Here is a 227,919-nt window from a genome sequence, read left to right as displayed (position 1 = left end):
GGGGTGGGGGTCCCGGCGTGCGCGGCTCGGCCGTTCGGCCAGGCTGTCACGGGGGGGTGCGGCCGATCCATCGCCCGTTCCTCCAGTTCGCCGCGCCCGGGTGGGGGCGGTGCTCGTTCCTTCCTGCAAAGTGCCCGCCCGGCGCGGGCGCGCCCCTGCCCGCGATCGGGCAAAGCCCCGGTGGTCGCCGCCCGGCCTCGGATGTGCGTGTGGTGGCCGAACGTGCGTACCCGCCCGAGGGGTCGATCCGGAGCGGGACGTGGCGGGCCTGTGTCATCGCGGTGGAGGAACGGTGGGCGAGGTTGGCGTGGCCGGGGCCCCTGGGTACCGTCGGAGGCACGCCGGGCCCGTCATGGTTCCCATGTTCAACTCGGGCCGCGGTTGGGGGGTTTGGGATCGACCGGGGAGCGGGGGAGCTCCGGCCGTCGAGTCCCCGCCTGTTCGTACCACCTGGCCGCTCGGCCTGCTCGTTCCGTCTGAACCTCTCCGCATGTGCGCCGTGCTGCCCGCCCGCCGCCTGCCGATTGCCGCGTGGCCCGTCACCCGCCTCCGTGATCCGTCTCCGTGATCCGCCTCCGCGATCCGTCTCCGCTCCCGCTTCGCGTCCGCCCCGCCGGCGGCCGCGCGGAAGGACGTACCCATGGCCCGTACCGTCCGCTCGCTCTCCGCCGTCCGCCCCCTCGACCGCCCGAAGCGCCCGAGCCGCGCCGGCCACCTCGTCGCTGCCCCTGCCGCCCACGCCCCCGGCCGCGCCGCCGCCCGCCCCGCGTCCACCCCGGCGGTGGCCGGGTGAACCCCCTGCCCCGGCGCCGGAAGAGCCCGCCGGGCGGCCCCCGGCGCAAGGCCCCGCCGGGTCGCGCCCGCCCGCGCCGCCCGCTGCGCCATCGCCACCCCGCCCGCGCCCTGCGCGCTGTGCCCTGGCGCTTCGACCTGCCCGCCTCGCTGGTGGTCTTCCTGGTCGCGCTGCCGCTCTGCGTCGGCGTCGCGGTCGCCTCGGGCGTGCCCGCCGAGCTCGGGCTGGTCACCGGCATCGTCGGCGGCCTGGTCGTGGGCTCCCTGCCCGGCAGCAGTCTGCAGGTCAGCGGCCCGGCCGCCGGCCTGACCGTCCTGGTCTACGAGGCCGTGCAGGAGTACGGCGCCGGCGCGCTCGGCGTCCTGGTCCTCGCCACCGGCCTGCTCCAGCTGGCCATGGGTGCCCTTCGGGTGGGGCGCTGGTTCCGCGCGATGTCCGCGTCGGTCGTCCACGGCATGCTGGCCGGGATCGGCCTGACGCTGCTCTTCGGCCAGCTGTACGCACTCGCGGACCGGCGGGCGCCCGCGACCGGGCCGGAGAAGATCGCCGGCCTGCCCGCGTTGCTGCGCGACGCCCTGACCGGCGCGGCCACCCCGAGCGCGGTCGCGCTCGGCGTCGGCACGCTGCTGGTGCTGGCGTTCTGGAAGTACCTGCCGGCGAAGGTGGCCCGTTCGGTGCCGGCGCCGCTGGCCGCGGTCGGCCTGGCGGCCGGCGTGACCGCCGCCGCGGACCTCCCGGTGGCCCGGGTCCGGGTCGCCGGCCTGCTGGAGGTGGTGCAGCCGCCGGAACACGACGCCCTCGGCGCGCTGGCCGGTACCGCCGGCGTCGGGACCATCCTCGCCTTCACCCTGATCGCCTCCGCCGAGACGCTGTTCAGCGCGGCCGCCGTGGACCGGATGCACCACGGCCCGCGCACCGACTACGACCGCGAGCTGACCGCCCAGGGCATCGGCAACACGCTCTGCGGGCTGCTCGGCGCCCTGCCGATGACGGCCGTGATCGTGCGCAGCGCCACCAACGTGCAGGCCGGGGCGCGGACCAAGGCCTCGCGGGTGCTGCACGGGTTCTGGCTGCTGCTGTTCACCGCGCTGCTGCCCGGCGCGCTCGGCCTGGTCCCGCTGACCGCACTGGCCGCCGTCCTGGTTCACGCGGGCGCGAAGCTCGTCCCGGTCCGGCGGATCGCCGGGCTCTGCCGGGAGCACCGGGGCGAGGCGGTGGTGCTCGCGGTCACGGCGGTCGCGATCATCACCACGGACCTGTTCGAGGGGGTGCTGATCGGGATCGGCCTGGCGGTGGTGAAGTCGGCCTGGCAGACCTCGCACCTGCAGATCGGCGTCGAGGAGCTGCCCGGGCGGGGCCCCGGCTCGCCCGCCGGGGGCGACGCGGCCGGGTACGGGCACCGCGCCGGCGGGGGCGATGCCGAAGCCCTGGACCGGGAGTCGCCGGCCGAACCCGGTGCGGGCCCGCTGCTGCGGGTCCGGCTGAGCGGTAACGCGACGTTCCTGCGGCTGCCCCGGCTGCTGGACACGCTGGAGCGGCTGCCGGCCGACCGTCCGGTGGAGCTGGACTGGTCCGGCCTGCGCCACCTGGACCACGCCTGCACGGTGGCGCTCACCGCGTGGGCCGCCCAGCACCGTGCGCGCAGTTCGGCACCGCTGGCCGTCGAGCCGCCGCTGCCGACGGTGGTCTGACGGTCCCGTCGGGGCGCCGCGCACGGATCCCGGCGCCGCGCCCCGGCTCTATCGGCTGGCATGTGCACCGCCACCCTGAGAGCATCTGCGGATGATCACTCTCGCCGACGACCTCGGCCACCTCTCCTACGTCGTCTCCGGCGACGGACCGCCCGTCGTGCTCGTGCACGCCGGTGTCGCCGACCACCGCATGTGGGACGCGGTCGTCCCCGCCCTCGCCGAGCGCCACACGGTCATCCGGTACGACCTGCGCGGCTTCGGCGAGTCCGCACCCCCGGTCGGGCCGTTCAGCGAGACCGACGACCTGCGCCGCCTCCTGGACCACCTCGGCCACGAACGGGTCCGGCTCGTGGGTGCGTCCTGGGGCGGCCGCGTGGCCGTGGAGTTCACGCTCACCCACCCGGAGCGCGTGCACTCCCTCGCGCTGCTCGCCCCGCCGTGGCCGGGGTACCACTGGTCCGCGGACATGATCGCGTACGACGAGGCCGAGACCGCGGCCCTCGCCGCGGGCGATCTGGACACCGCGGTCCGGGTGAACCTGGACATGTGGCTGCGCGGGCCCGCGCGCACCTGGGACGACGTCGCCGCAGGCCTGGCCGACCGGCTCCGCGGCCCGGTGCGGACGTCGCTGGTGAACCAGGCCGCGGTGGGCGAGCACTCCCGGGGCGCCACGGCCCGCGACGTCGCCGCCGTCTCCGTCCCCACCCTGGTGGGGATCGGCCGCCTCGACGTCGCCGACTTCCAGGACATCGCCCGCCGGTACGCCGGTGAGATCCCCGGTGCCACGCTGGTCGAGTTCGCCACCGCCGGTCACCTCATCGCCCTGGACGCGCCCGCCGAACTCGCCGCGGCCCTGGAGCCGTTCCTCGCCGGCCGGCCCGGGTAGCGGTGCGGTCGGTGTGACGGCGGCCCGCGGCGTCACCACCGCGGTGGCCGCCGCGGCGCGCCACCCGGCCGGCGGCCGAGGGGGTGCCGTCGGGTTCGGTGCGGATCAACCGGTGGCGTCACCTCCGCCTGGTGGCACCGAACCCGCCGACTTCGGATGCGTCATCCGCTCGTCCCCTGCCTCCCGGGCCTCTCCCGCCCCGGGCGCACCGCCGGTCGGCGGCCGGTCGCGGGTCGGTCCGCAGCCCCCTGGATTCCCGGCCGCAGGTGACGGCGGCCGGGACCGGCGGCCGCACGCGCCGGGCCGCGCCGGCGACGGAGTTGGCAGGGATGGGCGCTTGTGGGGCGGTGGTGCCCCTGCGCAGGCTGTGTCATGTCAGCGACATGCTCGGGCGGTCGTGCCACGCGCCCCCGGGGGGAGAGCAGGGAGCGGCCGATGCCCTACCACCACTTGGACAGTTCCGCCGTCGAACCGGGCCACCGCTTCGAGTGGTGGTGCGAGATGGTCGCCCGGGACGTCGCGCCCACCCGGATCACCACCGAGCACGCCGACGACTTCCCCGCGACCGTGGGCACGCTGGCGCTCGGTCCCGGGCAACAACTCACCACGATGTCCTTCCCGTCCATCCGCTCGGAGCGCACCCCCGCTCTCATCCGGCGCTCCGACCCGGAGGTGTACGAACTCGCGCTGATCCGGGGCAGCGCGATGTGGATCGCCCAGGGCGACAACGAGACCCGGATGCGCTCCGGTGACCTCGTGCTGTGGAACACCTCCCGCCCGTTCGACGGCCGAGGGCTGCCCGGCGGCGTGTCCAGGGCCGTCATCCTGCACCTTCCGGTCGCCGAACTCCCGCTGCACCACCGCCGGCTGGACCGGTTGCTGGCCAGCTCCGCGCCGGCCCGCGGCGGGGTGGGCGGGGTGCTGGCCGCATTCCTGCGCGGCGTCGTGCGGGAGGCGCCGGCCGTCGCCGAGCACGAGGCCGTCCGGCTCGGCGTCGCGGCACGCGAGTTGGCCGTCGCCTTCCTCGCGCACCGGCTCGGCGTCGAGGACCGGTTGCCGCCGGAGCCGCGCTACCGGATGCTGCTCGCCCGCATCGACGCGTACATCGAGGAGAACCTCGGCGACCCGGACCTGTCGCCCGCGGCGATCGCGGCCCGGCACCACATCTCGCTGCGCACCCTGCACGGGCTCTTCCACCGTGAACAGCGCGGTGGTGTCGCGGCGGTGGTCCGCCGGCGCCGCTTGGAGCGGTGCCGGGCGGACCTCGCCGACCCGGGTCTCGCCGTGGTGCCGGTGCACGCGATCGCGGCGCGGTGGGGGTTCCGCGCCGCCGCCGCCTTCAGCCGGGCCTTCCGCGACGAGTACGGGACCACCGCGAGCGACTTCCGGGCCGCGGCGGGTTCAGCGGTGCTTTGAGCCCGGGTGCGGTGGTGCTAGGAGCCGCAACGGACGTTGACTGCGCTCAGCCGGTCGTTGTGCGCGGAGGCGAGGTTGCCCTGCCACCAGCGCGCGACGGTGCCCATGTATCCGGAGTAGTCGGAGCCGGCGTAGATGTCGGCGGGGCCGCCGCCCCGGTTCCAGACCGAGCTGGCGCGGTTGTCGAACCAGCCCGGGACGGTGTTCAGCCCGCAGTAGGGCACGACCCAGATCCAGCCGCCGGCGTTGGCGTTCTGCCAGAAGCAGGTCTGGCCGTCCTTGCAGAGGTCCCAGGCCGAGTTGAGCGCGTCCGGCCCGGTGACCCGGTACAGCCCCGGTTCCCCGGCGACCGCGGTGACCGTGGGCTCGGCGTTCGCGGACGGAGCGGCGGCGAGCGCCGAGGCGCCGGCCAGGACGGCGACGGCCGCGGCGGCGAGCCTGGTGCGGATGTGCGACATGGGGCATCCCTCCCGGGATCGGTGGTGGGCACCGCCGTGGTGCCCACCACCAACCCTGGGGCAGCGGACGGCAGGAGTCGTTGGCCGTCCGCGCAGGGCCCGTTGACGCTGCGTGCAGCCGGCCCGCCGCCCGTCAGGCGTTGCCGGATGTCCAGCGATCTTGGCTCCGCTCATTGACGGGCTCCTGCGTTTCTCCGACAACCGCTGATGGTTCGCTGCTCTTGCCAATTGAGCGTGCACGAAATCCCCTCGCCATTTGGTGCACGGAGGAAGCGCTGATGCGATGTCGAGGGATTTGGCCGAGGGTGTCGGTGTATTCGTGAGTGTGAGGCGCAGCAATGCTTATGGCTCGCCGTAATCTGCGAGCCTGGCCGACGTGTGCTCGGTAGATACGATGACAGGGTGTGCGACGGTTCGATGGCTACCACCACCGCTTTGGCCTCGTTCACGTCGACTTCGAGGCTTGGGTGCGCTGCTGAGTCATCGGAGCAGCATGGCCTGTTCGGCCAGCTTCCGGTAGCCCGTTGCTGTGATGGACCACCAGGTTGCAAAGCAAGCTGTAATCAGAGCCAGTCCGAGGGACGTGGCCAGTATCAAGAACCCGACTTCACGTGTGTGCGCGACCTGGGTGATGAGGACGTCAATTGCCGCGGTTCCCACGACGGCATTGAAAAGCCACCCCCGGCAGACACGCATGCGACTGCGGGCGTACTCTGCGCGCGCTACCAGAGTAGGGTCACGCGCGAGTGAGATCCTTGCTTCTGTGTAGGATCTCCCGGATGGGAAGTGAATCGCCCTCAGGTGGCGGCGAATTGGTGACAGGGAAATATCCATGGCCCGGTCCACGAGAATGCCCAGAGTGTAGGCGAAGGCAAGACCAAGGGATACGGCCAGGGGTGATCCTAAAATGTCGCTGAGATGACGGATCTGTTGGATTCCGAGAGAGGAGGCGATGAGGATGAAAAGAGCCGCAAGGGTTCCGATTCCCACCACAAGAACCTCGACGAACATGGCCGTTGCTGCGACGATGTTTCCCTCGCTGAAGCTCGGTTGACCAGGCACAGGGGGATTCCTAAGAGAAGACGTGGGGCAGACTTGCGGGGGGACTGGATTCAGCTACAGCGCATAATTACTTCGACCGACTTCCACGGAACGGCCGGCGAGGCGCGATCCGTGCCTTGTCATGGTCCGAACGTATGAGATCTTCTCGCCCTTTCTTCCGGAGATGCGGGCCCAGTCGTCCGGGTTGGTCGAGCTGGTCAGGTCTTCGATCGATCTGATCTCGTCAGCAGCGGCCCGCAGGAGGTCGCGAGCGCTGAGGCCGAGGGGTCCTCGTCCGTCAAGGTATCGCGTGATCTCGAACATCTTCGCCCGGTCGACGATGTTGCGGATGGTGGCGCCGGAGCTGAAGTCACTGAAGTAGAGGATTTCTCGTTCGTTGTTTTCGTACCGAACCTCGAGGAACTCGTTGGAGGCGTCATTGGAGTAGATGTAGTCGATGGTGAGGTTGATCATGTTGTCCAGTGCCGCCGCGGTGTCCCCGTTGTAGGCGTCGAGGTCGTCGGGGTGAATTGGCTCGTCGGGTCGAAGGTGCTTCGAAAGGATCTCTCGCGCGCCCTTGTAGTCGGGGCGGTCGATTCTGATCTTCAGATCGAGCCTGCCGGGGCGAAGAACGGCCGGGTCGATCATGTCTTCGCGGTTGGAGGCGCCGATGACGATGACGTTGTTCAAGCCTTCTACCCCGTCAATTTCAGCGAGAAGCTGTGGGACGGTTGTGCTCTCTACATCCGACCCCGACCTGCCGCGAGCTCGGAACAGGGATTCCATCTCGTCGAAGAAGACGATGACGGGCATTCCCTCGCTCGCCCTCTCCCGGGCGCGCTGGAAGATCAGGCGGATCTTCCGTTCGGTCTCGCCGACGTACATGTTGAGCAACTCGGGGCCCTTGATGCTGAGAAAGTAGCTCTTGCCGCGAAGACGGCCAGCACCGAGCTTCGCCTTCTTCGCCAGAGCATTTGCGATCGCCTTGGCGATCATGGTCTTTCCGCAGCCGGGCGGACCGTAGAGGAGAACGCCTCTGGGGGGTCGGAGGCTGACCTGTCGGAAGAGCTCGGGATGCGCATAGGGGAGCTCGACGGCGTTGCGGATCTGGGTGATCTGCTCGCTCAGACCACCAATCTGTTGATAGTCCACGTCCGGCACCTCGTCGAGAACCAGTTCCTCGACCTCGGTCCTGGGGATGACTTCGAATACGTTGCCGGAGCGAGGCTCAAGCAACAGTGCGTCGCCGGAATGCAGGGCAGAGCCGTCGAGCGAATCGGCGAGCTGGACCACCCGGTGTTCGTCGGTGTGCCCGATGACCAGGGCGCGCTCACCGTCCTCCAGGATCTCCTTGAGGGTGACGATGTCGCCGATGCGCTCGAAGGCCATCGCGTCCACGATGTTGAGGGCCTCGTTGAGCATCACCTCCTGGCCGCGCCGCAGCTGGTCGAGGTCGACGTTGGGGCTGACGTTCACGCGGAGCTTGCGCCCCCCGGTGAAGATGTCGGCAGAGCCGTCCTCGTTCTGGTTGAGGAAGGTGCCGAAACCGGCCGGGGGCTGTGCCAGCCGGTCCACTTCCTCCTTGAGGGCCACGATCTGGTCGCGGGCCTCGCGCAGGGTGGAGGCGAGCCGTTCGTTCTGGTCGGTCACGCCGGTCAGGTTGGTCTGGAGCTCGACGATCCGCTCTTCGAGGATTGTCGAACTTCGCGGAGGGTCGGCGAGCTTGCGGCGGAGCACGTCGATCTCCCGTTCAAGTCGCGCGACTTGATCTTTCGGATCTTCCGCTGATGACTCCCCCTGCTGGCTTTCGTGGTTATTCATCTAAGGCCCTCTCGGTGGAGGATCACGTCGAGGGAATCCTCGATCTCGGGACGAAAGAGAATGGCGCCCCGAACGCGCAAACGGGGATCACGGAGCAGCATCGAGAGGACGATCACGTCGCACGGATCGCCTGCAGGCAATGTGCCTCGGCTCTTGATCTCCTCGACCAGGATCGACAGCTTGTCGGATTGGTCGCCCACCGCTGTCATGAGGTCTGCCAGTTCGCCCAGGTTGGTGAGTCCCGCAGTCGTTGCGAGGGACACCAGGCCGTTGAGCGAGTTGCGGAAATGTTGGCCGTCCTGGTCGTGAGTCTGCTCGTCGGTCGCGAACCCCGAGGAATCTGCAACGCGCTGTACGGCTGCGAGCGGAAGCTTGTGCCAACTCGCCAGGACGGAGTCGAAGTTGAGCGGGAGGTTGTGCCATTCCTCGACTGTTACCTGATGTGCATAGTTGGCGCGCAGGTTCTCCACCTCGACGCGAAAGGCTCCAAAGAGCTCGTCGCCGGTCTCGAGGAGTGCGGCCAATCGAAAGAGCTTTCGCCGAACCTCGGCGGGGACGGCATCCTCGTTCTTGTAGTCCAGCGCATGACTGATGACACCCCAGGCGTGTTGCAGCACTGTCCTGACTTGAAACTCGGCCCGAAATCCCGCATATTCCTGATATTCGGTCAGTGTGCGGCGTTCTTCGGACAGCCGCGCGATCACATGTAGGCTCTGATAGCCGAAGGCATCAGGGGAGGCCGCGCGGCGACTTTCCTCCTTCAGGACGTCGAATTCACGTCGGATCAGGTCTCTGACCGCGTCGACATCATTTAGGTAGAAGGTTACGATTCGCACCCCGCAGAGGTCTTCTGCATCGGACAGTCGTTGGTAGTCCGGATGTCGGGCGAGCTTCCTCTCAAGGCTTTCGAGTTCTTTGGCGCGCGCCTCGATGGTCTGATACTTGATCCCCTGCATATTGCAGAGATTCGTTGTGAGAGCTTCAACGGTGTTGCTGAATCGCCGAAACTTTGGAAGCTCGATCTCGTAGGTCCTTAGCGCCGCGCTGCGAGGCACGTCTTCGCCGAACACTTCAGCCTCCCTTCGGGCGGAAGATGCCAGATCTTAATCAAGCTCGAAGCGTGTGCGTGACAGATGATAACCTTGCGCCACATCTGCATGAGGTCACACCGCTGGCGAGGCACCTGAAGTCACCAATCGCACCGATGATCATATTGGCAGCCCATCTGCAAATCGCGATGGCGTGCAGTTCGAGGTGATCGACTATTGGGAATTCTTGACTGAAGAGTATCTGTGGATCAGAACCGTTGGTTCGCCGCTCCAGGGAGAAGTGCACCTCGGTGCTGACGCGGATTCGTGCCGTGAGTGATGCGGAGGTCGAGGAGCGGGCGAATTCGCCGGGTGTGAGTGTGTCAGCAGCCGGACGAAGCGGCCGCTGCGCTCGGCGCCGCCCATGGACTGCCACTATCAGCTCACCCCGCTCGGCATCCAGGCATTCGAGCTGCACATTGCCGAGGCAATGACCGGCAGCGGCTTGCCCTGTCGGGCGGCACGCCCAGGCAGTGGGTCTGCCGGCAGGTCACCGGGGTCTGGCGGGATGGCTGGGTGCAGGCGAAACCCGGTCGTCGGCGAGGCCGAGAAGGCCGCCGGGGCGTGCGGTCGCTTCATCCACCCCGCGGCCCGGGTCATGGGCGGGAGCGTGGGGTCGCCGCGTTGCGGCACCCACAGTCCGAGGCCGCTACTGAACCTGAAAGCGTGATGTCGGGGCCGTTTGCCTGATATCTGATGGGCGGGTCCGGTAGCCCTGGGCTGTGAGATACGCGCAGGGCGGCGGGTTGACCGACGCCGAGAGGGCCGCGCGGGAGCGGATCCGGCTGCAGGCCGTGGAACGCTTCGAGAGCGGGGAGAAGAACCGGGAGATCGCCTCCGGGTTGCGGGTGAGCGAGCGGTCGGTGGAACGATGGCGCCAGCAGTGGCGTGAGCGGGGGGAGGCCGGGGTCCTCTCGAAGGGCTCACCCGGCCGTCCGAGGCTCAGCGAGAGCCAAATCGCCAAGCTGGAGCTCGAGTTGGAGTGAGGTCCTCTCATTCACGGCTGGGAGGACCAGCGCTGGACGCTCGCCCGGGTGAAGACGCTGATCGGCCGGCTGCTCCACATCAGCTACACCGTCGAGGGGACCTGGGCACTGCTCAAGCGCCACGGCTGGTCCTGGCAGCAGCCGATGCGTCGGGCCGTCGAACGGGACGACCGGGCGGTCGAGCTGTGGAAGAAGGAGGTCTGGCCACAGGTAAAAGCGCCGCGGCGGCTCGGGGAGCCTGGCTGGTCTTCGAGGACGAAGCCGGGCAGACCATGAGACCGCCGCGCGCCAGGACCTGGGGCCGCATCGGGTGCACGACAGTGGTCCGCGTCCGCGGTCGCGGCTCCGGCCGGGTCTCGATAGCCGGGATGGCCTGCTACAAGGCAGGCCATCGCTCCCGCATGATCTACGGCTTCCGTGTCCATCGCGGCCGCAAGGGCGAGCGCAAGGGCTTCAGCTGGCAGGACTACCGCGACCTGATCCTGCGGGCCCGCATCCAGCTCGGCGGCCCGATCGTGCTGGTCTGGGACAACCTGTCCACGCACCTGATGCCGCCGATGAAGGAGTTCATCGCCGCCAACGAGGACTGGTTGACCGTCTTCCAACTGCCCTCCTACGCACCAGATCTCAACCCGCAGGAGGGCATCTGGCCCCTGGTCAAACGCGGCATCGGCAACCTCGCCGTCGCCAACGTCGACCACCTGGCGAAGATCGTCCGCACCCGCCTCAAGAAGATCCAGTACCGTCCACATTTGATCGACGGCTGCCTCATCCAGGCCGGCTTGGAGATGGGCGAGTGACCTGGTCTCAGCGACATTGCTCAGATTCGTGAGCTCTACCAGGCAGGACGCTGGTCCTGGCGCGACGTAAAGATCCAGCCAGGAACGGCCGTATCCGCTGTCTTCGGCCGCCACAGCAGGCCCGGCTCGGGTGGGAACTCGTCCGTGGCCGGCGCAGGAGTGTAGTAGCGCCCGTGGCCGGGAAGCGGCACCTCGGTCAGAGCCCCCTCCTGCATCATCCACAGCCCGAAGCAGTCGTCTTCCTCGTCGTGGATCAGCACCTGCACGCTCTCCGGGTGCGGCCACGCAAGGGACTCCAAGTGCCGAAGCAGCCCGGACCGGGGGCGCATCCGGTTGAACTCGATCACCCACCCGCCGGCGAACAGGCCGAGCGGCTCGAAGCTGCCTTGCCAGCTACGCGAGTCGTCCGGCCGCGTCAACGGTTCCATGATCTCGTCCGCGTGCGGCGCCAACACAATGACCTGCGCGATTCTGCTCATGCCGCAGTATCAGCGCAGGCCATGCGCCAGCATCAAGCGAATTTCAGAGGTGACGGACGAGGCGATCAGGCCCGGACAAGCCGGCCGGGGTGCTTTCGTCCGCCCGACATCACACTTTCAAGTTCAGTAACCGGCCGGGCTCAGAACTCGGAGTTGGCGAACCAGCGAGCCAGCAGCTCCTGGTCTCCGGTGTGCTCGAAGGCCCCCGCGTCGAGGGGGAGGCGGCCGTAGACGAGCAGCAGCAGGTCGGCTGCGGTGCCCCGGACGGTCGCGTCGGCGACAGCTGTGCGTGCGCCGTCGGGGTCGAGCCCGAAGCCGTCGGGCCCGAGCCGGACCAGCCAGTCGCCGTCCGCCTCGGTGGACGTGAAGCGGATGGTCTCGCCGTCGCCGCGGAGGTTGGCCACCTTGGGGGCGAAGGAGGCGGCGAAAGGCAGGTTCACCAGGAACTCGTCCACGCCGTCGACGGCGAGCGCACGGTCGATGCCGGGCCGGATCCCCAGCGCCAGCTCCGCGTCGACCCGGTGCACCAGGGTCTCGAACAGCATCCGACGCGCCCAGAACCGGGCGTGCGGATCGGCGCCCCACGCCCACATCGGGGTATCGGGGTCGGTGGCCGCGAAGGCGTCCGCCGCCTCGGCCGCGCTGTCGGCCAGCCAGTCGGCCCAGCCGTCCTCCCGAGCCGGCAGCCGCAGGTCGACGTCGCGGCTGCGCGGGGGCTCCTGGATGCGCCCGCGCAGCAGGACGGAGAACCAGCGCTGGACGCTGCCGGCATGCCGGACCAGGTCGGCCAGCGTCCAGCCCGGGCAGCCGGGTACCGCGGTCGCCAGGTCGGCGTCCCTGACCGCCGCCACGAACCGGGCGGTCTCGGCCGCGACGGCGGCGCGGTGGTCGACCGGTGGCGTTCCGCGGTCGGGGCGGTCGGAGGTGCTCACGGTGAGATGCCTTTCGGGAGGTTGATGGTTGGGTGCCTCAAGTAATGTGCCCGACGACGGTAAGTCTCAATGGTTGAGAATGTCAACCAATCCAGCCGCCAGCCGGCAGCCGCCAGCCGACAGCCGGCCGTCGCCCGCCGTCACGGCCGACCCGCCGCTCCGCCGGAGCGGTCAGGCGTCGGGTGACGCGGCCGGGCGCCGCTCGGTCACCCAGGCGGCGATCTGGGCACGCGAGGTGAAGCCCAGCCTGGTGAGGATGTGCTCCACATGGGTCTCGGCGGTGCGGCGGGAGAGGACCAGCCGAGCCGCGATCTCCTGGTTGGTCAGACCCAGCGTGACCAGCTCGGCGACCTCCCACTGCCGTCTGGTGAGCGGAGACCGGACCGCCGCGGCCTTCGACGCGGACGGGGGCTGCGCCGACTCCTCCAGGGCGAAGGCGACCGCGGCGCCGACCGGCATGTCCCTGCCCGCCCGCGCGGCCTGTTCGAAGGCCGCCTCGCCGAGCGCCGTGCGGGCCCGGGGCAGATAGTCGCGGCGCGGCCGGAAGACGGGGAAGTACGACTCGGGCCCGGCGCCGATGCCGTGCCAGAGGCCCTCCGCCGCCCCGGCGAGCACGGCCGCCCGGTCGTGCTCCGCCCGGACGCCGGCGAGCGCGGCGAGCGTCTCCAGGGCGAAGGCCAGGCCCGGCCGGCTGTCGAGCCGCCGATGGCAGCGCAGCGCCTCCCGGGCGGCCGCTTCGGCCTGCTCCGGTCGGCCGCCCGCCGCTTCGACGTGGGCGATCAGGGTGAGGCCGAGCGCCCGCCACCACACCTCGCCGCGCCGTGACAGCCATGCGAGGCACTCGTCCAGCACGTGCCGGGCCCGCGCGAGGTCCCCGGCGAGGATCAGCGCCACGCCCAGGAAGAGTCCGGTGTTCACCTCGTGCTGCAGGGCCTTCGCGGCGCGCATCCGGTTCAGCGCCTCGCCGAGCAGTGCGGCGGCCCGGTGGGCATCGCCCTCCAGCAGGGCGGCCATGCCCGGAAGGTGCGTGGTGTAGGCGATCTCGGCCCGGTCGCCGAGCTCGGCCGCGGAGTGGGCCGCCTCCGTCAGCAGGCGCAGGGCCGGTCCGACGTCGCCCTGCCAGATGGCGTACGACCCGGACAGCCGCAGGCCCGCCACCCGCTCGCGACTCGGTCCGGACGAGGCCGACAGCAGCCGGTCGAGCCAGCGGCGCGCCTCGCTGTGGTGGCCGCCCATCGCCCAGTACTCGTCCAGCCCCACCGCCAGGCGCAGCCCGGCCAGGGCCTCCCCCGGCTCGTCGGCGCAGAACTCCAGCGCCGCCCGGAGATTCGGGTACTCGGCGTCCCAGGTCGCGACCCAGGCCGCCTGGTCCGGCCCCATCCACTCGGCGGCGAACCGGGCGGCCAGCCGCTCGTACCAGTCGCGGTGCCGGCGTCTCACCCGCCGTCGGTCCCCCGCGGCGACCAGCAGTTCCTCGCCGTACTCGCGCAGGGTCTCCAGCATCCGGTAGCGGACCCGGCCGCGGTGCTCCTCCCGCGTGACGATCGACTTGTCGACCAGGGAGTCGAGCAGGCGGAGCGCCTCGCCGGGGTCCAGCCCGTCGCCCGCGCAGACGTGCTCGGCGGCGGCCAGATCGATGCCGCCGTAGAACACCGAGAGCCTCGCCCACAGCAGCCGCTCGGGCCCGGTGCACAGGTCGTGGCTCCAGTCGATCAGCGCGCGCAGCGTCTGCTGCCGCGCGGGCGCGGTGCGCCGGCCGAGGCTGAGCAGCCGGTACCGTTCGTCGAGCCGGGCCTCGATCTGCTCGACGGTCAGGCTCCGCAGCCAGGCCGCCGCCAGCTCGACGGCGAGCGGGATGCCCTCCAGGCGGCGGCAGAGCCGGGCGACGGCGGCGGTGTCGGCGGTCTCCGGAGCGAAGCCGGGCAGTACCGCGGCGGCGCGGTCGAAGAACAGGCGGACGGCGTCGGACCCCGCGACCGCGCCGGGGTCCGTCGTCCCGGGCACCGGCAGCGGCGGCACGGGAACCCGGACCTCCCCGGCCGCGCCCAGCGACTGGCGTGCGGTGGCGAGAACCCGCAGCTCCGGGCAGCCGCGCAGCAGCCGGTCCACCAGGGCGGCGCAGGCCTCGACCAGGTGCTCGCAGTTGTCCAGCACCAGCAGCAGCCGGCGATCACGAAGACAGGTCTCGACGGCCGCGTGCGCGGGTTGCGCGGTCGCGGTGCGCAGGCCCAGCGTGTCGGCCACCGTCTGTGCCAGCAGTGCCGGGTCGCGCAGCTCCCCGAGCTCGACCAGCCACACACCGTCCCGGTGGACGCGGCGCAGCTCGCCCGCCACCCGGAGCGCCAGTCGGGTCTTGCCCACTCCGCCGGGCCCGGTCAGCGTGACCAGCCGGGAGGCCGACAGGAGCCGCTTCACCTCGGCCACCTCGTGCCGGCGGCCGACGAACGCGGTCACCTCGGCCGGCAGCTTGCCGATCATGTTTCGAGTCTAGGTCCGCCCGCCGTGGTCGCGCCGGGTCGGCGTCCGACCGCTCCCGGGGCGGGGGTGCGTTTAGGTATCCGCATACGCACTTCCCCCGATCCGGGGCGGCCGGACGCACGGGCAGCCTGAGTCGTGGCCCATCACCCGAAGCGACACACCAGGGAAGCCATGACCGTCACGATCATCACCGACACCGTCGAGTCCCTGAGCGCGGTCCGACGCGACCTCGCCGACCAGCTGTACACGTGGGAGCTGCCCGGCCTGGTCGACGACGCCGTCCTGATCCTCTGCGAACTCGCGACCAATGCCCTGACGCACGGCGCCGGACCCGTCTGGTACCGCCTGCGCCGCATCGTGGATCCCGCCGGCGGGGGGACGGTCCGCCTGGAGGTCGGTGACCACGGCCCGGGCCGCCCGGCCGGCTCACTCCCGGGAGCGCAGGCGCCGGCCGACGCCTGCCACGGCCGAGGGCTCCACATCGTCGCCTCGCTGGCCGCGGCCTGGGGAACCGCCGTCCTGCCGCACGGCCACCTGGTCTGGGCCGAGCTGCCCGGATGAGGCGGTCGGGGCCGGAGGCATGCCGGCGGGCGGATCAGAGCGCCGGGCCGCGGGCCGTGCGGAGGACGTGATCGCGGGAGGCGGCGGCCTCCGCCCGCAGCGCCGGCAGGTCGACGTCGAGGACCCGGCCCGCCCATTTGCGGACCTGCCCGCCGATGAGGACGGTGTCGATGTTGCGGGCGTCGCTGCCGAGGACGACGGTGCCGGTGGCGTCGTTCAGCGGCAGGTTGTTGATCTCGTCGGTGGTGATGACCAGCAGGTCGGCCTGCTTGCCCGGCGTCAGGGAGCCGGTGACCGCGGCCAGGCCGCAGGTCCGGGCGCCGTGCAGGGTGGCGAAGCCCAGGACGTCGTGGGTGTCGATGCGCGTCGGCTCGCGGTCGGTGCCCTGCGCCGCGTTGACGGCCCGCATCCGCTGGACGGTGTGCAGGGCCCGCATCTGGGTGAACATGTCGCCGGCCAGGGCGACTTCGACGTCGATGCTCAGGCCGGGCCGGACTCCGACGGCCAGTGCCTCGTCGATGGCGGGTACGGCGCTCTCCAGCCCGATCTGGGCGTCCGAGGTGGGGGCGAGGGACACCGTGGTGCCGCTGTCCGCGATGGCGCGCCATGCGTCGGGGCTCAGCGCGGTGGCGTGGATCAGGGTCAGGTGCTCCCCGAGCAGCCCTTGCCGTTCCCAGGTGAGGATCGCCTCGGAGGACGCTCGTCCGAAGACCGCGTCGACGCTCACGCCGATGCCCAGCTCCTCGGCCGTGCGGGCGAGTTGCGGTCCGTAGGCCAGGTCGGGGCCCGCCACCCGGTCGGTGGCGAGGGCGGCGAGTCGGAAGGTCGTCAGGGCGTCGCCGTACTGCTCGTGCAGGCGGGCCAGGTCGGCGGGCCACTGGTGGTCCCAGGTGCCGAAGTGCGGGCCCATGGCGGCGTGGACGCCTCGGATGCCGCTGTCGACCAGGGCCCGGACGGCGGCATCGGAGTGGGCGGCGCTGCGCGAGTTGTGGGAGAAGTCCAGCATCGTGGTGATGCCGGCGTCGACGGCGGCCAGGGCGGCCAGCCTGGTGCCGACGTACATGTCGTGGGGCCGGTAGGCGGGGGCGAACTCGGCGAGCGTGGTGGAGACGTAGCCCGCCAGGTCGTTCACGTCGGGCATGATCCGGCGCAGCTGGGCCTGCCAGGCGTGGCGGTGGGTGTCCACGAAGCCGGGGGCGAGGACGGTTCCGGCGGCGTCCACCACGATCGCGTCCGCCGCCGCCCCGTGGGCGCGGAGGTCGGGGCCGACGGCGGCGATGGTGCTGCCGACCACGAGCAGGTCGCCGGTGTCGAGGATCCCCAGGGCGGGGTCCATGGTGAGGACGGTGGCGCCGGTGAACAGGATGCGGCGGCCCGGGTCGCCGGCGGTTCGGCGCAGCCGTTCCAGGAGGGGGAGGCGTGCGGTGTCGGTGGGGCGGTGGATCTGGTTGCTGCTCATGACCACCCAACCTGGCACCTGCGCGGTGGGCCTTCCAGGCCACGTTGTTCCCGGGTGCAGCGTTCCTGGGTGCACCGCACCATGGACCAGGCCTTCGGCTGGTGGGAAACCGACTCTAGTCTCGGGGGCATGCGCACTGACGAGACCCTGTCGCGCGGCAACCCCCTCGGGGAGTACCTGCGGGCCCGCCGTGAACAGCTGCCACCCGAGCTTGCGGGCATCACCGCCGCCGGCCACCGAAGGGTGTCCGGCCTTCGGCGGGAGGAGGTCGCCCTGCTCGCCGGGGTGAGCACCGACTACTACACGCGCCTGGAGCAGGGGCGCGAGCGCAATCCCTCCCGGCAGCTGTTGCACGCCGTCGCCCGCGCGCTCCAGCTCGACGAGGACGCCGTGGCGCACCTGGTCCACCTGACCGCCCCGCCCGGGCCCCGCCGCCGCAGGCGGGGCCCGGAGCAGGTGTCGCCCGCACTCCGGCAGTTGCTGGGAGCGCTGGCCACCCCTGGCCTCGTGCTCGGCCGCTCGCTGGACGTCCTGGCGCTCAACCCCCTCGCACACGCCCTCTACGCCTCCTTCGCGCGGACGGACAACCTGCTGCGGATGACGTTCCTCGATCCGGCCGCGCGGTCCTTCCACCGCGACTGGGACGAGGCGGCCAGGGCCTCGGTCGCCGCCCTGCGCAGTGCGGCGGGCCGGGACCGCGAGGACCGCGGGCTGATCGAGCTGGTCGGTGAACTCGCCCTCAGGAGTGCCGAGTTCCGGGTGCTGTGGGCTCGGCACGAGGTGCACGGCAAGTCGGGCGGCGCGAAGCGGTTCCGCCACCCGCAGATCGGGGACCTCGATCTGACCTTCGAGACGTTCACCGTCAACAGCTCCCCGGAGCAGCAGCTGGTGGTGTACCAGGCCGCCCCCGGCACCGCGTCCGCCGAGGGCCTGGCCCTGCTCCGCGCTCTGGCTGCGTGAGGGGGCCGGCCCTCAGCGGCCCGGGTGGTTTCCGGCCCAGACCGAGGGGGTCCGGTCCGACCACGGGCTCGCCTGTTCGAGCTGTCCGGCGAGGCGGAAGAGGCGGCCTTCGCGCCCGTACCCGGCGGCGAACTGCATGCCGACCGGAAGTCCCGTGCCGGCGTCGGCCGTCACCGGCACGGACATGGCGGGCGTGCCGGCGACGTTGAACGCCGCGGTGAACGGTGAGAGGTCCAGGATCCGGCGGAGCCAGCCGAGGCCGTCCAGCGCCTCCGCGCCCCGGCCGTGGGTGCCGAGGGGCACCGGCAGGTCCGGCACGGTCGGGGTCAGCAGCACGTCGTACGCGTCGAAGTACCGTGCCAGGCTTCGGGCGACCAGGTTGCGGACCGCCAGCGCGGTCACGAACTCGGCACCGCCGACGCGCTGCCCGTAGTGGTAGCCGGCGAGGGTCGGCGGTTCGAGGGTCGAGGAGTCGACGGGCCGGCCGGAGGCGGCGGCCAGCTCGTCGATCGAGGCGGTGAGGTTCGCCGTCCAGAGCCGGGCGTTGGCCAGGACGAACTGCTCCCAGTCGACTCCGAGTTCGGGCTCGGCCTCCTCGACCCGGTGGCCGAGGGATTCCAGCAGGCGCACGGTGCGGGCCAGCGCGGCGGCGACGGGCGGGGTGGTGCGGTGCCCGCCCCACGCGTGGGTGAGGACGCCGATCCGCAGGGAGCCCGGAGGCCGGGTGACCTCCTCCGCGTACGGCCGGGACGGCTCCGGGGCGACGTACGGGTCACCCGGCTCCGACCCGCGGATCCGGTCGAGCAGTGCCGCGCTGTCGCGCACGGTGCGGCTGACGCTGCCGTGCACGGCCAGGCCGTTGTAGATCTCGTCGACGGCGGGGCCCACCGGCACGCGGCCGCGGGTCGGCTTCAGCCCGAACAGGCCGTTGTAGGCGGCGGGTATGCGGATCGAGCCCGCGGCGTCGGTGGCGTGCGCGATCGGGACGATCCCGGCGGCGACGGCCGCGCCCGCGCCTCCGCTGGACCCGCCGGCGCTCCGCGTGAGGTCCCACGGGTTGCGGGTGGCGCCGTACAGCACGGGCTCCGTCGTGGTGCTGTAGGCCATCTCCGGGGTGGTGGTGCGTCCGAACGTCACCAGGCCCGCGCGGCGGAAGCGCGCCATGAGGGTGGAGTCGGCGCCGGCGACGTGACCGGCGGCGAGGCGGCTGCCGAGTTCCGTCCGCCGCCCGGCCATGGTGACCCCGAGGTCCTTGATCAGGAACGGGACCCCGGCCAGCGGTGTGCTGCCGGGGCGGGGCTCGTCGTCGGCCGGCCAGGTCTCCACGACGGCGTTGAGCTGCGGGCCGACCGCCCGGGCGGCCGCTCGTGCGGCCGCTTCCAGTTCGGCGGGGGTCACCTGCCTCCGGGCGACCAGTTCCGCGAGCCCGACCGCGTCGAAGCCCGCGTACTCGCTGATGTCCACTGGCACTCCTGTGATCGAGAACGGTACCGACCAGTCCTTGGTGATACCGCTCGGTATCGTGTGGAACGGACTGGTACCGTAGCAGGAAGTGAAGGGACCGCAACCGACCGGAGGCCACGAGCAGCCATGACCTCGCCCGCCAGACGACCGAGCCGGGTGGCGAAACTGCCGCCTCGTGAACGCATCCTCGACGCCGCGGAGGAGCTCTTCCAGAGCGAGGGGATCCGGCGGGTGGGCGTCCAGGCGATCGCCGACAAGGCCGAGACCACCAAGATGGCGATCTACCGCCACTTCGAGACCAAGGACGAGCTCGTCGCGGAGTGGCTGCGGATCGTCGCCGCCGACTACCGGGCGGCGTTCGACCGGGTGGAGGCCGAGCACCCCGGGCGGCCTCGGGAGCAGATCCTGGGCGTGGCCCGCTTCATCGCCGACGGGTTGCCGGCGGTCTCGTACCGGGGCTGTCCGTTCATCAACTCGATCGCCGAGCTGCCCGACCGCTCCCACCCCGCGCGGCTGGTGATCGAACAGCACAAGGAGCGGCAGACCCGCCGACTGGTCGGCCTGTGCGCGCAGGCCGGACTCACCGACCCCGAACAGGCGGCGGCCGAGATCACCTTCGTCCTCGAAGGCGCGCAGGTCAGCACGCAGAACGGAAGCATCGACCGGACGGGGGAGCGCCTGATGCGGACCGTCGAGGGGATCGTGGACCGGTACCGCCCGGCCGGGGACGTGCCCGGGTCGACCACGCCTTGACGTCGACCACCGGCTGACGGGGGGACAACGTGTGCGAGCACGTCGTCGAGCACCCGGTCGACCGGGGCGGCGGTCCGATCGGGCCTGATCGGACCGCCGCCCCGGGGATCACCGCAGGCTGTCGAGGTCGATGCTGTCGGCCACGGCCCGGTAGCCGCGCGGGCTGGGGTGGAGGTGGTCGCCGCAGTGGTAGCCGTCCGGGATGCCGCCGGTGCCCGCCGGGTCGACGGCCCGGTCGAAGTCGGCCACCGCGTCGTACTCCCCGGAGGTGCGGATCCACTCGTTCAGGTCGCGGCGCAGCCGGTCGGTCTCCGGCGTCCAGAAGGGTGCGCCGCCGAAGGGCATCAGGGTGGCGCCGACGGCCTTGACCCCGCGGACGTGGGCGGCGCGGATCAGGGTGCGGTGGGCATCGATCAGCCGCTGGAGGGTGACGGGCGGGTCGTCGCGGTCCACGCCGCAGATCTGGTCGCCGGTGCGGAGGATGTCGTTCATGCCGTGGGAGACGATCACGGTGCCGACGTTCGGCAGGTCGAGCACGTCGCGCTCGAAGCGGGACAGTGCGCTGTCGCCGGCGCAGGCGGAGTCGGCGAGCATCTTGTTCGAGCCGATGCCGGCGTTGAGCACGGGCCGTGGCCGGCCGGCGGCGACGAGCCGTTCGGCGAGGAGGTCCGGGTAACGGTCGTCCCCGTCGACGGTGGCGCCGAACCCGTCCGTGGTGGACTCGCCGAAGGCCACCACCGCCCTGCCCGCTCGTGGCGCGCCGCTGACCTCGACACCGCTGAGGTAGTACCAGGACCCGTACCCGGGGCGGACGGCGTCGCCGAACGCCGTCGCGGCGGTGTCGCCGCGGTGGTCGCCGCCGGCCCGGTAGGTGGTGGTCATGGAGAGCTGGTGATGGGTGGCCGGGCCGGTCGGGCCGTCGAAGTAGAGGGTCAGCGCCACCCGGTCGCGGGCCGCCGCCGGGAGGCTCACCGGGTCGCTGAGGACCTCGCCGCCGGCGGGGACGACGACGGACTCCCGGTGGCCGAACTGCACCGGCCGTAGCGTCCCGGGGACGACGGCCGCCCCGTCGGCGGCCCGGCCGACGCTGGCTCCGGTCAGCCGCAGGGGAGCCGTGCCGTAGGCGTTGGACAGCCGGAAGCGGACGGCCGTGCCGCCCGCGCCGAGCCGCACCACCTGCCGCACCGACTGGTGGTCGAAGCCCTGCACGGCCCAGGTCGCGAACCAGGGCGCGCCGGAGGGCCGCATCATCGGCGCGGACCAGGCGGCCGACCAGTGCCGTGCGTGCGCCGGGCCGGACGAGGCGGGGGCGGTGGTCGCGGCGATCGACAGGGCGGTCAGCGCGGCGACGGTGGCGGCGCGGGTGAGCGAGGTCATGGTGGCCTTCCTCGGGGCGGCGGTCGGGTTGGGGGCGGCGGTCGGGCGGGCCGGGTGCGGCGACTCGCGCCGCAGGTTCTCCCGTCCGCTCACGACCCTGACCCCGCGCGGCGCGGGAATGTGACACGGGGGCAGTCGGCCCGCTTCTCCGAGCCGGTGCGGACGGGCCCGCGGCATCGGCCGCCGGCGGCCCGTGAGCGGATTCCCCCGAACGGCGGATGCGTGCCGTGGCGGATCCCGGCCCGCCGGTCAGTAGCCTGCGGAGCCGGACCCGACGCCACCCACCGGAACGAGGCCCCATGGCGCACCCCCGCTCGTCCCGCCGGTCGAATCCGCAGCCCGGGGCCGCGCTCGGCGTACCGGCCCCGGTGGACGGCCGCACCGCAGGCGGCCCCGCCGGCGGTGCGGCCGTCCACGGCACCACCCCGGCGTGAGCTCCTCCCGGTTGCGCGGCAACCGTTTCCGCGCAGCACCTTCATCCTGGCCTGGTTCATGATCGCGGCCATGTGGGCGCTCGCCCTGGCGGTCATGGCCGGCGCCGAGGTGCTCCACCGCAGCCGGCAGGGGATGGTGTGGCCCTCGCTCGGCTGGATGGCCGCGACCCTCTTCGCCCTCGTCGGCATGCGCAACGCCGCGCCCGGCTCGCCGCCGATCGGTTCGCTCATCGACTACGTGGCGTTCTTCTGGGCCGAGGGCATCATCGCGGCGTGCCTGGTCGTCACGGTCGTCTCCGGCAGCCGGGTCGAGCGGCGCAGACGGGCGGAGGCCGAGGAGGCCGCGGGGGCCGCACCCGCCACCGGGCCGTGAGGACGGGCCCGACGGCCGGTCGGGGGCCGGTCAGGGGCCGGTCGGGGGTCGGTCGGGCGACCGGTCGCGGGGGAGGGCGCACCGCCTTGCCCTCCGTCGGCCGGTCGGCCCCTCGCCTGCCGGGTTCTTCAGCCGAGAGCCGGGTAGTCGGTGTAGCCCGTCTCGCCGCCCACGTACATCAGGTGCGCGTCCCGGATCGGGTTGAGCGGCGCCCCGGTGCGCAGCCGGGCGACCAGGTCGGGGTTGGCCAGGAAGGCGCGGCCGAGGGAGACCAGGTCGGCGCCGGCCGCCAGCAGGCGCTCGGCGGCGGCGCGGCCGCCGTCGGCGGGCAGGGGGCCGGGCCAGGGCAGGGCCGGGTTCGCGATCAGCGTGCCGGACCAGGCCTTGCGCAGGGTGTGGAACAGCGGCTGGTCCGGGTCGGCGAAGACGACGTGCAGGTAGGCCGGGCCCAGGTCGTCCAGAGCACTCAGGAGCGCGGGGTAGACGTCGTCGACGTCGTCCTCCGCCATGGCGTTGGCGGTGACGCCGGGGGCGATCCGCACCCCGACGCGTTCGGCACCGACCGCCTCGACGACCGCGCGGACCACCTCGACGGTGAGGCGGATGCGGTTGGCGACCGTCCCGCCGTAGCCGTCGGTGCGGTGGTTGGTGTGGTTGGAGAGGAACTGGTGGAGCAGGTAGCCGTTCGCGGCGTGGACCTCGACCCCCGCGAAGCCCGCGTCCACCGCCCGGCGCGCGGCGGCGGCGAAGTCGGCCACGGTGGTGCGGATCTCCTGCTCGGTCATCTCGCGCGGCACGACGTTGTCCCGGTGCCCGGACGGGGTGACGATCGTTCCGGGCAGCGGCACCGGTGACGGGGCGAGCGGGTGGAGCCCGCTGGTTTCGGGGTGCCCGACCCGGCCGCCGTGCTGCAGCTGGAGGAACATCTGCCCGCCCGCCGCCCGGACGGCGTCGGTGACGCGACGCCACCCGGCCACGTGCGAATCGTCGTGGATCGCCGGGATGTTGGGGTAGGTGGCGCCCACCGCGTTCGGCGTCGTGGCCTCCGCGATGATCAGCCCGGCCGAGGCGCGCTGGGCGTAGTACGTGGCCATGATCGGTTCCGGTACGCCCGCCGCGCTCGCACGGTTGCGCGTCATCGGGGCCATCACCAGGCGGTTGGCGAGCTGCAGGGCGCCGAGCCGGGTGGGCCGGAAGAGCGCGGAGTCCGTGCCGGCCGCCTCGGTGTCCGTGGCCGCCACCGGAACCGTGGTGTTCGTGCTCATGATCGTGCTCCTTCGTCGTCCGTCCTGGTGCCGGCCGGGCTCTCCGGCCTGCTGATCAGACGATCCCGCAGCGCGCTTCGGCTCTGCTGATGCTCCGCTGACGGTCCATCGGCAGCCCGGCCCGACCGGCTGATGATCACGCTGTGTAGGGTGTGTCCCATGAGGTTCGGGGTGCTCGGCCCGCTGGCGGTGTGGGACGGTGACGGTGCGCCAGTACGGGTGCCCGAGACCAAGGTGCGGGCCCTGCTGGCCGACCTGCTGCTGCACGAGGGCCGACCGGTGTCGCCCGACCGCCTCGTGGACGACATCTGGGGGGACTCCGCGCCCGCCAACCCCGCCAACGCGCTCCAGGCCAAGGTCTCCCAGCTGCGCCGCGCGATCGGCCGCGACCGGGTGACCCACCACCCCGCCGGATACCGGCTCCGTCTCGACGACGGCACCGCCCGGGTCGACGCCGCCTGCTTCCGGGAACTGGCCGACCGGGCCCGCGGCGAGACCGACGCGCGTGCCCGGGCGGCCACGCTCACCCGGGCGCTGGACCTGTGGCGCGGACTCCCGTACGCCGACTTCGCCGACGAGGAGTTCGTCCGCCCGGCCGCCCAGCGGCTGGCCGAGGAACGGCTCGCCGTCGTCGAGGAACTGGTCGAGGCCCGCCTGGAGTTCGACGATCCGCTGCTGCTCGGCGAGGTGGCCGAGCTGGTGGACCGGCACCCGCTGCGCGAGCGGCTGCGCGCCGTCCAGCTGCGGGCCCTGTACCGGGCCGGTCGGCAGAGCGAGGCGGTCGCCGCGTACGGTGAACTGCGGGCGCTGCTCGTCGACGAGCTGGGCCTCGACCCGAGCCCCGAGCTGGCGGCGCTGCACGAGGCGATCCTGCGCCAGGACGCCGCCCTCCTGCCCGCCGCCGTGCCGCAGGCCCGGCCGGCCCCGGCCCGCTCGCCCGCCGGGGCCCCGGAAGCGGCCGCCGCCCGCGCCGCGGAGCCGGGTGCGTTCCACCGCTCGAAGCTGCCCGTCCCGCGGACCGGGCTCGTCGGTCGCGGCCCCGCGCTGGACGCCCTCGCGCGGCTCGTCCGCACCGAGCGCCTGGTCACGTTGACCGGCCCCGGCGGGGTGGGCAAGACCCGGCTCGCCCTGGCCCTCGCGCGCCGCCTCGCGGACGACCCCGAAGGCGGCGCACCGGACGGGGTGCAGCTCGTCGAGCTCGCGGCCCTGCCGGCCGACGCCGCCGACCTCGCCCAGGCGGTGGCCGCGGCGCTCGGCATCCGCGGGACCGCCGTACCGGCTGCGCCCCCGGGCCCCCTCTGCCCCGCGCTGGCCGCCGCCCTGCGCGACCGCCGGGCCCTGCTCGTCCTCGACAACTGCGAGCACGTGATCGAGCCGGCCGCCGAGCTCGTCGCCGTGCTGCTGGACACCGCACCGGAGCTGCGCATCCTCGCCACCAGCCGGGAGTCGCTGCGGCTGACCGGCGAGGTGGTGTTCCCCGTCGCCCCGCTCGACCCGGACGCGGCCGCGCAGCTGTTCACCGAACGGGCCGCCGCGGCCGCGCCCGGGTTCGTCCCTCCAGCCCGGGACGGCGGGACGGGGGCCGACGGAACCCGGGCCGGCGGGACGGGGGACGACGGGACGCGGGCCGCCGTCGCGGAGATCTGCCACCGCCTGGACGGCATCCCCCTCGCCCTGGAGCTCGCGGCCACCCGTGTGCGGGCCATGGGCGTCCGGGAGCTGGCAGCGCGCATCGGCGACCGGTTCCGGGTGCTCGGTTCCGGGCAGCGCGGCCTCCCGGCGCGGCAGCAGACCCTGCGCGCGGTGATCGACTGGAGCTGGGACCTGCTCACCGCACCCGAGCGGACCGTCCTGCAGCGGCTGGCCGTTCCCGCCGGCGGCTGCTCCCTGCAGGCGGCCGAGGCGGTGTGCGCCGGAGGCGGCATCGCCGGTGACGACGTCCTCGATCTGGTCGGCCGCCTGGTCGACCGCTCGCTCGTGCAGGCCGCGCACACCGGCGACGGCCCGCGCTACGTCCTGCTCGAATCGATCGCGGCCTACGCCCGCGACCGGCTCCACGAGGCGGGCGAGTTCCCGGCCACCGCGGCTCGGCACGCCGCCTACTTCCGCGACCTGGCCGAAGAGGCCGAAGCCGACCTGCGCGGGCCTCGACAATCGCTCCGACTCGCGCTTCTGGATGCCGAGTCCGCCAACCTCCGCGCCGCGCTCGACCACCTCCTGCGCACCGGCGACCAGGACGGTGCCGCCCGCCTGGCCGCCGCCCTCTGCCCCTGGTGGCTGCTGCGCGGCCGCCTCCACGAGGCCGGACGCGCGCTCGCCGCCGTCCTGGAAGCCGTCGCCCGCACCCCGGCCACCGCGTCCGTGCCCGCGTCCGCGCCCGCGCCCGCATCCGCCACGCCGCCCCTGTCGGCCTCGGCCTCCGCGGAACTCCACGTCCTGGAGGGCGCGTTCGCCATGCTCACCGGCCGGCGGCCACCCGAACGGGACTGCCCCGAGGCGGACATCGCCGATCCCGTCCGGCGCGGCCGGGCGCTGTGGCTGTTCGCCCACGGCCTCCACCACGCGGGCGACCCGGTGGCGGCGCACGCCGTCGGCACCCGCGCCCTGAACCACTGCGCCGCCGCGGGCGACCGCTGGGGCGCCGCGGCCGCCCGCGCCCTGCTGGCCCGGACCGCGCTGGCCACCGGCGACCTGGCGCAGGCCCGCCGAGAAGGCCGTACCGCCGCCGCGGAGTTCCGCGAACTCCACGACGGGTGGGGGGAGTTGCAGACCGTGCCGACCCTCGCGGCACTCGCCGAGATCGAGGGCGACTACGCCGACGCCGAGTCCCGCCACGCCGTCGGGCTGCGCCTCGCCGAGCAGCTCGGCCTGGCCGTGGAGGCCTCCGCCTGCCTCGCGGGCCTGGGCCGGCTCGCGCTCCTCGCCGGCGCATGGGAACGGGCCCGACTGCTCCACGAGCAGGCCCGTCGCGCGGCCGTCGAGCAGGGCCACCTCTTCGGCGAGGTGTTCGCCGTCATGGGCCTCGCCCTGGGCGCGCGTCGCGCCGGCGACCTCGACGACGCGGAACGCCACCTCAAGGCGATGCGTGACGACTACCCGTCGTCGCTCGGGGGGAAGCACCTGATCGAGGTGGAACTCGGCTTCGTCGCCGAACTGCGCGGCCTGCCCGCCCGGGCCGCCGCCCACCAGGCCCGCGGCCTGGCCCACGCCCGGCAGCTGGATGAGCCGCGCGCCCTCGCCCTCTCCATGGAAGGCACCGCCGGTGCGGCCGCGGCCACCGGCGCCACCGAGGGGTACGTCCGCGCCGCGCTGCTCCTCGGCGCCGCCGACGCCGCCCGCCGAGACGCCGGCGGCCCCCTTCCGCCCGGCGAACGCGCGGACGTGGACCGGATCGCCTCCGCGGCCCGCACGGCCCTCGGCGCGGATCGCTTCGGCACCGTCTTCGACCAGGGTGCGTCCCTCTCACTCCCGGTCGCCGTCCGCACCGCCACCGAAGCCTGACCCGGAGACGGCGGCCGGTTCGCACGGCGTGCCGGGCCCGGGGCGCCGGGGGAGGCCGACACCGGCCGGACCCGGTGCCCTGCGCATGCTGCGGAGCGGTGAGGCGAAGGCCGGGACGAAGCTCAGCGTCATGCCGACCGCCCCGAGCGTCATCGTGGCCCTCGCCCCCAGGGCGGCGCCCGCGGCTGCGCCCAGCAGTCCACCCATTGCCAGGCCGCACCCGGACAGGAACCGGGTGGTGGCGCTCATCCGGCCGAGCATGCCGACCGGGGTGAGCGCCTGTTGGACGCTCGACTGGGCGACGAGGCGGACGACTCCGCCCAGGGAGAGGGCCGCGAGCCCGACGGCCGCCACGGGGACGGTCCAGCCGGGGTGGGCCCACGGCATCAGGGCTGTCGGCGGACAGGTGACGAGCGGTGCGAGCCAGATGACCGGGCCGGGGCCGAATCGCGCGGTCAGGCGTTCCGACCAGAGCGCACCCACCAGGGCGCCGCAGCCCATCCCCGCCAGGACGAGGCCGATGCCGGTGGAGTCGAGGCGCAGCTCCCTGGACAGCAGGACCAGCAGCATGGCCTGGTACCCGGCCAGGAAGAGGGTGAAGCAGGCGTCCCCCAGCACGGTCGCACGGAGCACGGGGCCCGTGAGAACGAATGCCAGGCCTTCCCCGATGCCACGGAGCAGCGGGGGCCGGTCGGCGGGTCCCGGTCTCCGTTCGCGCTTCCGGATGCCGATCGCGAGGAGTCCGGACGCCGCCATGGCCAGCGAACTCGCGAGGAGCGCGGCCGGGGCGCCCGTCCAGCCGGCCAGCGGGCCGGCCACCGCCGGACCGCCGATGCTGGTCACCGAGCGCACCGCCGAGAGTTTCGCGTTCCCCTCGACGAGCTCGTCGCGCTCCACCAGGTGCGGGAGGCAGCTGACGTGGGCGGCGTCGAAGACGGCGGTCAGCGCGCCGTGGACCGCGGCCGCCGCGAAGAGCCGATCCACGGTGAGGAGACCGGCCCACCACGCGATCGGAATCGTCGCGAGCGTCAGCGCCCGCACGAGGTCGGTGCCGATCATGACCGTCCGTTTCGGCAGGCGGTCGACCCACGCGCCGGCCGGCAGCCCGGCCAGGAGCGAGCCGGTGGTGACCACGGCGGTCAGCAGCCCGACGTGGAGCTCGTCAGCGTCGAGGGCCGTGACGGCGACCAGCGGAAGTGCCAGGAACATGATGCGGTCGCCCAGTTGACCGGCAGCGGTCGCGGCGAACAGGCGCCGGAAGTCGTGGTTGCGCAGGAGTCCGGGGCGCGGGGCTGACGGCATGCGGTCACCGACCCCCGGTCGTGGTCCGGCGTCCGGCCGGATCCGATGGTGCGGGGTGGTCGACTCCGAACTCGTAGACCACCTGGCGTCGTCCGTCCGGAACGACGATGTCGGCGGTCTCCACGGGGCGTCCGCCGGTGTCGTAGATGGTCCGCTCGATCCGGAGCACCAGGTCCCCGGCGCTGATGCCGAGGAGATGCGCCTGTTCCCGGGTGGCATGGGCGGGGCGGGGCCGCTCGACGACGGTGTGGACCAGGACACCGATGGAGTGCATGCGGTGGACCACGCCCCTGCCGGCGAGCGGTCCGGCCTCGGGGAGCACGATCGGCGTGCCGCCCGTGACGGCCATCGGCTCCCAGGACCGCGAGAGTTGGACGGGCCGGCCGTCGGCGAGGAACTCGTAGTGGGTGGTGACGCAGGGATCGCCGGGGCTGATGGCGAGCCGCTCGGCCACCGCCGCGGTGGCGGGGACGTGCACCCGGCTGTGCGCGTCCCAGGAGGTGGCACGGCCCCGCTCCTCCGCCGGGTCGGGGAGGGGGGAGCCGGCCAGGTGCTCCCGGTGCCGGGAGCGGATCACCGGCAGGCGCTCGGGCGGGACGCTGACGTAGGTCCCCGATCCCGCGCGCCCCTCCAACAGGCCATCGGAGATCAGGCGTTCGACCGCTCGCTGCGTGACGTTCCGCCCGACCCCGTACTCCTCGGCCAGCCTCAGCCGCGACGGCAGGCGCGCCCCGACCTCCCACTCGCCCGCACGGATGCGGGCGCGCAGCGCGTCGCTGACGGCAAGGTACGGCGCCTCCCTGGGCAATGCGGCTCCTCCGGTCGTCGTCCCGCACGGCCGCCCTGACTGCCGGACGGCCTGAACAAGCTATTCGACGGACCGGAAGCTGCTGGAGTAGCTGTCGGCGGCCGGGCCGCGCCCCGGTGCGGTGGCGTCGAGCTCGTCGAGCATCTCGCGGGTGAAGCCGAACCAGTAGGTGGCCAGCAGGCCCGTGGTGTAGCCGGTCGCCAGGCCGGCGGCGTAGACGGCCGCGCCGACCGCGAAGCCGCGGGATCCGGTCAGCAGGGGGAAGAGCGCCCAGCCGGAGGGACCGATGGCGGTCGAGCCGACGGTGGCACCGAGCTGGCCCAGCAGCCCGACGACGGCCCCGCCGCAGGCTCCGCCGAGGCAGGCCGTGACGAACGGTCGGCCGAGCGGGAGCGAGACCCCGTAGATCAGCGGCTCGCCGATGCCGAGGAACCCCGCGGGGAGCGCGGACCTGATGGTCGCCCTGATCGAGGCGTTGCCGCGCAGTCGCAGGTAGACGGCGACGGCGCAGCCGACCTGCCCGGCCCCGGCCATGGCGAGGATCGGCAGCAGCGCGGTGGAGCCCTGCTGCTGGATCAGGGTGGTGTGGATCGGGATCAGCGCCTGGTGCAGGCCGAGCATGACCAGGGGGAGGAACAGGCCGCCGAGGACCAGCCCGGCGAGGGCGCCGCCGTGGGACAGCAGCCAGGTGGCGAACTCGCCGATCGCCGTGGCGGCCTCCCCGGCCAGGAACATCAGGCCGTACAGGGTGACCAGGCCGGTGACGAGTACGGTGACCGTGGGCGTGAGCAGGACGTCGAGGGCGTCGGGCATCACCCGGCGGGTCCACCGTTCGACCTGGACCGCGAGCAGTGCGGCGGCGAGTGCGCCGATCACCCCGCCCTGGCCCGGCGCGAGGTGGTGGCCGAAGACCTCGACCTTGGCGACGCCCGCGTAGACGATCACACTGGCCACGGCGGCGCCCAGCACGGGTGTGCCGCCGAACTCCTTCGCCGTGTTGTAGCCGACGAAGACGGCGAGCAGGGACATGAACCCCGCGGAGATCGCGGTGAGGGCGGGCACCAGTCCGGGGGCCCGCCCGAGGTTGGTGAGCGCGCCGCCGAGACCGGCGACGATGCCGCACCCGACCAGTGCGGGGATCAGCGGCACGAAGACGTTGGCGATCCGGCGGAGCACGAGCTTGACCGGGGTCGCGTTCCTGGCCCGGGCCTGCGCCTTGATCGCCGCGCCGCGCCGGGCCAGGTCCTCGGCTCCGACCGCGGCACCGGCGGCAGGGCCGGGCCGGGCGGCGGGGATCTCCCGAGCGGCGCCGTCGTCCTGCCGGACCCCCGGCTCCGGCGGCCCGTCGACGAGCGCCCGGAATGCGGCGGTCACCCGGGTGACGACGCCCGGGCCGAGGACGATCTGACAGGTGTCGTCGTCGACGACGCCCAGAACGGCGGGAAGGGCGCGGAGCCGCGCCTCGTCGACCCGGGAGCGGTCGTGCAGGCCGAGCCGCAGCCGGGTCATGCAGTGGGCGACGGAGTGGACGTTGGCGGGGCCCCCGACGAGCGGGAGGATGGCTTCGGCGGTGGCACGGTGTTCGTCGTCGGGCATGACGGGCCTTCCGTGGGCTCGGTGCGGAACGTCGGAGCTGCCGGGGCGCGTCGCGTGGGCGACCGTCGGCGCGGCGGAGCGACGCGGCGGCGGTCGGCGCGTGAGCGAGCCGGGGACCACCAGGATGGCGCGCCCGGCCCCGCGGGCCGCGCGGGCGGCGTCCGAGCCACGGTCGTGTCGTTCCGGGCGTTCCGGGTCGTACGCCGGGCCGGGCCATGAGGGGCCGTACGCCGGGCCGGGCCACGAGGGGCGGAACGGGCGGAAGTTCGGCCCCTCCGACTATTGGTAGGTAACTTTACTATCCATTACGCTGTCGGTCGGCGGCTTGGCGCGGCGCCCGCTCCCGATGGGGCGTGACGCGCTCAGTGAGAGCTCTGACCCGGCCGCTGCGGTGGAGCGGTCGCCGCCTACCCGGTGAGTTCGTGTGCTGTGAACCGGAGTCCAGCTCTCGCCGTCTCTCAAGGTCATGGAGTCCAGGGATGCGTCTGGGTGTCTCGGTAAGGCCTGTTCGTGTCGGAGTGTTCGCCGCCGTGCTCGCGCTGCTCGGCGGCCTGTTGCTCGGCTGGTCCGGGCGGGCGGGAGCGGTGGGCGATCCGCTGCTCTCGCAGGGGAAGGCCGCGACGGCCTCGTCCACCGAGGGGTCGTCGTACGCGGCGGGGAAGGCGTTCGACGGGAGTACCTCCACGCGGTGGGCGAGCGCGGAGGGGAAGGACCCGCAGTGGCTGCGGGTGGACCTCGGGGGGAGCGCCACCGTCTCCCGGGTGAAGCTGAGTTGGGAGTCCGCCTATGCGAAGGCGTACCGGTTGGAGGTGTCGGCGGACGGGGTGACCTGGACGACGGTGGCGGAGGAGAAGGCCGGGAACGGCGGGACGGACGACTGGGCCGGCCTGGGCGGCAAGGGCCGCTACGTCCGGATGTACGGGACGGCGCGCGGGACGTCGTACGGGTACTCGCTGTTCGAGATGCAGGTGTACGGGGTGCCGGACGGCAGCCCGTCGCCCACCAACCCGTCGCCGACCGGCCCGTCACCGACCGGGACGACGCCGGGCGGGGCGTTCACCGTGGTGGCGGCGGGCGACATCGCCGCGCAGTGCACCGCCTCGGACAGCGGTTGCGCCCACCCGAAGACGGCCGCGCTGGCCCAGCGGATCAACCCGCGGTTCTACCTGACGATGGGTGACAACCAGTACGACGACGCCCGGCTGGCGGACTTCCGGAACTACTACGACAAGACGTGGGGGGCGTTCAAGGCGAAGACCCACCCGGTGCCGGGCAACCACGAGACCTACGACCCGGCCGGGTCGCTCGCCGGCTACAAGGCGTACTTCGGCAGCATCGCCTACCCGCAGGGGAAGAGCTGGTACAGCTTCGACGAGGGCAACTGGCACTTCGTCGCCCTGGACTCCAACGCCTTCGACCAGAGCGCCCAGATCGACTGGCTGAAGGCCGACCTGGCGGCCAACGCGAAGAAGTGCATCGCCGCGTACTGGCACCACCCGCTGTACTCCTCGGGCGGGCACGGCAACGACCCGGTCTCCCGGCCGGTGTGGAAGATCCTCTACGGCGCCAGGGCGGACCTGGTGCTGAACGGGCACGACCACCATTACGAGCGGTTCGCCCCGCAGGACCCGGACGGGAAGGCCACCGCGGACGGGATCGTCGAGATCGTCGGCGGGATGGGCGGCGCCGAGCCGTACCCGATCGAGCAGGTCCAGCCGAACAGCCAGAAGCGGATCAGTGGCGACTACGGCGTGCTGAAGCTGGACTTCACCGACTCCGGCTACGGCTGGACCTACGTCGGGGCGGACGGCCAGGTCAAGGACACCGGCCCGACGTACAGCTGCCACTGATATGTACCTGGCCACCACCGGCCGCCGTACCGACGCGCCGTCCCGCCCCGCCGGGACGGGACGGCGCGTCCCCGGCACGGTCGTCGCGCTCGGCGCGGTCAGCCTGGTCACCGACGTCTCCTCGGAGATGGTCACCGCCGTGCTGCCGCTCTACCTGGTGCTGGGGCTCGGCCTCTCGCCCCTGCAATTCGGCTTCCTCGACGGGCTGTTCAACGGCGCCACGGCACTGGTCCGGCTGCTCGGCGGCAGGCTCGCCGACCGCGGCGGCGGCCGGCACCGGACGGTCGCCGGGGCCGGCTACCTGCTCTCGGCGCTCTCGCGGCTCGGGCTGCTGCTGGCCGGCGGGGCGGCCGGCGGGATCGCCGCCGCGCTGGCCGCCGACCGGCTCGGCAAGGGCGTGCGGACCGCGCCGCGGGACGCGCTGATCACGCTCAGCGCACCGCCGGACGCACTCGGCCGGGCGTTCGGCGTGCACCGGGCGATGGACACCACGGGGGCGCTGCTCGGACCGCTGGTCGCGTTCGCGGTGCTGTGGGCGACGGCGGACGCGTACGACGCGGTCTTCGTGGTCAGCTTCGCCACCGGGCTGTTCGGCGTGCTCGTGCTGGTGCTGTACGTCCCGGCCGGTCCGGCGCCGGCCGCCCGGGCGGAGCCGACGGCAGGGCCGGTGCCCGCGCCCCGAGCGGCCGGGCGCCCGCGGAACCGGGCGCTCGCCGACCCGGTGTTCCGCCGGGTCGTCACGGCCGCCGCACTGCTGGGCGCCGCGACGATCGGCGACTCCTTCCTCTACCTGCTGCTCCAGCGCGGCCTGGACCTGCCGGCCCTGCTCTTCCCGCTGCTGCCGCTCGGGGCTGCGGCCGGCTACCTGCTGCTGGCCGTACCGGCGGGGCGGCTCGCCGACCGGACCGGCAGGCGCGTTCCGTTCCTGTGCGGGCACGGTGCGCTGCTCGCGGCCTACCTCACCCTGCTGGCCCCGCCGGGGTGGCCGGTCGCCGTGCTCGTCCTGCTGCTCCTGGGCGTCTTCTACGCCGCCACGGACGGCGTGCTGATGGCCCTCGCCGGCCCGGTGCTGCCGCTCGCCGGCCGGGCGAGCGGGCTCGCGGTGCTGCAGACCGGCCAGGCGCTGGCCCGGTTGGCCGGTGCGGCCGGCTTCGGCGCGGCCTGGACGTGGTGGGGGCCGCGCCCGGCCCTGGCGGTGGCCGCTCTCGCGCTGGGCGCCGCACTCGTCGCCGCATGGCGGATCCTGCCGGGGAGGGAGGTCTCGTGAAGGCGCGTCCGGTGGTGCTGATCGCCGCCGCCCTGGTGCTGCTGGGCGGTTCGCTGGGTTACGTGCTGCACGCCCGGCAGCGCGGCGACGGGCCGCGGCTCGTCGCCGCGGAGAGCTCGTTCACCCTGGACGCGCCCGGGCTCTACTACCGGGACGGCGCCACCGGGCGGGTCGCCCGCAGCCCGGGGGCGGCGGACGGGCCGTCCTGCGTCCGCTTCTACGCCGCGGGGGACCGGGCCCTGTGCCTGCGGGCGCTGCCCGGCACCCCGGCCCGTACCCAGGCGGTGGTGTACGACCGGCGGTTCACCGAGCTCCAGACGGTGACGGTGCCCGGCATCCCGAACCGGGCCCGGGTGTCGGCCTCCGGGCACCTGCTCTCCTGGACCACCTTCGCGGTGGGGGACTCCTACGCGGCGGGCACCTTCTCCACCCGGACGTCGATCCTGGACCTGCGCACCGGCTACCTGGTCAAGTCGATCGAGTCCGTCCCGCTGACCGTCGACGGCACCCGCTACCACGCCGCCGACGTCAACTACTGGGGCGTCACCTTCGCCGCCGACGACAACCGCTTCTACGCCACCGTCTCGACCGGCGGCCGGACCCACCTGGTCGAGGGCGACCTCAAGGCGTGGTCGGCCCGCACCCTGCGGGAGAACGTGGAGTGCCCCTCGCTCTCGCCGGACGGCACCCGGATCGCCTTCAAGAAGAAGGTCTCGGCCGACCCGGAGGCGCCCTGGCGGCTCCACGTCCTCGAACTGGACGGCCTGCGCGAGCACCCGCTGGCCGAGTCGCGCAGCGTGGACGACCAGGCGGCCTGGCTCGACGGGGCGACGCTCGGCTACGCGCTGCCGGCGCGGGAGGGTAGGGGCACCGACGTCTGGAGCGTCCCGGCGGACGGCGGCGGGACGCCGCACCTGCTGGTGCCGGGCGGCTCGTCGCCGGTGGCCGTGGCGGCGGCGCCGGACTGACCCGGCCGGCCGGGCGGCCACCGGGTGTGCCCGGGGGGTCACGGACCGGGCTGCCGGACCTCGGGAGGTGTCCGGCGGCCCGGCCCGGTGCCAGACTGGTCGTGAGGGCTGGAGGTCGTCATGGGGTTCTACGCCGATCAGGTCGTGCCGCGGATCGTCAACGTCGTCTGCGGGACGAAGGAGGCCGCGCACCTTCGGCGAAGGGTCTGCGAGGGCCTGGAGGGCGATGTCCTGGAGATCGGGTTCGGCTCGGGGCTGAACGTTCCGTTCTACCCGCGGGCCGTGACCCGGGTCGCCGCGGTGGACCCCTCCGACGTGGGCTGGAAGCTGGCGGCCGAGCGCGTGGCGGCGACCCCCGTCCGGGTGGAGCGCGGGGGCCTGGACGGTCAGGTGCTGCCCTTCCCGGACCACAGCTTCGTCGCGGCGCTGTCGACCTGGACGCTGTGCACCGTCCCGGACGTCGAGGCCGCCCTCCACGAGGTGCGGCGCGTCCTCAAGCCCGGTGGGACGCTGCACTTCGTCGAGCACGGCCTGGCGCCGGAGGAGGACGAGGGCGTGCGTCGCTGGCAGCGGCGCCTCGACCCGCTGGAGCAGCGGCTGTTCGCCGGGTGCCACCTGACCCGTCCGGTCACCGAGTTGCTGACGGGGGCGGGCTTCGTCATCACCGATCTCGACGTGTTCTACGAGAAGGGCGCTCCGAAGCCGATGGGGGCCGACTCCCTCGGCGTGGCCGTTTCGCCCGCCTGAAGCGGGACCCCGGCGGGCGCGCCCGTGGCTTGCCGCGGGCCCGCGGTGCGGCGCCGGGGTGTGGTGCTGGTTCGACGAGGCGGTGCGGCGACGAGGTGTGGTGAGGCGGCGCTGCGGTGCGGCGACGGGGTGCGGTGCGGCCGCCGGTCCCGTGGTGGGGGCCGGCGGCCGTAGCGTGGCTGCCGAGGGCTCAGCCCGCCGCGGTCGCCCGCGAGCTCTGCCCGGCGTGGTCGGCGTGGGCGGACCGCGCCGCACTCCGACCGGGGAGCAGCCGGTCCAGCGCGTAAGGGCCGCCGCCGATCGCCGCGATGGCGAGGAACGCCCAGCAGAACATCACCGACGGCTCGCCGTTGTTCTGCAGCGGTAGCAGGGCGTGCTCCTGATGGACCGTGAAGTACGCGTAGGCCATTGAGCCGGAGCAGATCAGCGCCGCGATGCGGGTGCCGAGGCCGACCACGACCAGGCCGCCGCCGACGAGCTGGATCAGCGCCGCCCACCAGCCGGGCCACTGCCCGACGGGTATGGTGCCGCCGCCCTTGGCGCCGCCGAACACGCCGAACATCGACGCTGCGCCGTGGCAGGCGAAGAGCAGCCCGACGACGACCCGGAACGCGGTGAGGACGATCGGGCGGGCGACGTCGAGCGCCTGTTGCTGGGTTCTTGCCATGGGGGGACTTGCCTCCTGTAGGGAGGGAACAGGGGGACGGGCGGCGGTAAGGGTACCCTTAGAGATCTTGAGTTGACAATACGTCAGTTCATCGGAGCGCACTCGAAGGATGTGGTTCGGGGGCGGTCCGACTCGCCCTCGATTCTTGACCGAACGGTCTCGATATGACTATGGTTCAGCTATGGCGCGAACCAAGGAATTCGACCCGGACGCGGCGCTGCAGTCGGCGCTTGAGCTGTTCTGGCAGCGCGGCTACGAGGCCACCTCGATGGCCGACCTGGTCGACGGGCTGGGGATCGCCCGGGCCAGCATCTACGCCACGTTCGGCAGCAAGCGGGAGCTCTACCTGCGCGCGCTGGAGCGGTACGGCGAGCAGTGCGATCCGGGGCTGCTCGCCGAGCTGTCCCAGCCCGGCCCGGTGCTGCCGGCCGTCCGTGCGCTGGTCCGGCGGTATGCCCGGGAATCCTGCGAGGATGCCGAAAGCGGCCTCCGGCGCGGGTGTTTCGTCACCAATACGGCGGTCGAACTCGCCCCGCACGACCAGGACGCGGCCCGCCGGGTCGCGGCCAGTCTCGGCCATCTGGAGACGGTGCTCACCGCCGCCCTGGTCCGCGCCGAGGCGCAGCGCGAGCTGCCGGAGGGGCGTGACCCGCGGGCGCTGGCGCGGATGCTGCTGGTGCTGTTGCAGGGCATGCGCGTGATCGGCAAGGCCGGCGACGGGTCGGCCCGCCTGCGCGACGCCGCCGAGCAGGCACTCGCCCTGCTGGACTGAGCTCGCGGGCCCGCCCGTTCGGGCGTCGGCGGTCGCCTCGGCGTCGGCGCGCCTTGCTGCCCAGATTCTGAACCGAACGGTCTCTATAGGGAGCGGTCGGGACGAGGGGTCCCCAATTCGATGCGTCCACGACCGGGTTTCGCCTGACCGCAGCCGCGGTCGCTCCACCCCCGGATACAGATCCAGCCCCCGACGACTCACTCGGACCGTACAGAGGAGTGCTCCACATGACCACGCGTTTCGCCGACCGTTCCGTCCTCGTCACCGGCGCCGGCAGCGGCATCGGCCGCGCCACCGCCCTGGCCTTCGCCCGCGAGGGCGCCCGGGTCGCCGTGGCCGGGCGCACCGCGTCCTCGCTCGCCGAGACCGTCCGGCTGATCGAGGAGGAGGGCGGCAAGGCCCTGGCCGTCGTCGGGGACGTCGCCGACGGCCAGGACGCCGCCCGGCTGGTCCGCACGACCGTCGAGCAGTTCGGCGGCCTCGACGTCGCCGTCAACAACGCCGGCATCCTCGGCACGCCCGGCCCGATCGCCGACACCGACGAGCAGGACTGGCAGCGCCTGATCGACACCAACCTCACCGGCACCTGGCTCGCCATGAAGCACCAGATCACCCACATGCGGGCGAACGGCGGCGGCGCCATCGTCAACATCTCCTCCAACCTCGGCACCCACCTGCGCCTGGCCGACCTCGGCGCCTACGCCGTCACCAAGGCGGCGGTCGCCACCCTGACCCGCGCCGCCGCCCGCGACCACATCGCCGACGGGGTCCGGATCAACTCGGTCAGCCCCGGTCCGGTCGACACCACCATGTCCAGCCGCCCCGGCGAGAACGCCACCGAGAAGGCCGACCGCATGAGGGCCCAGGTCCCGGCCGGCCGCGCCGGCACGGTCGAGGAGATCGCCGCCGCGGTGCTCCACCTCGCCTCCCCGGAGTCCGCCTTCACCGTCGGCGCCGACCTCGTCCTCGACGGCGGCATCACGGCCTGACGGCCGGTCGGCGGGCTGGGCGGTGCGGCGGCGGGACCGCACGGCCGGCGCGGGGGTCCGGCTGTACGGTCCGCGGGCGCGGGTGCAACGGCGGGGCCGAGGTCCCGCCGTTGCACCCGCGGTGCGGCGCCGGCCCGTTCACGGACGCCCCCGCCCCCGCTCCGGCGGCCCGCCGGGGGCGTCCGGGTGCCGCACGGGTGCCTCCCCCACGGGGAGGCGGGGCAGGGCGTACGGGTGGTGGTCGCGCAGGTGGCCGACGAGGTGCTCGCGCAGCCGGCAGCGGAGTTCGAACGCGTCGTCGGCGTTCGCCGCCGTGGCCAGCGCCCGGACGACGATGGTGGTGGGGGTGGTGTCGACCACCTGGAGGGCACTGCCCTCGCCGTCCCACAGCTCGCTCTTGGCCAGGAAGTCGTCGAACTCCTCCCGCAGCAGCCCGACCGGGGCGTGGTGGTCGAGGTGGAGCAGCGCCGTGCCGGTGATCCGGCTGGAGCGGCGGGACCAGTTCTCGAACGGGCGGCCGACGAAGTACGACATCGGCATCACCAGCCGCCGCTGGTCCCAGGTCGCGATCACCACGGCCGTCAGGGTGATCTCCTCCACCGTCCCCCACTCGCCGGCCACCACGACGACGTCACCGATCCGGGCCAGATCGCCGAAGGCCATCTGCACCCCGGCGAAGACGTTGGCGAGCGTGCTCTGGGCGGCCACGCCCGCCGCCACGCCGACCAGTCCGGCGGAGGCCAGCAGGCTCGTGCCGACGCCGCGGACCGTCGGGAAGGTCATCAGGACGGCGCCCAGGGTCGCGACGGCGACGATCGCCTGGCCGATCCGGCCGAGCAGACTGGCCTGCGTCCGGGCCCGGCCGGCCCACGCCGGGTCGCGGCGGTGCACGGCGAGCCGGACGGCGCCGTCCACGAGCAGTGCCACCAGGCGGGCGCCCAGCCAGCCACCGGAGGCGATGGCCAGGACCACGGCCAGGTGCCGCAGCCCGTCGCGGGCGGCGGGCGGCGCGTCGACCCACGGCTGCGCGGCGGCGAGCAGTAGGCACGCCGTCAGCGCCAGGACCGGGCGACGGCACCTGTGCACCAGGGCCGGGACGCCGGTGCCGCTCCCCGGGGCCGCCAGTCGCCGCGCCACCACCTGCGCCGTCCGGTCGAGGCCGTAGGTGAAGAGGGCGGCTGCGGCGCCCACGATGGCGAGGCGGAGCAGACTCCACCACATGTCCGGCTCTCCTCTCTGCTTCGTGCAGGGGGTGGGGGGGTTGGGGGCGGGGCAGGTCGGCCCCTCGGGCTCGGGGCGGCGGCTCTGGGGGCGGCCCCGCGGCGGCGGGTGACCGGCCGGCGGGCCCGGCCGGGTCAGGCGGCCAGCAGGTCCTTCAGGCCCTGGTCCCAGTCGATCCGGGTGTGTTCGAGTCCGGGCGGGACGAGGCGGGTAGTGCCGGCCAGGAACCGGGTGACCACCTCGGCGGAGGCGGCGAGCAGGGCGATGCCGTCGCTGCCGCCGAGGGCGATCAGCACCCGGGTCTCGTCGAACAGCGCGATGTGGACGTCTCCTTCGCCCGCCGGGGCGTGCAGGCCGGCGATGAGCAGGTCGCGCGAGAGCGTCCAGACCGCGTCCGCCTGGTAGGAGTCGAAGTCCAGGGTGATCGCGTGGGGATCGTCGGTCCGGTAGGACCAGTCGACGTGCAGGTCCTGGCCGTGTTCGTCGCCGGTCACGAGGCGCATGGCGATCCGGGTGGTGAGATGTTCCATGGTGGGGGTTCCTCTTTCCCGGTTGATCGGTCGGGTTCTTCGGGTCGGGCGGGCCGGCCGGGCCGCGGGCGGCCCCGGCCGGACGGGGAAGCGAAGCCCGTTCAGGCGGCCGCCGGTCCGTCGTCCTGCTCGACGTGGCGCTTGAAGTCGCTCAGGTCGTCGATGACGCGGCGGTCCACGAAGCCGAGCGCCTCGGCGAGGTGTTCCCAGAACCCCTGCGGCTCGGTCTCCAGCTGGAGCATCACCCGGGTCGTGCGGTCGTCCACGGGGTGGAAGGTGACCACGCCGCTGTGGCGCACCGGGCCGCCTCCACCGTCCCAGGCCACCCGTTCGCCCTCCACGACCTCCGTCGTCACGGCCTCGAAGTACCGCCGGCCGCCCGCGGTTTCGATCACCCAGCTGCTGCTTCCCCCGGGGCCGGACACGTCGACGCTCACCACGCCGCGCATGAAGCGCGGGAAGTCCTCGCACCGGACCCACTGCTGGTAGACCTCGCCGAGCGGCGCCGCCACCTCGACCGACTCCTCGATCCGTCCCATCGTCTCCTCCTCGACCTCGGGTAGCTGCTTCCGATGTCCCCCGATGCCCCCGCTGTCCCCCGATTCCGCCGCCCGTGCGGCGGTCCGGCTGTTCGCGTGCCCCGATCCCCGCCCGGCATGCGCGGCGGATTCCGCCCACGCCGTCCGCGCCCCCCGCAGCGTTCGTACGGGCCGCCCGCCCGTGCGGCCGTTCACACAACCCTCACAGCGGGAGCGGACATGGACCCGCCCTCGGCGGGTACCCGGGGACGGACCGTATGCCGAGGGGAAAGGACCGACATGGCCACGACCAGTGACGAACTCCTCCACCGCGCGACAGCCCCGGACGAGGCCTCGGCGGTCGACGCGCCGGGCACCCGCCGCGCCCTCGCCCCGGAGCTCGAAGGCATCGAGGACTCGCGGCAGGTCGCGCCCGGCGACGCGCGCGAACTGACCCGCGTCCTGCTGGCCCGGCTCGCGACGCTGGAGGAGGGCACCCGCGAGTACTCCTACGTGCGTGCCACGCTCATCGAGCTCAACCTGTCCCTGGTGCGGTTCGTGATCCGTCGGGTGGGCAACCGTCAGGAGCCCGAGGAGGACCTCATACAGGTCGGCTCGCTGGGTCTGATCAAGGCGATCGACCGCTTCGACCCCGACCACGGGGTGGAGTTCACCACCTTCGCCGTGCCGACCATCCTCGGCGAGATCCGCCGCCACTTCCGGGACACCACCTGGGCCGTCCACGTGCCGCGGCGCCTGCAGGAGCTGCGCATCACCCTCGCCAAGGCCCGCGACGTGCTGTTCCAGCGGCTGGGCCGCGCGCCGACCGTGCCCGAACTCGCCGAGCACCTCGCGCTGTCGGAGGAGGAGGTGATCGAGGGGCTCGCGGCCGCCAACGGCCACACCGCCGGCTCCCTGGACGCCCCGGCCGCCGACGGCCAGGACGACGACCCGAGCCCGCTCACCCAGCGACTGGGCCGGGAGGACCCGAGGTTCGCGGCGATCGAGAACCTGATCGCCCTCAGGCCCCTCATCGCGGAGCTGCCCGAACGCGACCGGCTCATCCTGTCCATGCGCTTCGGAGAGGAGCTGACCCAGTCCCAGATCGGCGACCGCCTCGGGCTGTCCCAGATGCACGTCTCCCGTCTCCTCAGCCGCATGCTGAAGCAGCTGCGCGCAGGGCTCGGCGCCACCTGAACCGGCACTACGGCGCCGGAGTTCACGCGACGCGGCCGCTGGGACCGACCCCGGCGCCCCGAACCGACCCGGCCCCGGGATCCGGCACGTCCGGGCGCCGGGCCGGGAACACCTGCGACGCCACGCACGTCCACCCGAGGTCTGGCCGCACCCCGGGCGGCGTGCGTAGGCTCGTGGAGCAGACCCGTGGAGGGGAACACGACGACGATGCCAGCCGAGCAGACGATGCCCGCAGAGAACGAGCCCGCCACCGTGCCGTCGGCCACCGGCCCCGACGAGCCCTCCGGGCTGCCGGGCGCCCGGCCCGTGCCCGACCTGGTGGTCCACACCCGGCACACCGACACCCGGGCGGCCGTCTGCACGCTGGCGGGCGACCTCGACATCGAGACCCTGGAGCCCGCCAGGAGCACGCTCGACGACCTGGTGGAGCAGCATCCGCCGCTGCTCGTCGTCGACCTCGGACGCGTCGCCTTCTGCGACTCCTCCGGCCTGAACCTGTTGCTGCAGACCCGGATGGCGGCCGGCGCGGCGGACGTGGGGTTCCGCCTCGCGGCGCCCTCCGCCATGGTGCAGCGCCTGCTGGAACTGACCTGCGCCGACACCGTGTTCTCGATCCACCCGTCCCTGGACGCCGCGCTCGCCGCACCGCTCTGACCGCCGCCCCCGGGCGGGGCGGGCACGAGAGGGCGCGCATGATCCGGCGATGGCCGGGAAGCCGAGCAGGCGAAGCGGAACCAGAGCTGCCGAAACCGAAGGGGACCCCGCACATGACGACCAGCCGGGCAACCCTGGACGACGACCGGCCGGGCACCGGACCCACGCTGCCGCCCGGCGGACAGCGCCGACGGCTGCACCTGGCCGGGCTGCCGAAGCCCGTCGCCCGGGCCCGGGCGTACACCGTGCAGGCCGTCGCCGACTGGTCGTGGCCGGTGAGCGCCGCGGGCGCCGACGACATCGTGCTCCTCGTCGCCGAACTGGTCGCCAACGCCATGCTGCACGCCGGCGGCCCCGTGGACCTCGTCCTCGACGCCTCGCAGGCGCGCCTGCGGATCGAGGTCAGCGACCGGTCGACCGCCCTGCCCGAGCCGCGCCGGCCGCACCGCCCGGGCCTGCCCGGCGGGCACGGGCTCTTCATCGTCCAGCGGGCGGCGACCCGCTGGGGCGCGCTGGCCGACGGCGATGGCAAGACGGTCTGGGCCGAGATCGACGCGCTGCCCCCGCACCCCGGCAGCTGAAGGGGCCGCGGCCGCCGGCCCGCGGCCCCGGAGGCCGTCCCGAGACCCCGCCGCCGTCCCGGGTTCCCGGCCTCGCCCGACGGCCGTTACGGGGCCGACGCCCCCGAAGCCGTCACGGGCTCCAGCCGCAGGCGCCGGCTCGGCCACGGCGGCGGCGCGGCCGGACCGAACCAGACCCGGAGGTCCTCGCCCGTGCGGACGGGCAGCAGCGGGTAGTCGTTCTCCGCGTGCTCGGTCCGGTGCAGCGCATGGCCCGGGCCCAGGTGCCGGCCGGCGTACGCGTCGAAGACGGCCGCGCCGGACGGCCGGCAGACCGTCGCCACCACCTCGCGGGCGCCCGGCTCCGGTGCGAAGCCCGGGCCGCGCAGCAGCAGGACGTCGTCGCTGTCGACCATGGTCGCGTTGGCCGCGTCGCGGTGCCGCCGCCAGAGCGGGCCGGTGTAGAACGCCTCCAGCGCACGCCGGCGGTGCACCATGTCGGGGAACGCGCGCAGCCAGACGAAGCGGTCCGGGTCGTCGAGGTCGCGGAACCGGCCGCCGACGGTGATGCCGACGGCCTGCTGACCGGTGACGAACTCGCGCTCGAACAGCTCGATCAGCGTCTCCCGGGCGCCGGGATGCAGGGTGTACTGCCGCAGTTCGACGATGCTCATGCGCCGGCCTCCCGGGCGCGGGTCGGGTCCGTGGCCCGGTGGGGGACCGGCGATGCGGTGCGGGGGCGGCCGGCCTGCTCGCAGGGGCCGGGCAGGAAGTCGAAGTCGTCCATGCGCCGCAGGCTAGGGGCACTCCACTGACATCCCCTGTCAGTGGATACTGGGCGGCATGCGCGCGAGCCGGCTGGTCACCCTGCTTCTGCTGCTCCAGAACCGGGGCCGGATGACGGCCCGGGAGCTGGCCGGGGAGCTGGAGGTCTCCGTCCGGACGGTCTACCGGGACGTCGACGCGCTCGCGGCCGCCGGCATCCCGCTCTACGGCGCCGCCGGCCACGCCGGCGGCTACCGGCTGGTCGCCGGCTACCGGACCCGCCTCACCGGACTGACCGCGGACGAGGCACAGGCCGCGTTCCTCGCCGCCCTCCCCGGCGCCGCCGCCGAGCTCGGCCTCGGCGACGCGCTCGCCACCGCCCGGCTCAAGCTCCGGGCGGCCCTGCCGGCGGAGCTGCGCGAACACGCCGGCCGGATCCAGGAGCGCTTCCTGCTCGACGCCCCCGGCTGGTACGGCGACGCCGGCCGGACGCCGCACCTCGGCGCCGTCGCCGCCGCGGTGTGGTCGCGGCGGGCGGTGGTGCTGCAGTACCGGCGCTGGCGCGCGCCGGAGGAGATCGAGCGCCGGGTCGAGCCGTACGGGCTGGTGCTCAAGGCCGGCCGTTGGTACCTGGTCGCCGGCGGGCCGTCCGGCGTCCGCACCTACCGGGTCGACCAGATCGTCGAACTCAAGCCCCTGGAGGAGGAGTTCACCGCCCCGGACGGATTCGACCTGGCCGCGCACTGGCGCCGCCACCTGGCCGACTTCCGGGCCCGGCTGCACACCGGGGAGGCGCTGGTCCGGCTCACCCCGGAGGGAGCCCGCCGCCTCGGCGTCACACCCGAGGGCGACGGTTGGACGGAGGCCCGGGTGCCGATCGAATCGATCGACCACGCCCACGGCGAGTTCCTGCGGCTGGGCACCGAGATCGAGGTCGTCGCACCGCCGGAACTCCGCGACCGCATCGCCGGGACGGTACGGACCCTGGCCGCCCGCTACGGCGGGTGACACCCGCGGGCCCCGCGGTGCCCTCGCAGGGCGGGCGCCGGACGCGCCCTACGCCGACAGGGCCTCGTCGTCGTTCGGCTCGGCGCAGGCGGCGGCCAGCGAGTCCAGGGAGAGGTCGAGGGCGTAGGCGAGGGCGGCGATCGTGAAGAAGGAGGGCGTGGGGGCGCGGCCGGTCTCGATCTTGCGGAGGGTCTCGGAGGAGATGCCGGCCGCGGCGGCGACCTCGACCATCGAGCGCGTACCGCGCGCCTCGCGGAGCAGCGCGCCGAAGCGCTCGCCACGCTCGCGCTCCCAGGGGGTCAGCGGGGTCCTCACCATGTCGTCGATCCTAATGCCGACGCGCCCGCGCCCGCCGCCCCTCCGCCCGGGCCGGCCCGGCCCCGGGGCCACACGCCCGCCCCCCGCCCCGCTGCGCCAGCGCTCGCCCCTCCACCGTGATACAAATACCGGTATAAGAATTGGGTTCCGGGCTCGGAAGGGGAACTGCATGGTGGAGCTGAAGTCGGAGTCGGCGCTCGCGGCGATGCGTGAGACGGGGCGGGTGGTCGCGGATGCGCTGGCCGCGGTGCGGGGGGCGGCGGCGGTCGGGGTGAGCCTGCTGGAGCTGGACGAGGTGGCGCGCGAGGTGCTGCGGAAGGCCGGGGCGAGCTCGCCGTTCCTCGGCTACCGGCCGGCCTTCGCGCCGGTGCCGTTCCCGGCGGTGATCTGCGCCTCCGTCAACGACGCCGTGGTGCACGGCATCCCGGACGGCCTCCGGCTGTGCGACGGGGATCTGGTGAGCATCGACTGCGGCGCGCTGCTGGACGGCTGGGCCGGCGACGCGGCCGTCAGCTTCACGGTGGGGGTGCCGGCGGAGGCGGACGCGCGGCTGATCGAGACCGCCGAGCGGGCGTTGGAGGCGGGGATCGCCGCGGCCGTGGTCGGCAACCGGCTCGGCGACATCGGGCACGCCGTCGCCCGCGTGGCGCGCGGGGGCCGGTACGGGCTGCTGGAGGGGTTCGGTGGCCACGGCATCGGGCGGCGGATGCACGAGGACCCGCACGTTCCCAACGAGGGCCGTCCGGGCCGGGGTTACCCGCTGCGGCCGGGGCTGGTGCTGGCGATCGAGCCGATGCTGATGGCCGGCGGCCGCGACGACCACCGCACCGACCCGGACGGCTGGACCCTGCGCACCGCCGACGGCAGCCGGGCTGCGCACGTCGAGCACACGGTCGCGATCACCGAGGACGGCCCGCGGATCCTCACCCTGCCCTAGAAGAAGGAGTCCGCCCCTCCGGGCCCTGGTCTCCGGGGGAGACCGTGATCGACGCCACGCGCCGCCGGTCGGTCGTCGGGAGTAGCGTGCGGGCCATGGACAAGGACTTCGCGGTACGTGTCACCGTCCGCGGCTACGAGACCGACGCGCAGGGGCACCTCAACCAGGCGGTGTACCTCCAGTACGCCGAGCACGCCCGGTGGGAGCTGCTCCAGGCGGCCGGTGTGCGGCAGGCGGATCTGCTGGCCAAGGGGGTCGGACCGGTGGCGCTGGAGACCACCGTCAAGTACCTGCGGGAGCTGCGCGCGGGTGACGAGGTGGACGTGAGCTGCCGGTTCGTCTGGACCGAGGGCAAGATCTTCCGGGTGGCGCAGTCCATCACCCGGGCCGACGGCGTCGTCGCCGCCGAGGTGACCTGCGTGGGCGGGTTCCTGGACCTCGCGCAGCGGCGGCTGGTCGAGGACGCGCGGGAGCCGATGACCGCGCTGGCCTCGGACCTGGGGCTGCTCGGGCTCTGAGCCTCCGGCCGCCCTCGCTGACGATCGGCCCGGGCGCCGCCGCCCGGACGCCCCCGCCGGACGCCCCCGCCGGACGCCCCCGCCCGGGCGCCGCCGCCCCCGCCCCGGCGGGGTGCCGTCCGGGCGGGTGACCCGGCGGGTGGGTGCCGCCCGATCGGCCGACACGTGCGAGAGCATGCGTCTCGGCGGGCCGGCGCGGCGACGGGAGGCGGGCGAGGTGATCGGTGGGGTCCACCTGGAGGCGCAGTGGCGCCGGGAGGCACTGCGGACCAACCTGTGGGTGGTGCCGATGCTGGAGGTGCTGCTCGCCGGGCTGCTGTTCCTGGCCACCTGGTCCGTGGACCGCGCGGCCCACCGTGGGGAGCTGGTGCTGCCGGGCTGGGTGATCAGCGGCACCGCCGACGCCGCCCGGCAGATCCTCGCCGCGATCGCGGCGGCGCTGATCACCGTGGTCGGCGTGGTGTTCTCGATCATGATCGTGACGCTGACGCTGGCCTCCACCCAGTTCGGCCCGCGGATGCTGCGGACCTTCATCCGCGACCGCACCACGCAGCTGACCCTGGGCACCTTCGTGGGGACGTTCGTCTACGCCGTCCTGGCCCTGGTGGTGATCGGCCCCTCGTCGGTCGGCGAGTTCGTCCCGCACCTGTCCATCACGGTCTGCATGGTCCTGGTGCTGGCCGACCTCGGGGTGCTGATCTACTTCATCCACCACATCGCGACCTCGATCCAGCTGCCCCGGGTCATCGCGAGCATCGCGGCGGAGCTGTCGGCGGCGATCGAGGCGGGTGCGGGCGAGCCCGTGCCGGTCGGCGGCGTCGAACGGGGGCCCACGGCGGCCGAGCTGCGCGCCCGGCTCGACGCGGCCGGGGCGGCGGTCCCGGCGCCGGCCAGCGGCTACCTGCAGTTCGTCCGGCACCGGACGCTGGTCCGGATGGCCACCGAGCTCGACGCCGTGATCCGGCTGGACCACCGGCCGGGGCACTTCCTGGTGCAGGGGCACCAGCTCGCCACGGTCTGGCCCGCCGCGGCGGCGGCCGAGGTGACCAGGAGCTTCGCCCGCGCCCACATCACCGGCCCGACCAGGACGCTCGCGCAGGACATCGCCTTCGCGGTGGACCAGCTGGTGGAGATCGCGATCCGGGCGCTGTCCACCGCGGTGAACGACACCTTCACCACCCTGACCTGCATCGACTGGCTGGGCGAGGGGTTGTGTCGGATCGCCTCGCGCTGGCACCCGGATCCGGTGCACCGGGACGCCGCCGGCCACATCCGGGTGATCGCCGCCCCGGTGAGCTACGAACGGCTGGTGGAGCGCGCGTTCGAGAAGATCCGGCAGGCGGCCGAGGGCATGCCCGCCGTGCTGATCCGCCAGCTCGACGCGCTGGCGGAGATCATGGTGGAGACCACGACCGAGGCGCAGCGCGAGGTGCTGCTCCGCCAGGCGGCGATGATCGACCGGCTGGGCGCGGAGTCGGTGTCCGAGCCGGCCGACCGGGAGGACGTCCACCGCCGCTACCTGGCGGTCCTCGCCGTCCATGCGGGCCGGGCCGCCGGGCGGCCCTGACGCCGCGTCCGGCGTGGCGGCGCCGGACGCGGCGTCAGGGCCGGCGGAACCTACGAGAGCAGGCCGTCGTAGTCGGGGAGCTTGAAGGTCCGTTCGGCGTGGCCGCCCGTCAGGTCGGTGGTGTTGTTGCCGACGTTGGCGATGACGGTGTAGCCCTCCAGCTCGACCTCGGCGCGCTGGGCGGTCTTGAACTCCTGCACCGGCTGGAAGAGGTCGCCGAAGTCGCGGCCGTGCAGGCCGTCCACCGGGTAGCCGGCGCGCTGGAGCGCGCAGCGGGTCAGGGAGTCGATGAAGTCCGGGCGGGCGGTGACGAAGATGACCGCGACGCCGCGCGAGTGCGCGTAGGTGGCCAGGTCGAGGGAGGGGCCGACCGCGGGCTGGCTGAAGGGGTGGAAGTGCGTCTGGAGCGTCGTGTTGTCGATGTCGAACACGATGGCCGGGCGGACGGCGGCGTTGGCACCGGAGGTGCGCTGCTCGACGTAGCCGCGGGCCCCGGCGAGGGACGTCTTGACGTCGGCCAGCCACTGGCTCTCCGTCACGGTGGCGGCGGCGCGGGCGGCGGTGGCCGGGGCGGCGGCCTGCACGACGGCGGCCTGCGCGGCGGCCGGGGCCGGCTGGACGGGGGCGGCGGTCGCGGGGGAGGCGAGGGCGGCGACGAACACGCCGGCCAGGGCCACGGGGAGCGCTGCTCTGCCGGCCTTGCTGATTCCTGCCATCGGGAGCCCTTCTGTAGCGGTGTCGGGAGCCCGCGCGCATGTTCGACGACGCGGACATGGCGAATGTGACACACCGCGGGGGCGGACAACAGGACTGTGTTGCTTACCAGCAGGTAACAATCTGCTGTGCATCCGGCGCGTGAACACCGGGCGCGGCTCCGTGCCCCGCCCGGCGCCGGGCCGGAGCTCAGCCCATCAGCCGGAGCCGGGTGGCCGCCACGCCCACGCGCACGGTCTGACCCCAGGTCAGCTCCAGCGCGTCGCTCTCGATGCCGTCGCCGAAGGCGACCAGGTGGTCGGACTCGACGGTGAGGACCAACTGCTGCCCGGCGTCGAGCAGTCCGTGGACCCGGCTGGTGCCGGTGGCGGGTGAGGGCCAGGCCTCCCGGACGAACCAGGCGAGGGCGGGCGCGGTCGATCCGGGCAGGGGGAGCGGGCTGCCGCGCTCCAGCCAGGTGGAGCGGCACCAGCCGGTGGCCCCGGTCCCGGTGCCGACCAGCACGCCGGAGGAGGCCTGCGCCTCGTCCGCGCCGCCGCCGTCCGCCGCGCCGCCAATGCCCGCCGCGCCGCCGCCGTTCGCCGCGCCGCCGCCGTTCGCCGCGCCGCCGGGGCACGGCCCTCCGGGCCCGGCGCCCGCCACCGAGAGCCGGTACCGCGCCGTCTGGTGGCCGGGCTGGCCGACGTACACCTCGTTGAGCGCCAGCAGCCGCTGGGTGTCGTCCGCCACCGCCTCGACCATGGTCCGCTCCTCCAGGTGCCGGTCGGCGCCGCGGCGCGCGGCGGCCGGGAGCAGGGCCGGCAGCGCGTCGGCCCGGTGGCGGACGAGCACCCCGGGGTTGCGGCCCGGGTCGGCGTCCACACCGATCACCGGCTGGCCGTCCAGGTACTTGGCGACGTTCGCGACCAGGCCGTCCTGGCCGACCACGACCACCACGTCCCCCGGCTCGAAGAGGAACCGCGGCAGGTCCGCGCGCTCCACCCGGGTGCGCCGCCAGTCCAGCGGGACGGCGGCCGCGGCCCGGGCCAGGGCCTCGGCCTGGCGGCGGTGGCGCTGCTCGACCTCCGCGACGGAGCGTCCGCGCGAGGAGAGGAAGAAGGCGGCCTGCCCCGGGGTGCCGTGGTGGGCGATCAACTCCTCGTACTCGGTGCGGCGGTGGACGAGGACGGCCCGCGGGGCGAGGCTCACCGCTCGCCCCCGCCGCCGGCGAGCTTGGCGAGCAGGCCGGTGACGACGTCCGGGGAGAGGGTGACGCTGTCGATCCGGGGGAGGTGCTCGGCCAGCCGCATCAGCGCGAGCGCCCGCAGCACGGCCGGGTCGGCCTGCTGGTGGGCGGTCAGCCAGGCGCCCTCGGCGGCGGCCCTGGCATCGCCGAGGGCCCGTGCGGCGTCGGCCTCGGCGGCGGCGAGCCGGGTGCGGCGCTCCGCCTCGGCCTCGGTGCGGACCCGGTCGGCGACCGCCTCGTCCTCGGCCAGGAGCCGGGCGTTGGCACCCCGCTGGGTGATCAACTGCTTCTCCCGGCGGGCCAGTTCGATCTGGTTGGCGAGCTCGTTCTCGGCGATCCCGCGCTCGTGCTCCACGGCCACCGCCCGCCGCTCGAAGGTGGCCCGGTCGGCCTCCTGCTGGACCAGCTCGCGGGCGGGGGTGCGCAGCGCCCGTTCCACCTCGGGCTCGGGGCGCAGCGCGACCACCCGGACGGCGATCACGGCGAGCCCGGTCTCGGTGATCCGCGCTTCGGCGGCGAGCCCGGCGGCCATCCGGTCGCGGACGGTGCTGACGCCGTCGACCAGGGCGGCGGCGAGCGGGGTGCGGGCGAGCAGGCCGAGCGCGTGCTGCTGGGCGGTCTCGGTGAGCAGGGTGGCGATCTGGTCGAGCGGGGCGGCGCGCCAGGCGCCGGTGTCGGGGTCGATCCCGAAGTCGACGCGGGCCGCGGCGGTGGCGGGCTCGGTGATCCGGTAGGTCAGCGTGGCCTGGACGGTGACGTCCTGGAAGTCGGAGGTCCGGGCGTGGAAGAGCATCGCCAGTTCGCGGTCGTCCACCGGCACCTCGGAGAGGGCGGCGCTGAGCGGGCGGAACCAGAACGCCAGGCCGGTGCCGTCGTGGGCGACCTTGCCGCGGTTCAGGTGGCGGATGTGGGCGGTGGGGGCGGCGCGCAGGTGGCGCAGTCCGAAGCGCCGGGTGATGTCGGCCATGGGGGCACCTCTTTTCGTCACTCAGACGATATTGGGCCCGGGTCGCTATCGTCAAGATGACGAAAAGTGCTCGCCGGTGCAGCCCGACCGGTGCAGCCCGACCGGCACGGGCGGGCCGGCCTCGGTGGCGGCCGCCCCGGACCCCGCCGGGTGCACCCGCGCGGGCGCACGCCGCCGTGGGAGGATCGGCGGGTGCTGAGGATGCGAACGAACACGCGGCGGAAGCGGAGCCCCGGGCCGGCGCGCCCCTCGGCGGCTCTGGCCGCGGCCGCCCTCGCCGCGGCCGCCGCCCTCGGAACCCTCGCCGCCGCCCCGCCCGCCCGCGCGGCCGACGGTGCCGGCCAGGCGTTCACCATCACCGACCCACGGATCACCGAGTCCAGCGGGCTCGCGGCCAGCCTCGCCCACCCCGGCGTCTACTGGACGCACAACGACAGCGACGACGGCCCGTACGTCTACGCCGTCGACTCCCGGGGGCGGACCGTCGCCACCGTCACCCTGCGCGGCATCGAGCCGCGGGACGTCGAGGCGATCTCGGTCGGGCCCGGCGGACGCGTCTACGTCGGGGACATCGGTGACAACCTCGGCGGCAAGTGGTCCGAGGTCTGGATCTACTCCTTCGCCGAGCCGGCCGAGCTGCGCGACCAGTCGGTGGACGTCGTCCGCTATCGGGTGCGCTACGAGGACGGGCCGCGCGACGCCGAGGCACTGATGATCCACCCGGTCACCGGCCGGGCCTACATCGCCAGCAAGAAGCAGAGCGGGGGAGCCCTCTACCAGGGCCCGGAGAAGCTCGCGCCCACCGGCATCAACACCTTCCGCCGGATCGCCGACGCGCCCTGGGTCACCGACGGCGCCTTCTCGCCGGACGGCACCCGACTGGTGCTGCGCGGCTACTTCTCCGCCACCCTCTACCGCTGGAAGGACGGCGCGCCGGCCGAGCTCGGCGCGCTCTCCGCCCCCTGGCAGAAGCAGGGCGAGTCGGTCACCTTCACGGCCGACGGCCGGGCGGTGCTCTACGGGAGCGAGGGCAAGGACAGCCCGGTCTGGCGGTCGCCGCTGGACGACGACGAACTCCCCGACACCGTCAAGCCGTTGCCGAAGTCCTCGCCGTCGGCCGCGGCCGGTGCGGGGGCGCCGCCGGCCGGCTCGTCGGCCGACCCGGGCTCCGGCGCCTCGGCGGGGGCGGCCGCCGCCGGCTCCTCCGAGGGGCCGTCGGACCGGGCCCTCGGCGTGGTGTTCGTCCTCGCCCTGGTCGGCGCCGTCCTCGGCCTGCGCAAGAAGCGGAAGGCGTCCTGACCGGCCCTGGTGCGAGGTCAGGGGCCTTTCGGCGCGGCCCTGTCAAGCGGCTGCGGCCGAACGGCCGTGGGCGAACGGTCCGTTCGCCGTGGGGGTGTGCCGCCGGCCGGGTTTCCGGCTGGTCCCGATGAGGTGAATCTGTCGCCGATTTGTGACAAAGCTTGGCCAACACCCGCCCCGCGCGGGGTTTTCGTGGACGTAGTGTTCCGGCTATGTCACGGAAGAGTCGCCGCACCTCCACCTCCGACCCGGGCGACACCTGGGTCGCACGCCCCCGCCGCCGCGAGACACCGCTCGGCCTGCTGGGCCACGGAGTGAAGTTCCTCGGCTACAGCACGCTCGCCGGCGTGCTGCTGGCGGGGGTGGCCCTGCCGGCCGCGGGGGCGCTCGGGCTGACCGCCAAGAGCACCGCCGACAGCTTCGACAGCATCCCGGACGACTTCAAGACCCCGCCGCTGAACCAGGCGTCGCAGATCTACGACGCCAACGGCGGCCTGATAGCCAAGGTCTACGAGCGCGACCGCACGGTGATACCCGCCGACCAGATGTCGCCGCTGATCCGCACGGCGCAGGTGGACATCGAGGACGCCCGCTTCTACGAGCACGGCGCCGTCGACCTCAAGGGCGTGCTGCGCGCGATCACCAAGAACGCCGAGAGCGGCGCGACCGTCCAGGGCGCCTCGACGCTGACCCAGCAGTACGTGAAGAACGTCAACGTGGAGAAGGCCGGCGACGACCAGGCGGCCGTCCTGGAGGCCCAGCGCAAGACCCTGGGCCGCAAGATCCAGGAGCTCAAGTACGCGATCAAGTTGGAAGAGGACCTGACCAAGGACCAGATCCTCACCAACTACCTGAACATCACGTTCTACGGCCACCAGGCCTACGGCATCCAGGCGGCCTCCCAGCGCTATTTCAGCAAGGACGCCAAGGACCTCACCCTCCCCGAGGCCGCCATGCTCGCCGGCCTGGTGCAGAACCCGTCCCAGTACGACCCGAAGCTGCACCCGGTGGCCGCCCAGAAGCGCCGCGACACGGTCATCGACAAGATGGTCGAGAACAAGCACGTCACCGCCGCCCAGGCCCAGGAGGCCAAGGCCGCGCCGCTGGGCCTGAGGTACAAGGAGCCGCAGAACGGCTGCATCACCGCCAACGCGGGGATGGGCTTCTTCTGCGACTACGTGCGCCACGTGGTGAAGCAGGACCCGGTCTTCGGCAAGACCGCCGCCGAGCGGAAGAAGCTCTGGGCCGCGGGCGGCCTGAACATCTACACCACGCTCGACCCGGTGAAGCAGGCCGCCGCCCAGAACGCCGTGACCAAGCGGGTCAACGTCACCGACCCGGTCTCCGCGGCCATGACGATGGTGGAGCCGGGCACCGGCAAGATCCTCGCGATGGCCCAGACCCGCCCCTACGGCCTGGACCCGAACAAGAACCAGACCGTCGTCAACTACAACGTCGACGCGGCGATGGGCGGCGGCAACGGTTTCCAGCCGGGTTCCAACTTCAAGCCGATCGTGGCCGCCGCGGCGCTGGAGGCCGGCGTCCCGCCGACCCAGCAGTACTCCGCGCCGAACCGGATGGACTGGCCGACGATGTCCACCTGCTCGGGCCCCTGGAAGAACCTGAAGAAGGGCACCAAGGAGGGCAGCGTCCCCAACGAGTCCGCCGGCGAGGTCGGCCCCTACGACCTGAAGAAGGCGATGGCCCTCTCGGTCAACACCTACTTCGTGCAGATGGAGCAGGAGATCGGCCTCTGCGCGGTCAAGCAGATGGCCAACAAGCTGGGCATCGCCACCACGGCCAGCGGTGACCCGCTCAGGGAACTGCCCGCGATGGGCCTCGGCACCCAGGAGGTCAGCCCGCTGGTGATGGCGAACGTCTACGCCACCTTCGCCGCCCGGGGCACCTACTGCGCGCCGGTCGCGATCAGCAAGATCTCCACCGTGGACGGCCGCGACGTGCCGGTCACCCCGGTCAAGTGCAACCAGGCGATCGCCCAGACCACCGCCGACGTGATCAACACCGTGCTGCTCGGCGTCACCGAGAAGGGCACCGCGCGCGACCTCGACCTCGACGACGGCCGGCAGATCGCCGCGAAGACCGGTACCGCGGACGAGAAGAAGGCCGCCTGGTTCAGCGGCTACACCGCCAACCTGGCCGCCTCGGTCTGGCTCGGCGGCCCCGCCAAGGGCGTCCCGATGAAGGACATCCGGATCGGCGGCAAGTACTACGACGAGGTCTTCGGCGCCACCGGGCCGGGCCCGATCTGGCGCCTGGGCATGAACCAGGCGGTCAAGGACATGCCGGAGGAGACCTTCCCGACCGTCTACATCCCGGACCCGCCCAAGCGCGAGCCCACCCCCAGCCCCGGCGCGAGCGGCAGCCCCGGGTCACCGACCTTCGGGCCGGGCTCCAACCGCCCCGAGACCGCGCCGGGTTGGCCCGGCGGCGGCCGCAAGCCCAACCCCGGGCCCGGCAACCCGCGCAGCACGCCGACCACCGGCGGCGGCCAGGACGACGAGGGCTGACGTCCGTTCCCCGCCCGCGCCGGCCCTCGCGCCGGCGCGGGCCGCCGACAGCCGTGCCCCGGACCGTCCGACGGTCCGGGGCACGGCTGGTTCCGTTGCCGGGAAGGTCAGTTGACGCCCTCGGCGGCCCAGAAGTCCTGGCGGGCCAGGATCGAGGTGTCGGTCTGGTCGGTGAAGAAGCCGTCCACCCCCAGCTCGAACAGGTAGCGGGCCCAGCCGATCGCGTCGCCGTAGGCGTTCGGGTCGGTGCCGCGCCGGTAGTCCACCGGCAGGAACGCGTTCTCGTTGCGCACCGTGTACGGGTGCAGCAGCAGCCTGGCCGCGTGGGCGTCGCGCACCAGCGTGGTCGGCGGCTGGAGCTTGCCGTCGGCGTCCACCGGGGCGATCAGCTGGGTGGTCGGGCCGATGCCGTGCGCGAAGGACGCGATCCAGCGCAGCCCCTCCGGCTTCACCAGGTCGGCCACCGTCCGCGGGTCCCCGGCGAGCACGAAGTCGTACGGCCGGCTGGTCGCGCCGCTGAGCAGCTGGATCCGCGGGTTGTCGACCAGCTTGGCCAGCCGCTGCAGGCTGCTCGGCTCGAACGACTGCAGGATCGCCCGCCCGTTGCGCCCGGCCAGGCCGGTGCGGCGCAGCTCGTCGGCGAGCCGCTCCTCCAGCGGCAGGCCGATCGAGCGGAAGTAGCTCGGGTGCTTGGTCTCCGGGTAGAGCCACACCTCGCGGCCGAGCTCGCGCCCGCGCTTGCGCGCGAAGTCCGCCAGCTCGCGGAAGGTGAGGATCTGCCAGCGGCCGTCGTAGAGGGTGTTGCGCTGGCGCTGCTGCGGCAGACGCTCCTTGGCGCGCAGCGTCTTCAGCTCGGCCAGGGTGAAGTCCTCGGTGAACCAGCCGGTGAGCGGCTGGCCGTCGATGCTCTTGGTGGTCTTGCGGCCCTCGAACTCGCGGTGGTCGGCGACGTCCGTGGTCTCGGCGATGTTGTTCTCGTGCCGGATCACCAGGTGGCCGTCCTTGGTCGGCACCAGGTCCGGCTCGATGACGTCCGCGCCCAGCTCCAGCGCCAGCTCGTACGAGCCGAGGGTCTCCTCCGGGCGGTAGCCGGGGGCGCCGCGGTGGCCGATCACCAGCGGGTGCGGCAGCCGGTCCAGCCCGGTGCCGGTGCGCACCGGCGGACGGGTCCCGGTCGGGCGGGCGGCCGCACCGCGCTCGTCGCCACCGCGCTCGTCGTCACCGGCCGGCCGGCCGGCGTCCGGCCGGTCCTCGTCGCCCGCCGCGAACGCGTCCCCGGCGCCGGCGGCGAACGCGGCCGCGCCCAGGCCGGCGGCGCCGGTCGCCCGCAGGAACCAGCGGCGCGAGGACTCGGCGCCCGGCGCGGACTCCGCCGGGCTGTTGCCGTCGAGCGGACGGTACGTCATGGAGGCTCCTTGCTCGCACTGTTGGCGTGGCGGTGGTGGTCTTCGCCCGCAGACTAGGAGCCGTGACGCCCGGCCGGGTGGCCGTTCGGCGAACTGCGGGAGAAGATCCGCCACCCGTCCACCCGCCGGCGGGCGCCCGGACGTAGCCGGACGGACGTAGTCGGACGGACGTAGCCGGGCCGACGCCCGGGCGAGCTCCGCCTCAGAGCTCGGCCAGCAGCTTCCGGCCCTCCGGCCAGTCGCCGAGCGCGGAGTCCGAGTTGATGTGCCCGAGCGCGCCCACCTCGACGTACCGGGCGCCCCAGGCCTCCGCGTAGCCCCGCCCGCGCTCCGGGCTGACCCACGGGTCGTCGGTGCTGTTGACCACGATCGCCGGGAACGGGAGCGGCTCCCGCGCCACCGGGCGGAAGCCGAACAGCGGGGGGACGTCGGCGGTGTCGATGTCGGCGGGCGCGACCAGCAGCGCGCCCCGGACGGCCGCCGTCCGCTCCGCCGGCGCGGTGGCCACCCAGCGGGCCACCGTGGCACAGCCGAGGCTGTGGGCCACCAACACGACCTGCCCGTCGGCCGCCGCACCGGCCACCGCCGCGTCCAGGGCGGCCACCCAGGCCTCCGGCTCGGGGTGGTCCCAGTCCTCCTGCTCCACCCGCCGGAACGCCACCGGGTCCGCCGCCTCCCAGCGGCTCTGCCAGTGCGCCGGCCCCGAGCTCTGGTAGCCGGGAAGGACGAGGTACGTGGTGCGGTCCGACATCGGTTGCGGACTCCCTCCGGTGCGGTGCGGTTTCGGGCCCCGAAGTCTAGGGGGCCGTGCACGACCGGTTGCCGGCACCGGGGTGCGGGGTCCGGTGGGCTGTTCGGATTGTCGCGGACTTGCCGTGCGCGCCGCGCCCGGCCGGGATCCGCGGCGGTGGCCACACTGGGCGGGCGCGACCGGTTTGCCGGTCGACGCGCGCCGACCGGCCCGCTCCCCGTCCGGCCGGTGACCCGGATCGGAAGAAACCCGGATCGGAAGAACCATGACCTCTGTTGTACCGGCCGCGGCCTCCGCGGTCCTCTTCAAGGGCGGGCCGACCTTCGTCGACCTGCTCATCGACGCTACCGAACTCCGACTCGTCGTCACCGGGCCGGGCATGCTCTACGAGCGCCTGGACCTGGTGACCGACCTCACGCCCTTCGAGGGGCGCACCGCCCAGCGTCTGAGCCGGCTGGCCGACGCGCTGGAGGGCACCGTCCACTGCGGCCTGATCGGTATCGAGGAGGCCCCGGTCACGGTGATCACCCACCGCGCCGGCGCCGCCCTGCAGATCGGAATCGGGCCGGCCTCCATGTATCAGAGCGAACTGCACCTGCGGACCCGCACCGGCGAGACGCTGCGCGCCCTGCTGTGCCGGCTACTGTCCGACGACCCGGGTCGCACGTTCGTCGCCGGCCTGTACCCCGTTCCGGCCACCGGCCACCTGGAACACCATGGTGGCCACGGCGGCCAGGGGCACGGCGACGGCCACGACGGCCAGGGGCACGGCAACGGGCACGGCGATCACGACCACGGCGACGGCCACCACGACCACGGCGGTACTCCGCACGACCACGACCACGGAGGTGCCGGACATGGACGTCCGTAAGAACGCGATCCGCCTCACCACCCAGGAACGGGACCACTTCCTGGAGGCCCTGATCCGGCTGAGGCAGCGCCAGGCACCCGGAGCTCCGGCCGGGGTGAGTGTCTACGACCGGTTCGTGGCGCTGCACGGCGCCGTGATGGCGGTCACCGTTCCGGGGTTGCCGCCCGAGGAGACCGTCAACTTCGGGCACTGGAACATCGGCTTCTGCGCCTGGCACCGCAAGTACCTGCGCGAGTTCGAGCTGGCCCTGCAGGCCGAGGTGCCCGGTGTCACCATTCCCTATTGGGACTGGGCCGACCACGTCGGTGCGACCGGCAAGCTGTTCCACAGGGACTTCCTGGGCTCGCTGCGCACCGGAGCGCCCGCGCCGCTGACCGACAGCGTGCTGCGAGCCTCGGTGCCGCCGGCCGAGCGGCCGGCATGGTGGCCCGCCAACGCTCCCGGGTTCCCGATCCATCCGCTGCTGGAGGACACCTTCGGCACGTCGCTGGCCCGGGGCAGCGTGCAGGTGAGCTGGCCGCCGCCCCAGGCGTCGATCACCCAGCTGGAACAGCTGGTGGTGGATCAGCCGGGGGTGCACCCGTTCTGGTACTTCTGGCTGGTCCTGGAACAGGGCATCACTGGCCTGCCTACCCACAACACGGGTCACAACTTCGTCGGCGGCCACATGTCGTCGCAGGCGTTCTCCCCGAACGACCCGGTGTTCTGGCTGCACCACGCCAACGTCGACCGGATCTGGGCGACCTGGCAGGCAGGCCGGTTGGCCGCGGTGGTCGGCTCCAAGCCGTCGAATCACTACCCCCCGGCCGACCAGTTGTCGCCGTTCGACCTGAAGCCGGCACCGCCCGGCCATCGGCTGGGCGACGCGATGTGGCCGTGGGTGGGCGGTGCGTCCGGGTACGACACGACGAGCCTGGACCCCCAGGTCAAGGCGTTCCTGCCGGACTTCTCCGCGCAGGCCGCAGTGACGGTCGACGACATGCTGGAGGCCGACGCGGTCGGCTACCGCTACGAGCCCCCGGGCGGTCCGTGACGTGACGGACCGTCGGCTCTGTGCCGCGGTCCGATCCGTTCGTCCCCGCGCGTCCGCGGTGTCCGCGGGCGCGCGGGGACCGGGCCTCACCTCCTGGCAGGGGACCCGGGGGGCGGGTCACCCTGCCGGGCAGGCGCGGTGACGGGGGAGGACCCGGCGCTCACGCGTGGGGCGAGGCCTCCTCGGCGAGGCGGGCCTGACCGTAGTCCCAGACGGTGACCAGGCTGCGGTCGCCGCCGGTGTTGGCCCGGACCTCGACGTTCACGTCCGACAGGAAGGACGTCAGGTACGGCTGGCGGCCGGACCACCGCTGCGCGAACCAGTCGCCGGTGTCCGGGCGGAGCAGCAGCTCCGCCATCGGGCGCCCGGCGACCACCACCACGTCGCCCGGGACGGTGGGGAAGCGGGACCAGGACAGGGCCGTGGGCGAGGCCGGGAGCCGGTGGGTGCGCAGCGAGCGCTCGGGTTCGAAGACCGCCGTCCACCGCGGCCCCGAGCCCTCGTCGCGCAGCCGCAGCACCGCGCCGTCCCCGATGCCGAAGGCGATGTGCTGGCGGACGCCGTCCCGCTCCCGGTCGTCGAGTTCGGAGAGCACGGCGAACAGGGACGTCGCGGCGGTCCGCCCGCGCTGCGCGTCCCGGCCGCCGAGGACGGCGGTGGCGCCGTCGGCGACGAGCTGCACCGAGCGGGCGACGCCGCCGAGGGCGACACCGAGCATGCCGGAGACCTCCGGGTCGTACCCGGCGCCGAACAGCTTGCCGCGCAACCGCGGTGCGTAGTCGGCGAGTTGCTGGGCCAGCGCGCGGCAGGCCGCGGTGGCGGCGGTCTGGCTGAGCGGCTCCCCGGGGGCGCCGGAGGCGACGGAACCGAGCAGCACGGGCGAGCCGAAGCCGTCGATCCTGCTGAGCAGCACCGCGTCCCGGCGGTGCTCCTTGCCACGGCGGTTGCTCTCCCCGCGGACCGAGGCGGCGCGCACCACCAGCGGGCCGAGGTCGGCGCCGTCGACCACGCTGTCGGCCACGGCGTCACGCCCGAGCGGCAGTTCGCGCGGCACGGCGGGCGAGGGCGCCTCGACGGGCTCCGCCCGGGCGGCGGCCAGCTCGTCGAGCTTGGCGCCGAGTGCGCGGGCCTCCTCCTCGGCCCGGGCCCGCCCGCTGCTCTCCGCGGCGAGTTCGGCGCCGAGCGCGCGGATCCGGTCCTCCGCCGTCGCCCGCCCGGACGCCTCCGCGTCGAGCTGGGAGTGCAGCAGGCCGACCCGGTCGGACAGGCTCTGCCGTGCGGCCTCGGTCTCGGCGCTGCCGGACCGGCCGACGGTGAGCTGGGCGATCAGGTGGGACCGTTCCGCGTCCAGCAGGCGGAGGTCGTTCTGCAGCCGGGCGATGTGGTTCTGCGCCGACTCGTCGGCGAGGCGGTGCTGTTCGTCGCTGCGGGACTGGCGGACGGCCTGCCAGATGTTGGCCCCGACGCTGAGCATCAGGAGCACGAGCAGGAACACGGTCACGGTCTCTCCTCTCGGGTGCCGCGGTCGTGCGTGCCGCGGTGGGCCGGGTGGTCGTCGGGGCGCGGGTGGTCGTCGGGGGTGGGCCGTGGTGCGGTGGGCGGCGCGGGGCGCGGGTTGCCGGGCCGGTCCTGGTTGGTGCGCGCGGCGGTCCGCAGCCGGTGGGCGGCGCGGCGGGCCGGCGGCGCGGCGGAGTAGACGTCCAGGCGGTGCCAGAGCTCGGCCCGCCGGGTGAGGTCGGGCGCGTCGCCGGACCCCGGGGGGCGGGGCAGCCCGTGGGCGTCCAGCGCCCAGCCGAGTGCCGCCGCCTGGGCCCGTCCCTCCAGCCGCACCTCCTGGAAGGCCGAGGTGAGCCGGGCCAGGGTGAGCGCGGTGACCGCTCCCCGCGCACCGTCGACGGCGGGTCGGACGACCTGCTGCAGCAGGGTCTCCAGGCCCGAGAGGGCCCGGTCCCGGGCCCACCAGTCCGGGACGACGGCGTACACCGGGAGGGCGGCCGCCGCCGGACCCCACCACTCGTGCCGCCAGCGCCGGTGCCAGCCGGCGACGGCCGACAGGCCGACCCCGTGCCAGTCGTGCGCGGCGGTCACCACCATCACCGCCCGCGGCGCCCCCGGCCGGGCGAGGGCGGCCGTCGCCGGTTCGGCCGCCCGGCGCTCCGGGCCGTCCGGCGGGCCGGACCGGTCGGCGACGGCGAACAGCAGCAGGTGGCTCCCGGCCGGATCGGCCGAGCAGTCCGGCACGGACGGGCCGCCGGTCGCGTCGGGGTGGTCGGTGCCGTTGGTGGCGTCGGGGTCGTGGTTGGCTGGGGTGCCGCCGGGGGCGTCGGGGGTGGTCAGCTCGCCCTCCAGCCAGGCGCGGACGGGTCCGGCGGCCGGTCCGGCGACCGCGATCCGCAGCCGCGGCACGGTGCCGGCGGCGAGCAGCGCGGCGTCGCGGGCGAGGTCGGGGTCCAGGCCGCAGGCCCGGCCGAGCGGCAGCCCGGAGAGCAGGCCGGCGGCGCGCGCCACCACGGGATCGACCAGGTCCGGGGCGGCCGGGCGGAGCCCGTCGTCGGTGCGGTCCCGGGGCCGACCGGCGTGGCCCTCGGGCCCGTCGGGGCGGCTCACCGGCCGGTCGGGGCGTGGCCGAGCAGCAGGCGGCCGCGCTCCGAGGCGTCGGTGGGCGGCGCCAGCGGAGTGGTGAGCACCCACAGCACCGTCCGCGCCTGGTCGCCGCGGTGCACCGCATTGCCCGTGCACCACCTCGTCCAGTACTCCATGCTCCAGTCGGCGATCTCCTCGGGCGACGCCGCCCGCCGGCCGAGTGCGGCGGCCGGGGCTTCGAGCAGCGCGGACACCCTGGAGCGCCACTCCCACCACCAACTGCCCCGGTGGGCCGGGTCCTCGTGGCAGAGCCGGCCCAGGGTGGCGTCCAGCTTCTGGGCGGACCGTGCGACGGTGGTGGCGCCGCGGACCTTGCTGAGGCTGCTCAGCTTCGCGGTCCAGGCCTGCGGCAGCCGTTCGGCCTGCGCACGCGACCACGGCACATTGTTCTCGGCGTACCCGCCGAGCGTGCGGTCGACGGCGAGCAGCCTCCTCGCCTGCGCGATCCGCACGGCCCACGGCAGGACGCGCTCCTCCTCCTGCTCCGGAACCTCCGCGTCGTCGAGCACCGCGCGCAGTTCCACGCGGTCGGCCTCGGCCGGTTCCCCGGACTCCGGTACGTCCAGCGGGACGACGAACGCCTCCTCGAACACCCCCGGCAGGGCCGGGACGAGCACGTCCGGGCCCCCTTCGACGACCTCGTCGAGCAGCAGGGCGGCCTCGGCCAGTTCGGCGCGGCGTGCGGCCACCCGCTCGGCCGGGATCTTCAGCACGGCGAGGTGCAGCCGGAGCCAGAGCCCGGCCGGGTCGGTGCTGTCGGTGTCGTTCCGGAGCTCGGTGTCGTTCCGGAGGTCGGGGTGGGCGGCGGCGACCGCGGCCAGCCGGGCGGTGAAGGCGGCGAGCGGCGCCTCTTCGAGCGGCGCCTCCTCGGAGGGCGGCTCTTCGGACGACGGCTCTTCGGAGGACGGCTCTTCGGACGACGGCGCGGGCCCGGCCTGCTCCGCGGGCTCCTCGTCGGTCGGATCGGCGGGCCCGGTCGGGTCGGTGGACCCGGTGGACCCGGTGGGCTCGGCGGGCGGATCGGTGTACACCGAGTCCGTGGTGTCCGCCCCGTCCGTGGCCGCCGGGCCTGCGGACACCCCGGCGGCGGCTGCGGCCGACTGCCGCCCACCGCCGGAGCCGTCGTCGGCCGGTCCGCCGCCCGGCGCCCGGTCCGCGGTGGCGCCCTCCCCGCCCGGCCGCACCCCGCCCGGCCGCACCCCGGCCGGCACGGGGGCCGCAGCAAGGGCCGGCGCCGAGCCCGTCCCGGTCCCGACCGCCGTTCCCGCCCGCGCGGCGGTTCCCACCACCCGCCAGAGCTGCCAGGCCAGCGCGGCGAGCAGCCGCTCGGCCTCCCGCTCGGCCTTCGCCTCCGCCTCCGTCACCGTCGTCCCCGTCGCCGCGGGCCGGCCGGACGGTGCCACCGCCTCCACCGCGCGGCGGTTGAGGCCGCCCATGAATCCGTACAGCTCCTCCAGGAACGCCGTCCGGGAGGCGGACGGCAGCAGGAGCAGCTCGTGGGCCAGCTCCGCGAAGCCGCGCAACAGCGGGTCGAGCCCGTCGTCGGGCGCCGCCTCGGGCGCCTGCGCGGGCGTCCCCCCGGGCCCGGGGCCCGCGTCCGGTGCAGTCGTCGTCCCCATCAGTGCCTCCCGCTGGTCGGGTCCCAGTAGCTGTTGAACTCCCGCAGGCCCGGCTCCATCTCGGCGCGGTACACCCACCCCGGCCGCTGCTCGATGTGCGCGAAGGAGCCGGCGTCCGGGTACGGCACGTGGCCGCGGTGCACCCGCAGCCAGCCGTGGGCGTCGAGGGTGAAGCGCAGGTCGTCGGCCGCGGCCTCGCTGTTGGCCGGCGGCACGGCGAGCCGGCCGAGCCGGACCGGCTCCCCCTGCGCGGGCTTCAGCAGCACGTTCAGGTGGGTGGCCGCGCCGGCAGGGCTGCGCAGCCGGGAGCTCCGGCCGGGCACCGGCGGGATCTGCGGGTCCGGCCGGGCCGAGGTGTGGAAGAGCAGGTCGAGGTAGTCGCGCGGGTCGGCGCCCTCGGGGTGGGCGGGGAAGACCTCGGTCAGCGGACCGGGCCTCCCGTCGGGCCGGGCGGGGGAGACGCAGATCGCGCCCGGGACGGAGAGCCGGCCGAGGTAGTGGTCGAACACGAGGGCGCCGTCCGCCGCTCCGTGGAGGTCGAGCCCGAACTCGCCGCTCCCGGCGTCCGCGGCGCCGACGTGGTAGTGGGGGTCGCCGTGGCAGAGGAGGACGAAGAGCCGCAGCCGGTTGTCGACCTCCGCCTGGAACCTGATCTCGGGCGTCCCCTCGAAGTCCCAGACCGCGCGGGTGGCGTGGCGCTTGTACTCGGGGATGCGCTCGATGTCGAGGAGGCCCCACTGGATGGCGTCGCTCCCCGCGCGGGGGCGTTGGACGTCGATCCGGCGCACCACCCGCCGCCAGTTCGAGCGCAGGCCGAGCCGCCCGTCGGGGGTGAGCTCCTCGTAGGGGGTGCCGGAGCGGAACAGGCTGTAGAGCACCCCGCTCTGGCCCAGCAGGCCGAAGTCGCAGGGCAGGCAGGCGAACAGGCCCTTGGTCTCGACGGCCAGCTCGGAGGCCTGGACCTCGCTGTTCCCGGCGTCGTTCGCGTGGAGGCCGGCGGCGTGGCCCTGGAAGCCGCGGATGGTGTGCAGCCACGCGGCACCGATGGAGGTGGCCTGCTTGGCGAGGTAGCCGGTCTCGGTGTGGATCCGGCTGGGGTTCCAGACGGCGGTGCGGCGGGTGCCGTCGCCCTGGTCGGAGAGCAGGCGGGCGGCGAGCCTGCTCTCCAGCGCCCGGCGCACGCCCTTCATGGCGCTGGTGCGGCCGGAGAGCACGACCTGGTCGAGGACGGGTTCGGCCCGGTCGTTCCCCGGCTCCGCCCGGGCGAAGGCGTCGGCCACCAGGGAGGCCGCCATCGTCGCGGCCTGCTCCAGCACGGGCTGGACGAGCATCCGGAACTCGGCGACCGGCAGCTCCACCGGCGCGGACGGGTGGGACAGCAGGACGCCGCCCCCCTCGGTGAGTTCGATGATGTCGGCGGGGTCGATCAGGTACGGCCGGTCCTCCTGCCCCAGCACCCGCTTGGCCTGCTCCGCGATCCGCCACAGCCGGTGGAAGCGCTCCTTGCGGACGGCCACCTCGTCGGGGTCCTCCGGCGCGGCCGCCCCGGACCAGTCGGTGGGCAGCACCCGCTGCAGCTCGGCCCGGACCGGGCGGGAGACCAGCTCCTTGCGGTTCTCGCCGGTCTGCTCGGCGACCTGGACGGACAGCGGCTTGCCGCCGTGTCCCTCCATCGTCCGGCCGGGCCCCAGGGCGTCCACCAGCCGGGCCTTGATCCAGTACAGGACGTGCAGTGTGAGCAGGTCGCCGCCGAGCTGGCCGTGCCCGATGGTGCCCAGGATCCGCGGGCTCAGCTTGTAGTGGCGGCCCGCGACGAAGGCCCTGGCCGGGTCGGCCAGCCGGGTGTCGTCGGTGAGCGTCATCTCCAGCAGGGCGATGTCGCTGGTGCCGCCGCCGATGTCGACCACCAGCATGATCCGCTGCCACTGGTCGGTGCGGCCGGGCACCGGGCGCGCGGAGGCCCGCAGCGACTCCAGGCCCAGTTCCAGGTTGGCCGTCAGATCCCGCATCAGGAAGTACAGGCCGGCGGCGAGGCCCTCGTCGATGCGCAGGTCCACGGTGTCGATCGACAGGCCCTCCTGGACGAGCCGGCCCAGCTTCTCGCGGTCCTGCGGCAGCGCCGAGGTCGGGTAGGTGAGCAGCGCGGTGCCCATCCGCGGCGGCTCGCCCTCCTCGCCGTCGTCCACGTGGCGTTCGGCACCCTCGATCAGCAGCCGCAGCAGGTGCTGGATGAGGTGGACCGGCGCCGGCAGGCCGTCCCGGGGGCCGGCGCCGCGATGCTCGAAGAAGGTCCGCTTGAGGCCGGTCACGCCGTCGGCGTCCTCCGCGCACAGCTCCCAGCCGGCGTTGTCGTACCAGGAGACGCCGGGGCGGTCGAGCGGCTCGGCGGCCCGGCGGATCGCGGTCGCCGGGGCGAAGGTCTCCCCGCCGTGGCCGTCGGCGTACGGCACCGGGCGCAGTGAGTGGATGTCCAGCGGCGGCGTCGCCACGGTGGCGGTGACCAGCCGGTGCAGGCGGTCCGCCAGCCACGCCTGCAACTGCTCGTCGGCCACGGCGCCGGCCCGGACCGCCTCGACGCGCAGCAGGACGGCGGTGGCGACGTCGAGCTCGCCGAGGCGGCCGAGCGCCTCCGCGCCGGTGAGCGTGCGGTGCTGCTGCCGGTCGAGCTCCAGGTGCTCGGCCCGCAGGCCCTCCAGCGCCCGGCGCCAGGACTCCGGGGCGTCGGGCGGCGGGGCGGTCAGCGCGGCCAGCTCCCGCCCCAGGGTCCGCTGCTGGGTCGCGTCCACCGCGCGGTCCGAGATCACCGAGGTGTCGACCACCGTCGCGGTGGAGGCGGTGGTGCCGAAGTCCACCGCGACCACCCGGCCCTGCTCGCCCCGCAGCCGGCGTCCCCGGGCGCGGGAGTCGCGCAGGACCAGCAGGGGCGGCTCCACGTCCGGTGCGGCCGAGGGGCTCACCCCGGGCGGCAGGAAGGTGAGTTGGACGGCCGCGTGGGCGGCCCCGGGGGCCAGTGCCCCCGAGTAGCCGACCTTCCAGGAGACCACCACGACGAGCGGTTCGCCGGGCGGGTCGGCCGGGTCCCACGGGCCCGGGTGGACCACCTCCAGCGGCAGGCTCGCGCCGGAGACCAGCACCCGGCGGCCGGTCACGGTCAGCCGGGTCGGGTCCGCCGGGGCCCAGACCGCGCGCAGGGCGGCGGCCAGCGCCGCGGGGCAGGGCGCCCCGTCCTCGTCGGCCACCTCCAGCCCGGCCGGCAGGTGGGCGGTCAGATTGCCCTGGTAACCCTCCGGTTCGAGGATCACGGTGGGCAGCAGGTAGCCGTTCTCGACCGCGAGCAGCGAGAACTGGCGGGCGCCGTCGGCGACGACGGCGTCGCCGCGCAGCCCGCCCTGCTCCGGAGCGGCGAAGCCGATGGTCAGTGCGGAGGTCATGCGTCGCCCTCGTTCCACTCGCGGAGGATGTCGTCGATGTCGCGGACCGCCTGCGGCAGCGGACGCTCCTCGCCGCCGTCCGGTGCCCCCAGCGGCGCCCGGAAGTCCGCCGGGCTGAGCAGGGACCTGGACGCGTCGCCGAACACGCGCGTCAGCTCGGCCAGCGCGTAGTCCATCAGCCGGTCGAGCTCGTCGCCGACCCGGGCCGCGGCGGCCTCGGCCATGGCCGCCCGCAGCTGCGCCAGTGCCAGCGGGTGGCGCCGGCGCCGGTCGTCGGCGTCGGAGGGCACCTTCATGGTGTGGTGCCAGGGCAGGGCGTGGCGGGACTGGGCGGGGAAGTCCGCCGCCCAGTCGGCGGCCTTGGGCATGGCGTCCTCGGCCAGCGCCGCCTTCAGCTGTTCGGCGACCTCGGCCACGTCCAGCGCGAAGTCCACGTAGTCCAGCAGCCCCACGTCGTGCCGGCGCCGCTGGTAGACCTCGGTCAGCAGCCGGGCGGACTCGTCGTCCTCGTCGCGCAGCCAGCGCAGCAGCGGCCCGCAGTCGCTCTGCCAGTACGCGCCCCAGGCGTCCAGCCACTCCTGGACGGCCGCCAGGTTCCGGGCCACCGCGTCGTCGATGGTGGCCCGGAAGGTCTCCTGGTAGACGACGGTGACGTCCGGCGAGATCGAGTCGTCCTGGCGCTGGTCGCGCTTGGCCCCCGGCCCGATCCGGTTGCGCCGGGGCGGCTCGCTGCGCGACACCAGCAACTCGGGGTTGTCGGAGGCCCGTTCCATCAGGTGGTTCCAGGGCTCCCAGCGGTAGACCTCGTTGCGGACCTGCCGGCTGACCTCGGCGAAGGACGGCGGCAGCGGGCCCTCGGGCGTCTCGTCCTGCGGGTCGCGCAGCTGCCGGAGCTGGCGGGTGGCGCGGTGGAACACCGCCCGGATCTCCTCGAACCGCGTGGCGGCGCTGACGTACTCCTCGGAGGGCGCCACCAGGTCGAGGCAGAGGCGCCGCCGCAGATCGCGCAGGGCGGTCGCCAGCTTCTCCTTCGACTGCTGGGCCCGCTCGGCCTTCTGGCCGACGCCGTGCTCGCGCACGTGCGCCTCCAGCAGGTCGCGCAGCGCCTTGAGCCCGCCGTCCTGGTCGTAGTGGTGCAGCCGGGCCGCCCAGTCGTCGCCGGGGTGCTGGGCCTCCAGCCGGGTCACCGTCTCCTGCCAGTGCGGCAGCGGATCGGTCCGCAGCCCGGCCAGCACCCGGTCCAGGACGGCCCTGGTCTCGGGCGAGGCGCCCTCGTAGCTCAGCCCGTACGCCTCGATGGCGGCCACGGCGGACACCGCCACGATGCGGTCGGCGCGCCGGCCGACGTACTTGCCGCCCTGGATCCGGATGCCGTTGAGGGCGTCGGTGAGCGGGGTGCTGCCGTCCCCGGCCGGGGGTGCGCCGACCCGGTCGAAGAGGTTGGCCGCGACGAGCGCGGCGTCGGCGAGCGCGGCGGGCGTCCGGTCGTCGTCGGTGAGCATGTCCCAGAAGGACAACGCCTCACGGGAGTAAGGGCGTTGGGCGTGCAGGACGACCAGGATGGTGTGCATGTCGGCCAGCACCCGGCGGCTGAGGTTGCGGTCGCGCCCGTACGAGCCGACGGCGCCGATCCCCGGGAAGTCCAGGACCTGCACCTCGTGCTCGTGCATCAGCCCGCCGATCTCCCACTCCTCCGGGGAGACGAGGACGGTCTGCTCGACCCGCTCGATCAGCGGGAAGCTCGCCCGTAGCGCCTGGCCGTCCTCGGCCACCTTGGCCCGGGTGAAGTGCACGGACTCCACCCGCGGCGCCTCGTCCGGCGTGGCCTCGACCGGCGGCAGGAGCAGGGCGGCGCGGACGGCGGCGGAGTCGATGTCCAGCGCACCGCTGTCCACCAGGTCGCGCTGGCCGCGCAGCGCGTCGCGGATGCGGCACAGCTCGACCACCGCGTCCCGGTGGGTGGCGGCGATGGTCAGCGGGTTCACCGCGACCACCCCCTGGCCCGGGCGGCCCCACAGGCACGGGTACCAGCTGTTGAACGCGCCCCAGCCGCGTTCGTCGAGCACCGGGTTGTGACCGCCGATCAGCTCCCGGGCCCGCAGCTCGGGGTGCCGGGCCTCGATGCCCTCGACCAGTTCGGCGAGGATGTCCCCGACGCAGGAGCCGAGTTGGGCGGTGCTCATGTAGCGGATCAGGGTGCGCGGGGCGACCTCGGTCCGGCTGCCCGGCTCGCCGCGCACGAGCCGGAGCACGGTGATGTTGCCGGTGGCGGGACGCTCCTCCACCGCGAGCAGGTCGGGGCGGCCCAGCAGGGTGCCCACCAGCAGTGACTTGCCGACGCTGTACTCGCCGACCACGGCGATCGAGACCGGGGCCTCGGCCCGGGCCCGGAGCTCGCCCGCGAGGTCGAGCACCTGCTCGCGCAGGGCGGCCTCCTCCGGGCCCTCCGGAGGGTCGAACCCGGCCAGCAGTGCCTCGACGGCCTGGGCGAGATCGCTCAGCGCCGAGAAGTCCATCGAACGCGACAACGGTCAACTCCTTGGAATGCGAGGGGCTGCGGCCGGAGGACGGGCCCGAGGGGCCGGTCAGGCCGTAGTGGACGAGTGCCGGGCGCCGACGGGGGGAGGGGGTGGGTGCGGGGCGCGGTGAGGGTTGGGGTGGCGGGTGGGCAGGTGGCAGGTGGCCGGGTAGTCGGGCGATCCGGTGCCGAGGTGTCGCGGTGCTGGGGTGCCGAGGTGTCGAAGTGCCGAGGTGCTCAGGTGCGGATGAAGAACAGCTCCAGGCGGACCGTGCCGGGGCGGCCCTGACCGTCCAGGTACGGGCGGATCAGTCGGCGGTCGTCCGCCGGGAAGAACCCGGGCGCGACCGCGTGCACCAGCGGCGCGGCGGCGTCCGCCAGGCCCTGGCTGCGGCCGAGGTCGGCCGTGCAGTGCGCGCAGCCGGCGGCCGTGCCCCAGACGAACACCAGCGCGGCGCTGCGCCCGGTGTACGGCCCGATCTCGGCCTTCAACCGGTTCGCGAAGGCGGTGCGGGCGGCGGGATCGCCCCCGAGCAGCCCGTCGACGTCCACCTCGACCACCACCGACGTGCTGTTCGGGTCCAGCCCGGGCGGCGGGGCCGGGGCGGTGGCGGTGGGCTTGGGTGCCGGACTGGTCGGCGACGAGGACGACGATGCGGACGACGAGGCCGGGGCCGACGGGGAGCCCGCCGCGGAGGGCGAGGACGACGGCGCCGCGACGGGGAGCGGAGTGCTCTGGCCGCCCAGCACCACCAGCACCATGACCACCATCAGGTCGGCGAAGAGCCAACCGGCACCGGCCAGCAGCCACGTGCCGCCGCGCCCGGTCATCCGGCACCCTCGCCGTCACGCCGGTCAGGGCCACCGGGGTCGGCGGGTCCCGTGGGGGCGGCGTCCCGGGGCGCCGAGTCGCGCGGCACCGCGTCGTAGGGCACCGCGTCGTAGGGCACCGCGTCGTGCGGCACCGCGGCGGGCGGCACCGCGTTGCGCGGTGTGGGGGCCCGGTCCGCCGGAGGCGCCTCCGCACGACGGTCGGTGACGGCCGCCGCGCCGTAGGCGCCCACCCGCGGGTCCGGGACCGTCGCCGGTGCCGCCGGTGCCGCGGGTGCCGCCGGTGCCGTCGCCGGCGTACCGGTACGCCCCCCGTGCGCTGCCGCGACCCGGTGCGCTCCCGTCACGGCCCGCCCCGACGGATCGGCCGCCGGGGGACGGTCCGCGTACCCCCGCCAGGACTCCCCGAGCCGTTCCAGCTGCGCCCCGGTCTGCGTGAGCGCCTTCTGCAACCCGTCCGCCGACTCCACCAACTCGTCCCGGTGCACGGCCAGTTCGTCTCGACCCGTCCGCAGCTCCGTCTCCTGCCGGGCCAGCGTGTCCCCCAGCCGGGCCAGCCGCTCACCCAGCGACTCGCCCTGTCCGCCGAGCGCCTCCACCCGGCCGGCGAGCCCGGCCACCACCGCAAGCGCGGCTTCCACCGCCGCGAGCAGCTCGGCCTGTGCCGCGGCGGCGTCCAGCCGGCCCGCGGCGCGGCGCTCGCCGTCCTCCCGGACCAGCTCGCCCAGGGCGGCGACCCGGTCGCCGATCACCGCCGCGGCCTCCTCCACCTCGCCGCGCAGCGAGGCGGCCAGTGCCGCCACGGCCAACTCGTACGCCGTGCCGATCCGTTCGGCTCCCTCCTCGGCGGCCTCGCCGAGGGCGTGGGGCAGCCCGGAGACCGCGCCGTCCAGACCGGCCACGACGCCGACGAGGTCCCGGGCGCCGGCGGTCAGGGTGTCGGTCGCGGTGGTGAGCAGTTGCTCGGCCGCCCGGCTGCGCTGCTCCAGGGCCTCGGCGTGCAGGACGGCCTGCCGCGCCTGGGTGTCGACGGCGCCGGCGAGCACCTGGTCGAAGCGCCCGGCCGCGGACTCGGCCGCCGCCGCGATCCGGTCCGCGGTGCTCGCGGCGCTGCGCTCCATCCCGGCGGCCAGCTCGGCCACCGCGCCGGCGACGCGGTCGCCGAACAGCTCGCTGCCGCGCGTCAGTCCGGCCGCGGAGGCCGCCGCCCGGTCCGAGGCCTCGGAGACCCGTTCGGTGCCCTGCCGCAGCGCCGTGGTCGCCTCCTCGATGGAGCGCACCGCCGCCACCGCCGTGCGGGCGGCCTCGGTGGCCTGCTTCAGGACCTTGCGGGACTGGTCGCCGGCGCCCGTGGAGAGGTCGATCAGCTCGCGCAGCCCCTCGGCCGCCGACTGCAGCTCGGTGGCGAAGCGGCGGGGCTCGGTGTGCGCGGCGGCCACCGCCATCGCCTCGGTCTGCGCCAGCGCGAAGGCCAGCCGGCGCACCAGCTCCCTTCCTTGGGACTCCTCCTGATGCGCCAGCACCTGGCGCACGATCCCGGCGGTCACCAGGCCGATCAGCAACAGCACGGTGTAGCCGACCAGCCAGTCGAACCTGGCCGGTCCGGCGAGATGCCCGCCGAAGCCCTGTTGCCACAGTTCCAGGAACGAGGCGCTGTCCGGTCCGGCCGTGATCCGGCCGGCGGCGCGGTCGTCCAGGTAGTCCTGGTAGGCGGAGACCGCGAGCCCGAGGCCGCCCCAGGTCAGCAGCAGCGGGAGGAGCACCATCGCCGAGGAGGCGAGGTGCAGGGCGGTGGCCGCCCTGCCGCGCCGCCCACCGCGCGGCCCCAGCGCCGTCGCGCTCCCGTACGCGGCGACCAGGCTGCCGCCGGCCCACGGCGCGAGGCCCTTCCCGGTCCGGACCGCCGTCGCCAGATCGCGCAGGACCTCGCCGAACGCCTCCACCCGCGGTTCGGCGGCCAGCGATTCGAGTTCCTGTGCCAGCCCGGCCGGGTCCGAGGCCTTCGGTGCCGGCCTCGCCCGCGATTTCCCCCCACCCGGACCGTTCGCTCCCGCACCATGTGGCAGGGCCATGTCCCCCAGCTCCTCCGTCCACCCCGTACGGATCATGGGCGCGCCAAACTGCCAAGATCCTCAAGTGAGTTGATGATCAGTCGGCGACGCCGTGACGACCATCGTAGGGCTATCGCGTAATACGGCGGTCCGCTTTTCCTTCCATTTATGTAATCGACATCACTTCCCGCGGAAATGGCATGCCCATTACTTCTCCCCGAGGACCTCGACCACGACATCGCGCTGATCGTCGACGGCGACCTGGTCGTGCACGGCTTCCTCGACGACTACGTCTCCGGCATCGGCCTGCTGGTCGTCCTCGGCGATCTGGTGGTGCGCGACCTCGTCTCCCGGGGCTCCGTGTACGTCGCGGGCGACCTGCGGGCCGAGGGCATCGTGTACGGCCACTACAACGACTTCACCTTCGAGGTCGGGGGAGCCGTCCACGGCCGGGCGCTGGTGCTCGCCGACAAGTCCGCCTCCTACACCGTGGGCGAGCTGGAGGTCGAGATCGACTCGTACGACCCGACCCGGGAACAGCTGCGCGCCGCACGGGAGATCCTGGTGCCCCAGGCGTACGAGGGCGGGGCCGAGCGGGCCCGCAGGGGCAAGCGGCCGAAGCTCGACCGGCCGAGCTACCGACCGGTCTGCGGCCGCCTGCACGCGGGCGAGCCGCTCTTCCGAGCCCCGGACTGACGGGGGCGGCGAGGCCCCCGCGCACCACCGGGAGCACGGGGGCGCGGGCGGGCCTGTAACGGCGCGTGTGGCGCGGCACCGGCGTGCGGGGGCGCTTACGGGCTGCGGCGCGACCGGTGCGCCCTGTTGCGGGGCGGCGCGCGGTACGGGAGGTTGGTCGCGGCTCGCGCCGGTCGCCACCTCGGCGGGCGCGCAGCATGCCTGACGACCGATCATGTGGAGGTATGCGCGATGACGTCGAAGATCCTGCTGGTCACCGGTGACGCCGCGGAGTCGCTGGAGGTGTTCTACCCTTACCAGCGACTCCGCGAGGAGGGCTACCAGGTCGACATCGCGGCGCCGGCCAGGAAGCGGCTGCAGTTCGTCGTCCACGACTTCGTCGACGGCTTCGACACCTACACCGAGAAGCCCGGCTACACCTGGCCCGCCGACGTCGCCTTCGCGGACGTGGACCCGGCCGACTACGTCGCGCTGGTCATCCCCGGCGGCCGGGCTCCCGAGTACCTGCGCAACAACCCCGACGTGCAGCGGATCGTCCGGCACTTCTTCGAGGGCGACAAGCCGGTCGCGCAGATCTGCCACGGCCCGCTGGTCTCCGCAGCGGCCGGGGTGCTGTCCGGGCGGCGCAGTGCCGCCTACCCGGCGCTGGAGCCGGACGTGATCGCCGCAGGCGCGCAGTACGTCGACGGCGAGGCCGTCGTGGACGGTGTGGTCGTGTCGGCCCGGGCCTGGCCCGACCACCCGGCGTGGATCCGCGCGTTCGTGGAGGTGCTGCGGGTGAAGGCGCCGCTGTCCTGACCGCCCACTCCGCGCGCGGCCGTCCCCGCGCGCGGCCCCTCCGCCCCCTGGTGCCTCCGCCCGGGGGCGGAGGCGCTTCCCCGGGGATCCTCGGGGTCGGCTACGACCTGAGGGGTAGCGACCCGCGCGGCGGGATCGGACCAGGGGTGGACACGGTCCGGACCTGCGGCTGACGACCGCTGCGCACTCGCCTGTCAGAGTGTCAGCTGTCGGTATCCGGGCGGCTGTTGAGTACATCCGCCCGTTCGATCGCGGGAGGGCGGCGGCATGGCGGAAGCGGTGTACGGACGGCCGGAGCAGGCCGGGGAGGCGGCACGGCAGGGGAGCGCGGCACGGGCGGAGCGGCGGCGGGGAGCAGCCGTCCGCGCGGTGGCCGTGGTCCTCGCCGGCGCGGGGCTGGTGGGCGCGCTGGCCCCGGTCGCCGCGGCGACCGGGGCGCGGGGTGCCCGGCCGGCGGTGACCGTGGACGGCGGAGCGGTGACGGTCGACGGGGCGCCGGTGGCGGAGGCCGCCGGGCGGGCCGACCGGGCGGCCCTGGACGCCGCCGTCCGCGCCATGGTGAGCCCGGGCGGCTCCACCGCCGCCCTCGGCCTGGTCGTCGAGCGCGGCCGCCCGGCCTGGAAGGGCGCGGCCGGTACGGCGGACCTCGCCACCGGTGCCCCGGCCTCCCCCGACGGGCGGTTCCGGATCGGCAGCGTGACCAAGACCTTCGTGGCGACGGTCGTGCTGCAGCTCGTCGCCGAGCACCGGGTCGGCCTGGACGACCCGGTGGAGCGCCACCTTCCCGGCGTGGTGCCGAACGGCGGGCAGATCACCGTCCGCCAGCTGCTCGGTCACACCAGCGGCATCTTCAACTACACCGAGGACGCCTCCTTCGCGTTCGAGGAGAGCGCCGGCACGCTGCAGCAGTGGCTCGCCACCGGCCGCTGGCGCTCCTACCAGCCCCGGGAGCTGGTCGCGTTGGCGGCGACCCACCCGGCGTACTTCGATCCGGGGAAGGGCTGGCACTACTCCAACACCAACTACATCATCGCGGGGATGCTGATCGAGCGGCTCACCGGCCGCAGTTGGGCCCAGGAGGTGGAGCGGCGGATCATCCGGCCGCTCGGCCTCTCCGGCACCTCCATGCCGATCGACTCGCCCTTCGTCCCGGGCCCGCACGCCCACGGCTACTACAAGCTGGCCGACGGCCCGGCCGACACGACGCTGCTCAACCCGAGCATGGCCGGTTCGGCCGGCGCCGGTGTCTCCACCACGGCCGACCTCACCCGGTTCATCTCCGCACTGCTCGGCGGACGCCTGCTCGGCCCGGCCGAACTGGCCGAGATGAAGCGGGTCAGCCCCGAGAGCGGCCAGGCCTACGGCCTGGGCCTGCAGCGGACGCCGACCGCGTGCGGCGAGTTCTGGGGCCACGGCGGCGGCATCCCGGGCTACACCACCCTGCTGTACGGCGCGTCCGACGGGAAGCGGCAGTTCGCCGCCTCGGTGAACGCCTACGACCTGTCCGACCCGGCGGCCACCAACACCGCGTTCGAGAACCTGGTCGACACCGGCGTCTGCGGCGGCCGCCCGCCGGCCGCTGCCCCGGCGGCCCCGTCGGTCGCCGCCGAGGGCATCCGCGCGGGTACCGGCCCGCTCGCCTGACCGGGGGCTGCGCCGGCCGGGGGCCGGCGCAGCCGAGGCCGGACCCGGCTGCGCCGCACCCGGGGTGCGATCGCGGCCGCCACCCGCGATCAGGACATGCGCGCCCGGGTGACCTGGTTCAGGTGGATGAGGACGTCGTAGGCCCGGCCGATCGCGAGCCGCGGCATCGGGTCGCTGCGGTAGACCGAGCCCGCGTCGTAGGTGGGGCGGCTGACGTCCAGCCAGTCGCGGGCCGCCCGGGGAACGGTGCGCAGGTCGACGTAGTAGTCCCGGTGGCGGACCTGGTCGAGGGTGTACTCGTTCATGTCCGGGGTCGCCGCCGGGACGGTGACGGACTTCCAGCCGTCGGTCAGGACCGCGTCGTTGGTGAGGAAGGAGCCGCTGTCGAAGGTGAAGCCGATGGCCACGTAGGCGCGGCCGTAGGTGTCGCGCAGCCGGGAGCCCTGCGGCTTGGGGTACAGGAAGGTGTCGGTGGCCAGGTAGCCGGTGTGCCCGTTGTGCGCCGACAACAGCACCTTGCCGCCGGTGCGGCGCTGCCACCACGCGGTGTTGTCCGCCATCGCCCGGTCGCGCAGCTGCTCCGCGGCGGAGACGGAGGCCGGGTCGGTGACGTCCAGGGTGGCGAAGGCGAAGGTCTCGGCGATGTTCCGGGCGTGCTGCACCGCCCATGCGTGGGCCTCGTCGCCGGAGGCACCGGCACCGCTGGCGGTGACCAGATCGAGCGCCTGCTGCGCCTTGGCGGCGTCGTCCCGGCGCTCGGCGAGCGGCTTCCGCAGGTAGGCGAAGACGTCGTCGAACGGCCGCAGGCCCGCGTAGAGCCCGTCGAGCTGCGGGAGGACGTCGGGGCGGGCCGCACGGACGTGGGAGGTGACCCGTTCGAAGATCCGGTCGCCGAGCCTCGGGAGACCGAGGTCGTCGCCCACGAAGTGGACCGGGTTCTGCGGGTGACTCCGGTTGTGGGTCCGCATCCAGGCGATCAGGTCGACGAACTCCTCGCGGTCCCACGGGCTGCCGCCCAGGGCGTCCTTGACGAGCTGCCGCGCGTCGCCCGGACCGCCCTGCACGTACTCGTCGATCTGCAGGCCGCTGCTCCAGCTCGTCTCCAGGGCGAAGGCGGTGAAGCCCTTCTCCTCGACGAGGTAGCGGAACAGCCGGTGCTTCATCGCGAAGAACTCGTGCGAGCCGTGGGTGGCCTCGCCGAGACCGACCACCTCGGCGTCGCCGATCATCGAGCCCAGGGCGCGCAGGTCGGCGGTGCGCCCGCCGGGTTCCGTCGTCCGCAGCGGCTGGGCGACGCTCTCCAACGCGCGGACCACGGCCCGGCGCTGCGCCGCCGCCGGGTCCGCGGCCGCGGTGGTGGGGCCGGGGCCCGTCGGCGCGGCGACCGCCACCCCCGGGACCACCACGGCCGCGGCGGCCACCGCCGCGGTCAGCAGCCCGCGCCGCCCGATCCGATTGCTTCCTGCCATCGTTGCGCTCACCTCGACTCGACGGAACGCCGACGATCTCGGCGTTCGCTGAGTTGATCTTCGCGGGGGCCGGACCCGCGGCGCGCTGGGGAGGACCGCCCTCTTCCCCCGGGGGGTAACCCCCCGGTCGGATCCGGTGGCCGGCCCGTGGCGTCGCCGTGCCGCCCCCGTTCCCGTCCCCGTTCTCATGCCGTCCCCGTCCGCGTGCCCGCCCGACGGGGCCGGCACCGGGACAATCGTTATATTGGGGCGGAAAGGGGCAGGATCGCCGACGAGGTGTGGCCAATGCACTCGATCACCGACTGGCTGCGCGGCCTGTCCGGCCCGGTCGTGTACGCGGTCGTCGGCGGCATGGTCTTCGCCGAGGACGCCCTGTTCTTCAGCTTCTTCATCCCCGGCGAGACCGCCGCCGTCCTCGGCGGCTTCCTCGCCCACCAGGGCCGTGCGTCCATCGGCTGGATGGTCGTGGTCGTGGTCTGCGCGGCCGTCCTCGGCGACTCCGCCGGCTACGAGATCGGCCGGCACCTCGGTCCGGCGATCATTCGCACCCGCCCGCTGCGGCGCCATGCCGAACGGGTCGGCACCGCGCAGGACCTGATCCGCCGGCGCGGACCGGCCGCGGTCTTCGTCGGCCGTTTCATCGCCTTCTTCCGCCCGCTGGTGCCCTCGCTGGCCGGGATGTCCCGCATGCCGTACCGCCGGTTCCTCTTCTACAACGTCCTCGGCGGGGTCGCCTGGGGCGTGGGCTTCACCCTCCTCGGCTATTTCGCCGGAGCCGCGTACAGCAGGGTGGAGGGCACGGTCGGCCGGGTTGCCGCCATCGCGATCGCCGCGGTCGTCGCCGTCACCCTGCTGGTCTGGTACCTGCGGCGGCGCCGCTCCCGGGGGCGTGAGCCGTCCGACGACGGCGGCGGACGGGATCCATGAATCGGTCGGCCCTGACCGGCCCGGTGCCCGGAATCACCGTTGCCCGTCGGCGGACCCGGCGGACCCGGCGGGCCAGGCAGAGCCGCCGTCAATGCCCGGGCCGTCGGTGGCCACGTGTACGGGGAGGGGCTGCTCCTCGACGACGACGCGGCGTCCGGTGGCACGAAGCCCGGCACTCGGGAACGGCTCCAGCACCTCCCGTCCCTCGGGCATCACGTAGTGCTGCCACCGGCGGAGCAGCGGATCGGGCTCGTCGGCGTCGTAGAAGGAACCGTGGACGACGCCCTCGACGCCGACCAGCGCTTCCTCACGTGCCGTCGCCCCGTCGAGGATGACGACGACCTCGCCGTTGGCGAACGGTGACGGTGCCGCCGCCTCCTCCTCTCCCACCTGGGCACCGCGGACAGCCGGGTTCAGGAACTCTCCACCATTCCCGCGCCTCTTCCAGTCGGGCCAGCAGCCGTCCTCGTCCGGCCGCAGACCGAGGCTGCGGAGACACTCGGCGGTCGAGGACGAGGGCGACATCTCCACGTCGATGAGAAGCAGCTCCGGCGTCCGCGGAAACGGGCCACGCGAGATCACCTTCACCCGGCCGAGCGGGGCGAGGGCGGATGCGATCGCCCGGGTCAGGTCGGCGCCCTCCTCGTTCGTTGCCTCGGCCCAGAGGGTCATCCAGACGAGACGGTGGGGGGCCAGGGCCATGGGACGGTGCCTCCATACCGACACGGTCGGTCGAGTTGATCTGTCGGGTGCGTCGGTCCGTGCGACCCGCCCGTCGATCCTATGCGAAGACCGCACGGCCCGGCCCGGTCCGAAGCGGACGTCGGGGACCGGGCCGTGCGGGGCGGCGGATCGGTGCGTCAGTGCGTCACATATCCGTCGGGCGAGATGTTGGCGTGCTCGAAATCCTTGCCCTGGTTACCGTTCTTGCAGAAGATCGAGAACTTGGTTCCCTTCTTCACCTGGACGTCCCATTCGTCCTTGCCGTCGGTCGCCTTCTTCCAGAGGTTCCCGTACGCGTCCCGGAACCCGCCGCCGCGCTCGGGCTTGCCCTGCCAGCCCTTCGGCGGGACGAACGGCACGGGACCTTCCAGGTCGGTCGGCAGCCCGTGCTTGACCGCCATCGGGCGGGTTTTCGCGGTGAACCCCTTCTTGGCCTCGCGGGCCAGTGAGTTGAGTGTCGCCACGCCATCGCCGAGTTTGTCCACCGACACGTGCTTCAGGCTCTGGAGTGCCCACCGCATCCACTCCGGGTCGACGATTCTCTTGGCGATGAACTCGTTCTTGGCCAGGAGCTTGGCGAGCTTGGCGGGCTTGGCGGCCGCGTCGCCCACATAGGGGACCATGGCGGCGACCGACAGCCCGGCCCCCATCCAGTCCCCGCGGAAGAGACTGACCACGCCCGACGCGCCGTCGCTGATCGGAGTCGGGTCGAAGATCCCCACGATGTCGATCGCGAGGGTCGCGGCGTCGGCGGCCGACAGGCCTCCTTCGAGGCTCAGGTCCTCCGCCGGGTGCTCCGGCTCGAAGTCGCCCCCCGTGCCCGTGTCCCCACCGGTGCCCGGGTCGGTCGGGGCCGTGGCGTTGTCGCGGGCCACCTGCTTGGCGTGCTCGATGGCCTGCGCCATGGCCTGACCGGCCAGGGACAGCGCCTCCGTCGCGCTCTTGCCCGCCGCGATCGCCGAGTCGTACGCCCTGGCGGACGATGCGTAGGCGTCGCGGGCCGATGCCGCCGCCGAGGTGGCCGAGTTCGCGGCGCGGTGGGCGGCCTGCGTGGCCCGGCCCGCCGAGCTGCTCGCCGAGGCCGCCGCATTCTTGGCGGTGGTGGCGGACTGCGCGGCCTGACGGGCGGAGGTGTCCGCCGCCTTCGCCGCGTCCGCGGCCTGGGCGGCGGCGGCCTGGGCGGCGGCGGCCGAGTCCTTCGCCTGCTGGGCGTGGCCCGCAGCCTCGGCGGCGGCGCCGCGGGCTGTCGCCGCGACCACGGAGGCCTCGGCCGCGCTCTGCGTGGCCACGGCCGCCGCGGCGTTGCCCTCGGCGACCAGGCGCCGGACGCTCGCGACGTGGACGGCGTCGTCGTAGTCGCGCTTCGCGGCCCGGTACTGGACGACGGTGACGAACTCGTGAAGCAGCGGAGCCGGTGACTCCAGGGCGACCTGCGCAGCCGCCCGGGCGTGCGGCCCGCCGGTCGCCGTCAGCCGCAGTGCCGCGACCCTGTCGTCCTCCTCCTGCGCCCTGTACTGGCCACTCGCCAGGAAGGCACGGAGAGACTCGGTCGTGCCGGCCGAGAGGGCGGCCGAGCCGGCCTCCTTGATGGCCGTTCCACCGGTACTCATCAGGGTCAGCACCCGGACCCGGTACTCCTCCTTGAGCACCTCGTGCTGACCGGTCTCCAGGAAGGCGGCCTGCTCGTCCGCGCTCTTGTCCAATACGGCGAGAGCAGCAGTCTTGAGCGCGGGTACACCGGTGGCTACCAGGTCGGTGACCTTGGTGTAGTCGTCCTGGGCCACGGCGGTCTGCCGTCCGGCGGCGAGCCACTGCCGGACGTCGGCCTCGGTACCGGCCAGAGCGGTCCCGGCAGCACGGGAGGTCCACGGCGATCCGGTCCTCATCAGGTGCACGGCCGCTGTGCGGGCGTCGGCCAAGGCGGTCTCCGGTGCCGTGTCGGGCGCCACCGCCTCAGCGAGCAACCGCTTCGTCTCCTCGTCCTGCCGGAGTGACTCCGCACGCTCGTCCGCCTGGAGGGCCGACTGTTCCGCGTACTGCTGCTTCAGCTCCCCGGCGGCCTGGATCGACAGGTCGCGGTCGGTCTCGACCGCCACCTGCTCCGCCTGGCGGGCGGTCGCCTCGACCTGCCCGGCCTGGCCGGCCGCGGTGGTGGCCCGCTGGGCGGCGTCACCGGCGGCGGTGGCGTGCGCGGAGGCGAGGTCGGCCCAGTTCGCCGCCTGGCCCGCGTGGGTGGCCGCGTCGTCGGCCGCGTCCGCCGCCGACTTCGCGTGGCCGGCCGCCGCGTTCGCCGCCGTGCGTGCCTCCTGCGCGGCGGCCAGCGACTTGTCCGCCATCGTCTTGGCCGTGCTCGCCGCGCTGGACGCGGTGGCCGACAGCCGCCGGGCCTTGGCGGCCGCCGCGTTCGCCCGGCGGGACTCGGCCTGCGCGACCGCACTGTTGCCGCCCGCCTCGGCCGCGTGGTCGGCGGCCTGCGCCGCGTTGAGCCCGGCGCTGATCGCCCAGGCCACCGAGACGAGTGCGTCGCCGAGGGCGGTGACGGCCTTGCCGACCGCCTCGGCCGCCGCGGTGGCGTTGACCGCCGCGTCACGGGCGGTCCTCGCCGCGTCGCGGGCCTCGTCCGCCTTCCCCCTGTCGTGCGCGGCCGCGGAGGCGGACTGGTAGGCCTGGGCCGCTGCCCGGCCTGCGGCGGCTGCCGCGCTGGCAGCCGCGGAGGCGGCCGAGCCAGCGATCCGCGCCGCGTTGCTGGCTGCGTTCGCCGCGGTGATCGCGGTCTGTGCGGCCTTCGCCGCACTCTCGGCGGCATCGGCGGCGCGGCGGGCCGCCGCGGTCGCCTGCTCCGCCGAGCCCTGGGCGGCAGCGGTCTCCGCAGCCGCCTTCTGGGCCGCCTCCTTGGCGAGCCGTGCGGCATCCACGGCCCGGCCCGAGGCCTCCTTCGCGGCAGCGGTCTCCTTGACCGCCTCCGCGCTGGCCTGTTTCGCCGTCTCGACGAGCTGGCCGACCGTCATCGTCTCCAGGTCCTGGGCCCGGGCGGCGTGTTGCCCGTCCCGCAGGAACTCCCGTACCGCTTCCGGACCTGCGCTCAGTGCGGCGCTGCCGGCCTGCTTCAGCTGAGGACCGCCGTTGTGCATCAACCGCAGCGTCGCGACCCGGTCGTCCTCGGCCTGCGCCCTGGGCAGCTCCACGGACAGGAACGCGGAGATCGCGGTCGCGGAACCGTCGTTGAGCGCCCGCTGGGCCGCCTCCTTTACGGCGACACCACCGGTGTTCATCGCACGGAGCGTACTGACCTTGTTGTCGTCCGCCAGCGGCCGGTTCCAGCCTGACTCCAGGAAAACGTGGACGTCCTGCGCCGTGCCGGCCAGGGCCCGCTGCGCCGACTCGCGCACGCCGGGCCCGCTGACGTTCACCAGCCGTAGGACGGCCAGCCGCTCGTCCTCCTCGGTGGCGATCCGCCGCCCGGTCTCCAGGAAGGCGGCGATGTCCGCGTCCGGTCCGGTGAGGGCCATCTCGGCTGCGGCCTTCACCGCCGCTCCGCCGGTGCGCCAGGCTTCGACTGCCTGCGCCCGCGGACCGGGTGCCGGAGACGCCGGGACCTCTTCCGCGAACGCGGTGCCGCCGAGCGTGCCGGCTGCGAGCGCGAGCACCGTGCCACCTGTCACGATCCGGTGTTTCAGCCGCTTGCGGGAGAACACCTTCCGGTGCCCCCGCGGTATCAACTGCCCCATGTCCCCTCGAAATCAATAGCTGGAGGAAGGCCCGGCCGCCTCGCGCTCCGCAGAGGGCAACGGCGTCGGTCCGGGCCGAAATGATTCCACACTCCGTCAATCACTCTGGTGTGAGGGCTTTCTGCTGCTCAGTCATCGCATGGCATATCTTCGTCCGATTTGCCGGGATCACACGTCCCCGTGCCGTCAGAGGCCTGCCTGATGGTGATATCAATGACCGCGTCGCTCGGCCGGTCCACGCCCGGCCGGGCGACCGAAGCCGAATACCGGAAAGACATTTGGGGGTGAGGAGCCCGGATGAGGGCCCCTTCTCGTATCCTGGCCGTTGCCACGACGGCCGGTCTCGCACTGCTGGCCGGAGCCTCCGCCTCGCCGCCGGCCGGTGCGACGGCGACCACTGCCGCGCCGATCGCGGTCGAGGACAACGCTTACCCGGACGCGGCGCGCATCCGCGAAGAGACCGGTGTCAAGCTGACGTCTGGCAACGGCAACATCCAGCTGACGCCCTGCAAGGCGAACGTGCCGCAGCTGCGCGTCACGGCCCGCGACCGGGACGACATCTGCTTCACGATGACCGGCACCACGGGGCAGCTCGACCTCGAGATCCCCCGGGCCCACGGCATTCTGAGCGACGGCGTCCGCGACGTCACGGCGTCCATGTCCGTCGCCGACGGCAGCTCGGCCACGTTCAAGGTCCACAAGAGCCTCTGGACCGCAGTCGGCGAGACCGCCGACCCCCAGGGCCGCTTCCACACCCTGGTGGGCCTCACTGCCACCGGGCCCGCCTCGTCCAACTCCGCGCTGTCGGACCGCCCGTACACGGCCAGGCTCGACATCGGCGGACGCGGCTGCACCGGTGTCCTGGTGGACGCGCTCTGGGTGCTCACGTCCGGCGGCTGCTTCGCCGACGACTACGCGCAGCCGGCTGCGGTCCCGGCGGGGGCTCCCACCAAGAAGACCACCGCCACCATCGGCCGGGCCGATCTGAACGGGACCGGCGGCCACACCGCCGCCGTCGTCGAACTGGTCCCGCGCGCGGACCGCGACCTGGTGATGGCCCGTCTCGACACGCCAGCCATCGCCGTCACCCCGCTCGCGGTCAGCGCGACCGCGCCGAGCCAGGGCGGTGAACTGTCCGTCACCGGCTACGGGCGGACCAGGACGGAGTGGGCGCCCATCGCGCCGCACACCGCGTCCTTCGGCGTCGGCACCGTCGAGGCGACCGGCTTCGACCTCGCGCCCAAGGCTCCGGCCGATGCCACCGTGTGCAAGGGCGACGCCGGTGCGCCCATCGTGCGCACCGAGAACGGCAAGCCCGTTCTCGCCGGTCTGATCAGCCGTTCCTGGCAGGCCGGATGCCTCGGCAGCCCCGGCGCCGAGACCCGAACCGACGCGTACGGCACCCGGGTCGACGACCTCGGCCAGTGGATCCGGGAGACGGTCCTGCGTTCGGTCGCCGTGCGCGATGCCAACGGCGACGCTCGTTCGGACGCGTTGATGGCGTACTTCCATGCGGACGGTTCGATCGCGTTCATGACGTCGCTGACCGACACGGCTGGTGCCTTTGGCGAGTTCACGGCCGGGTACCAGGTTCCGGCGGGCAGCTGGGACCGGAATGCGATCCGGTTCGTCAGTGGTGACTTCAACGGTGACCACCGGGCGGATCTCGGGATGATGTACCGCTTCGCGGACAGTTCGATCGGGATGTTCACCGGGCTGGCGGATGCGAGTGGTCGCATCCAGGCGTTCAAGAGCAGCTACACGGTTCCGGCCAACAGCTGGGACTGGAATGCCATCCAGCTGTATGCGGGTGACGCGAACGGTGATGGCCGTTCGGATGCGTTGATGGCGTACTTCCATGCGGACGGTTCGATCGCGTTCATGACGTCGCTGACCGACACGGCTGGTGCCTTTGGCGAGTTCACGGCCGGGTACCAGGTTCCGGCGGGCAGCTGGGACCGGAATGCGATCCGGTTCGTCAGTGGTGACTTCAACGGTGACCACCGGGCGGATCTCGGGATGATGTACCGCTTCGCGGACAGTTCGATCGGGATGTTCACCGGGCTGGCGGATGCGAGTGGTCGCATCCAGGCGTTCAAGAGCAGCTACACGGTTCCGGCCAACAGCTGGGACTGGAATGCCATCCAGCTGTATGCGGGTGACGCGAACGGTGATGGCCGTTCGGATGCGTTGATGGCGTACTTCCATGCGGACGGTTCGATCGCGTTCATGACGTCGCTGACCGACACGGCTGGTGCCTTTGGCGAGTTCACGGCCGGGTACCAGGTTCCGGCGGGCAGCTGGGACCGGAATGCGATCCGGTTCGTCAGTGGTGACTTCAACGGTGACCACCGGGCGGATCTCGGGATGATGTACCGCTTCGCGGACAGTTCGATCGGGATGTTCACCGGGCTGGCGGATGCGAGTGGTCGCATCCAGGCGTTCAAGAGCAGCTACACGGTTCCGGCCAACAGCTGGGACTGGAACGCCATCGAACTCCCGTAGGGTGATCGTGCGGAGGTCGGGGCGGGCGGCCGAGCAGGCCGCCCGCCCCGTGGCTTCCAGGTGAGTTCCCCGACGGCTGGCGTCGCTACGACACGGGAATGGCCCGGTTCCTCCTCGTCGCCCTGTCGGGAGAGGACGCCGCCTTGGACGACCTCGGACTCGCGATCCGGCGGCCCGCAGGGGCATCATGCAGCCCGGGTCGGAATCCCCGTACGAAGGTGCCCCCCGCCTTCGGGCGGGGGAGCAGTCAACAGGAGGAGCAGAGATGGCAGAGCCGCTGATCGCCGCAGTCGGGGGCCGGGTGCCCTCGGTGGACCCGACGGCCTTCGTCGCGCCCAACGCCGTGGTCGTGGGGGACGTGACGGTGGCCGCCGGGGCGAGCGTCTGGTACGGCGCGGTGATCCGCGGCGACGCGGAGTCGATCACGGTCGGCGCGGGCAGCAACATCCAGGACAACTGCACCCTCCACGCCGACCCCGGGTTCCCGCTGGTGGTCGGGGAGCGGATCTCGGTGGGGCACAACGCCGTGCTGCACGGCTGCGTGATCGAGGACGACGTGCTGGTCGGGATGAACTCCACGGTGCTGAACGGCGCCCGGATCGGAGCGGGCTCGCTGGTCGCGGCGGGCGCCGTCGTGCCGCAGGGCATGCAGGTGCCGGCGGGTTCGCTGGTGGCGGGTGTGCCGGCCAAGGTCCGCCGTGAGCTGACCGAGGAGGAGCGGGCCTCGATCAAGTTCAACGGCGAGGGCTACCGCCTGCTGGCGGACGGCCACCGGGAGATCGTGCCGCTGGAGCGTCCGGCCGGGTAGCCGGAGCGGTCGCACGGCAGGGCCCCGGCGGTCCGGCCCGCTCAGGCGGGCGCACCTGCCGGGGCCGGCTCGGTCCGGCCCACCGCCGGGGCGTCCGGCTCGGCCGCGCCCTCGTCGACGCCCCCGTCCGCCCCGTCCGGGCGCCGGTGGTCGGCCGCCCAGGCGGCCAGCGCGATGGCGGCGCCCGAGGCGGCCAGCCCCGAGCCGACCAGCGTGGGCGAGGTCCAGCCCAGCCCGGCGTCCAGTGCGAGACCGCCGAAGTAGGCGCCCTGGGCGTTGGCCAGGTTGAACGCGCCCTGCACCGTCGCGGAGGCCAGCGTCGGGGCGCTGCGCGCCTGCCGCATGACCAGGGTCTGCACGGCGGGCACGATCGCGAAGCCGCACAGGCCGACCAGCACCACCGTCAGTGCCGCCGACCACCGGGCGTGGGCGGTCACCGCGAGCAGCGCCAGCGAGCCGGCGGAGAGCACGAAGGCGGCGCAGACGGTCGGGCGCAGCGCGCGGTCGGCGGCGAAGCCGCCGAGCAGGTTGCCGATCGTCATCCCCACCCCGAACAGCGCCAGCACCAGGGTGACCGATCCGGTCGCGTAGCCGGAGACCTCGGTGAGCAGCGGGGTGATGTAGCTGTAGCAGGCGAAGAAGCCGCCGCACCCGAACACGACGGTCGCCAGCGCCAGCCAGAGCTGTCCGCTGCGGAACGCGCCCAGCTCGTGCCGGAGCCCGGCCCGGGCGGGCGCGGGCAGTTCGGGCACCAGGCGGACGATGGCGGCGGTGCCGGCCGCGGCGATCGCGACCACCACCAGCATGGTGGCCCGCCAGCCCAGGTGCTGGCCGAGCAGGGTGGCAGCGGGCACGCCGACGATGTTGGCCACGGTCAGGCCGGAGAACATCACGGCGACCGCCCGGGCGCGCAGGCGCGGGGCGACCAGTTCGGCGGCGGCGACCGCTCCCGCACCGAAGAAGGCCCCGTGCGGGAGTCCGGTGACCACCCGGGCGGCCGCCAGCGACCAGAACTCCGGCGCCAGCGCGCAGAGCAGGTTGCCGGTCGCGAACAGGGCGGCCAGGGCGACCAGGACCGCCTTGCGCGGCCGCCCGGCGGCCAGGGCGGTGAGCAGCGGCGCGCCGATCACCACGCCGACGGCGTAGGCGGAGATCAGCCACCCGGCCTGCGGGATCGAGACGCCGAGGTCGTCGGCGACCTGGGGGAGCAGCCCCATGGCGGCGAATTCGGTGGTTCCGATGGCGAACGCGGTGACGGCAAGGGCGACCAGCGCGAGTGGCAAGGCGGGACTCCGGGGTGACGCCCGCGCGAGGGCAGGGCGGAGCGGGGGAACAGGGGCAGGCGGGGGCGGAACCGATTGGTTCACGCGGAATCCTAATCCGGCCGGATGGCGGCCCGGCGTGGTGGCCGTGACGCGCGGGTGACGGCGGGAGGTCGCCAGCCATGGCCTCGCGCGCGAAACTGGGGGCATGTGCCGCAGTATCAAGACGCTCCGACCGCCGGTGACGCCCGACGCCACCGACGAGGACTTCCATGCCGCCGCCCTGCAGTACGTGCGGAAGGTGTCCGGCTTCCGGGCCCCGGCGGCGCACAACCGGGAGGCCTTCGACCGTGCCGTGGAGGCCGTCACGGAGGCCACGGCCACGCTGCTGGCCGAGCTGGAGGTGCGCGGCCAGTCCGCCCGCGCCGCCAGGGTCGGCGCCTGACCGGACGCCCGTGCGACGACCGGCCGGACCCGGCCGCGACCACCAGCAGGAGGAGATCGGCGATGAACCCCGCGGACCGTTACGCACTCACCTTCCCGGGCACCCCCGGCACACAGGCTCCGCAGGACGTCGTGGTGGTCACCCGTACGAGTGCGACCGGTCCCGGCGGGCACCCGGTCTACGAGGACGCCAGCGGGATCGTCCGGGCCGAGATCAGTGATGCGGGCGAGGTCCGGATGCTGGCCAGCGGCGGCCACCAGTCCCCGCACTTCCCCGTCCACGCCGAGCCGTTGCCGTAGGCCGCAGCTCTCGGGGGCCCGCTGAGGTAGGCCTACGCTGCCGGGCACGGCCGCGGCGATTCCGGCCCGGGCGGCCGCGCCCTCGGGCAGAATCGGCGCATGACCACAGCGAGCTGGCAGGGCACGGTCATCGCCGAGAGCGATGACACCACCGTCGTCGAGGGCAACCACTACTTCCCGGCCGAGTCCGTGCGCGCCGAGTACCTGCGGCCGTCCGACACCACCACCGTCTGTGGCTGGAAGGGCACCGCGGAGTACTACACCGTCCATGTCGACGGCGCGGCCAACCCCGATGCGGCCTGGTACTACGCCGACCCGAAGCCCGAGGCGGAGCACGTCCGGGGCCGGATCGCCTTCTGGCGCGGGGTGGAGATCACGGACTAGGGCGTACCGCCATGCTCTGCCGGGTACCGGCAGAGCATGGCCATCTTCAGGAGACCGGGGCGGTCCGGTGAGCCGGAGCCGACCCCCGACCTCATCGCCGGTGAGATCGCCGAACTGGTCGAGGAGCTCGAACGCACGCCCGCAGAGGAGGCCGGGGCCGGCCCGGGCGCGCCGACCGCCGAGGAGCGGGCCGCGCGCGGTCGGCGCCTGGGCGCGGCCCTGGTCGACTCCGTCGCCCGGGCGCTCTCCCGGGGAGCCAGGGGCGGCCGGGCGGCCGCCCGGGGCGCCGCGTTCGGCGGGAAGACCATGGCGGACCAGCTGATCCACGCGGCGCCGCGGATCCCCGTCCGGAACCTCGCGACGCTGCGGGCCCAGCACCCGAAGGCGCTCGACGCCGACCAGCTGGCCGACCTGCTGGTCACCGGGGCGTCCCGGGCCTCCAGCGCGCTCGGTGCCGGGGTCGGCGCGGCCGCGATGCTGCCCGTGCCGCCCGCGATGCCGGTGGAGATCGTCGCGGAGACCCTGGCCGTGGCGGCCGTCGAGATCAAGCTGATCGCCGAGCTGCACGAGGTCTACGGCTTCCCGGCGCAGGGGAGCACCGTCCAGCGGGCCGGTGCCTACGTCGGAGCGTGGGCCAACCGGCGGGGGATCGATGCGACCTCGCTGGTGAAGCCGGCCGGGTTCGCCGCGATGGCGCTCGGGGGCGAGGTGCGCCAGCAGGTCCGCAAGCGGCTCACCCGCAGCACCCTGCGCCGCCTTCCCACCCTGATCCCGATGCTGGTCGGCGCGGGTATCGGGGCCACCATCAACCGGCGCGACACCCGCAAACTGGCCCGCGCCATCCGGCGCGACCTGCGCTCCCGCCGGCCGTTCGACGGCGGCTACTGGGCCGCCGCGGCCCCGCCCGTGCGGGGCGGGAAGGGCCCCTGAGCGGCGGGCCCGCCGCGACCGCCGATACACCTGCCACCGCCTGCGGGCGGCGTCGGCCCGTTCCCGGGCACGGCAGGGCCCCGGGGCCAGCTCCGGCCGCGGCGGCGGCCCGCACCCGGCCCGCGCCGAGGTCCGGACGGGCGGGCCGCCTGGGCAGCGGGGTCACATGCCGGGCGCCGACGGGGCGCCCGCCCCCCTCCCCGCCTTCACGGCGTTCACCATCGCCTGGTGGATCGCCCTGGCGGTGATCTCGTCCCCCGCCGGCACCGGGCTGCCCGCCACGGTGTACCAGTCCAGGGCCCCGGTGTACTGCACGGTCAGCCGGGCCTCGGCGTCCACCCAGGTGGTGTGGACGGTGAGATCGCCGGAGATCGGCCCGACCTCGGCGGTGGTGACCCCGCCGGGTCCGCTGATGATCGACTGGGTGGTCCAGGTGGCCCACGATGCCCGTGGGTCCGCGGGCGGCTCGGTCGGCCGGCCGCCGTGTGCCGCTGCTGCGCCCTGCTGCTGCTCGCTCATGCGCCCATCCTCCCCCGCGGGGCCGCCGCCGACGCGGCAACGACACCCGCGGTCGCGGAGGCCGCCCGTTGCCGGGCGGCCTCGTGGCAAATCGTCCGTCGCGGACGGTCAGCTACGGCTCTCGGGCTCGTCCAGAGGTTCGCCCTCCGCCTGTGAGGTGTCCTGCGCGTGCAGGTTCTGCATCGAGGTGATGCCCTCCTCGGGGTCGGCGGCGCGGACGTCCTCCTCGCGGTCGACGCTCACCTCGGACCGTGCGCTCATGTCGGTCATCGCGGGCTCCGTCTCCTCGGCCGGCCGGGGGCACGTGCCGGCGTCGCCACGGTGTGCGCGCGACGGCACCGCACGGGCCGCCGGACCGGGTCCACTGTCTCGCCCTTCCAGCCTGCCCCCGTGCCCGCCGCGGAGCCAACGGAGCCCCCTGGGAGCGCGGAGGCACCCCCGTCCGCCGGCGTCGGGCGCCGGCCCGGATGTCGCGCCGGGCCGGATGTCGCGCCGGCCCGTCCCCGCCGGGGGCCGCCCCGCCTCACCAGGCGACCGGGAGCTCCTTCAGGCCGTGGATGAGGGAATCGAAGCGGAAGGCGGGCTCGCGCTCGGGTGCGGCGAGGCGCAGGCCGGGGAGACGGCGGAAGAGCGTGGCCAGGGCGATCTGCAGTTCCAGCCGGGCGAGCGGCTGGCCGAGGCACTGGTGCACGCCGAAGCCGAAGGCGAGGTGGCGCCGGGCGTCCCGGGCCAGGTCCAGTTCGTCGACCGGCCGGGTGCCGGGGGTACCGAACAGCGCCTCGTCCTGGTTGGCGGTGGAGAGCATCGCGACCACGCCGTCGCCGGCCCGGATCAGGGTGCCGCCCAGCTCGACGTCCTCCAGGGCGACCCGCGGCAGGCCGGTGTGGACGATGGTGAGGTGGCGCAGCAGTTCCTCCACCGCGCCGGGCAGGGCCGCCGGGTCGGCGAGCCGGGCGGCCTGACCGGGGTCGCGGAGCAGCAGGAGGGTGGAGAGCCCGATCATGTTGGCGGTCGTCTCGTGCCCGGCGACCAGCAGGAGCAGGCCGGTGGCGGCGATCTCCCGGAGGCTGAGGTCGTCACGGGCGACGAGCCGGCTGAGGATGTCGTCGCCGGGCCTGATCCGCTTCTGCACGGCGAGTCCGCCGAGGTAGTCCATCAGCTCCCGCTGGGCCGCGGCCACCTGCGCCTCGTCGGCCGTGGTGCTGACGAGCACCCGGCTGAGGTCCTGGAACAGCTGCCGGTCCTCGTACGGGACGCCGAGCATGAGGCAGATCACCAGTGAGGGGACCGGCAGTGCGAAGGCGGCGACCAGATCGGCGGACGGGCCGGCGGCGGTCATCCGGTCGATCGCCTCGTCGACGATCTGCTGGATGTCGGGGCGCATCCCGTCCACCCGCCTGACCAGGAAGTCCTCGGTGACCATACGGCGCAGCCGGGAGTGCTCGGGGTCGTCGAGGCGGACGAAGGTGGGGTTGGCGGCGGCGAGTTCGCGCCGGCCGGGGAGGAAGCCGGGGAATCCGGGCCGGCCGGCGTCGGCGCTGAACCGGCGGTCGGAGAGCACGGTGCGGACCTCGTGGTAGCCGGTGACCAGCCAGCAGGAGGAGCCGTCGCGCATCTCCGCGCGGGTGACCGAGCCCGCGCGGGCGGCCTCGGTGTAGGCGGGCGGCGGGCTGAACGGGCAGCGGCGGTCGTGGGGCGCCGGGAGCAGCGGCGCGGGAGCGGGAGCGGTGGGTGTGCTCGTCAAGGTGGCATCTCCTTGCGTGGCAGCGTGCGCGGCCGCGGCGTCGGCTGCGTCGGCGCGGGTGGGGGAGTGGACAGGTCCCGCCCGGCGGCACGAATCCGGCGGCGAACCAGGCGGCGCGGTCGGCGGCGCGCTCGGCGCAGGTGTGGCGCGGCCGGTGTCGCAGCCGTGGCCGTCGCGGGTGGCGGGTGGCGGGTGGCGGGTGGCGCGTGAGGGTGGTGGGTGGTGGGTGGCGGACAGCGGCTGGTGGCAGGTGGTGGGAATCGGTGGTGGGAATCGGTGGTGGGGGCGTCCGTGAGGCTGCCGCGGGCCTCGGCCGGGCAGGGCCTACGCGGCGCCGCCCACCCCGCCGCCCGCCTCGGCGACGGTGATCGCGCCGCCGGGGCAGAGCTCGGCGGCGAGCCGCACGTCGGCGAACCGCCCCGCCGCCGGGGCGGCGGCGCGGAGTCTGACCAGGCCGTCGCGGTCGTCCTGGTCGAAGAACTCCGGCGCGGTCCGGACGCACTGGCCGGAGCTGCAGCAGCGGTCCCGATCGACGCTCACCTGCATGTACGGACACCTCTCAGTGGTGCGGCACCGGATCGTCCGGGCCGGCCGCCCCCCGCTGTTGTTGTCAACCTAGCCGCCGCTCTGTCGCACACGAAGGGTGTGTCGCCGCATCTGCGGAGAATGGCCGATTTCGTGCCGGTACGGGAAACCGTTGGGGCGCAGGAGGTTTGAGTGGCCGTCCTGGCATCGGGCGGCGAACGGCGAACGGCGGACCGGGAGCCCGGTGGACCGTCAGAGCCCCTCCGCCGCGGCGATCTCCCGGACGGTGGCCACGGTGTCCGCCTCGGCAGCGCTCTTGTCGGGCCGGTAGCGGACCACCCGGGCGAACCGCAGGGCCAGCCCGGCGGGGTAGCGGGGGCTGCGCTGGACGCCGTCGAAGGCGATCTCCACCACCAGCTCCGGCCGGACCCGGACGGTGTAGGCGTCGCGTTCGACCTCCCGCGCGAGGAGTTCGGTGGTCTGCCCGGCGAGCGTCTCGTCGGTCAGGCCCTTGAAGGTCTTGCCGAGCATCACCCAGGGGCCGAGCCCGGGCTCGCCGGCGGCCCGGGCGCCGAGGTGCAGATTGCTGAGGAAGCCGCGCCGCCGGCCGCTGCCCCACTCGGCGGCCAGGACGACGAGGTCGAGGGTGTGCCGGGGCTTCACCTTGATCCACCCGGCCCCGCGCCGGCCGGCCGCGTACGGCGCCGCCGGGTCCTTGGCCAGGACGCCCTCGTGGCCGAGCGCCAGGGTGTCGCGGAAGAACGCCAGCGCCTGCTCCCGGTCGGCGGCGTCGCTGCGCGCAACCCGCAGATCGGAGGGGACCGATTCGGCCAGCGCGGACCAGCGTTCCCGGCCCGGGTGGTCGACCAGGTCCTCGCCGTCCCGGTGCAGCAGGTCGAAGAAGTAGGCGTTCAGCGGGACTTCGGCCCGGAGCCGGTCGGGGTCCTGCCGGGAGGCGGTCCGGGCGGCGGTGTCCTGGAACGGGCGCGGGCGGCCGTCCGGGCCGAGGGCGATGGCCTCGCCGTCCAGGACGGCCGCTCCGAGCGGCAGTGCGAGGGCCGCCTCCACCACCTCGGGCACCCGGGCGGTGATGTCGTCCAGGCTGCGGGTGAACACGGCGACGTCCCGGCCGTCCCGGTGGACCTGGACCCGGATGCCGTCCAGCTTCCACTCCAGCGCGGCCGGGCCGATCCGGTCCAGCGCGGATCCGACGTCCGGTGCGGAGGCGGCCAGCATCGGCCGGACGGGGCGGCCGACCTCCAGCCGGAAGGCGTCCAGCGCGGGACGGCCGCCGGTGAGCGCGGCCGACGCGACCGCGCGCGCCGAGCCCCGGAACATCAGCGCCCGTCGCACCGCCGCCGCGGGCACGCCCGCGGCCCGGGCGACGGCGTCCGCCACCACCGCGTCCAGCGCGCCCTGGCGCAGATCGCCGACCAGGACCGCCCGCAGGAAGGCCTGTTCGACGTCGGTGGCCCGCTCGAAGAGCCCGCCGAGCAGTCTGCGCCGCTCGGTCTGCGCCCCGGCGCCGTGCACCGCGGCGATGGCCTCCAGCGCCTGCTCGGTCTCCCGCACGCCCAGCGACGGCTCGGCGGCGGGCGGCGGCAGGTCCCGCAGGGAGGCCGGGCCGATACCGGTGCGCAGCCGGTGCGACTCGCCGGAGAGCAGTGCCACCGCGGACGGCGCCTCGGCCGGGCCGAGTTCGCGCAGGCAGTCGGCGAGCAGGGCGGTCTTGGCCCGGCGGCCGGGTTCACCGGCGACGGCGCGGGAGGTCAGGGCCAGGTGCCGGAGCTGCATGGAGGGCTCCTCGGGGAGGGCGTGCCGGGCGGGGGCACCAGCATCGGCGACCACCCCGGCCCGGGCCGGCAGGACACGCGCCCGCCGGCGGGCGCGGGCGCGGCGCGACCTACGGCGGGGAGCGCGGCGCCGGGGCGGGGCCCGGCCTGCGGACGGCAGCAGGGGCGGGCCCTGACCACCGCCGCTCCGGAGCGAAGCCGTGCCGGACTTGTCCGTGACGTCGATCGGGCCCGGAGCCGACGGGCCGTCATGCTGGCGCGACGCCGGGTGCGCCACACCACCGCGCCCGGCGGTGACCGTGCTGCCGCCCCACGACCGGAGGCCGAGAGATGACGCCCGCGACCCCGACTCCCGCCCCTTCCAGCGCCCCCGCCGCGCCTGCCCGTGCCGCCGCCGGTGGCGGCACGGCACGCTGGACCGTCGACGAGCCCGGGCCCGCTGACTTCGCCGCCTGGCGTGAGCTCTTCCGGGGCTACTGCGCGTTCTACCGGGTGCCGATGCCGCCGGAGAAGGCCGAGCTGGTCTGGTCCTGGCTGACCGACCCGGCGCACGAGCTGGACGGCCTGCTGGTCCGCGACACCGACGGCACGCCGGTCGGCCTGGCGCACTACCGGCCGTTCTCCCGCCCGCTGCACGGCGCGGTCGGCGGCTTCCTGGACGACCTCTTCGTCCGCCCGGACGTACGCGGCGGCGGCGCGGTGGACGCCCTGCTCGCCCGCCTGCGCGCGATCGCCGGCGAGCGCGGCTGGAACGTGGTGCGGTGGATCACCGCCGACGACAACCACCGGGCGCGCAGCAAGTACGACCAGGTGGCCACCCGGACGATGTTCGTCACCTACGACATGGCGCCTGACGCGGGCTGAGCGGGCCTGCGGCCGGTACCGCCCCGGTCGGTCACCTCACGGGCCCGCCTGTCCCCGGTTTCGCCGAGCCCGGGACGTCGCGGGGCGGCCCGGGTAGAGTGCGCCGACCGGGGTGCACCGTCCGGTCATCGGATAGTAGGAAATTCGTTCGTACTTTCTGTTATCCGAGCCCGGGCCGGGCGGTCTCCCATGTGTCGGCACCCGTACCGGCCGATCGGATGCCCCGAACACAGGAAGTGTGCCCAGGTGAACAGCGAAGACAGGACGACCATCCTCCCGGCGTCCGGCCGCGGTGCCGCGGACGGCGGACGAGTCGCGGGCCGCGCTGCCGACCGGCGCGCCGGTCGGGGTCGGCGTGGGCGTCGGCGCGGCGGGGTCGGCCCGGTCGTGGCCGTGGTCGCCGCGGTGGCCGGCACGGGCGTGGTCGCGGCGCTCGCCGGCGCCGGGTTCGGCGTCTACACCGGTGCCGCCGGGGACCGCGACGACCGGGCCGCGGTGGCGTTCGAACCGCAGATCGCGGCCGAGGCCGGCGACCACGACGGGATCCAGGTCCCCGGTGCCGGCGGCGGGGACCCGGCCGTCGCCGGGGGACCGAGCGGCGCCCCGGGCGGAACCGACCAGGCGCACGCGGCCACCGCCGACCCCGCGTCCCCGGACGCCACCGCCTCCGGCTCGCCGACCGCGACCGCGACCGCCTCGACGAAGCCCTCCGCCACGCCTTCGGCGACCGGCCCGACGGCGTCCGCCTCGGGCCGGGCGAGCACCACCCCGAAGGCCTCGGCGACCAGCACGACGGCGGGACGCACCACCCAGGCCGCTCCGCCGGCAGGCAGCTCGGGCGGCGGCAGCGGCGGTGGCGGGGCGTCGGGTGACTACGCCCAGCAGGTGGTGGACCTGGTCAACGCCGAGCGGGCCAAGGCGGGCTGCGGCCCGCTCACCGCGGAGTCCCGGCTGGCCACCGCGGCCCAGAACCACAGCGAGGACATGGCCAACCGCAACTACTTCGACCACGCCAGCCCCGAGGGCTTCCACGCCGACCACCGGATCGAGGCCACCGGCTACCGCTGGAGCAGCTGGGGCGAGAACATCGCCCGCGGCCAGAAGGACCCGGCCGCCGTCATGAACGCGTGGATGAACAGCTCCGGCCACCGTGCCAACATCCTCAACTGCTCGTTCAAGCAGATGGGCGTCGGGGTGCGGACCGGTTCCGGCGGCCCCTGGTGGACCCAGGTCTTCGCCGCCCCCGCCTGATCCCGCCTCACCCCTCTTCCGCCACCCTGCCGCCACGCCCCCTCCACCGTCCGGCCACGATCCCTGCACCACCCCGACCCGCCCGGCAGGCCCGTCCGGAAGCCGCCGGGGGGACCGTCGACGACCCGTTTTCCGAATCCGCGCAAATTGTTGTTATCTGAGCACTCCCCGGAGGTCTCCGAGGAGGCAGCGGCGGACGGAACACGGCAAGACGGAGTGCGGACCCATGAACGTTGACGTGCAGAACCGGACCGGGACGACCCTTGTGCTGGCGGCCCAGGCGGGCGACCGGCAGGCCAAGGAGGCGCTGGTCGCCACCTGGCTGCCCCTCGTGTACAACGTCGCCGGACGGGCGATGGACGGGCACGCCGATGTGGACGACGTCGCGCAGGAGACCATGATCCGCGCGCTCGACGGCCTCGGCGGGCTGCGCGACCCGGAGTCGTTCCGCTCCTGGCTGGTCGCGATCACCATGAACCAGGTCCGCCGCCGCTTCACGGGCCAGCAGCAGAGCCCCGTCGGCGGCCTGGACGAGAGCTGGGAGGTCGTCGACCCGCGCGCCGACTTCACCGACCTCACCATCCTGCGGCTCGGCCTGTCCGGGCAGCGGCGGGAGACCGCCGAGGCCACCCGCTGGCTGGACCCGGACGACCGCGAGCTGCTCGCCCTGTGGTGGCTGGAGGCGTCCGGCGAGCTCACCCGGGCCGAGCTGGCGGAGGCGCTCGACCTGACGCCGCAGCACGCGGCCGTCCGGGTCCAGCGGATGAAGAAGCAGCTGGAGGCGGGCCGGGTCGTCGTCCGGGCGCTGACGGCCTACCCGCGCTGCCCCGAGCTGGCCGAGGTGACGACCGGTTGGGACGGCACGCCCAATTCGGTCTGGCGCAAGCGGATAGCCCGGCACATCCGCGGCTGCGCCCGCTGCGACCGGCTGGGCCGCGACCTCTTCCCCGCCGAGGGGCTGCTGGCCGGCCTCGCGCTGGTACCCGTGCCGACGGACATGCCCATCACCCTGCCCTTCCACCCCACGGCCGGCACGGGGAACGCCGCCGGCTCGCACGGGGGCGGCTCGGACTCCGGCGCGTCCAACGCCGGCGGCCCGGGTGACGGCGGTGCCGGCGCCGGGAGCGCGGGCCACGGCGGCGGACAGGCGGCCGGTGCGCAGGCCGGTGCTCCGGCCGACCCGGGCGGCGGTGGGGTCTGGGGCGGCCTGGCCCGGCGGAAGGCGGCCGCCGCGGGCGGCACGGCGGCGGTCCTCGCCGTCGCGACCCTCGCCCTGGTCTGGCCGAGCAGCACGCAGCCCGCGCCTGTCGCGCCCGAACCCAGCGCGCCCGCGACCGTGCCGGACGCGGTGCCGACAGCCACGGTGGCCGCGCTGCCGGTCCCGGAGCCGACGGTGACCGAGACGTCGACGCCGCCGCCGGCCCCGGTGGTCACCCCGCCGCCCGTGACCGCCACGCCCACCGTCACGCCCACTCCTACGCCGACGCCGTCACCGACCGCCGTGCGCACGCCGCCGCCCAGCCCGGAGCGGCAGCTCGTGGACCTGGTCAACGCGGAGCGGGCCAAGGCCGGCTGCGGCCCGCTGCGGATCGACCCGAAGCTGCACACGGCCGCCCAGAAGCACGCGGACGACATGGTGGCCCGCGGCTTCTTCGACCACGTCAACCCCGACGGGGTGCACGCCGACGCCCGGATCAGCGCCGCCGGTTACAAGTGGTCGCAGTGGGGCGAGAACCTCGACCGCGGCCCGACCGCCCCCTCCACGGTGTTCTCCCACTGGATGGACGGCGGGATCCACCAGTCCAACATGCTGGACTGCGGCTTCAAGGACGTCGGCGTCGGCGTGGCCTCCGGCCCGGCCGGCCTCCTGTGGACCCAGGACCTGGGCAGCCAGCTCGGCTAGGCCCGGCGGCGTACGCCTCACCCGGCCCGCGGACCGGCCCGGCTCGCCCGGGCCACCCACCGGCCCGGCTCGCGCCGGATCACCGCGGGGGCGGCCCGAACCGCTCGGCCGGGCCGGGTGAGCCCCGGTCAGACCGGCAGGCCGACCAGGCCGTCGGCCTGACCCGTGACGTGGCTGGTCGCGTCGCCGACCACGCCGCCGGCGTCGCCGACCTGCCCCTGGACGGCGCCCGGGGCGGAGGTGACCGCCCCGCCCTGCTGGAGCGGGCCGGTCAGGTCGCCCTGTCCGCCGACCGCGCTCGCGTGCGCGCTGGGGGCGGTCAGGGAGGCCACGACGCCCACGGCGAGCGAGGCGACGGCGAGCATGCTGCGCTTCTTCATGCCCCGTCCAACGACGCTCCGCCACCCGGGTCACGGGTGCCGATCGGGCGGGTGACGGCGGGTTTCCGACGGCGGGTGGCATGGGAGGGCGTTGGGATGGGGAAGGGTCGGGGGGCAAAACCGGCAAACCATCGCACTTCGCCGGAGTGAACCCAGGTGCGCGGGCGCTTCCCCGCTCCGCGCCCTGCCGAGGCAACCGCGACAAGAAGGGCATCCGATGTACGCAGCCGAGCTCACGCCGACCGTCCTCGCCGAGCTGCGCCGCCCCCGGCGCTACCCGGCCGTCTCCGTCCTGCTGCCCACCCACCGCAGGGAGCCTGACAACACCCAGGACCCGGTGCGACTGCGGAACCTGGTCGCCGAGGCCAAGAACCGGCTGCACACCGACGAGGCGGTCTCCCGGGCCGACCGGCTCGACGTGGTCGACCAGCTGGACCGGGCCCTGCGCGAGGTGGACCTGGTGCACGCGGAGGACGGCCTGGCGATCTTCGCGGCGCCCGGCGAGTTCCAGGTCTGGTCGCTGCCGCGCACCGTGCCCGCCCGCGTGGTGCTCTCCGAGACGTACCTGACCCGCAATCTGGTCTCCGCGTACATCGCCGGCGCGCCGTGCTGGGTGCTCACGGTGGCCGCCGACCGGGTCGCGCTGTTCGGCGGCACCGGGCCGCGGCTGGTCGAGCACACGTCGGGCCGGTTCCCGATCGACCAGGTCCGGCCGGACTGGGACGTCGAGCGCCAGGAGCAGATCGGCGACGTGCCCAGCACCTTCCGCGACGAGGAGACCCGCCGCTTCCTGCGCGAGGCGGACACCGCGCTCGCGGCCGTGCTGGAGGCCGACCCGCGCCCGCTGTACGTGCTCGGCGAGGCCGCCGCGCTGGCGCTGCTGGACGAGGTGGGCACCGCGGTCAAGCGCGCCACCGCCCAGGTGCCGCGCGGCGGTCTCGGGCACGCCGCGGCCGCCGCCGTCGCCGAGGCCGTCCGGCCGACCGTGGCCCAGCAGGGGCAGCGCGCCGTCGCCGAGGTGCACAAGCGCCTCGACCAGGCGCGCAGCGACAAGGCGCTGGCCAGTGGCATCGACGAGGTCTGGCAGAGCGTCACCCTGGGCAGGGTGGCGCTGCTGGCGGTGGAGGAGGACTACTGGGAGCCCGTCAGCGTGGCGGACAACCACCTTGTGCCCGCCGGCGCCGGCGCCGGCGAGCCCGAGGTCCGCGAGGACATGGTGGACGAGATCGTGGAGCGGGCCCTGGACACCGGTGCCACGGTACGGTTCGTGCCCGCCGGCGAGCTGGCGGACGGCGGCCGGATCGCCGCCGTCCTGCGCTACTGACCGACGCGTGATCCCATCGGGCCGCGGCCGGGCCCACCCGCTCGTCAGCGGTAGAACGTCCGCCCGGCCGCGCCCGAGGAGACCGACCAGACCTCGCTGATCCGGCCCGCCGTGATCCGCAGGGTGTCCGTGCCGCTGCGGGCGACCGTCCCGCCCTGTTCGTCCGTGAACTCGGCGAGGTACGGCCGGGCCACCACCCCGGACGGCAGGCCGTCGACCAGCGTGAGGTCCACCACCGCCACCCCCTCGGACCGGAACCGCAGGCCGGGACGGCGGCCGTGCCACCCCGCTATCAGCCCGGCGAGCTGCTGCGGCTCCCGTGCCTCGTCGAACGCCTCGGTGCCCGCCTGGGCGTACCGAAGTGTGAACTCCGGGGCCATGATCTCCGCCGCGAGCCCCGTCTCGCCGTTCCACATCGCCGTCCAGCGCTCGTAGGCCTCCACCCCGAACCGCCGCAGTGCGTCGTCCATCCCCGTCCCCCGTTCGATCGTGCTGATTCCGACGGTTGCGACCGTAGCAAGGGGGACTGACAATCCCGGTCGGCCGGTGCCCGCGCCCCGCCGTCCGCCGCGCCCGCCGTCCGCGGCCGGGCGCCGTCGCCCCTCCTGCGACGTTGCCTGGCGGGAAGCGGCGCGGACGACCTAGGGTGCTGGTCGGAGCACCGGCCGTGCGGGCCGGGGGAGTTGGCGGAGAGCCTGGGGGCGGCATGCGGTTCCTGTTCGTGCACGGCACCGGGGTGCGGCGCGAGGGGTACGACCCGCTGTTCGAGCTGGTGGCACGTGAACTGACGGAACGTTCCCCGGCGGCCGACGTGGTGCCCTGCTACTGGGGGGACGACCACGGCGTGACGCTGGCCGCCGGGGGCGCCTCCATCCCGGGCTTCGCCGGCCTCCCGACGGCCTCGGCCGACCCCGCCCGGGTGCCGGCGGAGGCGCCGGCCGACCGGGTCGACGGCGGGTGGACGCTGCTGCTGGTCGACCCGCTCTGCGAGCTGCGGGTGCTGGCCGAACTGCCGGCCGAGGACGAGGCGTTCGGTGCGCCGGGGGTCCGCACCCCGGGCGAGGTGGTGGCCGGGCTGCTGGCGGAGCTCGCGGGCTCCCCGGCGGCCGGCGGTGCGGCCGAAGCCGGTGAGCTGGAGGAGCTGCTGGCCGCCACGGTGCTCGCCCCCCGCTTCGCCGCCGCGCTCGACCGACTGGCCGCCGCCGAGGAGTTCGCGCAGGCCTGCGACCGGGCCTTCGAGCCGGCGGCCGGGGCCGAGCTGACCGCCGCCACCGCCCGCGCGCTCACCGCCGAGCTGCTCACCCTGGCCGGCCCCGCCGCGCTCTGCACCGCGGACGAGCGGGACCGGCTGGTCCTCCTCCTCACCGACCGCCTCGGCGGCGCCGCGCGCGGCCCGCTGGGCCGGGCGGCCGGAGTGCTCGGCCGGCTCGGGATGCGGCTCGGCGGACAGCGGCTGCTGGAGCGCCACCGCGGCGCGCTGACCGCCGGCGCCACCCCGGCACTCGGCGACATCCTCCGCTACCAGGCGCGCGGCGGCCCGCTGCGCGCCTTCCTGGCCGACCGGATCGCCGCCGCCCCCGGCCCGACCGTGGTGATCGGCCACAGCCTCGGCGGTATCGCGCTGGTGGACTGCCTGGCGCTCGCCGCCGCCCGGGGCGAGGCACCGGCCGGGCTGCGGCTGCTGGTGACCGTCGGTTCCCAGGCGCCGTTCCTGCACGAGCTCGGCGCGCTCAACGGCCTGGAGCCGGGTGCCGCGCTGCCCGCCGGATTCCCCGCGTGGCTGAACGTCTACGACCCCGGCGACGTGCTCGGCTACCGGGCCGCTCCGGTCTTCCCCGGCGATCCGCGGGTCACCGACCACGAGGTGAGCAGCCGTCAGCCGTTCCCGTACTGCCACAGCGCCTACTTCAAGCTCCCCGCCCTGTACGACCGGATCGCCGCCGCACTGGACGGCGCGGCCCCGGCGGCCGGGCCGGAACCCGCCGGGCCGGTAGCCGCCGCGCCGGTAGCCGCCGCGCCGCCCGCCGTCCCCCGCACCGGGCACGCGGGCGACGCCCGGGCCGCCGGGTGACCGTCGCCGCCGACGCCGACCTCGCGGGCCTCGCGCCCGAGCGGGTGTTCGCCCTGGTCGTCGGCATCGAGTCCTACGGCGTGGGAGCCGACTGGAACCTCCGCGGCCCGGCCCGTGACGCCGTCCGGTTCGCCGAGTGGCTGACCGGCCCGGCCGGGGTGCCCGCCGCCAACGTCCGACTCTTCCTCTCCCCGCTGCCGGCCCCGCCGGTGGTGCCGCCCCGGCCCCGGCCAACGCCGCAGTCGTACGCGCGGCGCGTCGGCGCCGCCGAGGCCGGCCCGGACGGGGCGCCGCTGCGGCCCTGCCCGGGAACGCCGGGTTCCCCGTCGGCCAACGGCGGACAGCCGCGGGCCGCGCCGACCGGACCGGCGCTGCTCCCCGCCGCCCGCCCGGCCACCAGCCGGGAGATCGAGGACGCCCTGCTGCGCGAACTGCCCTCCTGCGACGGCGACCTGTTGCTCATCTACTGGGCCGGCCACGGCTACGCGGGCGAGCACGACCAGCTGCTGCTGCCGTTCGCCGACGCCTCGGCCCCGCCGATCCGCCACCTCGACCTCGACTCGGTCCTGCGGTTCTGGCGCTCCAGCAAGGTCCACCAGCGCTTCCGCAGGGTCGTCTCGATCGGCGACGCCTGCCGTCTGGACGTCCGCTCCGGCGTCCGCTCGACCTTCGGCCGGGTGGACTACGGCACCGGCAGACCGGTGCGCGGTCGCCGCACCTTCGTCCTCTACGCCGCCCAACCCGGCCTGCCCGCCCAGAACCTCGACGGCGGCGGCCGCCTCACCGACACCCTGCTGGCCCGGCTGGCCGGCCGCAGCCTCGACGACAGCCTCCGCCACCTGCCCGACATCGCCCGCGAGGTGCACGCCGACCTGGCCGCGCTCGCCGACCGCGGCCAGGCCTGGCAGCAGATCCAGTGGCGGATCAGCGACTGGGACGGCAACCCGGTCCTCGACGACGGCTGGCCGGACGAACCGGCCGGTGCGCCCCGCCTCGACGACCAGGCCTGGGCCGAGCTGGACCGCCTGCTGCCCGGCCCCGGCCTTCCGCCGGACGCCTACCGCGCCTACCGCTGGGCCTTCGAGGCGGCCGGCTGCGCCCCGCCGGGCCCGGTGCTGCCCGCCGCGGAGCCGATGGCCGTGGTCCGCGACCTCGACCACCGGCTCGGGTCCGCCGACCGCCGCCTGCCGCTGCCGCTCGCCTTCGTCCGCTACCTGGCCGCCCGCGAGGCCGACCCGGTGCGCGCCGAGCGGCTGGCGGACTGGGTCCGCCGCACCGGCGGGCGGCTCGGTGCCGAGGCCGTCCCCGCCCCGCCGGCGCCGGAGCGCGACGGCCGCACCGAACTCCACGTCGAGCTCACCGAGTCCAGCGGCGACGACGCCTACCTGGCCCGGATCTGGCTGCACCGGCGCGGCTTCGAGGCGCTCTGGGAGTCCGGCCGCCCGCTGCCCCTGCGCGCCGTCCGCGCGGAGCTGCTCCGGCAGTTGTTCGGCCCGGTCGTCGGCCCGGACCTGCGGCGGATCGAGTTCCACGTCCCCGAGCCGCTGCTGGAGGAGGAGTTCGAGCGCTGGCCGCTGCCCACCCGGGGCCGCCGCAGCGCCGAACTCGGCACCGCCTACGAGGTGCTGGTCCGCTGCCCGGACGAGCGGACGCACCAGTCCGGCCGGCGCTGGCGGCGCAAGTGGGCCTGGTACCGGGAGCACGGCGGCCGGCACCCGGACGCCGTCCACGCGCTCACCGAGGGCACCGCGCTCGACCCCGGGCTCGCCGACCGGCTCGGCGCCGAGGGCCACCCGGTCTGCGCCCTGCTCGACCGGCACGCCGCACCGGTCGCGGAGCGGCTGGAGCTGGTCCTGGACGCGGGCCTGCCGATCGCCGTCTGGCGGCGCACCGACGGCGCGCGCCCGGTCGCGTGCGCCCGCCCGGCGGACCGCACCGTCGAGCGGCCCGGAGAGGGCCCGGCCGGCCTGCCCGGCTGCCCCGCCGAGTCCGGCCTGGCCGCCCTCCTCACGCCCGGGGCCGGCCCCGACGGCGCACCGGCGGACGACGGGAACGGCCTCGACCTCGACCGACTGCCCGCCGCCGTCTGGAAGCTGCGCATCGGGGCCGCCGGCGGCGGCTGCGCCGGCTGCCCGGCCGCGCGGCGCCTCGGACTGCTCTGGGACGACCCCGACCACCGCCCGCAGACCAGATCGCTGTCCTGACGGGGGATCGCCGTCCTGACAGGAAGGGAAGGAAGCAGCACATGAAGGACTGGTGGATCTACCAGGGCGACGGCACCCCGGAGGAGCGGCTCTCCCGCCTGGATGGGAAGCAGCCGCCCTGGCGCGACTTCGACGGCACCCCGGACCCGCGCTACCGGGCGCCCGGCGCCACCGGGCACGCCTGGGAGCGGACCGCCCGGCGCGGGGCCGGCTACGTGCCCGACGAGGCCGAGATCGACGCCGTCAACACGGCCCTCTACCTCAGCCGGCCGCTGCTGGTCACCGGCAAACCCGGTGTCGGCAAGTCCACCCTGGCCTACAGCATCGCCACCGACCTCGGTCTCGGCCCGGTCCTGCACTGGCCGATCACCAGCCGCAGCACCCTGCGCGACGGCCTCTACCGCTACGACGCGATCAGCCGGCTGCACGACGCCAACCTCCAGCAGCTGAGCGGCGACCGGGGCACCGACGGCCCGGCCGCGGCCCGCCCGGCGGAGCCGGACCACTCGATCGCACCCTACCTGCGGCTCGGCCCGCTCGGCACCGCGCTGCTGCCGCAGGAACGACCCCGGGTGCTGCTGATCGACGAGATCGACAAGAGCGACATCGACCTGCCCGGGGACCTGCTCACCGTCTTCGAGGACGGCGGCTTCGAGATCCCCGAGCTGGCCCGGATCGCCGCCCGGGAGCCCCGGGTCCGGATCGGCACCCACGACACCCTCGACACCCCGCCCGCACCGGTTCCGCCCGCACCGGTTCCGCCCGCACTGGTGCCGACCGACGATCCGGTGCCGCCCGATCCGGGCCCCGTGCCACCCGGACCCGCGACCGCGGGCCCGGTGGCCGCCACCGTCGGCGTCGACCACGGTCGCGTCCAGTGCCGCGCCTTCCCGGTCGTCGTCCTCACCAGCAACAACGAGCGCGACTTCCCGCCGCCCTTCCTGCGCCGCTGCATCCGGCTGCACGTCCGGCCGCCGGGCCCGGCCAGGCTCGAACAGATCATCAGACAGCGACTCCACCTGCCCGCCGAGCTCGACGACCGGCGCCGCAGCCTCGTCCAGGACCTCGTCCGGGCCTTCGAGGAGCAGCGGACCGAGGGCGACCTCGCCACCGACCAGCTGCTCAACGCCGTCCAACTCCGGCTCAGCGGAGCCTGGTCGGACGACGGCGAGCGCGACGCCTTCCTCCGGACCGTCCTGCAGAAGCTGACCGGACCGGCCTCGCCATGACCGACCGGCTGCTGCGCGCCCTCGCCGAGGCCGACGCCGCCTCGGCGGCCGGTCTCGGGCCCGAGGAGCTCGCGGACATCCTCTGGCTGGCCGGCTGCCTCGACGACGCCGCCCGCGGCCGGGACCGGCCGGCCGTGCCCGCCGACCCCGGCCGGAGCGCCGGCGAGGCCGGCCCCGGCCCCGGCCCGGACGGCGGTCCGGAGGACGAGTGCGCCCCGGATGAGCCGCCGTTCGAGCAGCACTACGCCACCGCCGACCTCACCGGCCCGCCCCCCGGACCGGACCGCACGCCCGAAGCCGCAGCCGAGGGCGAGACCGACGAGACCGAATCCGAACCGGGCCCCGGCCCGGAGCCCGACCGCCCCGTCGAGAACGCCCCCGCCGCCCGCCGGGGCGACCTCGTCCGCGTCCCCCGCGCCGCCGCCCTCGCCGACCCGCTCGCCGTCATGCGCGCCCTGCGCCCGCTCGGCCGTCGCACCCTCGCCGACAGCCACGGCGAGCCCGAACTAGACGAGGAGGCCACCGTCAGCGCGGGCGTCGACCAGCGCCTGCTGCTGCCGGTGATGCGCCCCACCCCCGGCCGCTGGCTGGACCTCGCCCTGGTCATCGACACCCACCGCTCGATGACGCTCTGGCACGACCTCGTCGCCGAGCTGCGCCGGGTGATCGCCCAGACCGGCGTCTTCCGCGACGTCCGCACCTGGTACCTCGGCGGTACCGAGGCCGGCGGCCGGCCCGGCCTGGCCGCCCGCCCCGGCGGAGCGCTGCGCCGTCCGCAGGAGATCGCCGACCCGGCCGGGCGCCGTCTGATCCTGGTCGTCACCGACACCGTCGGCGGCGGCTGGGGCGGCCCGGCACTGGACGCGGTGCTGCGCGGCTGGGGCCGGCACGGGCCGGTCGCCGTCCTCAACGTGCTGCCCGAGCGCCTCTGGTCGCGCGGCTCCGTCCGCCCCACGCCGCTCTGGCTGCGCGCCGCCGGCCCGGCCGCACCGAACACCGGCTGGGAGGCAGCGGCCACCCGAGCGCGCGGGCGCACCCACCGGAGGCTGCGCGCCGACGCCCCCGACCGCCCGCTGCCCGTGCCGGTGGTCGACCCGAGCCCGGCCTCACTGGCCGCGCTCGCGGCGCTGGTCTCCGGCGGCGGCCGGCGCAGCCGGCTGAGCTGCCTGCTGGTCGGCGAGCCGGGAGCGGCGTCCGCCGCCCGGGCCGACCGGCCACCGGCCGCCGACGAGCCCGACCGGCCACCGGTCGCCGACGGGGGCGGCCGCCCGCCGACCGCCGCCGAGCCGGCGCTGGAACAATTCCGGGCCAGCGCCTCCCCGCTGGCGCAGGAGCTGGCCGGCCACCTCTCCGCCGTCCCGCTGGTCCTGCCGGTGATGACGCTGGTCCGCCGCGCGATGCTCCCGCAGGCCGACCACGGCCACCTCGCCGAGGTGCTGCTCGGCGGCCTGCTCGCCCCCTGGGAGGCGCCGCCGCCCGGCGCCGACCCGGACGGCGTCGAGTTCGACTTCCTGCCCGGCGTCCGCGACGCCCTGCTCGGCGCCCAGCGCCGCGACACCGTCGCCCGGATCCGCCGCACCGTCCGGCACCAGGTCGCCGCCTACCTCCGCTCGCGCCGCGCCTCGGCCGCCGACTTCCCGGCCGTTCGGGTGACCGAGGAGACGCACAGCCGCGAGCTGGCGCCCGACGCGCTGCCCTTCGCCGAGTCATCGGCGGCCGTTCCGGCACGGACGCCGGTCCTGGCCGAAGAGCCGTGGGAATCCATGACCGTCACCGAGGCCCTCGAACGGCCCGAAATCCTCGGCGTCAAACCCGCCGAGCAGCGGCCGGACCTGCCGTACCTCACCCCCTACCTCGACCGCCCGATGGATGCTGAGGTCCGGCGTCTGGTCGGTCGGGCCATCGAGGGCGTGTCGACCGCTCTGCTACTCACCGGCGGTCCGGCCTCCGGCCGCACCCGTGCGTGCTTCGAGGCGCTCCGCGCCCTGCCCGGCGACTGGACGGTGTGGCGGGCCCAGAGTCTGCTGGGGCGGGACCTGCGCACCGGTGAGGCCGACCGGTGCACGGTGGTCTGGTTCGACGATGCGGAGCGGGTGCTGAACAGCACGCAGGGGCCGGAGGTCGACCTCGTCGCCCAGCTGTCCGCCTGGGTCCGGTCCCGGTCACGGGGCCCGCTTCTCCTGCTGGGCACTCTCCGCACGGACCGGCGCACCCCGCAAGGCCTCGTCGGCTCCCCGGCCTGGGAAATGCTCAGGCACGCCCGGACGGTGGAGGTGCCCGGGTACTTCACACGGCAGCAGGCCGCCGACGCCCTTCTCGGCCGCGACCCCCGGCTTGCGGAGGCGGCCCAGGTGGTCGCGGACGGGCACGTCGTCCAGGCCCTGACAGCCGCTCCCGGGCTGCGGGCCCGGTTCGACCGGGCGCCCGAGGAGGTCCGGGCCGTTCTCGACGCGGCGCTCGACGCGCTGCGCCTGGGCCATCACCGGTCCCTGCCGGCGAGCCTGCTGCGGGCGGCGGCGCCGGGCTACCTGCGCACCGTGCCGGCGACGGACACCTGGTTCGAGCGGGCGATGGCCGATGCGACGGCGGAGGGCGCCGGTGGGGCCGGGCTGTTCCGGGCGGACGACGGCTCCGGGTTCGAGGGTGCCGCTGCCCCCCGGGCGCCGTACACCCTGCACCCGTTGCTGGAGAGCTGGTACCTCGACGGTCGAACGGGTTCGATGCCGCCGGACGCGTTCTGGGACGCGCTGCTGGCACACGCGGACCGTGGCGACCTGGACCGGCTTGCCCGCGGGGCCCGCAGCCTCGGCGCGGACGCCCGGGCCGAGGAACTGGACGCGGCGGCCGCCGCCTACCACCGGCACCGGTATGCACAGTTCGTGGACTCGGGCGAAGGTGTCGAGCTCGCGGCCCGGCCCTACTTCTTCCTCAGCTACGCGCACACCCCGAGGGCCGGTGCGGGGGGTGCCGGCGATCCCAACCTCTGGGTCCGGCAGCTGTACCGCGACCTCTGCGAAGCGGTGCTGCAACTGACCGACGCGCCCGACGGCGCTCCGGTCGGGTTCATGGACGAGTCCATGCACCACTGGGAGCTCTGGCCCGATCGGATCGCGCGGGAGCTGGCCACCTGCCGCGTCTTCGTGCCGCTCTACTCGCCGCGGTACTTCAACAGTGTGCCGTGCGGCCAGGAGTGGTACACGTTCACCCGGCGCCAGGTCTACGCGGTCGACCGCGAGTCGGAGCGCACCAGCGCGATCGTGCCGGTGCTCTGGGCGCCCATGAACCGCTACCGACTGCCCGAGGTGGCCGGCGAACTGCAGTTCGACCACGCTGGCTTCGGTCCGGCCTACGTGAGCGAGGGCCTGTTCGCGCTGATGAAGCTGAGCTACTACCGCTCGGCGTACGAGCTGGCGGTCCACCGGCTGGCCCGGCGGATCGTCGAGGTGGCCGAGGAGACGGTCGTCCCCGTCGGGCGCACGCTGGACCTCAACGCCCAGCCCAGCGCCTTCGAGCCGGTCCGCCGGAGCGTGCGCGAGCTGCGCGTCCTCGTCCTCTCCTGCCGCCGCGACGAGCTGCCGGCCGGCCCGAGCCCCACCGCCTACGGGCCGCAGCGCACCGACTGGAACCCGTACGGGAGCACCCTCGGCCGTTCGCTGGCCGAGCACACGGCGGGTCTGCTCCGCGGGATGGGCTTCGAACCCACCGTGCACGACCTCGTCTCCGAGGGCGAGCAGCTGCTGGGGGAGGAGTCACCCACCTCCCTCGCGGTGCTGCTGCTCGACCGCTGGGCCCTGCTGGACGCCGAGCGGATCGCGCTGCTGCGCCGGCTCGACCGGCGGAACCACAAGGTGGTGGCCGTGCTGGAGCCGGGCAGCCCGGACGATCCGGGCGACACGGCCGCCGGGGCGGAGCTGGCCGAGCTCAGCCGGTCGGCGCTGGCGGCCGGCGGCTTCCTGCCGGCCGGGCGGCCCCGGGCGAACCGCCTGCCCGTCCTGGGTTCGCTGAGCGCCTTCGAGGACGCTCTGGCCGGGGTCGCGACGGCCGCTCGCCGCGCGGTCGAGAACCGCTGGCCCGACGGCCCCCGTCGGGGCCCCGACGGAGAGGAGGGCGGGAGCCCGGGCCGCCCGCGTCTGCGCTGACCGCCGCCCGGCCCGGGCCTGCCCCGGAGGGCAGGCCCGGGCCGGGCCGGCTCAGCCGGCCGCGGTGCGGGCCACGTCGATGGCGTCGCCGCCGATCTGCACCGAGTCGAGCATGTCCGCGATCACCTGCAACGCCTTCGCCGACGGCTGGTTCAGACAGGCCGACAGCCGGATCACCGTGACGGCGTCGTCCACCTCGATGGTCCGGTGACCCACCAGCTCACGGGTGCCACCGCGCACGGCACAGGTCTTGTCCAGCTGGGTGTCGATCGGCGGCAGGGCGGTACGGACCACCTTCTCCGCCTCCGCCCAATCGGTGACCAGGGTGATGGTGACCAGGCTGCCACCGTCGGTCAGGGCGGCGAGCGGCGCACAGCTCTCCCCCTGGCCGGCGCAGTACACGCCGGGCTCCAGCGGCTGATCAGCTACGTACCCGACGCCGCTGAGCGGCTTGACGGACGGCCGGTACAGGCTGGCCCAGCCGGGTGGCAGGCTGATGGCTGCATTGTTGAGCTCGGGGAAGCGGATCGCCCGCTCGGGGAAGAAGCTCCCGCTCGTCCCGAAGGACGGCTCCGTGCCGCCCGGGCCCGCGCCGGTCCTGCCCGCGCCCTCGTCCGGATCAGCGCTGCTGCCGGGGGCCGGGGTCGGGGAGGGGGACGGCGACAGGGTGGGGTGGGGCGAGGCCGAGGTGGCCGCGCCGGGCACGCCGGCCGTCCCGGGCACGCCGACGGCTGCCGGTGTGCGGGCCGAGGGAGGCAGGGCGATCTGCGACTGGCCGGGCGCGAGTGCGGGTGCGGCGGCCAGGGCGGCGGCGACCAGACCCGTGGTCAGCCCTGCGGCCAGGGCGGCGGCTCGCCGCCGGCTCCGGCTCCGGGCGGCCCGCTCGCGGATCCGCTCCATCCGGTCGGCGGGCGCGGGCAGGTCCGGGGCGGCCCGCTGCAGCAGTACCCGCAGCTCGCTCTCCACCTCGGCGTCGCTGCGCTCGTCACCGGGATCGGTCGTGCCGCCGTCCGTCGCGTCCCACCTGTTCCGCTCGTCCCACTCGGTCCGGCCCCAGCCGGTGTCACGCCGCGTCACGGCGTCCCCCGTCCAGCAGCAGCTCCCGGACCGGCAGCTTGCCGCGCAGCGCGTTCAATGCACGGTGCGTGTTGCTCTTGACCGTGCCCGTGGAGCAGCCGAGCGCCTCGGCCGTCTCCTCCACGCTGAGGTCCTCGAAGAAGCGCAGCACCACCACGGCCCGCTGACGGGGCGGCAGCGCCCGGACGGCGGCGGCCAGCACCTGTCCGACCACCACGTCCTCGAAGGGGTCCGCCTGCGTCGCCGGCTCCGGCAGCTCGCCGTGCGGCAGCTCCCCGTGCCAGCGGCGGCGCCACCAGGACACGTGCGAGTTCACCAGCACCCGCCGGACGTACGCCTCCGGCCGGTCGATGGCGATCTTGTCCCACTTCGGCCAGACCTTGGCCAACGCCGTCTGCAGCAGGTCCTCGGCCAGGTGCGCGTCTCCGGTCAGCAGCCAGGCCATGCGCAGCAGGCGCGGGCTGCGGGCGGCGACGAACTCCTCGAAGTCCGTGTTCGCTTCCCTCATCGTCCCGTCCCCGCCATGCTGCTCCAGTCGTTCCGGTGGTCCGTTCCGGCCCGGCCGGCCGGGTCGTCGGTGTCGTGTGCGTCGTCGGTGTTGGTCCCACAGCAGCTCAACGCGGTGGGAGCCCGTTCGGGTTGCGCGGCGGCGGGGGTTTTCCGGAACGGATTCGGCGGGGGCCCGGTGGCGTCCGCGGCGGCCGGGCCGGGGCCGGGCCGGGCAGCGGGCCCCGGGGGAGGGGGCGGACAGGGCCGGGAACGCTGGACGGCCCGCGAGCCGGCCGGGACCAGGCCGGGCGGCGGGCGGGCCGTGGCACCACGATGCGTCCGCCGGTCCGCACCGTCCAGGGGCGCGCGGCGGGCGCCCGGGCGCACCGGCCCGGCGCCCGGGAGTACGGCGTCGGGCAGTCGGGGGCCGAAGGCCGGTGCGGCGCTGCGGGCCTCCTACAGCGTCCCGGTGCCGCGCGGGGCGGGGGCCGAGCGCCGTGCCGTCGGGTCGACCGGGGCCACCGTCCAGTCCGGGTGGCCGGGCATCGGCGGGGTGCGCTCCCCGTGCAGCCAGTCGGTGAGGAAGGCGGTGACGTCCCCGCCGGAGACCTCCGCCGCGGTCCGGATGTAGTCCGCGGTCGTCGCCGAGCCGCCCCGGTACCGCTGCAGGAAGGTCCGCTCGATCCGGTCGAAGGCGTCCGCCCCGACCCGCTCGCGCAGCGCGAACAGCACCAGGGCGCCGCCGGTGTACCGCTGGCTGTCGAAGAGGGTGGCGGCGGTCGGTGCGGCGACCGGGCCGGAGTCGTGCCGCCACTGGTCGCCCGCGGCGTAGACGTCGCGCATCCGGTCGGCGAGCGTGGTGAAGCCGGCGGAGTCGGCCCAGCCGCGCTCGTAGCGGTACATCAGGCCGTAGAAGTCGGCGTGGCCCTCGTTCAGCCAGAGATCGGCCCAGCTGCGCGGCGAGACGCTGTTGCCGAACCACGAGTGCACCAGCTCGTGCATCATGTGCGAGCCGATCTGGCGTTCGGCCTGGCGCAGGAAGTTCGGCTTGTAGAGCGTCAGCGTCTGCGTCTCCAGCCCGGTGAAGTCGAAGGCGGCCGGGTCGTCGGTGTCGGCCGGCAGCAGCCCGTAGGTCTCGAACGGGAAGGGCCCCAGGCGCTGCTGGGCCCACTCCAGTTGCGCCGGGGTCAGGGCGAGGGCGGGCTCCAGGTCGGCGGCGCGCGCCGTCGGGACGACGTCCCGCAGCGGCAACCCGCCCGGGCCGGTGCGCTCGCGCACCGTGTAGGTGCCGACCGAGACCTGCACCACCTCGGTGGCCACCGGCTCGCGCGAGACGTACCACCGGGTGGTCGTCGGCCCGTCGTCGCCCGCCGCGCCGCTGCCGTCGCCGGTGCCGCCGACGCTCCCGCCCGCGGCTCCTCCGCTCGCGGTGCCGTCGTCGTGCCCGGTGGCCGAGAGGTGGCCGGTCGCGACGCCCAGCAGGCCGTCCGGGGCGGTGACGGCGACGGTGAGGCGGGCCTTGTCGCTCGGGTGGTCGTTGCAGGGGAAGACGGTGTGTGCGCCGTCGGGCTGGCCGGCCACCGCGAAGCCGTCCGCCGTCGGCACCCAGCCGGTGTGCGGGAGGTGCGCCCGCGGGTCGACGGTGTACTCGACCGTCACCTGCAGGACGGCGCCGCGCCGCACGGGCTGGTCCGGGACGACCGTCAGCTTCTCGTCGTGGGTGCGGAACCCGGCCGCCCGCCCGTCGACCCGGACGGTGTGCACGTCCAGCCCCAGTGCGTCCAGCTCCAGGCTCGGCAGGGCGGTCAGCGCACGGGCGGTCAGCACGGCGGTGGCGTCCACCGTGTGCGTCGCGGGCCGGTAGCGGAAGGCGAGGTCGTAGGCGAGCGCGTCGTACCCCGTGGTGCCGAGCGAGGGGAAGACCGGATCGCCGACGCCCACGGGCGCCCCGTTCTCGGCGGCGGCCGCGTCCGGCAGCATGGTGGTGCCGAGAAGCACCGCGGCGAGCGCGAGGGCGACGGGGCGGCTGGAACGGAGCCTGAACAGGGTGATCACCGCTTTCGGACGTCGGGCACAGCGTCGGGCCGCCCGCGACCCGACGCCGCTCCGCGACCATTCGAGCACGGATCGTAGCGGACCGCGCCGACAGTGCGGCCCGCCCCGCGCGACACGCGGGCATCCCCCGGACGGCCGACTGTGGTGGCCGACCGGCTGCGGACTGTCATAACGTTCGAAGTGCTCCGCCCCCTGACGGACGGGGCCACGGCCGTCGGAGAACCTGGCCAGGTCCGGCGGCCGTCCTTTCTGCCCGCGCCCTGCCCGGTCCCGGACTCCGGGCAGGGCCGGTCTCCGCCGCCGCGCCGCCCCCGTAGGCTGGTCCGCCGAAGCACCCGGCGCACGGCCCGCGCCGGCCGCCCGGACGGCAGGAGCAGCAGACGTGACCGGCACCGCCCCGCACCTCCCGGTGGCCCCGTACTTCCTGGTGGTCGGCGAGTGCGTCGCCGACGTCGTCCGCACCGACGGCGCCGCCGACCGCGTCCACCCCGGGGGCAGCCCCGCCAACGTCGCCTACGGGCTGGCCCGGCTCGGCCTGCCGGCCGTGCTGCTCACCCAGCTCGGCGCCGACGCCAACGGGCGGCTGATCAGGGCGCATCTGGAGTCGGCCGGCGTCACCGTGCTCGCCGAGCCCGCCGAGGGCGGCCGGACGCCCTCCGCCGTGGTCCGGCTCGACGCGCAGGGGCACGCGCAGTACGTCTTCGACATCGGCTGGAGCCTGCCCGACCGCCCGGATCTCGCACTCCCCGGTGCGCCCGGCCATCTGCACCTCGGCTCGATCGCCGCGGTCACCGAGCCGGGCGCCTCGGCGGTGCTGGCCCTGGTCGAGCGCCTGCGCGGCCGGGCCGGGGTCAGCTACGACCCCAATGTGCGGCCCGCGCTGATGGGCGACCACGGGGCGGCCGTCCGGCGGGTGGAGCGCTGCGTGGCGCTCAGCGGTCTGGTCAAGGCCAGCGACGAGGACCTCGCCTGGCTCTACCCCGGGCAGGACGCCGAGGACGTCGCCCGGCACTGGCTGGGCCTCGGGCCGGCCACGGTGGCGGTGACCCGCGGGGCGGCGGGCGCCTTCGCCGTCACGGCGGACGGCCGCCGGGCCGAGATGCCGGCGCGAGCGGTCGCGGTCGCGGACACGGTGGGTGCCGGCGACTCCTTCATGGCCGCCCTGCTCGGCGCCCGGTGGGCCGGCGCGGGTCTGGAGCAGGCGCTCGCCCGGGCCGTCACCGCCGCGGCCGTCACCGTCTCCCGCCCCGGCGCCAACCCGCCCGACGCCGCCGAGCTCCGGGCCGCCCTCGCCGCCGAGGCCGCCGGCCGCGTGTAGCGCAGACTCCCGGGGCGGACCGCGGTGACCTCCGTCACGGTGGGGAACCGCGGGGCCGGTCCCCCACCGTCAGGCCGTCAGGAGTCGATGTGGAGACGGAGGACGTGGCGGCTGGGGAGCATCCGGTAGTCGCCCCCCTTGGTGAACACGTACTTCTGCACGGCGCCGTCGGCGTCCTGGTAGGACACCCAGCCCGAGTGGCTTCCCGGGGAGAACAGGTCCACCGCGTGGACGTCGCTGACGTCGATCTCACCGGTGCCGTTGTAGCACCAGGTCCAGATGGTGAGTTCGACGAACCGCACCTCCTGCTGGACCGAGCTGCACTTGACCGGCTGCAGCGTGCCGGCGGTGGTGGCGGCCTGCGCGGGCGCCGCGCTCAGGGTGAGCGCTGCCGCCGCGGCGGCCGCCGTCAGGGCGGCGGCCCTGGGCAGGGAGCGGAAGTTGATCTGCATGAGACATCCCTCGTGTGTGGACAACAGTCATGCCAGTCTTCGGTCCGCACGTGACCACCGTCGTGCCGCCGGGCAGGAACCTGCCAGGGGATCGTTCGTGGGAGATCCTCGGACACGCGTGCCGGGGCGAACGAGTCCGGAAGGTGTCGGGCAGGTCGCCCGGCGGGAGCGGAGGCCCGGCCCGACGCAGGGCTCAGGCCGCCGGGGCGGTGAGGTCCCTGCCGTACCAGATCTGGGCGTACGGGCTGCTGCTGTAGGCCGGTATCTCGCGGTAGCCGTGCCGGGTGTAGAGGGCACGGGCCTCGACCAGGTCGAGCCGGGTGTCGAGCACGATCCGCTCGGCGCCGAGCTCGCGGGCGGCCTCGTCGACGGCCGCGAGCAGCCGCGCGCCGCCGCCGGTGCCGCGCACCGCGTGCCGGACGAAGACCCGGGTGAGCTCGACGGAGCGGTCGTCCAGGACGCGCAGGCCGGCGCAGGACTGCGGCTCGCCGTCGTAACGGCCGAGCAGGAAGACGCCGGTGGGCCCGGCGAGGTCGTCGCTGGGGGAGTCGGCCAGTCCGGTCTCGATCTCCTCCGGGGTGCCCTCGCGGCCGAGGTGGAGGCGGTAGTACCGGTTGGCGACGTCGATGTAGTACTCGCGCAGCAGCGCCGCCGCCTCGGGGGAGCCGACGTCGGCCCGGGAGACGGTCCAGAGACCCTTGGTGGTGTGCGGCGTGCTGATCGTCATGTGCGCATTGTCGACGGTCGCCCCGGCCCATGGCGAACGGATATTCGGCCCGGCCGCCCCGCGCGGCGCGGGAGCCGCGACCGGCCCCGGTCGAGGGCCGGTTGCGCCGGGCGGGTGATGAGGGGATTGGACGGCAGGTGTGTCGGGGGAGCACTGCTCCATGGACAGACCATCAGCTAATCGTATTTATGGGGGTTTGAGGGGGAGTCTGCAGCCGGGCCGCACGGCCCGTAGCGTCGGGGCCGCCGTGGTCGCGGCGATCTGCCTGTCCGCGGTGGCCGGATGCGCCGGACCCGTCGGTCCGGGAGGCCCGTCCGCGACGGCCGGTGCCGGTGCCACCCCGGCCGGGGCGGCGACGGAGGCCGGGGCGGGTGCCGGGCAGGCGGCCGACCACGGCGCGCCCAGGCCGCCGGCCGTGCCGCTGACCCTGCCGGGGCTGGCCCGGGCCGAGGAAGAGAGCAGCAGCGAGGCGGTGGCCCGTCAGCAGGCGGCCGTCCGGGCCGGGCTGGCGACGGCGCGCCGGTGGGGGCTGGAGCGGCTGCCCGCGCAGGCGCCGCAGCGGCCGGTGGTCCGGCCGGAGCTGAAACCGGCGCAGGGCGTGAAGCTCGCGCCCGGGCGGCCCCCGGTGGTGTACCGGGTCCCCACCGACGAGAAGATCGTCTTCCTGACCGTCGACGACGGGGCGGAGAAGGACCCGGAGTTCTCCCGGATGGCCGCCGAGCTGGGCGTCCCGTTCAGCGCGTTCGTGGCCGACTACCTGGCCCGCGAGGACTACGGCTACTTCCGCCGGCTCGCCGCCCAGGGCGACATGGTGAACAACCACACCATCAACCACCGCGACATGAGGCTGCTCGGCTACGAGCAGCAGCGCGACGAGATCTGCCGGCAGCAGGACCAGCTGGAGCGGCAGATCGGCGTCCGGCCGAGGCTGTTCCGGCCCCCGTACGGCGAGTACACCGACGACACCCTGCGGGCCGCCGCCTCCTGCGGCATCGAGGCGGTGCCGCTCTGGAACGAGGAGGCCTTCCCCGACCGGATGGAGTACCGCTACGACGACCAGCGGCTGCACCCGGGGGACATCATCCTCACCCACTTCCGCGGCACCTCCCTGTGGAACGGCACCATGACCGACCTGCTCCGCAAGGTGGTGAACGAGGTCGGCGCGCAGGGCTTCACCTTCGCGCGGCTCGACGACTACCTGTAGGAGTCCGCGGACCCCGCGGCCCGCGTCCCGTCCGGCGCGGGCCGCCCGGCGTCAGCCGAAGGAGAGCGCGTCGACGTAGACCCAGGCGCCCTCGTGCCGGACGAAGCGGCTGTGCTCGGTGAGTACGCCCTCCTCCCGTCCCTCGGTGTAGTGCGCGCGGAAGGCGACCGTGCCCTCGGCGTGGAACGCGCCGCCCTCGGTGGTGGAGAGCACCTCCAGTCCGGTCCAGCGCAGGGCCGGGTCGAGGTCGACCGAGTCGGGCCGGGTGTCGGGGTGCCAGCTGCGCAGCAGGTAGGCCTCGTCGTGGGCGACGAACGCGCTGTAGCGCGAGCGCATCAGGGCCTCGGCGGTCGGTGCGGCGGCCTGGCCCCGGTGGTAGCGGCCGCAGCAGTCGCCGTAGGCGGCGGGCAGGCCGCACGGGCAGGGCGAGGACGGCAGCAGCCGGGGTGCGGGGGCGGCGGCGCGGGGTGTGGAGCGGCGTCGGGACATGGCGTCCATTCTGGCGCCTCCGCGGAGCGCTGTCCGCCGGGGGTGGCGAGCGCGCCGCGCGGACGCCCCGGCCGGTCCGGTACGCCCCGTGGGGCCCGGCCCGGCGCCACTTCGTCCCGCCCGGCCTCGTTTCAAGGAAAGGTAAAAGGGCAGGTCAAGCCCGCGTGTGCACGGAGTGCCCACAAAGTGTGCACACCTGACGCCGACGGCGCGTCAGGTGACCCGCCAAGAAGGTAGCGGTAGCGGGCCCGGATGTCAGCGGGATCTGACAATCCGCCAAAATCGTCAACGAACCGTCACCTCTCCGCGGCGCTGCGTGAGGGCCGGAAGGTGATCTTTCCGGCATATCGAACGAGTGTGGGACTTGTGCTGGTCATTCGGAGATCTTTACCCCACCATCTCCGGTGGCACACCGCCCGAATCCGGCCGACCACAAGTCGGCGCAGGGCCATCCCTCAGGAGAGTTGATGAGTTCGACGGGACATCCGCCGCTCGACCCGACCGATTCGCTGGCCGCACTGTTCGAAGCCCAGGTCAGACGGACCCCGCAGGCCACCGCCTTGATCGACGGCGAGCGGCGTCTGACCTACCGTGAACTGGCCGACGCCGCCGAAACGGTGGCCGGAAGACTGGCCGGATCCGGCGTTCGCGCCGAGACCCTCGTCGGGGTCTGCCTACCGCGATCGGCGGACCTCGTGGTCACCCTGCTGGCGGTGCTGCGCGCCGGCGGCGCGTACGTGCCGCTGGACCCGGCGTACCCGCAGGACCGGCTGGAGCTGGTGATCGGCGACGCGCAGGCGCCCGTGGTGGTCACCGACCGCGCGCACGAGCACCTGCTGGCCGGCGCCGGGGCGACCCTGCTGTACACCGACGGCGACAGCCCCGCCGCGCCCCTCCCGCCGCTCGCCGCGGCCGCCGGCACCCCGGCCGCCGGGACGGACGCGCTCGCGTACGTGCTCTACACCTCCGGCTCCACCGGCCGGCCCAAGGGCGTCTCGGTCACCCAGCGCGGCGTCAACGCCATGCTCCGCTGGGCCGCGAACACCTACCGCCCGGCGGACGTGGCCGGCGTGCTCTTCGGCACCTCGGTCTGCTTCGACATCTCGGTCTACGAGCTCTTCTTCCCGCTCGCCGTCGGCGGCACGATCGTGGTGGCGGAGAACGTGCTCGCCCTGCCCGAGCTGCCGGCCCGCGACGAGGTGACACTGGTCAACACCGTGCCGAGCGCCATGGCGGCGTTACTGCGTGGCGGCGGCCTGCCCGGCGGCGGGGGTCTGCCGGGCAGCGTACGCGTGGTCAACCTGGCGGGCGAGGCGCTGCCGCGCCACCTGGCCGACCAGGTCCACGCCCAGCCCCAGGTCGAGCGCCTGTACAACCTGTACGGGCCGACCGAGGACACCGTCTACTCCACCTGGTCGCTGGTCGGCCGGAACGAGTCCGGCGAGCCCGTCATCGGCCGCCCGCTCGACGGCACCACCGGCCACGTGCTCGACGAGCAGCGGATCGCCGTGCCGGACGGCGGCATCGGCGAGCTCTACCTCGCCGGCGAGGGCCTGGCGCGCGGCTACCACGGCCGCCCCGACCTCACCGAGGAGCGCTTCGTCACCGTCGGCGGCGAGCGCTGCTACCGCACCGGGGACCTCGTCCGCCGGCTGCCGGACGGCGACCTGGAGTACCACGGCCGTGTCGACCACCAGGTGAAGGTGCGCGGCTTCCGGGTCGAGCTCGGCGAGATCGAGGCCGTGCTCGCCGCCCACCCCGCCGTCGAGGCGGCCGCCGCCGTCGTCCAGCGCGACGAGACGGGCGACTACCTGGCCGCCTTCGTCCAGCCCGCGGCCGGCAGCACCGAGCCGACCGCCGCCGAGCTGCGCGCCCACTGCGCCGCCGCGCTGCCCGGCTACATGGTGCCGCTCGCCGTCGCGGTGCTCGACCGGATGCCGCTCACGCCCAACGGCAAGACCGACCGCAAGGCGCTGCCGCCGGTGGCCCGCGGACGCGGCGGCCAGGAGGTGTTCACCGCCCCCCGCACGCCCGTCGAGGCCCGGATCGCCGAACTCTGGCAGCAGCTCCTCGGCGTCCCCGAGGTCGGCGTGCACGACGTCTTCCTCGACCTGGGCGGCCACTCGCTGCTCGCCGCCGGCCTGCTGGCCCGGATCGAGCGAGAGTTCGGCACCCGCGTGCCGCTCACCGAGTTCTTCGCCGCGCCGACCGTCGCCGCCCTGGCCGTCCGGGTCGCCAACGGCGGCGGCGGACGCCCCTCCGTCGCACCGCCCGAGCGCGGCGCCGGCCTGCCCGCCCGCCCGACCGCGTTCCAGCACGAGCTCTGGCTGCACGAGTCCCTCCAGCCCGGCTCCGCGCTCTACAACGTGCCGCTGCGGGTGCGCGCCACCGGCGACCTCGACCTCGCCGTGCTCGGTCGCGCCCTGACCGAGGTGGTCCGCCGGCACGAGGTGCTGCGCACCGCGTTCACCGGCCGCGACGGCGAGGCCGTCGCCGAGGTGCGCCCGCCCTACCCGGTCGACGTCCCGCTGCGCGACCTCACCGGCGCGGGGGAGGAGGAGCTCGACGCCGCGCTGCGCACCGAGGCCGCCCGCCCGCTCGACCTCGCCGGGGGCCGGCTGCTGCGCGGCCTCGCCCTGCGCACCGGCGACGGCCGCCACGAGCTGCTGCTCACCGTCCACCACGCCGCGATGGACGGCTGGGCGGCCGGACTGCTCCTCGCCGAGGTGGGCCGCGCCTACCGGGACGGCGAGCTCGCCGAGCCCGCACTGCAGGTCTCCGACGTCGCCCGCTGGGAGGAGCGCGCCAACGCCGCCGCCCGCGAGGACGCGTTGCGCTGGGGCGGGCGGCTGGTCGGCCTGGACGCCGACCAGCACCTGCCCGGCGACCGCCCGCACCCCAGCCCGCAGGACACCGCCGGCCGCCGGATCGCGCGCCGGCTCGACGCCGAGCTGGTCCGCTCGGCCGAGCGCTGGGCCGGGCAGGAGGGCGCCAGCCTCTACATGGCGGTGCTCGCCACGCTCGGCGGCGTGCTGCACCGCTACACCGGGCGCACCGACCTGGCCGTGCTCAGCCCGTTCGCCGTCCGGCCCGTGCCCGAGCTGGAGCAGGTGCTCGGCTCGCTGATCAACACCGTCGCGCTCCGCTTCGACGCCGCCGGCGGCGACACCTTCCGCGACCTGGTCGCCCGGGTCCGCCCGGTGGTGCTGGAGGCCGCCGAGCACAGCGGGTTCCCCTTCCTGGAGCACGCCCGCCGGTTCGCCGGCACGGCCGGGCTGACCGCCTCGCCGATCGCCCAGGTGCTGCTCGCGGTCCAGAACCACCCCGTCCCGGGCGTCGAACTCCCCGGCCTCAGCCTGCAGTTCGTCGCCGAGGTGTGCAACGGCACGGCCAAGACCGACCTCTCGCTGTTCCTGGAGTTCCCGCCCGAGGGTCCGCTGCTCTCCGCCGAGTACCGCACCTCGCGCTACGACGAGCGCTCGGTGCACGCCGCCCTCGACCACCTGGTGACGCTGCTCGCCGCAGCGGTGGCCGAACCCGACCGGCCGATCGGCGAGTTGGCGATGCTCTCGGCCGCCGACCTGGCCCTCGCCGGGACCGGCCGGCGCGCCGCCACGCCGGTGCCCGACCAGCGGCTGCACGACCTGGTCGCCGCCCGGGCCGCCCGCAGCCCGGAGGCGGTCGCCGTCTCCGCGGCCGACGGCGTCCTCGACCACGCCGGCCTGGACGCCACCGCGAACCGGCTGGCGCACCTGCTGACCGCCCGCGGAGCCGGGCCCGGCACGCTGGTCGCGGTCGCCGTCCGGCGCGGCCGGCTGCTGCCCGCCGCCCTGCTCGGCGTGCTGCGCAGCGGCGCCGCCTACCTGCCGCTCGACGTCGACCAGCCGCTCGCCCGCAACCGCGCGGTGCTGGACGACGCGGGCGCCACCCTGCTGGTCGCCGAGCGGGCCACCGCCGACGACCCGCTGCTCGACGGCCGGACCGCCGTCCTGGTCGACGGCCCGGAGGCGGCCGCCGCCCCGCCGACGGCACCGGCCCCGCCCGCCGCCGTCGGCCCGGAGGACCCGGCCTACCTGCTGTACACCTCCGGCTCCACCGGCCGCCCCAAGGGCGTCGCCGTCCCGCACCGGGCGATCGTCAACTTCCTCACCTCGATGGGCCGCGAACCCGGGCTCACCGAGAACGACGTGATGGCCGCGGTCACCACCGTCACCTTCGACATCGCCGGCCTGGAGCTCTGGCTGCCGCTGGTCACCGGTGCCCGGGTGGAGATCGCCGACCGCGCCACCGCCACCGACGGCCGCGCGCTGGCCGACTGGCTGGAGCGGCGCGGCGTCACCCACCTCCAGGCGACCCCCGCCACCTGGCGCATGCTGCTGGAGGCCGACTGGCCCGGCCGCCCGGGCCTGACCGCGCTCTGCGGCGGCGAGGCGCTCACCGCCGACCTCGCCGAGGCGCTGCTCAAGCGCATCGACGCGCTGTGGAACCTCTACGGCCCCACCGAGACCACGGTCTGGTCCACCGTCCAGCGGGTCACCCCCGAACTGGCCGCCCACGGCGGGGTGGTGGCGCTCGGCGCGCCCGTCGACAACACCCGGCTGCACCTGCTGGACGGCGGCGGACGGCCGGTGCCGGTCAACGGCATCGGCGAGCTCTGCATCGCCGGGGCCGGCGTCGCGCTCGGCTACCACGGGCGGCCCGACCTCACCGCCGAACGGTTCACCGCCGAGCCCGGCGGCCCCGCGGGCGCACCGATGTACCGCACCGGGGACCTCGCCTGCCGCCGCGCCGACGGCCGGCTGGAGTACCACGGCCGCACCGACGCCCAGGTCAAGCTGCGCGGGTTCCGGATCGAGCTCGGCGAGGTCGAGGCCGCGCTCACCGCCGTCCCCGGCGTCGGCGCCGGCGCGGCCCGGCTCACCGACACCGCGGCCGGACCGGTCCTGGCCGGCTACGCCGTCACCGACGGCACGCTCACCGAGGAGGCGCTGCGCGCCGCCCTGGCCGTCCGGCTGCCGGACTACATGGTCCCGGCCGCGTTCGTGCTGCTCGACGCGCTGCCGCTGACGCCCGCCGGCAAGGTGGACCGCGCCGCGCTGCCCGCGCCGGTCCTCGGCGGCGCCGGGGCACCGCCCGAGGGCGACTGCGAGGAGCTGCTCGCCGACCTCTGGCAGGAGGTGCTCGGCGTGCCGGCGGTCTCCCGGCACGACGACTTCTTCGCGCTCGGCGGCCACTCGCTGCTCGCCACCCGGCTGGCCGCACGGGTGCGCGACACCTTCGAGATCGACCTGCAGCTGCGCACCGTCTTCGAGGACCGCACCCTGGCCGCGATGGCGCGCCGAATAGAGGACCAGCTGCTCGACGAACTCGACGGACTCGACGAGCTCGACGAACTGGACGAGCTCGACGGCCCGGACGCCGTCGGCGGGTCCGGGAACGACACGGACGACTCGGGCGCCGGGACCGGCGCCCGCACGGGGGAGAACGCATGACCGACCAGAACACCGCGGGGGCCCGCGCGGCCGCCCCGCTCGACCCGGACGCCAGACGGCAGGAGCTGCTCCGCCGCCGGCTGGCCAAGGCCAGGGCCGCCAAGGAGGCCCAGCAGTCCGGCGCCACCGCCCCCGCCCGGGGCGGCGTCCCGCGCCGGCCCGAGGGCGCCCCGGCGCTGCTCTCCTCGGCCCAGCGCCGGATGTGGTTCCTGGCCCAGTACGAGCCCGACAGCGCCGCCTACCACATCCCGCTCGCCCTCCACCTCGACGGCGAACCCGACACCGCCGCCCTCGGCGCGGCCCTGGCCGACGTGCTGGCGCGGCACGACGTCCTGCGCACCGTCTACCGCACCGTCGACGGCGACGTCCGCCCCGAGCTGCTGGACGCCGCCGACACCGTCCTCACCACCGCCGACGTGCGCGCCGAGGAGGTGGAGCAGCGGCTCGCCGAGGAGGCCCGTCGGCCGTTCGACCTCGCCGCCGACCTGCCGCTGCGCGCCGCCCTGCTGCGCACCGGCGGGAGCAGCGTGCTCAGCCTGGTGCTGCACCACATCGCCGCGGACGGCTGGTCGATCGGCGTCCTCTTCGCCGACCTCGCCACCGCCTACGCGGCCCGGCTGGAGGGCCGCGCGCCCGCGTTCGACCCGCTGACGGTGCAGTACGCCGACGTCGCGCACTGGCAGCAGACCGGCCTGGCCGAGGAGCTGTCCCGTCAGGAGGCCTGGTGGCGGGAGCGGCTGAGCGGCGCCACCGCCACCGTCACCGTGCCCACCGACCGGCCCCGGCCGGCCGTGGCCGACACCCGCGGCGAGCGGATCACGGCCGACTTCGGTGCCGAGCGCAGCGCCCGGGTGCGCTCGCTCGCCGAGCGCACCGGCACGACCGCGTACATGGTGCTGCTGGCGGCGCTGCAGACCGTGCTCTCGCGCTACACCGGTGCCGAGGACGTGGTGGTCGGCACCCCGGTCGCCGGGCGGACCCGCAGCGAGACCGAGCCGCTGGTCGGCTGCTTCGTCAACACCCTCGCGATGCGCACCGACCTTTCCCCTCGCTCCGCTGGGGACGCCCCTACCGGCGACCTGACCGTCCGGCAACTGCTGGAGCGGGTCCGCGAGGGGACGCTCGGCGCCTTCGGCCACCAGGACCTGCCGTTCGAGCGGCTGGTCGACGCCCTGGGCCTGGAGCGGGAGCTCGCGCACACCCCGCTCTTCCAGGTCATGCTCAACGTCCACAACCAGGCCAAGGCCACCGTCGAGCTGCCCGGCCTGACGACCGACTGGCGGCCCGTCGGCACCGACACCGCCAAGTTCGACCTCTCCGTGGCCGTCGTCGACCAGGGCGGCGACCTCACCGCCGACCTGGTCTGGCGCAGCGAGCTCTACGACGAGGCGACCGTCCGCCGCGTCTTCGGCCACCTCACCACGGTGCTCGACGCGATGGCCGAGAACCTCGACCGTCCGCTCGCCGAGCTGCCCCTGCTCACGCCCGCCGAGGAGCGCCTGCTCACCGGCTGGGACGACACCGTGCGCGGCTGGGACCTCGGCGGCACCCTGCACGGCCTGGTCGAGGAGCAGGCCCGGCGCACCCCCGACGCGCCGGCCGTCCGCGGGGCCGACGGCGTGCTCGACTACGCCGGGCTCGACGGCCGGGCCAACGCGCTGGCCCTGCGGCTGCGCGCGCTCGGGGTCGGCCCGGACCGCCCGGTCGGCCTGCTGATGGAGCGCTCGGCCGCGCTGGTCGTCGGCATGCTCGGCATCCTCAAGGCCGGCGGCGCCTACCTGCCGCTCGACCCGGTCTACCCGGACGAGCGGATCCGCGCCCTGCTGGCCTCCGCGGGGGCCGCCGCGGTGGTCACCACCGAGGATCTCGCAGGCCGGCTCGACGCCGCCACCCCGGTGGTCGTCCCGGACGGCTCGACCGCCGCGCACGGCCCCGAGGTGGACGTCCGCCCGGAGCACCTCTGCTACCTGGTCTTCACCTCCGGCTCCACCGGCGCGCCCAAGGGCGTCGCCGTCGAGCACCGCAACTACCGCAACTACCTGCACGGCCTGCGCGAGCGGATCGGCGGCGACCAGCAGGGCTGGAACTGGGCGCTGGTCTCCACCTTCGCCGCCGACCTCGGCACCACCAACGTGTTCGGCGCGCTCACCGGCGGCGGCTGCCTGCACCTGCTCACCCGCGACCAGGCCACCGACCCGGAGGCCTTCGCCGCCTACGCGGCCGAGCACCGGATCGACGCCATGAAGCTGGTCCCCAGCCACCTGGAGGGCCTCGCCGCGCACGGCGCCGGCCTCGGCGGGATCCTGCCCGGCCGGCTGCTGATCTGCGCGGGCGAGGCGCTGCGGCCGGACCTGGTCGCCCGGATCCGGGCCGCCCGGCCCGACCTGCTGCTGCACAACCACTACGGGCCGACCGAGACCACCGTCTCCATGCTCGGCGCCCCCGTCCCGGCCGACCTCGGGGACGCGGCCACCGCGCCGCTCGGCCTGCCCTTCGGCAACGTCGGCGCGCACGTGCTGGACGCCCGGCGGCGGCCCGTCCCGGTGGGCGTCCCCGGCGAGCTGTACGTCTCCGGCGCCGGCGTCGCCCGCGGCTACCTCGGCCGGGACGACCTGACCGCCGAGCGCTTCGGCCAGGTGCGCGGCCGGCGCTGCTACCGCACCGGCGACCTGGTCCGGCGGCGCCCGGACGGCGCGATCGAGTTCCTCGGCCGGGTCGACCACCAGGTCAAGATCCGCGGCTTCCGGGTCGAGATCGGCGAGGTCGAGGCCGAGCTGACCGGCCGCCCCGAGGTGCGCGAGGCCGTGGTGGTCGCCCGCGGCGAGGGCGCCGCCCGCAACCTGGTCGGCTACCTGGTGCCCGCCGACCCGGCCGCCGCCCCCGACCCGGGCGAGCTGCGCGCCGCGCTGCGCAGCCGGCTGCCCGACTACATGGTGCCGGCCACCCTGGTCGTCCTGGACGCCCTGCCGCTGAACGCCAACGGCAAGGTCGACCGGGCCGCGCTGCCGGAGCCGGTCGCCGTCCAACCCGCCTCGGGCGGCGGCGAATTGGCCACGGCGACCGAGCACGAGGTGGCCGCCGCGTACCGGAGCGTCCTGGTCGTCGACGAGATCGGCGCCGCGGACGACTTCTTCGCGCTCGGCGGGGACTCCTTCTCCGCCGTGCACGCCGTCCGCCTGATCGGCCGCGGCCTCTCGGTGATCGACCTGTTCCAGCACCCCACCGTCCGCGAACTCGCCGTGCTGCTCGACGCCCGGGCCGGCGGCACCGCGGACGAGGGCCCGCGCACCCTGCTGCACAAGCTCACCCGCGGCAACGCGCCCGCCGGGCTGAACGTCGTCTGCGTGCCCTACGGCGGTGGCAGCCCGATCACCTTCCAGCCGCTCGCCGACGCCCTGCCGGCCGGCCACCGGCTCTACGCCGTCGAGCTGCCCGGTCACGACCCGAGCCGGCCGGACGACGAGCTCGCCGAACTCGACTCCCTGGCTGACCGGTTGACCGAGCAGATCACCGAGCGCATCGACGGCCCGGTGCTGCTCTACGGCCACTGCCTCGGCGGTGCGCTCGCCACCGCGCTCGGCTCCCGCTTGGAGGCGGCCGGCGTCGACCTGCGCGGCGTCGCCCTCGGCGGGACCTTCCCCGCGGCCCGGCTGCCCGGCCGGTTCGCCGAGTGGATGGCCAGGCGCCTGCCCGGCGACCGGATGCTCTCCAACCGCTCCTACCTCGACTACCTGCGCGCCATGGGCGGCTTCACCGACGTCTACGACCAGGCCGAGCAGGACTTCCTGGTCCGGGCGCTGCGCCACGATGTGCGGCAGGCCGAGGAGTTCTACACCCGCGCCTACGGGGACGGGCGGCCGGCGCCGATCGCGGCGCCGATCCTGTGCGTCGTCGGCGAGAAGGACCGCGCCACCCAGCTCTACGAGGAGCGGTACGCCGAGTGGGAGCACTTCGGCGACACCGTCGACCTGGCCGTGATCCCGCGCGCCGGGCACTACTTCCTCAAGCACCAGGCCGACGAACTCGCCCGCGTCATCTCCGGGTTCGGTAACACCGGCGCGGTGGCCGAGCAGGTCGCGGCCAAGCGCCCGGCCGCCCGGGCCGACCTCCCCACCTTCGCCAAGGTGGCGATCGGGCAGTTCGTCTCGATGATCGGCACCAGCCTCTCCACCTTCGCGCTGGGCGTCTGGGTCTACCAACAGACCGGCTCCGCCTTCGACTTCGCGATGATCTCGGTGGTCGCGGTGCTGCCGGCCGTGCTCCTGCTGCCGATCGCGGGCGCGCTGGCCGACCGCGTCGACCGGCGCAAGATCATGATCGTCACCGACACCGTGGCGGCCGCCGGCATGCTCTCGCTCGGGCTGCTGCTCTGGGCCGACCTGCTGGAGGTCTGGCACATCTACGTGGTCGCCTGCATCGGCGCGGTCTGTTCGGCCTTCCAACGCCCCGCCTACCTCGCGGCGATCACCCAGCTCGTCCCGAAGCGCTACCTGGGCCAGGCCAACGGACTGGCCCAACTCGGCACCGGCGCGGGCGACATGATGGCCGTTCTGGCCGGCGGCGTGCTGGTCTCGCTGATCGGCCTGCACGGTGTGGTGCTCTTCGACATGGCGACCTTCCTCACCGGTGTCACCTGCCTGCTGCTGGTGCGCTTCCCGGACGCGATGTTCGACAAGCAGGAGGAGCCGCTGCTGCGCGAGGTCGTCACCGGCTGGCGCTACATCGTGCGCCGGCACAGCCTGGTCGCGATGGTGGTCTTCTTCGTCGTCTTCAACTACCTGTTCGCGGTGGCCACCGTGCTGATCACCCCGATGGTGCTGGCCGGCGGATCCGCCGTCCAGCTCGGCGTGATCACCGCCGTGGGCGGGGTCGGTGCGATGACCGGCGCGCTGGTGATGGCCCTGTGGGGCGGCACCCGGCGGCGCGCCGTCGGCATGATCGGCTTCACCTCGGTGGTCGGCCTGGCCGCCGTCGTGGCCGGCAGCCGGCCGCAGGCCGCGCTCACGGCCTGCGGGCTCTTCGTCCTCTGGGCCGCCCTGATGATCCTCAACTCGCACTGGATGGCGCTGATCCAGACCAAGGTCGGGATGGAGCTGCAGGGCCGCGTCCTGGCGACCAACCAGATGCTCGCGATGTCGATGATGCCGCTCGGCTTCCTCACCGCCGGGCCGCTCTCCGACCACGTCTTCGAGCCGCTGATGCGCCCCGGCGGCGCGCTCGCCGACTCGGTCGGCATGGTCCTCGGCACCGGCCCGGGCCGCGGGGCCGGCCTGCTGCTCGTCCTGGTCGGCGTCGTCCTGGCGGTCTGGGGCCTGCTCGGCCTCGCCTACCGACCGCTGCGCCTGATCGAGGACCTGCTGCCGGACGCCCTCCCGGACGCCGAGATCGGCGACAAGGACGCCATCCAGGCCGAGGCCGACCGCCTGCTCGCCCTCGCCGAGGCCGCCCGCTCGGGCGGTGCGGACGCCGTGCTCCCCGGCGCCCGCCCCGCTCCCGCCGCGGACCGGTCCGAGAACCGCGTCCCGGCGGGCGCCGGCCGGTAGCGGGGCCCCACCCGGCGGCTCGTCCCGCCCCGCCGCCCGACACCGGGCAGCGGGGCGGGGCACCTACCGGGTCACCGTGGGTGACCATCGAGGTGCAAGTGGTGATCATGTCGTTCGCGTGCGACGCTCCGGGCGGAGGTAGCACCATGACCAAGAACCGCCGGGACATCAACTCCCTCAGCCAGACCGAGCTGGACGACTACATCCACGCGCTCGGGATCCTTCGCGCTCGGTCGGCGGCCGACCCGGACGACCCCACCGGGTACGACTTCCAGGCCGCCCTGCACAACGACATGTTCGTCGGCCCCTGCGAGCACGGCAGCGACCTCTTCCTGCCGTGGCACCGCTCGCACCTCTACCACTTCGAGAAGCTGCTCCAGGAGTCCGACCCGCCGCGGACGGCCGACGTCACGCTGCCGTACTGGGACTGGCTCCACCCGGAGGCGGCCGGGAAGTTCCCGCCCGCCTTCGCCCTGCCCGGCCTCGCCGCCGAGCGCAACGACGTGGCGACCGACCTGCCGCCCGACACCCTGCAGATCGTCACGCAGGAGACCGACCAGGGGGCGTTCGGCGGCTACCCGGCGGCGCACCCGGGCGGCGACTACGGACGCCTGGAACTCGGCCCGCACAACTACATGCACGGGGTGTTCATCGGCGGGGACATGGGAGACCCGTCGACGGCCGCACAGGACGCGATCTACTTCAGCTTCCACACCTTCATCGACCTGCTCTGGGCCGAGTGGCAGCGCCGCAACGGCGCGCCGCCCGTCACCTCGCCCGACCACGACCTGCGCGGCTTCCTCTCCCAGGCCAAGCACAAGGTGGCGGACTTCGCCGACACCGTGGCGCTGGGCTACGAGTACGAGTACACCGAGCGGCTGAAGAAGGCCTTCGCGGTGCCGGTGCCCGCGCCGGTCGAGCGCAGCCTGCTCGCCACCCGGCCGCTCAGCCTGGTGGCGGCGCCGGACTTCGCGACGCAGATGCGGGAGGCCTCCCGGGCCCAGTTCGGTCTGGTGGCCGCACCGAAGGAGGGCCGGGAGGTGGTGGTCCGCCTCGACGAGCTGAAGATCCCGCTGACGGGCAGCTACCTGCTGCACGCGTACGTGCATCCGGGTGACGTCCCGTTCCGTGCGGACGACGCGGAGTTCGCCGACCGCTACGGCGTCGGCTACGCCGTGCTGTGGCGGGCCCACGCGGGCCCCGCGGACGGCGGTCACGACGACGGTGGTCACGAGCACGGAGCCGGCCACGACGGCGGCGGCCGACAGCCGCACCCCCACCACCCGAGCTCCTGCACCGTCCGGTTCGACGTGACGGCGGTCCTGGCGGAGTCACCGGCGGACCTCGGGACGCAGGTCCTGACCCTCCAGTACAGCCCCGCGCCGACCGCCACCGGTCAGCCGGAAAGCCCGCCCGAGCTGGTCCAGGAGGTCGCCCTGAAGGACGTCATGATGGAGGTGTACGGCTGATGCGTACTCCGGTGTACGAGCTCCACATCAAGCCGCTGTTCCGGGCCACCGACCGGGAGCACATGGCCTTCTCCCTCGACCTCTGGGACTACGACTCCGTGGTCGCCAACGCCGATGACGTCCTCGCCCGTGTGGACGGCGCCGGGATGCCCCCGGACGACAGCGGCGGGCCGTGGCCCGAAGAGTGGATCGCGCTCTTCCGCCGCTGGCACGAGAGCGGACACAAGCGCCTGGAAGTCGGTACGGCGGACTTCACCCTCGCCCGGACGGCCACCGCCGTGACCGTCACCGCGACGGGGACGTTCCCCGGCGCCGGCTTCGAGGGCTGGCTCCAGCTGGAGAGCGAGACGGACAGCGCGAAAACCTACGTCCTCTACTTCGAGGCTCCGGACAGCCCGAGCGCCGGCACACCCGCCGCGTTCACCCGGAAGGAACGGTACAAGGCCACCGACACCCGCGCCGTCTTCGTGCACGACGGCAAAGGGGTGCAGGAGCTGCACTGAGCCCGCTGGACCGCCCGCCCCCGCGTGAGCCGGGCCGAGCCCGCCGAGCCGAAGCCGGCCCGGCGGGCTCGCCGTGCGCGTCCTACCGGGCGCGCCTGATGGAGTAGTTGAACTCCGCCGTGCCGAAGCTTCGCATCAGCCGCAGCCAGAACGGCATCAGCATCTCCATGCCCCGGGCCCCCGAGATGTCCCCGAGGTCGATCACCGACTCCGCCGGCCAGCCGAACTCGCCGAGCAGGGCGACCGCGTCGGCCTTGGCCCCGGCGTCGTTTCCGGCGATGAACAGGTTGTGCTCGCCCTCCAGCCGGCCCGGCTCGACCATCAGCGGCGCGGTGACCGTGTTGAGCGCCTTCACCACCTTGGCGTCCGGGAACTCCCGCTGGATCTGCTCGCCCACGCTGTCGGTGTTCACCGGGTCCAGCGAGACCTCGCCCTCGGCCGAGAAGACCAGCGGGTTGGAGATGTCCACCAACAGCTTGCCGGCCAGCCGCTCGGCGCCGGCCGCCCGCAGGGCCGCCAGCGAGACCGTCCCCGAGGTGGCGTTCAGCACCACCTCGCCGAAGGCCGCCGCGTCCGCGAACGTCCCCGCGTGCCCGGTCGGGCCCGCCTGCTCCGCCCAGGCCAGCCCCGTCTCGTTGTCCTTGGTCCGCGAACCCAGCGTCACCTCGTGGCCGAGCGCCACCAGCTTGTCCGCGATCGTGCGGCCGACCATACCGGTGCCGATGATTCCGAATCGCACAGTTTCTCCGTCCCTCCGGGCCCGCGCCCCGTGACCCGGGCCGCGATGACGATAGTTCAACCCGCCCGGTCCGCGCGGGGAATAGCCGCGAACGGGCGACCGCCGACTGGACCACCCCCGCTGGTGGCGGCCGGTCCACCGCCGAACCATGGTCGCCATGAACCGAACCAACAGACCGTACGCCCGGGCCGCCGCCCTGCTCGCCGGCCTCGCGCTGCTCGTCCCCGCCGGCGCCGCCCGGGCCGACGTCACGACCGTCTCCTTCGGCACCGACCGGACCGCCTGGGACCGAAACGAGCCCGGACTCTCGCCCGAGGAGGTCGCCAAGTCCGACTTCGGCGTCCGTTTCTCCGTGCCGCTCGACGGCCAGGTCTTCGCCCAGCCGCTGGTGATCGGCCCGACCGTGGTCGTGGCCACCGAGACCAACCACGTCTACGGGATCGAGGCCAGGACCGGGAAGATCACCTGGCACCGGGCGATGGGCGCGGCCTGGCCCTCCGCGGCGATCGGCTGCTCCGACCCGGGCCCCAACGTCGGCACCACCTCCACCCCGGTGTACGACCCGGCCACCGGCACCGTCTACCTCACCAGCAAGGTCAACGACGGCCCCGACGACAAGCACCCGCACTACTACGTGCACGCCGTCGACGCCCAGACCGGCGCCGAGCGCAGCGGCTGGCCGGTCACCGTCCAGGGCGACCCGGTCAACGCCCCCGGCAAGCCGTTCAACGCCTACCGCTCGCTCCAGCGCCCCGGACTGCTGCTGCTCGACGGCTCGGTCTACTTCGGCTTCGGCTCGCTCTGCGGCATCGGCGACTACATCGGCACCCTGGCCGGCCTCGACACCCGCACCCGCAAGCTCACCCTCTGGTCCACGGTGGCCGGCTCCGACACCCAGCGCGCCTCCGTCTGGATGGCCGGCAGCGGCCTCGTCTCCGACGGCCCCGGCCGGATCATCCTGACCACCGCCAACGGTCAGGGCGCCGGCGCCTCGCCCGCCCAGGGCCCCGGTGACAAGCCGCCCGGCGGCCTCGGCGAGTCGGTGATCCGGTTCGCCGTGAACGGTGACGGCACCTTCGCACCGAAGGACTTCTTCAGCCCCACCAACAACGCCACCCTCGACAAGAAGGACACCGACCTCGGCTCCGGCGGCCCGGTCGCCCTCCCGTCGACCGTCTTCGGCACCCCCGCCCACCCCCGGCTGCTGGTCCAGGTCGGCAAGGACGGCCGGATCTTCCTGCTCGACCGGGACGACCTCGGCGGCATGGGCCAGGGCCCCGGCGGCACCGACCGGGCGGTCGGTGTCACCGGCCCCCACGGCGGGGTCTGGGGCCACCCGGCGGTCTGGGGCGGCGACGGCGGATACGTCTACACCGTGGAGAACTTCGGCAAGCTGCGCGCCCTGAAGTACTCCGTCAACGCGGCCGGGAACCCGCAGCTGACCAGCGCCGGAACCAGCGCCGAGGACTTCCTCAAGATGTCCGGCTCACCCGTCGTCACCTCCGACGGCACCCGCTCCGGCTCGGCCCTGGTCTGGGTGATCTGGTCCGGCACCGGCCAGTACGGCGAGGGAGGCGAGCTGCGCGCCTACGACCCGGTGCCGGTCGGCGGCACGCTGAAGCTGCGCCGCTCCTTCCCGCTCGGCACGGTCAGCAAGTTCTCCGTGCCGGCCACCGACAAGGGCCGGATCTACGTGGGAACGAAGGACCACCACCTGGTCGCCCTCGGCCGGCCCTCGGCCTTCGCCTGACCGGCGGGTGCGGGGTCCCCGGGGCCGTCCGGTGGACTGGGCCCTCCAGGTGCCGAGGACCCCGCGCCGTCAGAGCCGGACCGTCACGGTCTTGGGCCGCTGGTACTCCTGGAGCGCCAGGGCGGACAGGTCGGTGCCGTGGCCGGAGGCACCGCGGCCGCCGTGGGGGAGCTCGGCGGTCTGGGCGAGGTGGCAGTTGACCCAGGTCTCGCCGGCGTCCAGCCGCGCGGTGAGGTCGAGGGCGGTGCCGAGGTCGCGGGTCCAGACGCTCGCGGCCAGGGCCTGCGGGACTGCGTTGGCCAGGGCGAGCGCCTCCTCGACGGTGGCGGCGCGCTGGACGGTGAGCAGCGGCCCGAAGACCTCCTCCAGCACGGCGGGATCGTCCTCGGGAAGGTCGGCGAGCAGCCTGGCGGGCCGCCAGAGGCCGTCGGTGCGGCCGGGCGCGGCGATCGAGCGCTTGGCGCCGGAGGCGGCCACCAGGCGGTCGTAGCGGGCGGCCTGGTCGGGGTTGTTGAGCGGGCCGAAGTCGCGCCCGGCCTGCCGCTCGGCGAACGCGGCGGTGAGGGCGGCGACGGCCTGCTCGTGGTTCTCGTCCAGGGTGATCACCCGGGCGGGCGCGGCACAGCTCTGGCCGGCGTTGTAGGTGCAGGCCTCGGCCAGCGCGGACCAGGTGTGCCCCGGCGCGTCCGGCAGGACCAGGACGGGGCTGTTGCCGCCGAGTTCGAGGCTGACCCGGCGGTGCCCGGCCCGGGCGGCGATGTCGGCGCCGGCGGCGGCGCTGCCGGTGAAGGCGATCATGTCGACGCCGCTCGCCACCAGCAGCCGCCCGGTCTCGCGGTCACCGGGCAGCACGGTCAGGACGCCGTCCCCGAGCGCCCGGGCGGCGTGCTCGGCGAGCAGGACGGCCGAGTCCGGGGTGGTCTCGGCGGGCTTGACGACGACGGCGTTGCCGGCGGCCAGTGCCGGGGCGCAGCGCCACGCGGCCATCAGCAGCGGGTAGTTCCACGGGACGATCGCGCCGACCACGCCGATCGGCTCCCAGCGCACCCAGCTCTCGTGGCCGGTCAGGTAGCGGCCGGCGGCGGGCGCGGTGCCGGCGCGGGCCGCACCGGCGTGGAAGCGGAACAGGTCGGCCACCGCGCCGATCTCGTTCACGGCCTCCGCCTCCGGCTTGCCGGTCCCGGCGCACTCCAGGGCCGCGTACTCGGCCCGGTGCTCCTCGATCAGGTCGGCCAGTGCGTCCAGCCGCCGCTCGCGCTCGCGCGGGGTGTGCGCCGCCCAGGGCCGGCTGCCGGCGCGGGCGGTGCCGACGGCCTCGGCGACCCGGTCGGCGCGGGCCGGCGCCAGCGAGCCGCGGGTGCGGCCCGTCCGCGGGTCGATCAGCACGATCGGGGCGGCTGAGGCGGCTGAGGCGGCTGAGGTGGCGGGCGGGTGTGCCATGCGGGGCCTTCCGGTGGGCGGATTCACAGGTCGTAGGCGCGCAGCCAGAGTTCGAGCGTGAGGACGAGCCAGAGCTTGCCGCCCTGACGCGGCAGCAGGCTGCCCTCGCGGCGCATCCAGGTGCGGACGGTGTCGGGGCGGACGAGGCCGCGCTCGCGGGCGGTGCGGCCGAGCAGCAGCTCGCCCGAGAGGTCGCGCAGCGGACCGCCCAGCCACTGCTGGACCGGTACCCGCATGCCGCTCTTCGGCCGGTCGGTCACGGTGGCCGGGAGCAGGTCGCGGACGGCCTCCTTGAGCACCCACTTCTCCACCGTGCCGTGCAGTTTGAGCCGCGGCGGGGTGGCGAAGGCGTGGTCGACGACGTGCCGGTCGAAGAGCGGGGAGCGCCCCTGCACGCCCTGCGAGGCGGTCAGCCGCTCCACCTTGGTGAGGATGTGGTGCGCCCCCTTGGTCCGCAGGTTGCAGTGGAGGAGCTGGTTGAGCAGCGCGTGCATCGGCCCCGGTCGCAGGTAGGGGGCGACGTGCCGGCGCGGCTCGGGCGCGGACTCCAGCGCCCGCAGCGCGCCCGGGGTGAGCAGCCGCGGCAGGTCCTCGTAGCACTTGCGGTACGACCGCAGGTAGGCCTCGGCCCGCACCTCGGGGGCCGGGTCGTCCCGGTGCATCTCGTACACCAGCATCGGCAGGTTCTTCGGGCCGCCGAAGACCGGGTCGCCGCCCTCGCCGTTGAGCGAGACGGTGAGGCCGTCACCGGCCACGGCCTCGGCGAGCATCAGGTTGGGGACGGTCAGCGGGTCGCCGACCGGGCTGTCCAGCAGCGCCACCGTGTCGGCGAGCCGGGCGGCCACCTCGGCACCGGAGACGGTCAGGACCCGGTGGTCGGTCCGGCAGTGGCCGGCGACCAGGCCGGAGTAGCCGAGCTCGTTGGGCAGTTCGTCGCCGAAGCTGATCGAGTAGGTGTGCACCGGGCGGTCGTGCAGGCGGGCGGCGAGGGCGGTGACCAGCGAGCTGTCGACACCCCCGGAGAGCAGCACCGCGACGTCCTCCCCGGGCGGCAACCGGCGCGCCACGGCCTGCTCCAGCAGCGCGCGCAGCTGCCGGGCGTACTCCGCGGCGGGCACGGCGTCGGCGTCCGCGGGCAGGACCTCGGCCGGCTCCCAGTACTGCTCCTGCCGGACCGAGCCGTCCGCCCGCAGTCGCAGGATCCGCCCCGGCAGCGCCTCGTGGACATCGCGCAGCAGGGTCTCCTCGCCGGGCAGGTAGGCGAAGGTGAGGAAGGACCGGACGGCGGCCAGGTTCACACCGGTGCGCAGCGCGGGCCAGCGGCGCAGCGCGCGCAGCGAGGTGGACGCGGCCCAGCAGCCGTCGGCGCGGGCGTAGAAGACGGTGCGGGCGCCGGCGTGGTCGCGGATCAGGACGAGGTCGGGGCCGTCCACCACGGTGAGCACGAAGAGCCCGTCGGCCAGCCGGACGCCGTCCGCGCCGAGGGCGCGCCACAGGCGCAGCAGCAGCTCGCCGTCGGGGCAGCCGGCGGGGGCGGGGCGGTCGGCGGCGGCCAGTTCGGCGAGCAGCTCGGGCCGGTTGTGCAGGGTCACCTCGCCGACGGCGGTGGCGCCGTCGGCGCTGAACGGGCCGGTGGCGAAGCCGGGTTCACCGGGGATCAGGGCGGCCTGGGCCGCCGGGCCGGGGGCGTGGGCCGGGGCCGGGGCGCGGCCGGTGAGCGCGGCGAGGTGGGCCAGGGCCCGGCCGGCGTCGGGGCCGGTGCAGGCGCAGCAGCGAGCCATGCGGGAGGGGTGCCTTTCGACGGGGTGGCGGGCGGTCGGGCGGTCATACGGTCGGGCGGTCATACGGTCGGTGGGGGCCGGCTCGGGCCCCGGGCCTGGGGGTGCCCGGCCTCGGGCCTCCGGGGCTCAGCCGAAGTCGCCGTCCCAGCCGTCGTCGCCGGAGCCGTCCCAGTCGTGGTCGTCGGCGTAGTCGGTGCCGCTGTCGCCCCCGCCGTCGCCGGAGGACCCCGAACCGTCGCCGCCCGAGGACGAGTTCGCGTTGGCGGCCCGGGCGCGGGCGGCCTCCTGCCGCAGCGCCTCCTCCTCGTCCGGCCCGAGCTCCAGCGGCGGGAACTGGGAGACCGCGACGGCCGCGGCCCCGGCCACCCCGAGGGCACCGAGGACGACGCCGAGCCGGCCGCGGAAGGCGGTGCGGTTGACCGTCACCAGCTCGCCGCGGGCCCAGACGGTGCGGCCGTAGCCGATGTCGCGCCCGTACTCGGTGAAGCCGTCGTCGCGGGTGCGCTTGACGAGGTCCCGGCCGAGCGGTTCGTCGGTGCCGGCCCGGCCGGTGCTGTCGTTCCAGTGGACGAGGCCGGCGGCGCCCCGGTGGCGCCACTCGCTGCGGCCGTCCTCGTAGCGGCGGTGCACGGTGCCGTCGGCGAGCAGTTCGTCGCTGTAGCCGAGCTGGCGGGGCTGTGTCATCGTCGGGAGTCCTCGAAGAAGTCCGGGTGCCCTCGCGGGGAGGGACGGAGGTCGGGCGCGGCGCGCGGCGGGTCGGTCCGCCCGGTCAGGCGGCGGGCCAGGTCAGGCGTCGGGCCAGGTCAGGAACCCTGCGGCGCGGGCGCTGCGGACCTGCCGGCGCAGCGGGGCGCGCCGCTCCCCGCCACCGGTGCCGCCGCCCCGGACCTGCCGGATCACGCTGTGCAGCAGCCGCGCCGGTGCGACGGCGGCCAGTTCGACCGTCCGCCCGCTGCCGAGCCAGGCGTGCTCCTCGGGCCGCAGCCCGGCGGGCAGCGGGCCCCGGTACGGCTGCGGTCCGCGCCCGGAGGTCAGGTGCAGGGTGGCGGCGTGCCGGGGGACCAGCCCCATCGAACGGACCCGCAGCGGGCCGTCCGGCGCCGCCGCGTACCCGGCCCGGACCTGTTCGAAGCAGGCCAGGCCGGACGGGCTGGCGTCGTGCAGGACGTGCACCACCGCGTCCCCGGCCCGCCGCAGCGCGGCCACCAGCCGTGGGTCGAGCGGCAGTTCGGCGGCGGGGACGATCGGGCAGGCGGCCTCCAGGTGCAGGTCGTTGGCGATCAGCATCCCGGTGATCTCCCGGCTCTGGCAGACCAGCAGCCGGGGCAGCCCGTAGTCGTAGAGGTCGCCCTCGGCGGCCGGCCGGCTCCCCGGCACCACCGGGGCCGACGCCGGCAGGAGGCCCGGCAGTTCGGCGCGCCGCCGCTCCACCGCCGCCGCGAACCGGGCGTACCGGACCGGTGGGGCCAGCGTGTACGGGATGCGGCGCGGCCCGGCGTGCAGCGGTTGCAGCACCCGGCAGAGCTCGTAGTACAGCTGGCGCTCGGTGAAGCGCAGGTCGCCGGGCGCCCCGGCCCGGTCGGCGGCGACGCTGAGCGCGCCGTCCAGCAGCGCTCCGAGCGGTCGGCCCAGCGGCCGCCCGGTGGGCGGGGGGACGGTCATCCGGCGTGCTCCTCGTCGGTCTCGGGCCAGGTCAGGAAGCCGACGGCGAGTGCCCGTCGGCGGGTCTCGGCAGGGGTCTCCGGGCGCGGCGCCGCCTTCTGCAGCGGGACCGGCGCGGCCGGGGCCGTCAGCTGCTCGGCGGCCCGGACAGCGGCGGCCATCAGGCGCTTCGGCGGCAGCGCGACAAGCGGGCTCCACCAGCCCTCGGCGTACCAGTCCCGCTCGGCCGAGCTCAGCCCGGGCACGTCGCGCACCAGCCGGGCCCGCACCTCCTCGGCGAGGAACGGGTCACGCAGGACGACGCACTTCGGCTCGGCGGCCAGCACCGCGCGGGCGGGCAGGCCGGCGTCCAGCACCCGGCGGCCGGGGAGCTGGGCGCGGGCGTCGGCGACCAGCAGGCAGCCCTGCGGGGAGGCGTCGTGCAGGACGGCCACGGGCAGGCCGTCCGGAAGCCCGCGCAGCCCGTCCGCCAGCAGCGCGCGGTGCTGCTGCGGGAAGCCGTTGGCGTGCAGGAAGGCGGTGACCGTCCGGTCGGGGCAGACCAGCACGAACGCGGGCTCGGCCGGCGGCGGTCCGGTGCGGACCAGGTCGTCCTCCACCAGCCCGGTGGGCAGCACGGCGTAGACGGCCTTCCACCGCCCGGCGACGGTGTCGTGGAAGTGGCCCGCGTCCCACCGCGGACGCACCGGCGCGGGCGGCGCGAGCTGGTCCGCGAGTACGTACTGGCGGACGGCGAGGCCGAGCAGCACCACACCGGCCAGCGCCAGCAACGCGATCAGACCGCCGTGCAGGGCGAGGGCGGCGACCAGCGCCGCGACGCCGAGCACGCTCAGGCAGCCCGCACTGCCGCGGCTGCCCCGGTAGAACGGGCCGGGGCGCCCGCGGCTCAGCAGCGCGTACCGCAACTGGTCCACCGTGCAGGTGAGTCGGCCGTCGTCGGTGATCCGCCGGACGGCCGTGCGGATCCGGATGTCGTGCAGTCCGGGCCCCTCGACCTTGGGGTCCAGGGCGAAGTCCTTGCGGCAGTAGTCGCACCTGTGCCCGGAACGGTCGCGCTGCCGAAGGTCCTTGGAGCAGTGCGGGCAGATCATCGCGCGGTCTCCAGCGTCGCGGCGAAGCGGCGCAGCCGGGCGGCCAGCCGCTCTCTCGGGGTGACGGTACCCGGCAGCCGGCTCCGCTCCACCTCCCGGAGTGCGGCGGCCAGCCGGACGTCCTGGCGCCGCTCGGCCTCCGCCGCGGTGATCGCGTAGTCCTCGTGGTCGATGCCGAAACCGGTGTTGGCGGCCAGGATGCTGAGCCGCGCCGCGCCGCGGTTGGCGAACGAGTGCGGCATCAGCTCGGGGATGCGGATCAGCAGACCGGGCGTCAGCGGGACGTCCACCACCCGGCGCCGCTCCTCGTCGTACAGCCCGCAGGACGCCGGGCCGAGGCTGAGCACCAGGTGCTCGCCGCCGTGGGCGTGCGGGGTGAACGCGCTGTGCGGCGCGACGATGCCCAGCTTGTAGGTCGCGTTGGACGGCCGCTCCGGCGAGGTCTTGGCGTCACCGACCAGGTAGTGGGCGAACTGGCCCTCGTCGATGAAGCGCAGCAGCTCCTCGCCGGCCTCCCCGTGCGCGCTGTCGGGGCCCAACTCCCGGGCGCCGTCCCGGTCGGCGAGCAGGACGCGGCCGTCCGGCCGCAGTTGGTACAGGTCCACCCCGGCGGGCAGCGGCCGCGCCAACCGCTCCAGCCCGCGCAGCCCGGATCGTACGGACATCGCCACCCACCCCCACGGTCGACCCACCCCTGCGGTGTCACCCGCGGTGACGCCGCCCGCCCGACGGCCGGTTCCCCGGCCGCAGCGGCGGAGGCGGATTCCGGGCGACGGAGGTGAACGGCACGGGTGAACGGCGCGGGTGGACGGGCCGCAGTGCCCCGGGAGGTTCGGCGTCCCCGGTGCTCGGCGGCCCAGGACGCTCAGCGGCCCCGGGTCACCACGAAGTCGGGCAGCGCCAGCAGGAACTCCCGTGCCTCGGCGGCCTCGTCGGACGGCTCGGCCGGCGTGGGCGCAGCCTCCATCACCTCGGCGATCTCGCGTTCGGCGGCGGCCACCAGCCCGTCCGCCGCCTCCCGGGCGCTCTCCACGCACCCGTACGCGGTCAGCCGCTCCGACAGCCAGCGGACCTCCTCCGCCGCGCCCGGGCCGCGCTGCGCCCGCGTCCCCTCCAGGTAGCGCTCGGTGCGGGCGCGCTCCGCCGGGGTGCAGCGCTCCAGCAGATGGATCAGCAGCAGCGTGCGCTTGCCCTCCCAGAGGTCCCCGGCGATCTCCTTGCCGTAGTCGGCCAGCGTGCCGACCAGGTTGAGCACGTCGTCCTGGATCTGGAAGGCCGCGCCCAGGTACCAGCCGAACCGGTCCAGCCGGGTGGCCTCGGTGTGGGCACCCTCGGCGACGAGCAGCCCGGCGCGGCAGGGGTAGAGGAAGGTGTACCAGGACGTCTTCTTGAGGCACATCCGGTAGTAGTCGGCGGGTACCAGGTCGCACGCGTTGTCCCGGATCCAGGCGATCTCCATCGCCTGCCCCTCCAGCGACTGGCGGCACATCAGCTCGGTCTCCTCGAACAGCCGCCAGGCCAGCTCGCCGCCGAGCTCCCGCCGGTTGGCCATCAGCCGGCGCAGCCCGAGGAGGTTGGTCGCGTTGCCGACGTTCAGCGCCACCTCGACCCCGTACGCGGCGGAGAGCGTCGGCAGGCCCCGGCGCAGCTCGCTGCCGTCCTGGATGTCGTCGTGGATCAGGAACGCGTTGTGGAACATCTCGACCGTCACCGCGGGGTTGAGCGCCCGCTCCGGCCGGCCGCCGAAGGCCTCGCAGGTGGCGAGGCAGAGCGCACCCCGCAGCCCCTTGCACGGCCGGACGGGGTAGTCGCCCGCCAGGTCGTACAGGTACGGCGGGCTCTGCTCGGGGATGTGCCGCAGCAACTCGGCGACGGTCCGCTCGCGGTAGCGGGCCAGGACCCGGTCGACCAGCGGCTCGGCGTCGGCGAGCGCCCGCGCCGGGCCCGTCACCCCTGCCGGCCTTCGGTGCCGTCGCCCGACCCGGCCTCCTCGCGCTCGGGGCCGAAGGTGGCGCGCAGCGACCGGTTGGCGAAGGCCGGCGCCAGGGCGCTCAGGTTGAGCAGCAGGTCGAGGATGTCGTGCGCGTTGGCGGTCAGCTGCCGGGTCTGCTCGGCGGCGTCGCCCCGGGTGCTGTCCTGGACCCGGGTGCTGACGGCGTCGATCAGCTGATGGGTGTTCTCGGAGACCCGGCGGACCAGGCGGTCGAACTCCTCCTCGTCGACGCGGTGTTCGGAGGTGAGCCGGGTCCCGGCCGCCTTCGCGTCCGCCAGCCCGGCGGCCAGCTCGCGCTCCAGCACCGCGGCGGCCTCCATCACCGCCCGCGAGCCCTGCTCGCCCAACTCACTGAACCGACCGGCGTCGGGCATGACTGACCTCCTGGTTCGCGCCCCGGACGGCCCGGGGCGGCGGGGCCGGCGGCAGGGCAGAGCGCCGCCTCGATCGCCGATCGTACCCGCTCGTGTGCGGAGCGTGGTCGGGACTCGCGCGGGGGAATCGCCCGTTCGTGGGGCGGGGGGCGCCCGCTCGCGGGCGCGGCTCGGGGTGCGGGACTCGCGCCGCTCGGGCGCGGGCGGTGGTCCGGGCGGGGCCCGGCGCGTCGCAGGCCGTCGCCGCCGCGGTCACTGGTAGTAGTTGCGTGGCTGCGCCGGGGGATCGTGTGGTGCCGGGCGGCCGACTCGACAAGGTGCGCGCCGCTGCCGCCGTGCTGCTCGCCGCGGTGCCCGGGTTCTGGACAAGGAGCGGTCATGGGTGGCAGGCAGCGCCGGCCGGGAGTGCGGAGCCCTCGGCCGGGCAGGGGTGCCGGGGCCGGCCGGGTGCCGGTGGACACCCGGGTGGAGATCGCCCGCCTGGAGGGCTACCTGGCCTGGGAGGCGGAGGTCTCGGCGGCCGATCGGGACGCCAAGGAGTTCGCCGCGCAGTTCTCCTGGCTGTCGCCCGGGGAGCGGGAGAGTCTCGAACAGGCCTATGCCGCCGAGCGGTTGCGCTACGCGGAGGACGTCGTCGACCGCGCCGTGGAGCGGTGCCGGCAGCTCGCCGCCCGCTACCGCGAGGAGTGTCGCAGGATCTGCGCCCGCTGGGCGGCGGTCTGCCTCTCCGTCGCGTTCGGCGTGGTGCTGCTCGCCGTGGTGCCGTTCGCGCTGCGCCCCTGACCGATCGTCCGTGCGCGGACCGGCCGACCCGCCGCCGGCCCGGAACGACGGGGCCCGCCGCACCTCGACGGTGCGGCGGGCCCCGGGCGTGCGCCGGCCGCGGATCAGTGGTGGCCGTGGCCGCTGGCGATCTCCTGGTGCTCCTCGGCGGTGGGCTTGGCGATCTGGCTGCCCTGGCCGTAGAAGCCGCGGGAGAGCTTGACCCGGGTGCGTTCGAGCAGGCCGACCTTGCGGGCCACGCCGTTCTCGTCCACCTCGGCCGGCAGCTTGTGCGGCTGCGGCTGCTCGTGCGAGGTGAGGGTGTACAGCCGGTCCTGCGGCAGCGGGGCGTGCACCTCGATGTACTCGCCGTGCTGGAGCCGCTGGATGACGCCGGTCTCCCGGCCGTGCAGCACCTTCTCCTTGTCCCGGCGCTGCAGGCCGAGGCACCACCGCTTGGTGATCACGAAGATCACCACGGGAACCACGAAGAAGCCGATCCGCGCGGCGTTGGTGATCGCGTTGATCGACAGGTCGAAGTGGGTGGCGAGCAGGTCGTTGCCGCCGGCGGCGAGCAGGACCAGGTAGAGGCTGACCCAGGCCGCACCGAACGCCGTGCGGACCGGCGCGTTGCGCGGGCGGTCCGCCATGTGGTGCTCGCCCCGGTCGCCGGTGATCCAGGCCTCCAGGAACGGGTAGCCCCAGATCGCCACCAGCACCAGCGGGAAGATCATCAGCGGGACGAACACCCCCATGTTGAGGGTGTGGCCCCACAGGCCGATCTCCCAGCCCGGCATGATGCGGATCAGGCCCTCGGAGTAGCCCATGTACCAGTCGGGCTGGGCGTCCGTGGAGACCTGGTCCGGCCGGTAGGGCCCGTACGCCCAGATCGGGTTCACGGTGGCGATGGCCGACATGAAGGCGACGACGCCGAACACCAGGAAGAAGAACCCGCCGGCCTTGGCCATGTAGACCGGCATCAGCGGCATGCCGACGACGTTCTGCTCGGTCCGGCCGGGCCCGGCGAACTGGGTGTGCTTGTGGTAGAAGACCAGGATCAGGTGGGCCACCAGCAGGCCGAGCATGATCCCCGGGATCAGCAGGATGTGCACGGTGAACAGCCGCGGCACGATGTCCATACCGGGGAACTGGCTGCCGAAGATGAAGAACATCAGGTAGGTGCCGACGATCGGCACGGCGAGGACCGCGCCCTCCATGAACCGGATGCCGGTGCCGGAGAGCAGGTCGTCGGGGAGCGAGTAGCCCATGAAGCCGTCGAACATGCCGAGGATGAGCAGCCCGGCTCCGAAGAGCCAGTTGATCTCGCGGGGCTTGCGGAACGCGCCGGTGAAGAAGACGCGCATCATGTGCACCAGCATGGCGGCTACGAAGACGATCGCCGACCAGTGGTGGATCTGCCGCATCAGCAGGCCGCCGCGGATGTCGAAGCTGATGTTCACCGTCGAGCGGTAGGCCTCGGACATCTCGATGCCCCGGAGCGGGATGTACTGCCCCTCGTAGATCACCTCGGCCATGGAGGGCTTGAAGAAGAGGGTCAGCCAGACACCCGTCAGGATGATGATGACGAAGGTGTACAGGCAGATCTCGCCCAGCATGAAGGACCAGTGGTCCGGGAAGATCTTGCGGATGTTCGACTTGGCAAGGGCGTAGATCCCCAGCCTGCCGTCGGTCCAGTCGGCGAGGGCCTCGGCCTTGTTGGCGGGCTCGGCCCGCGTGCTGGTGACCGGTCCCGGGCTCGACTGCTGGTCGGCCCTCACGACGGGCTCCCCGGCGTCCGCTGCGAACCGACCGGGGAGCCTGCCTGCGGGGCTGCCGGCCGGCGGAGTGTTGTGATCATGGGACCTCTCGATGCGGGGCGGCCGGGGGGCCCGGCGTCGCGGATCCGCCGATCCGCCGGCCCCGTTGCTCAAAGTGATGGAGCGCTTACTCTGCCATGCTGTCGGCAGCGGGGCGCCTGTGCACGTCCATCGGCCCGTCCGGCGGCTCGTGTCGGCCCGTGCGGGGGGTCTTCACGCCGTTCGGCCGCCGGTGTGGGGCGCCGGGGGCCGCCCGAGTGCTGGTGGCGTCTCGCTGAATCGTTTCGCCGCGCGCCGTGCGCCGGGAAGGCGTGGTCGCCGTCCTACGCTGCGCCAATGGTGGATCACCGTGAACTCTTCGAGGACGTGACCGCGACCCTGGCCCACGCCGGGTTCGACACCGGGCGGGGGCCGTCGGGCCTGCGGATCGGCCACCGGCCGCAGGGCGTGGTGGTCGGCTGGACGCCGACGGAGGCGTGGGCCGACGACCCGTCCGGTCGGCCGGACGGCGTGGACTGGAGGGAAGGCGTCGATGGGGCGGACGTCGCAGCGGGCCCGCTCCCGGCCGAGGGCGTCCGGGCGGCGGTGAGCGGTGCCGTCGCCGTGGTGCTGCGGGCCTCCGGCTACCAGGTGACCGAGACCGGGGCCGACAGCCTGCTGGTCACCGCCGGTCCGCCGCGGGCCGAGACCGCGCCCGATCCGCGGGCCGAGCCGGCCGGCGTCCCCGAGCAGTGGTGGGGCTGACGGCGGCGGCGCCGGAGCCGGGGGCCGAGCCGTAACAGCGCCCGCAGCCGCGCCGGTGGTCGCTCCGGTGGTCGCGCCGCGTCAGTCCGCGGAGGCGGCGCGGCGGGAGGGCAGGAGCTCCGCGATGTCGTGCGGGAGCACGGCGGCGATCTTGTCCATCAGCTCCGGTGCGAGCGCCGCGTCCAGGACTTCGAGGACGGCGGCCGACTCCAGGATCCCGCCGTCGTCGCTCGTCCCCGCCCGGGCCGCGACCCGGCCGGCGAAGACCGCCAGGCTGAACCGCTCGCCGGAGGCGTGCGCCAGACCGTGCTCCTCGGCCTGGTGCGCGGCCTCCCGGACGGGGGTCGCCAGCTCGGGCGGCAGCTGGGCGGCGACGTGGGTGGCGAGCCCGGCCGGAAGGCGCTCGCCCAGCGTCTGCAGGACGGCTGCGGTGGCGCGTGCGGCGGCGGCCCGGTCCGGCAGACCCGTGAGCTGCTGCACGGTGGCGATGATCTCGTCGTACTTCATGGCCGAGTCCCCTTCCGCCCGCCCCGGCGAAGCTCTGTCTGCGAGGCTACGCCGCCCACTTCGAGGCCTGCCACAGCACGGTGCGCACCGGTGGCCGGGCCGGCCGGTCCGGCGCCCGGCTCCCCGGGCGGGACCGCCACGGCCCGATCGTGGGCTCGCCCGACCGGGTGAACGCGTCTGCGGCACCGCCTATGGTGGAAGGGCACGGCAGACGCGGGCGCAAGGAGCGGATCCCGATGGAGCGTCGCATGCCGAAGAACGACGACCGGACGGCCGAGCCCGGCGCGCTGACCGTCTCCGCCCGCCCCTGGGTCGGCGGGACGGTGCTGGCCCTGCACGGCGAGCTGGACATCGACTCCGTCGACCTCCTGCGCACCGCACTCGATTCCGCGCTGGTGACCGCCGGTACGACCGTGGTGATCGACTGCGGCGATCTGGAGTTCTGCGACTCCACCGGCCTGAACGCGATGCTGCGCGCGCGGACGGTCGCCGACGCCGGCGGCAGCCGGATCGAACTCGCGCGCCCCCGCCCGCTCGTCCTGCGGATGCTCGAACTCACCGGCGCCGGCGACGCCTTCCGGATCCGCGACGAGCCGCCCGCCTGACCGGCCGGCCTACCGACCGGCCGTCCCGCCGCGCCGGTCGACGGCAGGCGCGGCACGGGCGCGGTCCGCGCCGCCGGATCGGTGCCGGACGGTCCGCCTCCGCCGCCTGTCACCGCGCACGAACCGATGGCACAGTGGTAGCTGGGGCGGCGCAGCCGGCCCCGCGGCCCGGTGGCGTCCGGACGGCCCGCCCCGCCGTACGGCCGATCCGGAGGACGGTACCCGTGAGCGATGCACCGGTGACGCCCCCGTACGGGCACGGGCCCGTGCCCGAGGACGCCGAGCAGCGGGCCCGGGCCGCCGACCAGGGGCTGCGGCAGCTGCTGGCCGGGCTGACGGCGGTGCGCGACGGCGACTTCCGCACCCGGCTGGCCCCCGGGCAGCCCGGCGTGCTCGGGGAGATCGCCGACGTCTTCAACGGCATGGCCGACCAGCTCTCCCGGGTCGCCGCCGAGGTGACCAGGGTGGCCCGCGAGGTGGGCACCGACGGCCGGCTCGGCGGGCAGGCCGACGTCCGGGACGTCTCCGGGACGTGGCTCGACCTCACCGACTCCGTCAACGCGATGGCGGGGAACCTGACCTGGCAGGTGCGCAACATCGCGCAGGTGACCACGGCGGTGGCCCGCGGCGACCTCACCCAGAAGATCGAGGTGGACGCGCGCGGCGAGATCCTGGAGCTGAAGATCACCGTCAACACCATGGTCGACCAGCTCTCCTCGTTCGCCGACGAGGTGACCAGGGTGGCCCGGGAGGTGGGCACCGACGGGCGGCTCGGCGGGCAGGCGCAGGTCCCCGCGGTGGCCGGCACCTGGCGCGACCTGACCGACTCGGTCAACTCCATGGCGGGCAACCTCACCAGCCAGGTCCGGGCGATCGCCCAGGTGGCGACCGCCGTCGCCGAGGGCGACCTGACCCAGAAGGTCTCGGTCGCGGCCCGCGGCGAGATCCTGGAGCTGAAGACGACCATCAACACGATGGTCGACCGGCTGTCCTCGTTCGCCGGCGAGGTGACCAGGGTGGCCCGGGAGGTGGGCACCGACGGGCGGCTCGGCGGGCAGGCCGACGTCCGGGACGTCTCCGGGACGTGGCGGGACCTCACCGAGTCCGTCAACGTCATGGCGGAGAACCTCACCGCGCAGGTGCGCTCGATCGCCGAGGTCACCACCGCGGTCGCCGAGGGCGACCTCACCCAGAAGATCCGGGTCGACGCCAGGGGCGAGATCCTGGAGCTCAAGGAGACCATCAACACGATGGTCGACCAGCTGTCCGCCTTCGCCGACGAGGTGACCAGGGTGGCCCGGGAGGTCGGCACCGCCGGGAACCTCGGGGGCCAGGCCACCGTCCGCGGCGTCTCCGGCACCTGGAAGGACCTCACCGACAACGTCAACGTGATGGCCTCCAACCTCACCGGGCAGGTCCGCTCGATGTCCGAGGTGGCCACCGCCGTCGCCCGGGGCGACCTCTCCCGGAAGGTCACCATCGAGGCGAAGGGCGAGGTGGCCGCCCTCGCCGACGCGATCAACACCATGGTGGACACCCTGTCGGCCTTCGCGGGCGAGGTGACCAGGGTGGCCCGCGAGGTCGGCACCGAGGGCATCCTCGGCGGCCAGGCCCGGGTGCCGAACGTCGCCGGAACGTGGAAGGACCTCACCGAGAACGTCAACTCGATGGCGACCAACCTCACCAACCAGGTCCGCAACATCGCCCAGGTCACCACCGCGGTCGCCAACGGCGACCTCACCCGCAAGATCGACGTGGACGCGCGCGGCGAGATCCTGGAGCTGAAGACCACCATCAACACGATGGTGGACACCCTTTCGGCCTTCGCCGCCGAGGTCACCCGGGTGGCCCGCGAGGTCGGCAGCGAGGGCCGGCTCGGCGGGCAGGCCGAGGTCGAGGGCGTCTCCGGCACCTGGAAGCGGCTCACCGAGAACGTCAACGGCCTGGCCGGCAACCTCACCCGGCAGGTCCGCGCGATCGCCGAGGTCACCAGCGCCGTCGCCGCCGGCGACCTCACCCGCTCGATCACCGTCGACGCCTCAGGCGAGGTCGCCGACCTCAAGGACAACATCAACGCGATGGTCGGCTCGCTGCGCGAGACCACCCGCGCCAACCAGGAGCAGGACTGGCTCAAGACCAACCTCGCCCGCTTCTCCGCCGCCATCCAGGGCCGGCGCGACATCCGGGCCGTCGCCGAGATGATCACCGACGAGCTCACGCCGCTGGTGGGTGCCCAGTTCGGCGCGTTCTACCTCGTCGAGGAGGCGCCGGGCGGCACCGAACTCGCCCTGATCAGCAGCTACGGCCGCCCGGCGGGCGAGGGGCCGCAGCGGGTGCGGCTCGGCGAGTCGCTGGTCGGGCAGGCCGCCCGCAGCCGCCGCGAGATCACCGTCGACGACCTGCCGCCCGGCTACGCCACCGTCGCCTCCGGGGCCGGCCGGGCGGACGCCCGCTCCCTGGTCGTGTTGCCGATCGCCCTGGAGGAGTGGCTGATCGGGGTACTGGAGTTCGCCTCGGTGCACGCGTTCACCCAGGTCCACCTGGACTTCCTGGCCCAGTTCGCCGAGGCCTGCGGGGTCAACATCGGCACCCTGCTGGCCAACGCCCGGACCGACGAGCTGCTCGGCGAGTCCCAGCGGCTGACCGCCGAACTCCAGGACCGCTCGGAGGAGTTGCAGCAGGGGCAGGAGGAGCTGCGGCGCTCCAACGCGGAGTTGGAGGAGAAGGCCGCACTGCTGGCGGAGCGCAACCGCGACATCGAGGCCAAGAACCTGGAGATCGAACAGGGCCGTCAGGAGCTGGAGGAACGGGCCCGGCAGCTCACCCTCGCCTCGATGTACAAGTCCGAGTTCCTGGCCAACATGAGCCACGAACTGCGCACCCCGCTCAACAGCCTGCTCATCCTCGCCCAGTTGCTCGCCCAGAACTCCAGCGGCAACCTGACGGCCAAGCAGGTCGAGTACGCGGGCGTCATCCACTCGGCCGGCTCCGACCTGCTCCAGCTCATCAACGACATCCTCGACCTCTCCAAGGTCGAAGCCGGGAAGATGGAGCTCACCCCGGAGCCGTTCCCCGTCCGCGAGCTGTTGGAGTACGTCGACTCCGTGTTCCGGCCGCTCGCCGACCAGAAGGACCTGGCCTTCACCGTCACCGTCGACCCCGCCGTTCCGGCCGAACTCGTCACCGATCAGGCCCGGTTGCGACAGGTCCTGCGCAACCTGATCTCCAACGCGGTCAAGTTCACCGACGTCGGCCAGGTCGAGCTGCGGATCGAGCACGCCACCGGGGTCGACCTGCCGAAGGAACTCGGCCACGCCACGGCGGCCGTGGCCTTCCGGGTCGAGGACACCGGGGTCGGCATCGCCCCCGAGCACCTGGACGCCGTCTTCGGTGCGTTCCAGCAGGCCGACGGCACCACCAGCCGCCGCTACGGCGGAACCGGCCTCGGGCTCTCGATCAGCCGCGAACTGGCCCGGCTGCTCGGCGGCACCATCACCATCCGCTCCGTCGTCGGCGAGGGCAGCTGCTTCACCCTCTACCTGCCGGTCGGCCCGCAGGAGACCGCGGCGCGGCCGGCCCCGGAAGGTGCGGGCGCGGGCGCGGGCGAGGCGGCCGGCCCGGCGGCGGACGAGGCGAACGCGGCGGGGCCGGCGGCAGCGGAGCCGGCAGCCGGGAGTGCTCCGCAGGCGCTCGTGGTCGAGCCGGAGCCGCCCGGCCTGCTCACCCTGCTCGCCCACAGTGCGGCGGCCGCACCCGGCGAGCGGACGGCCCCGGCCCGGATCCGCAGCGTCGGGCACCCGGCCGAGCTGCGCGCCGCGCTCGGCGACGGGCCCTACCGGTGCGTCGTCCTCGACGTCGGCGGCTCCGCCGACCTCGCCCGGGAGGCGCTCGCCGCCCTGGCCGAGCGCGGCGAGGAGACCGCCGGGGAGGAGGGGCGCGGGGACGGGTGGCCCGTGCTGCTCGGGTACCGTGGCAATGGTGAAGCCGGCGGGGCAGCGGAGCCCGACTCCGGCTGGGACGGTGTCGAACTCATCGCCGGACTGGACGAGTTGCGCGATCGGATGGCCGCCTGCCTGGGCGGCGCACGGCGGTCCGACACCGCCGCGGTCGGTGCCCCGGACGGTGCCACGGGCCGCGCCCCGGCCGACGAACCGCTCGCCGGCCGCACGGTGCTCATCGTCGACGACGACGTGCGCAACGTCTTCGCCCTCACCTCGGCCCTGGAGGAGCGCGGCGTCTCCGTCCTGCACGCCGCCGACGGCCGGGCCGGGATCGACCTGCTGCGCGCCCACCCCGAGACCGCGGTGGTCCTGATGGACGTGATGATGCCCGGCCTGGACGGCTACGCCGCGATCGCCGCCATCCGCGCCGACGAGCGGCTGGCCCGGGTCCCGATCATCACCGTCACCGCCAAGGCGATGCCCGGTGACCGCGACAAGAGCCTGGCCGCCGGCGCCGACGACCACGTCACCAAGCCGGTCGACACACCCGCACTGCTCGACCGGATGCGCGACCGGCTGGCACCGCCATGACCGGCGTGGCCGGGCGGCAGGCCGACGAGCCCGCCACGGCCGTGGTCGCCCGCGAGCTCGCCGAAACCGTCCGCCGGCTCCAGCAGGACCTCGACCGGCTGCGCGCCGAGGAGCCCGGCCGCTCGGCGGTGGACCTCGCGACCGGCATCCTCGCCGAGCGGTTGCGCTGTTCCCCCGACGAGGCGGCCGTCCATCTCGCCCGGCTCGCCAGGGAGGCCGGGGTGCGGCCCGCCGACCTCGCCGCGGACATCGCCGGCCGTCCCGGGGCAACGGTCGGGGGCCACGCGGCCGCGGCGGGGCGCCGCTCCGACGACGAGGCCCCTGCGGCATCCGGGACACCACCCGGCGACCGGCTGGCGGGCCCGGCGAGCCTCCCGCCGGCCCCGGCCCTGGCCGCCGTCCCCGACCTGCAGCAGGCCGCCGAGGCGGTGCTCGACCAGACCGCCCGACCGCTGGGGAGCAGCGCCGTCGCGATCTGGCAGCAGCTGCCCGGGGGTGTCCTCGTGCTCGCCGCCCACGCCGGAATCGGCGCCGCGGAGGCCGAGAACTGGAGTCGGGTGCCTCCGGGCGTCGACACCCCCGCCGGCCGCGTCGTCCGCTCCGGCCGGGCGCTCTGGCCGGAGCCGGCCGGCGGTGCGGCCGGCGCCGGGGCGGTGGACGCCGCGGGGAGGCCCGAGGGCCCGGGCGCGGCGGAGGAGCCGGGGGCGCTGAACGGCCCCGGGGCGGTGGCGAGTCAGGCCCGGGCGGGAGAGGCGGAGCGGGCGGCAGGAGCGGAGTGGGGGAGCGGTGCCCGGGAGCGGGCCGAGGACCCGGGAGCCCCGGCCCCACGGGGCCCCGGCGACCGCGCCGTCCTCCCACTGATCGACGGCGGCCGCTGCCGCGGCGCCCTGGAGCTCCGGTGGCCGGGACCGGCCCCCGCACTCACCCAGTCGCTGCGCCGGCAGCTGCACGCCCTCGCCGAACTCTGCGCCGGCCTGCTCGGCGAGAGCGCCCCGGCCGGCCCGGCGGGCCCCGAGGCCACCGCCGACCGGGCGGGGCAGCTGCTCGACGGCCTGCTCACCCCCGGTCTGCTGCTCGCCCCGGTGCTCCGCGACGGCGAGCTCGTCGACTTCCGGATCGACCAGGTCAACGCCAACTTCCGCGACCCGCTCGGCCGCCCGCGGACCGCGCTGGAGGGCACCACGCTGCTGGAGAGCTATCCGACCGCCTCCGCCACCGGCCTCTTCGACCGGCTGCAGCACGCCCACCGCACCGGCGAGCCCCAGCCGGCCGAGCTCCTGCACCTGGTCTTCCAGAGCGGCTCCACCCCGCTGCCCGCGACCGTGCGGATCGCGGTCGCCCCGTGGGGCCGGCGCCTCCTGGCCAGCTGGCAGGTGGAGAGCGACCGCTCCGGGGAGGGCGACCAGGCCGCGCTGCTCCGCCAGGCCCAGCGGATCGCCCGGGTCTGCGGCTTCGAGGAGCACGCGGCCACCGGCCGGATCCTGTGGAACGAAGGCCTGCGCGAGATCTACGGCCTGCCCGCCGAGGCCGACCCCGTTCCGCTCGCGCGGCTGGCCGACCACGTCCACCCGGACGACGCGCCCGCCGTACGGCGGCTGCTCGACTCCGTGCAGCGGCGGCACCGCACCTCCGCCGCCGTCTTCCGGCTGGTCCACCCGGACGGCACCCAGCGCTACACCCGGGTCGTCGCCGAGCCCGTTCTGGACGAGGCGCGGCGGGTGACCGGCGTCCGCGGCGCGTACCAGGACGTGTCGTCCCAGCGCTGGACGGAGGTCGCGCTCGGGGCCACCCGGGAGCGGCTGGCCGACAGCGAGCAGGAGACGGCCGAGAGCGAACAGCTCGCCCTCCGGCTCCAGCAGGCGATCCTGCCGGCCGAACCGCCGCCGCTCGGCGCCACCGGCCTGAGCGCCGCCGTCCGCTACCGCCCGGCCGCCAAGCGCGACCGGGTGGGCGGTGACTGGTACGACGTCATGCCCCTGCCCGGGGGGCGGGTCCTGCTGGCCGTCGGCGACGTGGCCGGCCACGGCGTCGGCGCGGCCACCGGCATGGTGGCGCTCCGGCACGCGCTGCGTGGTCTCGCCGTCACCGGCGTGGGGCCCGGCCGGCTGCTGGAGTGGGTCAACACCCTCGCGTTCCTCGATCCGGCGCAGGTCACCGCCACCGCCGCGTGCGTCCTCATCGACCCGGCGGCCGGCGAGATCCGCTGGGCCCGGGCCGGGCACCTGCCGCCGATCCGGCTCGGTGCGGACGGCGCGCACGTCCTGCCGCAGCCGCTCGGAGTGCTGCTCGGTGCCCTGGAGGACGCGGAGTACGAGGAGTCCACGGCGCGGCTGGCATCGGGGGAGGTCCTGCTGCTCTACACCGACGGTCTGGTGGAGCGGCGGGACCTCTCGGTCGAGGAGTCGGTCGACCAGCTGCTGCGGGCGGCGGGCGCACCCGGCGCCGACCTGGAGCGCTACCTGGACCTCCTGCTGGAGGTCAGTCCGTCCGACACCGACGACGACACCTGCCTGATCGCCGTCCGGGTGGAGTGAGCGGCCCGGCCCGTGGGTGAGGTGTGCCGGGCCGGGTGGGGTCTGTCAGGTCGGGAGGGGCCGTTAGGTCCGGCGAGGTCGGGGTAGACGCGGCGGAGCAGGAGGCGACCCGGATGCGGGGGCCTACGGACCGAGAGGACGACCGCCATGCTGCTGCTCGGACTACTGCTGATGGCGACCACCGGCGCCTTCGCCGGTCTGCTGATCGCCGACAACCTCGACGGCGGCCCCGACTACACCGCGAGCGTCCTCGGCAACGACGTGGCGACCCTGAGCAGCCTCGGGGTCTTCCTCGCCGGCATCGCGCTCGCCCTGCTCTTCTGCCTGGGCCTGGCCATGATCCTCCGGGCCCGTCGGGCGCACCGCCGGGTGCGGCTCGGCGCCGAGCCGGTCCACCCGATCGCGGAGGCCGCCCCGGCCGCCCCGGTCGCGCGGGCCGAACGCGGGCGGCCGTACGACCGCTGGTACGGCGTGCCGTACACGGAGGCCGAGCGGGCGGCGCGCGGCGGCGGGCGCGAGCCCGGGAGCGCGGCGCCGCCGTCCGGCGCCCCTGCGCAGCCCGAAGCCGCGGAAGCGGACGGCGGGTCCGGTGGGTCCGCCGCGTCTGCCGGGTCCGGGAGTCCCGGCGCGTCCGGCAGTCCGGGCGGACCCGGCACCTCCGAGGCCTCCCGGGCGCCGGACGCCCGGGTCGGCGAGGAGCAGGGCGGCCGGGCGGACCCGGCACCCGCCGTCCCGGCCCGCTCCGGCGGCCGGTTCCGGCACCTGCTCGGCCGGTGACGGGAACTGTCGCGAAACCGGGGGGTGCTGACGGATTGCCGGGCCGCCCGGGGGTGGCCCTACGATGGTGATCATGACCAAGGAAACCGACCTGGACCGCGAGAGAACCGACGTCCGGGTGAGCATCATCGGCGGCCACAAGCTCGACGGGAAGACCCTCCACGAGCGCACCGTCACCGCCTCGCTGATCGGTGGGGCCACCATCGACCTCACCGATCTCGACCTCCCCGACGGGGCCGAGCTGAAGATCACCAAGCTGAGCCTGATAGGCGGCGTCAGCATCACCGTGCGGCCGAACGTCCGCGTGGTGGTCGGCGGAGTGCGCCTGGGCGGCGTGAGCGACGACGGCCCCACCGTGGCCGGCGGCCCGACCGTCCGGGTGGACGCCTGGGGCCTGCTCGGCGGGGTGCGGGTGAACCGGGCGTAGGGCGTGTCCGCCACGTCCTTGCCCTTCCTGTAGATCGGTCCGGGGGAGCCGATGACCGGGCGTCGCCGACCGACGTCCGGTCAGTCCCGCGGGTCGAAGGTCGCGGCTCGGGCGCCACCCGCCGCCTCGCGCAGCAGGGCGAGGAAGGCGGCGGTGGCCGGTGGCAGCGACCGGGCCCGGAGGGTGGCCGTCTGCACCAGCCGCACGGGTGTGTCCTCGGAGTGCAGCGCGACGAGCGCGACGTCGGGCCGGGCAGCGCGGGCGGCCAGCGAGGGGATGAGCGTCGCCCCGAACCCGGCGGCGACCAGGCCCAACTTGCCGGTCCACCCCGCCACCACGTACTCGACGCGCGGCCGGAAGCCGCTGCGGACGCAGGCGGCGAGCAGCGTGGACTCGATGTTCCGGCTGCCCGCGATCCAGTCCTCCCCGGCGAGTTCGGCCAGCCGCAGCCGCTCGCGGGAGGCCAGCGGGTGGTGCCGGGGGAGCGCCACCACGACGGGGTCCCGGACCAGCGGGCGCAGGTCGAACAGCTCGCTGTCGTAGCCGTGTTCGGGATAGCCGGCGACCACGGCGAGGTCGATCGCGCCGTCCTGGAGCCGGCCGAGCAGGTCCGCCGAGAGGCCCTCGGTGAGCGAGATCGCCACCTTCGGATGGGCCGTCCGGAAGGCCGCCAACGCCCCCGGTACGAGCGCCGCGTTGGCGCTGTCGAACGCGCCGACCCGCAACCGGCCGAGGTTCAGCTCGCTCAGGGCCGCCAACTCCCGCCGGGTGCCGTCGAGCCGGTCGAGTATCGCCTCGGCGTGCGGCAGCAGGGCCCGGCCGTGCTCCGTCAACCGGACGCCGCGCGCCAGTCGGTCGAACAGCACCACGCCGAACTCGGCCTCCAGCGTTGAGATCTGACGGGATATCGCCGACTGGGTGAAGCCCAGCCGATCCCCGGCGGCGGTGAACGAGCCCAGCTGTGCGGCAGTGCGGAAGACTTCGAGCCATGCCATGTCCATACCGCATGGCTACCATGCGAGACATTCGCTTGTCGCCTGCCTCTGCTCTCCCTAGCGTGGAGGCCATGGAGAAGATCGCATTTCTTGGACTCGGCCGCATGGGCCTGCCGATGGCCCGTCGACTCGCCGACAGCGGACACCCGCTGACGGTCTGGAACCGCACGGCCGGCCGCGCCGGCGGCCTCACCGAGGCCGCGAGCCCGGCCGAGGCGGCCCAGGGCGCCGGCATCGTCATCACCATGCTGGCCGACCCGGCGGCGGTCGAGGCGGTGGCCGAACAGGTCGCCGACGGGCTCGCGCCCGGCACGCTCTGGATCGACATGTCGTCCATCGGCCCGGCCGCCACGGCCGCCCTGCGCGACCGCCTGCCCGACGGCGTCGCCCTGGTGGACGCGCCGGTGCTGGGCAGCGTCGGCCCCGCCGCCACCGGCGGGCTGACCGTCCTGGCGGGCGGCCGGACCGAGGACCTCGACCGGGCGCAGCCCATGCTCGGGGCCCTCGGGACGGTGCTGCGCTGCGGCGGCCCGGGCTCCGGCGCGGCGCTGAAGATCGTCGTGATCAGCGCGATGGTCGGGGGAGTCGCGCTGGTCGGCGAGACACTGGCGCTCGCCGACTCGCTCGGCCTGTCGGAGGAGCTCGCCCTCGGCGTGCTGGCCAACGGGCCGCTCGGCGGAGCGGTGGCCCGCGCGCGCAGCCGGGACTCGGACTTCCCGATCCGGCTGGCCGCCAAGGACCTCGGCCTGGCGGGCGGAGGCCCGGTGCTCACCGCCGTCCGCGAGCTGCTGCTCGCCGACCCGGACCTCGCCGAGCAGGACCTCTCCCGGATCGTCGACGCGATCCGCCGGTAGGCGCGCCGGGCTGCCGGCGGGCACGGACCCGCCGGCAGCAGGCCGACGGCGGTCGGCTGCGGGTCGGCTACCGCCGGCGGGCCGGCGCGGTGAGGACCTTCAGCGCCACGGCCGGGTGGAACAGCAGCGCCGGGGAGCCGACCATGTTGACGACCCGGACGAACCGCGCCCAGACCCCTGCGTCCCGTACGGCCACCCGCAGCAGCCGCTCGTTGTACCAGTGCGCGATGCGCGCGGCGAGCGGCTGCCCGCCCGGGCTCCACATCAGGTCCGAGTTGGTGGAGAGGGTCCACGGCGGCAGCACCAGCCGGGCCAGCCGGCGCTGGTAGGCCCGGGCGAGACCGTCCAGGCCCTGCTCCGGCCCGCGGTCGGCGAGCATCCGGCCCAGCAGGTCCGCCCCCATGGCGGCGACCGTCAGGCCCTGGCCGTAGACGGGGTTGAAGACGCAGACGGCGTCCCCGAGGGCGACCAGCCGCTCCGGCCACTCCTTGACGGCGTGGTACTGGCGCCACTGGTTGTCGAGGTTGGTGTAGCGGTGGGTGGGCTCCTGGACGGTGCGTTGCTCGATCTGCTCGGCCAGGTGCGGATTGCGCAGCCCCTTGGCGAACGCCAGGTAGCCGCTGTCGTCGGTGGGCGGTTCGTCGTCGTAGGCGAACAACGAGCACGTCCACCGGCCGCGTTCGACGGCCAGGAGCACGCCGGCCTGCCGCACCTCGGGGGCGAAGAGCATCTGGTAGGCGATCTGGTAGTCCGCCGACCGGTCCGCGGGCCGGTCGAAGTTCATCGACGTGTAGGTGACCTTGGCCTTGACCACGCGCTTCGGCGGCACCGCGACGCCGTCGGCCCTCAGCCACTCCTCCACCTTGCTGGTGCGGCCCGACGCGTCGACGACCAGGTCGGCGGAGAGCTCCTCGGGGTCGGCCCCCGCGGCGGCGTACCGCACCCCGCGGACCCGGCCGGACGCGTCCCGCAGCAGCCCCTCGCACCGGGTGCCGGGCATCGACCTGACCTCGGGGAGGTCCAGCACCCGGCGGCGGATCCGCCGTTCCAGCTCGTCGCGGGTGAAGCTCTGGATCATCACGCCGGTGCGGCGCCTCGGGGCGAACCCACCGGGGAGGAGGAAGTCGATACCGAGCCCGTAGTCGAACACGGGCGCGCCGTCGGCCTCCAACTCGCTGCGCAGCCCCGGGAAGAGCTGCTCCAGCAGCTCGCCGCCCCTGGCGAGCATCGCATGCGCGTGATAGCCCTGCGGTGCGCTGGGGTGGACGCCCGTGTCCGCGTCGACGTGGTCCCGCTCGACGAGCACCACCTCGCCGAAGTGGTCGGCCAGGGCCCGCGCGGCCACCAGCCCCGCGTAGCCGCCGCCGATGACGACGGCCCGTCCCGATGCGTACTTCTTGCCCATGCGGCCTCCGTGCCGAGATTCCGGGGTTCGGGTTCGGGGTTCACGATCGCGGAATCCGTGCCCGAACTCCCCCTTCCCGCACGGAAGTCCATCCGAACGAGCGACGGACGCCCGTTCGGGCGGACCTCGCCGGGGCGGCCGGGCCGGGGAGAGCCGACGGCCCGGCCGCAGCGGGCTCAGGACAGCTTGCGCAGGGCCTTGGTCATCAGGTTCGAGGTCTCGTCGGCGGGCGGGAAGGGGTGGCTGTCGGTGGCGAAGAACTCGACGAGGTAGCCGCCCTTCGCGGTGGTGAACTTCTCCACCACGGCGGGCGCGTACGTGCTGCCGCCCTCACTGCAGGTCAACGTCTCCCGGCGGCCCACGATGTCGAGACCGGGGGCCTGCGGGGCCGGCAGGGCGGTGATGGCGATCTCGCAGCGCATGGAGCTCCGACCGGTCTTGAGGTCCACGGTGGAGGACGCGCACTCGGCGATCTCGTCCCGGACGGCCTGCAGGTTCCGGGCCGCTGTGGCCGGATCGGCCTTCCGGAGGCCTTCGTTGAAGCCGTAGCGGGTCCTCGCGTCGCCGCCGTCCCGGACGTACTCCACGGTGTCGTCCTCCGAGTGCTTCCAGACGACCTGCCGGTTGCGGGCCGCGCACGGCCAGCTGCCGGAGACGGGCTTCAGGTAGCCCATGTCACCCGCGCCCCAGTCGGTCCGGTAGCCGGCCGGCAGCTCGTTCTTCTTCAGGAGCTTGGACTGGATCTCCCCGGTCCCGGAGAAGTAGGGCACGGCGAAGGCCACACCCAGCGCGGTGGCGCCCGCGACGAGCGAGGCGGTGATCACGCCCCACCGCCGCTTCGGACGGTTGCCGGGGGCGGTCTCGGGCACCTCGGGTACGGGAGCGCCGGGTGCGGCCGGCTCCGGCACGAACGCGTTCGACGACGCAACAGGTGCAGCCGGAGCCGGGGCCGGGGTCGGCGCCGGAGTCGGCACGGGATCGAGGACGGTGAACGGCGTGGTGGGTGCGGGGAGGACCGGCCCGGTCGGGTGGGCGGCGACGACGTGCGTGGCTGCCTCGCTTCCGGTCGCGTTCGTGGTCACGGTCGCGGCCACGGCCGCGTTCGCCGCGGCGGGGCCGGGCAGGGCGGCCGCGGCCGGCCCCGCGAGGAGCTCGGTGGCCGCCTCGACGGTGAGCCGCTGCCGTGGGTCCTTGGCCATCAGGCCCCGGATCACCGTCGCGAGGGTGCCGGTGTGCCGCAGCGGCGGGGCCTCCTCGGAGACCGCGGCCAGCAGCGAGGCGGTCGGCGTGGCCCGCCGGAACGGGGACCGCCCCTCGACGGCGTGGTACAGCGCGACGCCGAGGGAGAAGAGGTCCCCGGCCGGCCCGTCGCCCTCGCCCTGGATCCGCTCGGGCGCCATGTACTCGACGGAGCCGATGACGGCCCCGGACACCGTCAGCGCGGTCTCCTCGTGCCGCAGGGCGATGCCGAAGTCGGTCAGCAGGATCTGGCCGTCGTCGGCCAGCATGATGTTGGCCGGCTTCACGTCGCGGTGCACGATGCCCGCCGCGTGCGCGGCGCCGAGCGCGGAGAGCATGGCGGCGGCGATCCGGGCGGCGTGCCCGGGCGCGAGCGGCCCGCCCGCCTCCAGCCGGTCGGCGAGCGAGCTCCCCGCGACCAGCTGCATCACCGTCCACGGCACCCCGTCCGCCACCACGACGTCGTGCACGGCGACGACGTGCGGGTGGTCGCGGAGCCGGGCGGCGCTGCGCGCCTCGCGCTGGGCCCGGAGCAGCCGTTCGCTGGTCTCGGCGGCGTCCATGGCCGGGGCGAGCCAGACCTGCTTGACCGCGACGTCGACGTGCAGCACGGTGTCGGCCGCCTGCCAGACCTGCCCGAACCCGCCGGCGCCCAGTCGGCGCACCAGCCGGTACCTGTCCGCGACGACCAGGCCCTCGCGCGCCTCTTCGCCTGCCGTACCACCAGCCGCGGCTGCCATCGCCGTCCCCCCTCGTCGACCGGCGCCATGATAGCGATCACGTCTCGACGGCCGGTCGGGACGGTCGTGTCCGCGACCGTTCTCCCAGCTCAGGGCCGGTCGTTGACAATAGGCAGGTAAATGCCTGCATAATCGAAGGGTGAGCCCCGACGAGACAGCGATGGGCGCGGTCTTCAAAGCACTGGCCGACCCCACCCGACGACTCCTCCTCGACCGCCTGCGTGAGCAGAACGGCCAGACGCTGCGCGAACTGTGCGAGCGGCTGGGCATGGCACGCCAGTCGGCGACCCAGCACCTCGACGTCCTGGAGCGCGCCGGTCTGGTGGCCGTGGTGCGGCGCGGACGGGAACGGCTTCACTACCTGAACCCGGCGCCGATCCACGAGATCGAGGAGCGCTGGATCTCCGGGTTCGACCGACCACGTCTGCAAGCGATCAGTGCCATCAAGAGCCGGGCCGAGGAGCCAGCCATGACCGTCGCATCGCAATCCGTACCGACCTACGTCTACGTGACCTACATCCGCGCGAGCGCGGACCGGGTCTGGGAGGCCCTGACCGACGCCGACCTGACGGCGCGGTACTGGGCCCACGCCAACGTCTCGGACTGGAAGCCGGGCTCGACCTGGGAGCACCGCCGGGTCGACGGCTCGGGCGCCGTCGACGTCGTCGGGCGGGTGATCGAGGCCGAGCCGCCGACCCGCCTGGTGGTCACCTTCAACGACACCCCCGGCGCCGATCCGGCGGGGGACGCCTCGGTGGTGACCTTCCTCGTCGAGCCGCACCAGGACATCGTCCGGCTCACCGTGACCCACGAGAACCTCCCCAACCTGGACATGCGCAACGGCATCGCGCACGGGTGGCCGGCCGTGCTGGCGAACCTGAAGTCGCTGCTGGAGACGGGCGACGTGCTGCCGCAGGCGCCGTGGGAGATGTCCGGCCGACGCCCGCACGCCTGAGCCGCCGGACGCCGGGGCCGGCGCGGGCCCGGGATCGGCGCGGGCCTGCACCGACCCCGGGCGCCCCGGCGCCGCGCCCCGGTGCCGCGCCGCCGCCGAGAGAACACCGTCGGGCGAAGAAGAGGGAGTGCACCTGATGGACCTGATGGACACCACCGCGCTGCGTGACGCGTACCGGGCGCTGCTGGACGCCGCCGCCGCGGTCGCCGCGGCCGGCGACCGGGTCTCGACGCCGCCGGAGGGGGAGTGGAACGCCGATCGGATCCTCGCGCACGTCGCCCTCGTCACGGCGGCGACCGTCGGAGCCGCCGCCTCGGTGGCCGCGGGCGCGAACACCACCTACGACAACCGTCTGGCGCAGGACACCTGGACGATCGACCGCGTCATCGAGCTCGCCGGCGGCACGGCGGGGCTCCGGGAGCGCATCCGGTGCCAGGCGGAGTCGCTCTGCGCGCTCGGTGGTTCGGCGTTGAGCGGGCCGGAGCTCGACACGCCCGTGCCCACCCTGTTGCTGTCCCACGGCACCGTGCTCGTGGACGCGCCCGTGTCGCTGCGGGACCTCGTCACCGGCCTCGCGGAGGCCGAGATCCCTGGCCACACGAAGCAGTTGCTCTCCCTGCTGCCGGACGGCGGTGGCGCCGAAGCGGCGGCGTGACGCACCGGCCGCCGGTGGTGTGCGGGCTGGGGATCACATCGTGCGGGCCGGGCAGTGCAATTGACTGTTCGTCAGTTCAGTCGAGCCGTCACAGCGTGTTCCCCGGCCGGTTCAGCCCGCCCAGCGGGTGACCGCGAACCCCACGCCGTTGCGCCGCACTTCGGCCGCCCCCGTGCCACCGAAGTGTGCCGGTACCACCAACTCGCGCTTGTCCGCCGCCCGCTGGAGGACGCGCAGGCGGCTGGCGGCGGCCCGCTCGGGATCCTCGCAGAAGCAGCTGTTGGAACCGGGGTGCAGGATCTGGACCGGGCTGTGCATCATGTCGCCGACGAACACGGCCCGTTCACCGTGCGAGGCGAGCCGCAGCACCGAGGAGCCGGGGGTGTGGCCGGGCGCCTCCTCCAGGGTGAGCGCGTCGTCGATCCGGTACTCGCCCTCCCAGAGCACCGCCTTCCCGGCCTGCTCGATCGGCAGGACGCTGTCGGCGTACATCAGCGCCCGGGCGCCCGTGCGGTCCCGCTCGGCCTCGGCGGCGAGCCAGACGTGGTCGGCGGCGGGCATCAGGTAGACGGCGTTGGGGAAGGCCGGCACCCAAGTCCCCTCCTGGTCCATGGTGTTCCAGCCGATGTGGTCGACGTGCAGGTGGGTGTTGACCACCACGTCGACGTCCTCGGGCTGCACGCCGGCCGCCGCGAGCCGGCCGAGCAGGTCGCTCGGCCGGCGGTGGAACAGCGCGTTGCCCGGACGATCCCGGTCCCGGCCCACTCCGGTGTCGACCAGGACGGTGCGCCCGCCGTGGCGCACCACCCACGTCTGCAGCGCCCCGACGTGGCTGTCGGTCGCCGGGTCCCAGTGGTCGGGCGCCAGCCACTCCTCGTTCTCCTGCCAGACCTCGGCCGCCAGGCCCGGCACGATCGCCTGCGCGGGGGCGAACGGCCCGTCCCACTCCCTGACCCTGGTGATCTCGGCGTCGCCGAGCACGATCCGCTCCACCGTGTTCCTCCCGATGAGGTCCTGCGGTGACCCCCTCGGCCCCGCTGCTGTAGAGACTAGGAGCCGTCTGATGAGCCGTTCAATGCGTGAATGGCTCGTTTGAATACGACAGCGGCTCAGATCGGCACCGGCGGCGCTATCCTGGCCCGCATGGACGTGGTGAGTGACGCGATCGCGGCGGTGCGGATCGGGCGGCCGTCCACCAATCGGCTGCGGGTGGCGGGCCGGTGGAGCGCCTGGATCCCCGGCTACGACGGGGCCGGCTTCCACGTCGTCCTGGAGGGCGGCTGCTGGCTGCTCCCGGACGGCGGTGCGCCGCTGAGCCTGGCCGCCGGTGATGCGGTCCTGCTGCCGCACGGCACCGGGCACGTCCTCGCGGCTGCTCCGCTGGAGCTGGCGGAGGTGGAGCGGGCGGTGCCGGTCGACCGTCTGCTCGGTCCGGCCGGGTCGGTGCCGGGGCCCCGGCCGCCGAGGGCCACCGGGGCCGTGGGCCCGCAGGGCGCGTCGGCCGACGGCCCGGTGACCGAGCTGCTGTGCGGGAAGTACCGGCTGGAGCACAGCCGCACCCATCCGCTGATGCGCGAGCTGCCGGACGTCCTGCACCTGCCGACGAGCGTCGGCAGCCACCCGGAACTCCGGGCCGCCGTCGACCTGCTGGGCGGTGAGGTGGTGGCGGACCGGGCCGGCGGCGCGCTCGCCGTGCCCAGCCTGGTCGACCTGCTGCTGGTGTACCTGGTCCGGGCCTGGCTGGAGCGCGGGCCGGGCGCCGGGCCGGACGACCCGGGGACCGGTGACCGGGCCGGCGAGGGCGCCGGGCCCGCTCGTGGGCGGTGGCCGGCGGCGCTCGGCGACCCGGTGGTGTCGGAGGCGCTGCGCGCGGTGCACGAGGACCCGGCCCGGGACTGGAGCACGGACGGGCTGGCGGCCCGGGCGGGCGTCTCGCGGGCCACCCTGACCAGGCGGTTCACCGCGCTGGTCGGCCGTCCGCCGATGGCCTACCTCGCCTGGTGGCGGATGACCCGGGCCGCGACCCTGCTCCAGGAGACGGACGATCCGCTGGAGGTGATCGCGCGGCGCGTCGGCTACAGCACGCCGTACGCACTGTCGCACGCGTTCAGCCGGCTCTTCGGCACCACTCCGGGCCGCTACCGCGCGGCCCGCGCCGCGGGTGCGATCGCCGTCGAGCGACCGGCCCCCGCCTGATCCGGTCCGTGCTGAACGGGTGCCGACCATGAGGTGGCCTTCGTTCCGCTACCGATCAAAGTCTTGAACACAAGAGGTGTTTTGCCCTGCCCCTGTCAAGGTAATGTGCTCAAGTAGGGGTGGATCGATGGTGGACCGGCACGATTCCATCACCGCTGGTCCGTACCAGGGGGAGGGGTGCAATCGCGGTTATTAGCCCGTTCTGTCCGAACCTGTCGGGTGGGCGTTCGGAGTTTCCTCCAAGTTTCAATCGCGGGTAGGCGTTCACAAAGATAACGAATAGCCGTCGACTCTGGCTGTCTTGAATTTACTTATTGACGTCATGCGAGACAGCCGGGTTAACTCCTCCCACCCCGCCGCAGCGCTGCGGCACCGTCAGGGAGGCACCCCCCACCATGAACGCAACGATGCGTCGCGTCGTCATCGGCACCGCCGCGGTCTCGATGGCCCTGTCCATGGCCGCCTGTGGCAAGGCCGGCGCAGACAAGAAGGACAGCGCGAGCTCCGGCGACAGCAAGTCCATCGGCCTGCTGCTCCCGGAGAACGCCTCCTCCACCCGTTACGAGTCCTTCGACCGGCCCTTCATCGAGGCCAAGGTCGCGGCGCTGTGCCCGGACTGCAAGGTGCAGTACAGCAACGCCGAAGGCAGCGCGTCCAAGCAGAAGCAGCAGTTCGACACCCTGATCGCCCAGGGTGTGAAGGTGATCATCCTGGACGCCTTCGACGCCAAGTCCACCCAGTCCTGGGTCAAGGAGGCGGCCGACAAGGGCGTCAAGGTCATCGCCTACGACCGCCTGGCGACCGGCCCGGTCTCGGCCTACGTCTCCTTCGACAACGAGAAGGTCGGCGAGCTCCAGGGCCAGGCCCTGGTCGAGGCGCTCGGCGCCAAGGCCGCGGACGCCAACATCGTCATGATCAACGGTGACGAGGCCGACCCGAACGCCGCCAAGTTCAAGTCCGGTGCCCACAAGGCGCTGGACGGCAAGGTGAAGAAGGTCGTCTACGAGCAGTCCGGTGAGTGGAAGCCCACCGTCGCCGGCCAGAAGATCGGTGCCGCGATCACCCAGCTCGGCAAGGACGGTTTCCAGGCCGTCTACTCGGCCAACGACGGCATGGCCGGCGCCATCATCACCCAGCTGAAGTCGGCCGGCATCACCGTCCCGGTCGGCGGCCAGGACGCCGGTCTCGACGCCGTCCAGCGCATCGTCGCCGGCGACCAGGCCTACACCATCTACAAGGCCTACAAGCCGCTCGCCGACAGCGCCGCCGAACTGGCCGTCAACCTCCTGCAGGGCAAGGACCTCAAGTCCGTCGCGCCCTCCACCATCGACAGCGACACCGACAAGGGCATCCCGGCCAAGCTGCTGGAGCCCAAGATCGTCACCAAGGCGAACATCAACGACACCGTGATCGCCGACGGCCTCTACAAGGCCGCCGACATCTGCGCCGGCGACTACGCCGCCGCCTGCGCCGCAGCCGGCCTCAAGTAACGCGCCCGCCGGGCCCGGTGGCCACGGCGCTCCCCACCACACCCCGGGGAGCGCCGGCCCCGGCGCCCGCGCACCCACCACACCCACCCCGCCCCGAGCACTACCCCGCAGGAGATGGTTCACGTGACAGGCGCACCCGTACTGGCGCTGCGCGAGGTCTCCAAGCGCTTCGGCGCCGTCCAGGCACTCACCGACGTCGACCTCGACGTCCACGCGGGCGAGGTCGTCGCCCTGGTCGGCGACAACGGCGCCGGCAAGTCCACCCTGGTCAAGACGATCGCCGGGGTCCACCCGATCGACGAGGGCACCATCAGCTGGGAGGGGCGCGAGGTACGCATCGCCCGCCCCCAGGACGCCCAGACGCTCGGCATCGCCACCGTCTACCAGGACCTCGCCCTCTGCGACAACCTCGACGTCGTCGCCAACCTCTTCCTCGGCCGTGAGCTGCGCCGCCACGGCACGCTGGACGAGGTCGCCATGGAACGCCGCGCCAAGGAGCTCCTGGACACCCTCTCGATCCGGATCCCGAGCGTGCGGATCCCGATCGCCGCCCTCTCCGGCGGGCAGCGGCAGGTCGTGGCGATCGCCCGCGCCCTCGTCGGCGACCCGCGGATCGTCATCCTCGACGAGCCCACCGCCGCCCTCGGCGTCGAGCAGACCGCACAGGTCCTCGACCTGGTCGAGCGACTGCGCGAGCGCGGCCTCGGCGTGATCCTGATCAGCCACAACATGGCCGACGTCCGCGCGGTGGCCGACACCGTCGCCGTCCTGCGCCTGGGCCGCAACAACGGCACCTTCCCGGTCGCCGGCACCACGTCCGAGGAGATCATCTCCGCCATCACCGGCGCCACCGACAACGCCGTCACCCGGCGCCAGGCACGCATCGCGGAGGAAGCGAAGTGAGCACCAGCCAGACCACCCCCACCGCCGACACCCCCGCCACCCCCGCCTCCCCGGCGGTGGACCCGCGCCTGCTGGTGCGCCAGGGCGGTGTCGCCGGCTACGTGGACGAGTTCCGCCGCAAGATCAAGAGCGGTGACCTCGGCTCCCTGCCGGTCGTCATCGGCCTGGTCCTGATCGCGGTCATCTTCCAGAGCGTCACCGGCCACTTCCTGCAGGCCGACAACCTGACCAACATCACCAAGTGGATCGCCGGCCCCGGTCTGATCGCCGTCGGTGTGGTCTTCGTCCTGCTGCTCGGCGAGATCGACCTCTCGCTGGGCTCCATCGCCGGTGTCACCGCGGCGATCACCTCGGTGCTGGCCGTGCGCGAGGGCCTCAACGAAGGCCTCGCCATCCTGATCGCGATCGCCGCCGCAGTGGCCATCGGCGCCCTGCACGGCTTCTTCTTCGCCAAGATCGGCGTGCCCGCGTTCGTCGTCACCCTGGCCGGCATGCTCGCCTGGAGCGGCCTCCAGGACTACGTGCTCGGCAAGCTCGGCACCATCAACAACATCAACGACGGTGTCGTCGCCAACCTGGACACCTACTTCCTGGGCGACGGCGACATAGCCTTCGCCTGGGTGCTCGCGATCCTCGCCATCGGCGTCTTCCTGGCCGGCCAGCTGATCGAGGCCCGCCGCCGCGCCGCCGCCGGCCTCCCGGGCCGGACCACCGGCGAGATCGCGCTGCGCACCGGCGCCCTCGCGGTGCTCGCCCTCGTCGGCGCGTACACCCTCAACCAGGACCGCGGCCTGCCGCTGCCCCTGGTGATCCTGCTCGGCGTCGTCGTGCTGACCGACTTCGTGCTGCGCCGCACCTCGTACGGCCGGAAGATCTTCGCGGTCGGCGGCGGCATCGAGGCCGCGCGCCGGGCGGGCATCAACGTCGCCCGGGTCCGCATCTCGGTCTTCATGATCTCGGCCGGCCTGGCCGGGCTCGGCGGCCTGTTCATCGCCTCGCAGCAGGGCTCCGCGGACAAGGCGCTGGGCAGCGGCAACGTCCTGATGAGCGCCATCGCGGCCGCGGTCATCGGCGGCACCAGCCTCTTCGGCGGGCGCGGCAAGACCTGGTCGGCGCTGCTCGGCATCCTGGTCATCCAGTCGATCACCACCGGCCTGGACATGGTCCACGCCGCGCAGGCCATCCAGTACATGATCACCGGCGCGGTGCTGCTCGCCGCCGTCGTGCTCGACTCGGTCTCGCGCCGTACCCAGAAGTCCTCGGGTCGCGGCTGACCCGTACCCCGAGACCGGCCCGGTACCCACCCCCACGGGTACCGGGCCTTGGCGTGTTCCGGGGGCGGGGGGCGGGGCGGGGGGCGAGGGGCCCGGGGTTCCGGGCGGGCTCTGCTCGGGACGTTCGCCCCTGCCGGGCGGCGGACGGCTCCCCGCACCCTGGAGACCGTGCGCCCTGGCCCGGGGAGGTCGGCGGCGCGAACCGAGTCCAGAGGAAGAGTTCCCGCCATGCCCGCCGAGTCGATCGCGCACCGTCTGGTGAACGCGTTCTTCACCCACTGCCACGAGTGCGACGAACCGGCCGACCCCGACTGCCACCCCCGGGCGCACTGGCGGCTCTACCTCGACCTCGACCCGGAGACCCTCGTGCGGATCCGCCGGTGGGCCCTGGACCCGGCCAGCCACGCCGGCACCGAGGCGGAGCGGACGATCCTGCTGCACTGGCTGGACGCCCAGGAGGCCTGAGCACGGCGGGCGGCGGCACTGCGGGGCGGCGGGGCACTGCGGCGGGTTCGGTGCGGGCCCGGACGGACCCGCACCTGCTCGGGCTGTCGCCCCTGCCGTCGTCGCCCGTCATCCGGTGCCGGGGAGCCGGGCCTCCAGGTGGCCGGAGAGCACCCGGGTCTCGAACACGGGCTGCCGGGCGGTGGCGGGCCCGCTCACGACCTCGCCGTCCCGCAGCCGGAACCGGCTGCCGTGCCAGGGGCAGCGCAGGCACCCGTCGACCACCGAGCCCTGGGAGAGCGGACCGGACAGGTGGGCGCAGCGTTCGGCGAGCACCGCGAAGGAGTCACCGGTCCGGACCACCACGACGGCCAGTTCGCCGGCCATCCGGAGGGCCGGAACGCCTTCGGTGAACTCGTCCACCGGCCCGAGATCGAACCAGTCGGGCGGAGCCAGTCGGTGCACCGCGGCCGTGCGGTTCGGCCCGGCCGCCTGGTGGTAGGCGAGGTGGCCGCCGAGCGCGGCGGCGGCGGAGACAGCGGTCAGCCCGGCCCAGCCGAGCAGCCGGCCGCCCCGTGGGTGGCCCCGGCAGCGGCAGGCCAGCGAACCCGCGTACAGCAGCACGCCGGCGATGTTCGCCGTGGCGTGGACGAGGCCCGTTCGGCGGCGGGGCGTGTCGAGCTCGGCCCAGTCGGTCCAGCCGGCCAGTGCGGCGGGGCCGACGGTGGCCAGACCGGCCGCGACCAGCACGCCGGCCGCCCGTCGGTGGCAGGTGGCGTCGAGCAGTCCGGCCGACACCCAGCAGCCGAGCGGCAGCTGCGCGAGCGCCGGGTGGAGCGGGTGTCCGAGCGGGACGCCGTGCAGGATGTCGCGGTACCGGCCCAGCGGCAGCGCCTCGAAGACGTTGTGCAGGGACCCGGCCGGTGCGTCCAGGAAGTCCCAGTCGGCCGGCGCGTCCAGGGCGTCGCGCAGCCGTCGGGACCGGAGGGGGATGTGCGCGATGGTGTCCATGCCCGGCGGCTAGCCACAGCCCGCACACTCAAACATCGGCGCGCCGTCTTCGCCGCAGGCCGGGCGGCCGCGTCGCAGGGCGGGCGGTCACGGCCCGACCCGGGCCGCCGCCCGGACGGCCGCCGCGTGCGGGTCGGTGCGCGGGTCGTAGCGCCAGAGGGCGGGCAGCGCGGCCGCGAGCACGCCGGCGGAGGCGAGGCAGAGCAGGCCGCCGGAGCGGAGTGCGGCGCGCACGCCGTAGCGGGCGGCCAGGCCCCCGGCGCGGATGTCGCCGAGGGCGGGCCCGGCGGAGCCGATCAGCAGTTCCAGGCCGGCCGCCCGGAGCCCCGAGCCCGGCACGCTGCTCCGTACGACGACCCCGCCGACCCCGGCGCCCAGGTGCGGGCCACCGCAGCGCCCCGAGCCGCCCAGGTGGGCGCCCCCGAAACGTTTCTGACGCCCTGCTAGGGTCCGAGGATGTGACGGACAGGGCGACGAAGCAGTACGAGACCATGCAGGCGCACTTCCGGCGGGCCGCCGAGCAGCGGGGCTTCGCCGTGGATCCGGCGCAACGGCCGGCCGTGGAGCGGCTGTCGCAGCTGGCCGGGGAGCTCGCCCGGGTCGGTCTGTTCAACCGCCACCCACCGCGACACGTCTACCTGTGGGGCCCGGTGGGCCGGGGCAAGAGCTGGTTGGTGGACACCTTCCTGGACGGGCTGGCCACCCCCCGTGCGCGGCGGCTGCACTTCCACGACTTCTTCCGCCGCCTGCACGAGGGCGTCGCCCTGCACACCGCCGACCCGCACCGGGAGGCGGCCGGCGAGCGGGTGGCCGCGGTCGACCGGGCCGTGGACGAACTGCTCGGCGACTGCCGGGTCCTGGTCTTCGACGAGTTCCACGCCCACGACGCCGGGGACGCGATGCTCGTGGCCCGGCTCTTCCGGACCCTGCTGGACCGGCGGATCACCCTGGTCACCACGTCCAACTACCCGCCCGCCGGGCTGATGCCGAACCCGCTGTACCACCACCTCTTCGAGCCGACGATCCGGCTGATCGAGGAGCGGATGGACGTGGTGGAGATCGCGGGCCCGGTGGACTTCCGCCGGGAGCGGCGCTCGTCGGCGGAGGGCGGGCGGCAGCGCTTCACGCAGGGCGCGCGGCTTCGGACCGGTGACGAGAGCGGCCTGCGCGCGCTCGGCCTCAGCGCGCCGACCGCGGCCGAGGCGGCCGAGGTGGTGGTGCACGGCCGCCCGCTGCGAGCGGCGGCGGTCCGCGACGGTGAGGCGTGGTTCGGCTTCGCCGAGCTGTGCGAGGGGCTGACCTCCGCCGCCGACCAGCTGGCGCTCGCCGAACGCTTCCCCACCCTGGTGCTCACCGGCGTGCCGGCGCTGGAGGACGCGACCGCGGACGGGCGCCGGCGCTTCGCCGACCTGGTGGACGTCTGCTGTGACCGGGACGTCCGGCTGGTGCTGATCGGCGCCGACCCGATCTCCGGACCGGCTCCCGACGAGAGCCTCGTCCGCGACCTGGACCGGACGGCCAGCCGGCTCGCCCTGCTCAGGTCCACCTGACGCACCGGCGCGCGGTCCGTGGCGCGGGCCCTACGCCGGGCCGTCGCCGTGGCCGAGGGGGTCCGGGACCGGGGCGAGCAGGTCGGCGCCGTTGTTGCGGACGCTGTTGACGTCGGTGGAGACCGGCCGCAGGAGCAGTTCGCCGCCCGCCGGCGTGTGCAGCAGCCCGCGCAGCCCCACCGGGTCGGTGTGCTCGGGGTCGAGCCACGCGTCCAGGTCGGCCGGGCCGATGGTGAGCGGCATCCGGTCGTGGACGCGCCCGGCTGCGTCGGTGGCGTCGGTGGTGATGATCGTGGCCGTGGCCAGCCAGGCGGCCGGGTCGTCCTCGGGCACCGAACGGTCGCGCCAGAACTCGTAGAGCCCGGCCATCACCATCGGCCCGCCCTCGGCCGGGTGGAGGAAGTACGGCTGCTTGTACGCCTTGCGGCCGTCGCAGGCGGGCACCTGCACCCACTCGTAGTAGCCGTCGGCGGGCAGGACGCAGCGCCGCTTGGCGAAGGCGGACCGGAAGGCGGGCTTCTCGTGCACCGTCTCGGACCGGGCGTTGATCATCCGGGCCCCGCCGTTCGGGTCCTTCGACCAGGACGGGACCAGGCCCCAGCGCACCGGGCGGAGCTGTCGGGAGAGCTCGCCGGTGTCGTGGTCGACGCGTTCCAGCACCGTCCAGACCGGGTCGGTGGGCGCCACGTTCCAGCTCGGCGCGAGGGTCTCGACCGGGGTCCACCGGGTCACCCCGAGCAGCTCGACCAGGTCCTGTGGGGTCGTGGTGGAGACGAAGCGTCCGCACATGCCCACCACTCTGCCATCCGCGGCGGGCCGATCGCCCGTACGGCCCCTAAAGCGCGTCGGTGGCGCCGGCCCGCGCGGTGCGGTCGGCCGGTGCAGGCGGGGGTCGGCTTCGGCGGGCTCAGCCCACGCGCCCCGCGGCCGCCGACAGGTCCCGCTCCGCGGGCCGGTGGTGCGCGGTGGCGGACAGCATCGGTGCGGTGTGCCGCTCCGGCCGGTGCGCGGCCGGCTCGGTGATACGGCTGCGCGGCACGGTCTCCTCGTCGGGGATCAGCGGCACCAGCCGGCGTGCGGCCAGGTGCCCGACCCAGTGCCGGTGGCACTCGGGGCAGGCCTGCGCTCCGTCGGCGGAGTAGGGGGACGCGACCGGGATGCCGTTGAGGGAGAAGTACTCCCAATCGGTGCCGTCCTCGTCCCGGACGTGCTGGAGGTCGAAGTCCGCGCTCCACTGGTGCCAGCAGTGGCCGCAGGTGAACTCGACCCGTTCCACCGCCAGTTCGGTGATCATCTCCTGCTCCTCTCCGGTCTCGCTCTCCGGTCTCGCGGTCCCCGGGGCCTGCGGCAGGACGCCGTGCGGGCCGGCCGCAGCCGGATCCCACTCACTGCTTCGTATACCCCTACGTGCCCTCGATGGCAAGGGGGTGCGGGTGGCAGGCCCGCCACGGCCCGGTGGCGCAGCCGATGCGGCAGTGCGTCCGGCCGGGGGTCAGCGCTTCGGCGGCGCCGATTCCAGTGCCTCGCGCAGCCGCCCGCCCGAGGCGGCGAGGAGCGCGGCGGCCGCCGGCGCGTCCACCCCGGCGAGGACGACCAGGACGGCGTCCTTGGCCCGGCCGCCGGTCGCCGCCAGCGCGGCCCGCACCGTGGCCCCGTCCGCGCCGGTCGCCTCGGCGACGATCCGCTGCGCCCGGTCGCGGAGCTTCTCGTTGACCGCTCGGAGGTCGACCATCAGATTGCCGTACGTCTTGCCGAGCCGGACCATGACGGCGGTCGAGAGCAGGTTCAGCACCAGCTTCTGCGCCGTGCCGGCCTTGAGCCGCGTCGAGCCCGCCACCACCTCGGGGCCGACCTCCACCTCGATGGCCAGCTCGGCCGCGGCCGCCAGCGCCGAACCCCGGGTGCAGGCCAGCCCCACGGTCAGCGCCCCGGCGGCACGTGCCCGGCGGACGGCGGCCACCGTGTACGGCGTCCGGCCGGAGGCCGAGACGCCCACCAACGTGTCGGCCGGCGTGAGGGCCAGCGCCTCCAGATCGGCGACGGCGAGTTCGGGCCGGTCCTCAGCGCCCTCGACGGCGCCGACCAGGGCCGCCGCCCCGCCCGCGATCACGCCCACCACCTGGTCGGGGCCGGTGCCGAAGGTCGGGGGGCACTCGCTCGCGTCCAGCACCCCGAGCCGCCCCGCCGTCCCTGCGCCCGCGTACACGAGCCGGCCGCCCGCGCCCATCCGGGCCGCGACGGCGTCGACCACGGCCGCGATCGGCTCCAGCCGGGCGGCGACCGCCTCGGCGACGGTGCGGTCCTCGGCGTTCATCAGCCGCAGGAGGTCGATCGTCGGCAGGCGGTCGATCCCGGACCACTCCGGCCGTACCGCCTCGGTCACTGCGGGCCCGGCCGCCGCGGCGGCCGGGCCATGGGGCGCCGGGGGCGCCGTCGGGGCCGGTTCGGTCGGCTGCTCGCTCTCCACGAGGCCCTTCTCCCCACGGCGGAGCGGAGCCAACCGGCTCGACTCCGTTCGGGCGGGTCCTTCGGCGTGCGCACGCATGGGCGGAGCGGATCGGGGCAGGTGCCCGGGAGAGGGAGGCCTGCCATGGACCGTGACCGGACCGTCGCCACCCTGATGGAGCAGTACGGGCGGACCTATGCCGACGAGGCGGGGATCACGCTGCGCGACACCCCTGCGCCGCTCTACCAACTGCTCGTCCTGACGGTGCTCTGTTCGGTCCGGATCAGCGCCGCCACGGCCGTCGCCGCCGCCCGGGAGCTCTTCGCGGACGGCCTGCGGACACCGCGGGCCATGACCGGGTCGACCTGGCGGGCACGGGTGGACGCGCTCGGGCGCGCCCACTACGTGCGGTACGACGAGAGCACCGCGACCGCGCTGGGCCGCGGCGCCGAGCTGCTGCTCGACCGCTGGCACGGCGATCTCCGGCGGCTGCGCGACGAGGCCGGCGGATCACCCGACCGGGTGCTGGTCCTGCTCCGGGAGTTCCCGCGGATCGGGCCGGTCGGGGCGGGGATCTTCTGCCGCGAGGCCCAGGAGGTCTGGCCCGGGCTGCGGCCCTTCTTCGACGAGCGGGTGCGCCGCGTCGCCGCGGACCTCGGCCTGCCGCACTCGGCCGAGGGCCTGGCGGAGCTGGTCGGGGCCGGTGAACGGGCCCGGCTGGCCGCGGCGCTGACCCGGGTCGGCCTGGCGCACGGGGAGCCGGGCGAGCTGCTGGAGGCGTCGGCGGCCGGGGCGCACCGCTGACCGGGCCGATCCGCGCCCGGACCCGGTCAACCGCCGCGGCTCAGGCCGTCCAGCGGCTCAGGCCATCCAGAAGAAGACCGCCGTCATCCGCCGCTCCTCCAGCGTGATGCCCGAGTACGCGGTGGCGCTGTGGATCAGGTTGGCGTGGTAGAGCAGGAGGCGGTTGTACTTGTTGGGGACGCGGACGTCCTCGGCGAACGCGTCACCGGGGACGTGCCGGGTGCCCAGGGCCTCGACCAGGTTGTTGTGGGGGGCGTTGACCAGGTTGCCGCCGAGCCGGCCGCCCGGGAACTGCTGGCGGTAGAAGCTGGTGCCGGCGTCCTTGGGGGCGTCGGGGGAGAGGTAGAGCACCGCGGCGTAGCGGCAGAGCGCCCGCGAGTCGGTGTGCGGGCGCGAGTCCGACTCGCCGGCGCCGACGAGCTGGACGCAGTTGTGGTTGAGCGTGCCGCCGCCGGGCGTGCTCTGCACCCAGAGCCGGGAGGCGCCGGTCGACCTGCGCACCAGGGCCTCCACCCGGGCCAGCTCGTCGGCCTCCAGGCCGGGCATGGTGCGCAGACCGGGCCAGGCCTCGGGCCGGTAGGGGTGGCCCTGGGTCCAGTCGCCACGGGTCAGGACCCGCTCGCGGACGGCGTCGGGGTCCGGCAGGACGTCGTCCAGGACCCAGTAGTCCCGGCCGGGAGTGGGTTTGCGGTAGGGCAGGACCGGTAGGGCCGTCCGCCTCGGGGGCTGTGGGGGCATGCGCCGACCATAGGCGCGGAGATCGCCAACGTTCTGCCGTGAGCAGGTCAACCTTTCGTCAACTGCCCGGAGCCCTCGGCGTGCGGCTCCGGGAACCTTTCCGGGGGCGGAATCGTCCCGTCCGGATATACGTGTGTTTCTTGATCACAAGGGGTGGGACATGCCCGTCACGCTGGGCGAAGAGGTCATGCTGCTGTCGCTGGACGACGAGAGCGGCCAGGCGAAGGACCGGTGGGCGGCCGGCTGGACCGTCACCAGCGGCCTGCTGCTGGAGCTGACGTTTGCCGGAAGCGTCAGGACCGACGGCGGCCGGCTGGAGGTGGTCGACCTCTCGCCGACCGGCCTCGCGCTGCTCGACGGCCTGCTGGAGAGGATCGCGGCCTGGACCCGGACCACCAAGTCCCCGACGGTCGCGGGCTGGCTGATGAAGGACCAGGGCAAGAGCGTCGAGGCGACGCTGGCGAGCCTGTGCGAGCGCGGCATCGTCACCCAGGAACAGCACCGGATGCTCGGGCTCTTCCCGGTCCGCCGCTACCCGGAGGCGGACGGCGCGGTCGAGCGCGAGCTGCGCGGCCGGCTCGCCAGGGTGGTGCTGGAGGGCGCCGAGCCGGACGGGCGTACGAGCGGACTGATCGCCCTGCTCCACGGCGCGCGTCTGCACCGGCTGGCCTTCCCCGATCTGGCTCGTGGACAGGTCGTGGCACGGATGGCCGAGATCGCCGACGGCCAGTGGGCGGGGGACGCCGTCCGGGACGGGATCCGTGCCACCCAGGCCGCACTGGGCGTCCTCGCCGCCACCGCGGCGATCGCAGTGGTCTCCTGACACCTCCTCCGCCCGTCCCCGCCGGCGCCGGCGCCCCGCGCGGGCGGGGGCGGCCGGCGCCGACCGGTCGAGTGCCGGCCGGTTCAGGGTTCAGGTCACTGGCCGTTCAGCACCGGCCGTTCAGCACTGACCGTCGGCGAGGACGAAGTAGCCGGGGGCGGTCTGCCTCAGGGTGTGGGTGGTGAAGGTGGTCCACAGGCCCATGTTCTGGCCGGAGCCGAGTGCGTGGGTGAGGCCGCCGCTCTGGGTGGCGCGGCCCGCCTTGACCTGGTTGTAGTTGTTGTCGGTGTAGCAGGGCTGCGTACCCCCGGCGGTGGTCGCCGTCACCGTCGTCGAGCGCTCGCCCTCGGTGCCCGCCGCGTCCACGGCGGCGACGCGGTAGCCGTAGGACGTGCCCGCGCTCAGGCCGGTGTCCGTGTACGAGGTGCTCGTCGGGCCGGCCACCTTGGCGCCGTCCCGGTACACCGCGTACGAGGCCGCACCGCTGACGGCCTGCCAGGTGAGCGCGACCGAGTCGGTTCCGGCGGCGGTCGCGGTCAGGGCGGCGGGTGCGGGCAGTGAAGGGGTGGTGGTGCCACCGCCGTCCAGGCCCCAGAACCGCGCGGTGTAGTAGCTGGAGCAGATCGTGTCGAGGAAGTAGCTGCCGGCGGCCCCGCACTGGTCGGCGCCGGAGCCCGGGTCGACCGCGAGGCCGTGCCCCATTCCCGCGATCGAGTAGAGCGCCACGGCGGGCCGGCCGTTCGGGTCGTGGTAGACCGACTCGGTGGTGCCGCCGGGCAGGCTCCGGGTGGCGGACGCGGTCTGGCCGATGCCCCACACGTCCGTCCACTGGTCGCGCAGTTCGGTCGCGTTGACCGGCTTCACGGTGGTGTCGGCGCCGCCCTGCCAGATCGCCACCCGCGGCCACGGCCCGCCGTACCCCGGGTACGCCCGGCGGGCCTTGTCCCCCCACTGGGCGGGCGTGAGCCGCTGGTCGGAGTTCTGGCAGCCGGATGCGGCGCTCTGGGCGGTGGCGCAGTGGGCGGGCAGCCCCGCGTCGATCGCCCCGCCGGCGAACACGTCCGGGTAGTCGGCCAGCAGGTCCGCGGCCATGCCGCCGCCCGCCGAGAGACCGGTGACGAACACCCGGTGGCCGTCCGAGCCGTACAGTGACTCGGCCTTGGCGACCATCTCGACCACCGACTTCGCCTCACCCACGCCCCGGCCGTCCTTGGTGGCGTCGAACCAGCTGAAGCAGGAGAGGGCGTTGTTGGTGGCGTCGGTCTGCGGGAAGACCACCGCGAAGCCGTAGAGGTCGGCGAACTTGGTCCAACCGGAATTGCGGTAGTAGTCGTTGGCGGTCTGGACGCAGCCGTGCATCGCGACCACCAGCGGGGCACCGGCCGGCAGGCCTGCCGGAACGTAGCTGTACATGGCGAGGTTGCCGGGGTTGGTGCCGAAGCCGGTGATCTGCTGGAACGTCCCGCTCACCGGGGCGTTCGCGGTGTCCGTGGCGGAGGCGGCGGTCGCCGCGGTGGCGGGGCCGGCGGCGAGCGCGCCCGCCGCCAGCAGTGCGGCGGCGGCGCAGCGGGCGAGCCGCCCGCCCCGCCGGCCCGGTACGGCGGACGGGCGGACGGTGGGACGGCGAGCGGGGTGGGGAGTGCCAGGAGGGGTGGGCGGCACGGCCATGGGGCGACTCCGGGGTGGGGGAGGAGTTCGGGTGGGACGCCCTGCAGCGTGGCGCGTCGGACCGCCGGGAGGTATGGGACGGTCAGACGGCCTCCCGCGGCCCGCCATGGCGGGCCGCGCCATGGCACCGCGACCACTCGCCGGCACGCCGTTCGGGCCCCGCGCCGGTGGCGGGGGAAACACGTCGGGCCCCGGCGACGCGGCCGGGGCCCGGTGGCCCGGGGGCGGTGGATCAGAGCGCGGCGAGCAGCCCGCAGAGCGCGAGGAAGCCGCAGATCCCGAAGTTGATCAGCTTGTGGGAGAGGAAGATCGCCGCGAACTCGCGGATCGTCGCACTCGGCCAGTAGTACGCCGCGGTCGGCGAGCCGAACACCTGCCCGTTGACGCCGGTCTTCCGGGCCGTCAGCGCGGCCCGGAAGGCGTGGAAGTTGTTGGTGACGATGACGCAGCGGTATCCGGGCTTGGCCTGCTCCATGAGCACCTTGCTGAACTGCAGGTTCTCCTCGGTGGTGCGGGAGCGGTCCTCGCGGGCGATCCGTTCCTCCGGGAACCCCTGCGCGACCAGGTAGTCGGCCATCGCGTGGGACTCCGGCAGCTTCTCGTCCGGCCCCTGGCCGCCCGAGGTGATCAGCACCGGCGGGTTGCCGCGCGCGGCCTGCTTCTCGTAGACCTCGCGGCCGCGGTTCAGCCGGCTGGCGAGCAGCGGCGGCACCCGCTCGCCGCCGATCAGGCCGGAACCGAGCACCACGACGAAGTCCACGTCCCCGCGCGGCCGGTGGCGGCCGTACAGGAAGGCGTAGCCGACGAAGCAGACGAACAGGAAGGAGATGTAGCCGACCACCAGGGCGGCGGTGCCCGCGATGACGCCCAGCCGCACCGAGTCGGTCACCGCGGCGGCGACGAGCAGGGCGATCACCCCGAGGATGCCGAGGCCGGCGAGCAGCGAGAGCAGGTTGGCGGGCCGGAAGCCCTCTTTCCGGATCATGGTCAGGCCGTTGGAGATCAGGAAGCCGATCAGGACCAGCGTGCCGATCGCGGGCAGCAGGATGATCGCGGCGGCCGCCAGCTCCACCACCAGCGTCGGCGCCTTGCGCAGCTCGGCGAGCAGGGCCACGGCGAGCAGCGAGACGGCGATGCCGAGCAGCACGGCATTGCTGAACCGGCGGCGGTCGCGCAGGACCCCGATCCCGCACAGGACGAAGAACAGGGCCGCGGGGGCGTAGGCGATCATGCCCGTATCGTAGGTTGTTCAGATGTACGGCCTGCCGTGGCCCCGGAATGCCTGACGGTCGGCCACTCCGCCTCCGTGCCCTGCCAGTAGCTCCGCCACCCGCCGCCCCGTCCGTTGCCCGGCCCGTTGCCGGACGAGCCCCTCCTTGGCCGCCGCCCGCAGGTGTACGAGCGTGCTGCCGGACTCGGACTCGGACCCGGACTCAAGCCCTGCCTCGGATCCGGACCCGCCCACCGCGGTGAGACGGACCGTCACCAGGACCGGGTTCAGCCCCCACACCCCTCCACCGGCCATCACCCGGAACGTCCGCGTGCCCCGCGACACCGGGGGGACCCGCCGGCCGAGGCCGCGCAGCACCGCCTTCACCCGGGCCACGGCCTGGGCGTACGGCAGCGGCAGCTCCAACTCCTCCTCGTGGACGTCCTTCGGCAGCCGGCGCGCCACCCACTCCACGCCGCGCCGGCCGCTCGGAGCCCAGACGCCGATCGCCTGGGCGAGCAACGCGTCCTCGTCGTCCCTGTCCATGCGCGTGGCCTCCTTCCCGCGCCGAGCATGCCACCCGCCTACGACAACGCGCCCTGCCGGAGGAGGAGGTGACGCCCGGCAGGGCGCGGTGCCGCCGGCGGGCGCCGCCGCGCTAGGAGTCGCCAGCAGCGGCCCTCGCGGCCGGGGTTGCGCCGGACCGGGTTGTGTCGGACGGGGCGGTCGTGTCCGGGTCGGCCGCCGCCACCGCCGCCCGGCCGATCCGGCGCACGCCGGGTACCAGCGCCGTGCCGGCGCAGCTCACCCCGACCAGGGCGGCCGTGACCAGCAGGGGCGCGGGGGCGCCCCAGGCCTCGGCCGCCGCCGGGGCGAGCGCGTAGCCGAGCGGGGCGGCGGCCAGGGAGAACAGCCAGTCGTAGGAGGTCACCCGGGCCAGGACGTGGGCGGGGAACTCCTGTTGCACGACGGTCTGCCACACCGGACTGAGGTAGCCGACCCCGGCCATGGCCAGCCCGTACACGGGGACGGTGACCGGCGCCGGGAGCGGACCGGCGAGGGCGAGCAGGGGCAGCGCGAGCAGCGCGAGGCCTAGGTTGGCGGCGAGCACGGGTCGGCGTGGACGGAGGCGCCCGGCGAGCAGGGAGCCGGCGAGGACGCCTACCGCGCCGGCCTGGGTCATGGCCACCCAGACGCCTTCCCCGCCCAGGTCGCGGGTGGCGATCAGCGGGCCGAGGGTGAGCAGCACCGCGCTGGCGCCGTTCCACGTGCCGTGCGCGATCAGGCTGGTCCAGTACCAGTCGCGCGAGCGCACCTCGGTCCAGCCCTTGGTCAGATCGGCGAGGAGCGCGCGGCGCGGGGCGGGGGTGGGCCGGACGGTGAGCCTGGCGAGCAGGGCGGCGGAGGCGAGGAAGGAGAGACCGTCCAGGACGAAGGCCGAGCCGGCGCCCGTGGTGTACACCAGCAGGCCGGCCAGTGCGGGGCCGCCGAGCCGGGCCGCGTTGGCGGTGGAGGCCAGCAGCGCGTTGGCCCGCATCCGCAGCGGGCCGTCGACCGCCGCCGCGACGAGGGGCGTGGCGGTGGGCATGGCGAAGGCGGAGGCGGTGCCGCCGATCGCCTCGGCCACCGCGACGGCGGCCAGGCGCGGCTCCCCGCCGAGTAGTTCGACGCCGACGGCCAGTTGCGCGGCGGCCCGGACGAGGTCGGTCACCAGGGCCACGGTCCGCGGGTTGAAGCGGTCCCCGACGACGCCGCCGAGGGGGAGGAGCAGCAGTCGGGGCACCATCGCGCAGCCGAGGACGAGGGCGAGGGCGCCGGAGGAGCCGGTCGCCTGGGTGATGGCGATGGCCAGTGCCGTGGGGACGACGGCGTCGCCGAGGGTGGAGACGGTCCGCCCGATGTAGAGCAGGCGGAAGCCGGGAAGTCTCAGTGGATGAGTCACGGCGGGACTATATTTCGGCGCCGAAGTTTCGGCAACGAAATATTCGGCGGGTTGATCGACGCCACCTAGACTCGTGCCATGGACCACGCCGCGCGACGACCCGAGCCTCGCGACCAGCCGCCCCAGCAGCCGGCCGGCGGCCCGCGCGGCTGCCCCGGTGACCGGCCGAACGACTGGACGGACGGGCACGTCGAGCGCTGGCAGCCGGTTCTGCCGGAGCTCGACCCGGACATCGAGGGCGCCGTCACGCGGATGAACAAGCTCACCAAGCACCTGGGCCGGGTGCGTGAGCAGGGCGTCGCCGACTACGGGCTGCAGAAGCACGAGTTCGACACCCTGCACGAACTCGCCGGCCGCGGGGGCCGGGCCACCCCCTCCGAGCTGCGCGCCGATCTCAACCTCGCCCCGGCCTCGGTGACCGGCCGGCTGGAGACGCTGGAACGCCGGGGCTTCATCGTCCGCACCCCCTCCAACGAGGACCGCCGCCGCGTCGACGTCGAGCTGACCGAAGCCGGCCGGGAGGCCTGGCACGAGGCGCTGGACGTGGTCGGCCGGGAGGAGCGCCGCGTGCTCGGCGTGCTGGCGCCGGAGGAACGGCACCTGCTGTCCGACCTGCTGCGCCGCGTGCTCCTGGCCGTCGAGACCCCCACCGCCCCGGAGGGCCGGCCGTCCGAGCAGGCCTGATCGAAAGCCGGGCCGGCTGAACGCCGGGCTTGACCGAACGCCGGGTTGATCGAGCGCCGGGCGGTTCCCGCCGTCGTCGTTCCGGCCGCCGCCTCGAATGATCGGGAGCCTGGCGGGCGGCGTCTTTCAGAGCGGGCCGCCAGGCTCGCGGCCGGTGCTCTCGAACGCCCCGTCGCCGTCGTGGCCGTCGCCGTCGTTCGCGCCGTGGCGCCGGGAGCTCCGGCTCTCCGTCAGCGCTTCTCTGCGGGCAGCAGGGCGGCCAGGCCGTCGAGGATGCGCTCGACGCCGAAGGCGAAGCGGGTCTCCATGTCGGGCTCGGTGAGATCGCCCGCGAGCGCCGTCAGATTGGGGAACTCCTCCGGCGGCAGCGCGCGCAGCTGGTCGGCGGCCGCGTCGACGGCCTCGCGCCGGCTCGCCCCCATGGCCTCCGAGGCCGAGAGGGGTGACTGCTCCTGGAGGACGAAGCCCTGGACGTAGGTGCCGAGCAGGTAGGTGACCATGGCGGCGTCGGCGTCGCTGAAGCCGGCCTCGCGCAGCCGGTCGAGCTGATCCTCCTGGAGGCGCAGCAGGTTCGGGCCGGGGGCCAGGCGGCCGGCGACCACCTTGGCGGCATCGCGCCGGTCCAGTAGGTGGCGGCGGTGGCGGTGGCAGTACTCGCGGAGCTGGCTGCGCCAGTCGCCGACCCGTGGCGGGGCCTCGGCGCCCGCCATGATCGCGTCGTTGAGGAGGTCGAGCAGCTCCTCCTTGTTGCGCACGTGCCAGTACAGCGAAGCCGCTTTGACGCCGACCTCGGTGGCGACCTTGCGCATCGAGAGGCCGGCGAGGCCTTCCCGTTCCAGTACCTGCAGTGCGGCCAGGCCGAGGGCCTCCCTGGTGAGCGGGGGCTGGGTGTCGTCGTCGTTCGGCATGGGCCTCGCCTCCGTCGGGTCGGTGGGTCGCGTCCGGCCGGTACCGGTCGGCTCCGGATCCGGGGAATCCGACTTGCCGTCTAACAGTGTTAGGGGCATCCTATCCGTGCCAAGCGATCCCTAACACCGTTAGGGGCGTGAATCGGGGTTGTGGAACGGAGGCCTCCCGATGGGGGAGACAGGGGTGGCGAGCGCTCGGCACAAGCGGCTCGCACTGGTGACGCTCTGCGTCACGATGTTCATGTCGATGCTCGACAACGTCATCGTCGGCAACGCGCTGCCGAGGATCGGGCAGGACCTGCAGGCCGGCATCACCGGCCTGCAGTGGGTGGCCGAGGGGTACAGCCTGGTCTACGCCGCCCTGTTGCTCACCGGCGGCACGCTCGGCGACCGGTTCGGCCGCACCCGGGTCTTCCGGCTCGGCCTCGGCCTGTTCACCGCGGGCTCGGCCGTCGCCGCGCTCGCCGGGACCACCGGCTGGCTGATCGCCGCGCGGATGCTCCAAGGCGTCGGCGCCGCGCTGCTCACCCCGGGGAGCCTGGCGATCCTGCGGCACGTCTTCACCGACGAGCGCGAGCGCGCCCGGGCGATCGGCCTCTGGTCGGGCGTCTCGGCGCTCGGCCTCTCCGTCGGACCGGTGGTCGGCGGTCCCATGGTCGAGACCTTCGGTTGGGCGAGCGTGTTCTGGATCAACGTCCCGATCGGGCTGGGCGGCCTGCTGCTGGCCGGCCGGGTGCTGCCGGCCATCGCCCCGCGCGCCCGCCGGATCGACCTCGCCGGGCTCGCGCTCTCGGCCGCCGGCCTCGGCGCGCTCGTCTACGCGCTGGTCGAGGGGCCGTCCCGGGGCTGGACCGACGGCCTGGTGCTCGGCTGCGCGGGCGCGGCGGTGCTGCTGCTCACCGCGTTCGTCCTGCTCGAACTGCGCATCCCGGAGCCGATGCTGGACCTCCGGCTGTTCCGCGACGGCGTCCTCGGCGGGGCCCTGCTCAGCGGGTTCATGATCAGCTTCGGGATGTTCGGTGCGCTGTTCTTCCTGCCGCTGCTGATGCAGGGCGTCCTGGACTGGTCGCCGACGGCGGCCGGGATCGCCGGGCTGCCGATGACCGCGACGATCGTCGTGGCGGGCCCGATCTCAGCCCGGCTTGCCGGCCGTCACGGCCCGGGACTGCCGGTGGTGCTCGGGCTGGCGCTCTGCGCGGCCGGACTCGGCGGCCTCTCCTGCTACGGCGAGGACGCCCGGTACCCCACCTACGCGTGGACGCTGCTCACGCTGGGCCTCGGGATGGGGCTGACCTTCGCGCCGGTCTCCATCGCGGTGCTCCAGCGGGTCGCTCCGGCCCGGACCGGGATGGCCTCGGCGACCGTCAACACCCTGCGCGAGCTCGGCGGTGTGATCGGCATCGCCGTCCTCGGCGCCGTCCTGAGCCACCGGATGACCGAGAGCCTGACCGGCTCCCTGACGCGGCTCGGCCTCCCGGACGGGACGGTCGAGCAGGTCACCGACTCGGCGACCGGTTCGCTCTCGGGGCTCGGTGGCGGGCGGGCCGTGGACGCGCCGCTCCCGGTGCTGACCGCCGTGGAGGGCGCCTTCACCGACGGGGTGCAGCTCGCGCTGCGCTGCGGGTCCGGCGCCCTGGCCGTCACGGCGGTGGTGGTGGCCGTGCTGCTGCGGTCCGTGGCCAGGACGCCACTGCTCGCCGGGGCGACCGCTCCGACCGCTCCGACCGCTCCGACCGGTCCGGGCTCCGTGTCCTCGGCCGACGCGGGGGCGCCCGCCGGGCCCACGGCACGCCCGGAGACCCTGGTCGACGCCCGGACGGAGTGACGACGGCGACCGGCCGCCACCGCGACCGGCGGCCGACCACGGCCGGGGCCGCCGCAGACCGGCAGGCCCGTCGGAGACCGCCGGTGGCTGCCGGTGGCTGCCGTGGCCGGCGCCGAGCGGTGCCGGCCGGCGGCTCACCGACCGTCAGCGCGCGCCCTCGACGGCGGCCTGCGCGGCGCGTGCCAGCTCCCGTCGCGGGCCCCAACGGGTCTCGTGCGAGGCGGGGGCCGGGGCCGGGATCGCGGGCAGGAAGGTCAGCTCGGCGACCAGCCCGCGGACCGCGACCACCCGGGAGAGCGAGGCGAGCAGGCCGTCCTCGCCGACGAACGCGGCCGCGCTGGTCGGCCGGCCGTCCGCCAGCCGGTAGCGGATCGTCACCGGCTGGACGGGGGCGCCGGCCTGGACGGCGGCCTCGAAGAGCGCCGGGCGGAACCGCCCGCTCTCCCGCCCGCACCAGGTCGAGCCCTCCGGGAAGACGACCATCGGCCGGCCCGCCCGGAGCTGGGCGGCGACGGCGCCGACCGTCTCCGGGAGGGTGCGGAGCCGGTCGCGGTCCAGGTAGACCGTGCCGCCCCAGGCCGTGATGGGGCCGAGCACGGGCCAGTGCCGCACCTCGGTCTTGGCGATCGAGCGGCCGGGCAGTGCGGTCGCGATCAGCGGGATGTCCAGCCAGGACACGTGGTTGGCGACCACCAGGACCCCGGGCGCCGGCTCCCCCGCCGCTCCGACCGGCCCGTCCTCCGACGTGCCGCCCACCGCGGTGGCGGTGGGCGGCGGCGTCGAGTGAACGGCCACGCCCAGCGCCCCGAGCAGGGTGCGGGTCCAGAACCGGACCAGCCGGGTGCGCGCCCCGCGGGGAAGGGCGCGCACCGGCAGGGTGAGCGTGATCCCGACCAGCAGGACCGTCAGGCAGGTGGTCAGCCGGAGGACCCGCTGGGGCAGGGCCACCGCCGGGGCCCGGTCGGTCAGGCAGGCCTCCGGTGTGCAGGTCGCCGTCGGCAGCCAGACGCTCATGCCGACAGTTCCCGCGCGGCTGCGGCCGCCGGGGCGCCCGCGACGGCCCCGCCGGTGCCACCGGGGGCCCCACCGACACCCGGGGCGGCGGTCGTCCCGGAGAGGAAGTGCCGCAGGTAGCGCGGGTCGGTGCGCTCCAGGGAGAGCAGCACGTACAGGTCGGCGGTGGCGAAGTCCGGGTCGTGCGCCGGGGCGCCGCAGACCCAGGCGCCGAGCCGCAGGTAGCCGCGGAGCAGGGCCGGCAGCGGGGCGCGGTCGGCCCGCTCCACACCGGTGGCGTCCCAGAGCCGGTGCGGGGTGACCCGGTACTCCTCGGGGGCGAGGTGCTTGGCGCTGACGGTGTCCCAGACCCGGGCGGCGGTGGCGCCGCCGTCGTCCAGCGGGATGGAGCAGCAGCCGCCCACCCAGGTGTTGCCGGTGTCGGCGAGGTAGCGGGCGATGCCGCCCCACATCAGGTTGATCACGGCGCCGTTGCCCCGGTGGTCGGGGTGGATGCAGGAGCGGCCGAGCTCGACCAGGCCGTCGCGCAGCGGGCTCAGGTTCCTCAGGTCGAACTCGCCGTCGGAGTAGAGCCGGCCGGCCCGCCGCGCCGCAGTGGGAGGGAGCAGCCGGTAGGTGCCGACCACCGGGCCGTCCTCACCCTCGCGGACCAGCAGGTGGTCGCAGTACTCGTCGAACGGGTCGACGTCCAGGCCCGCCGTCGGGCTGTGCAGGACGGCGCCGAGCTCGGCGGCGAACACCTCGTGGCGCAGCCGCTGGGCGGCGCGGACGTCGTCCTCGTCGCGGGCCAGCGCCACCGTGTACGTCTGGGCGGGCTCGACGGGCTGGATGGCCGGCTGGGCGGCGGTGAGCCGGGAGGCGGGGCTCCGGGCGGGCTGGGTGGTGAACGCCGACCGGGCCGTGCGCGGGGCGGGGACCGCGGCGGCGTGGTCGGGGGCGACTGCGGGAGGAGTGTACGTGGGGACGATGGTCATGGCGGACCCTCCAGGGCAGCACGGACGACGGCGGCCACGTGGGCCGTGGCACCGCCCGGTCCGCTCGTTCGTGGGTGCGAACCGGTCACCGTATGTTTTTCCGAGCCGGCTGGCGTCCACGTTGTCGTTCGGTGGAGCGCAGATGTGCACCTGCTGAATGGGGCCACTCGGTGTCTGCCGTCCACCTGCCCGGTGCCGGGGCGCCGCCGGATGCTCCGCTCCCGGGGGTGGAATCCGCGGCCGGGCCATCCGCCGCACCGGCGCACGCCGGGCGTGCACAGCGGCCCGGCGACGCGCCGGCCCCCGGCAACGCGCCGGCCCCCGGCGTCGAAACGCCGGGGGCCGGGGCCGGGTCTGTCATCCGGGACGACCGCGCCAGGCGGCCGGGGGCGCGGGACTCAGGGCGCCCGGAGCGTCAGCCGGCCCACCACCCCTGGGGGTCGACCCCGCCGGGGACGGCGTCCGCCGGTCCGTACGGCTCGCGGGTGAGGACGAAGGAGTTGAGGTCGAGGTGGCTGACCGAGCCGTCGGCGGCCCGTACCACCCGCAGCGTCTCGCCCGCGTAGTAGTTGTCCAGCCCCGTCCAGGTGCCGTCCGCCTCGGCGCGGAACCGGGAGGCGCGCGTACCGGCGGCCAGCGGGGCCAGCTCCAGCCCGCGGTCGGCCCCCAGCCGCAGGACGTGGCCCGCGGCGCCCCAGTACCAGGGGCCGGTGAGCGCCAGCAGCTCCTCGTCGACGGACGGCAGCGGGCGCCAGGGCTCGGGCAGCCGCGGCTCGTGCTCGGCGGTGATCGCGATCAGGTCCGCCGCGACGATCGGGGTGTTGGGGCCGCTGGTCGCGTTGGAGAGGGCGACGGCGGCCAGGCCGTCCTCCTCGCTGATCCAGAGCCCGGCGGTGAAGCCGGGCATCGAACCGCTGTGCCCGAACAGCACGCGGCCGTCGCGGCGCAGCAGTTGCAGACCGAGCCCGTAGGCCCCGGACCAGTCGGCGCCTTCCGGGCCGACGGCCGGTCGGCGCATCTCGGCGAGGGTCTCGGCGGCGAGCACCTTCTCGTTGCCGCGGGCCAGGAAGGCGGCCCAGCGGGCCAGATCGGCGGCGGTCGACCAGAGCTGGCCGGCCGGGCCCATCAGCCCGGTGTCGGTGAGCGGCTCCGGCAGCATGACGTCGGCCCACGGGTGGACGGCGAAGCCGCCGGCGTGCGGATGCTGCGGGAGCAGGGTGGTGCGGTCCATCCCGAGCGGTTCCAGCAGTTCGCGGCGGAGCACTTCGCCCCACGGCTCACCGCGCAGCCGCTCGACCAGGGCACCGAGCAGCGCGTAGCCGGGGTTGGAGTAGTGGTAGCGGCGACCGGCCGGGTGCCTGAGCGGGCGGTCGTCCTCCAGGACATCGGCGAGCTCCGGCCGCAGCGCCCCCTCGGTCCGCTCCCACCAGGGCCCCGGCGTCTCGGCGGTCAGCCCGGACGCGTGGGAGAGCAGCTGGGCGACGGTGGCCTCGTCGGCCGGGGCGCCGGGCAGGTGGTGCCCGAGCGGGTCGGCCAGGTCGAGCAGGCCCTCGTCGCGCAGCCGGAGCACCAGGACGGCGACGAAGGTCTTGGTGAGCGAACCGATCCGGTACTGCACGTCGACGGTGGGCGCGTGGTCGTCGATCATGCTGCGGGCGCCGCTCCAGACCACCTTGCCGTCCCGCACCACCGCGGCGACGAACGAGGGGGTGCGGCCCTCGGCCTGGGCGACCGCGACACGGTGCAGCAGGGCGCGACGGGTGGTGGGGAGGAGCTCGTCGGGCAGGTCGGTCATCTGATCCTCTGAAGAGTCGGACGGCTCGGGCGGACCCGCGGCTCGGGCGGACCCATGGACGGGCGGACCCGCGCCCGGGCGGGCGGCGCGCTCAACCTAGCCCGCCCGTCCGCTCGGATCCAGCCGATTAGTACTCCAGCTGGAGATCTTGATCACGACTGCTGGAGGGCTTGACGTCGGTAGTGGCTGCTCCGTGCACGGGCCAGGTCGGCCAAGCCGCTCAGGATCCACACGGCGATCTCGGGGTCGAAGACCTCGCCGTCTGCCGCCCGCTCGGCCACCCACAGCCGGCTGACTTCGGCGGGCCGGTGCTCGACGGCAGTGCTCACCGGGGCATGGAGTCTGTTCCACCGGGCCCGGTCTACCTGCCGGCGGCCAGCAGAAGCCGACCTGCCGACCCGAGATGCCGTCCGCCCACAGGCCAAGATCAAGATCTGCACCTGGTACTAGGTTCACCATGAGATCGGGTACAGATTTCATGGCGCCGTCCTCCTGCGGTGCCCTAGCGTCGTGCCATGACGATTCCAGCTGGACTGAGACGCACGGTCCTCCGGGCGCAGCGGGACACCGGCTTTCTTGCCGCTGGTGTGCTGCCGCACCTGGCGCTGGTGCCCGTGTGGTCCTGGGCGGCGGCGACTACCGCCAGGACGGGGAACTGGCTCCTTACGGTTTCCCTGTCGGCCGCCCTGATCCTGCTCGGCACCCCGGTGCTGACGGCCGTCCAGCGGGCCCGCTACCGGGTGCTCATCGGTGTGGACGTCCCCCGGCTCACCCCCACCGCGCCGGAACAGTGGACGTGGGCCTCGACCGCCCGGTGGCTCGCGGCGACGCGGCCTTGGCGCAAGATCGGCTACCACCTCCTGTTGGGCCCGCTGCTCGCGCTGCTGGAGCTGCTGGTGCTCGCGGTGGCAGCGGCGTGCCTGGCGGGCGTCCTCGCCTACGCCTGGTCATGGGCGCTGCCGACCGGAACCCGCCAGGACTGGTTCGGCTACCTGACCCAGCTGCCGGCTTACACAGCGGCTGGACTCCTCCTCCTGTGCGCCCTGCCCTGGACCGCGCGGACAGTAGCCCGGGCCGAGGCGCGGCTGGCGCTGGGCCTGCTCGGGCCCAGCCGGGCGCAGCGGCTCCAGGAGCGGGTCGATCAGCTGGCCGTGAGCCGGACCGACTTGATCGAGGCCGTCGACGCGGAGCGCCGCCGGATCGAGCGCGACCTGCACGACGGCACCCAGCAGCGGTTGGTGTCTCTCGCGGTCAACCTGGGTCTGGCCATGGCCACCTGCCCGGACCTGCCGGGTGATGCCCGCGAGTTGATCGCGGGAGCGCACCTGGAGGCGAAGGAGGCGATCGCCGAACTCAATGACCTGGTGCGGGGGCTGCACCCGGCCGTGCTCGAAGACCGAGGTCTGGACGCGGCGTTGTCCGGGCTGGCTGCCCGCACGCCCCTGCCGGTGCGGCTGCGGGTCGATCTGGAGGAGCGGGTGGCGCCCAATGTGGAGTCAGTGGCGTACTTCGTGATCTCTGAGGCGCTGACCAATGCAACGAAGCACGCCAGCGCGATGCGTGCAGAGGTGATAGTCCGTCAGGTAGGCGAGCTGCTGCGAGTGCGCGTTACCGACGACGGGCTGGGCGGTGCCGACGCCGCCGCTGGCACGGGGCTGACCGGGCTGGCCAAGCGGGTCGGCTCCCTCGACGGGGCCTTCCACGTCAGCAGCCCCGTTGGCGGGCCCACCACCATCACCGCGGAGCTGCCGTGCGCGCGGTGATCGCCGAGGATTCGGTGTTGTTGCGGGTCGGCCTGATCAAGGTGCTGGAGATGGGCGGGTTCCAGGTCGCCGCGGAAGCCGGCGACGCGGAGGGGCTGTTGGCGGCAGTGGCGGAGCACCGGCCCGAACTTGCCTTGATCGACGTCCGGATGCCGCCCGGCTTCACCGACGAGGGGGTGCGGGCGGCGATGGAGATCCGTCGGCGCTGGCCGGGGACGCCGGTGGTGCTGCTTTCGCAGTACGTGGAGGAGCGGTACGCGGCTGACCTGCTGTCTGCCAACACCAGCGGTGTGGGCTACCTGCTCAAGCAACGGGTTGCCGATGTCGTCGACTTCGTGGCGGCGGTCCGGCGAGTGGCGGACGGGGGCACGGCCCTGGACCCGCAGGTCGTCGCCCAGCTGCTGCTGCGGCGGCACGACAGCGACCCGCTCGGGCGGTTGACCCCCCGCGAACGGGAGGTGATCGGCTTGATGGCCGAGGGGCGCTCCAATGCCGGCATCGCGCAGGCGCTGGTGGTCAGCGAGAGCGCCGTGGCGAAGCACATCAACAACATCTTCGCCAAGCTTGACCTGCCCGTGGGCGACGCGGACCACCGCCGCGTCCTGGCCGTGCTGCGGTTCCTCGGAGCGTCCCGCGCCCGACCTTCCCATCCGTGATCACGATCTACGGCTGGAGTATTGGTACGCCCGAAGCCCGGTGATACACGATCAGTCGGACACCCGGAGTCCGTCCATCTATTCGGCGAGCACAGTGTGCTCTCGTTCCGGATCCCCGAACTCGGGCATCGACCACGTGTCGACGCCAGGTGGCGTCCAGGAATCCCGGCGGGCCTGATGAGTGGCGAGGAGGCGGGTCATCATGTCCTGGACGACCGGGTAGTCCTCCACCTCGTCGATCCCCGGGCAGTGTTCTTCGAGGAAGGCCAGCAACTCGTTGACGGCGATGCCGCGCCAGAAATCACTGGCGGCCTCCGTATCCGTCGCCGGTGCTGCGGATGAAGGGGTCGAATGCGTCGCGGAGCCGCTCCTTGCCGTCGACGGTCAGGCCCACGGTGGTGGCGACGACGTACCGGTCGGGCTTGAGCTGCGCGACCTTCGGCAACTCCTCCCGGACCAGGCGCCGGATCAGCCCGTTCTGGTCGCCGCGCTGCCAGTGCTTGCACTGCACGACGGTGGACGCCCCGGCCGCGTCGGTGTGCCGGAGGTCGATCCCCCGGTCCCGGCCGCGCGGGAACAGCTCCAGCGGAACGCCGAGGAGTTCGCCGAAGAGGTCGCGGCAGACCAGCTCGAAGTCGTGGTCCGTCAGCCGCCCCAGATCGAAGGAGTCCATCTACCGCTTCCAGGAGAGCCACCGCCGGGACGGGGTCGCCCCGGTGGTGGCATTCTTCCGGAAGGGTCGGACAGCGGGGGGGAAAGGGCTCAGAGAACCGGCGGCCGTGGGGAGGACGGGAACGCGGGCAGCGCCGGGTCGTGCAGCCAGGCGGCGAAGAGGCCGTCCAGCGGGCCTCCCGCGTACCGGGCGCAGTGCGCGCGGAAGTCGGCGGTGGAGACCACGCCGTGCCGGTTGAGGACGGTCCAGTCCTTGAGCAGGCGGAAGAAGGCCCGGTCCCCGACGGCGCAGCGCACCGCGTGCACGGTGAGGCCGCCGCGCTGGTACAGCCGGTCGTCGAACATCAGCTTGCGGCCCGGGTCGCCGAGCCGGAGATCCTGCGGGAGGCCGGCGAGCAGGGTGTGGGCGGCGGCGGCGCGCTTCGCGGCGGACGGGCCGCCGCTGTACTCGGACCAGAGCCACTCGGCGTACTTGGCGAGGCCCTCGTTGAGCCAGATGTGGCTCCAGTCGGCGATCGACACGCTGTTGCCGAACCACTGGTGGGCCAGCTCGTGGGCGATCAGGCGCTCGCGTTCCCAGCCGCCGCCCAGGTGGTTGGTGCCGAAGGTGGCGACGCCCTGGGCCTCCACCGGGACGTCCAGTTCCTCGTCCGCCACCACCACGGCGTACTCGCCGAACGGGTACGGCCCGAAGACCTCCTCGAAGAAGCTCATCATCTGCGGCTGCCGCGCGAAGTCCGCGGCGAAGCCGCCGGCCAGCCGCTCCGGCACGTGGCCGGTCTGCGGCACCGCCGGGCGCTCGGCGAGCTGCACCGGCTGGTACTGGCCGATCGAGACGGTCACCAGGTAGGTCGAGGTCGGCGCGCTCTGCTCGTACACCCAGGTCGTGCTGGACGCCCGGGTGGTGCGGGTGAGCAGCCGGCCGCCGATCACCACCGTGTACGGGGACGGCGTGGTCACGGCTATCTGGTAGGTGGCCTTGTCCGCGGGCCGGTCGTTGCACGGGAACCAGGACGGCGCACCGACCGGCTGGCTGGCCACCAGCGCGCCGTCGGTGAGCTCCTCCCAGCCGAGCCCGCCCCACGGGCTGCGTACCGGGCGCGGGTTCCCGGTGTAGTGCACCTCGACCGTGAAGGCGGCGCCCGCGGTGAGCGCCTTGGCCGGGCGCACCCGCAGCTTGCCGCCGCGGTGGGTGTACCGGGCGGCCTTGCCGTCCACCAGCACCCGGCCGATCCGGAACTCGGCCAGGTCGAGCGCGAACTCCGGCAGCGCCGTGCCCGCGACGGCGCTCAGCCGCGCCGTCCCGCCGAGCCGGTTGGGCCCCGGCCGGTAGTCGAGCGCGAGCTCGTAGCGGTGCACCCGGTAGCGGGTATCGCCGCTGTTCGGGAAGTACGGGTCGGGGCCGGCGGCGGGGGACGCCGGGGTGTGCTGGTGGTTCACCGGGCGGGATTTCACCGGGTCGTGCGCTCCCTGCGAGTACGAGCTGGGGGACAGGCGGGACGTGGCAGCCGTCGCGGGGTCGGTGGATGCGGACGGGACGGGTCCGGCGGGTGCCGGGGAGGCCGGGCCGGTCACGAGGTGGTCTGCCACACCTCGATCGGATTGCCCAGCCACCGGGTGTCCGCGGGAACGGACTCGGCGCGCATCACCAGCGAGGCCGGGCCCAGCGTGCTGCGCGCGCCCACCGTACTGCCTGGCAGCACGATGCCGCCCGGGCCCAGGGTGGCGCCCTCGCGGAGGACCACAGTATCCATCCGCATGATCCGGTCGTGGAAGAGGTGGGTCTGCACCACGCAGCCCCGGTTGATGCTCACGCCGTCGCCGAGGGTGACCAGGTCGGCCTCGGGCAGCCAGTAGCTCTCGCACCACACGCCCCGGCCGACGCCGGCGCCGAGCGCCCGCAGCCAGAGGTTGAGCACCGGGGTGCCCGGCACCGCGCCGACCAGCCACGGCACCGCCAGCACCTCGACGAAGGTGTCGGCGAGCTCGTTGCGCCAGACGAAGCCGCTCCAAAGCGGGTGCTCGACGGCCCGGAACCGGCCGACCAGCAGCCACTTCGCTGCCACCGCGACCAGGCAGGCCGTACCGCCGGCGGCCAGCAGCACGAGGCCGGAGAGCAGCGCCGCCGCCACCGGCGACCACTCCGTCGTCAGCCAGGAGAGCGCGGCGAGGGTCAGCGCGCCGAGCGCGCCCGAGGCCAGCACCGGCAGCAGCCGGCCGAGCTCCACCAGCCCGCGGGCCCAGAGCAGCCGCGCCGGCGGCTCGTAGGTGAGGCTCTGGTCGGCCACGTCGGCCGCCCGCGGCAGCTTCATCGGGGGCATGCCCAGGTAGGAGCTGCCCTTCTTGGCCTTCGCCGGCGTCGCCGAGAGCACGCCGACCAGGCCGCGCTTGGGCACCGAGCGGCCCGGCGCGGTCATCCCGGAGTTGCCGAGGAAGGCCCGCTCGCCGACCTTAGCCTCACCGAGGCGCACCCAGCCGCCGCCCAGCTCGTACGGGGCGATCAGGGTGTCGTCGGCCAGGAAGGCGCCGTCACCGACGGTGGTCAGGCTCGGCAGCGCCAGCACCGTGGAGACCTCCGCGCCGCGGCCGACCTTCATGCCGAGCGCCCGCAGCCACAGCGGCGTGACCAGACCGGCGTACAGCGGGAACAGCACCTCGCGGGCCTGGTCCATCAGCTGGGTCACCGTCCAGGCCTGCCAGCCGATCCGCCCGTGCAGCGGGTGCGTCCCCGGCGTCAGCCCGATGCTCAGCAGTCGGACGGCCGCGACGAGCTGCGCCGCGTAGACCGCGCCGTAGGCCAGGGTGGCCGGCAGCAGGCCGAGCAGGGCGCCGCCGAGCGCCGCGGCGAGCCCCTCGCCGGGGTGGACGAAGCGGCTCAGCACGGCCAGCCCGGCGATCGCCGGGACCACCGGGAGCAGGCTCAGCACGGCGCCGCTGGCGCCGTAGAGCGCGGCCCAGCGGGCCCGGCGGTGCGGGCGGTCCTTGGGCCAGGTCCGCTCGGCGCGGCCCAGCTTCACGGCGGGCGCGCCGCCCCAGCGCTGTCCGGTCGGGACGTGGCCGGTGACGCTGGAGCCGGCCACGACCTGGGCCCGCTTGCCGATCCGGGCACCGGGCAGCAGCGTCGACCGGGTGCCGACCAGGGCGCCGGAGCCGACCTTGACCTGGCCGACCTCCAGCCGGTCGCCGTCCAGCCAGTAGCCGCAGAGGTCGACCTCGGCCTCCACTGCGCAGCCCCGGCCGAGCTTGAGCATGCCGGTCACCGGCGGCAGGGAGTGCAGGTCCACCTCGGGGCCGACCTTGGCGCCGAGCGCCCGGGCGTAGCGGGTCAGCCAGGCGCCGGAGAGCGAAGTGGCACCGCTGGCCTCGGCGAGCCGCTCGGCCGCCCAGAGCCGCAGGTGGGCGGAGCCGCCGCGCGGGTAGCTGCCGGGGCGCAGGCCGCGCAGCAGCAGCCGGGCACCGCCGGCCCCGACCGCGAGGCGGCCTGCCGGGCTGAAGAGCGCCAGCGCGCCCGCGCCGACGGCCCACCAGGAGGCGGTGGGCGCCCACGGGTAGTCGCCGAACCAGGACAGCACGTTGCCGAGCGCCAGCAGCGCGACGCTCCAGCGCAGCCCGACCACGGTGAAGAGCGGGATCAGCAGGAGCAGCTGGAGCAGCTTGGCCCGGGTCGGCACCGGCGCGACCGTGCGCGTCTCGCCGCCCTGCGCGGCGGTGCGCTCCAGGTGGCGGGCGAGCTTGCGCAGCGTCGGCTGCTGGTAGATGTCCAGCACCGCGACGTTCGGGTAGCGGGTGCGCAGCAGGGTGGTCAGCCGGGCGGCGGCCAGGCTGCCGCCGCCGACGGCGAAGAAGTCCTCGCGGGGCCCGCTCACCGGCACCCCGAGGATCTCGGCCCACTGCTCGGCCAGCCAGGCCTCGGTGCCGTAGAGCTGCTCGGTCGGGCCGGCCGTGTCCAGGTCGGGCAGCGGCCAGGGCAGGGCGTTGCGGTCGACCTTGCCGGAGGTGCGGGTGGGCAGCGACTCGACCGGGGCGAGCAGCGGCACCAGGGCGGCGGGCAGCTCGGCGCGCAGCCGCTCGACGGCGGCCTCGCGGTCCCAGCCCTCCTTGGTGACCAGGTAGCCGACCAGCAGCTGGTTGCCGCCGCGCGCGGTCCGGACCGCGGCGGCCGCGCCGGCGACGCCGGGCAGCGCCTGCAGGGCGGCGTCGACCTCGCCGAGCTCGATCCGGCGCCCGCCGAGCTTGATCTGCTCGTCGGCGCGCCCGAGGAAGAGCAGGCCCGCCGGGTCGGCCTGGACGAGGTCGCCGCTGCGGTAGGCGCGCTCCCAGCCGAGCGAGGGCAGCGGGGCGTACTTCTCGGCGTCCTTCTCCGGGTCCAGGTAGCGGGCCAGGCCGACGCCGCCGATCACCAGCTGGCCGGTGGCGCCCGCGGCGACCGGCTCGCCGCCCTCGTCGACCACGGCGAGGTCCCAGCCGTCCAGCGGCAGACCGATCCGGACCGGGCCGTCGCCGGTCAGCAGCGCCGCGCAGGCGACCACGGTGGCCTCGGTCGGCCCGTAGGTGTTCCAGACCTCGCGGCCCTCGGTGACCAGCCGCTGCACCAGCTCGGGCGGGCAGGCCTCACCGCCGAAGATCAGCAGTCGGACCTCGTTCAGCGCCTCGGCCGGCCAGAGCGCGGCCAGCGTGGGCACGGTGGAGACGACGGTGATCTCCTGCTCGGCGAGCCACGGGCCGAGGTCGGCGCCGCTGCGCACCTGGGAGCGGGGGACGGGCACCAGGCAGGCGCCGTAGCGCCAGGCCAGCCACATCTCCTCGCAGGAGGCGTCGAAGGCGACGGAGAGACCGGCCATGACGCGGTCGCCGGGGCCGATCGGCTCGTCCTGGAGGAAGAGCGCGGCCTCGGCGTCGACGAAGGCCGCCGCGTTGCGGTGGGTGACGGCGACGCCCTTGGGGCGGCCGGTGGAGCCGGAGGTGAAGATGATCCAGGCGTCGTCCGCCGGGGTCGGCCGGCCCGCGGCGGCGGCGGGGCGCGACACCCCGGTGACGGCGAGTGCACGGTCGGCGCCGAGCACGGCGGCGACGGCGGCCTCCTCGAAGACCAGCTGGGCGCGCTCGTCAGGGTCCTCGGCGTCCACCGGCACGTAGGCCGCGCCGGCGGCGAGCACGGCGAGGATGGCCACGTAGAGGTCGTTGGTGCCGGAGGGGACGCGGATGCCGACCCGGTCGCCGGTGCCGATCCCGGCGGCGGCGAGCCGGCGGCGCAGCTGCTCGACCTCGGCGGCGAGCGCCCGGTAGCTGAGCACGGTGCGGCCGTCGTCCAGCGCCGCCTCGTGGGGGTGGCTGCGGACGGTGGCGTCCAGGATGTCGAGCAGGGTGCGCGGGGCGGGAGCCTGCCGGCCGGGGAACAGTGCCCGCGCGGGCTCGGCGGGCGCCTCGGCCGGGGCCGCGACCGCCGGGGGTGTCGCGGGTTCCGCGGGTTCCGCCGCGGGCTCCGTCGGGGCCGGCCCGGCGCAGGGGGCCTGCGGTGCCTGCGGTGCCTGCTCCGTCTGGGTCTGGCTCGGTTCAGCTGTCATGGCAGCCCGTGTGCTCCTCGTCCTAGCCCCTTGGTTCCGACCGGCTTCTGGTTCCGACCGGTTTCCGGCCCTTGGGGGCGGTGGGAACACTCGCCTGATTCGCCTGGTCGGGTGATCCCACTCCGGGGCCGGAGCAGACAACCCAACCGATGGTACCTCGGGGCGGTGAACCGGGAGCTGCCCGACACTCCGCTCAACTCGCCCCAGGACAGCTGAATCTGACGGCACGTCAAGTAACAACTGAACTTGCGTGAGTAGGTTGTGGCGGAGTGTCAGTCGTTTTGACGGATCGTCAGGTGCATTTTCCGATTGTGGTCCACGCCACACCGGATCTCTACTCCCTCCGGGTGGCGGCCGCCCGGATCGCCCCGGTCCGGGGCCCTCCGGGCGGCTGTCGGCGCGTCGCCGCGGATCAGCGGAAGCGGTCGAGGTGCTCGTTCAGGAACATCTCCAGGGTACGCGGGGCGTGTCCGAGGAGTCGGGAGAGCGCGTCGTCGGGGTGCTCCGGACGGTCCACCGCGAGCCGCTGGATCTCGACGACGTGGGTGGCCAGCCAGTCGGGCATTCCGGCGCGGCGGACCAGGTGCGCGTGGAGCTCCCCGGGCGGCAGGTCGATGTACCGGACCGGCCGCCCGAGCAGCGTGCCCAGCAGCGCGGCGAGCTCCGGGTGGCTGTACGCGCGCCCGCCGGTCAGCTCGTACGTCCGCCCGGCCTGCTCGGGCCGGGTCAGGACGGCGGCTGCGGCGTCACCGATGTCCCGGCAGTCGATGTAGTTGCAGGGCGCGGTGCCCATCGCGCCGTGGATCAGGCCGGCCGCGGCGATCCCGGGGGCGAGCAGCAGGAGCTTCTGCATGAACGCGTACGGCCTCAGCACGGTCGCGGTGACACCCGAGGCGCGCAGGTGCTGCTCGACCAGGTGGTGGCCGCGCGAGACGGCGACCGGCGAGTCCGGCTCGGCGGCCGGAGCGGAGATCTTGGCGATGTGCTCGACGCCGGCGGCCACGGCCGCGTCGATGGCGCGCAGCTCGTGTTCGACCTGCTGCGGACCGTTGGCCATGGTGAGGAGGAGCCCGCGGGCGCCGCGGAAGGCCGCGCGCAGCGAGTCCGGGTCGCCGGCGTCGGCGTACACCGGCTCGACCAGGGTGCGGGTGTGCCCGTCGAGGCCGGCCAGGAGCCGGCCGGGGTCGCGGCTGAGGGCGCGGGCCGGGACGCCGAGTCGGGCCAGGCTGGTGAGGGTGGCGCCGCCGGTGGCGCCGCTGGCGCCCATGATGACGATCATGTCGTCTGCCTTTCTGGTTCTGGATTGCCGGTGTAAAGGGGTGGGTGGTCCGGGGGGTGGATCGGTGGCTGGACCGGGTCGCCCGCTCCGGGCGTGTGGTTCGGTCGCCCGGTCCGGTCGGGTGAGCCGGTCGTGTGGTCCGGACCTGCCCTCCGGTCGGGTGATCTGCGCGTGTGAGCCGGAGTGGACGGAGGTCGGGTCAGTGCTGTCGGTGGCGGCGCGGACGGCTGCCGCGCCAGCGCCAGGTGGTCACGGTGGCGGCGATCGCCGCGGAGACCGGGAGGTCGATCCGGAGGCGGGCGGGCCACGGGCTGTCCGCCAGGGTCGGTATCCGCGGGAGCCAGTGCGCGCCGGACCAGCCGGCCAGCAGGGCGAGGGCGGCGGCGGTGATCCCGAATCCGGCGGCCAGCAGCGCGCGCGGCGGCCGGAGCGTCCAGGAGCGGTCCGGGCGGCGGAGCAGTCGGGCACCGAGCAGGGTGGCGACCACGGCGGAGGTGCCGCCGATGGTGGTGGCCGCTGCGATCATCAGCTCGGACTGCCCGGTCGCGGCGCCGCCGATGCCGGCCATCACGGCGGGCATCGCGTAGGCGACCAGGACCTCGCGCCAGAGGACGAACGGTGGCGGCTTGGCGGGGGAGATGGCCTTCCTCGGCATGGGTGGCTCCTTTGCGCCTTTGGTTAGGCGGCTAAGTATTAGTGCTTAGCTGGCTAACTATGTGGGTGTGGTGAAGGGTGGAGGAGGTCGATCAGGGTGCCGGCGTGCCGGGGTCGTCGTGCGGAGAGCCGGGCAGGAGCCGGCGGTGGGTAAGGTGTGCGGCTCGGCGGTGGGTCGGGCGTGCGGCCCGGCGATGCGTCGGTCAGTCGGCGGTGAGGGCGGACATGCCCTCGACCAGTCGGGCCAGCAGATCGAGGAACAGCGTGCGTTCCTCGACCGTGAGGCCGCCGACCATGGCCTCCATGCGGGCGAAGTGCTCGGGCGCCAGCTCGCGCAGGCGCTCGGCGCCGAGCGCCGTCAGGACGACCACGTTGCCGCGACCGTCCTCGGTGGACGGCCGCCGGGCGACCAGGCCCTCCCGTTCGAGCCCGTCGACCAGGCCGGTCACGGTCGCCCGCGACACCCCGAGGCTCGCCGCCAGCTGGGACGGCGACTTCTCGCCGCCGTGGTCCTCCAGGTCGGCGAGCAGCCGGTACCGGCCGGTGGAGAGCCCGAAGCGGGCGAAGTGTGCCTCCCCGGCCTGTCCGAGCCGTGCGCCGGCCGCCATCAGCCGCGCGGCGACCAGGACGGCCTGCGGGTCGGCCGAGAGGCCGTACCGGTTGAGCTGGCGGCGGGCCTGGTCGAGCGTGGGTGCGCCGTGGTCGGCGCCCTGAGTGGAGTCGTGCACGGGGCGGTGCCGGGTCATGAAAGTAATATGGCGGCTAATCACTTCGCTCGTCAAGCGTGGTGATCCCGCCGGGCGGCGAGGGCCCCGTCCCCGACGGGGGCCGGGGCCGGGGGTCGGGCCGTCGACCGGCGACGCGCGCGATCAGGCTCGTGCAGTGCCCGCCGTGATGCGCGGCGGAGTCCAGTCGGCGTGGCGCAGGGCCGTGCGGACCATCACGCCGGGCGGGGTCAGCCGGATCGCCGCGTTGCGGACGGCCACCGCCATGGGGTGCGCGAGCTGTTGGCCCATCCGCCCTGCGCGCCGGGCGTCGCGGGCCACCGCCTGGCTGCGCGGGCGCCGCTCGGTGTCGTAGCGGGCGAGCGCCGCCTCGACGGTGCCTTCCGCCCCGACCGCGGCAGCCAGGACCACCGCGTCCTCCAGGGCCTGGCATGCTCCCTGGCCGAGGTTCGGGGTCATCGCGTGCGCGGCGTCGCCGAGCAGGGCGGTCCGGCCCGCCGTGAAGGAGGGGAGCGGGGTGGCCAACTCGTTGACGTCGTGGTGCAGTACGGCGTCCGGGCGGGTCGCCGCCAGCAGTGCCGGGATCGGGTCGTGCCAGTCGGCGAAGCGGCGGCGCAGCTCGGCGAGCGGGTCCCGGTGGCGGACCCCGGCCGGGGCGTTGAGCACCGCGTGCCACTCGGCGCGCCCGTCGGTGAACGCGATGTGGCCGAACTCGGCGCCGTGTCCCCAGGTCAGCTCGAAGTCCGCGTCCAGTCCCTCGACGGGGTGGGTGGTGATCGCCCGGAGCACCGTCGAGCCGCTGTACACCGGCCCCGGGTGGTCCGGGAACAGCCGTCGGCGCAGGGCGCTGCCGATTCCGTCGGCCCCCACCACCAGATCCGCGTCGACCGCGGTGTCGCCGTACTGGACGCGGACCCGCGCCCGGGGTGAGGTGTCCACCGCCGTGACCGCCGTGACATCCACACCCTCCGTGACCTCCGTGACCTCCGCGCCGACGACCAGGGCCTCGGCGGGCAGCGCCGCACGCAGGATCCGGTGCAACGTGGCGCGCGGTATGCCGATGATCGGCGCGCCCAGCTCGCGCTCCAGGGCCGCGCCGTCCATCCGGGCCAGCCGGCGCCCGTCCGGAGTGCGGGTGCCGCCGGTGTACTGGCGGCGCGAGGCGGCCTCCACCGCCTCGCCGACGCCGAGCGCGGTGAGTGCCCGCAGCCCGTTGGCGGCCAGCGAGATGCCGGCCCCCGCGTCGTCGAGTTCCGGCCTGCGCTCGACCACGGTGACCTCCCACCCCGCAAGCCGGAGTCCGATCGCGGCGGCCAGCCCGCCGATCCCGCCCCCGACGACGACCGCGGTCCCGCCGACCTTGCCGCCGACCTTGCCGCCCGTGCCGTCCCTGCCGCTCATGGCTGCCCTCCCTGATCCGAGGCTCTGGCCCTGCGCCCGCGCGCCGACTCTTCCCACGCCGGGCTTCTACAGCTGTAGAAGGAGCGTACTCCGGCCTACTACGGGTGTAGAAAGAGGGGGTGCGTGAAGCGGACAACCAAGGCTCGGGTGTGGCGGCCGACGGCGGGACGGGCGCGGGGCGACCGGACCGCCGGACGATCCTGGCGGACGCGGCGATCGGCGTACTGGCCGACGCGGGCATGCGCGGGCTCACCCACCGGGCGGTCGACGCCGCGGCCGGACTGCCCCTCGGCACCACCTCCGCGTACCTGCGCACCCGGCAGGCGCTGCTCACCGCGCTCGTCCGGCGGCTGGTCGAGCTGGACCAGGGCGAGCTGCAGGGGATGGGGGAGGAGGTGCCCGCCCTCCGGTCGGCCGAGGAACTGGCCCACGGCATCGCCGCGTTGACCGACCGCCGTCTCACCGGCGAGGGTCGGCGGCGTTCGCTCGCGCGGTACGCCTGTGCGGTGGAGAGCGTGCGCGATCCGGAGCTGCGCGAGATCCTCGTCCCCCGGGAGAACGCCGGTCGGGCCGTCGTCCGCGCCTTCGTCGCGGCCCAGGGCGTACCGGACCCGGAGGGGCGCACCCTCACCCTGCTGGCCTGCATCGACGGCCTGGTCTTCGACCGCCTGGTCTGCGGGGGCGGCGTCCGGCAGGACGAGATCGAGGGGCTGGTCGCCGCGGCCCTGCGCAGTCCGGGCGGCGCTGCTCCGGAGGCGCCGTCCGCGGGACCTCCGGGGTCGCGGACGCCGCCGCCGGAGTGAGCGGACGCCACGGGCCCGTGCGCGACGGTGAATCGTCGAAGTCCACGGCCGGGCTGCGCCGGTCGCGTATTCCGTCTCAGTATTCCGTGAACCATTCCGGAACGGACCTACAGTCACACTACTTCGTGTAGGGACTCACTTCCCGGGCAGGCCAGATGGCCCGTGCTAGCGTGCGGCTGCCAGCTTCTCCACGCCGAGGAAGTGGGTCCTGAACATGCGTCATGAATTCTCCCGTCGCGGTTTTCTGGGTACCGCCGGAATGGCGGCCGCGGGGGTGCCGGCCGCTTCCGCGGGCCTGGCCGCCGGTGCGGGTCCGGCCTGGGCCGGGCCGGCCGCCGTGTCGGAGGGGCAGTTCGTGTTCCCGAGCGATCCGCGCTACCAGACGCTCAGCCAGGGCTTCAACCAGCGGTGGTCGAGCACGCCGGCCTACATCCGGCTGGTGGGGAGCGAGGCCGACGCGGTGGCCGGGCTGAAGGCCGCGCTCGACAAGGGGCTGCGGCCGACGGTCCGGGCCGGCGGACACTGCTACGAGGGCTTCGTCGACAACGACAAGGGCGTCATCCTCGACCTCAGCACCATGCGCGGGGTCCGTACGGCGACGGACAAGTACGGCACGACCACCTACGCCGTGGACGGCGGCGCCACCAACTGGGACGTCTACACGACAATGTTCCGCAGGTTCGGCGTGACGATCCCGGCCGGCTCCTGCTACTCGGTGGGTGCCGGCGGGCACATCTGCGGCGGCGGATACGGGCTGCTCTCCCGGCGGAACGGGCTGACGGTGGACCACCTGGCGCAGGTGGACGTGGTGACCGTCCGCGGCGGCAGGGTCGAGGTCACCCGGGCCCACCGGGACGACCCCGAGGGCTCGCCGGAGCGGGACCTCTTCTGGGCGCACACCGGCGGAGGCGGCGGGAACTTCGGCATCGTGCTGCGCTACCACTTCCGCAGGGACATCCCGAAGCCGCCGCCGCGGGTCTGGCTGAGCAGCATCGCCTGGCCGTGGGCCGACCTGATCAAGGAGCCCGAGGACTTCCACCGCCTGGTGGACAACTTCGCGGCCTTCTTCGCCCAGCACAGCAGCGCCTCGGAGACCGTCTACCGGGGCCTGTTCGCCATTCTCAAACTGACCCACCGTTCGAACGGGAACGTCGTCCTGCTCAGCCAGTGGGACCAGGACGACCCGAGGTCGCTGGAAGGGTTCCTGGCCGCCGTCGAGGCCGGGATGAAGACCCCCTCCACCATCCAGACGTACAGCGCCGGCGGCCTGTTCCTGCCGTACCCGGACAGGAGCCGGCAGATGCCGTGGTTCCAGGCGACGATGACGCTCAACCCCTCGGGGGACAACCAGCGCGGCAAGTACAAGTCGGCCTACCACCGCACGCCGTTCACCAAGGCGCACGTCGACGCCTTCTGGGTGTGGCTGACCAAGGACGTGCCCGACGTCGACCTCACCCAGACGCTGGTCCAGATCGACTCGTACGGCTGCCGGATCAACGCGTACAAGCCCGCGGAGACGGCCGTCCCGCAGCGCGACTCGATCATGAAGCTGCAGTACCAGACGTACTGGACCGACCCGGCCGAGGACTCGGCCCACCTCGCCTACCTCTCCGGCCTGTACCGGGACGTCTACCGGGCGACCGGCGGCATTCCGGAGATCGACACCGACACCGACGGCGCCTACGTCAACTACCCGGACGTCGACCTCGGCGTGGCCGGCCAACCGAATCCGCCGTACCAGCGGCTGTACTACAAGCGGAACTACAGCCGCCTGCAGCGGGCGAAGAAGACCTGGGACGAGCGGAACGTGTTCCACCACGCCCAGTCGATCACCCTGCCGTCCTGACCATGCACGCAGAGCCATGTCCACCATCCGGTAACCGGATGATATCGGGGCGAATGGTGTGAGTAAAGGTGCTCAGCGTGACGACTTGCCTGAGGGTGGTCGGCTTGCCCGACCGCCTCGAGGGGCCGGAGCGGGTCCGGTGTGCCAGGGTCAGCGTTCTCAGGTGTGCGCATCTTTGGGAGGGTCTACTGGGACTGATGCTGACTTTTGCTGACCTCGGCTGATGGATAGTCAGGCGCGATGGGGTTAAGGGCGGCTCTCTGGTCGGAACCGGCCGGCGAGTCCGGAGAACGCCTGCCGTGTCCTCCGTGGCTTCCCGTCTACCCATAGCTGGGCTGGTGAACGAGGAGCGTCCTGGTGTGGCGAGCTGCCGGTAGGAGCAGTGGTTGGCTGAGCTCCTTGGTAGAGGCTGGTCTCGGTGCGGCGGCGTAGGGTGGGGGTACCGGTTGGTGTCATCGTGACGCTCGCCGGATGCCTGTCGGCTGTCGCCGCACTGTCTCCCGCACCTGTGTGGACATGGATGCCCCGGCCCGCCGCCCCAAGGGCGGCGGAGCCTCTGGTGGGCCGGGAGACGCCATGACATACCACGGCCGTCCCGTGCAGTCCTTCACGCCCCACGCGGTCTTCGCCCGAGACTTGAAGATCACCGTCAGCATCGTCGGCGACGCGATGGTGTGCGCGTTCACCGGGGACCTGCACATGGACAACGAGGATCAGGTCCGCCGCACCCTCAGCCGGGCCATCGCCACCCACCCCGCCCTGCTGGCCGTCGACCTGTCGGGCGTCGAGCTGTTCACCTCCAGCGGCCTGAATGCCCTGCTCTGCGCCCGCCGCGCCGCGCTCGCCCACGACGTCACCCTGGTCCTCGCGGCGCCTAGCCGGACGGTGCTGCGCGTCTTCGGGATCACCGAGGCCGGCCTGGTCTTCGCGATCCGCCCCACCCTTCATCGGGCGCTGCACGGCGCCCGCGGCGGACCGGTGACGGGATCGGCCGAGGACGTCCGGGTGGAGATCCAGCCGCTCATCTTGCGGCCGTAGCCGCAGTAGACCCCGTCGAGGGTTCCGCACTGGCGGAGCCCGGTGTGGCGGTTCTCTGACCTTGAGTACGACGATCTGGTCAGCCGCGCGGACACATGCTGCAGGGCGGCCCCGGCAGTGCGGAGGCGTTGCGGGGATCATTGCCAGTCGGCATCTTCTCGAAGAAACCTAGCAAATCATCTGAAACATGAATTAAGTGTCGTGCTTAGGGTAGGACCGGGGTGAAGCGGTTACGGAGACGGCCGGCCGCTTGCGCACCCGTACCGGGTGCCCCAGGACCGTCGCTTGAAGAAGCCGGGCACGAGTCCTTGGGAAGGAATCCCGTGACGCGCGAGCGCGAGCCGCCCGCGATTGCGGGCATTCGCCCCCCTGACCAGGAGCGTCACCGTGTCCACCACCGTCCAAACCGGCGGCCCGGCCCGTCCGGCCTGTGCCACGCCCTCAGCGGCCCCGCTCGACCTGCCGCCGAAGCCGACCCAGGCCGAGCTGCGGACCATGGGCAAGTCCGAGGCGCGTGAACTCAGCGACGCGCTGTTCGAGCGTCTTGCCGGGCTCGCCCGGGAGACGCACGCCTACAGCTACGTGCGCGGCACGATCATCGAACTCAACATGCCGCTGGTGCGGTTCATCGCCGCCCGCTTCCGGCACCGGGCCGAGGACATGGAGGACATCCTCCAGGTCGGCACGATCGGCCTGATCAAGGCCGTGGACGGCTACGACCCCGCGCGCGGCGTCGAGTTCGTGACCTACGCCATCCCCACCATCGCCGGCGAGATCAAGCGCTTCTTCCGCGACACCTCCTGGCCGGTACGGGTTCCGCGGAGCATGCAGGAGCTCTACCTCACCGTCGCCCGGGGCTCGGACCGGCTGGAGCAGCAGCTCGGCCGCCTCCCGCACCCCGAGGAGATCGCCGAGGACCTGCACATCACCGCGGAGGAGGCCGTCGAGGGGCTGGTCGCCGGGCGGGTCTACCGTCCCAACTCCCTGGACGCGCTGCGCGACCACGACACCGACGAGGCGGGCAACGCGCTGCTCGACCGCCTGGGCTCCTGCGACCCCGGCATCGAACTCGCCGACTTCCGCACGGCCGTCCGCCCGCTGCTCGCCCGGCTGCCCGAGCGCGAGCAGACCGTGCTGAAGCTGCGCTTCTGGGAGGGCCGGACCCAGTCCGAGATCGCCGACCGGATCGGGGTCTCCCAGATGCACGTCTCTCGACTGCTCGCCGCTGTTCTTGCCCGGTTGCGTGAGCAACTTGAGGACAAGGATGCCCCCGGCTGGGCCGAGCAGTCCGACCAGGACGCCTGAACCTCGCCACCCCTTGACGGCCCGCCGAACTCGTCGCTCACCCCGCGCCTACACCACCAACCTGTTCGACTTCCGTGAAGGCGCTGCCACCCGGGATGCCGAGGGCATCGCCCTCATGGCCGCAGGTCTGGGTCCGGCAGAGCGCAGACGAACCCGCCTGGACCGCTGGTGGCTGTGCTGGGACGCTGACCCCTCGATTCCCACGTCCGCCGCGCCAACTCCCGCACCCCCGAGACGGACGCCGGCCGCATCCTGCGCCGCAGCTACTCCTCCTCCCTCGACCGCGACGCCACCGGCAACACCGGTCTGCTCGTCGTCCGCTACCAGCACGATGTCGAGCAGAATTCGACAGGGTCCAGCACCGCCACTTTGGAGGCCCTGGAGAAGGACATCCCTGGCCTGAGTGGGAGCCACGGCGGGGGATCCCGCGGCCGCTGCGCCGTCCGTCGTGCATGGAGGGGGGCGGAGTGGGCACACGCCGGGTTCGGCATCGAACCCGATCCGGGTCGAGTCCCCGACCGAGGAGGTCGCACCCGATGAACGGCGAGAGTGTTCTGGCCGGACGTACCGCCCTGGTGACCGGATCGTCCCGGGGGCTGGGCCTGCTGATCGCCGGCGAACTCGCGAACCGCGGCTGCCGGGTGATGCTCTGCGGCCGGGACGAGCTGGCACTGGAGCGGGCCGTCCGCGACCTGCGCGGCCGGCCCGGCGACGTCGCCGCGACGGCCTGCGACCTGGCCGACCCGCAGGCGCCGAGCCGCCTGCTCACCGCAGCACGGGACCGCCTCGGCGCCGATGTGGACCTCCTGGTCAACAACGCCGGCCTGATCCAGGTCGGCCCGGTCTCGGCCATGCAGGAGCAGGACTTCCGGCGGGCGCACGAGCTGATGGTCATGGCCCCGCTGCGCCTGGTCCAGGCGGTGCTGCCCTCGATGCGGGCCCGCGGCGCGGGCTCGGTCGTCATGATCGCCTCCATCGGTGGTCGGATCCCGGCGCCGCACCTGCTGCCTTACGTGGCCGCCAAGTTCGCGTTGACCGGGCTCTCCGAGGGGCTCGGCGCGGAGCTGGCGCAGTACGGGATCCGGGTCACGACCGTGCTGCCGGGGCTGATGCGCACCGGCTCGCACACGGCCGCAGAGTTCGCCGGGCGGGCCGGCAGCGAGTACGCGTGGTTCGCCACCGCCGCGTCGCTGCCGCTGGTGTCGATGGACGCCGGGCGGGCGGCCCGCCGGATCGTCCGGGCGGTCGAGGACGGCCGTCGCGAGCTGGTGCTGACCCCGCTCGCCAAGGCGGCCGTGCTCGCCCACGGGATCGCGCCGGCCACCACCGATCGGTTGCTCGGCCTGACGGCGCGGCTGCTGCCGTCGGCCGGCGGCGCTCCCGAGCACGGCGTGCCCGGTGTCCGGGCGGCGGCCCGGCACCGGCGGGGCGGCCCGGTCCACCGGCTCACCGTCCTCGGGCGCCGCGCCGGCCGGGCCCACAACGAGCCCACGGCGTCCTGAGGGGGGTGCCAGGTGCCGGGGCTACCGCCGACGCCGGGCCGGTCGCCGGCTCCGTACCCGTCGGCCGGAGCCCCGGCCCGTCGGTCCATGCCGAACCCGTCAACGAGGAGAAGCCGTGAAAGCCGTGACCTGGCACGGGCGCCGTGACGTCCGCGTCGACTCCGTCCCCGACCCGGTGATCCAAGAGCCCACCGACATCCTCGTCGAGGTCACCACCACCGGCCTCTGCGGATCCGACCTGCATCTCTACGAGGTCCTCGGCGCCTTCCTGGAGGAGGGCGACATCCTGGGCCACGAGGCGATGGGCCTGGTCCGCGAGACCGGCGGGGCCGTCCACGAGGTCAAGGTCGGAGACCGCGTGGTTGTGCCGTTCAACATCTCCTGCGGCACCTGCCACATGTGCGGGAACGGCCTGCACTCCCAGTGCGAGACCACCCAGGTGCACGCCTACGGAACGGGCGCCGCACTGTTCGGCTACACCAAGCTCTACGGCCAGGTACCGGGCGGACAGGCGGAGTTGCTCCGGGTGCCGTTCGGCAACACCCTGCCGATGGTGGTCCCGCACGGACCGCCGGACGACCGGTACGTGCTGCTCTCGGACGTGCTGCCCACCGCCTGGCAGGCGGTCGAGTACGCGGAGGTACCGCGCGGCGGCAGCGTGGCGGTGCTCGGCCTCGGCCCGATCGGGGACATGTGCACCCGCATCGCGGCCCACCGCGGGGCGGGCACCGTGATCGGTGTGGACCTGGTGCCCGAGCGGCTGCAACGCGCCCGGGAACACGGCGTCGAAACGCTCGACCTCGGCCGGCACGGCTCCCGGGTGGTCGACATCGTCCGGGACCTCACCGACGGCCGCGGCCCGCACGCCGTGATCGACGCGGTCGGCATGGAGGCCCACGGTTCCCCCGCCGCGACCGCCGCCCAACGGATGACCTCGCTGCTCCCGGACGCGCTGGCCGCCCGGCTAATGACCCGGGTCGGTCTCGACCGCCTGCACGCCTTGCATCTCGCGGTCGACCTTGTACGTCGCGGCGGCACGATCTCACTATCCGGCGTGTACGGCGGGATGACCGACCCACTACCGATGCTGACCATGTTCGACAAGCAGCTGCGGCTGCAGATGGGCCAGGCGAACGTCCGGCGCTGGACGGACGACCTGCTCCCGCTGCTCGATGACGCCGATCCCCTCGGCGTGGACGGCTTTGCCACCCACCACCTGCCACTGGCCGAGGCCCCGCACGCGTACGAGATGTTCCAACGCAAGCAGGACGGCGTGGTCAAGGTCCTCTTCCGCCCCTGACCCACCCCGTTCCCTCCCCTGGAGGAGCACATGATGAGCGACCAGGAAGAACCGGTGCCCCACGACTCGCCGGTACGGACGGAGACCCCGGACTCCCGGATGACCGGTGAGGGCGGTCCACCGCCCGAACACGAGGAGGAGAGAGGACCGCAGGACGGCCCGGAGTACGCGGTGACCGAACCGGCCGACGAGTCGCCGCCGCAGGAGACACCCGACTGAGCCGGGTCCTGCCCCCGGGCGGGGTCGGCTCACGCCCCGGCCGGGGGTCCGCGGCCCCGATGAGGGCGTGGACGGTGTCAGCCACGGCGTGGCGGCCTTCACGTTGCCGATCCTGCCTGCACTGTGCTTTCGGTCCTCGGGGCATCCGCGGCACGTCACCAGCGAGGCCGTCTCCATTGACTCAAGCTCGCGAGACGCCGCAGCCTTGCCATCGAAAGCCAGCACACTGTGGTGGACACAGGCCGTCCGCCGGTGCGACGCGGCTATCCTTCCGGGGCCCGGTCACACCCGGCCGGGTGCCGCGTAGAGCCGCGCTCAGCGAGCCCTGCCCGCTTCATTGATCGCCCGGGCAGGCCGTACAGAGGCGGATGACGTGCTCGGCATAGGCCACACGGCTCCTACTTCGTGGGGCATAGCGAAATGGCCGGCCCTCGTGGTCCTGGTGTGGTTGTCGCTCACCGGGCTCGCCATCCTGGGCCTGGAACCGACTACGCTGAGGCATGTCCGCAGGTGGGCCAATGATCGGAATCCACGCACTGCGGGATGTGGACGCGGTTCTCTCCTGCCTGCCCGCAGACTCCCTTGACCACGAGGTCGCTGGTGCCCGGGAGGCGCTCTCTTGGGCTATCGGCCGGCAGCACCGCGCACCCGTCACGCACGCGGAATCTCTGAGCCCGATGCCGACCCGCGTCCAGCTGGACGGCGAGCGAGGGGCTGCCTGGGAGATCGTGGACGAGTTCTCCGCCGACCAGCGCAGCCGCCGTCGGGCCTTGGGCGCCGCTCGCGCCCTCAGCTGGCTTCTCGAGTACTCCGCCACGCCGCCGTAGAACCGCCACTGGTTCGTGGCCCTGCCGGGCTCCCGCCGCGGTATGCGGCCCGTGGTCGGCCGCGCCTACCGAACGGCGCTGTTCTCGCCTTCCAGATGCTCCAGGAGCTGCGGCCGGTGCAGGGTGGCGACCGGTTCGAGGAGATCGGGGTGCCTGAGGAGGGGTGCCGCCTGCAGCTCGTGCTCTCCGGGACGGGCTAGGCGGGTCACGTCCCCGGCCGGGTCGCTGCCCGCGGCAGTGACGGTGTCGTGGGTGCGTCGGGCGAGAGCGGGGTCGGCCAGCAGACAGGCCGCCCAGCTGACGACCGTCTCGTCCACCCACGTGCGCCAGGCACCGTCGCCGTCGAGGTTGCCGTGCTCGGTGCCGGTGAGCCAGTCCAGCCGGTCGCTGCCGCCGGGGCCGAGAAGGTGGAGCAGCTGGGTGTCGAGCTCCGACGGATAGCGCAGGGCGCAGGCCAGGGTGACCGCCTGCCTGGCCTGTGCCTCGCCCAGGGCGTGACTGAGAGCACCGGGGGCAGGGGGGTAGGCGGCCAGAAGCCAGCGGGTGCCGGCGGCTATGACGGGGGAGAGGTCGGTGGACACGGCGGTGGCTCCTCGACGGGCATGCTCGCCCGCCCGACAGGGCCCCGCGAGCTGCGGTTGTGGAGCTCCGCTGCTCCGCTTGTGGCGGACCAGTGTAGGCAGGGTGGGCCGGGTGGCGACATGACGCGCGTCACCCTTGCCTGGTCGGGTCACGGCCCCGCGCCCGGACCCCGGGTGCGGGGCCGGAGGGGCTGCCGCACCCGGGGTACCGGGGTGGGTCAGGAGTTCTTGCCGCGGCCGGTCACGAAGTCGCGGGCCCGGTCGACCAGCCCGGCGCCGGGTGCCAGCAGCTTGCTGGCCATCGGGGTGTCCGGGGCGGCGGGATGCGGCCGGGTGGGGGCCATGGACTTGGCGCGGCGGACCTTGTCGCCGAGGTCGTTCAGCCTCTCGGGCGTACAGGCCTGCCGGAGCCTCGGGAAGAGGTTGGTCTCCTCGTCCTGGACGTGGGCGGCGACCTCGTCCATGAGCTGCTGCAGCAGCAGATTCATCTGCGGATCGTCGGTCCTGCTCTTCTCCAACTGCTTGAGGAGCTTCTCGACGCGGCCGTGATCCTCGAGCTCCTTGTCGGCGAGCCGGTCCCCGCCCTCGACGTGCTCGCGGACCGCCGGGTAGAGGTACTGCTCCTCGGCGACCGAGTGCCGGACCAGCTCGATGGTGACCTCGTCCACGAGGTCGCGCAGCTGTTGGCCGCCGCCGGTCATCGCCTGGATCCGAGCGAACATCTCCTCCACCTCCCGGTGGTCGGCCATCAGCTCGTCGATTACATTCCCGCCGTGCCCCATCTCGCCTCCTGTTCCCTTCAGGCGGGGTCGTCCCGCCCAGCCCGGAGGGGTTCCCCGAAGCGCCTGCAGTCACCGGCCGCACGGGTCTGGCTCATCCGATCGGACGCGAGGTTCGAGCGAACGGGGGCCGCTTGGGGGGCCGGCGCCGGGTCGCGGACGGAGGCGGCGCGCCGCCGGGCCGCAGCCCGCGTGATCCGTCATCGCCGGGCTCGCCGCCGGTATCCGCCCGGTCGGGGTCGAACCCCAGTGGGATCCACGGCTGCACCTGGCTCACCCTCCCTCCGCGGACTCCTTCTACGCCATGCTCGGGGGAGACACCGTGTGATGTGGTCAGTCGTGGGCGCGGCGGCGGGCGAGAAGTGTGTCGATGTCGAGGTGATCGCCCTCCGCCCCGGCGGGCACCAGTGTGAACGAGTCCGCGAGGAAGCCGGTCATGGAGTCCTGCGGGGCGCTGACCACCGCCTGACACTCCGGGCTCTTGCAGAATGATGAGGACTTCACCGGCGGGCCCGGGCCTGATCTTGACGTCTCCGTCACCGGTCGGAGAGTGGCGGCCCTCGTTCAGCAGGTCACGGCCGAAGTACCAGCACTGCTCCGTGCCATTCGCGCAGTCGGACGAAGGCGACGGGAACGCCAGGCACGCCGCATGGCGAAGGGTGGCGTCGAACCGGAGCTCGGCGTCGACCCGCGTCGAGGGGAACGGGTGGATGAATCAGTGCCCGCTCGTGTGCAGGGCACCGCGTTCGGGGCAGACGCGGGCCATGGTGAGAATCGGATACACGATGATGACCGAGCAGCGCGGGCCGCGGGATCTGGTGGCGGACGTGGTGCGCGCGGAGCGGGCCGGCTTCGACTTCTCGGTGATCTCGGACCACTCCTTCCCCTGGCTGGACGAGCAGGGCCACGCCCCCTACGCCTGGTCGGTGCTCGGCGCCGCGGCGCAGGCCACCTCCCGCATCCCGCTGATGACCTACGTCACCTGCCCGACCTTCCGCTACCACCCCGTGGTGGTGGCGCAGAAGGCCGCCACGGTGCAGCTGCTCTCCGAGGGCCGCTTCCGGCTCGGTCTGGGCAGCGGCGAGAACCTCAACGAACACGTGGTCGGCCGTGGCTGGCCCGCGGTGGCGGTGCGCCGGGCGATGCTCGACGAGGCGGTGCAGATCATCCGGGCGCTGTTCGACGGCGGGTACGTCACCCGTCACGGCCGGTACTTCGACGTCGAGGGTGCCCGGCTGTGGGACCGTCCGAAGCAGGTGCCGCCGATCGGCGTCGCTGTCTCGGGGCCGGACTCCTGCGAACTGGCGGGCCGACTGGCCGACCTGGCGATCGCCGTCGAGCCCGACCCTGCCCTGGTCGCGGGCTTCGCCGAGCACGGCGGGGCCGGGAAGCCGGCGGTGGGCCAGTTGCCGGTTTCCTGGGACACCGACCGGGACACCGCCGTGCGACGGGCCCACGAGCAGTTCCGCTGGTTCGGCGGCGGCTGGAAGGTCAACGCCGAACTGCCCGGGACCGCGGGCTTCGCCGCCGCGAGCCGGTTCGTCCGCCCCGATGATGTCGCCGAGGCCATCCCCTGTGGCGACCGGGTCGAGGACTTCGTCCAGGCGGTACGGCCGTTCGTCGATGCCGGGTTCGGCGAGGTCGCACTCGTCCAGGTCGGAGGCGACAGCCAGCCGGCCTTCCTCGACTGGGCCGAGAACACCCTGCTGCCGGCGTTGCGAGCAGTGCTGTGAGGCTGTCCAGGCCAGCACGTGGGTGGGACTCCGCTATCGCCCGGACACGGAAGCATCGGCTGGCGACAGCTCCAGGAGCCGGGAGCGAGGCAGCCGCCCGGCCCCCGCCCCCTCACCCCGGGACAGGGGCCCACGTTGCCAAATCCACGGGGGCAGCATCGCACTGGCTCGGCCGCCGGACAGGCCGCGTGTCCTGGTGGGTGGCCGATCGTTGGCGCCGGGTGGGCGTCCCGGTCGGCCCTATGGCCCGGGAAGCTTCCCGATGCTCCCGACGCTCGCCTTGGTCGCGCGACGTTCAGGTTCTGTGCCTGCGGTGGCCGGCCATCGGCGGCAGCGCCCGCAAGGGCGTCGGGGACCGCTGAGTTCCCCAGCCCGGGCAGCCGAGCAGCACCGGCCGGGCAGGATCCGGGCCACGACGAGCGCACCCACCGGATCCGGCAACGGCTCCTGTCGTCGGCACCCCGAACCCGGTACTGCCTGGCCCCGGCCCGGCGTACGCCGAGCCGACAACATTCGTGGGGCCGGCAAGCGAGCCGCATCAACGCACGGCGCTCGGGTAAGCGCTGCACCGCGCGCAACGCCGACCCGCGCCTGCGGCTGGTGCCCCACCGACCGTAGGCCCGGCCCGCCCCCGGCGTCCCGGCCGACTACGCGGCCCGCACGAGGGGCGCGGCGGCTCGGCGCCCTCACTACGGCGCGCGCTGGAGCTGAGCACCATGACCACGCACGATGTCCCGCCGAGCCGGGACCAGACCTACCTGCTCGACCGCGCCGCATCCGCCGGCTGGTCCACCTCCTGGGAAGACGACCAGACCGGCAAGAAGCAGCTGAACCTGGCGCTACACGACTGGGCGGTGACCGCGCTGTTCTCCCCCGACGGCGACTTCCTGTACGGCCGGGCCTCTGGCCCGGGCAGCACCGCCCTCGAACTCGACCTGGCCACCACGGCAGACGTCCTGGAGGAGTACGGCCACCAGAATCCGGCCCCCACCGCGGACTCCCTCGACCCCACCCTGCGCCCCTCGGTAGCGGCCCGCGGGCCGCTACCGACACCCACACCGCCGGCCGAGGCCAGCACCACCGCCGAGATCTCCACCCCCGACCCGTGGTAGGCGCACCGCAGCGGCGTCGTGCCCCGGCCGATCAAGCACCCCCACCCGGGCCGGCGGGGCGCAGCAGTCCGGCGGGGCCGTTTGGCGCGTCCGGGAAGCCTGGGAACGAGTCGCGTTCTACGTTCGGGGTACACGATCGGGCATCCCACAGAGGAGGAAGCCGTGCCTGCGGGTTCGAGCAAGAAGCGTGAACGCCAGTACGAGCACATCAAGGACAGCGCGCTGGAGCGCGGGGAGAGCCAGAAGCGGGCCAAGGAGATCGCGGCCCGGACGGTGAACAAGGAACGGGCCCGGCACGGGGAGTCGAAGACCGCCAGCCGCTCCTCCATCCACGACGTGTCCTCTTCCCGGCGCGGTGGTCAGCGCTCGCACTCCGGCTCCCAGGGCCCGACGAAGGAGCAGCTGTACAACGAGGCGAAGCAGCGCAACATCCACGGCCGCTCGAAGATGAACAAGAAGGAACTCGCCAGCGCCCTCGGCCGCTGATCGCTCCCCGGTCCGCGGCGACCACGAGGCCGCCGCCGGCCGTCGGAGCCGCCTGGCGCACCGAATCCGCCACCCGACATCACGGAAGGACGATGCGATGAGCACGGACGACAAGGGCAACCGCGACGAGAACGACGCCTCCCGGGAGGACGACGGCACGGTACGGGAACGGTCCGCGGAGGAGCGCAGTATTACGGCTCCCACCCCGAAGGACGTCCGGGCCAAGGGCGATGACCTGGACGAGGAGGCCGAACCGCCCGCCGCCGACACCCAGGCGCCCTGACCGGCGGTGACGGGCTGTCCGAACGCTCAACCGCTTGGTGGACCTCGGCGAGCAGCTCGAAGCGGCCAAGGAGACCGCCACCCGTGACCCGCTGAAGGTCTCCGGCGCCACCGGGTCGGTCTCTCCTGACCTGGGGCGACGGAAGGAGTCATGGCCGTGGACCGGACCGCAGACCCCTGGGGGGCCAGGACCCCGTACGCACCCGGCACGACCTGGCCCGCCCGCGTCGACCTGCAGCTGGCCGACGGCCTCAGCGAGGCCGACGTGGAGCGGTGGGTGCCCTCCGCATCACTGCTCCACTCCAACGGCGACGCCATGGACATCGCCGTGCGCGACGAGCGGATCGTCGGCGTTCGCGGACGGGCAGAGGACCGGGTCAACCGCGGACGCCTCGACATCAAGGACCTGTTCGGCTGGCAGGCCAACGCCTCCCCCGACCGCCTGACCGCACCGCAGATCCGCCGTGGCGGCCGGCTGGTGGAAACGGACTGGGACACGGCCCTGGACACCGTTGCCGCGCGCTGCCGGTCCGTCCTGGAGGAGCACGGGCCGGGCGCGGTCGGCTTCTACACCTCGGGGCAGCTGTTCGTGGAGGAGTACTACACGCTCACCGTGCTGGCCCGGGCCGGGATCGGCACCAACCACCTCGACGGCAACACCCGACTGTGCACCGCCACCGCGGGCGAGGCACTCAAGGAGTCGTTCGGCTGCGACGGCCAGCCCGGCAGCTACGAGGACATCGATCACGCCGAGGTGATCGCCCTGTGGGGCCACAACGTCGCCGAGTGCCAGCCGGTGCTGTGGATGCGCATCCTCGACCGGCTCCACGGCACCGACCCCCCGGCGCTGCTCGTCCTCGACCCCCGCCCCACACCGACCGCCCACGAGGCCGCCCTTCACCTGGCGCCGCGCCCCGGCACCAACCTCGCCCTCCTCAACGCCCTGCTGTGCGAGATCATCGCCAACGGCCGCGTCGACCACCCCTACGTCCGGGCTCACACGGTCGGCTACCGGAACCTCGCCACGCGCGTGGCTCCCTGCACGCCGGAGTGGGCGGCCGACATCTGCGGCCTGTCCGCAGACGAGATCCGCCACGCCGCCGAGCTGCTCGCGGGCACTGACCGGCTCGTGTCCACCGTGCTCCAGGGCGTCTACCAGACCCACCAGGCCACTGCCACGGCCGTCCAGATCAACAACCTGCACCTGCTGCGTGGACAGCTCGGACGCCCCGGCGCCGCCGTGCTGCAGATGAACGGCCAGCCCACCGCCCAGAACACCCGTGAATGCGGCGCCAACGGCGACCTGCCCGGCTTCCGGAACTGGGCGAACCCGCGCCACGTCGCCGAACTCGCTGACCTGTGGAACGTCGACCCCGCGGTCCTGGACCACGGCGGGCCGCCCACCCACGCGCTGGAGCTGTTCCACCTCGCCGAAACCGGCGGCCTGACGTTCCTGTGGATCAGCGCGACCAACCCGGCCGTGTCCCTGCCCGACCTCGCCCGGATCCGCCGGACCCTCGCCCGGCCCGGCCTGTTCATCGTCGTGCAGGACATCTTCCCGAACGAGACCACCGAGTTCGCCGACGTGGTGCTGCCGGCCGCAACCTGGGGCGAGAAGACGGGCACCTTCACCAACGCCGACCGCACCGTCCACCTCTCCGAACAGGCCGTCGCCCCACCCGGCCGGGCCAGAGCCGACCTCGACATCTTCCTCGACTTCGCCCGCCGCATGGACCTGAGAGACCGCACCGGCGGCCCGCTGATCACCTGGACCGACCCGCCGTCCGCGTTCGCCGCCTGGCAGCGATGCAGCGCCGGCCGCCCCTGCGACTACACCGGCCTCGGATACCAGCTGCTGCGCGACCACGGCGGAACCCAGTGGCCCGCCACGCCCGAACACCCCGCCGGCACCCCGAGGCTGTACACCGACGGCGACTTCTGGGCCCACCCGGACACCTGCGAGACGTACGGCCGCGACCTCAACACCGGCGAGCCCGCAACCGAAGCCCAGTACCGTGCCCTGAACCCGCACGGCAGAGCCGTCCTGCGGGCCGCCGACTACGAGCCCCCGCCCGAACCCCCCGACGAGAAGCACCCGCTGTGGCTGACCACCGGCCGCACCATCTTCCACTTCCACACTCGCACCAAGACCGGACGCGTCCCCGAACTCCAGCGCGCTGCCCCGGAGGTGTGGGTCGAATGCTCTCAGGCTGACGCTGACCGACACGGCCTCGCCGAAGGGGACATGGCCGCCGTCAGCACCGCCCGCGGCACCGTCACTGCCAGGGTCCGGATCACCGGCATTCGCGAGGGGCTGCTCTTCCTACCGTTCCACTACGGCTACTGGGACCAGGTTCCCGACCTCGCCGACGGGTCCCCGCGCCACGACCGCGCCGCGAACGAACTCATCCCCACCCGCCTCGACCCCGCGTCCAAGCAGCCCGTCTTCAAGACCGCCACCGCCCGCCTGGCCCCCTCGAACACCACAACTGACCCCGCACGAGCGGCTTCCCTTGGCAGGCCCCGCTTCCACCGCGGCGTGTCAGTTCGCGAGGGGAAGAGGGATTCCCGGGCGGCCTCCGTCTGGGTCGGCGACGCGTGTGGCACCGGGCCGGGGTGCCGGACCCGCGGGGCTGACGGACAGCGTGACGGCGCACCGGGATCGCTCGTGGAGGTGCAGGTCGTGCAGGGCGAGCGTCAGCCGGCGCAGGTCTTCGGCCATCAGTTTCATCTGGGCAGCCGCGACCCGGTGCAACTGGTCCCCCTGGTCGTGTCCGCGGCGGACCGGGTGGTCCGCGCTAGTCCGGCGAGTCATCGCAGCTCCTGACGCCGTGAACGTTGTATGGCGTCACAGCCTGGTGGAGGGGGCAGGTCGGGCAGGAGCGGTGCCGGCCTGTGAGGCGGCCGCCGGGGGAAGGGCGGCACCGGGGGTAGCGGCGCGGTCGGTGTGGCGATGGCGGTCATGATCGAGGCTCCTGTTTCTCGGCTCTGCCCCTGACGGCGGCTACCCAGCCCGGGTGCCCTCACGCTCCGTTCCACCTGCGGTCGGTCATGGACGGCCGCCGGCCGCCTGGCTGAGCCCGGGTGGCGGCCGGGGTGCCGAGGTCCGGACCGGGCCGGTGATGGACCGGTGTCCGGTGGGGAGGTCTGTGACCGGCGCCGTCCGGCACCGGCGACTACGGCTGCGGCGATCTCCGACGTTCGGGCCGGAGCGGGCTCGGTCAAAGGGCGACGGGGCGTCGTAGAGCGCCCGCCTCGGCTCCCGCAGCGGGTGGGTACGGCATGGCTGCCCGCCGACGGTGCTTCGCGAGGCGATACTGCCCGGATCAGGGTCGGTACGCCCCTTCCGGCGGTTTCATCGAGGCCACAGCGGTTAGGCGAGCTCGCGGGTTCGCCAGTGCCCGACGGCCCGTACCCGGTGTGGAGGAGTTCGTCATGAAGGTTTCCGACTACGTACTGGCGCGGCTGCGCGACTGGGACGTCGAGCACGTCTTCGCGTACCCGGGAGACGGCATCAACGGACTGCTCGCCGCCTGGGGGCGCGCCGAGGACCGGCCGCGGTTCATCCAGGCCCGGCACGAGGAGATGGCCGCGTTCGAGGCGGTCGGATACGCGAAGTTCTCGGGACGGACCGGCGTCTGCTGCGCCACTTCCGGGCCGGGCGCCATCCACCTGCTGAACGGTCTGTACGACGCCAAGCTCGACCACGTCCCGGTCGTCGCGATCGTCGGGCAGACCGACCGCTCCGCCATGGGCGGCTCCTACCAGCAGGAAGTCGACCTCGCATCGCTGTACAAGGACGTGGCCTCCGAATTCTGCGAAACGGTCACCGTTCCCGCCCAGCTGCCGAACGTGCTGGACCGCGCCCTGCGCATCGCCGCGACCCGCCGCACCGTGACCGCCGTGATCATCCCGGCCGACGTGCAGGAACTCGACTACGAGCCCCCGGCGCACGCGTTCAAGCAGGTTCCCTCCAGCCTCGGCGTGCCCCACTACGCGCCCGTCCCTGCCGAGGCGGACCTGGCGAGGGCTGCGGAGGTGCTCAACGCCGGCGAGAAGGTCGCGATGCTGATCGGCCAGGGCGCCAGGAACGCCCGCCGGGAGGTCGAGCAGGTCGCCGACCTGCTCGGCGCCGGTGTGGCGAAGGCGCTGCTCGGCAAGGACGCCCTGCCCGACACCCTGCCCTACGTCACCGGCTCGATCGGCCTGCTCGGCACCCGGCCCTCGTACGAGCTGATGCGGGACTGCGACACCCTCCTGGTGATCGGCTCCAGCTTCCCCTACACCCAGTTCCTGCCCGAGTTCGGCCGGGCCCGGGCGGTGCAGATCGATCTGGACCCGTCCATGGTCGGGCTGCGCTACCCGTTCGAGGTCAACCTCGTCGGCGATGCCGCCGAGGCCCTGCGCCGGCTGATCCCGCTGCTGGAGCCCAGGGCGAACGGGACGTGGCGCAAGACGGCGGAGGAGAACGCGGCGCGCTGGTGGGAGGTGATGCAGCGGCGCGCCGAGGTGACGGCGGACCCGGTCAACCCCGAGCACGTCGTCCACACCCTGGACGCCCTGCTGCCGGACAACGCCATCGTGGCCGCCGACTCCGGTTCGGCCGCCAACTGGTACGCCCGGCACCTGCGTTTCCGCGGCGGCGAGCGGGGTTCCCTGTCGGGGACGCTGGCCACCATGGGGCCGGGGGTGCCGTACGCGATCGGCGCGAAGTTCGCGCACCCGGACCGTCCGGCGATCGCGATCGTCGGCGACGGCGCGATGCAGATGAACGGGCTGGCGGAGCTGATCACCGTCGCGAAGTACTACCAGGAGTGGGCGGACCCGCGTCTGGTGGTGGCGGTGCTCAACAACCACGACCTGAACCAGGTCACCTGGGAGATGCGGGCGATGCAGGGCGCCCCCCAGTTCGAGCCCTCGCAGGGCCTGCCGGACGTGCGCTACGCCGACATCGCCCAGTTGTTCGGCCTGTACGGGGCGCGGGTGGAGCGGCCGGAGGACGTGGAGCCCGTATGGCGTCAGGCGCTCGCGGCGGAACGGCCGTTCGTCATCGACTTCCGTACCGACCCTGCCGTGCCGCCGATCCCGCCGCACGCGACCTGGGAGCAGATCAAGGCCGCGGCGATGTCGGTGATCAAGGGCGACAGCGACCGGGGCTCGGTCATCCGGCAAGGCGTGAAGGCGAAGGTCCAGGAGTTCCTCCCCGGTAGCGGGGGGAACTGACCGGTGTCGACCCAGGAGCTGGACACGGTGGCGCTCGCCGAGGCGCTGCGCGCGGAGGTCGACGGCGAGGTCCGCTTCGACGCGGGCAGCCGCGGCGGGTACGCCACTGACGGATCGAACTACCGGCAGGTCCCGATCGGCGTGGTGGTGCCGCGCAGCGTCGACGCCGGCGCCGCCGCAGTGGCCGTGTGCTCCCGGTTCTCGGCGCCCGTCCTCTCCCGCGGTGGTGGCACGAGTCTCGGTGGGCAGTGCACCAACGAGGCTGTGGTGATCGACTGGACCAAGTACTGCCGCCGGCTGATCTCGGTGGATCCGAAAGCGCGGACGTGCATGGTCGAGCCGGGCATCGTCCTGGGCGAGCTCAACCGCTGGCTGGCGGCGCACAAGCTGATGTTCGGACCGAAGCCGTCCACGCACACCCACTGCGCGCTGGGCGGGATGATCGGCAACAACAGCTGCGGCGCGTCCGCGCAGGCCTACGGCAAGACCGCCGACAACGTCCGCCGCCTCGAGGTGCTCACCTACGAGGGCACCCGATTCTGGGCAGGTCCCACCAACGAGGACGAGTACGCGCGGATCGAGGCTGAGGGCGGACCGCGCGCCCGGCTCTACCAGGGGCTGCGGAACGTCGTCGGCCGACACCTGGCCGACATCCGCACCGGCTACCCCAAGATCCCCCGCCGCGTCTCGGGTTACAACCTCGACTCCCTGCTCCCCGAGAACGGCTTCGACGTCGCCCGGGCACTGGTGGGCAGTGAGGGCACCCTGGTGACCGTCCTTCGGGCCGAGCTGCAGCTGGTCGAGGTGCCGGCCGCCGAAGCACTGCTGGTCCTGGGCTTCGACGACATCTACCGGGCCGCGGACGCCGTCCCCAGACTGCTCGAGCACAGCCGTCCCGCCCAGCTGGAGGCGATCGACGGACGCATGGCCCAGCTGATGCGAGAGGAGCACGCCTACCTCGACTCGCTGGACAGCCTGCCCGAGGGCGACAGCTGGCTCCTCCTGCAGTTCACCGGCGACACGAAGAAGGAAGCCGACGAGCAGGCCTTCGCGCTGCTGCGGGCGCTGGGCCGCGGCGCGGACGACCCGCGGGTCGCGCTCTCCGACGAGCCGGCGCGCGAGCACGAGATGCTCAAGGCCCGTGAGGCGGGCCTCTCGACCGGTGCCTGGCGTGCAAGGGCTGCAAGTAGGCCGAGTTCCTCGCCCACCACTACGAGGGCCGTCTGCGGCCGGCCGCCCACTACGCGATGGGCTGGCTCCCGCTGTGGACACAGCTCGCCCGCGTCGCCCCGGGGCTGGCCAACGCAGCCCTTCACGCCCCCGGCCTGGCGCGAGTGGGAAAGCGGCTGGCGGGGATCGATCCGCGACGCGACGCGCCGCTGTTCGCCGCCGAGTCCTTCCAGGAATCCTGCTTCGTCCACGCGATGATGCTCGAAGCCGCCGCCCGACTCGCATCCGCGACACCCTGACGGCAACGCGGGGACGCCGTCGGACCGGGGTCCGGATGTGCGCCGACGACCGTGGCGTTTCCGACGGGTGCCCGACGGCCCTGCGGCCGTCGGGCACCCTGGGGCATCTGATCGGGCTCCCCGCTACCTAGCGGTACCAGCGTCCCCGGCTCCCGCCGGCTGTGGTCCCACGGGCGATGAACCCGAGCAGCCAGACAACGAAGACTGCCACGGCGATCCACCACAGCACCTTGATGGCGAAGCCGGCGCCGAACAGGAGCAGGGCAAGCAGCAGTACCAGAACGAGGGCAAGCATTGCAGTGGTCTCCTCACAGGAGGGAAACAGACAATTCGATGCGTCTCGGGTGCCCCGTCTGCGCTGTGCCATGCCTCGTGGGGCATCGCGCGGTTCGGGTCCCGGCGGCTTCGCCGGGGGCCGCAAGCCCGGACCCGCTTCTCCTGCGTTGGGCGGGGCAGACGCGTGGTGCCAGGAAGTCGGACGCGATCGAGGAGGGGACCGCAGTGCTGTGGCTGTGGCTGGGCGTGCTCGGCGGGTACGGGATCGGGGCCGTGGTGACGGCCCGCACCGTCTTCGAGAGTGGCAGGCCGGGTTTCTGGCCAGCACGGCGTCCGGCAGCCCCGGGCTACCGGTCGAGACCCGTGTGGCGGGCCGGGTCCGCGAGGGCGCTGCCGTCGAGGTGGGCAAGGAGGTCGCCGACGTCGCGGTGGACTTCGAGGGCGCCGGCCGCGCGCAGGTCCGCTTCGCCGAAGCCGCCGGAGAGCACTGCCACGCACGCGACCTTCGCCTGGGCGGCGGCCTGTACGTCCCACGGAGTGTCGCCGACGAACAGGGCCTGCTCCGGCTCGGCGTCGGACTTGGCCAGGGCGGCGTGGACCAGGTCGGGAGCGGGCTTGCCGGCCTTCACGTCGTCGGCGCTGGCGGCGTGGTCGATCACGTCGTCGGCGTCCAGTACCCGGCGCATCACCTCCAGGTCGCGCCCGGAGGCTGAAGACGCGAGGGTGATCGTCCAGCCTCGCCGGTTCAGTTGCCGCAGCAGTTCGGCGGCACCGTCGAACGCGCGTAGGGAGGGCCAGAGGCGGGCGAACAGGGCCTGGTGCGCCGCCGTGATCGCCTCGTCGTCAGTGTGGTCGCGGTCGTCGCCGAGCAGGTGGTCCAGGAGCTGGTCGCCGCCCATGCCGATCACCCCGTGGACGCGGGCCATCGCCGGGGTGTGGCCGAACTGGGCGAGCGCCCACTCGTCGCACCGGTCCAGACCCACCGCCAAGGGGATTGCGCCGGGTGCGGGGACTCCGCTGGAACGGCTGCCCACGTACGGTCGGACCGTGCGCGGCATTTCGATCTGATGAACCGTCAGCTATCTGTCAGGTGCGGCTGCGAAGTCCGCACTGGTCAGCGGTGGTTGGCGAATTCGTTATCCGGATTCCCCTTCCGGTGGCGGTGGTGGACTGGGAGAGTCGCCCTCCACGCGCCCGGGCGCCCCGGGGCGGCGACCGGCCCGGATCTTTGGCCCGGACCGACCGGCATGGACACGCACAGTGGTGGGAGACCGGAGTGGCTGACACCGGAGCCGTATCGGTTGAGGAGTTCGTACGAGAGGCGGTTCGTCGGTACCGGCCCGAGGAGCTTGCCCGGCTCGACGACGCGCTGACCATCTACTTCGCCAACCCCGCGACAGTGCTTGCCGCGAGGCGTCGCGAGGGTGAGACAGGAGCAGGTGCGGGGGTCGGCGCCGCGGCCGCCGTGGTCGTCCCGGCGTTGCTCGTGATCCTGCACGACCTCGCGATCGCTCTCACCGCCGATGCGGCCAAGGGGGGACTGCGGGCGGTGTGGCGCCGGGTGCGGGCGCGGTTCGGCAAGCCGGAGCTGGCCGTGCGGCGGGACGGACCCGTGACGCTCCTCACTACCGACCAGGTCGCCGCGCTGCGGCCTGAGATCGAGCGGAAGCTGGCACAGCGGCTGCCGGCCGACCTGTCCCAGGCGCTGGCGGAGTACCTCTGCGGGGAACTCCTCGCGGCGGATCCCCTCGCGACGGGCGACGGACCGGAGACGGGCACCCGCGCCGAAGCAGGCACCCGCCCCGAAGCAGGCATGCACCCCGAGAGGAGGAATCGGTCCGCCACGGCGGAGCCGGACGGGGAGGGTGCTCGGCCCGGACTCGACGGCTGAGGCGAGGCGCCGTGTCGGCCACCCGTGAAGACGTCGTCCGCCCGCCCGCGGCGAGTACCACCGAGGTCCTGCAGGCCCCGTCAGCCACCTGGACGCGCTTCGTCCTCTTTGGTGCGACCTTGCTGTTCGGGGCGATCCCCTTCTACCACTGGCTCCTGGAGATCGCGTTCCGCTGGACCCCGGACGTGGGCGAATGCCCGCGGCGGACCGCCTCGACCACCGACCCCGGCGCATACGCGTCGGCCCTCGCCGGCTGCCCGACCGACACGTTCCGGTCTGCCATGCTGCTCGATCTCGCCCCGCTCGTGGCGCTCCTCGCCCTGGCGGGCATCCGCTACCTGCGCCACCCGGCCAGGATCCGTCGCCGACTGCACCTCGTCCCGCTGGCGCAGTCGAGAGTCCTGCCCGCTGACCACCGCCCGGCCGTGGAGGCCGAGCTGGCCCGGCTGGCCGGCGAGAGCGCGGTGCCTGAGCTCCCGGTCTTCCTGACCCACGACGACGACCGGGGCAACGCCTCGACCTTCGGCCTCCCGTCCCGTCACGAGATGCGACTCGACGCCGGACTGCTGATGAGGGCGAAGTCGGACGACGAGGCCGACCGGCAGCATTTCCGCGGCACGGTCCGCCATGAGCTGGCCCATCTGCGCAACCGCGACATCGGCATCACCCAGCTGACGGACGCGCTGTGGTGGGCGTTCGTCGTGCTGACGGCCGGTCCGGTGCTGGCCGTCGCCGTGTTCGACCTCACCCGGGACACGGCATGGGCGGACTTCGTCGCGGGCGAGGTGCGGGGCCTCGCCGCCGTGGTCGTCCTGGTTCTCCTCGCCCACCGAGCGGTGCGGCGCGCCCGTGAGCACTACGCGGACCTGAGAGCCGCCCTGGTCGACGGCGGCGTGTGGTTCGCCAACTCCATGGCACGGGCCGAGGAGGAGGAGCAGGAGGAGACACGACGGCTGCACGGGTGGGCCCGGCTGCGTCACTGGTACGACCGGGCCGTCGATCGTCACCCGTCGCCCACGAGGCGGGCCGAGGTCTTCGGCGATCCGACCGTCCTGCTCCGGTTCCACCTGGGCGAGGCCGCCGTGGCCGGGACGGCGGCCGGGCTGGGCTACCAGGGCGTGCACCTGGCGATCTCCCGGCTCACCGGGACGTGGCCCTGGGCCCCGGTCCTGGTCGGCATGATCCTGGCGCTCCCGGTGGCCGCGGTTCTCGCCGCAGGTGCCCTCCGCGAGGCCTGTGCCGGGCCGGCACGCCGTAGGTTCGTACTCGCCCGGGCCGCCGCGGCGGCGCTGGTGACGGTGGTGGGGCTGCTCCTCGGCGAGGGCCTGAGCTGGAGTGCGTTGGTCGTCCGGTGGTGGCGGGCCACGCTGACCAACCCCGGCACCGGACTCGTCGTGGCCGGCGTACTGGCGGCCGGCGTCGTGCTGGTGGTGGGGTGGCTGGTGGTCTCGGCCGACCTCGCGGTGTCGAACGGCGCTCTCCGGCGGCCCCGCCTGCTGCTGGCGGCCGCCACCGGCGCGGCGGCCGTTCCGCTCGGTGGGCTGTTCGCCTTCTGGGGGCAGGCGCACTTCAGCGGCCTGAGCGAGACCTGGTCGCGGCAGCTGACACTGACCTACCTGATGATGACGACGGCCAACAAGGGCTTCCTGACCGCCGCGCTGGTGGCGCTCGCGGTCCTTCCGCTGGGAGCGGCCTGCCTGGCCGCGCGCCGCCCCGGCGCGGATGACGGACCGTCGGGACCCTCGGACCGGCGCTCTCCTTTGAACAGGAGCATGCCGCTGGTCGTGGTGTTCACGCTGACCGCGGCGGCGGCCGTCGTGGCACTCGGTCTCACCCTGCTGACCGACGGCTGGTGGTCGTCGACGCTGAGCCACCCCGTGGTGGACCCCTCGGGGACCGGTCTCGCGCCGCGGCTGACGGCGTTCGCCGTGCTGCAGAGCCTGGTGGCGCTGGCCGTCGCCACGGTGGGGGGTCGGCGCGGGACCGGGCTCGGCTGGGTTTCGGGCTTCTCGGCCGCCGTGCTCGGCGGTGTCCTCATCACCGTTGTCGTGGCCGGTGACAACCTGGTCCGGCGATCGGTTTCGGACGGCGGCGTTCCCTGGGGAGAGTTCCGCAACGCCGGCGTCTGGCTGCTCGGCCAGGGGTCGCTGGTCGCCCTGCCCGTCGCGCTGGTCGGCGCCGCACTGGGCCGCTGCACCGCACTGGTGCGGCGCAGCGATTCGGACGGCGCCGGGCCGTCGGCCGGGACCACGGCTCACCCGAGCAGGTCATGGCGGGTCGCCCGGGTGGTGCGGCTCCCCGCCGTGCTCATGGTCCTGATCGTCGGGGTGGCGGCCGTCGGAGCATCCCCACAGTTGCCGCAGAACGAGGTGCCCATCGACCAGTCGGACCGGCTGGCCCTTCCGTCGGACCTCGGCGCGGCGTCTCTGTGCGCCTGGCTGCCGTCGGACGAAGTGTGGCTCTTCAAGACCGTGCCCGCCGCTCGTACGAAGAAGGAGGGCGGGAGCGCCGACCTGGTGGGCCGGCTGACCTGGTACGGGTCCGTCCTGACCCATGCCGACGATCCGGCACTGGCACGGCTCGGTCGGGCGGTGGTCGACAGCACCACGACGTCCGATCCGGAGGGGGTGACGGACGCCTTCACGGCGCTGGGTAACTACTGCCTGGCCCTCGATCCGGAAATCCCGCGCGCGTCCGGCACCCCGGTGAACCATGCCCCGGACAGCTGCTTGCTCGGGCGGTGGCGACTGACGAGGAGCGCCGAACACCTGGACCTCTCGTCGTTCGGGCTGGGCGTGGTCGACGTGACCAGCACCTCCTCCTCCTCCTCCTTCACCATGACCATCGCACCCGACGGGACAGCCGTCGACGATTCCCCGTCGCTCACCATGTCCGGACGGGCACCTGACGGCAGCACGGTGACGATGCTGGAGTCCCGGCACGCGACCTACGGGTGGACGGCCGGTCTCGGAGTCTTCCTGTCGAACGCGCGGACCATCGAGGGGATGTTCACCATCAGGCAGGGAGACCGGGAGATCCATCGGGAGGCGCTGCGCGCGCACCCGGAGAACCGGGGAGACCCCTACGCCTGCTCCTCCACCACCCTCCGGTTCGACTACGTCCACGGCATCTTCGAGGAGTTCACCCGGGTGGACTGACGAAAGCTCGGGCGCCGCCGGAGCCACCCCCGTGCGTGGCGGGCTCAGGTTCTGCATCACCAAGGACTGCCTCCCGACCCTGCAGGGCATGGGCACGCTGTTCGTGTTGCGTCAGCGAGCGCAGCCGAAGGCGCCGCGGCGGCTCGACAAGGGCCCCGATCTTCAGGGCGATGGGCGAGCTCGGCCCGGACTCGGCCTGTCCGGTGGAGGTCGCCGTCGCCTGCGTGGTCGCCGGGGGCCAGGGGTTTGGCGGAGAGGGGCGGTGGCGCGCGGGATACTCGCGTTCGGACTGGCGCGGGATGAATGATCAACGATGCAGGGGGCGACGTGGTTTTCCGGACGACGAGCGGTCGTGTACGGGGCAGGCAGTGTGCCGACGGCGTCATCGCCGTCCTCGGGGTGCCTTACGCCGCCGCGCCCTTCGGGGCCGGCCGCTTCCGGGCGCCGCAGCCGGCGCCGGCCTGGGACGGGGTCCGTGACTGCACGGCCTTCGGACCGATCGCCCCACAGTCGGCGCAGCTCCCGGGCGCGCCGGTGTGGCGCCCCGGCGACGAGGATGTGCTCACCGTCAACGTCTGGGCGCCCGAGGGGGCGCAGGGCGGCGCGCTGCCGGTGTTCTTCTGGATCCACGGCGGCGCCTATACCTTCGGCTCCTCCGCCCAGCCCGACTTCGACGGGACGGCCCTGGCTCGTGCCGGGCTGGTCGTGGTCAGCTGCAACTTCCGGGTGGGCTTCGAGGGCTTCGGCCATGTGGCCGGCTTCACGGACAACCGCGGACTGCTGGACCAGACCGCCGCGCTGCGGTGGGTCCGCGAGAACGTAGCGGCCTTCGGCGGCGATCCCGGGAACGTCACCGTCGCCGGACACTCCTCCGGGGGCGGCTCGGTGGCCTGCCTGATGGCGATGGCGCAGGCACGGGGGCTGTTCCGGCGGGCCATCGCCCACAGCGTGCCCGGCATCCACTACACGGTCGAACTCGCCGCGGCGGTCACCGAGCGGATCGCGGCAGCGGCCGGCGTCCCACCGACCGCGCAAGGGCTGCTGTCCACCCCGCCCGCGGCACTGGTGGCCGCCGCCGACAAGGTCGCCGCGCAGTGCGGAACCGACCCGGTGGCGTTGGTCCACGCCTTCGCCCCGGTGATCTTCCAACCCGTCATCGACGGCGAGGTGCTGCCCGCCGAGCCGCTGCGGGCACTCGCCTCCGGGACGGCACGGGACGTGGACCTGCTGGTGTGCCACACCGTGGAGGAGGCCTGGTTCCTGCACGCGGTGGGCGCGGTGCGCGAGGTCACCACCGAGGCGGAACTGGCGGACTTCGCCGAGGCCTTGAACCTCCCGGCCCACCTCCTCGACGGCTACCGTACGGCGATGCCGGACGCCCCGGTGCTCGACCGCTACCTCGCGGTCCTCGGCGACGCGCAGTTCGGCGAGTACACCACCCGCCTCGCCGAGCAGCACGCGAAAGCCGGCGGCCGGGCGCACCTGGCCCGCTTCACCCGCAAGCGCGGTGCGGCCAGACCCTGGCACACCGCCGACGTCCCCTTCGCCTTCGGCAACCTGGACGCCGTAGGCGCCGACTTCCTCATCGGCGCCACCCCCGACGGGGACGACCGGGCCCTGTCCGACCGCATGCTCCGCTCCTGGGCCGACTACGCGACCACCGCAGACCCCGGCTGGCCCGCGCTCACCACCGACCTCACACCGGTCAAGTCCTGGGCCGTCCCCACCGACCACCTGGCCGACGACGACCGGGCCAGACTGCGCACGCTCTGGCGGGACGTCCGATTCGACCCACTGCGCCCTGCTCACTGACCATGCCTTCTCGGTTGTCCTGCCAAGGAACCCGGCCACGGCTGATCGTCATACCGATCATGGCCTCTGTCCTTCTTCTCGGCTTCGATCCGCACGCCGTCCCTGGCATGGACGGCGACGGCGTTGGTGGGAGTAGCAATCGGCTGGGCCGACTTCCGGTGCGCAGGCCGTACGGCTCAACCTGAACACCCACCAGCACGCCGCCGGTGCCCGCAGAGGGGGAATCTGCAAGTCGAGCCGCCCGGCGCCGTCTTCACCGAGTCCGAGGACCACGGTCTCGGATTGCTCACGTGGACTGACCACCAAAATCCACTCGGCGGTCGAGCAGGCCCCGAAGCTGATGTCGCTCGTGATCACGGCTGGCCAGCACTGCCCCCGCAGTTCCAGGTCGTCCTGGGGGGGGCACGTCCGCGTTCCCCGTCCCGGGCCCGGGACGGCCGCGCACCCGGCCGGACAAGCTTCGTGCCGAGAAGGCGTACGGTTCCCGCGCGAACCGCGTCTCCCTGCACAGACGCGGCATCAGCTGCACGATCCCCGGAGAAGCGGGACCAGATCGCCAACCGCGAGAAGCGTGGCTCCCATGGGGCCGGCCACCGAAGCTCGACGAGGACGACTACAAGGAGCGACACACGGTGGAGTGAGGGATCACTCGACTCAAGCGCAACCATCCCAGCAAGGAACCCATCTGGTTCCCGGGCTCCAAGCTCGCCCCGGACCTCTCCCTCCCGCGGATCCGCCGCCGCCTGGCCGACGGCCCCCTCGAGGCCGAGCAGCCCCAACAAGGCACCCCGTGTACCGGTCGGTCCACTTCTGCCCGGCGCCGCCGGGACGCCGCCGGCATCGCTGAGCGCGCCGCCGCCGTCCTCGACGAAGACGACGACGAAGCTGCTGCCCAGCTCGTCGGCGCCGGTGAACTCCTCGACGCACTCGCCCAGACCTCCCCGGCCGCCACCCGCGCCGAACTCCGAGATGCCGCCCGCGCTTTCGAGCGCGCCACCCGGAGCCACATCCGGGCCGAGAACGCCGACACTCAGTGGCATGTCCACCATCCGGTGACCAGGTCATATCGGGGCGAATGATGCAAGCAAAGAGCTCAGGGTGACGACTTTCCCGAACGCGGTCGGCCCGCCGGACCTTCTCGCGGGGCCGGAGCGGGTCCGGTGTGCCGGCGTCAGAGTTCTCAGGTGTGCGCATCCTTTGGAGGGTCTACTCGGACTGATGCCGGCCTATCCCTCATCGACCTCCTGGTCGGTGGCTTCATTGGCGCGGTCGATCTCGGCCATGTGCTCCTCCGCCCAGGTCCGGAGCCCCGCAAGCGCGGCTTCCAGGGACAGTCCGAGCCCGGTGAGTCGGTAGAAGACCCGCGGCGGCACGGTCGGTTCGACCCGACGCGACACCAGCCCGTCGCGGGTCAGGCTTCGGAGCGTCACGGACAGCATCTTCTGCGAGACGCCGGGCATCCGGCGTCTCAGCTCTGCGAAGCGCACCTCGTCCGGTGCGGCATCGGCGAGCGTCTTGACGGCCATGGACGTCCACTTCGTACCGATGCGGTCCAGCAACTGCCGCGTCGGGCAGAGGGGATCGAACAGATCGCCGCGTACCCCGCGACCGGCGGCCCGGGCTCCTCGGGTGGTCACCTGCGGCTCACCACCTTCCCTGAAAGTGCCGTCTAGGAAGCGGTCGGACGGTTACCTATCGTTCTGTGGTCACCAATGGTAACCAGCCGGAGGAGCCGTCATGCCCGTTACCACCGCACACCGACTGCGCCGCATCGCGACGAACGGCGTCCAACTCAACGTCGCCACCGCCGGGGACGGACCCGCAGTCCTCCTGTTGCACGGCTTCCCGCACACCTGGCAACTCTGGAGCGGCATCATGAGCCGACTGGCCGGACGGTACCGGGTCATCGCCCCGGACCTGCGAGGCTTCGGTGCCAGTACACGAGCCGTCGACGGCTACGACGCAGGCACCCTGGCCACCGACGCCGAAGGGCTGCTCGACGCACTCGGCGAGCCCTCGGCAGCGGTGGTCGGCATCGACGCGGGCACGGCCCCCGCCGTCCTGCTCGCGCTACGCCGACCCGGCCTCGTCCGGCGCCTGGTCGTGATGGAGGCACTGCTCGGGCGCCCGTCCGGAGCCGAACACGTCGCCGCGGGCGACGCCCCGTGGTGGTTCGGCTTCCACGCCGTCCCCGGCCTCGCCGAGACCGTCCTGGCCGGCAACGAAGCCCCGTACATCGACTGGTTCCTCAACGCGGGAACGCTCGGACGAGGAGTACCCGACGACATCCGTGCGGCCTTCGTCCGCGCGTACACCGGGAGCGAGGCCCTACGCTGCGCGTTCTCCTACTACCGGGCGCTGCCCACCGGCGCGCAGCAGATCCAGGACGCCGTCGCGACGGCCCGGCTCACCATGCCCACCATGGCCATCGGCTCCCACCCC

185 protein-coding genes and 5 pseudogenes (1 of these 190 only partly in view) are annotated in these 227,919 nt (G+C 74.2%); 97 read left to right on the top strand and 93 right to left on the bottom strand.

The window, feature by feature from the left end; all coding sequences use genetic code 11:
- Positions 1-640 precede the first annotated feature (640 nt).
- The 4 genes from RMN57_RS04865 to RMN57_RS04850 all read left to right on the top strand — a co-directional run bounded on the left by RMN57_RS04865 (position 641) and on the right by RMN57_RS04850 (position 4,786).
- Positions 641-793: a hypothetical protein gene (locus tag RMN57_RS04865; protein WP_313762122.1), complete on the top strand. Its 153-nt coding sequence runs from the start codon at positions 641-643 to the stop codon at positions 791-793.
- Positions 790-2,484: a SulP family inorganic anion transporter gene (locus RMN57_RS04860; protein ID WP_380234172.1), complete on the top strand. Its 1,695-nt coding sequence runs from the start codon at positions 790-792 to the stop codon at positions 2,482-2,484. Before RMN57_RS04865 ends, RMN57_RS04860 begins: the two co-directional genes overlap by 4 nt.
- A 91-nt stretch (positions 2,485-2,575) precedes the next feature.
- The gene (locus RMN57_RS04855; RefSeq protein WP_313762121.1) at positions 2,576-3,370 is read left to right on the top strand and encodes an alpha/beta hydrolase; all 795 of its coding nucleotides are present in this window, start codon (positions 2,576-2,578) and stop codon (positions 3,368-3,370) included.
- 435 nt (positions 3,371-3,805) lie between these two features.
- Complete coding sequence (locus RMN57_RS04850) at positions 3,806-4,786, top strand: helix-turn-helix domain-containing protein (protein WP_313762120.1); 981 nt, start codon at positions 3,806-3,808, stop codon at positions 4,784-4,786.
- 17 nt (positions 4,787-4,803) lie between these two features.
- Here the strand turns inward: RMN57_RS04850 and RMN57_RS04845 are convergent, their stop codons facing one another.
- From RMN57_RS04845 to RMN57_RS04830, 4 genes are all read right to left on the bottom strand, one after another.
- Positions 4,804-5,244 carry a peptidase inhibitor family I36 protein gene (locus RMN57_RS04845; protein WP_313762119.1) on the bottom strand — a complete coding sequence of 147 codons (441 nt, stop codon included), beginning with the start codon at positions 5,242-5,244 and terminating at the stop codon, positions 4,804-4,806.
- Positions 5,245-5,724: 480 nt separating this feature from the next.
- Positions 5,725-6,306, bottom strand: coding sequence for a hypothetical protein (locus RMN57_RS04840; RefSeq protein WP_313762118.1), 582 nt, complete (start codon positions 6,304-6,306; stop codon positions 5,725-5,727).
- Positions 6,307-6,360: 54 nt separating this feature from the next.
- Positions 6,361-8,106, bottom strand: a complete 1,746-nt coding sequence (arc, locus tag RMN57_RS04835) for a proteasome ATPase (protein ID WP_313762117.1) — start codon at positions 8,104-8,106, stop codon at positions 6,361-6,363.
- Positions 8,103-9,176 carry a hypothetical protein gene (locus tag RMN57_RS04830; RefSeq protein WP_313762116.1) on the bottom strand — a complete coding sequence of 358 codons (1,074 nt, stop codon included), beginning with the start codon at positions 9,174-9,176 and terminating at the stop codon, positions 8,103-8,105. The genes arc and RMN57_RS04830 overlap by 4 nt, the downstream gene beginning before the upstream one ends.
- Before the next feature lie 740 nt (positions 9,177-9,916).
- Here RMN57_RS04830 and RMN57_RS04825 point away from each other — a divergent pair.
- Together RMN57_RS04825 and RMN57_RS04820 are read left to right on the top strand one after the other, a co-directional pair.
- Positions 9,917-10,456 (top strand): annotated as a pseudogene (locus RMN57_RS04825) (winged helix-turn-helix domain-containing protein).
- Positions 10,453-10,980: a transposase gene (locus RMN57_RS04820; RefSeq protein ID WP_313762115.1), complete on the top strand. Its 528-nt coding sequence runs from the start codon at positions 10,453-10,455 to the stop codon at positions 10,978-10,980. The pseudogene RMN57_RS04825 and the gene RMN57_RS04820 overlap by 4 nt, the downstream one beginning before the upstream one ends.
- 35 nt (positions 10,981-11,015) lie before the next feature.
- On the opposite strand, the gene RMN57_RS04815 is transcribed toward RMN57_RS04820, so the two are convergent.
- The 3 genes from RMN57_RS04815 to RMN57_RS04805 all read right to left on the bottom strand — a co-directional run bounded on the left by RMN57_RS04815 (position 11,016) and on the right by RMN57_RS04805 (position 14,869).
- Positions 11,016-11,459, bottom strand: a complete 444-nt coding sequence (locus RMN57_RS04815) for a hypothetical protein (protein WP_313762114.1) — start codon at positions 11,457-11,459, stop codon at positions 11,016-11,018.
- A 140-nt stretch (positions 11,460-11,599) separates the two neighbouring features.
- A complete protein-coding gene (locus tag RMN57_RS04810) occupies positions 11,600-12,391 on the bottom strand; it encodes a maleylpyruvate isomerase family mycothiol-dependent enzyme (protein ID WP_313762113.1) in 792 nt (263 codons plus the stop codon).
- Positions 12,392-12,562: 171 nt separating this feature from the next.
- Entirely contained in the window at positions 12,563-14,869 is a 2,307-nt protein-coding gene (locus RMN57_RS04805) for a LuxR C-terminal-related transcriptional regulator (protein WP_313762112.1), read from the bottom strand.
- 171 nt (positions 14,870-15,040) lie between these two features.
- Here RMN57_RS04805 and RMN57_RS04800 point away from each other — a divergent pair, with 171 nt between their 5' ends.
- Positions 15,041-15,430 (top strand): ATP-binding protein, encoded by a 390-nt coding sequence (locus tag RMN57_RS04800; protein ID WP_313762111.1) that lies wholly within the window; start codon positions 15,041-15,043, stop codon positions 15,428-15,430.
- 34 nt (positions 15,431-15,464) lie between these two features.
- Here the strand turns inward: RMN57_RS04800 and RMN57_RS04795 are convergent, their stop codons facing one another.
- A complete protein-coding gene (locus RMN57_RS04795) occupies positions 15,465-16,889 on the bottom strand; it encodes an amidohydrolase family protein (RefSeq protein WP_313762110.1) in 1,425 nt (474 codons plus the stop codon).
- A gap of 129 nt (positions 16,890-17,018) precedes the next feature.
- Between RMN57_RS04795 and RMN57_RS04790 the strand changes: the two genes are divergently transcribed.
- Positions 17,019-17,849, top strand: coding sequence for a helix-turn-helix transcriptional regulator (locus RMN57_RS04790; RefSeq protein WP_313762109.1), 831 nt, complete (start codon positions 17,019-17,021; stop codon positions 17,847-17,849).
- A 12-nt stretch (positions 17,850-17,861) separates the two neighbouring features.
- On the opposite strand, the gene RMN57_RS04785 is transcribed toward RMN57_RS04790, so the two are convergent.
- On the bottom strand, positions 17,862-19,313 hold the full coding sequence (locus RMN57_RS04785; RefSeq protein ID WP_313762108.1) for an amidase: 1,452 nt from the start codon (positions 19,311-19,313) through the stop codon (positions 17,862-17,864).
- 126 nt (positions 19,314-19,439) lie between these two features.
- Between RMN57_RS04785 and RMN57_RS04780 the strand changes: the two genes are divergently transcribed.
- Complete coding sequence (locus RMN57_RS04780) at positions 19,440-20,066, top strand: TetR/AcrR family transcriptional regulator (RefSeq protein ID WP_313762107.1); 627 nt, start codon at positions 19,440-19,442, stop codon at positions 20,064-20,066.
- A 108-nt stretch (positions 20,067-20,174) separates the two neighbouring features.
- On the opposite strand, the gene RMN57_RS04775 is transcribed toward RMN57_RS04780, so the two are convergent.
- Entirely contained in the window at positions 20,175-21,536 is a 1,362-nt protein-coding gene (locus tag RMN57_RS04775) for a GDSL-type esterase/lipase family protein (protein WP_313762106.1), read from the bottom strand.
- Positions 21,537-21,742: 206 nt separating this feature from the next.
- On the opposite strand from RMN57_RS04775, the gene RMN57_RS04770 reads away from it, so the two are divergent.
- Positions 21,743-21,877 carry a hypothetical protein gene (locus RMN57_RS04770; RefSeq protein WP_313768090.1) on the top strand — a complete coding sequence of 45 codons (135 nt, stop codon included), beginning with the start codon at positions 21,743-21,745 and terminating at the stop codon, positions 21,875-21,877.
- Complete coding sequence (locus RMN57_RS04765; protein ID WP_313762105.1) at positions 21,846-22,250, top strand: DUF4436 family protein; 405 nt, start codon at positions 21,846-21,848, stop codon at positions 22,248-22,250. Before RMN57_RS04770 ends, RMN57_RS04765 begins: the two co-directional genes overlap by 32 nt.
- Positions 22,251-22,378: 128 nt before the next feature.
- Here the strand turns inward: RMN57_RS04765 and RMN57_RS04760 are convergent, their stop codons facing one another.
- Positions 22,379-23,515: an alkene reductase gene (locus RMN57_RS04760; protein WP_313762104.1), complete on the bottom strand. Its 1,137-nt coding sequence runs from the start codon at positions 23,513-23,515 to the stop codon at positions 22,379-22,381.
- Positions 23,516-23,647: 132 nt separating this feature from the next.
- Here RMN57_RS04760 and RMN57_RS04755 point away from each other — a divergent pair, with 132 nt between their 5' ends.
- A complete protein-coding gene (locus tag RMN57_RS04755) occupies positions 23,648-27,016 on the top strand; it encodes a BTAD domain-containing putative transcriptional regulator (RefSeq protein ID WP_396327917.1) in 3,369 nt (1,122 codons plus the stop codon).
- On the opposite strand, the gene RMN57_RS04750 is transcribed toward RMN57_RS04755, so the two are convergent.
- From RMN57_RS04750 to RMN57_RS04740, 3 genes are read right to left on the bottom strand one after another with little or no spacing between them, the layout of a single operon-like run.
- Entirely contained in the window at positions 26,978-28,318 is a 1,341-nt protein-coding gene (locus RMN57_RS04750; RefSeq protein WP_313762102.1) for an MFS transporter, read from the bottom strand. The two genes, RMN57_RS04755 and RMN57_RS04750, sit on opposite strands and share 39 nt — an antisense overlap.
- A gap of 4 nt (positions 28,319-28,322) precedes the next feature.
- Positions 28,323-29,126: a GntR family transcriptional regulator gene (locus tag RMN57_RS04745; RefSeq protein WP_313762101.1), complete on the bottom strand. Its 804-nt coding sequence runs from the start codon at positions 29,124-29,126 to the stop codon at positions 28,323-28,325.
- Positions 29,127-29,186: 60 nt separating this feature from the next.
- Positions 29,187-30,722, bottom strand: a complete 1,536-nt coding sequence (locus tag RMN57_RS04740) for a PTS transporter subunit EIIC (protein ID WP_313762100.1) — start codon at positions 30,720-30,722, stop codon at positions 29,187-29,189.
- 518 nt (positions 30,723-31,240) lie between these two features.
- Between RMN57_RS04740 and RMN57_RS04735 the strand changes: the two genes are divergently transcribed.
- The 4 genes from RMN57_RS04735 to RMN57_RS04720 all read left to right on the top strand — a co-directional run bounded on the left by RMN57_RS04735 (position 31,241) and on the right by RMN57_RS04720 (position 35,554).
- Positions 31,241-32,572, top strand: a complete 1,332-nt coding sequence (locus tag RMN57_RS04735; RefSeq protein WP_313762099.1) for a discoidin domain-containing protein — start codon at positions 31,241-31,243, stop codon at positions 32,570-32,572.
- Position 32,573: 1 nt separating this feature from the next.
- Entirely contained in the window at positions 32,574-33,839 is a 1,266-nt protein-coding gene (locus tag RMN57_RS04730; protein WP_313762098.1) for an MFS transporter, read from the top strand.
- Positions 33,806-34,807, top strand: coding sequence for a hypothetical protein (locus RMN57_RS04725; protein WP_380234184.1), 1,002 nt, complete (start codon positions 33,806-33,808; stop codon positions 34,805-34,807). Before RMN57_RS04730 ends, RMN57_RS04725 begins: the two co-directional genes overlap by 34 nt.
- Before the next feature lie 120 nt (positions 34,808-34,927).
- A complete protein-coding gene (locus RMN57_RS04720; RefSeq protein ID WP_313762096.1) occupies positions 34,928-35,554 on the top strand; it encodes a class I SAM-dependent methyltransferase in 627 nt (208 codons plus the stop codon).
- 190 nt (positions 35,555-35,744) lie between these two features.
- On the opposite strand, the gene RMN57_RS04715 is transcribed toward RMN57_RS04720, so the two are convergent.
- Positions 35,745-36,221: a DoxX family protein gene (locus tag RMN57_RS04715; protein ID WP_313762095.1), complete on the bottom strand. Its 477-nt coding sequence runs from the start codon at positions 36,219-36,221 to the stop codon at positions 35,745-35,747.
- 181 nt (positions 36,222-36,402) lie between these two features.
- Between RMN57_RS04715 and RMN57_RS04710 the strand changes: the two genes are divergently transcribed.
- Both RMN57_RS04710 and RMN57_RS04705 read left to right on the top strand, forming a co-directional pair.
- Positions 36,403-36,993: a TetR family transcriptional regulator gene (locus RMN57_RS04710; RefSeq protein ID WP_313762094.1), complete on the top strand. Its 591-nt coding sequence runs from the start codon at positions 36,403-36,405 to the stop codon at positions 36,991-36,993.
- Positions 36,994-37,220: 227 nt separating this feature from the next.
- On the top strand, positions 37,221-37,982 hold the full coding sequence (locus RMN57_RS04705) for a glucose 1-dehydrogenase (protein WP_313762093.1): 762 nt from the start codon (positions 37,221-37,223) through the stop codon (positions 37,980-37,982).
- A 138-nt stretch (positions 37,983-38,120) separates the two neighbouring features.
- Here the strand turns inward: RMN57_RS04705 and RMN57_RS04700 are convergent, their stop codons facing one another.
- From RMN57_RS04700 to RMN57_RS04690, 3 genes are all read right to left on the bottom strand, one after another.
- Positions 38,121-39,203, bottom strand: coding sequence for a mechanosensitive ion channel domain-containing protein (locus RMN57_RS04700; RefSeq protein WP_313762092.1), 1,083 nt, complete (start codon positions 39,201-39,203; stop codon positions 38,121-38,123).
- 134 nt (positions 39,204-39,337) lie between these two features.
- Positions 39,338-39,733 (bottom strand): SsgA family sporulation/cell division regulator, encoded by a 396-nt coding sequence (locus tag RMN57_RS04695; protein ID WP_313762091.1) that lies wholly within the window; start codon positions 39,731-39,733, stop codon positions 39,338-39,340.
- Positions 39,734-39,834: 101 nt separating this feature from the next.
- Complete coding sequence (locus RMN57_RS04690; RefSeq protein ID WP_313762090.1) at positions 39,835-40,272, bottom strand: SRPBCC family protein; 438 nt, start codon at positions 40,270-40,272, stop codon at positions 39,835-39,837.
- Positions 40,273-40,551: 279 nt separating this feature from the next.
- On the opposite strand from RMN57_RS04690, the gene RMN57_RS04685 reads away from it, so the two are divergent.
- The 3 genes from RMN57_RS04685 (at position 40,552) to RMN57_RS04675 (ending at position 42,683) form a co-directional block, all read left to right on the top strand.
- Positions 40,552-41,448: a SigB/SigF/SigG family RNA polymerase sigma factor gene (locus RMN57_RS04685; RefSeq protein ID WP_313762089.1), complete on the top strand. Its 897-nt coding sequence runs from the start codon at positions 40,552-40,554 to the stop codon at positions 41,446-41,448.
- A 207-nt stretch (positions 41,449-41,655) separates the two neighbouring features.
- The gene (locus RMN57_RS04680) at positions 41,656-42,102 is read left to right on the top strand and encodes an STAS domain-containing protein (protein WP_313762088.1); all 447 of its coding nucleotides are present in this window, start codon (positions 41,656-41,658) and stop codon (positions 42,100-42,102) included.
- Between the two features lie 113 nt (positions 42,103-42,215).
- Positions 42,216-42,683 (top strand): ATP-binding protein, encoded by a 468-nt coding sequence (locus RMN57_RS04675; RefSeq protein WP_313762087.1) that lies wholly within the window; start codon positions 42,216-42,218, stop codon positions 42,681-42,683.
- Positions 42,684-42,769: 86 nt separating this feature from the next.
- Here RMN57_RS04675 and RMN57_RS04670 read toward each other — a convergent pair whose 3' ends face one another.
- Positions 42,770-43,336, bottom strand: coding sequence for an NIPSNAP family protein (locus RMN57_RS04670; protein ID WP_313762086.1), 567 nt, complete (start codon positions 43,334-43,336; stop codon positions 42,770-42,772).
- 169 nt (positions 43,337-43,505) lie between these two features.
- Between RMN57_RS04670 and RMN57_RS04665 the strand changes: the two genes are divergently transcribed.
- A complete protein-coding gene (locus RMN57_RS04665) occupies positions 43,506-44,435 on the top strand; it encodes a YafY family protein (RefSeq protein WP_313762085.1) in 930 nt (309 codons plus the stop codon).
- 48 nt (positions 44,436-44,483) lie between these two features.
- On the opposite strand, the gene RMN57_RS04660 is transcribed toward RMN57_RS04665, so the two are convergent.
- A complete protein-coding gene (locus RMN57_RS04660) occupies positions 44,484-44,753 on the bottom strand; it encodes a helix-turn-helix transcriptional regulator (protein ID WP_313762084.1) in 270 nt (89 codons plus the stop codon).
- 169 nt (positions 44,754-44,922) lie between these two features.
- Between RMN57_RS04660 and map the strand changes: the two genes are divergently transcribed.
- The 3 genes from map (at position 44,923) to RMN57_RS04645 (ending at position 47,775) form a co-directional block, all read left to right on the top strand.
- Positions 44,923-45,690, top strand: a complete 768-nt coding sequence (map, locus tag RMN57_RS04655; protein WP_313762083.1) for a type I methionyl aminopeptidase — start codon at positions 44,923-44,925, stop codon at positions 45,688-45,690.
- Between the two features lie 95 nt (positions 45,691-45,785).
- Positions 45,786-46,208, top strand: a complete 423-nt coding sequence (locus tag RMN57_RS04650) for an acyl-CoA thioesterase (protein ID WP_313762082.1) — start codon at positions 45,786-45,788, stop codon at positions 46,206-46,208.
- 217 nt (positions 46,209-46,425) lie between these two features.
- Positions 46,426-47,775, top strand: a complete 1,350-nt coding sequence (locus RMN57_RS04645; RefSeq protein WP_313762081.1) for a DUF2254 domain-containing protein — start codon at positions 46,426-46,428, stop codon at positions 47,773-47,775.
- A gap of 50 nt (positions 47,776-47,825) precedes the next feature.
- On the opposite strand, the gene RMN57_RS04640 is transcribed toward RMN57_RS04645, so the two are convergent.
- The 3 genes from RMN57_RS04640 to RMN57_RS04630 form a co-directional block, all read right to left on the bottom strand.
- On the bottom strand, positions 47,826-48,491 hold the full coding sequence (locus RMN57_RS04640) for an HAD family acid phosphatase (protein ID WP_313762080.1): 666 nt from the start codon (positions 48,489-48,491) through the stop codon (positions 47,826-47,828).
- 187 nt (positions 48,492-48,678) lie between these two features.
- On the bottom strand, positions 48,679-49,677 hold the full coding sequence (locus RMN57_RS04635) for a hypothetical protein (RefSeq protein ID WP_313762079.1): 999 nt from the start codon (positions 49,675-49,677) through the stop codon (positions 48,679-48,681).
- Positions 49,674-50,681, bottom strand: coding sequence for an SPFH domain-containing protein (locus tag RMN57_RS04630; RefSeq protein WP_313762078.1), 1,008 nt, complete (start codon positions 50,679-50,681; stop codon positions 49,674-49,676). The genes RMN57_RS04635 and RMN57_RS04630 overlap by 4 nt, the downstream gene beginning before the upstream one ends.
- Before the next feature lie 201 nt (positions 50,682-50,882).
- Here RMN57_RS04630 and RMN57_RS04625 point away from each other — a divergent pair, with 201 nt between their 5' ends.
- A complete protein-coding gene (locus RMN57_RS04625) occupies positions 50,883-51,980 on the top strand; it encodes a hypothetical protein (RefSeq protein ID WP_313762077.1) in 1,098 nt (365 codons plus the stop codon).
- Between the two features lie 212 nt (positions 51,981-52,192).
- Positions 52,193-54,508, top strand: a complete 2,316-nt coding sequence (locus RMN57_RS04620) for a transglycosylase domain-containing protein (protein WP_313762076.1) — start codon at positions 52,193-52,195, stop codon at positions 54,506-54,508.
- Between the two features lie 107 nt (positions 54,509-54,615).
- Here the strand turns inward: RMN57_RS04620 and RMN57_RS04615 are convergent, their stop codons facing one another.
- Both RMN57_RS04615 and RMN57_RS04610 read right to left on the bottom strand, forming a co-directional pair.
- Positions 54,616-55,914: a glycerophosphodiester phosphodiesterase gene (locus RMN57_RS04615; RefSeq protein ID WP_313762075.1), complete on the bottom strand. Its 1,299-nt coding sequence runs from the start codon at positions 55,912-55,914 to the stop codon at positions 54,616-54,618.
- 202 nt (positions 55,915-56,116) lie between these two features.
- Entirely contained in the window at positions 56,117-56,665 is a 549-nt protein-coding gene (locus RMN57_RS04610) for an alpha/beta fold hydrolase (protein ID WP_313762074.1), read from the bottom strand.
- 265 nt (positions 56,666-56,930) lie between these two features.
- Between RMN57_RS04610 and RMN57_RS04605 the strand changes: the two genes are divergently transcribed.
- Together RMN57_RS04605 and RMN57_RS04600 are read left to right on the top strand one after the other, a co-directional pair.
- Positions 56,931-57,536 carry a hypothetical protein gene (locus RMN57_RS04605; protein ID WP_313762073.1) on the top strand — a complete coding sequence of 202 codons (606 nt, stop codon included), beginning with the start codon at positions 56,931-56,933 and terminating at the stop codon, positions 57,534-57,536.
- The gene (locus RMN57_RS04600) at positions 57,523-58,569 is read left to right on the top strand and encodes a tyrosinase family protein (RefSeq protein WP_313762072.1); all 1,047 of its coding nucleotides are present in this window, start codon (positions 57,523-57,525) and stop codon (positions 58,567-58,569) included. The genes RMN57_RS04605 and RMN57_RS04600 overlap by 14 nt, the downstream gene beginning before the upstream one ends.
- A 160-nt stretch (positions 58,570-58,729) precedes the next feature.
- On the opposite strand, the gene RMN57_RS04595 is transcribed toward RMN57_RS04600, so the two are convergent.
- From RMN57_RS04595 to RMN57_RS04565, 7 genes are all read right to left on the bottom strand, one after another.
- A complete protein-coding gene (locus RMN57_RS04595) occupies positions 58,730-60,070 on the bottom strand; it encodes a protein phosphatase 2C domain-containing protein (protein ID WP_313762071.1) in 1,341 nt (446 codons plus the stop codon).
- On the bottom strand, positions 60,067-61,176 hold the full coding sequence (locus RMN57_RS04590) for a hypothetical protein (RefSeq protein WP_313762070.1): 1,110 nt from the start codon (positions 61,174-61,176) through the stop codon (positions 60,067-60,069). The genes RMN57_RS04595 and RMN57_RS04590 overlap by 4 nt, the downstream gene beginning before the upstream one ends.
- Positions 61,173-62,831 carry a hypothetical protein gene (locus RMN57_RS04585; RefSeq protein WP_313762069.1) on the bottom strand — a complete coding sequence of 553 codons (1,659 nt, stop codon included), beginning with the start codon at positions 62,829-62,831 and terminating at the stop codon, positions 61,173-61,175. Before RMN57_RS04585 ends, RMN57_RS04590 begins: the two co-directional genes overlap by 4 nt.
- A complete protein-coding gene (locus RMN57_RS04580) occupies positions 62,831-66,262 on the bottom strand; it encodes a hypothetical protein (protein WP_313762068.1) in 3,432 nt (1,143 codons plus the stop codon). The genes RMN57_RS04585 and RMN57_RS04580 overlap by 1 nt, the downstream gene beginning before the upstream one ends.
- Positions 66,259-68,790 (bottom strand): dynamin family protein, encoded by a 2,532-nt coding sequence (locus RMN57_RS04575; protein WP_313762067.1) that lies wholly within the window; start codon positions 68,788-68,790, stop codon positions 66,259-66,261. Before RMN57_RS04575 ends, RMN57_RS04580 begins: the two co-directional genes overlap by 4 nt.
- Positions 68,791-69,017: 227 nt before the next feature.
- Positions 69,018-69,611, bottom strand: coding sequence for a hypothetical protein (locus tag RMN57_RS04570; RefSeq protein ID WP_313762066.1), 594 nt, complete (start codon positions 69,609-69,611; stop codon positions 69,018-69,020).
- Positions 69,608-71,683: a hypothetical protein gene (locus RMN57_RS04565; protein WP_313762065.1), complete on the bottom strand. Its 2,076-nt coding sequence runs from the start codon at positions 71,681-71,683 to the stop codon at positions 69,608-69,610. Before RMN57_RS04565 ends, RMN57_RS04570 begins: the two co-directional genes overlap by 4 nt.
- Positions 71,684-71,857: 174 nt before the next feature.
- Between RMN57_RS04565 and RMN57_RS04560 the strand changes: the two genes are divergently transcribed.
- The 3 genes from RMN57_RS04560 to RMN57_RS04550 all read left to right on the top strand — a co-directional run bounded on the left by RMN57_RS04560 (position 71,858) and on the right by RMN57_RS04550 (position 74,800).
- Positions 71,858-72,358, top strand: coding sequence for a hypothetical protein (locus tag RMN57_RS04560; RefSeq protein ID WP_313762064.1), 501 nt, complete (start codon positions 71,858-71,860; stop codon positions 72,356-72,358).
- Between the two features lie 231 nt (positions 72,359-72,589).
- Positions 72,590-73,156, top strand: a complete 567-nt coding sequence (locus RMN57_RS04555) for a DJ-1/PfpI family protein (protein ID WP_313762063.1) — start codon at positions 72,590-72,592, stop codon at positions 73,154-73,156.
- Between the two features lie 267 nt (positions 73,157-73,423).
- Positions 73,424-74,800, top strand: a complete 1,377-nt coding sequence (locus tag RMN57_RS04550) for a serine hydrolase domain-containing protein (RefSeq protein WP_313762062.1) — start codon at positions 73,424-73,426, stop codon at positions 74,798-74,800.
- Positions 74,801-74,889: 89 nt separating this feature from the next.
- Here the strand turns inward: RMN57_RS04550 and RMN57_RS04545 are convergent, their stop codons facing one another.
- Positions 74,890-76,269 (bottom strand): erythromycin esterase family protein, encoded by a 1,380-nt coding sequence (locus RMN57_RS04545; RefSeq protein ID WP_313762061.1) that lies wholly within the window; start codon positions 76,267-76,269, stop codon positions 74,890-74,892.
- A gap of 285 nt (positions 76,270-76,554) precedes the next feature.
- On the opposite strand from RMN57_RS04545, the gene RMN57_RS04540 reads away from it, so the two are divergent.
- On the top strand, positions 76,555-77,196 hold the full coding sequence (locus tag RMN57_RS04540; protein WP_313762060.1) for a DedA family protein: 642 nt from the start codon (positions 76,555-76,557) through the stop codon (positions 77,194-77,196).
- Between the two features lie 33 nt (positions 77,197-77,229).
- On the opposite strand, the gene RMN57_RS04535 is transcribed toward RMN57_RS04540, so the two are convergent.
- Both RMN57_RS04535 and RMN57_RS04530 read right to left on the bottom strand, forming a co-directional pair.
- On the bottom strand, positions 77,230-77,898 hold the full coding sequence (locus RMN57_RS04535; RefSeq protein WP_313762059.1) for a hypothetical protein: 669 nt from the start codon (positions 77,896-77,898) through the stop codon (positions 77,230-77,232).
- A 158-nt stretch (positions 77,899-78,056) separates the two neighbouring features.
- Positions 78,057-81,581 (bottom strand): hypothetical protein, encoded by a 3,525-nt coding sequence (locus RMN57_RS04530; RefSeq protein ID WP_313762058.1) that lies wholly within the window; start codon positions 81,579-81,581, stop codon positions 78,057-78,059.
- A gap of 363 nt (positions 81,582-81,944) precedes the next feature.
- On the opposite strand from RMN57_RS04530, the gene RMN57_RS04525 reads away from it, so the two are divergent.
- Together RMN57_RS04525 and RMN57_RS04520 are read left to right on the top strand one after the other, a co-directional pair.
- Positions 81,945-84,152 carry a trypsin-like serine protease gene (locus tag RMN57_RS04525; protein WP_313762057.1) on the top strand — a complete coding sequence of 736 codons (2,208 nt, stop codon included), beginning with the start codon at positions 81,945-81,947 and terminating at the stop codon, positions 84,150-84,152.
- 265 nt (positions 84,153-84,417) lie between these two features.
- Positions 84,418-84,960, top strand: coding sequence for a gamma carbonic anhydrase family protein (locus tag RMN57_RS04520; RefSeq protein ID WP_313762056.1), 543 nt, complete (start codon positions 84,418-84,420; stop codon positions 84,958-84,960).
- A 41-nt stretch (positions 84,961-85,001) separates the two neighbouring features.
- Here the strand turns inward: RMN57_RS04520 and RMN57_RS04515 are convergent, their stop codons facing one another.
- Positions 85,002-86,243 carry an MFS transporter gene (locus RMN57_RS04515; RefSeq protein ID WP_313762055.1) on the bottom strand — a complete coding sequence of 414 codons (1,242 nt, stop codon included), beginning with the start codon at positions 86,241-86,243 and terminating at the stop codon, positions 85,002-85,004.
- A 187-nt stretch (positions 86,244-86,430) separates the two neighbouring features.
- Here RMN57_RS04515 and RMN57_RS04510 point away from each other — a divergent pair, with 187 nt between their 5' ends.
- The 4 genes from RMN57_RS04510 to RMN57_RS04495 all read left to right on the top strand — a co-directional run bounded on the left by RMN57_RS04510 (position 86,431) and on the right by RMN57_RS04495 (position 88,280).
- A complete protein-coding gene (locus tag RMN57_RS04510) occupies positions 86,431-86,667 on the top strand; it encodes a DUF2277 domain-containing protein (protein ID WP_238859129.1) in 237 nt (78 codons plus the stop codon).
- A gap of 62 nt (positions 86,668-86,729) precedes the next feature.
- Positions 86,730-86,966: a DUF6296 family protein gene (locus tag RMN57_RS04505; protein WP_238859131.1), complete on the top strand. Its 237-nt coding sequence runs from the start codon at positions 86,730-86,732 to the stop codon at positions 86,964-86,966.
- 99 nt (positions 86,967-87,065) lie between these two features.
- Complete coding sequence (locus tag RMN57_RS04500; protein ID WP_313762054.1) at positions 87,066-87,350, top strand: DUF427 domain-containing protein; 285 nt, start codon at positions 87,066-87,068, stop codon at positions 87,348-87,350.
- 36 nt (positions 87,351-87,386) lie between these two features.
- Positions 87,387-88,280 (top strand): hypothetical protein, encoded by an 894-nt coding sequence (locus RMN57_RS04495; protein ID WP_313762053.1) that lies wholly within the window; start codon positions 87,387-87,389, stop codon positions 88,278-88,280.
- Positions 88,281-88,442: 162 nt separating this feature from the next.
- On the opposite strand, the gene RMN57_RS04490 is transcribed toward RMN57_RS04495, so the two are convergent.
- The 5 genes from RMN57_RS04490 to RMN57_RS04470 form a co-directional block, all read right to left on the bottom strand.
- On the bottom strand, positions 88,443-88,799 hold the full coding sequence (locus RMN57_RS04490; RefSeq protein ID WP_313762052.1) for a hypothetical protein: 357 nt from the start codon (positions 88,797-88,799) through the stop codon (positions 88,443-88,445).
- Between the two features lie 108 nt (positions 88,800-88,907).
- On the bottom strand, positions 88,908-89,069 hold the full coding sequence (locus RMN57_RS04485; protein WP_313762051.1) for a hypothetical protein: 162 nt from the start codon (positions 89,067-89,069) through the stop codon (positions 88,908-88,910).
- 253 nt (positions 89,070-89,322) lie between these two features.
- On the bottom strand, positions 89,323-90,543 hold the full coding sequence (locus tag RMN57_RS04480) for a cytochrome P450 (RefSeq protein ID WP_313762050.1): 1,221 nt from the start codon (positions 90,541-90,543) through the stop codon (positions 89,323-89,325).
- Positions 90,544-90,867: 324 nt separating this feature from the next.
- Positions 90,868-91,089: a ferredoxin gene (locus tag RMN57_RS04475; protein WP_313762049.1), complete on the bottom strand. Its 222-nt coding sequence runs from the start codon at positions 91,087-91,089 to the stop codon at positions 90,868-90,870.
- A gap of 231 nt (positions 91,090-91,320) precedes the next feature.
- A complete protein-coding gene (locus RMN57_RS04470; RefSeq protein ID WP_313762048.1) occupies positions 91,321-92,862 on the bottom strand; it encodes an ATP-dependent DNA ligase in 1,542 nt (513 codons plus the stop codon).
- A 329-nt stretch (positions 92,863-93,191) separates the two neighbouring features.
- On the opposite strand from RMN57_RS04470, the gene RMN57_RS04465 reads away from it, so the two are divergent.
- The 3 genes from RMN57_RS04465 (at position 93,192) to RMN57_RS04455 (ending at position 96,879) form a co-directional block, all read left to right on the top strand.
- Positions 93,192-93,725 (top strand): GNAT family N-acetyltransferase, encoded by a 534-nt coding sequence (locus RMN57_RS04465; RefSeq protein ID WP_313762047.1) that lies wholly within the window; start codon positions 93,192-93,194, stop codon positions 93,723-93,725.
- Positions 93,726-94,112: 387 nt separating this feature from the next.
- On the top strand, positions 94,113-94,976 hold the full coding sequence (locus tag RMN57_RS04460; protein WP_313762046.1) for a CAP domain-containing protein: 864 nt from the start codon (positions 94,113-94,115) through the stop codon (positions 94,974-94,976).
- 226 nt (positions 94,977-95,202) lie between these two features.
- On the top strand, positions 95,203-96,879 hold the full coding sequence (locus RMN57_RS04455) for a sigma-70 family RNA polymerase sigma factor (RefSeq protein WP_313762045.1): 1,677 nt from the start codon (positions 95,203-95,205) through the stop codon (positions 96,877-96,879).
- A gap of 128 nt (positions 96,880-97,007) precedes the next feature.
- On the opposite strand, the gene RMN57_RS04450 is transcribed toward RMN57_RS04455, so the two are convergent.
- Positions 97,008-97,259: a hypothetical protein gene (locus RMN57_RS04450; RefSeq protein WP_313762044.1), complete on the bottom strand. Its 252-nt coding sequence runs from the start codon at positions 97,257-97,259 to the stop codon at positions 97,008-97,010.
- Between the two features lie 217 nt (positions 97,260-97,476).
- Here RMN57_RS04450 and RMN57_RS04445 point away from each other — a divergent pair, with 217 nt between their 5' ends.
- The gene (locus tag RMN57_RS04445; RefSeq protein ID WP_313762043.1) at positions 97,477-98,583 is read left to right on the top strand and encodes a chemotaxis protein; all 1,107 of its coding nucleotides are present in this window, start codon (positions 97,477-97,479) and stop codon (positions 98,581-98,583) included.
- Between the two features lie 44 nt (positions 98,584-98,627).
- Here RMN57_RS04445 and RMN57_RS04440 read toward each other — a convergent pair whose 3' ends face one another.
- Entirely contained in the window at positions 98,628-99,053 is a 426-nt protein-coding gene (locus RMN57_RS04440) for a hypothetical protein (protein WP_313762042.1), read from the bottom strand.
- Positions 99,054-99,289: 236 nt separating this feature from the next.
- On the opposite strand from RMN57_RS04440, the gene RMN57_RS04435 reads away from it, so the two are divergent.
- Genes RMN57_RS04435 through RMN57_RS04420 form a run of 4 tightly spaced genes read left to right on the top strand, consistent with a single transcriptional unit; the run spans position 99,290 to position 108,226 of the window.
- Positions 99,290-100,654: a hypothetical protein gene (locus RMN57_RS04435; protein WP_313762041.1), complete on the top strand. Its 1,365-nt coding sequence runs from the start codon at positions 99,290-99,292 to the stop codon at positions 100,652-100,654.
- Positions 100,651-102,858 carry a caspase family protein gene (locus RMN57_RS04430; protein WP_313762040.1) on the top strand — a complete coding sequence of 736 codons (2,208 nt, stop codon included), beginning with the start codon at positions 100,651-100,653 and terminating at the stop codon, positions 102,856-102,858. The genes RMN57_RS04435 and RMN57_RS04430 overlap by 4 nt, the downstream gene beginning before the upstream one ends.
- 41 nt (positions 102,859-102,899) lie before the next feature.
- Positions 102,900-104,087, top strand: coding sequence for a MoxR family ATPase (locus RMN57_RS04425; RefSeq protein ID WP_313762039.1), 1,188 nt, complete (start codon positions 102,900-102,902; stop codon positions 104,085-104,087).
- Complete coding sequence (locus RMN57_RS04420; RefSeq protein ID WP_313762038.1) at positions 104,084-108,226, top strand: TIR-like protein FxsC; 4,143 nt, start codon at positions 104,084-104,086, stop codon at positions 108,224-108,226. The genes RMN57_RS04425 and RMN57_RS04420 overlap by 4 nt, the downstream gene beginning before the upstream one ends.
- 51 nt (positions 108,227-108,277) lie before the next feature.
- On the opposite strand, the gene RMN57_RS04415 is transcribed toward RMN57_RS04420, so the two are convergent.
- The 3 genes from RMN57_RS04415 to RMN57_RS04405 form a co-directional block, all read right to left on the bottom strand.
- Positions 108,278-109,303 carry a hypothetical protein gene (locus RMN57_RS04415; protein WP_313762037.1) on the bottom strand — a complete coding sequence of 342 codons (1,026 nt, stop codon included), beginning with the start codon at positions 109,301-109,303 and terminating at the stop codon, positions 108,278-108,280.
- Positions 109,290-109,811 (bottom strand): SigE family RNA polymerase sigma factor, encoded by a 522-nt coding sequence (locus RMN57_RS04410; protein WP_313762036.1) that lies wholly within the window; start codon positions 109,809-109,811, stop codon positions 109,290-109,292. Before RMN57_RS04410 ends, RMN57_RS04415 begins: the two co-directional genes overlap by 14 nt.
- Positions 109,812-110,248: 437 nt before the next feature.
- Positions 110,249-111,772, bottom strand: coding sequence for a M1 family metallopeptidase (locus tag RMN57_RS04405; RefSeq protein WP_380234257.1), 1,524 nt, complete (start codon positions 111,770-111,772; stop codon positions 110,249-110,251).
- 457 nt (positions 111,773-112,229) lie between these two features.
- Here RMN57_RS04405 and RMN57_RS04400 point away from each other — a divergent pair, with 457 nt between their 5' ends.
- Positions 112,230-113,165, top strand: a complete 936-nt coding sequence (locus RMN57_RS04400; protein WP_313762034.1) for a carbohydrate kinase — start codon at positions 112,230-112,232, stop codon at positions 113,163-113,165.
- A gap of 77 nt (positions 113,166-113,242) precedes the next feature.
- On the opposite strand, the gene RMN57_RS04395 is transcribed toward RMN57_RS04400, so the two are convergent.
- Positions 113,243-113,617, bottom strand: coding sequence for a hypothetical protein (locus tag RMN57_RS04395; RefSeq protein ID WP_313762033.1), 375 nt, complete (start codon positions 113,615-113,617; stop codon positions 113,243-113,245).
- Positions 113,618-113,810: 193 nt separating this feature from the next.
- The gene (locus RMN57_RS04390; protein ID WP_313762032.1) at positions 113,811-114,344 is read right to left on the bottom strand and encodes a GNAT family N-acetyltransferase; all 534 of its coding nucleotides are present in this window, start codon (positions 114,342-114,344) and stop codon (positions 113,811-113,813) included.
- Positions 114,345-114,591: 247 nt separating this feature from the next.
- On the opposite strand from RMN57_RS04390, the gene RMN57_RS04385 reads away from it, so the two are divergent.
- A complete protein-coding gene (locus RMN57_RS04385; protein ID WP_313762031.1) occupies positions 114,592-115,548 on the top strand; it encodes a polysaccharide deacetylase family protein in 957 nt (318 codons plus the stop codon).
- Positions 115,549-115,599: 51 nt separating this feature from the next.
- Here RMN57_RS04385 and RMN57_RS04380 read toward each other — a convergent pair whose 3' ends face one another.
- Positions 115,600-116,037, bottom strand: a complete 438-nt coding sequence (locus RMN57_RS04380) for a YchJ family metal-binding protein (RefSeq protein WP_313762030.1) — start codon at positions 116,035-116,037, stop codon at positions 115,600-115,602.
- 467 nt (positions 116,038-116,504) lie between these two features.
- Between RMN57_RS04380 and RMN57_RS04375 the strand changes: the two genes are divergently transcribed.
- From RMN57_RS04375 to RMN57_RS04360, 4 genes are all read left to right on the top strand, one after another.
- Positions 116,505-121,529, top strand: a complete 5,025-nt coding sequence (locus tag RMN57_RS04375) for a non-ribosomal peptide synthetase (RefSeq protein WP_313762029.1) — start codon at positions 116,505-116,507, stop codon at positions 121,527-121,529.
- Positions 121,526-127,072 (top strand): non-ribosomal peptide synthetase, encoded by a 5,547-nt coding sequence (locus RMN57_RS04370; RefSeq protein ID WP_313762028.1) that lies wholly within the window; start codon positions 121,526-121,528, stop codon positions 127,070-127,072. The genes RMN57_RS04375 and RMN57_RS04370 overlap by 4 nt, the downstream gene beginning before the upstream one ends.
- Positions 127,073-127,218: 146 nt before the next feature.
- Positions 127,219-128,541, top strand: coding sequence for a tyrosinase family protein (locus tag RMN57_RS04365; protein WP_313762027.1), 1,323 nt, complete (start codon positions 127,219-127,221; stop codon positions 128,539-128,541).
- Complete coding sequence (locus tag RMN57_RS04360; RefSeq protein WP_313762026.1) at positions 128,541-129,044, top strand: hypothetical protein; 504 nt, start codon at positions 128,541-128,543, stop codon at positions 129,042-129,044. The genes RMN57_RS04365 and RMN57_RS04360 overlap by 1 nt, the downstream gene beginning before the upstream one ends.
- A gap of 82 nt (positions 129,045-129,126) precedes the next feature.
- On the opposite strand, the gene RMN57_RS04355 is transcribed toward RMN57_RS04360, so the two are convergent.
- Positions 129,127-129,783: an NAD(P)-binding domain-containing protein gene (locus RMN57_RS04355; RefSeq protein ID WP_313762025.1), complete on the bottom strand. Its 657-nt coding sequence runs from the start codon at positions 129,781-129,783 to the stop codon at positions 129,127-129,129.
- Positions 129,784-129,940: 157 nt separating this feature from the next.
- Here RMN57_RS04355 and RMN57_RS04350 point away from each other — a divergent pair, with 157 nt between their 5' ends.
- Positions 129,941-131,533, top strand: a complete 1,593-nt coding sequence (locus RMN57_RS04350; RefSeq protein ID WP_313762024.1) for a PQQ-binding-like beta-propeller repeat protein — start codon at positions 129,941-129,943, stop codon at positions 131,531-131,533.
- Between the two features lie 69 nt (positions 131,534-131,602).
- On the opposite strand, the gene RMN57_RS04345 is transcribed toward RMN57_RS04350, so the two are convergent.
- The 8 genes from RMN57_RS04345 to RMN57_RS04310 form a co-directional block, all read right to left on the bottom strand.
- Positions 131,603-132,973 (bottom strand): aldehyde dehydrogenase family protein, encoded by a 1,371-nt coding sequence (locus RMN57_RS04345; RefSeq protein ID WP_313762023.1) that lies wholly within the window; start codon positions 132,971-132,973, stop codon positions 131,603-131,605.
- Between the two features lie 23 nt (positions 132,974-132,996).
- Positions 132,997-134,754, bottom strand: coding sequence for an asparagine synthetase B family protein (locus RMN57_RS04340; RefSeq protein WP_313762022.1), 1,758 nt, complete (start codon positions 134,752-134,754; stop codon positions 132,997-132,999).
- A gap of 126 nt (positions 134,755-134,880) precedes the next feature.
- Entirely contained in the window at positions 134,881-135,438 is a 558-nt protein-coding gene (locus RMN57_RS04335) for a hypothetical protein (RefSeq protein ID WP_313762021.1), read from the bottom strand.
- A gap of 102 nt (positions 135,439-135,540) precedes the next feature.
- Positions 135,541-136,416: a hypothetical protein gene (locus tag RMN57_RS04330; protein WP_313762020.1), complete on the bottom strand. Its 876-nt coding sequence runs from the start codon at positions 136,414-136,416 to the stop codon at positions 135,541-135,543.
- Positions 136,413-137,507, bottom strand: coding sequence for a hypothetical protein (locus RMN57_RS04325; RefSeq protein WP_313762019.1), 1,095 nt, complete (start codon positions 137,505-137,507; stop codon positions 136,413-136,415). Before RMN57_RS04325 ends, RMN57_RS04330 begins: the two co-directional genes overlap by 4 nt.
- Positions 137,504-138,172 carry a cupin domain-containing protein gene (locus RMN57_RS04320; RefSeq protein WP_313762018.1) on the bottom strand — a complete coding sequence of 223 codons (669 nt, stop codon included), beginning with the start codon at positions 138,170-138,172 and terminating at the stop codon, positions 137,504-137,506. The genes RMN57_RS04325 and RMN57_RS04320 overlap by 4 nt, the downstream gene beginning before the upstream one ends.
- A 200-nt stretch (positions 138,173-138,372) precedes the next feature.
- Positions 138,373-139,458, bottom strand: a complete 1,086-nt coding sequence (locus RMN57_RS04315) for a polyprenyl synthetase family protein (protein WP_313762017.1) — start codon at positions 139,456-139,458, stop codon at positions 138,373-138,375.
- Positions 139,455-139,874: a hypothetical protein gene (locus RMN57_RS04310; protein ID WP_313762016.1), complete on the bottom strand. Its 420-nt coding sequence runs from the start codon at positions 139,872-139,874 to the stop codon at positions 139,455-139,457. Before RMN57_RS04310 ends, RMN57_RS04315 begins: the two co-directional genes overlap by 4 nt.
- 378 nt (positions 139,875-140,252) lie before the next feature.
- Here RMN57_RS04310 and RMN57_RS04305 point away from each other — a divergent pair, with 378 nt between their 5' ends.
- A complete protein-coding gene (locus RMN57_RS04305; protein WP_313762015.1) occupies positions 140,253-140,657 on the top strand; it encodes a hypothetical protein in 405 nt (134 codons plus the stop codon).
- Positions 140,658-140,761: 104 nt separating this feature from the next.
- Here RMN57_RS04305 and RMN57_RS04300 read toward each other — a convergent pair whose 3' ends face one another.
- Entirely contained in the window at positions 140,762-142,414 is a 1,653-nt protein-coding gene (locus RMN57_RS04300; RefSeq protein ID WP_313762014.1) for a ubiquinol-cytochrome c reductase cytochrome b subunit, read from the bottom strand.
- 375 nt (positions 142,415-142,789) lie between these two features.
- Here RMN57_RS04300 and RMN57_RS04295 point away from each other — a divergent pair, with 375 nt between their 5' ends.
- Entirely contained in the window at positions 142,790-143,197 is a 408-nt protein-coding gene (locus tag RMN57_RS04295; RefSeq protein WP_313762013.1) for a hypothetical protein, read from the top strand.
- Positions 143,198-143,278: 81 nt separating this feature from the next.
- On the opposite strand, the gene RMN57_RS04290 is transcribed toward RMN57_RS04295, so the two are convergent.
- Entirely contained in the window at positions 143,279-143,704 is a 426-nt protein-coding gene (locus RMN57_RS04290) for a DUF2267 domain-containing protein (RefSeq protein WP_313762012.1), read from the bottom strand.
- 248 nt (positions 143,705-143,952) lie between these two features.
- On the opposite strand from RMN57_RS04290, the gene RMN57_RS04285 reads away from it, so the two are divergent.
- The 5 genes from RMN57_RS04285 (at position 143,953) to RMN57_RS04265 (ending at position 152,579) form a co-directional block, all read left to right on the top strand.
- The gene (locus tag RMN57_RS04285; RefSeq protein WP_313762011.1) at positions 143,953-144,309 is read left to right on the top strand and encodes an STAS domain-containing protein; all 357 of its coding nucleotides are present in this window, start codon (positions 143,953-143,955) and stop codon (positions 144,307-144,309) included.
- Between the two features lie 266 nt (positions 144,310-144,575).
- Positions 144,576-148,841, top strand: coding sequence for a HAMP domain-containing protein (locus RMN57_RS04280; protein WP_313767709.1), 4,266 nt, complete (start codon positions 144,576-144,578; stop codon positions 148,839-148,841).
- A 5-nt stretch (positions 148,842-148,846) separates the two neighbouring features.
- The gene (locus RMN57_RS04275) at positions 148,847-151,375 is read left to right on the top strand and encodes a SpoIIE family protein phosphatase (RefSeq protein WP_313762010.1); all 2,529 of its coding nucleotides are present in this window, start codon (positions 148,847-148,849) and stop codon (positions 151,373-151,375) included.
- A gap of 147 nt (positions 151,376-151,522) precedes the next feature.
- A complete protein-coding gene (locus RMN57_RS04270) occupies positions 151,523-152,152 on the top strand; it encodes a hypothetical protein (protein ID WP_313762009.1) in 630 nt (209 codons plus the stop codon).
- A gap of 73 nt (positions 152,153-152,225) precedes the next feature.
- On the top strand, positions 152,226-152,579 hold the full coding sequence (locus RMN57_RS04265) for a hypothetical protein (RefSeq protein WP_313762008.1): 354 nt from the start codon (positions 152,226-152,228) through the stop codon (positions 152,577-152,579).
- A gap of 80 nt (positions 152,580-152,659) precedes the next feature.
- Here RMN57_RS04265 and RMN57_RS04260 read toward each other — a convergent pair whose 3' ends face one another.
- The gene (locus tag RMN57_RS04260) at positions 152,660-153,574 is read right to left on the bottom strand and encodes a LysR substrate-binding domain-containing protein (RefSeq protein ID WP_313762007.1); all 915 of its coding nucleotides are present in this window, start codon (positions 153,572-153,574) and stop codon (positions 152,660-152,662) included.
- Between the two features lie 71 nt (positions 153,575-153,645).
- On the opposite strand from RMN57_RS04260, the gene RMN57_RS04255 reads away from it, so the two are divergent.
- Positions 153,646-154,428 (top strand): NAD(P)-dependent oxidoreductase, encoded by a 783-nt coding sequence (locus RMN57_RS04255; protein ID WP_313762006.1) that lies wholly within the window; start codon positions 153,646-153,648, stop codon positions 154,426-154,428.
- Between the two features lie 67 nt (positions 154,429-154,495).
- On the opposite strand, the gene RMN57_RS04250 is transcribed toward RMN57_RS04255, so the two are convergent.
- Both RMN57_RS04250 and RMN57_RS04245 read right to left on the bottom strand, forming a co-directional pair.
- Complete coding sequence (locus tag RMN57_RS04250; protein ID WP_313762005.1) at positions 154,496-155,833, bottom strand: FAD-dependent monooxygenase; 1,338 nt, start codon at positions 155,831-155,833, stop codon at positions 154,496-154,498.
- 176 nt (positions 155,834-156,009) lie between these two features.
- Positions 156,010-157,812, bottom strand: a complete 1,803-nt coding sequence (locus RMN57_RS04245; RefSeq protein ID WP_313762004.1) for a serine/threonine-protein kinase — start codon at positions 157,810-157,812, stop codon at positions 156,010-156,012.
- Between the two features lie 160 nt (positions 157,813-157,972).
- Here RMN57_RS04245 and RMN57_RS04240 point away from each other — a divergent pair, with 160 nt between their 5' ends.
- Positions 157,973-158,767 carry a metalloregulator ArsR/SmtB family transcription factor gene (locus RMN57_RS04240; protein ID WP_313767708.1) on the top strand — a complete coding sequence of 265 codons (795 nt, stop codon included), beginning with the start codon at positions 157,973-157,975 and terminating at the stop codon, positions 158,765-158,767.
- Positions 158,768-158,903: 136 nt separating this feature from the next.
- Entirely contained in the window at positions 158,904-159,422 is a 519-nt protein-coding gene (locus tag RMN57_RS04235; protein ID WP_313762003.1) for a hypothetical protein, read from the top strand.
- A 111-nt stretch (positions 159,423-159,533) separates the two neighbouring features.
- Here RMN57_RS04235 and RMN57_RS04230 read toward each other — a convergent pair whose 3' ends face one another.
- Positions 159,534-160,415: an MBL fold metallo-hydrolase gene (locus tag RMN57_RS04230; RefSeq protein WP_313762002.1), complete on the bottom strand. Its 882-nt coding sequence runs from the start codon at positions 160,413-160,415 to the stop codon at positions 159,534-159,536.
- A gap of 150 nt (positions 160,416-160,565) precedes the next feature.
- Here RMN57_RS04230 and RMN57_RS04225 point away from each other — a divergent pair, with 150 nt between their 5' ends.
- The 5 genes from RMN57_RS04225 (at position 160,566) to RMN57_RS04205 (ending at position 165,750) form a co-directional block, all read left to right on the top strand.
- Entirely contained in the window at positions 160,566-161,618 is a 1,053-nt protein-coding gene (locus tag RMN57_RS04225; protein ID WP_313762001.1) for an AraC family transcriptional regulator, read from the top strand.
- 395 nt (positions 161,619-162,013) lie between these two features.
- Positions 162,014-163,108 (top strand): substrate-binding domain-containing protein, encoded by a 1,095-nt coding sequence (locus tag RMN57_RS04220; protein WP_313762000.1) that lies wholly within the window; start codon positions 162,014-162,016, stop codon positions 163,106-163,108.
- A 114-nt stretch (positions 163,109-163,222) separates the two neighbouring features.
- The gene (locus RMN57_RS04215) at positions 163,223-164,011 is read left to right on the top strand and encodes an ATP-binding cassette domain-containing protein (RefSeq protein ID WP_313761999.1); all 789 of its coding nucleotides are present in this window, start codon (positions 163,223-163,225) and stop codon (positions 164,009-164,011) included.
- The gene (locus tag RMN57_RS04210; RefSeq protein ID WP_313761998.1) at positions 164,008-165,285 is read left to right on the top strand and encodes an ABC transporter permease subunit; all 1,278 of its coding nucleotides are present in this window, start codon (positions 164,008-164,010) and stop codon (positions 165,283-165,285) included. Before RMN57_RS04215 ends, RMN57_RS04210 begins: the two co-directional genes overlap by 4 nt.
- A 228-nt stretch (positions 165,286-165,513) precedes the next feature.
- On the top strand, positions 165,514-165,750 hold the full coding sequence (locus RMN57_RS04205) for a hypothetical protein (protein ID WP_313761997.1): 237 nt from the start codon (positions 165,514-165,516) through the stop codon (positions 165,748-165,750).
- Between the two features lie 108 nt (positions 165,751-165,858).
- Here RMN57_RS04205 and RMN57_RS04200 read toward each other — a convergent pair whose 3' ends face one another.
- Positions 165,859-166,740 carry a Rieske (2Fe-2S) protein gene (locus tag RMN57_RS04200; RefSeq protein ID WP_313761996.1) on the bottom strand — a complete coding sequence of 294 codons (882 nt, stop codon included), beginning with the start codon at positions 166,738-166,740 and terminating at the stop codon, positions 165,859-165,861.
- Positions 166,741-166,827: 87 nt separating this feature from the next.
- A complete protein-coding gene (locus RMN57_RS04195; RefSeq protein WP_313761995.1) occupies positions 166,828-167,079 on the bottom strand; it encodes a hypothetical protein in 252 nt (83 codons plus the stop codon).
- Between the two features lie 119 nt (positions 167,080-167,198).
- On the opposite strand from RMN57_RS04195, the gene zapE reads away from it, so the two are divergent.
- Positions 167,199-168,290, top strand: coding sequence for a cell division protein ZapE (zapE, locus tag RMN57_RS04190; RefSeq protein ID WP_313761994.1), 1,092 nt, complete (start codon positions 167,199-167,201; stop codon positions 168,288-168,290).
- 30 nt (positions 168,291-168,320) lie between these two features.
- Here the strand turns inward: zapE and RMN57_RS04185 are convergent, their stop codons facing one another.
- The 3 genes from RMN57_RS04185 to murQ form a co-directional block, all read right to left on the bottom strand.
- Complete coding sequence (locus tag RMN57_RS04185; protein WP_313761993.1) at positions 168,321-169,079, bottom strand: SOS response-associated peptidase; 759 nt, start codon at positions 169,077-169,079, stop codon at positions 168,321-168,323.
- A gap of 118 nt (positions 169,080-169,197) precedes the next feature.
- Positions 169,198-169,584 (bottom strand): hypothetical protein, encoded by a 387-nt coding sequence (locus tag RMN57_RS04180; protein WP_313761992.1) that lies wholly within the window; start codon positions 169,582-169,584, stop codon positions 169,198-169,200.
- A 198-nt stretch (positions 169,585-169,782) separates the two neighbouring features.
- Positions 169,783-170,757 (bottom strand): N-acetylmuramic acid 6-phosphate etherase, encoded by a 975-nt coding sequence (gene murQ / locus RMN57_RS04175; protein WP_380234246.1) that lies wholly within the window; start codon positions 170,755-170,757, stop codon positions 169,783-169,785.
- Positions 170,758-170,880: 123 nt separating this feature from the next.
- Here murQ and RMN57_RS04170 point away from each other — a divergent pair, with 123 nt between their 5' ends.
- On the top strand, positions 170,881-171,540 hold the full coding sequence (locus RMN57_RS04170; RefSeq protein ID WP_313761991.1) for an endonuclease: 660 nt from the start codon (positions 170,881-170,883) through the stop codon (positions 171,538-171,540).
- Between the two features lie 57 nt (positions 171,541-171,597).
- On the opposite strand, the gene RMN57_RS04165 is transcribed toward RMN57_RS04170, so the two are convergent.
- Complete coding sequence (locus RMN57_RS04165) at positions 171,598-172,278, bottom strand: DUF6445 family protein (protein ID WP_313761990.1); 681 nt, start codon at positions 172,276-172,278, stop codon at positions 171,598-171,600.
- Positions 172,279-172,438: 160 nt separating this feature from the next.
- Between RMN57_RS04165 and RMN57_RS04160 the strand changes: the two genes are divergently transcribed.
- Positions 172,439-173,101 (top strand): GPP34 family phosphoprotein, encoded by a 663-nt coding sequence (locus RMN57_RS04160; protein ID WP_313761989.1) that lies wholly within the window; start codon positions 172,439-172,441, stop codon positions 173,099-173,101.
- A 120-nt stretch (positions 173,102-173,221) separates the two neighbouring features.
- On the opposite strand, the gene RMN57_RS04155 is transcribed toward RMN57_RS04160, so the two are convergent.
- From RMN57_RS04155 to RMN57_RS04140, 4 genes are all read right to left on the bottom strand, one after another.
- The gene (locus RMN57_RS04155; RefSeq protein WP_313761988.1) at positions 173,222-174,769 is read right to left on the bottom strand and encodes a PHB depolymerase family esterase; all 1,548 of its coding nucleotides are present in this window, start codon (positions 174,767-174,769) and stop codon (positions 173,222-173,224) included.
- A gap of 232 nt (positions 174,770-175,001) precedes the next feature.
- A complete protein-coding gene (locus RMN57_RS04150) occupies positions 175,002-176,000 on the bottom strand; it encodes a YdcF family protein (RefSeq protein ID WP_313761987.1) in 999 nt (332 codons plus the stop codon).
- Positions 176,001-176,018: 18 nt separating this feature from the next.
- Positions 176,019-176,525, bottom strand: coding sequence for a hypothetical protein (locus RMN57_RS04145; protein ID WP_313761986.1), 507 nt, complete (start codon positions 176,523-176,525; stop codon positions 176,019-176,021).
- A 112-nt stretch (positions 176,526-176,637) separates the two neighbouring features.
- Positions 176,638-177,921, bottom strand: a complete 1,284-nt coding sequence (locus RMN57_RS04140) for an MFS transporter (RefSeq protein ID WP_313761985.1) — start codon at positions 177,919-177,921, stop codon at positions 176,638-176,640.
- Between the two features lie 78 nt (positions 177,922-177,999).
- On the opposite strand from RMN57_RS04140, the gene RMN57_RS04135 reads away from it, so the two are divergent.
- Entirely contained in the window at positions 178,000-178,605 is a 606-nt protein-coding gene (locus RMN57_RS04135) for a MarR family winged helix-turn-helix transcriptional regulator (RefSeq protein WP_313761984.1), read from the top strand.
- A gap of 230 nt (positions 178,606-178,835) precedes the next feature.
- On the opposite strand, the gene RMN57_RS04130 is transcribed toward RMN57_RS04135, so the two are convergent.
- On the bottom strand, positions 178,836-179,513 hold the full coding sequence (locus RMN57_RS04130) for a TetR/AcrR family transcriptional regulator (protein ID WP_313761983.1): 678 nt from the start codon (positions 179,511-179,513) through the stop codon (positions 178,836-178,838).
- Between the two features lie 169 nt (positions 179,514-179,682).
- On the opposite strand from RMN57_RS04130, the gene RMN57_RS04125 reads away from it, so the two are divergent.
- Positions 179,683-181,338: an MFS transporter gene (locus tag RMN57_RS04125; RefSeq protein WP_313761982.1), complete on the top strand. Its 1,656-nt coding sequence runs from the start codon at positions 179,683-179,685 to the stop codon at positions 181,336-181,338.
- A 144-nt stretch (positions 181,339-181,482) separates the two neighbouring features.
- Here the strand turns inward: RMN57_RS04125 and RMN57_RS04120 are convergent, their stop codons facing one another.
- The 4 genes from RMN57_RS04120 to RMN57_RS04105 form a co-directional block, all read right to left on the bottom strand.
- Complete coding sequence (locus RMN57_RS04120; RefSeq protein ID WP_313761981.1) at positions 181,483-182,352, bottom strand: lysophospholipid acyltransferase family protein; 870 nt, start codon at positions 182,350-182,352, stop codon at positions 181,483-181,485.
- A complete protein-coding gene (locus RMN57_RS04115; RefSeq protein ID WP_313761980.1) occupies positions 182,349-183,326 on the bottom strand; it encodes a GNAT family N-acyltransferase in 978 nt (325 codons plus the stop codon). The genes RMN57_RS04120 and RMN57_RS04115 overlap by 4 nt, the downstream gene beginning before the upstream one ends.
- 415 nt (positions 183,327-183,741) lie before the next feature.
- On the bottom strand, positions 183,742-185,121 hold the full coding sequence (locus RMN57_RS04110) for a serine hydrolase domain-containing protein (protein ID WP_313761979.1): 1,380 nt from the start codon (positions 185,119-185,121) through the stop codon (positions 183,742-183,744).
- Positions 185,122-185,273: 152 nt separating this feature from the next.
- Positions 185,274-185,450: a hypothetical protein gene (locus RMN57_RS04105; RefSeq protein ID WP_313761978.1), complete on the bottom strand. Its 177-nt coding sequence runs from the start codon at positions 185,448-185,450 to the stop codon at positions 185,274-185,276.
- 186 nt (positions 185,451-185,636) lie between these two features.
- Here RMN57_RS04105 and RMN57_RS04100 point away from each other — a divergent pair, with 186 nt between their 5' ends.
- On the top strand, positions 185,637-186,884 hold the full coding sequence (locus RMN57_RS04100) for a histidine kinase (RefSeq protein WP_313761977.1): 1,248 nt from the start codon (positions 185,637-185,639) through the stop codon (positions 186,882-186,884).
- Positions 186,872-187,540: a response regulator transcription factor gene (locus tag RMN57_RS04095; protein WP_313761976.1), complete on the top strand. Its 669-nt coding sequence runs from the start codon at positions 186,872-186,874 to the stop codon at positions 187,538-187,540. The genes RMN57_RS04100 and RMN57_RS04095 overlap by 13 nt, the downstream gene beginning before the upstream one ends.
- Before the next feature lie 301 nt (positions 187,541-187,841).
- Here RMN57_RS04095 and RMN57_RS04090 read toward each other — a convergent pair whose 3' ends face one another.
- The 7 genes from RMN57_RS04090 to RMN57_RS04060 form a co-directional block, all read right to left on the bottom strand.
- A complete protein-coding gene (locus RMN57_RS04090; RefSeq protein WP_313761975.1) occupies positions 187,842-188,213 on the bottom strand; it encodes a restriction endonuclease in 372 nt (123 codons plus the stop codon).
- An 89-nt stretch (positions 188,214-188,302) separates the two neighbouring features.
- Positions 188,303-189,652, bottom strand: a complete 1,350-nt coding sequence (locus RMN57_RS04085) for a M1 family metallopeptidase (RefSeq protein ID WP_313761974.1) — start codon at positions 189,650-189,652, stop codon at positions 188,303-188,305.
- Between the two features lie 131 nt (positions 189,653-189,783).
- A complete protein-coding gene (locus RMN57_RS04080) occupies positions 189,784-193,776 on the bottom strand; it encodes a Pls/PosA family non-ribosomal peptide synthetase (RefSeq protein ID WP_313761973.1) in 3,993 nt (1,330 codons plus the stop codon).
- A 412-nt stretch (positions 193,777-194,188) separates the two neighbouring features.
- Positions 194,189-195,055, bottom strand: coding sequence for an NmrA family NAD(P)-binding protein (locus RMN57_RS04075; protein ID WP_313761972.1), 867 nt, complete (start codon positions 195,053-195,055; stop codon positions 194,189-194,191).
- A 199-nt stretch (positions 195,056-195,254) separates the two neighbouring features.
- Entirely contained in the window at positions 195,255-195,710 is a 456-nt protein-coding gene (locus RMN57_RS04070; protein WP_313761971.1) for a hypothetical protein, read from the bottom strand.
- Positions 195,711-195,912: 202 nt separating this feature from the next.
- The gene (locus RMN57_RS04065) at positions 195,913-196,455 is read right to left on the bottom strand and encodes a MarR family transcriptional regulator (RefSeq protein ID WP_313761970.1); all 543 of its coding nucleotides are present in this window, start codon (positions 196,453-196,455) and stop codon (positions 195,913-195,915) included.
- A gap of 123 nt (positions 196,456-196,578) precedes the next feature.
- Positions 196,579-197,835, bottom strand: coding sequence for an FAD-dependent monooxygenase (locus RMN57_RS04060; protein ID WP_313761969.1), 1,257 nt, complete (start codon positions 197,833-197,835; stop codon positions 196,579-196,581).
- A 149-nt stretch (positions 197,836-197,984) separates the two neighbouring features.
- On the opposite strand from RMN57_RS04060, the gene RMN57_RS04055 reads away from it, so the two are divergent.
- From RMN57_RS04055 to RMN57_RS04020, 9 genes and pseudogenes are all read left to right on the top strand, one after another.
- Positions 197,985-198,638, top strand: a complete 654-nt coding sequence (locus RMN57_RS04055) for a TetR/AcrR family transcriptional regulator (RefSeq protein ID WP_380234260.1) — start codon at positions 197,985-197,987, stop codon at positions 198,636-198,638.
- A gap of 355 nt (positions 198,639-198,993) precedes the next feature.
- Positions 198,994-200,484 (top strand): BBE domain-containing protein, encoded by a 1,491-nt coding sequence (locus RMN57_RS04050; protein ID WP_313761968.1) that lies wholly within the window; start codon positions 198,994-198,996, stop codon positions 200,482-200,484.
- A 576-nt stretch (positions 200,485-201,060) separates the two neighbouring features.
- Positions 201,061-201,522, top strand: coding sequence for an STAS domain-containing protein (locus RMN57_RS04045; RefSeq protein WP_313761967.1), 462 nt, complete (start codon positions 201,061-201,063; stop codon positions 201,520-201,522).
- A gap of 387 nt (positions 201,523-201,909) precedes the next feature.
- A complete protein-coding gene (locus RMN57_RS04040) occupies positions 201,910-202,827 on the top strand; it encodes a SigB/SigF/SigG family RNA polymerase sigma factor (RefSeq protein WP_313761966.1) in 918 nt (305 codons plus the stop codon).
- A 204-nt stretch (positions 202,828-203,031) separates the two neighbouring features.
- A pseudogene (locus tag RMN57_RS36995) lies at positions 203,032-203,367 on the top strand (hypothetical protein); the annotation flags it as partial.
- Entirely contained in the window at positions 203,364-204,329 is a 966-nt protein-coding gene (locus RMN57_RS04035; protein WP_313761965.1) for an SDR family NAD(P)-dependent oxidoreductase, read from the top strand. The pseudogene RMN57_RS36995 and the gene RMN57_RS04035, both read left to right, overlap by 4 nt.
- Positions 204,330-204,444: 115 nt before the next feature.
- A complete protein-coding gene (locus RMN57_RS04030; protein WP_313761964.1) occupies positions 204,445-205,629 on the top strand; it encodes an alcohol dehydrogenase catalytic domain-containing protein in 1,185 nt (394 codons plus the stop codon).
- A 33-nt stretch (positions 205,630-205,662) separates the two neighbouring features.
- Positions 205,663-205,848: a hypothetical protein gene (locus RMN57_RS04025; protein ID WP_313761963.1), complete on the top strand. Its 186-nt coding sequence runs from the start codon at positions 205,663-205,665 to the stop codon at positions 205,846-205,848.
- 677 nt (positions 205,849-206,525) lie between these two features.
- Positions 206,526-206,675 (top strand): hypothetical protein, encoded by a 150-nt coding sequence (locus RMN57_RS04020; RefSeq protein ID WP_313761962.1) that lies wholly within the window; start codon positions 206,526-206,528, stop codon positions 206,673-206,675.
- A gap of 65 nt (positions 206,676-206,740) precedes the next feature.
- On the opposite strand, the gene RMN57_RS04015 is transcribed toward RMN57_RS04020, so the two are convergent.
- From RMN57_RS04015 to RMN57_RS36990, 4 genes and pseudogenes are all read right to left on the bottom strand, one after another.
- A complete protein-coding gene (locus tag RMN57_RS04015) occupies positions 206,741-207,256 on the bottom strand; it encodes a hypothetical protein (RefSeq protein ID WP_313761961.1) in 516 nt (171 codons plus the stop codon).
- 218 nt (positions 207,257-207,474) lie between these two features.
- A complete protein-coding gene (locus RMN57_RS04010; RefSeq protein WP_313761960.1) occupies positions 207,475-208,038 on the bottom strand; it encodes a hemerythrin domain-containing protein in 564 nt (187 codons plus the stop codon).
- Between the two features lie 330 nt (positions 208,039-208,368).
- Complete coding sequence (locus tag RMN57_RS04000) at positions 208,369-208,497, bottom strand: hypothetical protein (RefSeq protein WP_313761959.1); 129 nt, start codon at positions 208,495-208,497, stop codon at positions 208,369-208,371.
- A 28-nt stretch (positions 208,498-208,525) separates the two neighbouring features.
- A pseudogene (locus tag RMN57_RS36990) lies at positions 208,526-208,747 on the bottom strand (SsgA family sporulation/cell division regulator); the annotation flags it as partial.
- A 52-nt stretch (positions 208,748-208,799) separates the two neighbouring features.
- Here RMN57_RS36990 and RMN57_RS03995 point away from each other — a divergent pair.
- The 7 genes and pseudogenes from RMN57_RS03995 to RMN57_RS03965 form a co-directional block, all read left to right on the top strand.
- Positions 208,800-209,768, top strand: coding sequence for an LLM class F420-dependent oxidoreductase (locus RMN57_RS03995; protein WP_313761958.1), 969 nt, complete (start codon positions 208,800-208,802; stop codon positions 209,766-209,768).
- Positions 209,769-210,484: 716 nt separating this feature from the next.
- A complete protein-coding gene (locus RMN57_RS03990) occupies positions 210,485-210,880 on the top strand; it encodes a hypothetical protein (protein ID WP_313761957.1) in 396 nt (131 codons plus the stop codon).
- A gap of 162 nt (positions 210,881-211,042) precedes the next feature.
- Positions 211,043-211,366, top strand: coding sequence for a plasmid stabilization protein (locus tag RMN57_RS03985; protein WP_313761956.1), 324 nt, complete (start codon positions 211,043-211,045; stop codon positions 211,364-211,366).
- Positions 211,367-211,463: 97 nt separating this feature from the next.
- Positions 211,464-211,649 (top strand): hypothetical protein, encoded by a 186-nt coding sequence (locus RMN57_RS03980; protein WP_313761955.1) that lies wholly within the window; start codon positions 211,464-211,466, stop codon positions 211,647-211,649.
- Positions 211,650-211,799: 150 nt separating this feature from the next.
- Entirely contained in the window at positions 211,800-214,475 is a 2,676-nt protein-coding gene (locus RMN57_RS03975; RefSeq protein ID WP_313761954.1) for a molybdopterin-dependent oxidoreductase, read from the top strand.
- A gap of 608 nt (positions 214,476-215,083) precedes the next feature.
- Positions 215,084-216,871 carry a thiamine pyrophosphate-requiring protein gene (locus RMN57_RS03970; RefSeq protein WP_313761953.1) on the top strand — a complete coding sequence of 596 codons (1,788 nt, stop codon included), beginning with the start codon at positions 215,084-215,086 and terminating at the stop codon, positions 216,869-216,871.
- Positions 216,872-216,874: 3 nt separating this feature from the next.
- Positions 216,875-218,271, top strand: a pseudogene (locus RMN57_RS03965) (FAD-binding oxidoreductase); the annotation flags it as partial.
- A 196-nt stretch (positions 218,272-218,467) separates the two neighbouring features.
- Here the strand turns inward: RMN57_RS03965 and RMN57_RS03960 are convergent.
- Both RMN57_RS03960 and RMN57_RS03955 read right to left on the bottom strand, forming a co-directional pair.
- Entirely contained in the window at positions 218,468-218,635 is a 168-nt protein-coding gene (locus RMN57_RS03960) for a hydrophobic protein (RefSeq protein ID WP_313761952.1), read from the bottom strand.
- A gap of 328 nt (positions 218,636-218,963) precedes the next feature.
- Positions 218,964-219,599, bottom strand: a complete 636-nt coding sequence (locus RMN57_RS03955) for an HAD-IA family hydrolase (protein WP_313761951.1) — start codon at positions 219,597-219,599, stop codon at positions 218,964-218,966.
- Positions 219,600-219,892: 293 nt separating this feature from the next.
- Between RMN57_RS03955 and RMN57_RS03950 the strand changes: the two genes are divergently transcribed.
- The 4 genes and pseudogenes from RMN57_RS03950 to RMN57_RS03935 all read left to right on the top strand — a co-directional run.
- Complete coding sequence (locus RMN57_RS03950; RefSeq protein WP_313761950.1) at positions 219,893-220,507, top strand: hypothetical protein; 615 nt, start codon at positions 219,893-219,895, stop codon at positions 220,505-220,507.
- 11 nt (positions 220,508-220,518) lie between these two features.
- Positions 220,519-223,665 (top strand): M48 family metalloprotease, encoded by a 3,147-nt coding sequence (locus tag RMN57_RS03945; protein ID WP_313761949.1) that lies wholly within the window; start codon positions 220,519-220,521, stop codon positions 223,663-223,665.
- 303 nt (positions 223,666-223,968) lie between these two features.
- A complete protein-coding gene (locus tag RMN57_RS03940; protein ID WP_313761948.1) occupies positions 223,969-225,477 on the top strand; it encodes a carboxylesterase family protein in 1,509 nt (502 codons plus the stop codon).
- Between the two features lie 677 nt (positions 225,478-226,154).
- Positions 226,155-226,511: pseudogene (locus RMN57_RS03935) on the top strand (mobilization protein); the annotation flags it as partial.
- A gap of 192 nt (positions 226,512-226,703) precedes the next feature.
- On the opposite strand, the gene RMN57_RS03930 reads toward RMN57_RS03935, so the two are convergent.
- Positions 226,704-227,114: a helix-turn-helix domain-containing protein gene (locus RMN57_RS03930; RefSeq protein ID WP_313761947.1), complete on the bottom strand. Its 411-nt coding sequence runs from the start codon at positions 227,112-227,114 to the stop codon at positions 226,704-226,706.
- Positions 227,115-227,214: 100 nt separating this feature from the next.
- On the opposite strand from RMN57_RS03930, the gene RMN57_RS03925 reads away from it, so the two are divergent.
- Positions 227,215-227,919, top strand: the 5' portion of a protein-coding gene (locus RMN57_RS03925; RefSeq protein ID WP_313761946.1) for an alpha/beta hydrolase. The gene runs 153 nt beyond the window's last position; only the first 705 of its 858 coding nucleotides appear in the window; the start codon lies at positions 227,215-227,217; its stop codon lies beyond the right edge, outside the window.

Source organism: Kitasatospora sp. CM 4170 (assembly GCF_032110285.1).
Lineage (GTDB): Bacteria > Actinomycetota > Actinomycetes > Streptomycetales > Streptomycetaceae > Kitasatospora > Kitasatospora aburaviensis.
Note: the sequence above shows the minus strand (reverse complement) of the source record. Positions and strands in the feature narration are given on the sequence as shown.

What these genes read in the sequence shown, in the direction of transcription:
- RMN57_RS04345 (WP_313762023.1), bottom strand. Translation starts at nt 132,973, where the DNA reads ATGGCACACCCGCCCGCCACCTCAGCCGCCTCAGCCGCCTCAGCCGCC.
- RMN57_RS04135 (WP_313761984.1), top strand. Translation starts at nt 178,000, where the DNA reads ATGGACCACGCCGCGCGACGACCCGAGCCTCGCGACCAGCCGCCCCAG.
- RMN57_RS04350 (WP_313762024.1), top strand. Translation starts at nt 129,941, where the DNA reads ATGAACCGAACCAACAGACCGTACGCCCGGGCCGCCGCCCTGCTCGCC.
- RMN57_RS04340 (WP_313762022.1), bottom strand. Translation starts at nt 134,754, where the DNA reads ATGGCTCGCTGCTGCGCCTGCACCGGCCCCGACGCCGGCCGGGCCCTG.
- RMN57_RS04145 (WP_313761986.1), bottom strand. Translation starts at nt 176,525, where the DNA reads ATGGACAGGGACGACGAGGACGCGTTGCTCGCCCAGGCGATCGGCGTC.
- RMN57_RS04010 (WP_313761960.1), bottom strand. Translation starts at nt 208,038, where the DNA reads ATGGGGCACGGCGGGAATGTAATCGACGAGCTGATGGCCGACCACCGG.
- RMN57_RS04820 (WP_313762115.1), top strand. Translation starts at nt 10,453, where the DNA reads ATGAGACCGCCGCGCGCCAGGACCTGGGGCCGCATCGGGTGCACGACA.
- arc (WP_313762117.1), bottom strand. Translation starts at nt 8,106, where the DNA reads ATGAATAACCACGAAAGCCAGCAGGGGGAGTCATCAGCGGAAGATCCG.
- RMN57_RS04375 (WP_313762029.1), top strand. Translation starts at nt 116,505, where the DNA reads ATGAGTTCGACGGGACATCCGCCGCTCGACCCGACCGATTCGCTGGCC.
- RMN57_RS04685 (WP_313762089.1), top strand. Translation starts at nt 40,552, where the DNA reads ATGGCCACGACCAGTGACGAACTCCTCCACCGCGCGACAGCCCCGGAC.
- RMN57_RS04330 (WP_313762020.1), bottom strand. Translation starts at nt 136,416, where the DNA reads ATGACCGTCCCCCCGCCCACCGGGCGGCCGCTGGGCCGACCGCTCGGA.
- RMN57_RS04520 (WP_313762056.1), top strand. Translation starts at nt 84,418, where the DNA reads ATGGCAGAGCCGCTGATCGCCGCAGTCGGGGGCCGGGTGCCCTCGGTG.
- RMN57_RS04540 (WP_313762060.1), top strand. Translation starts at nt 76,555, where the DNA reads ATGCACTCGATCACCGACTGGCTGCGCGGCCTGTCCGGCCCGGTCGTG.
- RMN57_RS04465 (WP_313762047.1), top strand. Translation starts at nt 93,192, where the DNA reads ATGACGCCCGCGACCCCGACTCCCGCCCCTTCCAGCGCCCCCGCCGCG.
- RMN57_RS04310 (WP_313762016.1), bottom strand. Translation starts at nt 139,874, where the DNA reads ATGCCCGACGCCGGTCGGTTCAGTGAGTTGGGCGAGCAGGGCTCGCGG.
- RMN57_RS04555 (WP_313762063.1), top strand. Translation starts at nt 72,590, where the DNA reads ATGACGTCGAAGATCCTGCTGGTCACCGGTGACGCCGCGGAGTCGCTG.
- RMN57_RS04150 (WP_313761987.1), bottom strand. Translation starts at nt 176,000, where the DNA reads ATGATCGCCTACGCCCCCGCGGCCCTGTTCTTCGTCCTGTGCGGGATC.
- RMN57_RS04605 (WP_313762073.1), top strand. Translation starts at nt 56,931, where the DNA reads ATGACCTCTGTTGTACCGGCCGCGGCCTCCGCGGTCCTCTTCAAGGGC.
- RMN57_RS04640 (WP_313762080.1), bottom strand. Translation starts at nt 48,491, where the DNA reads ATGGCAGGAATCAGCAAGGCCGGCAGAGCAGCGCTCCCCGTGGCCCTG.
- RMN57_RS04060 (WP_313761969.1), bottom strand. Translation starts at nt 197,835, where the DNA reads ATGAGCGGCAGGGACGGCACGGGCGGCAAGGTCGGCGGCAAGGTCGGC.
- RMN57_RS04815 (WP_313762114.1), bottom strand. Translation starts at nt 11,459, where the DNA reads ATGAGCAGAATCGCGCAGGTCATTGTGTTGGCGCCGCACGCGGACGAG.
- RMN57_RS04725 (WP_380234184.1), top strand. Translation starts at nt 33,806, where the DNA reads ATGGCGGATCCTGCCGGGGAGGGAGGTCTCGTGAAGGCGCGTCCGGTG.
- RMN57_RS04070 (WP_313761971.1), bottom strand. Translation starts at nt 195,710, where the DNA reads ATGCCGAGGAAGGCCATCTCCCCCGCCAAGCCGCCACCGTTCGTCCTC.
- RMN57_RS04130 (WP_313761983.1), bottom strand. Translation starts at nt 179,513, where the DNA reads ATGCCGAACGACGACGACACCCAGCCCCCGCTCACCAGGGAGGCCCTC.
- RMN57_RS04865 (WP_313762122.1), top strand. Translation starts at nt 641, where the DNA reads ATGGCCCGTACCGTCCGCTCGCTCTCCGCCGTCCGCCCCCTCGACCGC.
- RMN57_RS04440 (WP_313762042.1), bottom strand. Translation starts at nt 99,053, where the DNA reads ATGGACGACGCACTGCGGCGGTTCGGGGTGGAGGCCTACGAGCGCTGG.
- RMN57_RS04580 (WP_313762068.1), bottom strand. Translation starts at nt 66,262, where the DNA reads ATGACCTCCGCACTGACCATCGGCTTCGCCGCTCCGGAGCAGGGCGGG.
- RMN57_RS04250 (WP_313762005.1), bottom strand. Translation starts at nt 155,833, where the DNA reads ATGGGCAAGAAGTACGCATCGGGACGGGCCGTCGTCATCGGCGGCGGC.
- RMN57_RS04600 (WP_313762072.1), top strand. Translation starts at nt 57,523, where the DNA reads ATGGACGTCCGTAAGAACGCGATCCGCCTCACCACCCAGGAACGGGAC.
- RMN57_RS03960 (WP_313761952.1), bottom strand. Translation starts at nt 218,635, where the DNA reads ATGCTTGCCCTCGTTCTGGTACTGCTGCTTGCCCTGCTCCTGTTCGGC.
- RMN57_RS04695 (WP_313762091.1), bottom strand. Translation starts at nt 39,733, where the DNA reads ATGGAACATCTCACCACCCGGATCGCCATGCGCCTCGTGACCGGCGAC.
- RMN57_RS04550 (WP_313762062.1), top strand. Translation starts at nt 73,424, where the DNA reads ATGGCGGAAGCGGTGTACGGACGGCCGGAGCAGGCCGGGGAGGCGGCA.
- RMN57_RS04570 (WP_313762066.1), bottom strand. Translation starts at nt 69,611, where the DNA reads ATGACCGGGCGCGGCGGCACGTGGCTGCTGGCCGGTGCCGGTTGGCTC.
- RMN57_RS04390 (WP_313762032.1), bottom strand. Translation starts at nt 114,344, where the DNA reads ATGACGATCAGCACGCCGCACACCACCAAGGGTCTCTGGACCGTCTCC.
- RMN57_RS04680 (WP_313762088.1), top strand. Translation starts at nt 41,656, where the DNA reads ATGCCAGCCGAGCAGACGATGCCCGCAGAGAACGAGCCCGCCACCGTG.
- RMN57_RS03975 (WP_313761954.1), top strand. Translation starts at nt 211,800, where the DNA reads ATGGCCGTGGACCGGACCGCAGACCCCTGGGGGGCCAGGACCCCGTAC.
- RMN57_RS04295 (WP_313762013.1), top strand. Translation starts at nt 142,790, where the DNA reads ATGGTGGATCACCGTGAACTCTTCGAGGACGTGACCGCGACCCTGGCC.
- RMN57_RS03970 (WP_313761953.1), top strand. Translation starts at nt 215,084, where the DNA reads ATGAAGGTTTCCGACTACGTACTGGCGCGGCTGCGCGACTGGGACGTC.
- RMN57_RS04155 (WP_313761988.1), bottom strand. Translation starts at nt 174,769, where the DNA reads ATGGCCGTGCCGCCCACCCCTCCTGGCACTCCCCACCCCGCTCGCCGT.
- RMN57_RS04020 (WP_313761962.1), top strand. Translation starts at nt 206,526, where the DNA reads ATGCCGACCCGCGTCCAGCTGGACGGCGAGCGAGGGGCTGCCTGGGAG.
- RMN57_RS04080 (WP_313761973.1), bottom strand. Translation starts at nt 193,776, where the DNA reads ATGACAGCTGAACCGAGCCAGACCCAGACGGAGCAGGCACCGCAGGCA.
- RMN57_RS04235 (WP_313762003.1), top strand. Translation starts at nt 158,904, where the DNA reads ATGGACCTGATGGACACCACCGCGCTGCGTGACGCGTACCGGGCGCTG.
- RMN57_RS04090 (WP_313761975.1), bottom strand. Translation starts at nt 188,213, where the DNA reads ATGGACTCCTTCGATCTGGGGCGGCTGACGGACCACGACTTCGAGCTG.
- RMN57_RS04325 (WP_313762019.1), bottom strand. Translation starts at nt 137,507, where the DNA reads ATGATCTGCCCGCACTGCTCCAAGGACCTTCGGCAGCGCGACCGTTCC.
- RMN57_RS04360 (WP_313762026.1), top strand. Translation starts at nt 128,541, where the DNA reads ATGCGTACTCCGGTGTACGAGCTCCACATCAAGCCGCTGTTCCGGGCC.
- RMN57_RS04675 (WP_313762087.1), top strand. Translation starts at nt 42,216, where the DNA reads ATGACGACCAGCCGGGCAACCCTGGACGACGACCGGCCGGGCACCGGA.
- RMN57_RS04320 (WP_313762018.1), bottom strand. Translation starts at nt 138,172, where the DNA reads ATGTCCGTACGATCCGGGCTGCGCGGGCTGGAGCGGTTGGCGCGGCCG.
- RMN57_RS04795 (WP_313762110.1), bottom strand. Translation starts at nt 16,889, where the DNA reads ATGAGCAGCAACCAGATCCACCGCCCCACCGACACCGCACGCCTCCCC.
- RMN57_RS04630 (WP_313762078.1), bottom strand. Translation starts at nt 50,681, where the DNA reads ATGGCCGACATCACCCGGCGCTTCGGACTGCGCCACCTGCGCGCCGCC.
- RMN57_RS04800 (WP_313762111.1), top strand. Translation starts at nt 15,041, where the DNA reads ATGACCGTCACGATCATCACCGACACCGTCGAGTCCCTGAGCGCGGTC.
- map (WP_313762083.1), top strand. Translation starts at nt 44,923, where the DNA reads ATGGTGGAGCTGAAGTCGGAGTCGGCGCTCGCGGCGATGCGTGAGACG.
- RMN57_RS04305 (WP_313762015.1), top strand. Translation starts at nt 140,253, where the DNA reads ATGGGTGGCAGGCAGCGCCGGCCGGGAGTGCGGAGCCCTCGGCCGGGC.
- RMN57_RS04115 (WP_313761980.1), bottom strand. Translation starts at nt 183,326, where the DNA reads ATGACCATCGTCCCCACGTACACTCCTCCCGCAGTCGCCCCCGACCAC.
- RMN57_RS04075 (WP_313761972.1), bottom strand. Translation starts at nt 195,055, where the DNA reads ATGATCGTCATCATGGGCGCCAGCGGCGCCACCGGCGGCGCCACCCTC.
- RMN57_RS04160 (WP_313761989.1), top strand. Translation starts at nt 172,439, where the DNA reads ATGCCCGTCACGCTGGGCGAAGAGGTCATGCTGCTGTCGCTGGACGAC.
- RMN57_RS04445 (WP_313762043.1), top strand. Translation starts at nt 97,477, where the DNA reads ATGTACGCAGCCGAGCTCACGCCGACCGTCCTCGCCGAGCTGCGCCGC.
- RMN57_RS04220 (WP_313762000.1), top strand. Translation starts at nt 162,014, where the DNA reads ATGAACGCAACGATGCGTCGCGTCGTCATCGGCACCGCCGCGGTCTCG.
- RMN57_RS04365 (WP_313762027.1), top strand. Translation starts at nt 127,219, where the DNA reads ATGACCAAGAACCGCCGGGACATCAACTCCCTCAGCCAGACCGAGCTG.
- RMN57_RS04780 (WP_313762107.1), top strand. Translation starts at nt 19,440, where the DNA reads ATGACCTCGCCCGCCAGACGACCGAGCCGGGTGGCGAAACTGCCGCCT.
- RMN57_RS04850 (WP_313762120.1), top strand. Translation starts at nt 3,806, where the DNA reads ATGCCCTACCACCACTTGGACAGTTCCGCCGTCGAACCGGGCCACCGC.
- RMN57_RS04395 (WP_313762033.1), bottom strand. Translation starts at nt 113,617, where the DNA reads ATGCAGATCAACTTCCGCTCCCTGCCCAGGGCCGCCGCCCTGACGGCG.
- RMN57_RS04740 (WP_313762100.1), bottom strand. Translation starts at nt 30,722, where the DNA reads ATGCCCGACGACGAACACCGTGCCACCGCCGAAGCCATCCTCCCGCTC.
- RMN57_RS04035 (WP_313761965.1), top strand. Translation starts at nt 203,364, where the DNA reads ATGAACGGCGAGAGTGTTCTGGCCGGACGTACCGCCCTGGTGACCGGA.
- RMN57_RS04625 (WP_313762077.1), top strand. Translation starts at nt 50,883, where the DNA reads ATGCGAACGAACACGCGGCGGAAGCGGAGCCCCGGGCCGGCGCGCCCC.
- RMN57_RS04720 (WP_313762096.1), top strand. Translation starts at nt 34,928, where the DNA reads ATGGGGTTCTACGCCGATCAGGTCGTGCCGCGGATCGTCAACGTCGTC.
- RMN57_RS04270 (WP_313762009.1), top strand. Translation starts at nt 151,523, where the DNA reads ATGCTGCTGCTCGGACTACTGCTGATGGCGACCACCGGCGCCTTCGCC.
- RMN57_RS04405 (WP_380234257.1), bottom strand. Translation starts at nt 111,772, where the DNA reads ATGCTGCCGGACGCGGCCGCCGCCGAGAACGGGGCGCCCGTGGGCGTC.
- RMN57_RS04500 (WP_313762054.1), top strand. Translation starts at nt 87,066, where the DNA reads ATGACCACAGCGAGCTGGCAGGGCACGGTCATCGCCGAGAGCGATGAC.
- RMN57_RS04565 (WP_313762065.1), bottom strand. Translation starts at nt 71,683, where the DNA reads ATGGCCCTGCCACATGGTGCGGGAGCGAACGGTCCGGGTGGGGGGAAA.
- RMN57_RS04435 (WP_313762041.1), top strand. Translation starts at nt 99,290, where the DNA reads ATGCGGTTCCTGTTCGTGCACGGCACCGGGGTGCGGCGCGAGGGGTAC.
- RMN57_RS04490 (WP_313762052.1), bottom strand. Translation starts at nt 88,799, where the DNA reads ATGAGCGAGCAGCAGCAGGGCGCAGCAGCGGCACACGGCGGCCGGCCG.
- RMN57_RS04025 (WP_313761963.1), top strand. Translation starts at nt 205,663, where the DNA reads ATGAGCGACCAGGAAGAACCGGTGCCCCACGACTCGCCGGTACGGACG.
- RMN57_RS04805 (WP_313762112.1), bottom strand. Translation starts at nt 14,869, where the DNA reads ATGATCGGCAAGCTGCCGGCCGAGGTGACCGCGTTCGTCGGCCGCCGG.
- RMN57_RS04615 (WP_313762075.1), bottom strand. Translation starts at nt 55,914, where the DNA reads ATGACGTACCGTCCGCTCGACGGCAACAGCCCGGCGGAGTCCGCGCCG.
- RMN57_RS04730 (WP_313762098.1), top strand. Translation starts at nt 32,574, where the DNA reads ATGTACCTGGCCACCACCGGCCGCCGTACCGACGCGCCGTCCCGCCCC.
- RMN57_RS04180 (WP_313761992.1), bottom strand. Translation starts at nt 169,584, where the DNA reads ATGATCACCGAACTGGCGGTGGAACGGGTCGAGTTCACCTGCGGCCAC.
- RMN57_RS04485 (WP_313762051.1), bottom strand. Translation starts at nt 89,069, where the DNA reads ATGACCGACATGAGCGCACGGTCCGAGGTGAGCGTCGACCGCGAGGAG.
- RMN57_RS04715 (WP_313762095.1), bottom strand. Translation starts at nt 36,221, where the DNA reads ATGGCAAGAACCCAGCAACAGGCGCTCGACGTCGCCCGCCCGATCGTC.
- RMN57_RS04225 (WP_313762001.1), top strand. Translation starts at nt 160,566, where the DNA reads ATGGACGTGGTGAGTGACGCGATCGCGGCGGTGCGGATCGGGCGGCCG.
- RMN57_RS04065 (WP_313761970.1), bottom strand. Translation starts at nt 196,455, where the DNA reads ATGACCCGGCACCGCCCCGTGCACGACTCCACTCAGGGCGCCGACCAC.
- RMN57_RS04290 (WP_313762012.1), bottom strand. Translation starts at nt 143,704, where the DNA reads ATGAAGTACGACGAGATCATCGCCACCGTGCAGCAGCTCACGGGTCTG.
- RMN57_RS04545 (WP_313762061.1), bottom strand. Translation starts at nt 76,269, where the DNA reads ATGGCAGGAAGCAATCGGATCGGGCGGCGCGGGCTGCTGACCGCGGCG.
- RMN57_RS04335 (WP_313762021.1), bottom strand. Translation starts at nt 135,438, where the DNA reads ATGACACAGCCCCGCCAGCTCGGCTACAGCGACGAACTGCTCGCCGAC.
- RMN57_RS04650 (WP_313762082.1), top strand. Translation starts at nt 45,786, where the DNA reads ATGGACAAGGACTTCGCGGTACGTGTCACCGTCCGCGGCTACGAGACC.
- RMN57_RS04205 (WP_313761997.1), top strand. Translation starts at nt 165,514, where the DNA reads ATGCCCGCCGAGTCGATCGCGCACCGTCTGGTGAACGCGTTCTTCACC.
- RMN57_RS04670 (WP_313762086.1), bottom strand. Translation starts at nt 43,336, where the DNA reads ATGAGCATCGTCGAACTGCGGCAGTACACCCTGCATCCCGGCGCCCGG.
- RMN57_RS04770 (WP_313768090.1), top strand. Translation starts at nt 21,743, where the DNA reads ATGGCGCACCCCCGCTCGTCCCGCCGGTCGAATCCGCAGCCCGGGGCC.
- RMN57_RS04260 (WP_313762007.1), bottom strand. Translation starts at nt 153,574, where the DNA reads ATGGCATGGCTCGAAGTCTTCCGCACTGCCGCACAGCTGGGCTCGTTC.
- RMN57_RS04755 (WP_396327917.1), top strand. Translation starts at nt 23,648, where the DNA reads ATGATCACGCTGTGTAGGGTGTGTCCCATGAGGTTCGGGGTGCTCGGC.
- RMN57_RS04200 (WP_313761996.1), bottom strand. Translation starts at nt 166,740, where the DNA reads ATGGACACCATCGCGCACATCCCCCTCCGGTCCCGACGGCTGCGCGAC.
- RMN57_RS03980 (WP_313761955.1), top strand. Translation starts at nt 211,464, where the DNA reads ATGAGCACGGACGACAAGGGCAACCGCGACGAGAACGACGCCTCCCGG.
- RMN57_RS03995 (WP_313761958.1), top strand. Translation starts at nt 208,800, where the DNA reads ATGGTGAGAATCGGATACACGATGATGACCGAGCAGCGCGGGCCGCGG.
- RMN57_RS04845 (WP_313762119.1), bottom strand. Translation starts at nt 5,244, where the DNA reads ATGTCGCACATCCGCACCAGGCTCGCCGCCGCGGCCGTCGCCGTCCTG.
- RMN57_RS04410 (WP_313762036.1), bottom strand. Translation starts at nt 109,811, where the DNA reads ATGAGGGAAGCGAACACGGACTTCGAGGAGTTCGTCGCCGCCCGCAGC.
- RMN57_RS04710 (WP_313762094.1), top strand. Translation starts at nt 36,403, where the DNA reads ATGGCGCGAACCAAGGAATTCGACCCGGACGCGGCGCTGCAGTCGGCG.
- RMN57_RS04705 (WP_313762093.1), top strand. Translation starts at nt 37,221, where the DNA reads ATGACCACGCGTTTCGCCGACCGTTCCGTCCTCGTCACCGGCGCCGGC.
- RMN57_RS04370 (WP_313762028.1), top strand. Translation starts at nt 121,526, where the DNA reads ATGACCGACCAGAACACCGCGGGGGCCCGCGCGGCCGCCCCGCTCGAC.
- RMN57_RS04855 (WP_313762121.1), top strand. Translation starts at nt 2,576, where the DNA reads ATGATCACTCTCGCCGACGACCTCGGCCACCTCTCCTACGTCGTCTCC.
- RMN57_RS04185 (WP_313761993.1), bottom strand. Translation starts at nt 169,079, where the DNA reads ATGTGCGGACGCTTCGTCTCCACCACGACCCCACAGGACCTGGTCGAG.
- RMN57_RS04125 (WP_313761982.1), top strand. Translation starts at nt 179,683, where the DNA reads ATGGGGGAGACAGGGGTGGCGAGCGCTCGGCACAAGCGGCTCGCACTG.
- RMN57_RS04420 (WP_313762038.1), top strand. Translation starts at nt 104,084, where the DNA reads ATGACCGACCGGCTGCTGCGCGCCCTCGCCGAGGCCGACGCCGCCTCG.
- RMN57_RS04165 (WP_313761990.1), bottom strand. Translation starts at nt 172,278, where the DNA reads ATGCCCCCACAGCCCCCGAGGCGGACGGCCCTACCGGTCCTGCCCTAC.
- RMN57_RS04285 (WP_313762011.1), top strand. Translation starts at nt 143,953, where the DNA reads ATGCCGAAGAACGACGACCGGACGGCCGAGCCCGGCGCGCTGACCGTC.
- RMN57_RS04690 (WP_313762090.1), bottom strand. Translation starts at nt 40,272, where the DNA reads ATGGGACGGATCGAGGAGTCGGTCGAGGTGGCGGCGCCGCTCGGCGAG.
- RMN57_RS04425 (WP_313762039.1), top strand. Translation starts at nt 102,900, where the DNA reads ATGAAGGACTGGTGGATCTACCAGGGCGACGGCACCCCGGAGGAGCGG.
- RMN57_RS04510 (WP_238859129.1), top strand. Translation starts at nt 86,431, where the DNA reads ATGTGCCGCAGTATCAAGACGCTCCGACCGCCGGTGACGCCCGACGCC.
- RMN57_RS04215 (WP_313761999.1), top strand. Translation starts at nt 163,223, where the DNA reads ATGGTTCACGTGACAGGCGCACCCGTACTGGCGCTGCGCGAGGTCTCC.
- RMN57_RS04495 (WP_313762053.1), top strand. Translation starts at nt 87,387, where the DNA reads ATGGCCATCTTCAGGAGACCGGGGCGGTCCGGTGAGCCGGAGCCGACC.
- RMN57_RS04245 (WP_313762004.1), bottom strand. Translation starts at nt 157,812, where the DNA reads ATGGCAGCCGCGGCTGGTGGTACGGCAGGCGAAGAGGCGCGCGAGGGC.
- RMN57_RS04665 (WP_313762085.1), top strand. Translation starts at nt 43,506, where the DNA reads ATGCGCGCGAGCCGGCTGGTCACCCTGCTTCTGCTGCTCCAGAACCGG.
- RMN57_RS04505 (WP_238859131.1), top strand. Translation starts at nt 86,730, where the DNA reads ATGAACCCCGCGGACCGTTACGCACTCACCTTCCCGGGCACCCCCGGC.
- RMN57_RS04450 (WP_313762044.1), bottom strand. Translation starts at nt 97,259, where the DNA reads ATGAAGAAGCGCAGCATGCTCGCCGTCGCCTCGCTCGCCGTGGGCGTC.
- RMN57_RS04535 (WP_313762059.1), bottom strand. Translation starts at nt 77,898, where the DNA reads ATGGCCCTGGCCCCCCACCGTCTCGTCTGGATGACCCTCTGGGCCGAG.
- RMN57_RS04170 (WP_313761991.1), top strand. Translation starts at nt 170,881, where the DNA reads ATGGACCGTGACCGGACCGTCGCCACCCTGATGGAGCAGTACGGGCGG.
- RMN57_RS04470 (WP_313762048.1), bottom strand. Translation starts at nt 92,862, where the DNA reads ATGCAGCTCCGGCACCTGGCCCTGACCTCCCGCGCCGTCGCCGGTGAA.
- RMN57_RS04120 (WP_313761981.1), bottom strand. Translation starts at nt 182,352, where the DNA reads ATGAGCGTCTGGCTGCCGACGGCGACCTGCACACCGGAGGCCTGCCTG.
- RMN57_RS04700 (WP_313762092.1), bottom strand. Translation starts at nt 39,203, where the DNA reads ATGTGGTGGAGTCTGCTCCGCCTCGCCATCGTGGGCGCCGCAGCCGCC.
- RMN57_RS04790 (WP_313762109.1), top strand. Translation starts at nt 17,019, where the DNA reads ATGCGCACTGACGAGACCCTGTCGCGCGGCAACCCCCTCGGGGAGTAC.
- RMN57_RS04620 (WP_313762076.1), top strand. Translation starts at nt 52,193, where the DNA reads ATGTCACGGAAGAGTCGCCGCACCTCCACCTCCGACCCGGGCGACACC.
- RMN57_RS04760 (WP_313762104.1), bottom strand. Translation starts at nt 23,515, where the DNA reads ATGAGCACGAACACCACGGTTCCGGTGGCGGCCACGGACACCGAGGCG.
- RMN57_RS04585 (WP_313762069.1), bottom strand. Translation starts at nt 62,831, where the DNA reads ATGGGGACGACGACTGCACCGGACGCGGGCCCCGGGCCCGGGGGGACG.
- RMN57_RS04750 (WP_313762102.1), bottom strand. Translation starts at nt 28,318, where the DNA reads ATGCCGTCAGCCCCGCGCCCCGGACTCCTGCGCAACCACGACTTCCGG.
- RMN57_RS04455 (WP_313762045.1), top strand. Translation starts at nt 95,203, where the DNA reads ATGAACGTTGACGTGCAGAACCGGACCGGGACGACCCTTGTGCTGGCG.
- RMN57_RS04380 (WP_313762030.1), bottom strand. Translation starts at nt 116,037, where the DNA reads ATGTCCCGACGCCGCTCCACACCCCGCGCCGCCGCCCCCGCACCCCGG.
- RMN57_RS03940 (WP_313761948.1), top strand. Translation starts at nt 223,969, where the DNA reads ATGATCAACGATGCAGGGGGCGACGTGGTTTTCCGGACGACGAGCGGT.
- RMN57_RS04265 (WP_313762008.1), top strand. Translation starts at nt 152,226, where the DNA reads ATGACCAAGGAAACCGACCTGGACCGCGAGAGAACCGACGTCCGGGTG.
- RMN57_RS03990 (WP_313761957.1), top strand. Translation starts at nt 210,485, where the DNA reads ATGACCACGCACGATGTCCCGCCGAGCCGGGACCAGACCTACCTGCTC.
- RMN57_RS04240 (WP_313767708.1), top strand. Translation starts at nt 157,973, where the DNA reads ATGGGCGCGGTCTTCAAAGCACTGGCCGACCCCACCCGACGACTCCTC.
- RMN57_RS04660 (WP_313762084.1), bottom strand. Translation starts at nt 44,753, where the DNA reads ATGGTGAGGACCCCGCTGACCCCCTGGGAGCGCGAGCGTGGCGAGCGC.
- RMN57_RS04255 (WP_313762006.1), top strand. Translation starts at nt 153,646, where the DNA reads ATGGAGAAGATCGCATTTCTTGGACTCGGCCGCATGGGCCTGCCGATG.
- RMN57_RS04475 (WP_313762049.1), bottom strand. Translation starts at nt 91,089, where the DNA reads ATGCAGGTGAGCGTCGATCGGGACCGCTGCTGCAGCTCCGGCCAGTGC.
- RMN57_RS04560 (WP_313762064.1), top strand. Translation starts at nt 71,858, where the DNA reads ATGGCATGCCCATTACTTCTCCCCGAGGACCTCGACCACGACATCGCG.
- RMN57_RS04525 (WP_313762057.1), top strand. Translation starts at nt 81,945, where the DNA reads ATGAGGGCCCCTTCTCGTATCCTGGCCGTTGCCACGACGGCCGGTCTC.
- RMN57_RS04045 (WP_313761967.1), top strand. Translation starts at nt 201,061, where the DNA reads ATGACATACCACGGCCGTCCCGTGCAGTCCTTCACGCCCCACGCGGTC.
- RMN57_RS04610 (WP_313762074.1), bottom strand. Translation starts at nt 56,665, where the DNA reads ATGTCGGACCGCACCACGTACCTCGTCCTTCCCGGCTACCAGAGCTCG.
- RMN57_RS04110 (WP_313761979.1), bottom strand. Translation starts at nt 185,121, where the DNA reads ATGACCGACCTGCCCGACGAGCTCCTCCCCACCACCCGTCGCGCCCTG.
- RMN57_RS04100 (WP_313761977.1), top strand. Translation starts at nt 185,637, where the DNA reads ATGACGATTCCAGCTGGACTGAGACGCACGGTCCTCCGGGCGCAGCGG.